Raw genomic sequence first — 230,686 nt, forward strand, 5'->3', positions numbered from 1 at the left:
CTGCTACCAGCCCTTCGCCAAAGGCAACATCTACTGGAGCTCCACCACCGGCGCACACGCCGTCACCGGCGCCTACTGGAACGCCTGGAAGGAAGCGGGCTTCCAACCCGCCATCGGCTATCCCACCAGCCGCGTGAACTGCGGGCTCTACGGCGGCGGCTGCTACCAAGCGTTCAGCAAGGGCAACATCTACTGGACCTCCGCAACGGGAGCACACGCCGTCACCGAACCCTACCGTGAGGCGTGGCGTCAGGCAGGGTGGCAGATGGGCAAGCTCGGCTATCCGAAAGCGGCAGCGGTTTCCTACCTCGGTTATCGCACGGTCCGCTTTGAAGGCGGCAGCATGACCTGGACCTCGGCCGGGGTGACGGTCACCTATTCCTGAGGTGCACGGCCGCCGGCGGGCAGGGGGTCCGTGGGACCGGCGGCCCGCTGGAACCGCCGTTGAAGGAGCAGCGCGAGGAAACCCAGGCCGACGGCGACCCCGACCCACAGGCTCGAGCCCAGCCGGTCGGACTGGCTGTACACCGGATGCCCGACGATGCTCAGGACGCCATAGACCGACAGCCCTGTGGCCGCCCACCCGGCCAGCGGAAGGAGTCCGCGCCGCTTGGCGAGCACCATGCCCACGCCGGCCGCGATGAACAGGGCAAGGTACCCGGCGTTGGCCGGGAGCGCCGCCAGGAAGGACATGGCGAACTCGCCTTCCAGGGCGAGCAGCCGCTGCAGCGGGTCATCCACCGGCGGGAACCGGAAATGGTCGGTGAACGTGTCCTGGAGGCTGTGTTGCAAGCCGGGCAGTCCCAGCAGGGAATTGATGAGGACGCTGGCTGCTGCGAACAGGGCCGAGATGACTGCTGCCGCCCTGAGGGGAGGGCGCCGCCGGTATTCCTTGAACAGGAGCAACGCGAGGCACAGCGCCAGAAAGCTCACACAAAGCAGCATTGTCGATGAGTACTTGAAGAAGAACACCAGCGCCAGGCCCGCCGTCATCAGCAGAACGCCGCGCCTTCTCGCACCCTTGAGCACGTGGGCCAGCCCGATGGCCATCACCAGCGAGGACAGCAGCGTCGGAGCCTCCGCCAGCAGGGCGATTCCGTGGGGCAGGCTGACCGGGAGCAGGTAGAAGGCGGCCTGCGCCACCGTTGCGGCCAACACGGACAGCCCGCCAACCCGGGCGAGCCTGACGATCAACAAACCGGAAATCGCGGTCGACAGGACCGCGATGATCCACAGGCCGGTCCGGTCGCCAAGCAGGTTCATGAGAGGGAGTGCAAGCAGCGGGTAGCCGATCCTGGGGCTGAAGATTTCCTGGTACTGCGGATTCCTGTCGATGTAACCGATGATGGGCCCGTGCCCCGCCATGGTGGTGGTCAGGCAGTTTTCCACGGTTCCGGCGTACGGCAGGGAGGGATTCTCGCAGAATTCCAGATAGGCCGTTTCCCAGGCCTCATCGGGCGACGCACCCTGCAGCTCGTGGGCGATCCTGATGTACTGGACGGTATCGCCCCAGACGACCCCCGGCCCGACAGCGAAGGCGGCCGCGGCAAAAATCAGGGCGGCAACAGCATGGACCCAGCCACGCCGGGTCCGCGCCGGCCGGTGACCCGTTATCCGGCCGGCTAAAGATGACACACGTGGCTCCTCGCCTCACTGCCCCCTTGCCACGAAGCGGCCGCTTTCCGTGCATGGGAGAGGCCCGTGGCAATCAATCAAGACCCGGCCCGGACGCTGCAGAATACAACGCGCCACCGGGAATCCACCGGATCGATCTTAGCGCAGCCGCGCCCCAGTAACGGACGCGTGCATGGCCCGACGTCGTCAGTGCTTCGCGTCCTCGAGGTCCTGGTTGCGGGCGGCCGCCGTGGTGGCTCCGCCGACCGGCGCTGGCGGGCGCAACAGGACCTTCTTGAGCCAGGCGCCCACACGGTGGAAGTGCTTCTCCACCAGCAGGTAGAACCCGAAGGCCACCACGTTGCTGGCGAGGATGGACAGCGCAATCAGCTGCCACGCCGGCAGGGTGCCGTGCAGGAAGTACCAAAGGTATGAGACGACCGAGAAGTGGAGGAGGTAGAGCGAGTAGCTGTAGCTCGAGAGGAAGAGGCTGAACGCCCGGAACGCCCGCCCGGAACGGTCCTTGAAGGTACTGCGGGACAGGCCGTCCGCGGACCGTTCGGCGGCGATGCCGTCGACCAGGAAGTACAGGTGGCAGAACGCGACCGAAGCCGGAATGATCGTGCTTGCCGAGTGGAGGTTCACGCGGTTGTAGTAGAGGCCCACGAGGAAGGCCGCCGTTCCCAGGATCACCAGCCAGGCGTGGAAGGAGCGCGGCAGCTTGGCGACCCGGCCGGCGGCGAGGGCGTAGAGCATGCCGATGATCCATGCCAGCGACTCGTAGCTCCCCTTGGCCATGTATCCAACGGGCACCGCGATGGCGAAGACCAGGAGCAGGGCGTTGCCGACGCCCGGCTTCATTTTCCGGAACGCCACGAAGGCCAGGACGCCGAAGGCAACATAGATCCACCATTCGGCGACCACCGACCACAACGGCGCGCCGCTTCCCACGGGCCCGGCGTTAATCCATGGCGTCCCGAGGCGCGGGGCAAGTTCCTGCAGGATCGGGTGGTTGAACAGCATGGTAAACGCCCCGGCCACTGCCTGCGGGCTCAGGTCGACACCGTCGAACGGCAGCCGGGTGGTCCCCCGGAACACCAGGAAATCACAGGCTATGATCAGCGCCAGCGCCGGGAAGAGGGGGTACACCACCCGGGCCACGCGGTCGAGCAGGTAGGAATTGAACGTGAAGTCGGGCCGATCCCGTTTCTTCAGCACGGCGCTGGTAATCAGGTACCCCGACAGGACGAAAAAGATGATCACCGCGAACGACTGCATGTAGAAGACCCGGTGCCCGGGGACCATGAAGATCCCCGGCAGGAAAATGTTGAGCGCATGGCCCAGCACGACGGCCTGGGCGGAAATGCCGCGGGCGAAGTCGAAGAACACGATGGGTCCGCGCTTGGCGGATGTGTTCGCGGGGGTCGGCAGAGGCTCAGTCAACGTGTGCCCTTTCAGGTTTCGCTCCGGCCGTGCGCGGGCGTTTCAGCCGGGCACGCCACAGCGCGGCCCCCGCAAGGACCAGCACGGCGACGGCGGCGACCGTGAGCAGGCCGGTGGTGAGGTTCGTGGGCAGGAGCATCAGGATTCCGGTGTAGGCGATGGCCGCGGCACAGCAAGCCGCGTAGGTCCCGGGAGCCCAGCCGCCCGCGGCGCGTTTCCGGGCGACGGCAAAATAGGCCAGGCCGAGCAGCAGGAACGAAGCAGCCGAGGAACCGGCCACACCAACGAGGTTCGCCGAAGAAGCTGGCCAGAAGGCCACGACGGCGGACACAAGCAGGACCGCCGGCGTCACCACGGACAGCCACCACGTGGCGTTGTCCGCGAACAGCAGCGTGGAGGCGTTGAGGTACAGGACATACCCCATGGCCGCGAGGGGCATCAGCTGTGCGACCGGGATGAGGCTTTCCTTGCCTCCGGCCATGAGGTGGACGACAAGGTTCGCCCCGGCCCCGGCGACAACCACGATCGCGAGGCCGGCAAGGCTTGCGGTACGCATGGTGGAACGCATGCGCAGAACACGGTCATGGCCCCGCACTGACATGAGGGCGGGTACCCAGGCATTGTTGAGTGCGCCCAGCAAGGTGACGGTGCCCAGGATAAACACCTGGACTTTGCCGTAATCGCCGGAGACCCCGTTGGCTGCAACCGCCGCCAGGAGGAATGGTGCTCCCTGGGTCAGCAGCATCAGCGCGCCCGTATGCGGCAGCACCGGCGCACCGACGGAGATTGCCTCGCGCAGCGCCCCCTTGTGGGAGAACGGCATGGCAGGCCGGCCGACGACGAGCGACAGCAGGGCGCTCAGGAGGACGAACACCCCGTAGCCGGCCATGAAGACCACAGCCTGCGCTCCGAAGACGAGCATGGCGAGCAGCCCGCCCACGTAGGCAGCCATGGACGAACACAGGCTAAGCGCCACAAACATCACCGGACGCCCTTGGGCCCGCAGGATGGCCTGGGTTGCCAGGACCGAGGCCTGCAGCCCCATGGCCACCAGGGCTATCGCGAAGCTGGCCGTGCCGGTCCCGCTGGTGACAAGTCCGTAGATTCCGGCGCCTGCCAGGCCGAGCAGCAGTCCACCGATTGAGAGGAAACCGCTGATGGCGCGGGCCTTTGCCTGCCCGCCGGGTTCGAACCAGGCCTTCGTGATGGCCAGCGGCAGCCCGGCGGAGGCAAGGACCACACCCACCTGGATCACCGAAACCGACAGGTAGAGTTCCTGCCATTGGGTGTCGCTGTTGAGCACGTGCAGGGCGAACGGCTGCACGATGAAGATGCCGAGGCCCTGCATGAGGGCCCCGGCGAGGTACAGAAGCGAGTTCCGGCCGGTGTTGTGCACGGCGCCCGCGGCGGCTGGACCGCCGTCGGGCGCTGTATTACTCACCGCTGCCGGCAAGCCACTCGAGGACACGGTCGATGACCCGCTGCTGGTCAACAGGTGTGAGGTCCGTGGAACACGGCAGGGACAGGCCGCGGGCGAAGAGGTCTTCGCCGACGCTGCCTCCCACCCGTGCTTCGTCCTTCAGCGGCGGCTGCATGTGCAGGGGCCGCCAGAGCGAACGCGACTCGATGTTGGCTTCGGCAAGGAAGTCCTGGAGTTCGTCGCGGGCGCCGGCACCGCGGGATGCGGGAACCTGGACCGAGTACAGCCAGTAGGTGGACTCCTGGCCGTCCAGCTGCGGCGGGGTCTGGATTTCCGTACCCGCGAACGCTTCGTTGTAGCGCTTCGCGATGGCGCGCTTTGCTGCGACGAAGCCATCGAGCCGCTCGAGCTGGGCGACGCCGAGGGCGGCTGCGATGTTCGTCAACCGGTAGTTAAACCCGATCTCATCATGCAGGTAGCCGCGGTCGGGCTGGCGTGCCTGGGTGGAGAGGTGCTTGGCGCGGCGGGCCAGTTCCTCGTCGTTGGTGGTGAACATGCCGCCGCCGCCGGTGGTCATGATCTTGTTCCCGTTGAAGGAGAATGCACCCATGTCACCGACGGTGCCGACGTGGCGGCCGGCCAGCGGGCCGGACGTCCACACGGCGCCCAGTGCCTCGGCGGCGTCCTCGATGACGACGATGCCGTACTCGCGTGCCAGTTCGACGGCGGCAGCCGCGTCGGCGGGCTGGCCGAGGATGTGCACAATCTCGATGGCCTTGGGCAGCTTCTCCCCCGCCGCCTTGCGGCGTTCGAGTTCGGCCCGCAGCTTGGGAACGTCCATGCACCAGGACTCCGGATCCGAATCCACCAGGAGCAGCTCGGCGAACTGGTAGGAGGCCGCGTTCGAGCTGGCCATGAAGGTGAAGTCGGATACCGCCACCAGGTCGCCCGGCTGGATGTCGGCCAGGCGCATGGCGATGTGCAGGGCGGCCGTCCCGGAGGCGCAGGCGACGGCGTACTTCGCTCCGACATACTCCGCGAAGCGCTTCTCGAAATCGCTGACGAAATGCCCGACCGAAGAGACGAAGCCGCTGCTGATGGCTTCGTTCATCAGCGTTGCTTCGCGCTCACCGATATTCGGGATGGCTAGGGGAACTCGCGACACGGTTGGCCTTTCTGGCGGTTCAGCGGGCGTACTTGGCAGCGGCAGCGGCGTCGACGCCACGGGCCTCGATCCATTCGGCGGTGCGGCGCAGGCCCTCTTCGAGGCCAACCTGCGGGGCCCAGCCGAGTTCGGCGAGGGCCTGCGAGGGGTCGGACAGCAGGTGCATGACTTCGCTGGCTTCGGGGCGGACCCGGATGTCCTCGGTGATGATCTCAGCGGTGGAGCCGGTGACCTTGGCTGCCATCTCGACGAGCTCGCCGATGCTGACGTCGTAGCCGGTGCCCAGCTGGATGACCTGGCCCTCGAGCGGGATCTGCGCGGTCGCGGCCTTGAAGAAGCCGTCCGCGGTGTCTTCGACGAAGGTGAAGTCGCGGCGCGGGGTCAGGGAGCCGAGGTGGATCTTTTCGGCGCCGGCGATCATCTGCTGGAGCACGGTGGGGATCACGGCGCGGGCCGACTGGCGCGGACCGTAGGTGTTGAACGGGCGCAGTACAACCACTGGGGTCTGGAAGGAGCTGGCCCAGGCTTCGCAGAGCTTGTCGGCGGCGATCTTCGTGGCGCTGTAAGGAGACTGGCCGCGGAGCTCGTTGTCGATGGTGATCGGCACGGTCTTCGGGGTGCCGTAGACCTCGGAGGTCGAGGTGTTGACCAGGCGCGGCACGTCGTGGCGGCGCACGCCTTCAAGCACGTTCAGGGTGCCGACGACGTTCGTCTCCACGTACGAGCGCGGTGCCTGGTAGGAGTACGGGATGGCGATCAGCGCAGCCAGGTGGAGGACGACGTCGGAGCCCTTGACCAGGTCCGAGACGAACTCGGCGTCGCGGATGTCACCGAGCTGGAGGTCGACGGCGTCGCGCTCTTCCGGGCTCAGGTCATCCAGCCAGCCGTAGGAGCCGTTGGAGTTGTAGACGCACAGGGCGCGCACGTTCGCGCCCTCGGCGATCAAGCGCTGCGTGACGTGGCTGCCGATGAAGCCATCGGCGCCCGTGACAACCACTGTCTTGCCTTTGATGTCCTCGAAATTCATGGTTATCACTGGCCTTTCGCTGTTGCTAGGTCTTTGGGGGTGCCGACGTCGATCCAGTCCGAATCGATGGGCCAGGCGGCCACCGTCTTGGATTCATCGATGCAGGCTTTGACGAGTTCGGGCATGGAGTAGGGCTCCATGTACGGCACCATCGCCAGGGCTTCGGGGGACACCGCGTAGATGCCGGTGCTGATCTCGAACTCGACCGTGGGCTTTTCCACGACGGAACTGATGGACCGGTCGTCGCCGATTTCCAGGACCCCGAACGGCACCTGGTGGGTGTAGGGGCGGGCCGCGACGGTCACCGCCGCGCCCTTGGCCTCATGGAAGGAAAGCAGTTCGCTGGCGGAGTAGCGCACCATGAGGTCGGCGTTGGTCACGATGACCGCTTCGTTGATCTCCTTGACCTCGTGGTGCAGCAGGCCCAGCGCGCCGGCCGTGTTGAGCGGCTTCTCGGGGTCCTCGTGGAGGTACTTGATGCTGCAGCCAAGGCGGGAGCCGTCGCCGAGGTGGTCCATGATTTTCCCGGCGAGGTAGGCCACCGAGACGTAGATGTTGGTGATGCCAGATTCCACCAGGCCAAGGATGATCCACTCGATGATGGTGCGGTCCGCGACCGTCATGAGCGGCTTGGGGGTGTCCTTGGTCAGGGCTCCGAGGCGGGTGCCCTTGCCGCCGGCCATGATGACGGCCAGGTTCGTGAGGGGCTTCCTGCCGACAATGTCGGTGAGCGTATGCAGCCCTACGAGCGTGCCGCCGTCGTCCACTACCGGAATCTCGCTGATCCGCAGGCTCCGCATCAGGTCGAGGACGGAGGCGCGCGTGGCATCCCGGCCCACTACGTGGGGGCTGGTGTTGGTGTATTCCAGGACCTTGGATTCCAGCTGCGCACCGCGCAGGAGGCCCCGCCGGATGTCGCCGTCGGTGAGGACACCGTGGAGCATTCCGTCGCTGTTGGTCACCAGGGCTATTGCGGACGCGCCACGGTCGATGGCTTCCAGAGCTTCCCGCACTGTGGCTTCGGGGCCGATGCAGACCTTGCTCAGGGGGCCCTCAATAGTCATAGATTCAGCTCTCCAGCGGTTACGTCAACAAATGTCTTGCTCAGCCCGGTCGCGGGACTTTCCACGACGACCTTTTCGATGAGCCCGGCAGCATGCGAATTCCCGTAAGGGTTGATCACATCGCGGCTCATTGCGCGGAACTCCGCGGTCAAAGCCTTTTCAATACTAGCGCGAATCTCCTGGCGGTCATCGCGGCAGTGTATGACGTTGGCGCCGTGCTCGCGCCCGCGCTGCCGGTCTCCGACGTTGACCACGGGCACGCCGAAGGTGGCGGCCTCCAGGATTCCCGACGAGGAATTCCCGACCAGGGCCTGCACCGTGGCCATCACCCGCGGGTACAACGGGCCCAGGCTCTCACGGATGACGACGCCGGGCAGGCCCTGCGACTCAAGGTCCTTCAGGACCGCGATGATGTCTTCCCGGCCGGCGTCGAAGCCCGGGTAGGTGAGGATGGCGGTGCCTGCCTGGCGGATGCTTTCTTCAAAGACCTGCCGGGCCAGATCGCCCGCGTTGCCCTGCATCTCCGCGGTCGGCGGGTGGTAGGTGACCATGACGAGCGGAAGCTCAAGCGGCACCCCGAACTCCGCTTCAAAAGCAGCCGCGTCCAGCGGCACGGGGTCGGCGAAGCGGTCAAGGCCGGGAGCCCCGGTCTGGTGGATCCGGTCCGCGGACTCCCCCAGCTGCGCTACCCGGCGCGCGGCCTGGGCCGTGCTGACGCAGTGCTGGTCCGCGAGCTTGGTCACTGCGTGCCGGACGCGTTCGTCCAGGGCGCCTTCGGTCACTTCGCCGCCGTGCAGGTGGACGAGGCGGATGCCGCTGATGATGAAGGGCGGAAGCACGTACAGCAGTTCCCAACGGTCACCGAGGACGACGACGGCGTCCGGCGCGAGGTTGCCGGCAAGCCCGGCCATCCGGGCCGAGAGTTCCGCCCCGGTGCGCGCCTGGGTTTCCGCGGTCAGTTCCTCGAGGTACAGCCCTTCCTCGTGGTGGGTGAAACCGCCGTCGGGCAGGCCGGCTTCGAGCAGCCTCGTGAACGCGGTTCCCTCCGGAAATCCGATCGCCGTGGCCACGTGGAGCTCGACGGCGTCGTCCGCGGCGAGGGCGGAAAGCACCGGTCCCAGGGGGAAGAGGTCTGCGCGGGTCCCTACAAAGGCCAGGACCTTCATGCTAAAGCAGGTCCTCCCCGAGCAGGGCCGCACCGGCGGACACCGGACGGGCCGCGGTCTTGCCGATGACCAGGGCCGAGGGGGCGAGCCCGCCTTCCGGACGCAGGATTGCGACGTCGTCGGCGGTGATGATGGCGCCGGCGGCGATGTCGCGGGCGGCGTGGTAGGAACGGCGGACCAGGGAGGCGTTGGCTTCCTCGCTGGGCATCCTGCGCTTCCGGCCGTCACCGAGGGCGGCGTGGGCCTCGCGCACGGAGCGGACGTAGTGCGCGAACTCGTCCTTCTCCAGCGATGCGGAGTGGTCCGGGCCGTTGCGGGTCTTGTCGGTGGTGATGTGCTTTTCCAGCAGGGTGGAGCCCAGTGCCGTGGCGGCGATCGCGGTGACGGCGCCCGGAGTGTGGTCGGACCAGCCGACCTCCACGCCGAATTCCTCGCGGAGGGCCGGAATGGCGCGCAGGTTCGCTTCCTCCAGCGGAGCCGGGTAGGCGGAGACGCAGTGCAGCAGCACCGTGGCGGGCGCCTTGGCGGTGGCGTCCAGTGCCGCCGCGATTTCCTCGCGGGTTCCCATGCCCGTGGAGACGATCATCGGGATGCCGAACTCGGCGATCGCCGAAAGGTACGGCGTGTTCGTCAGTTCACCGGAGCCGATCTTCAACCCCGGAACGCCCAGCTCCGCGAGCATGCGGGCGCTGTCGTAGTCAAAGGGGGTCGAAAGGAAGGTGATGCCGCGTTCCTCGCAGTGGTCGCGCAGTTCCTTCCAGGCGGCTTCCGGGAGGGTGAGCCGGGCGAGCATCTCCGACTGGGACTCCGCGAAACCGGCCTTCTTCTGGTACGGGGTGGTTCCCGCGGAACTCGTGACGAGCGCTTCGGGCTTGAAGGTCTGGAACTTGACGGCGTTCGCCCCGGTATCGGCGGCGAGATCGATGAGTTCATGCGCGACGGCGACATCGCCGTCGTGGTTGACGCCCGCCTCCGCGATCACGAAGATTTCTTCTGCCGGGCCGATACTGTGGCTGCCGAAACGTACAGAAGCGGGGCGCTGGTCATCCGTCAATGTGCTGGGCCTTTCGTTGGGTTGAGTCGCCGGGCGGGCACTCCCACATATGTTGCCATACCGTCCAAATGGCGGGCCGCCACGGCACCGGCTCCCAGGATGGCGTGATCACCGACCCCGATGCCGGGAAGCACGCGGGCTCCCGAGCCCACGAACACACCTTCGCCGACGCTTGCGGCCCCCAGCAGCACCGAACCGGGCGCCAGGTGCGCCGCCGGGCCGACCTGGCAATCGTGTTCGACGATCGCGCCGGTGTTCACGATCACGGCCTGCCCCACGGTGGCCAGGGGTCCGATGTGGGCATGTTCACACACCTGGGCGAGCGGGCCGAGGACGGCTGTGGCGTCCACGGTGGCGCTGCCCGCTACGAGCGCATCGGTCAGCCCGGTGAAGCGCTGGTCGGCGGCCAACGCCGCGGCTATCCTGGCGCGCACAGCGTTCGCCCCCACGGCGATGGTGACGGACAGCGACTCCCCGAGGGCGAAGTCAAGGGCCCGGGCGTCGTCGTCGAACACTGCCGGAAGGGTGCCGTCCGGGTTGCGGAAGGCCTCGGGGGCCGTCGACCCGGCCGACAGGGCGCGGTCGCCGACCGCGGCGATGCGGTCGCCGCGGCCCCTGATGACGGAAGCGAGGCTACGGGCATGTCCGGAAGCACCGAGAATGAGCCAGGACCTCATGCGCCGGCCCCGGGAAGCCGGAATGCGCGCCCTGCTATGTTGTTCCGGGCGGCACTGCCCCGGCGGCAGGCCATCTCAGGATTCTCCATATAACGCCGCAACACCTCAGAGCTTGGATTGGCCAGATGACTTTCACATCATACTTTGACGCTTCCAGTGCTGCCGGAAGCCTCGCCCTTCCCCGGCTCGAGGCCGCCGGCACCGGGAAGACCACGGCCCTGGTGCGCGGTACCGGATCCATCGGAGCCCGGCATCTGCGGGTGCTGAAGCAGCTGGGAGTCGAAAAGCTCTATGCCTGGCCGGTCCGGCCCGGCGCCTCGCTCGCGGACCGCCCGGACCTCCCGGCGTCGGCGGAACTGGTCGACGACTGGCCCGACGCCCCGCTGGACCTGGTGGTCATTGCGACAGACACCCGGCGGCATGTGGAGGACACCCTGGAGGCCCTCGGCCGGGCCCCTGGCGCGGTCTTGCTGGAGAAGCCCGTCGCTCCCGCCGCCGCCGATGCGAGGATCCTCCTCGAGCACGCACGGGCGGAAACCATCTCTGTCAGCGCGCCGCTTCGTTTCCACCAGGGTTTCGCGGTGGCGGCCGAACTGCTCCCCCGCCTCGGCCGGATCACCAGCGCCCAGGTGGTCTCGCAGTCGTGGCTGCCGTCCTGGCGGCCCAACCGCGATTTCCGGGCCAGCTATTCTGCCCGCAAGGAAGACGGCGGGGTCCTGCGGGACCTGGTGCACGACATCGACTACCCCACGATGCTGCTCGGCGCCCCCACGGAGCTGCGTTCGGTCCTGGGCAGCGGCATCCTGGGCATCGAGGCCGAGGAATCAGCCGACATCCTGTGGGACAGCCCCGCCGCCGTCCATCTCCGGCTGGACTACGTGACCCCGGTGAAGACCCGCAGCATCCGCATCGCCACCGACGAGGGGGCCCTGGTGTGGGACGTCGTCCGCAACCGCGTGGCGCTGGAATGGCCTGACACGGAAACCGCCTCCGTCGGCAGCGTCGAGGCGTTCTTCGGCGATGACGCCGACGTCGACACCATCCTGGCCCGCCAGTCCCTGTCCATCCTGCAGCGCACCGGCATCGACGGCGGGACCACCATGGAGCGGTTCCGGCCGGCCAGCCTCGAAGAAGGCGTGGCCAGCGTGGCCATCTGTGATGCGGCGCGGACGTCGTCGGCGTCGGGCGGGACCGAAAAGGTAGTGTGGTGATACTGCGGCCCGGGAAAACGGGCCAGCGAATCCACCACGAGGATGAAGTCAACAATGAATGAGAACCCGGCCGGGCCCAAAGTGCTCGCGGTCATTCCCGCACGTGGCGGGTCCAAGGGACTCCCCGGCAAGAACATCCGCCCCCTGCTGGGCAAACCGCTGCTGGCGCACTCCGTCGCACTGGCGGGTCTGCTCGGCGGGAACGTGCGCTGCATCGTCTCCACTGACGACCCCGAAATCGCCGCCGTCGCCACAGCGGCCGGCGCCGACGTGCCGTTCCTGCGCCCGGCGGAGCTTGCCAGCGACACCGCGCCGATGAGCGTGGTCCTGCGGCACGCGCTCGCGGCGATGGAAGACCTGGACGGCACCCGCTACGACATGGTGCTCCTCCTTGACCCGACCAGCCCGACCCGGACCCCGGAGAGCGTTCGTGCCGCCATCGATTCCCTGGCGGCCTCTCCCGAACTCGACGGCGTCATTGCTGTCTCGGAACCGTTCTTCAACCCCACCTGGGTGGGCGTGAAGCCCGCACAGGACGGCGCCTCCCACCTTGAGCGTTACTTCAGCGAAGGCGCGGGTGTGGTCCGCCGGCAGGATGTGGCACGGTTCATGCGGATCAACGGCAGCTTCTACGTCTGGCGTTCGGAATTCGTGCGCCGCCTCGAAAACAGCTGGTTCGACGAAGGCCGGCACGGCTACGCGGAAATCCCCGAAACCCATGCCTTCAGCATCGACGACGAACGGGAGTTCCGCCTCGTCGAAGCCGTGGTGAGCGCGGGCCTCGCGCCGCTGCCCGGCGTCGAGATCCCTGCAGCGGGCGCGGCAGCAGTTCCGGCAGTCGGAGGCAACGCATGAACGAGTCCCTCTTCTCCCTGCGCGGCCGGCGCGCCCTGGTCACCGGCGGCGCCGGACCCCTCGGCAGCGTCCTCGCCGACGCCCTGGCGGGCCAGGGCTGCGACGTCATCATTTCCGATGTCAACGCCGGAGCCTGCAACGACGCCGCGGCGGCCATCGCCGACCGCCACGGGGTGAATGCCATCGGCATCGCGTCCGACCTGCTCAGCAGCGAAGGAACCACCCGGCTGGTGGAGTCGGTCGACGGGCCCCTGGACGTCCTGGTCAACAACGCCGCGTTCACCGGGACCTCCGGCGTGCCGGGGTACGCCGTCCCCTTCGAGGAACAGAGCGATGAGGCGTTCGAGCTGGCGTCGTCACTGAACCTGCGGGCGCCCTTCTCCCTCGCCCGGCAACTCGCGCCGAAGCTGGCGCAGAGTCCCGGCGGCTCCATCATCAACGTCTCATCGATTTACGGGATCGTGGGCCCAAACATGGGCCTCTACGAAGGAACCCGGATGGGCAACCCGGCGGCCTACGGCGCCACGAAAGGCGGGGTAGTGCAGCTGACCCGCTACCTGTCCACAGTGCTCGCCCCCAAGGTGCGGGTCAACGCTTTCGCACCCGGCGGGATCGCGCGCGGCCAGGCCGACAGCTTCACGGAACGCTACGAGAAACTCACCCCGCTCGGCCGCATGGCCACCGAGGACGACTTCCGCGGCGTCGTCGTCTGGCTCGCGTCCGACGCATCCCGTTACGTGACGGGACAAACCATCGCCGTCGACGGCGGCTGGAGCGCCTGGTAGGCAACCGGACCACAACGCGAGAAGGCCCTGGAGCTGGTGCTCCAGGGCCTTTCTCATGCGGTCTTACGGCCGCAGGGGCTCGACGGCGGCCATCGCGGGCAGCTTCGGCAGCGGCGAGGGCAGGTGCTTGAAGGGGTGCCGGATCCAGTGCCACGGGGACAGGCCCTTCTCCGTGGCGTGGGCGCCTTCAGGGACCTTCTTGAGGCCAAGGACCGTCTGGGCCTTCGTGAGGGGGCCGCTTGCCCAGTACTCCAGGAACGGCACCACGGTGTGCGAATCCCAGCCAAGGAGCGTCTTCAGCTCCTCCGGGGTACGCATGTCGGCGCGGCCGAGCTCGTCTTCGGCGATCTTCCGCAGGACCTCCTGCGGGGTGGACTCGTCGTAGAACTCGGGCCAGAAGTCCCGCATGACGAGCCCGGGATCGGCGTGGGCATTCGCGCCGAGCTTGAAGTCGGGTCCGTAGATTCCCACGTCGGCACCGGTCACGCTCGCGTACATGAGGGCCGTGGAGAGCCGGTTGGACACCACGCGGGGAGCTTCGGACATCATCCAGAGAATGCGGCCGATGAACTGTGGGTCCCTGCGGTCGCCGGCGCTGACGATCTCGTGCCCGGCGTTGCTCCACGCGGCCATGATTTCGTCGTTGTGCAGGTCGTCGATGTGCAGGCACACGGTTGCGGAACCTTCACGCTCCTTGACCATCTGCGCGTACGCCTCGTGGTCGCCGTCGACCTTGAGCAGGGCCGTGCCGTGCAGCGGCAGGACGAGCGTCTTGTCCTTGCGGGCCGGGACGGCCCCGGCCTTGCGGGCGGCGTCCAGCAGGTACAGGTACGGGGCGCCGACGGCGTCCAGCATGGGCGTGCCGTCGTCAAAGAAGTTTCCGGGGTCAGCAGGCTTCCAGCCCCGCGAGGAACTGGTCCAGGACAGCCGACGGCGTTTGGGGCCCCAGCTGGCAAAGTCGCCGAACTGCGCGGTCACCGGGCTGCTGACGGTCCAGCCGTGCTGGATCAGGCCGGAGACGTGGCGCAGGCGCTTGGCCCCGGTGTACAGGGCGAAAACGGCGGAATGGCCGTAGTAGTGGTTCTGGATATCCATGGGCTTTCATGCACCTTCCGGTGGGATCGCGGACGCGGATGCGACAGGAAAATGCGCCGCCGGTGGCAGGGGCCTCCGGCGGCGCATCTCCGTGGGGTGTCAGGGACGGACGGCGTGGGCCGCGAGCTTCCGCAGTCCGGGCCACATGCCCTTCGAGATCACCTTGGGGGTCAGTGAGGCGGCGTTCAGGCGGGAGGTCAGGTGCCACCGGGCGGCGCGGGCGGCGTCCTTCCAGCCTTTGGCCGTGAAGTCGCGCACGCACTCGTCGAAGAAGGCACGTTCCTCCGCGAAACGGCGTCCGTCGAGGGCACGCACGGAGGAGTCCGACTCACGGTGGCGCCGGTACTGGAAGCACACCGTGTCCAGGACGGCCATGCGTCCGCCGTGCAGGATGATGTCGATGGCCAGCGCCAGGTCCTGCACCACGTTGTACTGCGGGCGGAAATCGTGGGTCTTGACGGCGTCGGCACGCCAGGCCACGGACGGGAAGTACAGCCAGTCGCCCACCAGCAGGCTCTCTGCGATGGCCTCGTCGGAGACGATGGCTTCGGAGGCCTTGCCGACGAGCCGGTGCCGCAGGAAGCTCTTGACCTTGTCGCCGAGCGGCTCGTACACCGCACCGTTTTCGTCGATGACCTCGACGCCGGGCTGCACGATGCTGACTGTGGGGTCCTCGAAGGCCTTCCGCACGGTGCTGATGTAGTTCGGGAGCATGATGTCGTCCGCTCCCATGATGACGACGATCTCGTGCTCCACGAGCCCGATGCACTTTTTGTAGTTGCCGTTCGCTCCGAGGTTCTCCTCGTTGCGGTAGTAACGGACCCTCTCATCGGCGGCGACCAGGCCGTTGAAGTATTCGGGCAGGCTCTCGTCCGGGTAGCCGTCATCCACGATCGTGAAGCGGAAATCGCGGTCGTCCTGGGCGAGCACGGAATCCACGGCGGCCTTCATCATTGCCACGTCGCCGTAGTACGGCAGCATTACATCAATCGTCACTTGTCTTCTTCTCTCGCTTGAAGGCTTGTCTGCGTGGGTGAACCGGTATCCGGAACCACGGCTTCGGTGTGTGCTCCCCGCTGGAGCTGCTCCACGGAGGAACGGAGAATGGCGACCTCTTCGGCCAGGATCCGGGTTTCATCTTCCAAAATGGTCAATTCCCGCGAAACGTGCAAGCTCACGCCCACCAGCAAAAGGATCGACAACGCGAACAGCAGGTTGGACGGAACAACGACTCCAACGAGGGCTGCCGCCCAGTTGAGGAGCCGGGGAAAGAGCCCCAGGATGATCGTGAGCCCGCCGATGACCAGCCACAGAATGGCGTACTTCTCGCGAAGCCGTCCGTTCCGGAGCATGACCAGGACGACGATGACCATGAAGATGGAAAAAACCAGTGAAGCGGCGACAGTCATGCCTTAGACACTTCCCTCTCCGGCGATGTCGCCTGACAGTGGTGCATGCAGTTCCGCGGCCCGGGGAGTCCGGCGCCGGGCAAGTGCGAAGCATAGGACGAGGCCTGACCGCGCCAGGTAGATCGAGGATTTGACCGGCCCCTGGCTCGGGGTGCCTGCCTGGCGTTCCTTCATCTCCACGGGAACCTGGGTGACCTTGCACCCCGATTTGATGGCGACCACGAGGGAATCGATGGTGTCGCCAAGGTATTCGGTGGGGAAATGGGAAATGTACTGGCGGATGGCGCGCTCGTTGGCGGCGCGGAACCCGGACGTGACATCCGTCAACGGCGTGCGGGCGACGGCGGAGATGACTTTCGCGAGGAAGAACATCGCCCAGCGGCGCGGGCCCTTCGCTCCGTAGCTGCCCCGGCCGGCGAAACGGGCACCGATGGAAATATCCGAATGCTCCAGCCCGGCCAAAACCCGGTCGATGTCGTGCGGGTCGTGTTGCCCGTCCGCATCCACCTGGATGACCGCGTGGTACCTGTGCCGGAGCGCGTACTTGAAGCCCGCCCGCATGGCCCCGCCCACACCAAGATTGAACGGCAGCCGCAGCACCGTGGCGCCCGCCTGCTCCGCAATCCGGGGAGTGTCATCCTTGGATCCGTCATCCACGACGAGCACATCGTGCTGGGGTACGACGTCACGCACATGTCGGATGGTGTTTCCGATAGCTTCTGCCTCGTTCCATGCTGGCATGACAATGAGAACGCCAGAACGCCGTGAATTACCCATGATTGTGGATTGTATCAAGGAGAGGTGACCCTCACGGTTGCCGTCCGGCGCGTTGCCGCCGCCGCGAACCAACTCCCAGCAAGGCCTAGTAGTCTTGCGTTGACGTTTAGGAGTTGATCTATGTCCTGGTGGGAAACCCTCCCCACGCTCGGAATCGCCGTCCTCGTTTTCTTCGTCCCGGGCCTGGCTTTGCTGTGGACCGCCGGCGTACGGGGCGCGGGCCTGGCAGTACTGGCCGTACCGGTCACAACCACTGTGGTCGCCTCGGCCGGCATCATCTTCGGCTTTGTGCGGATCCCGTTCAATCCGCTGACCGTGGTTGCCCTGACCATAGTGCTGGTGGCCCTCGTGACCGCCGTGCGCGCCCTGCTGCGCAGGAGGGGGGCAGCGCACAGCCGCCTGGAACTCCCCGACCCGGACCGCGGCGTCTACCCGAGGACGCCGGTCAACAAGGCCATCGTCCTGCTTGCCGTGCTGGTGCCGGCGGTCATCATCGGTGCGCGCTACATGGCGGGCTTCGGCACCCCTGAGTCCTTCTCGGAGACCTTCGACAACGTCTACCACCTGAACGCGGTCCGGTACATCGCCGACACCCAATCGGCGAACACCCTGACCCTCGGGAACCTGACGGAAACGTCGAAGGGCCTCTACCCCGCCGGGATGCACGCGCTCCTCGCCCTCGTCCTGATGTCGGGCGGGCAGGCCATCACCGTCGCCGTCAACTGGGGATCCATCCTCTACGCCGCAGTGGTCTGGCCCCTGGCCTCCCTCTTCCTGGTCACCCGGATCGTCGGCTCCCGCCCGCTGACCCTGCTGGGCGCCGGCGTGCTGTCCGCCGGGTTCAGCAGCTTCCCGTACCTGATGGTTGCTTTCGGGATCCTCTATCCGAACCACGCGGCGCTGACGATGCTTCCGGTGGTCCTGGCGCTGACCATCGAAGCGAGCGGCATCCGCTCCGGCCAGCTGAAGCTCAACGGGCACGCGATCGTCCTCCTGGTGGCCACCGTGCCCGGTGTGGCGCTCACCCACCCCAGCGCCTTCGTCGCACTCCTGGTGTTCGCGAGCCCCGCCATCATCGGGGTGTACGTCCGCGCCGTCGCCCGGCGGTACCGCGGGGAACTCAGCAGCCGGGCGTTCCTCCTGTGGACCCTCGCCGCCGTCGTCTACGCGGTAGGCACCCTCGGCGTGTGGATCGTCGCGCGGCCCCCGCAGAGCGCCGCCAGCTGGGCGCCTTTCCAGACCAATGCTCAGGCCCTCGGCGAGATCCTGGGCAGCGCACCCATGGGCACCACGGTCGCATGGATCATCTTCCTGCTCACCATCGCCGGCCTCTACGTCATTGCCCGGCGCTTCCGGAAGCACTGGTGGAGCCTTGGCATGTTCGGCATCGCCGCCGTGCTCTACCTGATTGTTTCCGCCTGGCCGATCGGCACCTTCCGGTATTTCATGACCGGGGTCTGGTACTCCGACAGCAACCGCTTCGCAGCCATGCTTCCCCTGGTGACGCTGCCCGTGGCGGCGCTCGGCCTGGACTGGATCATCGGCCGCCTCGGACCGCTGCTCTCCCACTGGGCAGCGGCCGCGCACGACGGCCCTGCACGCAGGAGCCCCCTGCAGCCTCTGCGGGGGCTGGCTGCCCGGTTGCAGGGCCCGACGGCGTCCAGCGCCGCTGCCGCCGTCGTCGTCCTCGTCGTCGGCATCGCAGGCCAGGGCGGCACGCTGGCGAACGTGCAGCAGCGGCTGTCCACCACCTTCGAGACCCGGACCGATTCGAGCCTCGTCACGGTTGACGAACTGACACTGATGAAACAGCTCGCCGGGATAGTCCCGGAAAGCGACATGATCGTCGGGAACCCCCGCACGGGTGCGTCCATGGCGTACGCGTTCTCGGGCCGGCACGTCATCGCGCCCCACATCCTCGGTGCACGCAGCGACAGTGAACGCCTCCTGATGGAGCATTGGAGCGAGGCGGCCTATAACCCCACCGTGTGCCCGGTGATCAAGGAAAAGCGCGCCTACTGGGCGTTGGATTTCGCCGACCAGGAGATGACACCCCGCGGCGAGCCCCTGGAAGGCACCCGCGACCTGGCCGACGACTCCGCCCCGGGAGTGGAACTCGTCAAGGAGGTCGGGAAGGCCAGGCTCTTCCGGGTCACCGCCTGCGGCTGACCGGAGATGGGCATATGAAAGGAGGCGGGACAATGTCCCGCCTCCTTTCATATGCTCCGTGTCGGAAGAGATCGCGTTTCGGTGCTCAGGCCTGCCGGGACTTGTACACGGACTTGGCCAGTTCGGGAACGATGTTGCGGGCCGCCCACTGGGCGCCGCGCATGGACTGCCGCTGCAGGGCCACGGCTTCGTCCCCTGAAATCACGTAGACAGTACCGGCCCCGAAATCCGGGAAGTCGCGGCTCAGTGCCTTGTTGGCCCGGTAGTTGTTGAAGTCCCCCGAGGGGACGTTCACCACCAGCACGTCCGCGCTCAACTCCGCGGCCCGGGACCTCGGAAGGTAGACCATGCCCTGCGGGAACCGCGACGACGCGGGCTTCAGACCCTTGGCGAGGCCGCTGAGCCCGGGTGCGGCGGAAAGCCCGAGGGAAGCGAAGAACGCGGCCGGCGCCGAGTCCTGCACCGCGAGGACCAGGTCGGACCCGGAGGCCGAGGACGCCGAGACGAACAACGCAGTGGCGCCTTTCAGGTCAGGGTAGTCCTCGACGGATTCGCTAATGTCCTCGCGGGCTTCCTCGACCAGTGGCTTGGCCGCATCCTGCAGTCCGGTGACATCGGCGATGAACCCGGTCACGGGTTCCCAGTCCTCGGCCGCCACGCTGTCCGGTGCGAGAATCACGGGCGCAAGGGCGGACAGCGATTCGTATTCCTCACGGCTCAGCCGGTTGCCTACCGAGAGGAAAGCTTCGGGTTCCAGTTCGGTGAAGAGCGAGGCGGTAAGCTGCCGGCCGTCGTCGTACGTTTGCGGGGTCTCGGCGGGGCCCAGAATCCGCAAACCGGCCCGGTACCACGCGGTGGTGTCCGCCGTGGGGCGGGACAGCGGCACCAGGCCCAGGGAGACCAGAGTCTCGGCCTCCGCCGCCCCCAGCGCGACGATCCGGGACGGCCGGGTCTTCAACACGGTGGTCCCGAAGCGATGGGTGATGTTCTTGGGGAAGCCCGCATCCGACGGCGTAACCTCCACCGTGTCCTTCTTCTCGGCGGAGCAGGCTCCCAAAGCCAGAGGCGCCAGGCCTGCAAGGACGAGGAAGGCACGGCGGCTGGTGCTCGCGCGTTCGGGTCCGGACGTCATTTCTCGTTTCCCATCATCAATATCGGCATTTCCGTTCGTGGCCCGCAGGCCTACGCTCCCCGCGCAAGGCTGAGCAGCCTTTGCTCGAAGACCGGGGCAAGGCTTTCAACATAACTCCTGCTCAGGTGATTGTTGTCAAAGAACACGAAAAGCCCGCCGGTCACCGCATAGCAGCGGGCGTCGTCGCAGAACTGGTCCGACAGGTCCAGCACCTTGAGGTTGGGGTGCCCGAGCTCCGCGACGGCCTTCGCCGTCGGATCGGCGACGAGCGCTTTCCGCCGCTCCGTGGCGCAGGCCAGGGCGTTGCCCTTGTTGTTGATCACGCAGGTGGGCGTGCTCTTGCCAAGAGTCAGCGGAGTGTCACGGATCATGACCACCCGCGTACCGTTGTTGCCCCACTTCGCGATCCGGCGCTCCACGGAGGACCGGTACTGGCTTAGCTGGTCGCGGCCGGTTCCGTCGTCGATCGTTTCCTTCACCGAAAAGGTCGACGCGACCACCAGGTCGGGCCGCTGCTCCATGATCCTGTCCGAGACCTGTCCGCTCCAGTCCAGGCACTTTGACTGGCTTTGGGCGTCCAGCCGGGGCGCATCCATGAAGGCGACCCTGCGGACGTCGGCCAGCGAGCATCCGCCTGCGAGGCTCAGGCGGACCTTCCAGCCCTGTTTCCGGGCGAGGTCGAAGAACGCCACCTTCCAGTGTTCAGCGTGCGAGTCCCCGATGAACCAGACCGTCTTGGCGTCCTTCTTCCCCCCGGAATAGTCACAGTCCTGCAGATAGGCAATGCCCTGGACCCGGATCTGGTCCTTCGCCGCACGGCAGCCGGATACGGCAAAGTACGGCGACTCGGCCTTGCCGATGTTCAGCGCGTTCGGCGGACCGTACCTCTCCGGGCACGAAACGCCGTCTCCCAGGCTCGCGGCGCCGTAGCACGGCGACTTTGCGAGGAGGGCCAACTGCTGCTGTTCGAGTTGTTCGGCATGCCCGGCGGAGAGCAGCATCGCGAAGGACAGGACGCCCGCGACGGCCATTGCCCCGAAACCGGCGAGGATGCTGACCCTGGGTTTCCGGTTCCGGAACAGCCGGGCCCGGCCCGGGTCTTCCACGAACCGCTTGGTCAGCACGGCCAGGACGACGGAAACCGCTGCGATGGCGAGTTTCTCGCGCGTACGCAGCTCATGGCCAAGCAGCGGCACCGCGAGGACAATCAGCGGCCAATGCCACAGGTAGAGGGAATACGAGATGTCCCCCAGGCCTTGGATTGGCCGGAACCCCACGGCGGGCAGTGCGCTTCGCCCCAGCACCGAGCCCGACAGGACGATGGCTCCGGTGCCAAGGACCGGGAGGAGCGCCGTGGCCCCCGGGAACAGGGTTTGTTCGTCAAAGAAAACGAGCGAGAGCACCAGTGCGGCCACGCCGGCCCCGCCGAGCAGCCCCATCCAAAGCCGGGCGGCTGGATGCCGTGCGGCGCGGGCCAGTGCACCGCGTCCGGGTGCGCCGTCTCCGGCCGAACCGCCTCCTGCAAGGGCGAACGTGGCCAGGGCGATGAGGCCGCCGGCGGCGAACTCCCACGCCCTGGTGGTAGTGACGAAATAGGCCTCGTTCTTGCTGGCCACCGTGAAGTAGACACTGTAAGCCAGGGAAAGGACAAACACCGTTCCCATCACCGCCGTCAGGAAGGTCAGCGGGGCCTTCCGCAGTCGCAGCGCCAGCAGGAACGCGCCCGCGAGCATCAGCGGCCACACGAGGTAGAACTGCTCCTCCACGGACAGCGACCAGTAGTGCTGCACCGGGGTCGCCATCTCATGGTCGGCCGAATAGTCCACGGACTTGGCCGCAAGGAGCCAGTTCTCGCCATAGAAGACGGCGGCGAGGGTCTCCCACGCGACGTCAAGCCAGCGCGAGTATGGCTGGATGATCCACGACGCCGCGAGGCTGCCGGCGGCCACCAGCAGGGCGGCGGGTAGCAGTCGGCGCATCCGGCGGCCATAGAACACCGCGAGCCGGACCCGTCCGGTCCCCCGGAGTTCCTCCACAAGATGCCTCGTGATCAGGAAGCCCGAGATCACGAAGAAGACGTCCACACCCACGAATCCGCCGGGAAGGAGGCGGGGCCAGAGGTGATTGACGACGACGGCGGCAACGGCGAGTGCCCTCAGCGCCTGGATGTCCGTGCGGAACTTCGTTCCCGGTTCCGGGGCCGCGGGCCTGGCGGCGGCGAGCGTCGGAGACTGCTGGGTCATCGTTTGCTGCGTGAGCGCAGGAACTCGACGACCTCGTGGCTTGGCCCGTCCTTGAGCACCCGGCCGTGTTCGAGCAGGATGCCCCGCGAACACACGCGCTGAACGAGGTCCAGGTCGTGGCTCACCACCACGAGCGTCTGTCCTGCATCCGAGAGTTCCTGGATCTTCTCCAGGCACTTCCGCTGGAACGGCTCATCGCCGACCGCGAGGATTTCGTCCACAAGGAAGACCTCAGGGTCCGAGTGGACGGCCACGGAGAAGGCAAGGCGCAGGTACATGCCGGAGGAGTAGAAACGCACCTCGGTGTCGATGAACTCGCCGATTTCGGCGAACTCGACGATCGAGTCGAAGCGTTCCTTGATTTGAGTTTCCGACATGCCCAGGATGGCGGCATTGAGGTAGACGTTGTCACGTCCCGACAGGTCTGGGTGGAATCCTGCGCCCACCTCGATCAGGCCGGCCACCCGGCCGCGCGTGCGCACGGTCCCCTCGTCCGGAGTCATGACTCCCGAGATGTGCTTGAGGAGCGTGGATTTTCCGGAGCCGTTGAAGCCGAGCAGGGCAACGGTTTCGCCCTGGCGGATGTCCAGGCTCACGTCCTGCAGGGCGTGGAACTTGGCGGAAAGGTCTCCCTTGCGGCCCTTCAGGAACCAGATGAGGGCTTCCTTGATGGAGCGGGTGTGGCGCAGGACGAACTGCTTGCTGATGCCCTTGATCTCGACGGTAATGGGGGAAAGCTCGGACACTACAGCTCCTGCGCAAACTTGACTTCGAGCCGGCGGAACGTGAACTGTCCGAGGGCGAGCACCGCGGCCGAGACGACGAGGGCAACCGGGAGCCAAAGCTCGAAAAGCTGGGGCGGCGCGGCAAGCGCGGCGTCACCACCCGACGTCGTTGACCAGAACGCGTAATGGAACAGTTCCACACCGACCGTGACCGGATTCGCCTGGTAGACGGCAAACCAGAAGTCCCCCAGCCGCTCGTGCACCATCGTCCACTGGTACATGACCGGCGAAACCCAGGTGGCGACCATCAGCATCATCTCGACGAAGTTCTCGGAGTCCCTGAAGTACACGTTGACCGAACTAAAGAACAGGCCGAGCCCGACCGACAGCATGGCCAGCACCAGGAACCCTGCGAAGCCGGCGAGGACCCCGAGGGGTGTGGGTTGCCAGCCGGTCAGGAGGCACCCGATGAGCAGGACCACGAGCTGGGGAAAGAAGTGGGCCGCCGAGACGAAGACCGAGGCCACCGGGAAGAGTTCCCGCGGCAGGAAGATCTTCTTGATCAGGCCGCTGTTGTACACGATCGACTTGGCCGCGTTGTTGAGGGCTTCTGTGAAGAAGTTGATCAGCACAATGCCGGAGAACAGGTACACGGCGTAGTTGCCGACGTTGCGGTTCAGGCCGAGGAACACGCCCATGGCGATGTAGAAGACCACGAACTGGATGGCAGGCTTGACGTAGGACCAGATGACGCCCAGCACGGAGCCGCGGTACCGGAGTTTGATCTCCTTGCGGACCAGCAGCTTGAGCAGGTACCGGCGGTGGAAGACGTCCTTGAGTCCTTGCCCAATGCCCGGCCGGACGAGGGGGGTGTCCAGCAGGGAGGTCATCCTCGCTCCCCCAAGGCCTGGGTGTTTCTGTCCCGGCTGTCGGAGATGGTGTGCTCGGCGAAGGTCTTGGACCAGCTGTCCATGGAGGAAAGGGCCGGCATCTTGGCCTTGTACTCCGCGGAGAGTCCGTCCCAACGGCGGACCAGCTGAACCATCGACGCCGCGGCCGCGGTCAGCAGGGATTTGGCCAGCTGCGGGTTCCGGACATACCAGGAGGCACCGGTTCCTTCGGCGTTGGTGACGATCGCCGAGTCGAACTGGGATACGGTCCACCACTTGTTGTCCTGGTGCGAAATCCGGGCCTGCGGCCGGGCGGCATCCTCGGCGGAAACGTCCGTGAAGAGCTGTTTGCGCAGCGTCTTCACGCCCCAGGGAAGGAGGGTCTTCAGGGAAGGACGGCCCGCCACAGCCGCACTTCCGCCGAGGGTCTTTTCCTTCTGGGCCGTCGGGAAGTCGTCGGGGTCGCTGAGGTACACCGTGTCGCTGTGTTCGGCCAGCATCGCACGGATCCGCGGCAGGGTGGTGTTCAGCATGCCGTGCAGGGCGTCCGGACCCTTGAGGAGGTCCTCCATCGCCCACACCCGTCCCTTCGCCGTGGCGTATTGCATGGAAAGCGTGTGCTTGAGGTCGGCGAAAAGGGCGCCCAGCAGTGCACGGCCGCCCTTGGCAAAGGGGCTGTACATCAAGGCGACCATGAGCCGGTTCCGGTTGTGGAAGTAGGCCTGCCAGCCGACCAGGTCATCCTTGTCGCCCCAGGAAATGTGCCAGACGGCGGCGCCCGGCAGGCTGACGGTCTGGTATCCGTGTGCCTTGGCGCGCAGCCCGAACTCCACGTCATCCCACTTGATGAAGACGGGCATCGAAAGCCCAATCTCCCGGATGATCGAGGTGGGGATCAGGCACATCCACCAGCCGTTGTAATCGACGTCCACGCGGCGGTGCATCCAGGGCGTCTGGCGCAGGTTGGAAATGAGGAAGTCGTGCCCCAGTTCCATCTCCGCGTAGGGCTGGTCCGGCTGGATCCGCTGCGGGTTCACGATCTCGCCCAAGGTGTGCAGGGCAGTCCTGTGGTGCAGGTCGAACATGTGGCCGCCGACGATCGTGGGTTTGCGGCAATACCGGGCGAACGTCAGGAGGCGGGTGATGCTCTCGGGTTCGATCACGATGTCGTCGTCCATGAGCAGGACGTAGTCACTGCCGTTACCGCAGGCTTCGAACATGCCCCGCGAAAAACCGCCGGAACCGCCCAGGTTGGACTGCTCGATGATCCGTAGCTTTCCTCCCAGGTCCTTGGCCACTTCCTCGAAGCCCGTGGCGGCCGAAACCTTGTCAGTGCCCTGGTCCACGATCAGTACTTCGCTGACGTGGTCGAGGCACTCAGGATGCGCCGCGAGCAGGCGAAGGTTGCTCAGGCAGAAGGAGGTCTTGTTGAGGGTGGTGATTTCCAGGGTCACGGACGCGGCGGCAGGTGCCGGGCCCGGCGCCTGCCACTCGGCGGACTCCATGAGCAGTTCACCGCGGCCGGCAACCAGATCGAACCAGTACCAGCCGCCGTCGCCGAACGGGAGCAGGTCCAGTTCCACGATGGATGTCCGCTCCCCCGAGACGGGGATGCTCTTCTGCTGCAGCAGGGCGCCCTTCGCGTTGGAACGGAAGACGACGATCGTGCCCTCGCCGCGGGTGCTGACGCTGAGGCGGACCCGGCTGAGCGTGGTCCACTTCCGCCAGTAGCCGGCGGCGAAGGCATTGAAGTAGCTTCCGAAGGAGACCCGTTCGCCGGGCCGCACTCGCGTGGAGCAACGGCCGATGAAGTCCTCGGCATGGGCTTCCCGCGCCTGCGAGCTCAGGCGGACCGGGCGCCTGCCCTGTTTCCTGGCTTCCTGCTCGGTGGGCGCCGGCGTGCCCGCGGCGGTCCCCATGTCAACGTAGAGCGGCGCGGTGTCCATCTCCGAATGTTCCGGGAAGATGACCCTCTGCAGGGTGACCCATTCGGGGCCGCCGTCGACGCCGGACTGCCCGCGATGGGTTTCGGCGCTCACGCGTCCACTCCTCCGCTTTCAATGCCCGCGCCGCTTTCGAAGTGCGGGCGGATCTTGTTGTCGAACATCGACAGGGCGGACCCGATGGCCATGTGCATGTCGAGGTACTTGTAGGTGCCGAGCCGGCCGCCGAAGAGGACGTCCTTCTCCGCCGCGGCGAGGTCGCGGTACTTGAGGAGTTTCTCGCGGTCCTCCGGGGTGTTGATCGGGTAATAGGGCTCGTCGCCCTTCTCCGCGAATCGCGAGAATTCGCGCATGATGACGGTCTTTTCCGTCTGGTAACCGCGCTCGGGGTGGAAGTGGCGCGGCTCGATGATGCGCGTGAACGGGACGTCGGAGTCGTTGTAGTTCACCACGGAGGTGCCCTGGAAATCGCCTTCGTCCAGGACTTCCTCTTCGAAGTCGATGGTGCGCCAGGAAAGATCCCCGGCGACGAAGTCGAAGTAGCGGTCGACCGGGCCCGTGTAGACCACGGGGATCTTCCCGACGACCTTGTCCTTGGAGTATTCGTGTGTCTCGTCAAAGAAGTCCGTGTTCAGGCGCACCTCGATGTTGGGGTGCTCGGCCATCTTCTCGATCCAGGCCGTGTAGCCGTTGGTCGGAAGGCCCTCGTACTTGTCGTTGAAGTAGCGGTTGTCGTAGTTGTAGCGCACCGGGAGCCGGGAGATGATGCCGGCTGGCAGATCCTTGGGATCGGTCTGCCACTGCTTGCCCGTGTAGTGCTTGATGAATGCCTCATACAGCGGGCGGCCGATCAGCTGGATGCCCTTGTCGTTGAGGTTCTGCGGGTCCGTGCCTGCGAGTTCGCCGGCCTGCTCCTGGATCAGGGCCTGTGCCTGGCCCGGGGTGAGGTTCGCGCGGAAGAACTGGTTGATGGTGGCCAGGTTGATCGGCAGGGAGTACACCTCGCCCTTGTGCACGCCGTACACCTTGTGGACGTAGTTGGTGAAGGTAGTGAAGCGGTTGACGTACTCCCAGACCCGTTCGTTCGAGGTGTGGAACAGGTGTGCGCCGTAGCGGTGCACCTCGATCCCGGTCTGCTCTTCAGTTTCGCTGTAGGCATTGCCGCCGATGTGGTGCCGGCGGTCAAGGACCACGACCTTCAAGCCCAGCTCAGTGGCGGCCTGTTCAGCGATTGTCAGGCCAAAGAAGCCCGACCCGACGATAACGAGGTCAGCGGTCACAAATTCTCCTGGTTCGAATGCGGGCAGCCCAAAAGAGTGCATTGGGCTGCTACCCAAGCCTACCCGAGATGCTCCGCCCGAATTCCGGCGCCGCGTTTTACGCGGTTGTCCACATAGGGGCATTCCTCCCTCGAGGAGAGCTGTCAGCAGGCATAGCTTGGAAACGGGTCCACGGCCGGGGAGGAAGGAAACTATCGATGCCATTCCACTGCACTCTGGTCCGCGGCCCGTTCTCCGCGGTAAGGCAGGAAGCTGTCGAGCTGACCGTGGAAATTGACGACGGCGGCCCGGGCGCGGCGGTCCAGGCCGCCGTCGCCGTCGGGTTCGGCACCGGCGAGCTGACAGTCTGCGGCCGTCCGTTGTCCTCCCTGGCCGTTGGCCGGCCGCCGCTGTTGCCGGGCGCTGTCCTGGTGGACGGGGGAGGAACTGACGGGCCAGTGCCCGGCGCCCGCCCCTCCGCGTCCACGGGGCTGCATCTGCTGGTCCACAGCGGCCCGGGTGCTGGCGTCGTTGTGCCGCTGGAGCGCGGCCGCTACTCGATCGGCCGGGGAAATTGCAGCATCCCGGTTGCGGATCCGGAGATGTCCAGGCTCCACGCGGTGCTCACGGTTTCCGAAACGTCAGTGTCGCTGCGGGACGGTGGCAGTTCAAACGGAACGAAAGTGAACGGCCGCAGAATCCGGACAGCCGTGGTTTCCACAGACTCGCTCATCCTGTGCGGCACGTCGCTGATGACCATTGTCTTTGACAGCAGTGCCCGTGCCTCCACGCTTGAGGCCGCGGGAACCACGACGGGCTCCCCACTCCGGGTCCCGCACCGTCCATCACCGGCGGGGCGCCTCAATCTGCTTCTCATGGCAGGCCTGCCGCTTCTCCTCGGACTCGTCCTTGCCATCACCACCGGAACGTGGATGTTCCTCGCGTTCACCGGAATCTCGGCCGTCGCGCTGCTCGTTCCCCTCGCAAGCGGGCGGAAGGAGCGCCGCACGTTCAAGTCCGCGTTGCAGGCCGCCGTGAGCAATGACACTGAGCGGAGGCAGAGGGCTGCGCCCTCGGCAGCGGAGATCGTCCTCGCAGCGTCGTCCGGGCCGGCCGGGCAGTCCGGTCCAGGGCAGACATCCGAACACGCATCCGAAACCCGGGACCCCGGCGGTGTCGGCCTGCGTATCGGCACCGGCCACCAGGCGGCGCGGATTGAGCTTGACCCGCAGGACCCCGCCTTCAGCGCTCCGGTGCTGCGGCACGCCCCGGTCACGCTGGATCCCTCGCTCCGCGACATAACAGTGGCCGGCCCGCAAGCGAAGACAGCCGGGCTGTTCAACTTCCTCCTCATGCAACTGGCCGCGTATCCCAGTGCCGCATCCTTTCCGGTGGTCGTCATGGGCCCTGCCGGACTGCTGCCACTGAGTGCGCGGTTCCTGCCGAAGACCGTGCTGCATTCCGATCGGGATGCCGCGCAGAAGGCAGTTTCCGGATCCGCGGGAGCAGGGTTCCTCTTCCTTCCGGAACCACTGGAGCGCTCGGACGCGCCACTGCTTGAGGCGGCCCTCGCCGCCGGATGGACCGTGTTTCGCCGGCTGGAGAACACGGATCACTGTGCCACGATTGACCACCGTGCCACCAATGACCACCGTGCCACCATCGAACTGGGTCATGGCGCTGCACTCCTCCGCTGCGGCGAAAGCAGGCTTTCCTTCGACGCCGATCTCGTAGCCGCCGACGTCTTCGATTCCTTCTGCAGGCTCATCGGGACGTCCACGCCACCCACAAAAGGCACAGCCCGCACCCTCACCGGCCTTCCGGGGCGCTGCAGCCTCGCTGATCTGGTTCCCTGGGACCCGCCCTCGATCCTCGGGCGCTGGCAGGAATCCAAAGAGAGCAAAGCCCTTCAGGCTGTCATAGGCCGCGGAACCCAGGGGACCAGGTCGCTCGATCTGGTCGACGACGGCCCCCACCTCCTGATCGCCGGTACCACCGGCGCCGGCAAGTCCGAACTCCTCCGCACGATCGTCACGTCGCTCTCCCTTGCGCACAGTCCGGAACGCGTCACGTTCCTGTTCGTGGATTTCAAGGGTGGCTCGGGGCTCGGCCCGCTGGCGGCGCTCCCCCACTGCGTCGGCCTCCTCACAGACCTAAAGCAACGCGGTGTTGACCGGACGCTGGCGTCGCTGCGGGCCGAAATCCGCTGGCGCGAAGGACTCCTGGCCGCGGCCGGCGTCGAGGACCTCGCTTCCTACCGCATGGAGGCCCGCCGGCAGAATCAGGACTCGCCCGGCCGCCGGACCAGGTACCGGCCATTGCCGTGGCTGGTTGTCGTCGTCGATGAGTTCCGCATGCTCATTGAAGACTCCCCCTCTGCGCTTGCCGAACTCATGAGGATTGCAACGGTCGGCCGCTCGCTGGGGATCCACCTGATCATGGCGACTCAGCGGCCGCAGGGAGCCATCAGCTCCGATATCCGTGCGAATGTCACTACAAGCATCGCTCTGCGGGTCCAGTCGGAAATGGAGTCCCGTGACGTCATCAACTCCCCCCTGGCGGCGGCTATCCCGATTTCGATGCCGGGCCGGGCCTATCTGAGCAGGGGCGTCGAAGAATGCGAACTGTTCCAGACGGCCTCGTTGTCGGGCGCTGCCGAAAACACCCCTGCACGGACCGTCATCGCTCAGGAGGCTGTTCTTGCCTTGGAAAAGGGCGCCCCGAAGTACCGTGCTTTAGAAAGCACAACGGCGGGGAGCGGCCGCAGCGCGGGTGCCGAGGGCGCGGTGGACACGGGCTCTGCGGGAACCTGTGCACCGGCGGTTGAGGCGATCCGGACCGCCTGGTCGGGCCTGGAGGAGACGCAGCCGCGCAGACCCGTCGCCGCGGAACTGCCGGAATCTCTCCTGCCGGAAGACGCGGGCGGCCCCGACGGCCGCCACGCAACAGCCCTGCCCCTTGCCGCGTTCCTCGGTGTTGTTGACCTGCCGGACCGGCAATGCACCGGTCCCCTGTTTTGGCACCCGGCGCTGCAGGGCCACCTCGCGCTGCTGGGTCCGCCCGGAAGTGGCGTCGAAGGCGCCTGCCTGGCGATTTCGTCCCGGCTGTTGTTGGCGGACCATGAAGTTCATTGCTACGTTCTCGACGGAGACGGCTCCTTTCCCGGGACAGCACTTCCCGGCCGTGTCGGCGCGATCGTGACTCCCCAGGAACCGCTGCGAGCTGTGCGCGTGGCGGAGCGCATCGCGGCCGAAGTCGCGGCCCGGCAAGCCGGCGGCGGGAAGCACGTCCCGCTGCTGCTCGTCATCACAGCTTGGGGCTCGTGGCTCGCGCTCCTCCGGGCAGGACCGCTGGCGTGGGCCGAAGACCTCATCCATGGCATCAGCCGTGACGGACCCAAGTCCGGCATCCACCTCCTCGTTACCGGGGACAGGGAGTTGACGACCTCGAGGCTCTACGGCTCGCTTCCCAACCGCGCGTACTTCCCCTGCGGGAGCACCGAGGAGAGTCGTGCGGCGTGGCCGCGCTTCGCCCTGCCCGAGCCGCTCACGGGCCGTGCATTGGTGGCCGGGCCCTACCTGGGTGAAGGACTCGCCGAGGCGCAGTTCGTGGTTCCGTCCAAGGAAGCGTCATGGCCGTACGGAAAGGCCGCCGAACCCGAGCACCGCGCCTTCCGGGTCCAGGCACTCCCGCGGCGGATCCTGCCCGGCGACGTCGTCTCCCGGGCCCTGCCCCCTGTCCCGCGTGCCTCCAACGGCGCAACCGTCCCCTCGGTGTTGTTGGGATTGGGAGGAGATGAACTCGAGCCGGTCGTCGTCAGTCTCCCCCCAGGCGGAGTCGTACTGGTTCTGGGGCACCGTGGCACGGGCAAGTCGAACTTTCTGGACATCCTGCCTTTGCTGAATCCCGACATCCATTGGTTGCGGGCGCCATCCGGCTCCGATCCCGCGGGCTTCTGCGCCGAATTGCACGGGATAGCCGGCGCGGGTTTCCTTGCTCCCGGCGGCATTGCGCTCATTGACGACGTCGACCGGCTGGGAAGTGAGGCAGCGGACCTCGCGGCGGCACTACCGTCACTCGGGGTCAGCGTGATCGCGACAGCCGCCTATGGCGAACCCTTCATCCAGCGCCTGCCACTGGCTAGCCAAGCCCGGAACGAGGGACGTGGGATACTCCTCTCACCCCGGCATCCGGCGGACGGCGACCTCTTCGGTTTCCGGGTGGAAGCGGGCCCGAACGTTCCCGGCCGTGCGGTACTCATCCAGGACGGCGAATCACAGACTTTCCAGATCCCCGTCGCTGAACCAGGGCGGGTTGCTGCCTGAAACTCAAAGCGCTCCCGAACTACCCCCGGTCCGGGATGCAAAGGAGAGGACCTTCTTTTCGAAGAGGAAGACGATCACCGCGAGGGCCGGCACCACCATCGCAAGGCCGGCCAGCGGCAGGCCGCCAGTGATTGTCGGAACCCCGATGGTCAGAACGAAGAGCTGCGCCACGAGCGCTGCCGCTCGCGTCCAGCGGTAGCCGCGGAACAGGAAGTGTCCCACCGCGAAAAGCCACACCGAAAAGGCCAAAAGCAAGCCAAGGGTGAAAACCGCTCCCCAAAATGACGCCACCGGTGCCCCGCTCGCAAGTTGGAAGGCGTACAGGCCAGCAGCAGCGAGAAGGGCCAGGGCTTCAAGGAGCACCACAAGCGAGATCAGGAGGATTCCGAACGGCCGGGGCCCGATGCCGGCCTTCCCGGCGGCTCCTGCCGTTGCCGGTCCTGGCGCATCCTCACGGAAAGGCTCGTTGGCGGGGTTCTGAGGGGGTATTGACACACTGGCACACTACCGGACATAGTCGAATACCGTTGGCGAGACCGGCAGCCTATGTGATGCATCGCTCACGTTTTGGGGGCATTTCAGAGGCACGAACCCCTTGTTTACATGGCGTTAACATGACACGCTTGATTCAGACGACCAAGGGGGCCCATTGGGTCCCCTTTTCCTATGAAGCCTCTCGTGAATATTTTCACAAAGGGGCTCGACGAGTTCTGACGAATGGAGTGACTGATCAGCATGGATTGGCGTAACCGCGCAGCCTGCCTCGACAAGGACCCCGAGCTTTTCTTCCCGGTGGGAAACACCGGACCGGCCCTTCTCCAGATCGAAGAAGCAAAGAGCGTGTGCCGCCGCTGTCCCGTCGTGGATACCTGTCTGCAATGGGCACTTGAGTCCGGACAGGACGCGGGTGTCTGGGGCGGCATGAGCGAAGACGAGCGACGCGCCCTGAAGCGCCGCGCTGCCCGCGCCCGCCGCGCCTCCTAACCTGGCCTCCGGACCGGCGCTCCGGACGACCACCGGCTCGGCAATGCCGGCAAGACGGCAATGCCGGCAAGAGGCTGTAACAACGAAAAACGACGCAGGGGCGGCCCGGACCATTGGTCCGGGCCGCCCCTGCGTTGTGGGCTCCGCGTCCTTAGTTGGGACGCAGGCTCAGGACGATTTCAACTGAAGTACCCCCGCCGTCGCGCGGGAACCACTGGATGCTGCCGCCCAGTTCGCTGGTGACAAGCGTCCGGACGATCTGCAGCCCCAGGCCCTCGGAATACGTACCTTCTGGAAGGCCTACGCCATCGTCCGAAATCGTCACTGTCAGCATTTCGTCGCCCTGGGGACCCGTGGACCGGTCCGCAATCAGCCACACTGTACCGGCCCGGCCTTCAAGTCCGTGTTCCACGGCGTTGGTGACTAGTTCATTGATCACCAGGGCAAGCGGCGTGGCGAAGTCACTCGGGAGTTCGCCGAACATCCCCGAACGCTCGGTCCTGACATACTGCGACGGCGATGCCACCTCGGCCGACAAACGGAACTGTCGGCCGATCAGTTCGTCGAAGTCGACACTCTGGGTGAGGCCCTGTGACAGCGTTTCGTGGACGAGCGCGATGGTGGCCACCCGCCGCATCGCCTGTTCGAGGCCTTGCTTGGCTTCGTCGCTGACCATGCGGCGCGACTGCATCCGCAACAGGGCGGCCACCGTCTGCAGGTTGTTTTTCACCCGGTGGTGGATTTCCCGGATCGTGGCGTCTTTGGTTACCAGTTCCAGTTCCCGCCGGCGGAGTTCGGAGACGTCCCGGCACAGCACCAGGGCGCCGAAGCGCTGATTCTCGTCACGCAGCGGGATCGCCCGGAGAGACAGGCTCACGCCGCGCGACTCAATCTCACTACGCCACGGCATCCGCCCGGTGACCACCAACGGGAGTGTCTCATCGACCATCCTCCGGTCCTTGAGCAGGCCCGCAGTCACCTCGGCGAGTGAGCGCCCCTCCAGGGTCTCCACTTCGCCAAGGCGACGGAACGCAGAGACCCCGTTGGGGCTGGCGTACTGGACGATGCCGTCGGCGTCGAGCCGGATGAGCCCGTCGCCAACGCGCGGCGCCCCGCGGCGGGAACCGGTCGGGGACGCGAAGTCGGGCCAGAGGCCGAGGGTACCCATCCGGAGCAGGTCGTACGCGCACTGACGGTAGGTCAACTCCAGGCGGGACGGCATCCTCGAACTGGAGAGGTCCATATGCGAGGTGACAACGGCGAGGGTCCGGCCGTTGCGCACCATCGGGACCGCTTCCACGCGCAGGGCCATCTCACTGCTCCAGCTTGTTTCACTGGAACGCTCGATCGAGCGACTGTTCCAAGCTTTGTCGACCAGGGGGCGGAGATCGGAACGGATCCCCTCCCCCACGAAGTCGGCGTGAAAGACCGTGTGGCTCGTCGACGGACGGACATGCGCCAGTGCAATGTACCCGAACTCCGGGTGCGGAAACCACAGCGCAAGGTCCGCGAACGCCAGGTCGGCGACCATCTGCCAGTCGCCGACCAGAAGGTGCAGCCACTCGGCATCCCCAGGCCCGAAATCAGCGTGTTCCCTGATGGGGTCTGTAAAGATTGCCACTGCACCTCCATAGACGCCGCGGGACTTTCCCTAGCGGCGGACGATTGACCTCAAGAGCCTCAATGCTACCGACAGAGAGGCCATGTCGTCGGCTTCGAGGGCGTTGACCTCATCGAACATGCTCTTCGCCCTGCCCAACTGCTCGGCGTTCAGCTGTTCCCAGGCCTTCAGGCGGTCCTCGGCGGCAGCACCGTCCTCACTCGACTCGAGCACCGACGTCGTCATGTCCGCGATCGTCGAATACAGGTCGTCCCGCAGCGCGGCGCGGGCCAGTGCCTGCCAGCGGTCGTCCCGCGGCAGGGCGCTGATCCGTTCCAGGAGCGAATCAACGTGGAAGCGGTTGAAGACCGTGTAGTAGACGTTGCTGACCTCTTCCACCCGCAGCGAGCGGCTTTGGGCGATCCGGGCAATGTCCAAGAGGACGAAGCTTTCGAACAACTCGGACCAGCGGCGGGCCAGATTCTCAGGAAGGTTCCACTGGCGGCCGCGCTCGAGCCAGCCGAGCACGCGTTCCTTGTCATCCCCGCGCAGGTACTCGAGCACACGTGAGCGCATCGGGTCCAGCAGCGGCTTGAAGGATTCAACTATGTCGGCGATCGGCTTGCCGGCCATGCCCTGGGTGAGGAGCCAGCGCACCGCCCGGTCGAGCAGCCGCCGGATGTCCAGGTGGACCGCACTCCAGTGCTCGGTCGGGAAGGAAGCCGGCAGGGCGTTCAGCTCGGCCACCATGGCATCCAGTTCAAACACCTCGCGCAGGGCGACAAAGGCCTTGGCAACCGCGAACTCGCTGGCGGAGGTCTCCTCCATGGTCCGGAAAGCGAAGGTGATGCCGCCGAGGTTAATCATGTCGTTGGCAACCACTGTCGCGATGATTTCACGCCGCAGCGGGTGCGAATCCAGTTCAGCGTCAAAGCGTTCCCGCAACTGCTGCGGGAAGTACTCCCGGATGGTGCGGCGGAACCACGGATCGTCGGCCAGGTCCGAGCGCCCAAGGGCGGACGCCAGCTCGATCTTGGCGTAGGCCGCCAGCACCGACAGTTCCGGTGAGGTCAGTCCCTGGCCCTGTTCGAGCCGTTCCCGCAGGCTTGCGGTGGTGGGGAGCGCCTCCAGCTCGCGCTTGAGGTCGGCGTGCTGTTCCAGCCAGTCCATCAGCCGCTCGTAGCTGGGGCTCCAGTCGGCGACCCGGGTGCGGTCATTGAGCAGCAGGATGTTCTGGTCGATGTTGTCTTCCAGCACGAGCCGGCCGACCTCGTCGGTCATGTCGGCGAGGAAATCCGCGCGCTCGGTGGCCTCGAGCTTGCCGGCCTTGACCATGCGGTCCACAAAGATCTTGATGTTCACTTCATGGTCCGAGCAGTCCACGCCGGCGGAGTTGTCGATCGCGTCCGTGTTCAGGATGATGCCCTGGAGCGCCGCCTCGATACGTCCGCGCTGGGTCAGGCCGAGGTTGCCGCCTTCGCCGACCACCTTGACCCGGAGTTCACGTCCGTCGACGCGGATCGCGTCGTTTGCCTTGTCGCCGACCTGCGCGTTGGATTCGCTGCTTGCCTTGACGTAGGTTCCGATGCCGCCGTTGTAGAGCAGGTCGGCCGGGGCGAGCAGGATTGCACGGAGCAGTTCCGGCGGGCTCAGCTGCACGGTGCCTTCGGGCAGTCCCAGTGCGGCACGCACCTGTGCGGACACCGGAATCACTTTGGCCTGCCGCGGGAAGACCCCGCCGCCTTCGCTGATGAGGGAACGGTCGTAGTCGTCCCAGGACGAGCGCGGAAGTTCAAAGAGCCGCTGGCGCTCTGCGAAGGATGCCGCCGCATCCGGGGCCGGGTCGAGGAAGATGTGCCGGTGGTCGAAAGCGGCAAGCAGACGGATGTGCCGCGACAGCAGCATTCCATTGCCGAATACGTCGCCGGACATGTCGCCGACGCCCACCACCGTGAACTCTTCGTTCTGGGTATCCAGGTCCAGTTCGCTGAAATGCCGCTTGACTGATTCCCATGCCCCGCGGGCCGTGATGCCCATGGCCTTGTGGTCATAGCCGACGGATCCGCCTGAAGCGAAGGCGTCGCCGAGCCAGAATCCGTACTCCAAGGCAAGGCCGTTGGCGATGTCTGAGAACGTTGCCGTTCCCTTGTCGGCGGCAACCACCAGGTAGGAGTCGTCACCGTCCTGCCGGACCACGTTCGACGGCGGCACGATCGTCTCGCCATCGGCGTCACTGACCAGGTTGTCGGTGAGGTCGAGGAGGCCCCGGATGAACGTCTTGTAGCACTCGACGCCTTCCGCCATCCAGGCGGCACGGTCGACGGCCGGGTCCGGAAGTTGCTTGGCGTAGAAGCCGCCCTTGGCGCCGGTCGGAACGATCACGGCGTTCTTGACGGTCTGGGCCTTGACGAGGCCCAGGATCTCGGTGCGGAAATCTTCGCGGCGGTCCGACCAGCGCAGGCCGCCGCGGGCGACCTTTCCGAAGCGCAGGTGCACGCCCTCGACGCGCGGCGAGTACACCCAGATTTCGAACATCGGGCGGGGGAACGGCAGTCCGTCGATCTGCGTCGGGTCGAGCTTGAAGCTGACGTGGCCCTTGCCCTGGTAGAAGTTCGTGCGGAGCGTCGATTCGATCAGGTTGACGAATGTCCGCAGCACCCGGTCGGCGTCGAGGGTCGCCACCTGGTCGATGGCCTTGGCCAGGCGGGCCCGCGCGCTGTCCTGCCGGTCCCCGCGGGTGGCTTCCTCGAGGGCCGGATCGAAACGGGCAGCGAAGAGTTCCAGGAGGCCATGGGCAACTTCGGGGTTCGACAGGAGGGTGTCGGCGATGAACTCGAAGGAGTTCGTGTTGCCCATCTGGCGCATGTACTTGGCGTATGCGCGGAGCACGACGACCTGGCGCCAGGCCAATCCTTCGCGCAGAACGAGCCGGTCGAAGCTGTCGGATTCCACGGAAGCAGTCACCGCGGCCGCAAACGATTCAGCGAGAAGCTTCCCGGTGGCGAGTGGATCAACGCCGGAGGGGTACTTCAGGCCGAGGTCGTACAGGAAGAAGTCGCGGTGGTCTGCAGTCTCGATCTCGAAGGGCCGTTCGTCGAGGACTTCGAGCCCGAGGTTGTGGAAGTAGGGAAGGATCTGGCTCAGGCTCTTCGGTTCGAGCAGGTAGAGCTTGACCCGGGCGTCTTCCTCAAGGGATTCACCCGCGCCCTTGGGCAGGTAGACATGGACACCCGGAAGTGCCTGGGCAGGTGCTTCACGGACGGCGGTGGCGGCGCCGTATTCCTCGAAGCGGGCAATGTCTTCCAGTGCATCTTCTACTTCGAAGTCCACCCGGTAGCTCGCGGGGAAGGCGTCAGCCCACACCGCGGACCTGCGTTCGGCGTCTTCGCCGCTCCAGCGTTCCCGGACCACCTCGGAAATGCCTTCGCCCCAGGAGCGGGAGGCCCTCACGAGCCGCTTTTCGAGGGCCGCAGCATCCACTTCGCCAAGTTCGGCTTCACGGGGCAGCCGGATCCGGAAGAAGACACGGGCGAGGGCGGACTCGGTGATGCGGGCCTCGTAGTCAATGCTTTCCGCCGCGAAGGTTTCGCGGAGTTCCTGCTCGATCCGCAGGCGGACGTTCGTGGTGTAGCGGTCACGCGGGAGGTACACCACGGCGGACATGAACCGCCCGTAAATGTCCGGGCGGAGGAACAGCTTGGTGCGGCGCCGTTCCTGCAGACGCTGGATACCGAGGGCCGTCTCCGCCAGGTCTTCAGTTTCGATCTGGAATAGCTCGTCCCTCGGGTAGGTCTCCAGGATGCCCACGAGGTCCTTGCCGGAGTGGGAATCCCGCGGGAAGCCCGCGGAGCCCAGGACGGCATCGACCTTTTCGCGGACGATCGGGATGCTGCGGACGGAACCCGTGTAGGCGCTGGTGGCGAACAGGCCGATGAAACGGCGTTCGCCGTTCACGTTGCCGGCCGCGTCGAAACTCTTGACACCGATGTAGTCGAGGTAGGCCGGGCGGTGGACCGTGGACCGGGAGTTCGCTTTGGTGATCACGAGCGCGCGCTTCTCGCGCGCCTTGCGGCGGCCGGCGTCGGTCAGGTGCTGGATCTGGTGCGGGTGGTCGCCCGCACGGAGAAGGCCAAGTCCACTCCCGTCGCGCAGTTCCAGCACGTCTTCACCGTCTTCGGTGATCAGGTCATATTCGCGGTAACCCAGGAAGGTGAAGTTTCCGTTGTCCAGCCAGCGGAGCAAGTCCTGGGTCTGCCGCAGTTCGGCGATGTCTTCGGGGTGGGTCACCTTGTCGAGGGAGGAAGCAAGCTCAAGGGCCTTGCTGCGCATCTTCGGCCAGTCCTCAACGGCGACCCGGACATCGCGCAGGACCCGGCGGATGCCGTCGAGCAGCTCCTGCTGCGCGGCGTCGGGAACGCGGTCGACCTCGACGGCGATCCAGGACTCCATGTGGGACGCATTGAGTCCCTCGGCGAAAAGCCGGGAAATGTCCGGCAGGGCCGCAGTGTCGCCGCTGGAGATGCCGACGGTGGCGGGGACACGGGCGACGCCGGCAAGGTTGCCATCAGCATCCCGGGACACCACGAACAAGGGGTGCATGACCAGCCTGATGGCGCAATTCTGGCGAACGAGTTCCGCATTCACGGAGTCGACCAGGAAGGGCATGTCATCGGTGACGATGTAGACGATGCTGCGGTCGGCCTCGTTGGCGATCTGGATGTTGGCGCTGCCCGGATTGCGCTTCTTGGCGACCTCCCGGTGGGCCAGGGCCCGGGCGTTCAGCCTTTCGGCGGAGTATCCGCGCGCGTCCTCCTCTGCCAGATGCTCGTAGTAGTCTCCGAGGAAACCTTCACGGCCCACACCCGTTGCGGAACGATCCTCCACGCTGGATCCTGACGACATCGACACACGCCTCCATCACGTCTTGTTTTGCTGCGTCTTTGCAGCCCACATGGCGAGCCTAACGCTTAAGCAACCGCCTTGCTCTGGATGGGCGTACAGAGGATCTTGAAATTCCCTGGGCAGGCGCACAAACGAGTCCGGCGATCGCGCGACGAAGTGGCGACTCGGCTGCCACCTCGAAGAGAACCGAGCCGGACAGCAGCGCCGCATCGCAAGTATCAGGCTCCGACGGCAGGAAAGCCGAGATCTCTCCAGCCGGGGAATAGCGCTGCCAGGCTTCGCGCAGTTGCCGCTCAGGGGAACGTCCGGCCGCAGATGCCCGGACTTTGTTGAGGACAATCCGCGGAGCGGCCTGGGGTACAGCATCATCCAGTTCGGCGAGGCCCCGGACAAGCCTGGGGACCCCGATGGCATCTGCCGAACCCACCGCGAAGACAGTGTCCGCGAGTTCCAGGCTGCGCAGCGTGGCCGCGTTCCGCCGCGGCGCCATGGTGTCAAAGCTCAGTTCTTCATCCGCTTCAAGGCAGAACCCTGCGTCAACCACGATGACGTCGGCAATCTTCCTGGCCTGTTCGAACACGCCGGAAAGGGCCGCGGCGCGAAGTTCCGTCCACCGGTCAGCCCTGGTGATTCCGGTCAGGACCCGGAATTCACCGGACTTCGTGAAAACGGAGGCCGCGACCTTTTTCAGGGAGTCTCCGTCCAACAGCCCTTGCTCCGCCAGCCGGCAAGCCTGCGCGAGTCCAGCCGACTCGTCCAGCAGGCCCAGGGTGGCCGCCACGCTCGCGCCGTAACTGTCGGCGTCGACGAGCAGGACCACCTTGCCTTCGGCGGCAAGCTCCGCGGCGATGTTCACCGCCACCAGCGTCCGGCCCGGAGCCCCCGCCGGTCCCCAGACAGCGACGATCTCGCCGTTGCCGCTCGGCGCAGGTACTTCCTCGGCAACGGCCGGTCCGGCCGGCCGCAATCCGGCCGACGGATCCGCCAGACCGGAATCACGCGGCTCGGGCTGCCTCGGACCGCGGCCCGTGAGCTGATGCACGGCGTCGGAGATCTTCGCGGCCAAGCCTGCCGCATCAACATCCGGGAGCGCCGTGATCACTCCGATGGCCCGCAGCCGCGCCGCTTCCCCAGGGTCCCCGACAAGCCCGACGACGGCGACGCCCACCGCCGAGAGGCGGTCCACAAGCGAGGCCGTGAGGTCCTCGCTGCCCTCCGCGACCACGGCCGCGCGTGCGAGGCCGCTTTGGCAGGCGGCGAGCAGCTCCGCCAACTCATCGCAGCGCCGCACCACGGTGACCGGGCCGTGCAGTCTTTCGAGTCCCCCGACGAGATCTTCCTGGGACTGACCCACTGTGACAACGGGGATGCTCATTTCACGGTCCCCGCAGGGTTCCACACCACTGCTACTTTTGCCTTGTTTGCTTGGGCACCGAGCAGCTTCGGCATCTGTTCGTCGGTGACGAGGACCAGCACAACCGTTTGCTTGGATGCCCCGAGCGCTGACGATCCCTCGGTGACCTGCGCGATTTCCGCACCCGGCAGCAGAAGGCGCGGCTCGGCGAAACCATTCTGCGCATCCGGCAGAGACACCCATACATCCACCCGCGAACCGGGTACTGCCTGGGCCGGCAGGGAGTCCTCGACGGTGACGGCCACCGGCTTCCGGTCCAAAGCGTCTGCATCTCCCAGACTTTCCCTGGGCAGAAGCTGGTTCTTGGCTACACGCTGGACCGCCACCTTCCCCTCGGGCAGTCCTGATTCGACGGTGACATAGCCGGACTCCACATCGTCCAGCCGGACTTTGGCGACGGAGAGATCGTCCCGGCTCAGCTTCTGGCCCACCGCGATGCCCTCGCGTGCGACGTATACCTGGACAGTGCGGTCCGCGGCGCCGACCAACGCGATAACGCCTGCGACCGAAGCAAGCACCAGCAGAATCCCGACCAGGAGCCGGGGATCCTTCCATGACGGTTTCTTAAGCCGTGCCGCCGCGGCTGTAGTACTCGCGCTCATGGTCAGTCCCCCTGGTTGCATCGGCGGCCGCCCGGCCGCGCATCGCCTTCATTCTGACTGCAATCCCACCTGTTCCAAAGTCAAGAAGTCCAAATCACACCAAACTGTGGATAACCGGACCAAGACATGCCAGGAAGTGGCAAAATGGTGTCATGCCCCGATTCCTCACCCTTGCAGACGTCGCCGAACAGTTGCAGATCAACTCGCCGCAGGCCTATGCCCTCGTGCGAAGCGGCGAACTGAAGGCCATCCAAGTCGGAGGCCGGGGCCAGTGGCGTGTCGAAGAGACCATGCTGGAGCAATACATCCAGGAGCGATACGCGGAAGCCAGCCGCATGATTGAAGAGACGAAGGCGAAATCCTCCCACTAGGCAACGCCACCTAGAGCTCCTGCCCCCGCAGGGAACGCAGGGCGGCCAGCGTCGCGAAAGGCACGGTCACTACAGAGCTGACGTTGCCTTGCCGCCTGGCCTCTCCCGCGGACGTGACCGCAAGATCGAAATGGTCTTTCCCGACACGGTCTATTACGCCGAAGAGCGCCCTTTCCTGGGTCGCGGCCATCGCCAGATGGACTGTTACTTCGGACCGGTCCCTGGCCAGTCCCCGCAGCGCACTCGCCAGACCCATCCGCGCACGCACGCCTGAATCCTGAAGGACGTCGCGACCGACCCCCTGGTACCTGGCCACCGCGGAATACGGCACCAGCCACTGCTGCGGCGCCTCGTTCAGCACAATCCATTCGCTGCCCACGTGGGCCAGGACGCCTGATACCTGCAGCCCTGATGACAACAAGACCGCGAGCTCCCGGCCCAGGGCGGCGCGGAGCCGGTCAGCCAAGGCGATGCCGGCGATCTCAACGCGGGCCCGCTCCGAAACCTCCGACTCAAGCACCAGCCGTTGTTCGGCAGCGAGCTGCGCCTCCATGTCTTGAAAGAGAGCGTCCCATCGCATCCCGTCAGCGTAAGGGGGCACCTCTGCCGGGTCAATTTTCGAACGAAGTTGCAATATCACTGGACAAAACCCAGTATCCGTGCTCAAAATTGCCTCAGATACATCAAATGACATCAAACGGCATCAAAACGAGGAGAAGTTCGTGAGTGAGACAGAAAGGACCGTCCGGCACGATGCAGCAATGGCGTCGGTCATCCTGCTGCTGGGCTGCCTGCTCCTGGGGATCGGAATCCTCCTCCTCGAGCGCTGGAAGGTTTCCGCAGCGCACCACCAAGGCCTGATGTTCGGCGACATCATCGGATTCGTTGCGGCCGGCACCGGGCAGTTGATCGTCAGTTGGTGGCTGCTGTCTCTCGTGCTGGCTTTTGCCGCTGCAGCCTTCCAAAAGTCCGGGCGAACAGCCCAGGCAAGAGTTGCCGGACGATTCAGCCCTTTGTTCATGCGGCGCCTTGCCTTGGCTGTGCTTGGGCTGAACCTGCTCGGCGCTCCCCTTGCCCAGGCATCAACGCCCGTGGTCGAGGCGGCGTGGTCAGCATCCGGCAGATCCGCCGGCATCTCTGCCGCCTGGAGTCCGATTTCCCAGCAAGCCGAGGGCACCGCCGGGGCCGGGGTTCTTTCCCTGGCCGGGAAGACGGTGGACGAGTCAGCAGCGTCCGCCGACCTGCTGCAACCGCAGTGGCAGCCCCGGGCGCCGGTCGTCGAGCCCGGCCTCGTGGGAACCAAGGTCAGACGTGCGGCGCAACAGGCGGACACCCCTGTATCCAAGGAGGTGGTGGTGCTGCGCGGCGACACCCTGTGGTCCATCGCCGCCCAGGACCTGGGGCCGTTGGCCAGCGATGTGGACGTCGCCCGCCACTGGCCGAAGTGGTACGCCGCCAACAAAGACGTCATTGGGGCCGACCCTGCCCTCATTGTGCCCGGCCAGATCCTGCAGGCCCCGCCCAAGAACTAAGAACCATCTATTTCCGAAACCAACCAAGGAGCCACGTCATGAGCGCTGTACCAGCAATCCGTCCGATTTCCGCCAACCGGGCCCGTCCCGCCACCGGCCCTTCCGGGACCGCACCCGGCCCGTCCGGCATCACGGGCCTGCCGGGCACAGATGAAGAGGTAAGAGTGCACGCACGGCGCATTGCCCAGGCGGTCGTAGAAGTCCTGGCCGGCACGCGACCCGTCCAGCAACTCTCGCGTTCCTTGGACCCCCGGTCGCTGGCCTCCCTTCAGCACCGCGCAGTCCTCACGAGGGCACACGCCGTGCGTAGCGGCGTCGCCAATTTCCGGCACCATCGCAATCCCCAGGTCCGTTCGGTCCATGCGTGCGCTGTTTCCGAGTCCGTCTACGAGGCTGCTCTGGTTGTCCATGAAGAACTGCGGTCCCGCGCAGTCGCCATGCGCCTCGAACTGAGCAACGGCGCGTGGAAGGTCACAGCCCTCCAGATCGGTTAGCCGGCCGCCGCGTTTGCCCGTGCGAGGTCCCGGGCCGGGGACGGGCCAGGCAACTGTACGAGACAAGACAGGACGGGGGCAAGCGTACGAGACAAGACAGACCAGGACAGGCACCACAGGACAGGAAGGTCTGGATGACTACGACAGAAAATACGTGAGGACCGGAACATTGTTCCGGTCCTCACGTATTTTCTGTACAGCCCTAGGACGCCTGCACCACGGATCAGCGGCGCTTCTTGCGGGGCGCCTTTCTTGCCTTGTCCTCGGCAGCGGCCTTGGCGGGGTTGCCTGAACGCCCGCCGCCGGACCGTCCCTCTACCCGGGTCTGGCTCGCGCCGTCTTCTCCGGGGGCGGTGTACTGCAACTGTGCCGGACGCTCCGGAGCCTGCAGGCCGGCCGCGTGAATTTGCGGATCGTGATGCTCCGTGTGGGCCCCTGCCGCGCTGTCGTCGGCGACCACCACGTCCTCCGCCGGGGTAACTTCGACTTCCAGGTTGTACAGGAACCCGACGCTTTCTTCCCGGATGGCTTCCATCATGCTCTGGAACAGGGTGAAGCCTTCCCGCTGGTACTCGACGAGCGGATCGCGCTGGGCCATCGCCCGCAGGCCGATGCCTTCCTTCAGGTAATCCATCTCGTAGAGGTGTTCCTGCCACTTACGCCCGAGGACGGACAAAACAACCCTGCGCTCGAGTTCGCGCATGTTTTCGGAGCCGATTGCTTCTTCGCGCTCCTTGTAGACGAGCTGGGCGTCGGAAAGGATCTCGTTCTTCAGGAATTCTGCGGTCACCCTGGACTTGGCACCGGCCTCATCGATGATGTCCTGGGCCGAAACCGTCACGGGGTAGAGGGTCTTCAGGTTGGTCCACAGCTGGTTGTAGTCCCAGTCGTCTCCGCTGCCCTCGGCCGTTGCGGCGTCGATGAACGCGTTGATGGTGTCTTCGAGGAAGAACTGGACCTTCTCGTGGAGGTCGTCACCCTCGAGGATCCGGCGGCGGTCACCGTAGATTGCTTCGCGCTGGCGGTTCAGGACGTCGTCGTACTTCAACACGTTCTTGCGCTGCTCGGCGTTGCGTCCTTCCACCTGGCCCTGGGCGGAGGCGATCGCCCTGGAGACGAGTTTGGATTCAAGGGCGACGTCGTCCGGCACCGAGCTGTTCATCAGCCGCTCTGCGGCGCCGGAGTTGAAGAGCCGCATCAGGTCGTCGGTCAGCGAGAGGTAGAAGCGGGACTCGCCGGGGTCACCCTGACGGCCGGAGCGGCCGCGGAGCTGGTTGTCGATCCGGCGGGATTCGTGGCGTTCCGTGCCCAGGACGTAGAGACCGCCGAGGTCCAGGACTTCGAGGTGCTCATCCTTGACAGCCTGCTTCGCGGCTTCAAGTGCCGCCGGCCAAGCGGCCTCATACTCCTCGGAATTCTCCTCGGGATCCAGGCCGCGCTTGGCCAGGTCCGCGATCGCGGTGAACTCGGCGTTGCCGCCAAGCATGATGTCCGTGCCGCGGCCGGCCATGTTGGTGGCGACGGTTACGGCACCCTTGCGCCCGGCCTGCGCCACGATGGCTGCCTCACGGGCATGGTTCTTGGCGTTGAGGACCTCGTGGCGGATGCCTTCCTTGGCCAGCAGCCGCGACAGGTATTCGCTCTTTTCCACGCTGGTGGTGCCGACGAGGACGGGCTGGCCGCTCTCGTGGCGTTCGGCGATGTCCTTGACCACGGCTTCGAACTTCACGATCTCGTTCTTGTAGACGAGATCAGGCTGGTCGAGACGCTGCATGGGGCGGTTGGTGGGGATGGGAACCACACCAAGCTTGTAGGTGCTCATGAACTCGGCGGCCTCGGTTTCGGCCGTGCCGGTCATGCCCGAGAGCTTCCCGTACATGCGGAAGTAGTTTTGCAGGGTGACCGTGGCGAGCGTCTGGTTTTCGGCCTTGATCTCGACGTTTTCCTTGGCCTCAATAGCCTGGTGCATGCCCTCGTTGTAGCGGCGGCCGGCCAGGATGCGCCCGGTGTGTTCGTCGACGATCAGCACTTCGCCGTCGAGGATCACGTAGTCCTTGTCCCGCTTGAACAGTTCCTTGGCCTTGATGGCGTTGTTGAGGAAGCCGATCAGCGGGGTGTTGGCGGATTCGTAGAGGTTCTGGATGCCGAGGTAGTCTTCCACCTTCTCGATGCCCGCTTCGAGGACACCGACGGTGCGCTTCTTTTCGTCCACTTCGTAGTCCGTCTCCGGCTGGAGCCGCTGCACGACTTTGGCGAACTCGCTGTACCACCGGTTGGTGTCGCCCTGCGCCGGACCGGAGATGATCAACGGGGTCCGGGCCTCGTCGATCAGGATGGAGTCGACCTCGTCAACGATCGCGAAGTGGTGTCCGCGCTGGACGAGTTCGGACTTGTCCCACGCCATGTTGTCCCGCAGGTAGTCAAAGCCGAACTCATTGTTCGTGCCGTAGGTGATGTCCGCAGCGTACTGCTCGCGGCGCGCCGCGGGGTCCTGCTTGGCCAGGATGCAGCCGCTGCTCAGGCCGAGGAAGCGGTAGACGCGTCCCATGAGTTCAGACTGGTATTCGGCGAGGTAGTCGTTGACCGTGACGACGTGCACGCCTTTCCCGGTCAGGGCGTTGAGGTACGCCGGAGCCGTGGCGACGAGCGTCTTGCCTTCACCGGTCTTCATCTCGGCGATGTTTCCGAGGTGAAGGGCGGCGCCGCCCATGAGCTGGACGTCAAAGTGGCGCATGCCCAGGGTGCGGGAGGAGGCTTCGCGCACGGCGGCGAACGCTTCGGGAAGCAGGGCGTCCAGGTGTTCGCCGTCCTGGTAACGGGCGCGGAGCACGTCGGTCTCTTCCCGGAGTTCCGCATCGGTGAAGGTCTTGAAGGAGTCTTCAAGGGCATTGATGGAATCGGCATAGCTCCGCAGCTGTTTCAGGGTCTTCTTGTCACCCGTGCGGAGAAGTTTTTCGATAAGTGATGCCACGTGAAGTTGCTCCCAGTCTCAAGCTGCCGAATTCTGGCGGTTTCAGTCTACGGGAGCGTACAACACCAAACAGAGATGTTTTCCTGAGAGCGGAGAGCGCCCGTACTGGAATCCTTCCCCGGGCCGGACCTGGTGCGCGAAGCACAGCTTCCGGGACTATATCCCGCGCAACTCCTGCGCCAACCGCGGGGCCAGGTCCCCTTCGGGCGACACGACGACGGCCTCCAGTTCGAGCCAGCGGGCCATGAGCCGGAGTTCATCGGCCAGCTCGCCTGCCGTGTCCGCCGGGGCGTCGCTTTCCGCGTGGGCGGAACGGACAAGCAGCAGGCGGCCTGCGCGGTCAGCTTTGAGGTCCACCCGGGCGACGATCCTGTCCCTGAGGAGGAAAGGCAGGACGTAGTATCCGAACTTCCGTTTCCCGGCCGGGGTGTAGATTTCGATCCGGTAGTGGAATCCAAAGAGTTCGTGCAGCCTCCGCCGCTCGAAGACGAGCGAATCGAACGGACTCAGCAGCGCTCTCCCCGCAGCCTTCCGCGGGATCTTCGCCTGCGCATGGCGGTAAAGCACACGGTCCCAGCCCTGTACCGAAACAGGTTCCAGGCGGCCTTGGTCGACGAGCGCGCCGACCGCCTGGGTCGCAGCCTTGACCGGCGTCCGGAAGTAATCGGCGAAGCACCGCACGGTCCCGATTCCGTGTGCCTGTGCTGCGGCATCTATGAGGCGCTCCATGGCAGCCGCCCGGCCGGCGCCGTCGTCATCGAAGTTCCTGTGGTCCGCCTCCGGAGCCTTCACCGCGGCCGGAAGGACCCGGGAGGTCAGGGTGTAGCGGCGTTCGAACTGCTCGGTCCGGGATGCGGCGCTGACCCGGCCTTCTTCGAACAAATGCTCGAGCACCCGCTTGACGAGGTTCCAGTTCCAGCCCCATTGTTCGTGGCGGCGTTCCTCCTGATGGCCAAGCTTTGCGGTGAGCTGGGCCGCCGTCATCGGGCGTCCGGCGGCGAGTGCCTCCAGGATCCGGTCGGCCATATCTTCGCGCAATGCATGCTCGAGATGCCCGGCGCCGACCCAGCCGCGCCGCTGCCAGAGAAGCAGGTCACCGAAGTGCTCGGGCCGGATGAAGCTTGCTTCGTGGGCCCAATACTCCATCATGCGGCGCGGACTGCGTGCCGACAGGGAATCGAGGATGCTGCGGTCGTAATCCCCCAGCCGGGAGAAAAAGGGCAGGTAGTGGCTACGGGACAGAACGTTCACCGAGTCGATTTGCACCAGCTGCAGGCGGGCAAAGGTCCGGCCCACCGCCCGTGATGTTACGGGACCGGTGGGCCGGACCTTGTCCAAGCCTTGGGCTGCCAATGCGATCCGCCGTGCCTGCTGAAGGCTCAGCGAAGCCGCCATGCGTGTCCTTTCGTCAGAGGAAGCGGAGCAGCCTAGGCCGTGGCGGCGTGGTCGTCGGAGCGGTAGGCGTGGATCTTGTCCTCCACCGCTTCATTGCCGGGCTCGCAGTTCGAGTCCAGGGTGATGACGCCGTAGGTCCAGCCGCGCCGTCGGTAGACCACGGACGGCGTGTTGGTTTCCTTGTCCACGAAGAGGTAGAAGTTGTGGCCGACGAGTTCCATGTTGTCCACGGCGTCATCGATCGTAAGGGACGCCGCGGGGAAGACCTTCCGGCGGATCAGCACCGGAGAGTCACCGGCCGGGATGTCGTTGTCGATATCGTACGGAGACGCTTCCGTGCTCGGAGCGGCCGGTTCCTCGTGGTTGCTTGCCGCAGCGTAAATAGGTTCACGGGTGCTGACAGGCTCGAGGCTTGCCGTGGCTTCACGCACCGCCTTTGGTGTGTGCCGCCCGTGGTGGACCTTCTTCCTGTCCTTGGCCCTGCGCAGCCGTTCGAGGAGCTTGCTGTACGCGAGGTCGAAAGCTGCGAATTTGTCAGCGGCGCTGGCTTCTGCCCGGATGACCGGACCCCTGCCCATGACTGTCACTTCCACCGTGAGCTGGCCCGGGTTCTGACGCGGATTGCTCTCCTTGGAAACCTTGGCGTCAACCCTCTGGACCTTGTCCCCGAGCGATTCAATCTTGGAAATCTTTTCGCCCGCGTATTCGCGGAAGCGATCCGAAACGGTCAGATTCCGGCCGCTGATCATGAACTCCATGGTGCCCTCCAAATAACTCAGGTGACACGACAACGGCGCTGACGGGGGGCTTTCTGACGGACAGTCGAGCCCCTTTCCGAGCCGCTATCGACAGGTACATCTGTTCTTGGTACCCATCTTCGACGTTAGTTCATCGTTACGGCTAATTCACCCCTTCGGCGCTTTAAATTTGTTTTGAGTCATTGAACTGCCGGTCGGCGTCTCTGTACCGGAGTCCAGTCCGCCCGGCGGACGGGTTGCCGCCAGGACGACCGCCCCGCACACAATTCCGCCGGCGGCTTCGACTGCCCTGGCCGCCTCGGCAAGGGTCGCTCCCGTGGTGAGGACGTCGTCGACAATGATGCACAGTTTTCCCGACACGGCGCTGCCCGCTGCAGACCGGACGACCATCGAACCCCGCACGCGCCGGGCACGGCTGCCCCTGTCTAGTCCCTTCTGACCCGCACTTCCGGCGCGTCCGGCAAGACGTGCTCCAAGCCACCCCACGCCGTCAGCCAGCAGTCTGGACGACGGCATGTTCGGGCCCGACCGACGTGCCCCGGCGAGGATTCCCCTCCGCCGCTTCGTCAAGGCATCGCGCAGGACCCACCCGTTCTCATTCCGGCGCCGGACCTGCCGGAGGAGCAGGTGGACCGGGCTGAAACCCCGACGGCGCAACGCGGCGGCGCTGGTGGGAACGGGTACCAGGCAAACGTTCCGGGCGTCACCCGCGGCCGCGCGCAGCCCGTGTTCCAGCATGCGGCCCAAGAGGCGCGCAACGGAGCGTTGGCCCAGTTTCTTGAAGGACAGCACCGCCTGCGCCAGTTCCTCCCGGTAGGGCCCGACGGCGACAACCGGCACCAGGACCGTACCGCCCACCGTGAGCAACGCCGGCGCCTGTGACTCGGCCCGGAAGGGCCGGGCGCACAGCCTCCGGATCCTGCGCGCGCAGGCACCGCAGAGCTGGGTATCCTCGCGCCCGCAGCACAGGCATTGCACCGGTGCCAGGAGCGCCAACAGCTCACCCCAGGCAAGTGCGAGGCCTTCCAGGAGGCGGAGCTGCGGCGGCGCGTACCGGCCCCGGTGTCGGGCCGCGAAGTCATCCGTGGCGGAAAGGTCAGGGTCGCGAACACGGGCGCGACCGGCGTCGTGGGTCATGCTGTCCGCCTGGCGGCCCCCGAGACCGGTGCTGGAAAGTCCATGCCACCAGCCTGAAGCACCGACGCCCGGCACGCCCTCGGCGCGACACTCTATGTGGAAAGACCTGCTATGTGGAAAGACCCGTATGTGGAAAGCGTGCTACCCGGGGAAAGCGGGGTCGACAGGTCCCTTCAGTTGGAGTTCCCAACCGTTTCCGACCCGCTGGAACACCCCCGCAAGGGACTGCCCATAGATTTCGTCGGGACCGTTGCCGGCGCTCAGCCCGGTCAATCCGGCCCAGGCCGGAAGCTGCTGCGGCTGCCCGGTAGACAAGGGGAGCAATTCGGGAACGACGTTGCCCGACGCCGAGTCCTTCATGACCACAACGGTCGTGGAATTGACCCAGACCCCGTGGTCCACCCCGTTGGTGGCGTCGAGCGTGATCGGCGCCGTGAGGTCCCTGGGGGTGCCGTCCGGATCGCGGACGATCCCTGTGACCTGGACGGACGTCCGGCCGCGCAGTTCGGAGATGACCAGGGCGCGGGTGCCCTCCCGTGAGATCCGGAATTCCTTGACCGAGCGGCCTGAAAGCCAACGCGGCGAGAGGGAAACCGCTGGAACGTTTCCGCCCTTCGCGGCCGCGGACGGTTTGAAGGCCACCACCTGCGTGGCACCATTGGCGCCCGGACCCGAGGTCCAAACCCAGTCCTGCGGACTGAAGGAGGGACGGGTCAGGGTGCTGCGGGTGGTCAGCGGGCGCGGGTCCCGGGCAGGCAGCATCGAGTACAGGGTCGTCCCGGAGCCGTTGAGGAACGCCACGGCCTTCGACGCTGGTGACTCGGCGGGCGACTGCGGCCCCAGCCCCGCTACCTGCTGGAGGTCCGGCAGGGGTGTCACCCGGTTGTTTTCGTAACGGGCCAGTTCGCCGTTGCTCACCACGATCTGGCGGGACGGCACACTCTTCTCCAGGACCGGCGGGAGCACGGTCCCGGTGTCCTCAACCCGGACCAGATCCTGGTCCGCACGCAACTGCACGCTGATCACGTCCGGCTGTGTGCGGAACGTCAGCAGGAGCTGGTTCTGCATGCGCTGTCTGTCTTCCGCCGATGCTTCCACCAGTTCCTTCGCCGACAGGTCCACCTGGGCGGCCCCCGAGACCACGGGGACCGATTCGCGCACCAGGCGGATTCCGGACGGGAAAGCGCTGACGACGGCGCCGCGCAGGTACGGCGCGGGCCCGGCCAGCAGGGCACTGGTCATGGCCTTGACGGTCTTCTTCTTGATGAACCACCTAAAGTCGGGAACCGCGTAATTGAATCCGGGGTCGTAGAAATAGATCGGGTAGGCACCGTAGATGACCCTGAAGGTCTGTTCGGGGATCGCCGTGCCGTCGGGCACCTCGGAGATGCGCCATTCGCCGTCCACCTGCTCGACACTGACCGGGATACTTTCCAGCGTCCCTTCCGGGTAGTGGGTGGCGATGCCGTCGGCATCAACGGCGTAGGCGAGGTCCAGTTCGTACCGGTATTCGTTCTCGACTGCGGTGCGGACCACCTGCGCTTTGCGGAACACGAGCGTGCGCTTGTCCGATTTCCAGCCAACCGAAAGGGACTGCGTCAGGTACTGGCGCGCCACCGCATAATCGTCCGCGTAGCCGCTGCCGGCGCCGTAGAAGTCTTCGATCACGGTTTCGGGGCCGGCGCCGGCCTGCGGCGGCGGCGGGAAGAAGTCGGGCACGTTCAGGTTTCCGGCGCTTTCCTCCTTGCTCTTGCCGACCGGGCCGGAGCGCGGAATCTGGGCACAGGAACTCAGCACGAGCGTTATCGCCGCGAAGGCGGCGAGCAACAGTACCGGGAAACGGCGGAGACCCCTACGCACGGCCGGCCTCCCCCGCTTCCTGCGCACCGCCGTCGTCGGCTGTACCTTGCTGGTCCGGCGGCACGACGTCGGTGGCGCGCGGCAGCGCCTCCTGGGTGTCAACCAGCAGCACCTGGCGGTCAGCGGCGGTGCCCGGGAGCCCGAGGTCGTGCGGTTCGAGGTGCAGCGGTGACTTTACGATGGTTCCGCCCTTTCGCAGCGGCAGGGTGAGCCGGAAGTTCGAGCCCGCGCCCTTCTGGCCCCAGGCCTGCAGCCAGCCGTTGTGGAGCTTGGTGTCTTCGGCGGCGATGGACAGGCCCAGGCCGCTGCCACCCGTGGTGCGGGCGCGGGCTGGATCCGCCCGCCAGAAGCGGTCGAACACCCGCGCGGCCTCGGCCGGGGTCATGCCGATTCCGTGGTCCCGGACCGACACCGCAACGGCGTCGTGGTTCGCGGCGACAGTCACGTGCACCGGCTTCCCTTCGCCGTGCTCCACCGCGTTCAGGAGCAGGTTGCGCAGGATCCGGTCGATGCGGCGCGAGTCCATTTCCACGATGATGCTCTTGTTGCGGGACGTCAGCCTGACCTCCGAGCCGTATTCGGCAGCGACCGGGGCCGCGCCCTCGATCACTTGTCCGATGAGCTGGAAAATGTCCTGCGGTTCCGCCTCCAGGACGGCGGCACCGGCGTCGAACCGCGAGATCTCCAACAGATCGGAGAGAAGGGACTGGAAGCGTTCCACCTGGTTGTAGAGAAGCTCTGCGGAGCGCCGGTTGACCGGATCAAAGTTCTCGCGTGCATCGAACAGGACTTCCGCCGCCATCCGGACGGTCGTGAGCGGCGTCCGGAGCTCGTGGGACACGTCCGAGACAAAGCGCTGCTGCATCTGGGAAAGCGTGGCGAGCTGGGTGATCTGTTCCTGGAGGCTCGCCGCCATGTGGTTGAACGACGCCCCGAGGCGGGCCACCTCGTCCTCGCCCTTGACCACCATGCGTTCCTGGAGCTGACCCGCGGCCAGCTTTTCGGAGACGACGGCGGCATGGCTCACCGGGCTCACGACGTTCCGGGTGACGTACCAGGCGATCCCACCGATCATGATGATCAGTGCTGCGCCGCCGGCCCAGAGCACGTTCTGGATCTGGTCGAGGGTCTGCTGGGCGTTTTCGAGGTCATAGAGAAGGTACAGCTCGTAGACGGTGCCGTTGAACGTGACCTTGTTCCCGACGGCGATCCCCGGGTGGTCCTGGTTGCCCACCGGGAATTCGGTGGAAGCCCAGTATTGCTCCTTGCCTGACTCCTGCACGGCCTTGCGCAGTTCAGGCGGGATGACCCGGACCGTCAGCTGGTCCGAGGCGCGCGATTCCACCCAGCGGTTGCGCGGCTTGGTTTGCTCCGGGAGTGCCTCGAAGACGTAGCGGCGCTGGATGACCGAGCCGTTGCCTTCCACCGCGTTGAGGGTGTCGTAGACCAGGGTAATGACGCTGGACTGGTCGTTGACTTGGGCGCCGTCGAAGGTGTCCTGGACCTGCTTGACATAGTAGCGGCTCTCCGATTCCGCCTGGGTCAGCCGTTCCTGGAACAGGTTGTTGGCGATCTGGTTGGACAGGTAAGCCCCGACCACGGCAAAGGAAATCACCGACAGCAGGATGGTCATCATGACCGTCCTGAATTCCAGCGAGCGCCGCCAGCGCCGCAGGAGCGACTTCCACATGTAACGCAGCCCCGGCCGCAGGTGCCGGAGCGCGGTGACCACCAGGCGGGATACCCGCAGCGCGAGGATCAGGGCACGGCGCGTCCAGATGCGGCCCAGCAATAGAAGGCGCTGGACATTGAGGGTCCGGCCGCTGCCCTGCATGCGGACGGGCCGCTGCTCCGCCGGTCCTGAAGGGACGGGACGGTCTTCCGGCGACGCCTCAGGCGGCGTGGTTCCGGGCCCGGCCTTGCCGGCAGGTGACTCAGGATCCCGCTTTGTAACCGACACCACGGACCGTCAGAACAACTTCGGGTGCTTCCGGGTCGCGCTCGATCTTGGAGCGCAGACGCTGGACATGGACGTTGACCAGTCTGGTGTCGGCGGCGTGGCGGTATCCCCACACCTGCTCCAGGAGGAGCTCACGGGTGAAGACCTGCCACGGCTTGCGGGCCAGGGCGACCAGGAGGTCGAATTCCAGCGGCGTGAGCGAGATGCGTTCCCCGCCGCGGGTGACCATGTGGCCGGCGACGTCGATCGTGACATCGGCGATCCGGAGGGTCTCCGGGGCCTTCTGTTCGCCCGGACGCAGCCGTGCGCGAACCCTGGCGACGAGTTCGGCGGGCTTGAAGGGCTTGGGCACATAGTCATCGGCACCGGACTCCAGTCCGCGGACGACGTCGGAGGTGTCCGATTTTGCCGTCAGCATGACGATGGGGACATCCGATTCGCCGCGGATCTGGCGGCACACCTCGATGCCGTCGGACCCCGGGAGCATCAGGTCCAGGAGGACGAGGTCCGGCTTCGAGGAGCGGAAAACGTCAAGCGCCTGACCACCGTCTGCGCAGAAAACCGGATCGAAGCCGTCGTTGCGAAGCACGATGCCGATCATTTCGGCCAGTGCTTCGTCGTCGTCAACTACCAGGATGCGTGCCTTCATAGTTATATATTCCCCCATCGAATGGCCATTGTCCCGTTGACCCGGGCTCCCGGCATGGCGTCTGCCGTACCGGGCAAGCCGCAGCTCATTGCGGTGAAGGCTATGAGCCGCGGCGGCGGAACTATAGGCTGGGCGGACACGGCACTTTTGGGGAGGAAAGCGTGTCACAGCAAGAGCCCGGGCCCGGCGTCCAACCGCAATGGGGCCAACCCCGTCCGGGTGGCCAACCGCAAAACCCGCCGCAATGGGGCGGGCAACCGCAATGGGGCGGGCAACCGCAGTGGGGCCAGCAGGCACCCGGCTGGCCCGCCGCCCCGGGCAATCCATATGCCCCGGGCAACCCATACGGCCCCGGCAACCCGTATGGCCAGCCTCAATATGTCGCACCGCCCAAGCCCGGGATCGTACCGCTGCGTCCCTTGCTGTTCGGCGAGATCCTCGACGGCGCTTTCCAGACGATCCGCCGCAACCCCGCCGCCATGCTCGGTTCCTCCTTCCTCGGCCAATGCGTGGCCTTGTTGCTCTCAGCAACGCTGATCGCGGGCAGCCTCGGCCTCCTCACCCGCCTTGAGCAACTCGACGGCAACCAAGCGCCAAGTGACGCCGAATTGTCCTCAATCCTCGGGCCGACTCTTGGCCTGCTGGCCGGGATGGTCAGCATCTCGCTGCTGACCACGGTTCTTTTGACCATTCTGGGCGGGGTCATGGCCGTGCCTGCTTCCCGTTCGGCCCTGAACCGGAAGACCGGGTTCAAGCAGGTGTGGGTCCTGGTGCGCCACCGCCTGTTTGCCCTTACCGGGCTATCCTTGCTCATGCTCCTGGTGCCGCTCGTTCCAATCGTCGTCCTGTTCGTACTGGCGGTGGCAATTCTGACCGTAACTGGCCCGGCCGGGATCCTGATCGTTTTTCCGATCGGGCTCGGAGCCGTGGCGGTGATTGCGTGGCTGTACATCAGGCTCCTGCTGGCTCCGGCCGCGGTAGCCATCGAAGAGCTTGGCGTCATCGAATCCATGCGGCGTTCCTGGTCCCTGACTACCGGCAGCTGGTGGCGGACCTTTGGCATCGTGCTTGTGGCCTTCCTGATCGTCGGGGTAATCGGCCAAGTGGTCCAGATCCCCCTCACGCTCGCCGTCGGTGGCATCGGCTCCGTAGTCTCCCCGCACGGCGGCCTCGAGCAGGCAACCGGCACAGCCATCCTGCTAACGGTCATCAGCATGGTGGTCAGTGCATTGGTGGGGGCGCTGGGTTTCGCGTTCCAGTCCGCGGTGTCCGCCCTGGTCTACCTCGACCTGCGGATGCGTCGTGACGGCCTGGATGTGGAACTGCTGCGGATGATGGAATCCGGAAGCGATCCGGACGGCGTTCCCGGCCGCGGCCTGCCGGCACGACGCCCTGCCGCGGGCGGATGGCACCCCGGATCCGGCACGGGATTCCCGGCCGGATGACAGTCCTTTCCGTATTCACGGCCGCCCTGCCCGCGGCGACCCCGGTCGACCCGGACCGCGACGAGGCCCGGCGCTGGGCGGTCGAAGAACTCAGCAAGCCGCAGTACGCCGAAGCGAAGCCAAACTGGTTCGACCAACTCGTACACGACTTCCTGGAATGGCTGCGCTCACTGAACTCCGGAGATGCGGGACCCGGCCAGGACTGGACCTGGCCCCTCGTCACCCTGCTCGCCGTCGCGCTGGTGGTCACGGCAATCATCGTGGTCCGTCCACGGTTCAATACCGCGCGGAAGCGGACGTCGGCCGCAGTTTTCGACGAGGAATCAGTGCTCGACGCCGGGACCTTCCGTTCCCGGGCCGCCGCCGCTGCCGCACGGGGTGACTGGAGCACCGCCGTCGTCGAGCAGTTCCGGGCGCTGGTGCGTTCGGCGGAAGACCGTACCGTCATCGATCCGCAGGCCGGCCGCACCGCGGACGAGGCAGCCATGCAGCTGGGACGTGCCTTCAGTGCCGGCCAGATCCGGTTGGACGCCGCAGCCAAACTCTTCGACGCCGTCAAGTACGGGCGCGCGACTGCCGACAGCGGGCAGTACGACACCGTTCGGGCCCTCGACAGCGAACTGGACAAGATCAAACCTGACTACCGCGGAAAGCCTGCACCTGGATTGGCGGTACCGCGATGACGGGCCCAACCCAACTGGACACGGCGGACCGCGCCGCCGGCACGCCGACAGGCTGGAAGGCCCGCCTCCGCCGTCACCTGGTCTGGATCGTGATCGGGTCCATCATGGCGCTCACAGTGGGCTACGTGGTGGTGTCCCGGCTGGCATCGGGACCGGACGACCGGGCCTTGTCCCCGCGCAACCCTGCCCCGGGCGGGGCCATGGCTGCCGCCGAAATCCTCGGCGGACAAGGCGTGAGCATCACCGAAGCGGGATCATTCGAACAGGCCATCTCCGCCCTTGAAGCCAGGGACGGAGCGGCTACCGTGCTGCTCTACGACCGCAACGGTTACCTCGGCGAAGGGCAGCTCCGCGAACTGCGGGCCGAGGCGGACAGGATCGTGGTCATCAGTCCCGGCCGGCGCACGCTGCGGGGTCTCGCCAGCAGCCTCCGCAATGCAGGGGTTGTGCCTGAAGGACACAATGTCCTGGAACCGGAATGCGGCCTGGAGGATCCCCTGGCGGCCGGAAGCATCTCTGCCGGGAACGGCCAGCTTTATGCCGGCAGTGGCACGATCTGCTACCGCGTGGACGACGGCGGACTCTACGCGGTGAGCGGTGACGGCCGTGTGGTGGTGATCGGCAGCTCCGCGCTGCTGAGTAACGACCTGCTGGACGAGCACGGGAACGCGGCACTTGTCCTGCGCAGCCTGGGTGGCTCCGAAGAACTGCTCTGGTACCTGCCCGGCCTGGGCGATGTCCCGCAGGACAGGAATCCCGCCACCCTGGACGAACTGGCCGCGCCGTGGGTGGCTTTCCTGGGACCGTGGCTGGTGGTCGTTGCGTTCCTCGCAGTCCTGTGGCGCGGACGGCGCCTTGGCCCGCTGGTGTTCGAACCGCTCCCGGTGGTGGTCAAGGCCGCGGAAACGGCAGAGGGACGGGCCAGGCTGTACCAGGATTCCCGGGCAGTGGAGCGGGCGGCGGCCAATTTGCGGGCCGGCACCATGGTGCGGCTCGCCAGGGTGTTCCGGCTCGGTCCGGACGCCGGCATCGACAGCCTGGTGGAGGCGGTCGCCCGCAAGACCGGCCGACCGCCCGCGCAGCTGCGTGACATCCTCGATCACCGCCCGGAAACGCAGTCCGGCCTGGTGCAGTGGGCACAGACTTTGGAACAACTCGAGCAGGAGGCCTCAACCCCGTGAATGAGAACATCGCACCGAACATGCATTGGGACGGATACACCGGCGCGGCTCCTCCCTACGGGGGCGGAGCCCCGGCGCCTGCAGGTCAACAGGCAGCTGTTCCGCCGGCTGCGCCGGCCACGGCCCCGCGGCCTGTGGGGGAACGCGCCCCGGCAGGCAGCAGGGACCCGGCCCGCCAGGCGCTGCTGGACGTCCGGCACGAAGTGGGCAAGGCCGTCGTCGGGCAGGACTCCACGGTGACCGGCATGCTGATTGCGCTGCTCTGCGGAGGGCATGTGCTGCTGGAGGGTGTGCCCGGCGTGGCGAAAACCCTGCTGGTCCGGGCCCTCTCCAAGGCGCTGAGCCTGGACACCAAGCGGGTCCAGTTCACCCCGGACCTCATGCCCGGCGATGTCACGGGTTCGCTGGTCTACGATTCCCACAGCTCGGAGTTCACCTTCCGAGAGGGACCGGTGTTCACCAACATCCTGCTGGCGGACGAAATCAACCGGACGCCGCCCAAGACCCAGGCCTCGCTGCTGGAGGCGATGGAGGAACGCCAAGTCTCGGCCGACGGTGTCTCCCGCCCGCTGCCGGTGCCGTTCATCGTGGCTGCCACGCAGAACCCGGTGGAATACGAGGGCACCTATCCCCTGCCCGAGGCACAACTGGACCGCTTCCTGCTCAAGCTCGCCATGCCGCTGCCCGCCCGGGACGACGAGATCGAGGTCGTCCGCCGGCACTCCGAGGGATTCGACCCCCGAAACCTTGCGGCCGCCGGAGTCACCGCCGTGGCCGGCAGCAGCGAACTGGAAAGGGCCCGTGCGAAGGTTGCCGCGGTGCGCGTGGCCCCTGAAGTCCTGGCCTACATTGTGGACGTGGTACGGGCCACCCGGGCGGCGCCGTCGTTCCAGCTGGGTGTTTCGCCGCGCGGCGCCACGGCGCTACTGACCTCATCGCGGGCGTGGGCCTGGCTCTCCGGCCGGGACTTCGTGACCCCCGACGACGTCAAGGCGCTCGCGCTGCCGTGCCTGCGCCACCGCGTGGGCCTGCGCCCGGAGGCCCAGATGGACGGGGTCCACGTCGACGAGGTCCTCGGCAGCATCCTCGCCTCCGTCCCCGTGCCGCGCTGATGCCGCCCCACGCGTTGATCCGGGAGTCCTGAATGGCAATCACGGGAAGGCTGGTGCTGCTGGCGGCCGCCGCGCTCGTTCCGATGCTGTTGTTCCCCTCCTGGGGCACGGCCGGGCTCCTGTGCGCCGCGCTGCTGCTCCTTGCCGTGGGTGATGCCCTGCTTGCCGCGTCCCCGCGCAGGCTGGTCCTGGAGCGCCGGCAGCCCGCCAACGTCACATTGCATGCAGGGACTGAAAGCCACCTGCTGCTCACGAACAACAACAACCGCACCCTGAGGGCGATGGTGCGGGATGCCTGGCAACCTTCGGCCGGCGCGCTGGACCCGGTCCGGAAGCTCACGGTTCCTCCCGGCGAGCGGCGCCGGATGACGGTGCGGCTCGTTCCCGTCCGCCGCGGCGACCTCACTGCCCCGCACGTCACGGTACGTTCCTTCGGGCCGCTGGGCCTGGCCGCGCGCCAGCGCACCCTGCCGGTGCCGGGCAGCCTGCGGGTCCTGCCGCCGTTCCATTCGAAACGGCACCTGCCGTCGAAGCTGCGCAAGCTGCGCGAATTGGACGGCAAGGCTGCCGTGCAGATCCGTGGTGCCGGAACCGAATTCGACTCGCTCCGTGACTACGTCCGCGGCGACGACGTCCGCTCCATCGACTGGCGCGCCACGGCCCGGCGCACCGCCGTCGTCGTCCGCACTTGGCGTCCCGAGCGGGACCGCCGCGTGGTGATCGTGCTGGACACCTCGCGCACCGCGGCGGCGAGGATCGACGACGAACCGCGGCTGGACACCGGCATCGAGGCGGCCCTGCTGCTGGCTATGCTCGCCGAGCGGGGTGGCGACCGGGTGGACTTCCTCGCTTTCGACCGCCGGGTCCGCGGCCGGGTCGATTCGGCGTCCAAGGGGAGCCTGCTGGGCCGGCTGGTCCAGGCGATGGCGCCCCTGGAAGCCGAGCTGATCGAGATGGACTGGGGGCAAGTGCCGGCCCAGGTGCGGGCCGTGTCCGCGCACCGCTCCCTCGTGGTACTCGTGACCTCCCTGGACGGCGGCTCGCCCGAGGAGGACCTCATTCCCACCGTGGCGCAGCTGGCACAGCTGCACGTGGTGGTGGTCGCCGCGGTGCGGGACCCGCTGCTGGGTGCCATGACGGCGGAGCGGACGACGGCGAGCCAGGTCTTCCGTGCCGCGGCAGCCGAACGTGCGCTGCTGGACCGGACTGCAGTGGCCGCACACTTAAAGCAGCTCGGAGCCGAAGTGGTGGATGCGGAGCCCCTGGACCTGCCGCCGAAGCTCGCCGACGCTTACATCCGGCTGAAGGCCGCGGGCAGGCTATGAGGCGGACCGCTGCCACCGGAAAAGAAAGAACCTGGCACCAAAGGAGAATTGTGAACACGTCCTTGGAGGGCACCCCGATCTATGAGCGGGCGCTGGGCACCGCGTTCGGCCGCCTGCAGCCGGAGCTGCAGGACTACTTCTCCCTCGCACCCGGCTCCGGCTCGTACGGGATCGGGCAGGGCGTCTTTGAAGTGGTGGGCTGCCGCCGGCGCTGGCTGCGGCCGCTGCTGGCCCTCGCCTCGGCCGAGGAGTCGTTGTTTCCCGAATACGGCGAAATGGTGCCGTTCCGGATTGAGAACCACGCCCATCTGGACCCGTTCGGCCGGTCCAGCCTGACCGCGCGGCGCGAGATCTTCTTCCCGGGCCGGACCCGGCTGTTCCAGGACACCACCTCCGCTGTCGGGGAGGACGGCGGCACGCGGCTGGTCGACTACCTTGGAAAACACCGGCGACTGGCCACGGACCTCCGGCTCGAGGTCACCCCTGAAGGCAGGCTCCGGGGCATCTCCGCGGCGGCGCGCGCCTTCCTGGGCCCGCTCCGCCTCGCGGTTCCGGCGGCCCTCGACGCGCAGGCCTACGCGGAACAGTGGTGGGACGCGGGCGCGGGCAAGCACCGGATCCAGGTGAAGGTGCTGCAGAAGCACGTCGGCCTGGTGCTGGTCTACGCGGGTTACTTCGACTACCGGCTGGCTCCGTTGCTGCCGCATGCCGCGGCCGTGAACGGAGGGGCCGGGAGCGGAGCCGCCGTCGGGCTCCCGCGTTACGCAGAGCCGGACCGCTGGGAGTCCCGCGTCTAGCCGTTTAGCCGAGCGCCAGCTGGTTGAGACCATCCGCTAGACGGGTCAGCCGGTTGAGGATCTCCTTGGCCGCCGCCGGGCTGTGCCCGGCCAGTCCATGCGAAGGGGTCACCCGGAGTGCGGCCAGGGACGATGCCGGCAGGCCCAGTTGCCGCCATGGCCGCCACACCGCGTCCACCAGCTCCGCGGTACGCGGCAGGGCCTCCCCGGGCTCGCCCGTCGGCAGCGCACCGGCCCACACCCGCTTGCCGGACTCAACCATGCCTGCGAGCTGCTCCCACTGCTTGGTGGTCAGGGCCTTGAGGGGCACCGCCACGCCGTCGGCCCCGGAGGCCAGGATCCGGGCGAACGGCGCCTCGATCTCGGGCACCGAAATCACGGTTTCCGCGACCCCGGCGGCCCGCAGGGCCTCGACCACCCGGCGCCAGGCGGCGGTGGCCTCGTCCAGCGGAACCGATCGCAGCGTGCGGTAACCGCTCGCCGTCGGGATGGTCCCGGCGAGGACCGCCGCTATATCCGGCTCGTCGAGCTGGACCACGACGGCGGCACCCGGGACCGCGGTCCGGATCCGCGCGATGTGCTCGGCGACGCCGGCAGCCAGGGAGTCGGTGATGTCGCGGCGCGCACCGAAATCCAGCAGGGCGCGTTCGCCGTTGTGCAGGTAGAGGCCCGCCGCGAGGCTGAGCGGCCCCCTGAGCTGGATTTTTACCGCCTCAGCGGAGGCGTCTTCGGCGCCGGCGACATCGGCCAGCACGTTGATATCCGTGGCGAGCGCTGACAGCGCGCGCTGCTGGTCCTTGCCCGGGCGGTCCACGAGGCGCCAGCCGTGCGGCTGGACGTCCACGGCCAGCTCAACCAGCAAGGCCGCGGTCCGGCCCACCGCATCCGAACCGACACCGCGGCCGGGGAGCTCGGCGAGGTGGGGCAGATGGGGGCTGCCAAGTTCGCCGCGGATGGTGCGGGTGGCTTCCAGGGGATCGTCCCCGGGCCAGGGCCCCAAGGCGGTGGCCGTGACCTGGCTCGATGCCAGGCCGGCCAGGGAGTGTCCTGACACGGCTCAGTCCCGGCTGGCCTGGTGGTCTTCGGCGATTGCCTCATGGTGGCGAATCACTTCACTGATGATGAAATTCAGGAACTTCTCGGCAAAGGCCGGGTCCAGGTGCGCTTCTTCGGCCAGACGGCGTAGCCGGGAAATCTGGGCAGCCTCGCGGCCGGGGTCACCGGCGGGAAGCTTGTGCGTCGCCTTGAGCACCCCCACCTTCTGCGTTGCCTTGAAGCGTTCGGCCAGCAGGAAAACGAGTGTGGCGTCGATGTTGTCAATGCTGGACCGGATGGAGAGCAGCTCATCCATGACCGAGCGGTCCACCTGGCCGGCAAGCGAACTTGCGGCGGGATCGAAGGAGTCGGTGGTCTCGGAGACGTTGTCAGGACGGGCGTCTTCGGAAAGTACAGGCTTCGGCTCGGTCATTGCACCAGTCTATGGCGCTCGACTGCTTCTCCACGGATTCGGCGCCTGGGCGCCCCACCCATGGAGCCTCTGCAGTCTCTCTTATCGAACCGACGGCCTTGCCGGTGCTACTCCTGGCGGGGAAACGCTGTCCGGGGAATCCCTGCTGGAGCAGAATGGGGCAAAAGGAGGCAAGCATGAGAATCGCAGTCTTGGGAACGGGAACGGTGGGCCATGCCCTCGCCGGGAAGCTTGTGGAGCTGGGCCACGAGGTGACGATGGGTTCCCGCGAGACGGGAAATCCCAAGGGCACGGACTGGGCCGCCGCCGCGGGGCCGAACGCTTCTTCGGGATCCTTTGCCCAGGCGGCGGCCATGGCGGAAGTGGTCATCAACGCGACGCCGGGAACTGTGTCCCTCGCCGCCCTCAGCGAGGCGGGCGCAGACAACCTCAACGGCAAAGTGCTGCTGGACGTGTCCAATCCCCTGGACCACTCCTCGGGCTTTCCTCCCGCGCTTTCGGTCTGCAACACGGATAGCATCGCCGAAACCATCCAGCGCACGTTCCCGCAGGCCCGAGTGGTCAAGTCCCTGAACACCATGAACGCGGCCGTGATGGTGGACCCGCAGCGCCTCGCCGGCGGGGAGCATGACGTCTTCCTCGGCGGCAACGACCCCGACGCCAAAGCGGTTGTGGTGGAGCTGTTGCGGTCCTTCGGGTGGCGGCCTGAACGGATCCGCGACCTCGGCGGCCTGGACACCGCCCGCGGCATGGAGATGTGGCTTCCCTTGTGGCTGCGGATCTATGTGCAGCAACAAGGGAAGCCGTTCAACATCTCGATCGTCTCGGAGGACTGACAGAGAACTCGCGACGGCGGCCGGTCGGCCTGCCGCAAAGCGACGGCGAGCAGGGGCTTGCCGCGGTCCGGTCGGCGTGCCGTGATCCGGCAGCGTGCGCAAAGGGGCCCCGCGCCCCTCGGCAGAAAACTTAGCTGCCGAGGGCGCGCGGGGAACAGCACGCAGAGGATCGCGGCATGCCGCCCCAAAGCACCCCGAAGCGCGCCGGTCGTGCAGTCAGGTCCCGAGCAGCGCCCGGTGGGCCTCCCGGCGCAGGGCCTGTTCCTCCGGGTCCGGGACAGGCAGTGAGGCAATCAAGCGCTTCGTGTAGTCCTGGGAAGGGGCGCCCATGATCTGGCTGCCGATCCCCTGCTCCACGAGCCGGCCCTTGAACAGCACACCCACCCAGTGGGAGAGCATGTCCACGACGGCGAGGTCGTGGCTGATGAACAAGGCCGCGAAGCCGTACTCCTCCTGGATGTCCCTGAACAGTTCCAGGACCTTGGCCTGCACGGACACGTCCAGTGCGGAGGTCGGTTCGTCGGCGATCAGCAGCCTCGGGTTCAGCGCGAGCGACCGGGCCAGGGAGGCGCGTTGGCGTTGCCCGCCGGAGAGCTCGTGCGGATACCGCGCGGCGTATGAAGCCGGCAGCTGCACCGATTCCAGCAGCTGGGAGACGCGGAGCCTGGCCTGCTCGGGGCTCGGATGGGTGTGGATCAGCAGGGGCTCGGCGATGCACTCACCCACGGTCAGGTGCGGGTTGAACGAGGCCGCCGGGTCCTGGAACACGAAGCCGATATCCTTGCGCAACGGTTTGAAACTGCGTTCCTTGAAGCCCAGCATTTCGTAGCCGAAAACCTTCAGGCTGCCGCCGGTGACCCGGTTGAGCCCGGCAATGGCCCGTCCGATGGTGGACTTGCCGGACCCGGACTCGCCCACGAGGCCAAAGACTTCATTCTCCGACACCGTGAAGCTGACGCCGTTGACCGCCTTGAAGCCCGGAGTGCCGAGGCGTCCCGGGAATTCGATCGTGAGGTCCTTGGCTTCCACGAGGACTTTTCCGCCCTGGTGGAGCCGCGCCGTGGCCCCTTCCGACGCCGAATCCCGGCCGAGGTGCGGGACCGCGGCCAGGAGCTTCTTGGTGTAGTCCTGCTTCGGTTCCGCGAACAGGGTCCGGGCGGAGGCCTCCTCCACCACGTCGCCCTGGTACATGACGACCACCCGGTCCGCCAGGTCGGCCACCACGCCCATGTTGTGGGTAATCAGCACGATCGAGGTGCCGTACTTGTCGCGAAGGTCCCGCAGCAGCTGCAGGATCTCGGCCTGGACCGTTACGTCCAAGGCCGTGGTGGGTTCGTCCGCTACGATCAGCCCAGGGTTCAAGGCGAGCGCGGCGGCGATGACAACGCGTTGTTTCTGCCCGCCGGACAACTGGTGCGGGTAGTAGTTGACACGGATTTCCGGATCCGGGATGCCCACTTTGCGCAGGGCCTCGGTGGCACGTGCCTTGGCCTCCTTGGCAGAGATCCGGTGCCCGTCCACGGCGTGCGCCCGGATCCCTTCGGCAATCTGCCAGCCCACCGTGAACACCGGGTTCAGCGCGGTGGAGGGTTCCTGGAACACCATGGCGACGTCCCGGCCGCGGATCTTCCGCAGCGTGGCCGGGCTGACACTGATGACGTTGTTGCCCTTGATAAGCACGGTCCCGGAACTCGTAGCCGTTTCCGGCAACAGGCCCAGGATCGTCTTGGCGGTGACGGTCTTTCCGGAGCCGGATTCACCCACGATGGCCAGCACTTCGCCGGCCTTCACGTCGAGGCTGACGTCCTTGACGGCGTGGACGTCACCTGCGTCCGTGGCGAAGGTGACCTTGAGCCGCTCGATGTCCAGGACCGGTGCCCCCGCGTCACGCGGGCCGTCCGAGATGTTTCCAAGGTTGATGGTCATGGCCGGCCCGCCTTCGTCTTTGCTTTGCCGGACCGTTTGTTTCCGGCAGCCCGGCGCCCGCGCAGCCGCGGATCGTTGAGGTCGTTCATGCTTTCGCCCACCAGGGTCAGGCCGAGCACTGTCAGGACAATCGCGACGCCCGGGAACACGCCGGTCCACCAGATTCCGGAGGACGCGTCGGCGAGCGCCTTGTTCAGGTCAAAGCCCCACTCGGCCGCCGACGTCGGCTCGATGCCGAAGCCCAGGAAGCCGAGGCCCGCCAGGGTCAGGATCGCCTCGGAGGAATTCAGGGTGAAGATCAGCGGCAGGGTGCGGGTGGCGTTCTTGAAAATGTGCCGGCCCATGATGCGCCAGCTGGAGGCTCCGACCACCATGGCCGATTCCACGAAGGGTTCGGCCTTGAGCCGAATGGTTTCGGCCCTGATCACGCGGAAGTACTGCGGCACGAACACCACGGTGATGGAAATCGAACAGGCCAGGATGCCGCCCCAGAAACTGGACTGGCCCTGGCTGATGACAATCGACATCACGATCGCCAGCAGCAGCGAGGGGAAGGCGTAGATGGCATCCGCGATGACCACCAGGACCCGGTCCAGCCAGCCGCCGAAGTAGCCGCTGAGCAGGCCGAGCGCTACGCCCACGAAGATGGACATTGCCACGGACACCACAATCACGGTCGCCGCGGTCTGGGATCCCCAAAGCACGCGCGACAGTACGTCGTATCCGCCCACGGTAGTACCCCAGGGGTGCTTGCCGCCGGGGGCGGCCTGGGCGGGGAAAGTCCCGGCGGCGTCGGAAATCTGCGCGTACCCGTACGGCGCGAGCAGCGGTGCGAACATAGCGGCCAACAGGAACAGCCCCGTCAGCGTGATGCCGATGAGCAGCATGGTGCGCTGCAGCCCGACGCTTTGCCGGATGTGCGAGGTCACCGGCAGACGGTCGAGCAGCGGTGCCTTGCGGGGAGCGGGCGGCGGGACGGCCGCCGTCGTTGTCTCAGACATCAGTACCTCACCCTCGGGTCGATGACCGCGGCGAGGATGTCCACCACGAAGTTGGTGACGGCCACTATCACGGCCAGCAGCATCACGATGCCCTGCACGGCCACGAAGTCACGGGCGGTCAGGTACTGCGCCAACTGGTACCCCAGGCCTTTCCACTCGAAAGTGGTCTCGGTCAGCACGGCTCCACCGAGCATGAGCGCGATCTGCAGCCCCATGACGGTGATGATCGGGATGAGCGCCGGCTTGTAAGCGTGCTTGGTGACCAGGCGGAACTCGCTGACGCCGCGCGAACGGCCCGCTTCCACATAGTCCTTGCCGAGCGTGCCGATCAGATTGGTGCGCACCAGGCGCAGGAAGACCCCCGCGGTGAGCAGTCCGAGCGCGACGGCGGGAAGCACCGCGTGCGCGGCGATGTCACCGAGTGCCTGGTAGTTTCCGCTGCGGATGGCATCCAGCCAGTAGATGCCACTCGGTGCCGCGAGCTGGGACATGGCCAGCTCGGTGCTGGTGGAGGCCCGTCCGGAGACCGGCAGCCAGCCCAGCGCCACGGAGAAGGTCAGCTTCAGGAGCAGGCCCGCGAAGAAGACCGGGGTGGCGTAGCAGAGGATGGCGAAGAAACGCAGCAGTGCGTCGGGAGTACGGTCACGGCGGTGGGCCGCGATCATGCCCAACGGGATGCCGATGAGCAGCGCCACCACCAAGGAGTTGATGGCCAGTTCAAGGGTCGCCGTGCCGAAGGTGGCAAGCATTTCGACGACCGGCCGCCGGTCCGAGAGGGTGGTGCCGAAGTTGCCGGTGGCGATCTGGCCGAGGTATTCGAAGTACTGCACCAGGATGGGCCGGTCGTAGCCGGCCTCGTGGATCCTGGCGTCAAGCTGGTCCTGCGGGAGGCGTCCGCCGAGCGCGGCGGTGATGGGGTCGCCGGTGATGCGCATCAGGAAGAAAACCAGCGTGACCAGGATAAAGATTGTGGGGAAGATCAGGAGGAAGCGGACGAGGATGTACCGTCCCACTCCCCCGGTGCCGCGTTTGGGCGCGGCCGGGCCAAGGACATCAGGTGTCTCGGCCTCGATGAGTGTAGCCATGAGGAATCCTTAGTAGACAGTCGTTTCGCGGGCTATTGCCCTGCTCACGGCAGGAGGCGGGGCGCACCCCGCCTCCTGCGTGGACGCATTACTTCGAAACGCTGCCCAGGCGGAACTTGAAGGACGCGTCCAGGGTGGACTCGACACCCTTGACGCTTGTGCCGGCGACGGCGACCTGGGCACCCTGCAGCAGGGGCAGGGTGGAGATGTCTTCCGCGAGCAGCTTCTGGACATCCTGGATGTCCTTCTCGCGGGTGGCCTTGTCCGATTCGGTCAGCTGCTTGGAGATCAGCTTGTCGACCTCGGCGTTGGAGTAGTGGTTGTTCATGAACCCGCCCTTGGGGAAGAACGGGGTGAGGTAGTTGTCCGGGTCGGAGAAGTCCGGGAACCAACCCAGCTGGTGCACCGGGTAGGTGTCGGCCTTGGACGCCGAGTTGTACGTAACCCACTCCGTGGACTGCAGGTCCACCTTGAACAGGCCGGACTTTTCCAGCTGGTCCTTCACCATTGCGTACTCGTCACCGGAGGACTTGCCGTAGTGGTCCGGGTTGTACTGGAGCTTGATGGTCACCGGGGTGGTGACTCCGGCATCGGCGAGCACCTTCTTGGCCTTGTCCTCGCTGGGCTTGCCGTCCTGGCCGTAGAGGTCCTTGAAGGACTCGTTGGCACCGAGGAACCCGGACGGGACGTTGGACCACAGCGGCAGGTAAGTGCCCTTGTAGACCTGATCCGCGATCGCCTGGCGGTCGACGAGGTTCGCCACTGCCTGCCGGACGGCATGCGCCTTGGCGGGATCGGCGTCGGCGGTCTTCGCTCCGAATGGCATGACGTTGTAGTTGAAGACGATGTACCGCATTTCACCGCCGGGGCCCACGTGCACCTTGACCTTGGAGTCCTTCTTGAGGTCCTCGATGTCGGTAGCGCTCAGGCTGCGGTTGGCAACGTCAAGGTTGCCCTGCTGGATGTCCAGCTTCATGTTGCTCTGGTCGGTGTAGTACTTAATGGTGGCGCCGCCGTTGGCCGCCTTGTCCAGCACACCCTTGTAGTCCGCGTACGGCTTGAGGCTGATGAGCGTGTTCTTGTTGTAGCTCTCGATGGTGTACTGGCCGTGGAAGGCCTTGGCCTTGACGATGCCGTCGTCGGAGAGGAGCTTGTCGGCCGGGAAGACCTCGTCGTCGACGATCGGGCCCGCGGGGCTGGAAAGGATCTGGGCGAAGGTCTGGTCATTGGCCAGTTTGAGGGTGAAGACCACGGTTTGTGCGTCCGGGGTGCTGATCGAGGCGATGTTCGTCAGCAGGGAGGACGGCCCGTTCGGGTCCTTGATCTTGACCTGGCGGTCGAAGCTGAACTTCACGTCCTTGGAGTCCAGGGTGTGGCCGTTGGCCCACTTCAGGTCGCTCTTGAGCTTCACCGTGTATTCGGTGGGCTTGGTGAACGAGGCCGATTCGGCGATGTCCGGAACGGGGTCGGCACCGCCGGGCTTGGAGTTGAGCAGGAACGGGAAGATCTGGTTCATCACCATGAACGACCCGTTGTCGTAGGATCCAGCGGGATCCAGGGCGGTCACCTTGTCGGTGGTGCCGTAGGCGATGGTGCTGGCCGCGCCACTGGCGCCGTTGGAAGGCGTGCCGCCCGAGGGGCCCGTGCAGGCCGTGAGAGCGAACGCAGAGACACCCGCGAGCGCGATGGCGCCTTGCAGGGCTTTCTTGTTGATTGCCATCAGTGAACTTTCCGTTCTGTGGATTCGAGTTCTGTCGAATTTGGCTGTTTGGTGGGTCCGGCGCGCCCGCCCCCGGACGGTTTCGGGAAGGCACGCACAGCTGATGCCCCGATTCAACCAGAACAATCGGTCGGAAAAGAGGGATTCCTGTGATTTGAAACACAAACTTTATTTTTCGACCCCCGCCGCGCCTTGGCCGTTCGGGTCCCGCGTGGTCCATTGCCGCGGCCCGGCCCCGGGATTAAGGTTGAGATGCGCTCCGTGGCCTGCCCGGGGCAGCTTGTGTTCGTCGGCCCGGCCGCGCTTCTGCTGCAGCCGGGCCGTCCTGGCGGCGGAGCTTGGGGCCGCCTAGCTGAATCCGCGCAACTTCCGGTCAAAGGACGCGCTCATGAACAAGGCAGCCCTGTGTGTGGGCATCAACGAATTCAAATTCCTTCCGCAATCCAGTTGGCTCCAGGGATGTGTCAACGACGCCAACGACCTCTCGGCCCTGCTGGAGGGCCGCTATGGATTCCCTTCCTCCGGCATCACGGTCCTGCACGACGCCGACGCGGACAAGGACGCCGTCATGGCCGAGCTGACCAGGCTCCTGGACCTGGCCGTGTCGGGCAAGGCCGGGCATCTGGTCTTCACCTTCTCCAGCCACGGCACGCAGATCCCTGATACGAGCGGGGACGAGGCGGACCGCCTGGATGAGGCCTTCGCCTGCTACGGCATCAACAACACCGGAGACGCGTGGGACCCGGCCACAGTGATTGCCGACGACGAGCTCTTCGATCTGTTTTCGAAGCTGCCGGACGGCGTGCTCATGGAGGTCGTCCTGGACACCTGCCACAGCGGAACGGGCCTGAAGTCGCTGGACCTGCTGCCCGGCCGGCGCCCGCGCTTCCTCCCGGCCCCGACGGCGCGGGCGGTCGCGGCCTCGGAATACAGCGACACCCGGGTGCTGCGGGACCTGGTCAAGGCCGGAGGGGCCACGAAACCGGTGCTGATGGCCGCCTGCCGCGCCGACCAGACCGCCGCCGACGCCTACCTCGACCAGCGGTACAACGGTGCGTTCACGTACAACCTGGTCAAGGCGCTCGAAGCGGACGGCACCCTCCCCCGGGCGGACGTCCTCAAATCGGTCAGCAAGGGGTTGAAGGCCGGCGGCTTCGACCAGGTGGCCCAGTTGGAGGCGTCGACGGCGGCCCGCAAGGCCGCGTGGGGTTCGCCCGGATAAGTCCCGCCGCGGCTGCGGGCGGACCGCCAGCCGGTCGCGCTCGTCAGTCGCCGGTGCGGTGGAACCTGCCCTGCACGCCGCTGGACACTTCCTGTTCGGCGGCGTGCTGCTCGTCCGAGACGAACATGGCTGTCTGCCGCTCCCGGGACATCACCGGCTTCAATGCGGCGTAGACGAGCCGGCCGCCGGCGTCGAAACGCAGCAGTCCCCCGCCCCGGATGTCCACGTATTCGCGTTTGGTCTTCAGGCCCAGCCGGACCGCGGCTTCGCGCCGGCTCATCCGGACGGTCTGGATGAAGGAGGCGCCGATCTCCGAGACCACGAAGCCGTCCGGAGAGACCCGTTCCGAGGTCCTTACCCGGGTGGAGCTGAGCGGGGTGCGCCGTTCCAGGCGGGCGGCGTCCAGCAGCCGCGGGTTTTCCCAGACGAAGCGCTGGACTTCCTGCGGGTCCGAACCGAGTGCGGCGAGCCGGACCGGGTACCTCAGGCCCCGGTAGTTGTCCACGCCGGAGATGTTGGCCAAGGGCACCCGCCGGATGCCGATCCTGGAGAACTCTTCCTGGATCGCTTCCCGGTAGCCGTGCTGGTCCTCGGGCACCATGTCCAGGTCCGCAGCGATGATTCCCCGGAGCAGGTCCCGCCACAGGACATCGACCGGCGGCATGTAGGACAGCCCGCGGATCACCATGCGGAGCACCCTGGTGCCGACGATGGAGCCTGATTCGGCCTTCTGCTGCAGGCTTTGGCCCTCGCCGAAGCGGCGGTTGCGTTCCATCCACATCCGGTGGACGGCCCGCAGCACGGCGCCCACCACCACGGTTCCGCGGACGTGCGGTTCCGGATGGTCCTGCCAGTTCTCCGGCACGGCGCCGGCGAAGGGCTCCCGCAGCGGCCCGCGGGCATACAGGTCCCGTGCGAAGTCGAAGAGCGTGCGCATCAGGGCATCGTCGTCGAGCGGCACGTCCGCTCCCGCCCTTCCCGCGGCGGCCAGCAACTGGCGGTACACGACGTCCCGCGAGGAGAACACGGAAAGGATGGCCACGAGGTCGGCGAGCGCCTCGTGCATGGCGAGCTGTTCGATCCCGGCAAGCTGGTCCGCCCAGGCCGGACGGAATCCGTCGAGGATGGCGTGCGTGACCTCGTGCGCCACGATGTCCCGGTACAGGGCGGTCGGCACTTTGTAGCCCATCCGGTCGATGGAGCCGAAGCGGATGATGTTGGTACCGCGTTCGTAGCCGGTGTCCACGGCGGTGACCAGGTCCCGGGCCTTGAGGATCAGGCGGCCCTCCGGGTTCCACGGCATGCGGCGGCCGAGGGTCGACTCGAAGAAGTGCAGGGTGGAAGCGGCGACGCCGTACACATGCTGGGCCAGGAAGCGTGAATCGTCCAGGAGTTCGCGCAGCTCGCAGGGCGGCTCTTCCGAGACAAACTGCCAGGGGTTGCCCGGCACCGTCAGGGACACCGGAACCACGCTGGTGCCGCGCCATTTCCTGATGTGCACGCTCAGCCGGTGGCCGGTGGGCCCCCTGCGCAGCCGCTCGACGGGGACCTTCAGCTGCGTAGTGATCGGGGCCATCCCGTTGCTGCCGATGGGCCCTTCCGCGAGAACCGTCAGGGGGACCATCTGCCCGGCCTTGATATCCCCCGGGGCCTTGTCCTGAAATGCCACAGCCATTGCCGCCCCCTGCGCGGAAACCCCATGCACATCCGCAGCGGATTGCTGCATAGCCAAGTATCTGCCCGCGGGCAGGCGGAGGCAATGGCGCGACGGCGGCCCCTGCGGGCGGCGCGGAGGCTAGAGGGCGGCGCGCTGCAGCGAGCGGGCGGCGTCGATGGTTGCCTGGCCCAGCACGCGGGTGCCCTGGTACAGCACGACGGTCTGGCCGGGGGCGACGCCGCGCAGCGGCTCGTTGAGGGTGACTACCAGGCCTTCACGCTCCACACCGGCGTCATCCGCCACGGCTTCCACCCGGGCGCGGGCGGGCACCGGGTCGCCGTGCGCCCGGACCTGGGCGTGGCAGTCGAACTCCGCCCCGGTGGACACCTCGGCGATCGGAAGCCCGGCCCAGGAGACCTTGATGCCGCGGATCTCGTCGATGGCGAGCAGGGCTTCCGGCCCCACCACCACCTTGTTTTCCTTGGGCCGGATCTCCAGCACGAACCGGGGCTTCCCGTCCGCCGCGGGCGTGCCGAGCTTCAGGCCCCGGCGCTGCCCCACGGTGAAGGCGTTGGCTCCGGGGTGCTCGCCGACCTTGACGCCGGTCTCATCGACGATGTCGCCGGTGGTCATCTCGATCTTCTCGGCGAGCCAGCCGCGGGTGTCGCCGTCGGAAATGAAGCAGATGTCGTGGCTGTCCGGCTTGTTGGCCACGGACAGGCCGCGGCGCTCCGCTTCGGCCCGCACCTCCGCCTTGGAGGGGGTTTCCGCGAGGGGGAACATCGAGTGCTTGAGCTGTTCGTGGGTCAGCACGCCCAGCACGTAGCTCTGGTCCTTGGCCCAGTCCGCGGCGCGGTGCAGTTCCGGGTTGCCGTCGGCGTCGGTGATCACCTTGGCGTAGTGGCCGGTGCACACGGCATCGAACCCCAGGGCGAGCGCCTTCTCCAGGAGGGCGGCGAACTTGATGCGCTCGTTGCAGCGCATGCAGGGGTTGGGCGTGCGGCCGGCTGCATACTCGTCGATGAAGTCCTGGACAACGTCTTCCTTGAAGCGCTCCGAGAAGTCCCAGACGTAGTAGGGAATCCCGAGAACGTCGCAGGCGCGCCAGGCGTCGCGGGAGTCCTCGATGGTGCAGCAGCCGCGGCTTCCCGTTCGCAGCGTTCCGGGCATGCGGGACAACGCCAGGTGGACCCCGACGACGTCGTGCCCCGCCTCGACGGCGCGGGCGGCGGCGACGGCGGAATCGACTCCGCCGCTCATGGCTGCAAGTACTCGCATGCTGGCTTTCTGCTGGGTATGGGTATGGGGTGGAAGGTCGCGCCGGAAGACACCGCGCGCCCGTCCATTCTACCGTCTGCCGGAACCGCGCGGGAAACCCTTGACCGCCTTCACCTCCCCTTCTAAAGTCAAATTTGACGGTTTTAGATGCAGCAGCGGACCACCCCACAGGAATCGAGGCATCATGGACACCGGACATTTCGTCATCGCCGGCGGGGGCCTGGCCGGCGCCACCGCCGCCCGGACCCTCCGCTCGGAGGGTTTCACGGGAACTATCACCATCGCCTGCGCCGAAGCGCAGGTGCCCTACCTCAGGCCGCCCCTCTCCAAGGAATTCCTCCTGGGCAAGGACGGCGAAGACAAGGTCCCGGTGGTGCCGCAGGACTGGTACGCGGAGAACGGCGTCGACCTGCTGCTCGGCGATCCCGTGGTCGCCGCTGACCCGCAGGCGCATACGGTCCGCCTCGGGTCCGGGAAGGAACTGGAGTATTCGAAGCTCCTGATCGCCACCGGCGCCCAGCCGCGGAAACTACCGCTGCCCGGCAGCGAACTGGGCGGGGTCGGGACCTTCCGCACCATGGAGGACTCACGCCGGCTGAAGGCTGCACTGTCCGACGGCGGCCGGCGCCTCGTGATGGTCGGTTCCGGTTGGATCGGAATGGAGCTCGCGGCCGCTGCCCGCAGCTACGGCAACGAGGTCACGCTGCTGGGACTGGAGGACATCCCGCTGTCGACGGCCATCGGTCCCGAGCTGGGCGCGTTCTTCCGCGGGCTCCACGAGTCCCACGGAGTAAAGTTCCGGCTGCCCGCGAGCGCCAAGGAGATCAAGGGCTCCGGCGGCCGGGCCAGCGCCGTCGTCACCGATGCCGGGGAGGAGATCCCTGCGGACCTCGTGGTCATCGCGGCCGGCGTCATGCCGGACACCACCTTGGCCGGGAACGCCGGACTCACCTTGGATGACGGCATCGTGGTGGACGCTTCCCTGCGCACCAGCAGCCCCGATGTGTTCGCCGCCGGGGACGTCGCCAATGCCCTGCATCCCTTCACCGGGCAACACCATCGCAGCGAGCACTGGTACAACGCGCTCATGGGCGGAAAGGTGGCAGCCAAGGCCATGCTCGGCCAGGACGCGGAACTGGACATGGTGCCCTACTTCTATACGGACCAGTTCGATGTCGCCATGGAATACTCCGGCTTCCCTTCCATGGCCGCCGGCCAAGCCCCGGTGCTGCGCGGTTCCATGGACGAGAAGAGCTTCCTGGCCTTCTGGCTGGAGGGCAATGCGGTAGTGGCCGGGATGAGCATCAATCGCCCGAAGGTGCACAAGACCATCAAAGCCCTGATTTCGCGGCGCGTGCCGGTCGATTCCGCCCGCCTCACCGATCCGGAGGTGCCCTTGGAGGAGCTGCTTCCGGAGGGCTGAGCCGGTCCGCGACGCCGGGGCCCTGTGGGCTACGCCGGGGCCGTCCCGGCGGACCGGGCCACGGTGGCCGCCGTCTGAATGCTGGATTCGTGCCCTGCCATGCCTGCCTGCTTCGCCCGGGCATAGGCATCCGGCAGTGCCTTGAGCAGGGCATCGACGTCGGCTTCGCTCGAGGTGTGGCCCAGGCTGAAGCGCTGGGCGCCGCGCGCGGTGTCCTCGTCCAGCCCCATCGCCAGCAGCACATGCGAGGGCCGGGGCACCCCGGCCGTGCAGGCCGAGCCCGTGGAGGACTCGACGCCGGCAAGATCCAACAGGAACAGCAGGGAGTCGCCCTCGCAGCCCGGGAAGGTGAAGTGGGCGTTGTTCGGCAGCCGGCCGTCACCGGGAGCCCCGCGGAGCACGGCCTCGGGCACCGCCGCCCGGACGCCGTCGATGAGCCTGTCCCGCAGGGCCGCGATCCGCGCGCTTTCCGCCGGAAGATCCGCGGCCAGGGCACCGGCTGCGGCAGCGAATGCGGCGATTGACGCCGTGTCCAGGGTGCCGGAGCGAACGTCTCGTTCCTGCCCGCCGCCGTGCTGCACGGGTGTCAGTTTGACTGAGCGGCCCAGGAACAGCGCCCCGACGCCGACCGGCCCGCCGATCTTGTGCCCGGAGACAGACATCGCCGCCAGGCCGGATTCCCGGAAACTGACCGGCAGGGCGCCGAAGGCCTGGACGGCATCCGAGTGCACCGGAATTCCATGTGGCGTTGCCAGTTCCACGATCTCCCGCACCGGCTGGATGCTGCCCACTTCGTTATTGGCCCACATGACGGTCACCAGCGCCACCGAGCCGGGATCCCGCTCCAGTGCGGACTTGACTGCGTCCACCTTCACGACGCCGTCGGCGTCCACCGGCAGCCACACGACCTCGGCGCCTTCGTGCCGTTCCAGCCATTCAACGGTGTCCTGCACGGCGTGGTGTTCGACGGCGGAGCAGAGGATGCGGTTCCGGCGCGGGTCTTCGTCGCGCCGGGTCCAGTACAAGCCCTTGACCGCGAGGTTGTCCGCCTCGGTGCCGCCGGAGGTGAAGATGACTTCTGAGGGGTGGGCACCGGCGGCCGCGGCCAGGATTTCCCGGGCGTCCTCGACGGCGCGGCGGGCGCGCCGTCCGGAACCGTGTAGCGAGGAGGGGTTGCCCGTGCGCGCAAGCTCACGGGTCATCGCCTCAAGCGCGGCGGGGGCGATGGGGGTCGTGGCGGCATGGTCCAGGTATACGGGCACCTTAAGAGTCTATCGACGGCGTAAGGCGCGCGCTGGCATCAGTGTGCGGGCAGGATCCGGGCGCAACAGTGGCCGGGCCGGTCGTCGCCGGCGACCCGCGCGGCGTCGACGCCGCAGGCATCGGCGACCCCGGCGAGGAAGGCGCCGTTCATCGCGCACACCACCTCGGGGTGGCTCCGCGAAAGCCTGTGGAACGGGCAGTTCAGCAGCGCGTGGCCGCCGTCGTCGTCCACTTCCGGTCGGTATCCCTGCCCGGCGAGGACATCGAGAAAGTCCCGTCCGCCGGCACCGGCCTCCGCGCCCTTGGCGCGTGCGGTCCCGAGCAGGGCCTCGCGCGCAACTCGCCCGTCCATCGCGGCGCTGACGGCTGAGGCAAGAACGACGCCGGCGAGGTCGTAGTTGCGCTCGGGGACTGAAACACCAATCTCGGCGAGAAGCGGAACGTAAAGCTTCGCGGGACGGCCGGAGCCCGGCCCGCCTTTGCCGGCCGGCTTACGGAACTCGGCTCCGAGCAGCCCGTCGCGGACCAGGCGGTCCAGGTGGAACGACGCCGTGCTGCGCGGCATGCCGAGGGCGGCGGCAGCCTCGTCCCTGCCCGTCGCGGTGCCGGCGGCGCACACGTACTCGTACAGCCTGCGGCGGCCGTCGTCGCCAAGCGAAGACAGGGCGGTCAGCCGTTCGCGCCAGGAAAGTCCGGTCATGGGACAAGGGTAACTCTAAAAAGGCATCCGTTGATTAAATTAGGCAGGAATTCTAAAATCAAACTATCCGTTTTTAGACGGATGCAGCGCAGTGAACAGGAAGGAAGAGCCATGAAAACCCAGGAAACCACGGCGCACGCAGGCGCCGGCAGGATCGCAGCCATGGACCCGGCGCGGCAGGCATATCTGCTGCTCAGGACCGTCTTCACCGCCGCACCGGTCCTCTTCGGCCTGGACAAATTCACGAACGTCCTGGCGGACTGGACGGACTATCTCGCGCCGGTGGCCACGGCTGTGGTGCCCGTGACTCCCCAGGCGTTCATGTACGGCGTGGGGATCGTCGAAATTATCGCGGGCATCGCCGTTGCGGTGCGCCCGCGCTTCGGCTCCGTGCTGGTTGCCGTATGGCTGCTGGGCATCATCGTCAACCTCCTGGTCCTGGGCAGCTTCTTCGATGTCGCTCTCCGGGACTTCGGCCTGCTGGTGGCGGCCCTGGCCCTCAACCGGCTCGCGGGCAGCACGGCGGCATCGGGCCGCGGCCGGTAAGTGCCTTGCCGCCCGGCCGGATCACCGATCGGGCAGATCAGTTGCCGGGCGGGACCAGCGGCAGGTATTTCGCGACGTCGGCCTTGGCCGTGGCCAGCGCGGCCGGCGAGGGGCAGGCCGCGGTGATGTAGGCGGACGAGCCGGCGGTGGCGAACAGGCGGGCAAGGACAGTGAAGGACTTTCCACCGGCGGCCGCCCGCGCGTTGAAGGCAAGAACCTGGACCTTGCGCGGAGGCCTGTCGTCGTCCGCTCCCCAGCGGAGGGTCTCGGTGGTCAGGGAGGCGGGCTCGATCCCTTGGTCCAGGTAGGCGAACAGGGCTTCAGTGGAGGCTTTGTCGTCGCCGCCGACGGCAAGAGCACCCTGGTTGAGGCTCAGCCGGGTGGTCACCTCGCAGCCGTCCTTTCGTACGAAGCGGTTCTGTCCCTGGACGTTTTCCTCCACGAGCTTCCAGCCCGGCACTTCCCGCAACCCGTCCGAGATTTCCACCGGTACGCCCGCGGCCAAGGATCCGCCGGCGCTGAGCGGGAGGTCCCTGGCGGCGACCGCATCGGCGTCGTGGCCGGGCGTGATGGTGGGCTTCGCGGGAACCGACGGGACCGGCGCAGGCGTGCTCGATTCGGGATCCGGAACGTTGACGCTGCAGGAGGCCAGGCTGCCCGCGGCCAGGAACGCCGCCGCGAAGATGGCGGTTCCCCCACGCGCAGGCCGTGCCGTAGCGCGCCATCCGAGTGTCACCAAAACGTAGCCCCCGTCGTTCCCGGTCCTGTCTGTGCCGCCTTCGAGTCTAGCCGCCGCCACCGCGGGCCCGCGCGGCAACCGCGCGTCCAGAGGCCCCGCGGCCCTGAAGTGTGCGGTGGGAACCGCGGCGAGGTCCTGGTTCGTTGTCCTTGAAGGCTGGCTAAACTGGCCCCAATCCCAGATTGCGCAGAGAAAGGGCCGTGCTTGGCCGAGGGCAGCAGTTCCCACTACCAGATCCTCCGGGTCTCCGTGAACGCCACGGAGCAGGAGATCAAGCGCGCCTACCGCAAGGCCGCGAGGCGGGCACACCCGGACCACGGCGGGGATCCAGCGGTGTTCCGCCAGGTGACCCTGGCCTACGAGACGCTCGTGGATCCGCGGCGCCGGGCCGAGTATGACCGCCGCTATGCGAGCACCCCTTCTGCCGCGCCTTCCGGCACCGGCAACGACACCCCGCGGACGGCCAGTCGCACCACCGTCCACCGCCCGAACGTCCCACGGAACACGGCCGGGGATGCCCCCGTCTACGTGCCGGCGTTCGATGATCCGCTCGAGGTCCCGCTGCTTTCCCCAGCCGAAGCAGCCCAGCAGGTCCATGGCATGCCGCGAAAGCGCGGGATTTTCGGCGCCGAGGCCAGGATCCAGCGCGAGATGCGCACCGTGCAGTTACTCAGCCGCCAGATCCTGCCCGCCATCCCTTCCGCCCGGCTGATCAACGGCCTGCAGTCCCCGTCGGACAACAGCCACATCGACCACGCCGTGCTGGCCGGCTACCGGCTGGCGCTGATCGGTTCCATGCTGCTGCCCAAGGGCGCCTACGCGTGGGACGGGGTGGCTTTGAGGCACGGCGGGCGCGCGGTGCCCCCGCCCCGGCTGGACGTGGTGGCCCGCCACATGCAGGACATCTTCCCGGAACTGAACGTCACCGCCTGGGTGGTAGTCCACGGTCCGGACAACAACCCGCACGAACCGGTGATCGACCGGTACCGGCACGCCGAAGAGGGCGGCGGTGTGCAGGTGGTCAACGCCGCCGGTCTCACCAAGGGACTCAAGCAGTTCCTGTCCTCCGGCCCGGTACCTAACACGGTGGTGGTCCCGGTTCTGGCACGCCTGTTGCGCGGCATGCACTGACGGGCTGGCTAGGATTGATCCGTGTTCCGCATCCTCTTCCACACCCCTGAAATCCCCGGCAATACGGGCAACGCCATTCGCCTGGCCGCGATCACCGGTGCCGAGCTGCACCTTGTGGAGCCACTGGGCTTCGATTTCTCCGACGCCAAGCTGCGCCGGGCCGGCCTCGATTACCACGACCTCGCCGTCGTTACCGTGCACAAGGACATCGAGGCGGCATGGGAGGCTCTCCAACCGGAACGCGTTTTCGCCTTCACCTCCGACGGCGACACCGCCTACACAGACATCGCTTACCAGGCCGGGGACGTACTGCTGTTCGGCCCGGAATCCGTCGGCCTGCCGGACTGGTTGAAGCAGGACCCACACATCACCGCCCGGCTGCGCCTCCCCATGCTGCCGTCGCTGCGCTCACTCAATCTCGCAAATGCCGCCTCGATCGCGGTGTACGAAGCCTGGCGGCAGAACGGCTTTTCCGGCGCCAAGATCTGACGCCGCGCAGCCCTTGACCTTGACGTTACGTCAACTTCTACGCTGGAACCATGAAGCAGGAAGAAGGCACCTGGAGTATCTCCGAGGTGGCAAAGGCCAGCAAGGTTTCATCACGGACCCTGCGGCACTACGACCAGCTCGGACTCTTGGAGCCGGCCTACACGGCGCGCAACGGCTACCGCTACTACGGCGAGCCTGAGCTGCTGCGCCTGCAGCGGATCCTCCTGCTTCGCGAACTTGGCCTTGGGCTCGAGACCATCGGCGAAGTTCTGGATGGCCAGGCCGATCCCGTGGAGGCACTCGCCGTTCACCGGAAATGGCTGCTGGCCGAGCGCGACCGCCTGGATCGCATGTCCAGGACGGTCGACGCCACCATCACAGCACTACGTCAAGGAGCACCGATGTCCGCCGAAAATATGTTCAAGGATTTCGACAACAACCCCTACGAAGCCGAAGCCAGGGAGCGCTGGGGCGACAAGGTGGTGGACGAATCCAAGGCCCGCCACGCCGCCATGACTCCCGCCCAGAAGCAGGAGTTCATGGAGCAGGCCGACGCCGCCAACCGCGCCGTCCTGGACTGCCTGAACGCGGGACTGCCGGCCGACGACGCCAGGACCCTGGCCGCCGTCGAGCTCCACTACCAGTGGATCCTGCGCAGCTGGACGCCGAATCGGGAGTCGTACGCCGGGCTGGGCCGCATGTACGTCGAGGATGCGCGCTTCAAGGCGTTCTACGACAAATACGACGAACGACTCGCCGGATACCTTGGCGAAGCCATGACGGCGTACGCGCAGGCGCGGCTTAGCTGATCCCGCCCTGTGCGGCGTCGCTGGCCACGAGCTCCAGGCGCTCGATGACTTCCTGGGCCTCCTCGGCCGGGGATGCGGAGACGGACAGCGCGATGTGGTTCTCATCCGCCCCCGGCTCTTCGAGGGCTTCGAACTGGGATTCAAGCAGGGACGGCGGCATGAAGTGGCCGTGCCGGGAAGCCAGGCGGTCGGAGATCTTGTCCTTGCTGCCCTGCAGGAACACGAACACCACGTTCTCGCCGCGCAACACGTCGCGGTACTTCTTCTTCAGGGCCGAGCAGGTGATGATGCCGGGCTCCCCCACCTCGGTGCGGGAGCGGATCCAGCCGGCGATCAGTTCGAGCCACGGCCAGCGATCCTCGTCCGTGAGGGGCAGGCCGGAATGCATCTTCGCCACGTTGGCTTCCGGGTGGAGGTCGTCGCCCTCCGCGAGGTCCCAGCCGAGGCGCCCGGCCAGGACCCCTGCGACGGTGGATTTGCCCGAGCCGGAAACGCCCATGATCACCAGGACGGGTTGCTGCGCAGTCTTCGCCATTGAAAGCCTGTCTTCCTCAATAAATATGATTTAACCGTGTTCAAGCATATGACATGCGTTACACGGCAGCAACCTCAGAAGCCGGCGATGGTCCGGGACCCGTTCACAGAGACGACATGGAAGGCCTCGGCGCTGCTGCCCTCCGGCAGCCTGGCCCGGCGCCCGTTGTGCCCGAGCATGCCGCGCACCGTGCGCTCCATGGCGGCCAGGTCCGGATGCTGGCTGGCGTGGACCCGGATCGCCTCGAGCTTCTGCTCCACATGGCCGGTGACATCCACGAAGTGGTTCTCCCGCGACTCCGGGCCGGCAAAAAGCCACAGCCACGGCAACTTGTAGGCCTCAAGGCCGGCTTCGGCGAGCTCCGGATAGGCGAACGGATTCTCCAGCGCAGGGTACACGGCCCGGGTGATGATTTCGCCCACGGCCAGGTGGTCCGGATGGCTTTTCTGGATCCGGTCCCAGTTCCGTTCCGGGTGCATGGCCAGGACGATCTGCGGCCGGATCTCGCGGATCAGCTTCACCACCTGCTTCATGACGACGTGGTTCACCTCAAGGTAGCCGTCCCGCTCGTGCAGGTAGTGGATGTCCTCCACGCCGACGATCGCTGCGGCACGCCGCTGCTCTTCCGTCCGGGTGTCAGTGATCGCGTGGTGATCGTCGGCGTCGAAGCCGCCGGCGTCGCCGTCGGTCATGATGCAGTAGCTGACCTGCACCCCGGCGGCCGTCCACGCGGCGATGGTGCCGGCGGCGCCGAAGTCGATGTCGTCGGGGTGGGCGGTAAAACAAAGCACCCGCTCAACGCGCTCCGTAGAGGCGTTGAACGGGCTCTTTGCTGACGTGGCGTCAGTGCTCAAGGATCAGCCTTTCCGCTTCTTGATCTCTTCGGTAGCCTGCGGAATGACCTTGAAGAGGTCACCGATAATGCCGAAGTCGGCAATTTCGAAGACCGGCGACTCGGCGTCCTTGTTGATCGCGACGATCACCTTGGAGGTCTGCATGCCGGCCTTCTGCTGGATCGCGCCGGAAATGCCCGCGGAGATGTACAGCTGCGGCGAGACGGTCTTGCCGGTCTGGCCCACCTGGAAGTCGTGGCCGATCCAGCCGGCGTCGGTGGCCGCGCGGGAGGCGCCGACCGCGCCGCCCAGGGCGTCGGCGAGTTCCTCGACCGGGCCGAAGTCGCCGTCGACGCCGCGGCCGCCGGCCACAACGACCCGCGCTTCGGTGAGCTCCGGACGTCCGCTGGCGGGGCGTTCGCTGCGGGCCGTGATGCGCGCCGCGGAGGCCGCGGCATCTGCCGGAACCTCGACCGTTACGGTCTCCGGGGCACCCGCGGCGGGTGCTTCGGCGACGTCCACGCTGTTCGGCTTCACCGTCAGAACGGCGACGCCGGTGCGCGCCTTCGCGGTGGTGGTGTACGCGCCGGCCAGGACCGACTTGTGGGCGGTGCCGTCGGCGTCGACCCCGACGACGTCGGTGATCACGCCGGCGTTCAGCTTCACACCGAGCCGTGCGGCGATTTCCTTGCCGTCGGCCGAGTTCTCCAGCAGGACGGTGTCCGCGCCGGAGGCGGCAACCGCTGCGGCGAGGTAGGCAGCCTTCGGGGCCACGAGATACTCATCCAGGTCCGCTGCCGAGGGGCGGTAGACCGCGGTGGCGCCGTGCGCGGCGATGGCCGCGGCGACGTCGTCGTGCAGTTCGCCGTTGAAGGCCACCGCGCTCTCGCCCAGCGAGGCGGCGATGGTGAGCAGTTCGCGGCTGCTCTTCTTCAGCGCGCCGCCAGGGTTGTCAATGAAAACAAGTGCTTTTGCCATGTGTCGTGGTCCTCTTAGAGCAGCTTCTGGGCGGCCAGGAAGTCAACCAGCTGGATGCCGGCGTCGCCTTCGTCCGTGATGATGGTGCCTGCGGTGCGCGGCGGACGGGCAGCCGCGGTCTCGACGGCGGTCAGGGAACCGGCGGCGCCGACCTGGCCGGCGTCCACCCCAATGTCGGACAGGGACAAGGTGGTGATCTTCTTCTTCTTGGCCGCGAGGATGCCCTTGAAGTTCGGGTACCGGGGCTCGTTGATCTGGTCCGTCACGGAGACGAGCGCGGGCAGCGACGCCTCCACGGTGTCCGAATGGCCGTCGCCGTCGCGCCGGGCGGTGAGGGTGGCGCCGTTCAGTTCCAGGGCCGAGGCAAAGGTCACCTGGGGCAGGCCGAGCCGTTCGGCGAGCTGCGCCGGAACCAGGGAAGTTTCACCGTCGGTGGAGGCCATGCCCGTCAGCACCAGGTCCACCGGACCGAGATAGCGGATGGCCGCGGCCAGCGCCAGCGAGGTGGCGGCGGCGTCGGAACCGGCCAGGGCGTCGTCGCTCAGGTGGACACCGGAGCTCGCGCCGATCTGCAGGGACTTCTTGACGGAGTTCACGGCTCCGGCCGGGCCCATGCTCAAGGCAATGACTTCGTTGCCTGCCTTGGCACCGCCGCGGGCTTCGCTCAGCTGCAACGCGGCCTCGAGGGCGTATTCGTCCAGTTCCGAGAGGATGCTTTCGTCACGGTCGACGGTGTTTCCCTGGCCCGTGAGGTGTCGGTCGAACTGCGCGTCAGGGACGTGCTTGACCAGAACAACAATCTTCAATGTCTCTTCCACTGTGTTCGAGGCAGCCTTCCTTGCTTGAGGATGGCCAGCGGCTGGGGCGCATGGCCATGGGCGCCCGGCTCGCGGGCTTCGTCCTAGCTAAGCATATTGTGGCGAAATACGACGTGCCCGCGTTAACGCCTGTTTCGGCTGACGGTGACCGGGCCTGGGCACGCAAAGGGGCGGCACCGGATGGCGCCGCCCCTTTGTTGTCCTTGCGTGCCGCCCTATGACTGCGGGGCGGCGTCCAGCGTGACGTCGATTTCGCGTTCCTGGCCGTCGCGGACGATGGTGGCCTTGACCGTGGCACCGGCGGCTTGCTCACGGACCGCGGCGGTGAGCTGGTTGGGATCGCTGATGGCCTGCCCGGCGAACCTGACCACGACGTCGCCCACCTTGACGCCCGCCTTGTCGGCGGCCGAACCCCGGGTGACACTGGCGACTTCGGCGCCCACCGAGAAACCTGAGTCGTTTCCGGTGGCGGTCTTTGCCTGCACGCTGACGCCGAACTGGCCATGGCTGGCCTTGCCGTCCTCGATGATTTCCTCGGCAATCCGCTTGGCGTGGTTGATCGGGATGCTGAACCCCACGCCGATGTTTCCACTGGAGGAATCCGAGGTGCCGCTGCCGGCCGAGGCGATGGCCACGTTCACGCCGATCACCTCGCCCTTGCTGTTGACCAGCGCCCCGCCGGAGTTGCCCGGGTTGATGGCGGCGTCAGTCTGGATGACGTTGATGGAAATGGAGCCCTGGTTCGTGCTGGGCTGGTTCCGGCCCTCACCGGGAGGGGCGAATTCGAAGCCGCCTTCGCCGTCGCCGTCCGAGCCGTCAGGGGCTTCCTTTGGGGCAGCTGAGGAGGCCACGCTGATGGTCCGGTTGAGCGTGGAGACGATGCCGTCCGTGACGGTGCCGGTGAGGCCAAGCGGGGAGCCAATGGCGACGGCGGTGTCCCCCACGTTGATCTTGCTGGAGTCACCGAGGGTCGCCGGGACCAGGCCGGAGGGGTCAGCGACCTTGATCACCGCGAGGTCGGACAGGGGATCGGTGCCCACGACGCTTGCCTTCAGCACCCGGCCGTCGTGCGTGCGTACTTCGATCGTGGCATTGGCGGTGGCACCGTCAAGGGTTACCACGTGCGTGTTGGTGAGGATGTGTCCCTGGTCGTCGATGATGATGCCCGAACCGGTGCCGCCCCCGCTGCCACTGGTGGCCTTGATGGTGACCACGCTCGGGGAGGCCTTGGCTGCCGCCGCGGTGATCGCGTTGACGTCGTCCTTGTTGTTGACGATGACGGTGCCGCCCTGGCTGCTGGTGCTTGCCGCGGGAGCCGGGTTGTCAAAGAGCTGGTTGCCCGCCGCCACGACGCCGCCGCCGACGAGTCCGGCCGCGAGGATGCTGGCAACGAGGGTCCCGACGCCGAAGGCGGGCTTGCGCTTGGTGTCCGTCGTTGTGTTCCCGGGTGTACCGGAGTGGGCACCCATCGCGTGCGGGAACTGCTGCGTGGGGTGCTGCTGGGCGGGATATCCGGACTGGTTTCCGCCGGCGGTGCCGTAGAAGGGAGCGTGCTGGGGGTAGTGTGGACCGCCCTGGTTGGACGGGCCCGGCTGGCCGGAAGTCGCATGCTGGCCGTAAGGCGTGGGCTGTCCGTGCTGGACGGGTCCAGGCTGGTATGCAGGCAGCCTGGTGGTGGACTGCTCTCCCGGGCGCTGTTCGCCTTCGGCGGGAGTGCCTGCAGGCCGGGCCTCCTCGCCGTGCGGGGCCTCGGCATTGATGTGTTCCGGGGTCTCGCGTTCGGGTCCCGGTCCCTGCGCTGGGTTCTCCGTCATGGGACTTCCTTTCTTCCTCGTCTGCAATTAACTATGGCCGCTTTTGCTGGACCGAAATCGGATGTTTGCTGAGAGCTTGCTGGACGCTGGGAGTCGGGCCGGGATGCGCATCCGGGAAGCCCGGAAAATGGCTGCAAAACTGCCTACAACGCGGGAAGTTCCGGCTTTTCTCCGCGTTTCGCTGGCGGCATATTCACCGTTGTGGACGCGTTTTTGGGTGCACCATAGAATCACAATGGAATTGCCACAGCGACCCTGCGGCTATGTACACCATGCGTGGGGGCGCTGCTGCATTCTGTGACGATTGGTCCGGCCTGGACCAGTCGCAGACGTGCTGAAGGGTTGCGCATGCGGTCAATGTATAAACGTGTTCTCGCCGTCGTCGGCCTGACCGGATTACTGGCCTTCCCGGCCGCATCCGCATGGGCGGAAGACCCGGTTGACCTGAACCCGACCACCAAGATCGTGGATGACGCCGGGGTGCTGGGCGGCAGGTCATCGGAAGTCCAGGACGCCATCAGGAAGCTCGGAACCGAGCACTCAATGGTGCTGCATGTCGTGACGGTCAAGAAGTTTGAAAACCCCACCGACCGCGAAGCCTGGACCGACGAGGTCGCCGAAAAGGCCAGCCTCGGATCCAATGCCCTCATCTTCGCCATCGCCACCGACACCCGCCAGTACATCCTGAACAAGGGCGGCAGCAAGATTACCAACTCGCAGCTCGAGAACATCAAGAGCAAGGCGATCGGACCCCAGCTCGCGAACGGCAACTATGCCCAGGCCGCGATTGACGCCGCGGGCGCCATAGGCGACGCCGCGGGCGGCGGCAGCGGAAATGTTCCCGGCTCCGGCGCCGGCACGGCGGTGCTCGTCGGGGCAGGGGTTGTCGCGGCAGGCGGTGTCGGCACCTACCTCTACCTGCGCAACCGCAGGAAGAAGGCCCAGGGCTCGGCGGCTTCCGGCGCATACTCCCCCGGACAGGGCGAGCCGGATCCCCTGGCGTCGTTGAGCGTCGAGGACCTGCGCCGCAAGAGCGGTTCCCTGCTGATCGAAGCCGACGACGCGATCAAGTCCAGCGAGCAGGAGCTCGGCTTCGCCCAGGCACAATACGGTGACGCCGCCGTCGGCAACTTCACCAAGGCGCTGCAGGACGCCAAGGGCCACATGGCGGAGTCGTTTAAGCTGCAGCAGCAGCTCGATGACCATATTCCGGACACCGAAGAGCAGCAGCGCAGCTGGCTCGGCGAGATCATCCGCCGCTCGGAGGCAGCCCTGGCATCGCTCCGGGAGCAGAAGGCCGATTTCGATTCCCTGCGCGAACTGGAAAAGAACGCTCCGCAGGCCCTGGCCACCGTCGGGACGGGGGTCCGGGAAGCAGAGGCGAAAATCGCCAGCGCCGAGCAGTCCCTCGACGGGCTCCGGGCGAAATACGCTGACACCGCCTTGGCGCAGGTCGCTGACAACATCACGCAGGCCAAGGAACGCATCTCGTTCGTCCACAACGCGGAAAAGACGGCAGCCGAGAAGCTCGCCTCCGGTGAAGGCAGCCTCGCCGCGGTCGCTGTCCGGGCCGCCGAGGAAGGTCTGCACCAGACCAATGTGCTCCTGGACGCCATCTCCAAGGTGGCCGGCAGCCTCGACGAGGCCCGCGCAAGCTTGGACTCAGCGGTGGTGGACACCAGCCAGGACCTGGCGCAGGCGAAGGCCATGATCCAGTCCGGGGCACACCCGGAACTGGCGGGACCTGTTGCCGGCGTCGAGTCTGCGCTGGCCCAGGTGAAGGCCGAAATCCAGGCCGGGAAGATCGATCCCATCGCTACCTTGGACAAGGTGGAAAAGGCCCACCAGGCCCTGGATCAGTCCCTCTCCGGCATCCGCGACCAGCAGGAACAGGCACGCCGTGCGCAGGCATCCCTGCAGCAGACCATCATGGCCGCCCAGGCCCAGATCAGCGCCACCTCCGACTACATCACCGCCCGCCGCGGCGGCGTCGGCACGGAAGCGCGGACCCGTCTGGCCGAGGCGCAGCGGAACCTTGACTATGCGCTCTCGATCTCCCGCAACGACCCCGTGACGGCGCTGGCCTACGCACAGCAGGCCCATGCACTGGCGGCCCAGGCCGCGCAGGTGGCGCAGTCCGACGTCGAACAGTTCGGCGGCTACGCCAACCAGGGCTACAACAGCGGCGGCATGTTCGGCGGCGGTGGGGGTGGCGGCCTGGGCGGCGCCATTCTTGGCGGCATCCTCATCAACTCCATCTTCAACAGCGGTGGGGGCGGCTGGGGTGGCGGCCACAACGACGGCGGAGGCGGAGGCTTCTTCGGCGGCGGCGGTGACGGCGGCGGCTGGGGTGGCGGCGGAGACGGCGGCGGCTGGGGCGGCGATTCCGGCGGAGGCGGTGACTTCTAGCCCCGCGGCGGTTTCCAGCCATAGGGCGGTTTCCGTTCCAAAGACTAGGCGGGGCCCATGCCCCACGTAGAAGCGGTACAACAACTGATCACTGGATTCAGTGGGACCCACTGAGCAGGACGAAAGGCAACACCATGGTTAAGCAGTCCATTTTCGGCAGGATCGCGCAGCTCGCCAAGGCGAACATCAATGCCCTGCTCGACCAGGCCGAGGACCCCCAGAAGATGCTGGATCAGATGGTCCGTGACTACACGAACAACATCGCCGAGGCGGAGTCCGCGGTGGCCCAGACCATCGGCAACCTCCGCATGCTCCAGGCGGACTACAACGAGGACATCAAGAACGCCCAGGACTGGGGCAACAAGGCCCTCGCCGCGTCCCGCAAGGCCGATGAGTACCGTGCCGCCGGCGATGCCGCCGACGCCGAGAAGTTCGACAACCTGGCCAAGGTGGCCATCCAGCGCCAGATCACCGCCGAGGGCGAAGCCAAGGCCGCTGAGCCGAGCATCGCTTCCCAAACCGAGGTGGTGGACCGGCTCAAGACGGGCCTGGACCAGATGAAGAACAAGCTCAACCAGCTCACCGCCAAGCGCAACGAACTGGTGGCCCGTTCCAAGACCGCACAGGCCCAGTCCCAGGTGCACGACGCCCTCAAGAGCATCGACATCATGGACCCCACCAGCGAAGTTGGCCGCTTCGAAGAGAAGATCCGCCGCGAAGAAGCCAAGGTCCTGGGCCAGCAGGAACTCGCTGCCTCCAGCCTGGATGCCCAGTTCAACCAGCTCGAAGACCTCGGCGAGCAGACCGAGATCGAGGCCCGCCTGGCGGCCCTGAAGTCCGGCGGTTCGACGGCAGCCATCGGCAGCGGCTCCAAGGCCCCTGCCACCCCGGCCGTCAACGAGGCTGACTTCGACAAGCTCTAGGCCGCGGCAGAACGGCTGAAACAGCCCGGCGGCCGGTCCTTCCTGGACCGGCCGCCGGGCTCTTCTTCTTAACCGGGTTGCATCTTTGTCCGGGGTTTCCTGCCTGGTCCTTGCCTCAGCCGTGCTTTGCTTCGACCGCGAGGCGTCCGACGATGAGCTTCATGATCTCGTTGCTGCCTTCGAGAATCTGGTGCACCCGCAGGTCCCTCAGGATCTTCTCCAGGCCGTACTCGGAGAGGTAGCCATAGCCGCCATGCAGCTGCACGGCCTTGTTGGCCACGTTGAACCCGGCGTCGGTGGCGACGCGTTTGGCCATGGCGCACAGCCGGACGGTGTCCGGCGCGCCCCGCTCCAGGGCGTCCGCGGCCCGCAGCAGCAAGGTCCGCGCCGTTTCGAGTTCCGTGTCCATGTCCGCGATGTCGAACAGCAGCGCCTGCTGCTTGATCAGCGGCCCGCCGAAGGCCGATCGTCCGCTCAGGTAGGCGATCGACTTCTCCATGGCGGCCTGCCCGCCGCCCAGGGAGCAGGCCCCGATGTTCAGGCGTCCGCCGTTCAGGCCCTTCATGGCGATGCCGAAGCCACTGCCTTCCTCCCCCAGCCGGTCGGCGGCCGGCACCCGGACGCCGTCGAAAATCACCTGCCGGGTGGGTTGGGCGTTCCAGCCCATCTTCTTCTCGTTCGGCCCGAAGGACAGCCCCGGCGCATCCCCCGGCACTACGAAGGCGGTGATGCCGTGGCTGCCGGAACCGGAGGTGCGTGCCATGACAACGTAAACCCCGGCTGCCCCGGCCCCGGAAATGAACTGCTTGGTGCCCGTCAAGAGGTAATCGTCGCCGTCGGGCACTGCCTTGGTGGTGAGCGCGGCGGCGTCCGAGCCCGCGCCAGGTTCTGTCAGACAGTAGCTGCCCAGGACCTCCATGGAGGCCAGTTGCGGCACCCACCTGGCGCGCTGCTCGGTGTTCCCGAAGGCATCAATCATCCAGGCCACCATATTGTGGATGGAAATGTAGGCAGCGATGCTCGGATCCGCCTTGGAGAGCTCTTCGAAGATCAGCACGGCGTCCATCCGGCCGAGACCGGAACCGCCGAATTCCTCGCCCACGTAGATGCCGCCCATTCCGAGCCCGCCGGCCTCCCGCAGCACGTCGACAGGGAAGTACTTATGTTCGTCCCATTCGGCCGCATGGGGGGCAATGGCCGTCGCCGCGAAATCCCGCACCATTTCCACTACCGCTTGCTGCTCTTCGTTGAGCTCGAACATGGGCACTCCTTATCCGGGTTGGCCGGCTAGTTGCCAGGGTTTATTTGCTGACCTTCCCCGTCAAGGATGCGATGGGGCGAAGGAACAAGGGCCTGGCCAGGAACCAGGCGGCCACGATCACGGCGAGCGAGGCGGCGAAGATCCAGAAACCGATCCAGTTCTCGTCGCTGCTGTTGCCGTACATGTGGTTCAGGTTGCGCAGCGCCCCGGTGGCGAGCACCAGGGTGACATGCACAAGGGTGAAGGCCACGAAGTAGATCATCACCGGGAAGTGCACGGCGCGGGCGAATTCGATCGGGTAGATCTTGTTGACGGCCGCCTTCTTTGGCCAGGCCGAGGAAGTGCGCAGGCCGGTGAGGATAGCGAGCGGCGCGGCAATGAAGACCGTAGCGAAGTACGTCAGGAGCTGGAGGGCGTTGTAGTTGACCCAGCCGTCCTCGACAGGCCAGTTGAGGGAGAGGTACTGGATGCCGGCCGAAACGGCATTCGGGAACACATCCCAGCTGGTGGGCACGATCCGCATCCACTGGCCGGTGGCGAAGAGCAGAATGATGAAGATCAGTCCGTTGAGGACCCAGAGGGCGTCCAGCGTGAGGTGGAACCACAGGTCCAGGCTCATCTTCGTGGGCGCGTTACGGGTGCGGATGAAGCCCCTGTTGTTGCGGGTCCAGTAGGCCGGGGGGCGCTTGGCGGTGCGTACCTGCCAGCCGGAGCGGACGATGAGCACCAGGAAAAAGACGTTCAGGAAGTGCTGCCAGCCCAGCCAGGCCGGGATACCCACGGGGGCGGCGTCGGGCAGTTCCGAGTGGCCCGGGAAATCGCGGAGGAAGGACTGTCCGGCCGTGCTGCCGGTGAACCATTTGGCGAGCAGCACAAGGATGAGAAGCAGCAGCAGGGCTCCGGAAACGGCCAGGACCGGCCGAAGCCACTTGCTTTGGCGTGGTGACGGCTTCTTCGTGGGGGCGGACATCTTCGCAGACACCTCTCGGGGAACTTTGGCAATCATGGACGCATCAAGCTAACAGGCTTTCGCCTGCCGCAGCCAACGCCTGTTACGCCAGTCTTCGGATGCGGCCATCGGGCGCCCAGTCCTGCCGACTTTCCCTGCCGTCCGGGCGCCCAAAACCGAGAATACTAGGAAATCCAACTATTCTCCATGGCCCCGACCTTTCCAAAAAAAGAGGCCAGTTCCCTTGCCAGGAGCTCCGGTGCCACGACGGGGGCGAAGTGCCCGACGCCGGCCAGCTCACGGACCTGAGCGTCCGCAAGGTGCTCCGCGAGATACCGCGCGGATTTCTCCACGAATGCGGGGTGAGTGGTGCCGGTCCCCCACAACGCAAGCACCGGAACGGAAATCCGGGCCAACTGCCCGCCGTCGTACGCTTTGGGCCCGTCCGCCGTCGCGTTCTGCTGGAAGTACCGCAGCATGGCAGGGATGCTGCGCCCCCACCGTTCATGGAAGTCGGGAGCCAAAGCGGAACGTTCCGTATCGTTGACAACGTAGGGGGCGAATGCCCTCGCCGCATCCGCGAGGTTGCCGACGGCGGCAGCCGCGGCCGTCCTCTCAACGGCGGATACCAGGCCGGCGAGTTCCTCGTCGTCGGCCACCGTGGGAACGTACCCTTCGAAAATGACCAAGGCGGCAACGGCATCGCTGCGTGCCGCTGCGCCGAGGACTGCCTCGATCCCCGACCAGCCCACCAGGCACACCGGACCACCGATCATGTCGATGAATGCGACGAGATCCTCGACCAGTCTGTCGACGGAATGATCGGGGTTGTCACCGGACAGCCCACGTCCGCGGGTGCTGGGCGTGTAGCAGGTGAATTGCCGGGCAAGGTACGGCACCATAGCCTCGTAGCCGACCTCGCCGTCACCCCATCCGCCATGGATAAGCACGAGGGACGGCCCTTCTCCCCGGACCCGCCCAACAATCTCAGTGCCATCGGCGGAGATGGCCACTTGCACTTTCTCTTTCATGATTCGCTCCTTGCGGTGGTGGCACCGTATCCGGTGCTCTATTCCGACGGTACGGAGCACAGGGCAGGGCCAGCATCGGTTCGATTGACCAATCGTTCAGCCCATCGCTACGCAATACCGCGTAGCCGGGAGGCCTCAGGGAGCCGTGGACAGGTGATGGGCGATGGCGTAGCGTGCGGCCTGGGTCCGTGAGACGACGCCGATCTTGTTGTAGATATTCGTCAGATGCCGGGCCACGGTGCGGTCGCTGATGAACAATGCGGTGCCGATCTCCCGGTTGGAACAGCCGTCCGCCACGAGCGCCAGGACCTCGCACTCGCGCGGGGACAGACCGTCCGGACGCCCGCGCTCCGTGCCGCCCGCCCCCAGCCGTGCGAAGATCTCCTGTGCCCGCACCGACTCCCTGCCCGCGGACGCAACATCACCCAGGGAGCGGTATGCCTCGGCAAGCAGGAGGCAGGATTTGGCGGCTTCGTACTCCGAGCCGAGCCGATACCAGCGCGTGCACGCGTCACGGAGCACCGGCAGCGCCTCCACGGCCCTGCCGTCGGCGAGCAGAACTGCTCCCCGCCCGGATGCCGCCATTGCTTCCAGTCCCGACGTCGCGTAGACGGACGCGGTCTGTTCGAGCTCAGCTACAGCGTCACGGGCGGCCTGGAACTGCGCTGCCGCTATCGCGATTTCCACCATCGCAGCGCACAGCGCGGCCCGGCGAAGCGGAGCCTGTCCGGCCGCTGCCAACGCGGCATGGACCGCGGCCAGGGCACCCCCGGGATCCCCACCGGCAAGCTGGAGCAAGGCACTGCCCGGCTGCGGATCCAGCCCCCTGACATGGGCTTCGGCATACGCTCCGGCCGCGTTTGCCTGGCCACGCAAGCGCCGGGCCTCACCGATGAGGTACCAGGCCTGCGCAGCATAGTCGAGGCGATTGGCATCCAGGCCCGGGATAAGTGACAGTGCCTGGGACTCAACCTTGTCCCATTCGCCGCGCATCAACCGCAGCTGCACTCTGTGGACCGCGCACATAGCGCTGAATACTGCTTCCGCAGGAACCTTCGTCAGCCATTCTTCGGCCAGATCCGTCCATTGGCCCATCCGGCGTACGTCGCCAACCTCATGGCATGCCGCGATCGTGTGGCAATAGAGGACCCCTGTCATGAACGGATCGAACTTGCCTTGGAGGACCGTGACCATCACTTCGTCGAGCAAGGCCAATCCCCCGGCCACCTTGCCCGACATCGTGAGGGCACGTCCTTCTCCGTTCACCCCGACGGCAACCAGCACAGGGTCTTCCAGCCGCCGGCCGAGATCAAGGATTTGCCCGGCCACTTCCAGTGCGGCAGCGGGCCGGCCGGCAAGGAGATTGGCGTCCAAGCCCGTCAACGACCGGAGGAGCCCGTGAACGCGCCCCTCCGGGGATCCTTCCAAGAGCCGCTCCGCATGCCCGAGCCAGCCGTCACCCTGAGATTGGTCACCCCTTGCCAGATGGAAGATTCCGACACGGAGGGCGACCGCCGCCGCGTCGACCGGACGCGAGGCCGACTCGAATGCTGCGCAGGCTTCAACGTTCAGCCTGATGCAATCCCCGATGCGGCCGAGCCACCATGCCGCATCGGCGTAAGCCGCCAGATCATCGGAAGTCAGTTGGTCCGGATCAACGGCGCTGAAGGCGTTCGCGGCGGCGGCCCATTCCCGTGCGGCGTACAATCGCCTCGCCCGGTCCCGGGGTTCCTCATCAAGATCCGCCACTGCGTCCCGCACCCGCTCCATCGCCACGGCCGGTTGCCCGGCACTATCAGAATCCTGTGATCTAAGGCCGACCGCAAGGGTCCCCCGCCCGGCGCAGCATGGGGAAAACAAAAGATCCGGACCAGTTTGCACTGATCCGGATCTTCTTCCAGTTGCGGGGACAGGATTTGAACCTGTGACCTCTGGGTTATGAGCCCAGCGAGCTACCGAACTGCTCCACCCCGCGTCGCGGGTTCTACTCTACCCTACTTTTGGCGGGCTCCTGACCACCGGCCCCGGGGCGGCGGAACCGTAGCGGGAACGACGGCGGATCAGCCACTCAAGCGCCCACAGGTCCGGCGTCTTGCCCTGACCGCTTGCAACTCAACGCGAATGGAGAACAGCCCAGGCAATTAGGCTGTCGATGCGCCGGACGTCGAGCCCTTTTCCAAGTTTGATCTTGATGTGTCCTGCGCGCGTCCACAATTCGACTTCGCCATTGAGGTCGAAGGTTCCTGCGTTCTCGGTGGACCACATGTTGATGGAACTGTACGGGAGTGAGTACATTTCCACCTTCTTGCCGGTGATTCCCTGCGCGTCGCGAATGATCAGCCGCTTCGTGGTGAATGTTGCCGAATCCCGAAGGGTCTTGAAAGACGCAACGGCTTGCTCCCCCTCGACAAGAAGTCCCTGCACGTCGGCCGGGACCGGAATTTCGCCAACCAGCGTCCAGGCTGTAAGCGCGGCAGTTTCCATGATTCCCCCATCATCAAAAGTGTTTAGGCCCCGGTCTTATGAGCCCGGTACGGAATGAGTGTAGCCGCGAAGCGACCGCTCGTTTGCGCGCGCAGACCCGTCCGGATGATAGGAAAACAAAAGATCCGGACCAGTTTGCACTGATCCGGATCTTCTTCCAGTTGCGGGGACAGGATTTGAACCTGTGACCTCTGGGTTATGAGCCCAGCGAGCTACCGAACTGCTCCACCCCGCGTCGCACGAACAACATTACCGTCCGGTGAATGCTGAGCCAAATCCTGGCGACGTGACCTCCGTCTCCTCCTGCCGCAAGATCAGCTCTCGCCGCAAGAAAGAAGGAGCCGGTGACCGCCATTCCTGGCGGACACCGGCTCCCTCAGGGTCCGTTCCCGGCCTTAGCCGCCCTGGGTGGGGGTCGGCGTCGGCGTCGGCGTCGCTGTGGGAGACGCGGACGGTGACGGTGTCACGCCAAGCCGGGCTTCGGCGTCGAGCGCCTTCTTCAGCGCGGCGGCAAGCTTGCTCTGCTGCGCGCCGTAGGCGGCGAAGTCACCCTTTGCCAGTGCGGCCTGGCCGTCCTGGATGGCCTTGTTGGCCTCGTCAAGGGCCGCCTTCAGATCGGCCTTGGCGTCTTCCGCGCCGGTCGGGGTGTTCGGGGCGGTAGGCGTGCCGGGCGTCTGGCCGTTGTTGGCCGAGTCGCCCGCCTGGGCGCCCGAGTCGCCGCCGAACAGTTCGTCCAGCGCCTCGTCGAGTGTTGCCGCGAAGCCGACCTTGTCACCGAACGCGACCAGGACGCGCTGCAGCGTCGGGTAGGAGGTTTCACCCGTGGACTTCAGGTACACCGGCTGCACATAGAGCAGGCCGCCGCCCACCGGCAGGGTCAGCAGGTTGCCGTTGAGAACGTCGGAAGCGCCCTGGCGCAGCAGGTTCAGTTCCCGTGACACCTCGGGGTCCGAGTTGAACTTGTTCTGCGCCTGGCCGGGGCCGGGCACCTGCGTGTCCGTGGGCAGCTGGAGCAGCCTCAACTGGCCGTAGCCTTCGGCCTTCACGCCCTTGGCACTTCCGGCGTCCGAGTCGGCGGACAGGAAGCCGTACAGGATGTTGCGGGCGTTGCCGTTGACGGTCTGCGGAATGAACGAAGACGTCAGCTGGAAGGCTGGCTTGGTCTGGCCCGGCATCTGCAGGGACATGTAGAACGGCGGCTGCTTCACTGCATCCGTCCCGGTCACGGTGGGATCGTTCGGCACGCTCCAGGCGTCAACGTTGTTGTAGAAACGGTCCGGGTTGGTCACGTGGTAGCGGCCGAGCAGTTCACGCTGGACCTTGAAGAGGTCCTCCGGGTACCGCACGTGGCTCATGAGCTGCCCGGACATCTCCGTGAACGGCTTGATGGTGCTCGGGAAGATCTTCTGCCAGGACTTCAGGATGGGGTCCTGGTCGTCCCATGCGTAGAGGGTCACCGAGCCGTCGTAGGCGTCGACAGTGGCCTTCACGGAGTTGCGGATGTAGTTGACCGTGCTGTTGGGCAGCACGGCGGTGCGGCCGGTGCTGGTCTGCGTGTCCGCCGTGACGTTTTGCAGCTGTTGCTGCTGGGAGTACGGGTAGTACTGGCTGGTGGTGTAGCCGTCCACGATCCACTTGACGCGCCCGTCCACCACGGCCGGGTAGGCGTTGCCGTCCACCGTCAGGTACGGGGCCACTTTCTCCACGCGCTCGCGCGGCGTGCGGTCGTAGAGGATCTGGGACTTCTCGTTGACGCCGTCGGACAGCAGCAAGTCCGAGGACTGGAACTTCATCGAGTAGAGCAGGCGGTTGAACCAGTTACCCACGTTCGGGCCGCCGTTGCCCGTGAAGGTGTACTGGGTGTCCGTGGAGCCGTCCTTGCCGGCCGGGCGGTCCTGTTCGCGGTGCGTGGACCCTTCGGGAGCGCCGACCACCGAGTAATCGGTGGTGTTTTCACCGAAGTAGATGCGGGGCTGGTAGTTCGAGTCGTTGCCCAGGACGCCGCTGGTCGGAATCCCCGACAGCAGGAAGTCAGGCTTGCCGTCCACGGTGAACTTGTTGCCCTTGGCGGCGACCACACCGTAGCCGTGGGTGTAGACGATGTGCTTGTTGTACCAGGTCTGCTGGCCGGTGCTGATGCCGTCGGCGTTCAGTTCGCGGACCGCGATGACGGTGTCCTGGACCTTGCCGTTCACGGTGTAGCGGTCAACGTTCAGGGCCTTGGGGAACTGGTAATACGGCCGGTACTGTTCCAACTGGCCGAACGCGGAGGACACCAGGTTCGGGTCCAGGAGGCGGATGTTCGCCGCCGTCTGGGCGTCCTTCGCCAGTGCTCCGCTGCTGGCGGTGGTGGTTGCCTTGTACGGCTGGACCTGCACCTTGTCCAGGCCGTAGGCGGACCGGGTCATGGAGATGTTCCGCTCGATGTACTTGTTCTCAAGGGTCTGCTCGGACGGGCGCACCTGGAACTGCTGGATGACCCACGGGTACACGCCGCCGGCGAGGATCGAGGTGATGATCAGCATCGCCGTGCCGATCACCGGCAGGCGCCAGCGGCCGATCACGGCGGCGACGATGAAGAGGATCGCCACCAAGGCTGCCGCAACTGCGAGGATCGACTTGGTGGGCACGACGGCGGTGACATCGGTGTAGAGCGCACCGGCCCAGCGGCCGCCGTTGTTCTGCACGGTCCCGTAGACGTCGAGCCAGAAGTTCGCGCCTAGCAGGAGCAGGAAGAGGGCACCGCTCACCGCGAGGTGGATCTGCGCCGCACGGCTGGTGAACACACCGCGTTCCATGAGCCGGATGCTGCCGTACAGGTAGTGGGTGAGGATTCCGGCGATACCGGCCACCACCACCACGCTGATCAGGAATCCGGTCACGAAGCCCAGGAACGGCAGGCTCATCAGGTAGAAACTGATGTCGAGGCCGAACTGCGGGTCCTGCTGGCCGAACTGTTCCTGGTTGAAGAACAGCAGCACCTTCTGCCACTGGCTCGCGGCGGCGCTGCCGGCAAAGAGGCCAAACAGGATCGGCAGGCCGATCATGACCACCCGGCGCACCGGCTCAAGCTGGACCTGGTAACGGCTGAGGTTGTCCCGCACCTCGGAGTCCGGCGCATAGACCGGACGGGCCCGGTAAGCCAGGCGGATCGAGGCGTACACGGCACCGAACATCAGGATGAACCCGCCCAGGAAGGTCAGGATCCGTGCAAGGTTTTCTCGGATGTAGACCTCGAAGAAGCCAAGCTGCTGGTACCAGAGGACGTCGGTCCAGACGTTGGAGAAGAACACGAAAGCCACGACCAGGAGCGCCACGACGATCAGGGTGGGAGTCAGCGCACCCCGTCTCAATGGCGGTCTTCCGGGCGGGCGGGTGCTTGCGGGACGGGACAAACCAGGTACCTCATAGCTCGTTGTCAGATATAGCGTCGGTCAGTGTGCGAGTGTTCAACGGCCCGTCCCCCGCAGCACAGGTCCAGCCATGCTGCACGGTCCGGAGCCGTCAAATATGCCACGAGTGGCGGTGGAGCTAAGTTCCACCGCCAGTCTAGTTCTTGGTGCATGCCGGCAAGCCGGAGGTGTCCTGCCCCGCGGCGAGCCGTTTCACGGCGGTTTCGGCGTCGTCGAGCGTTTCGACTTTGACTACCTGCAGACCGTCGGGAATGTGGCCCACGACGTCTTCGCAGTTGGCGGCGGGCGCCAGGAAGAGGCTGGCTCCTTCATCCTTCGCACCGTGCATCTTCTGGGCGATGCCGCCGATCGGCCCCACTACGCCGTCGGGGGAAATGGTCCCCGTTCCGGCGATGTGCTTGCCGCCGGTGAGGTCCCCGGGGGTAACAGTGTCCATGATGCCCAGCGCGAACATCATCCCCGCGCTCGGGCCGCCCACATCCTCCAGGGAAATCTTTACCTGGAACGGGAACGTGAACTTGTATTGCAGCGCCACCCCGAGCAGCCAGCGGCCGTTCTCGCCCTTGTTCGGCGTGATGCTTACGGTGACGGCCTTGCCCTGGCGGTCGACGACGACGGCGGCCGGGGCACCCGCGGTAGCGGCCAGTTCGCCCTGGATGACCGCAAGGGACGTCACGGCCTTGCCGTTGATCGAGCTGAAGGTGTCGCCTTCCTTGAGCTTGCCTTCCGATGCGGAACCACTGCTCAACCCGGCCACTTGAAGCTTCTGCCCGAAGGAGATGCCCAGTTCCTTCATCGCGGCAGCGACGGCATTCTCCTGGGAGGACGTCATGGCCATGGCGCTTTCCTGCTCGGATTCCTCCTTGGTGATGCCCTTGGGGTAGATCAGTTCCTCGGGGTACACCGCCTTGGAACCGTCAAGCCACGCCTGGAACGCTTCGACAAGGTTGACGGGGCCGTTGGGGCCGCCGCTGATGTAGACGGTGGTCAGGTCCAGGTTGCCCTTCGCCGGGAAGCTTTCATGCCCGCTGACGGAGATCACCGGCTTGCCGTTGTCCGAGCCAAGGGTGTTGAAGGTGGGTCCCGGAGACTCCACTACATAGGGAACCGGCAGCGCCACGGCGGCGATGCCGAGGAGGATGACAAGCGCCCCCGAGATGAGCATCGCGCTGTACCGGGCGCCGCGCTGCCGTGCCTGCGGTGTTTGGCCAAAAGGTGCGCCGTCATTGGCTGCAGCATCAAAAGGTGCCGCGCCCCGGAACTCCTGCCCGCCGTCGTCGAAGCTTCCGGTACCCCGGCCGTCCCGGGGGTTCGGCGTTGTATTCAATGAAATGGCCTCTCCGTGCGCACCGTCCAGTGCGCGATGTCGTCTCGCCGGACGCTACGCCGCCGGCACCCTTCTCAACGTCCCAGCCTACGACGCCGTGCCCTTCAGGTGCTGCTTTGCCTAGAGCGAACGGGCCGCCCGCAAGGCAGACAGCCCCGGTCCTGCGCGGTAACTTGAAGATGATCACCAGTCAGCAGCGACGATCGGCGGCACCATGACTTCCACGCCCAACACCCCCTCAAACGGGGACGATTCCCCCCAGGATCCTTTGGCCGAAATGCTGAAGAACCTGATGGGCGGCCAGGGTATGGGCGACATCGACCCGGCCGAACTGGCCAAGGCGGCGGGGCTGCCCAACGATCCGGCCCTGCTCCAGCAGATGTTCTCACAGGTCCAGGCCATGATGAGTTCAAGCTCCGAAGGCCCGGTCAACTGGCAACTGGCCCACGAGAACGCCCGCCGTGTTGCCGCGGCAGGAAGCGATCCCTCGGTCACCTCCGCCCAGAGCCGTGCGATCGATGAAGCACTCCGGCTGGCCGAACTCTGGCTGGACCCCGTCACGGACCTGCAGGCCACCGGCCTGATCGGCCGCGCATGGTCACGGGCGGAGTGGGTGGAGGCGACGCTGGGCACCTGGAAGCGGCTGACCGAGCCGGTGGCGAACAGCATCGCCAACGCGCTGTCGGACGCCCTGACGCAGCAGTTGCCTGAAGAGATGAAGTCCATGATGGGTGGCGCCTCGTCCATGCTGCAGAACATGGGCGGCGCGATCTTCGGCATGCAGCTGGGCCAGGCCATCGGCGCGCTCTCCGCCGAGGTTGTCAGCTCTACTGACATCGGCGTGCCGCTGGCCGACCTTGAAATGGCGTTGCTGCCGGGCAATGTTGCCAAGTTCGGCGAGGGGCTCAGCGTTCCGGAGAACGACATCCGCCTGTACCTCGCCGTCCGCGAGGCGGCCCACGCCCGCCTGTTCGTCCAGGTTCCGTGGCTGCGCGGGCACCTGTTGGGTGCGATCGAAGCCTATGCCCGGGGAATCCACATCGACATGGGCCGGATCGAGGACCTGGCCCGGGACCTGGACCCCAGCAACCCCGAAGGCATCCAGGAAGCCCTCTCCCAGGGCGTGTTCACACCCGAGCGCACCCCGGCACAGTCCGCGGCCCTGGAGAAGCTGGAAACCGCGCTGGCCCTCGTGGAAGGCTGGGTGGACGAACTCACCGCGGCAGCGACCGAGAAGATGCTGCCCTCGGCCGCGGCCCTGCGCGAAACCGTGCGCCGCCGCCGCGCCACCGGGGGTCCGGCCGAGCATGCTTTCTCTTCACTCGTCGGGCTCGAACTGCGTCCGCGCAGGCTCCGCGAGGCGGCCGCCCTGTGGGCCGCGCTGAAGGAAGAACGCGGCATCGCAGGCCGCGACGCCATCTGGCACCACCCTGATCTCCTGCCCACGGCGGAGGACCTGGATGACCCGAAGGGCTTTACCGAACGCCGCCGCCTGGCAGAGGCCAGCGACAGCGAGGTGGACGACGCGCTGCAGAAGCTGCTCAACGGAGGCTATGACACCCCTTCGGATTCCTCTGACCCGGGTGCCGGTCCGGAGGCGGGCGACGCCCCGGAGGGGGACTCCCACGAGGACGGCACCGAGAACGGCTCCGGCGAAGCGAAGGCCTAGCAGGCTCCGGCGTCCCCGCCGGGATCCTGATCCGGCCTCAGACCGCGCGACGTGGCGAAGGCTACTCCTTCAAGGAAAGCCTTCGCCCTTTGCGTTTCGGGGTAGGCGTCCAGCAGGCTCCAGAACGCGGCATTGTGCCCGGCCACGAGCAGGTGCGCCAGTTCGTGGAGCAGCACATAGTCGATCACCCATTGCGGCATGGGCTTGAGCTTGTCCGAGAGCCGGATGCTGCCCTCTGCCGGTGTGGCCGAACCCCACCGGGAGTTCTGGTTGCCGACCCAGCGTACCGACGTCGGGACCGACCTGCCGCCCAGGTATCTGGCCGAGAGTTCGGCCGCGTGGGCGGCGAGTTCGGCGTCCCCTGAGGGCCGACGGCGACCCGCGCCCTGCGCCCTGCGCTCCCCCTGTTTCCTGAGCTTCTCAAGCATCCGCCGCACCCATTCACGTTCCTGCGCCTGGGTGAACGACGCCGGGATCGCGACGACGGCGGTTCCGTCTTCCCAGAAAGCGGCCACGGTGCGACGGCGCCGGGCCGAGCGGCGCACGACGACCGGGGCGCCCTCGTGGGTCAGTTGATACGGGGACGTGCGCTCAGGAGCCATCGCCGTGCCCGTCGTCGGCCAGCACCGCGAGGACGGCTTCACCGTACTTCTCAAGTTTTGACGGTCCGACGCCGGCGAGGGTGGCCAGTTCCTCCAGGCTCGCCGGGCGGGCCTCCGCGATGGCGGTCAGGGTGGCATCGGTGAAGACCACGAAGGCGGGCACCTCCGCGGAGCTCGCCTCGTCCTTCCGCCACTGCCGCAGCGCCTCGAACGTCTGTTCCTCGTAACTGGGCGGGCACTGCCGGCAGCGCCCGATCTTGCGTTCGGCGCCCGTGGCGAGCATGCTTCCGCACACCCTGCAAGACGCAGGCGCCGCGGGCTTACGGCGCGTCAGCGGGCGGCTGCGGGCGCTGGCCCCGGCAACGGTATCGGGGCGCAGCCCGTCGAGGAACCGGGACGGTTTGCGGTTGGCCCGGCCGCCAGGTGTGCGGGCCGTGGACCAGGACAGGCTGAGGTGTTCGCGGGCACGGGTGATGCCGACGTAAAGAAGCCGGCGCTCTTCGTCCACGGCTTCGGGCGTGTCGGCGAAGGAAATGGGCATGAGGCCTTCGCTCAGGCCCACCAGGAACACGGCGTCCCATTCCAGGCCCTTGGCTGCGTGCAGCGAAGCCAAGGTGACGCCCTGCACCGTGGGGGCGTGCTGGGCGACAGAGCGTTCCTGGAGTTCGTTGACGAACTCGGCAAGGCTGAATTCCGGGCCGCGGTTGGCCACGAGTTCGTCGGCGAGCGCCACGAGGGCGGCCAGGGATTCCCAACGTTCCCGCAAGGCGCCGCCGCCGTGCGGGGCCGAGTCCGAATAGCCAAGGGATGCCACGATGTCCCGGACCAGCTGGCCGAGGGGTTCCCCGGCGGTGTCCGCGGCGGCACGGGTTGCTGCACGCAACTGCAGGATCGCGTCGCGTACTTCCTTGCGGGCGAAGAAGCGCTCCCCACCCCGGAGCTGGTAGCCGATGCCGGCCGAGGCCAGGGCCTGTTCGTAGGCTTCGGACTGCCCGTTGGTGCGGAAGAGGATGGCGATCTCGCTGGCCTGGACGCCGGCGTCGAGCAGTTCGCGGATCCGCCCCGCCACCACGGCGGCCTCGGCTTCGTCGTCCGGGCATTCCATGAACCGTGGTTCGGGACCGGCCGGCCGCTGTGCCACCAGCTGCAGCGGTTTCGCCCAGGCGGCATCGGCAACCGGTCCCCCGCTGCGGCGGGAGCCGAGCAGTTCGTTGGCGAGCTTCACCACCTGCGGGGTGGAGCGGTAATCGCGGACCAACTTGACGACGGTGGCCTCCGGGAACTTCTTCTTGAATCCCAGGAGGTGCTTGGGCGATGCGCCGGTGAAGGAGTAGATGGTCTGGCTGGCGTCGCCCACCACGCAGAGTTCGTCGCGGTCCCCGAGCCACAACTCCAGGAGCCGCTGCTGCAGCGGGGAAACGTCCTGGTATTCGTCGACCACGAAGTGCCGGTACTGCTCCCGGACGGTGGCGGCCACTTTCGGATCCTCCTGGAGGATTCCCACGGTGATCAGCAGCACGTCCTCGAAGTCGATGACGTTGCGGTCGGTCTTCACGTCCTCGTAGGACTGGAAGACGCGGGCGACGGCGGTGAGATCGAAGCCGCCGGGCGTGCCGCGGCCCTGGGCGTTCTCCAGGTAGTTGGCCGGGGTGAGCATGGAGACTTTGGCCCATTCGATTTCCGCGGCGAGATCGCGGATGGAGGCGCGGTCGGTGCTGAGCCGGAGCCGGCGCGCGGCCTCGGCGATCATGGTGGCTTTGTGGTCCAGCAGGTTCGGCAGGGTCCCGCCGATCGCCTGGGGCCAGAAGAACTGCAGCTGCCGCAAGGCGGCCGCGTGGAAGGTACGGGCCTGGACGTTGCCGGCGCCCAGGTCCCGGAGGCGGCTGCGCATCTCGGCGGCCGCCCGGGCGGTAAAGGTCACCGCAAGCAGGCGCTGCGGGCTGTACACCCCGGAATGCACGCCGTAGGCGATGCGGTGCGTGATGGCTCGGGTTTTTCCTGTGCCGGCGCCAGCCAGGACACACACGGGCCCGGTCAGCGTGCTGGCAACCTCGCGTTGTTCGGCGTCGAGTCCGCCCAGGATCCGGTCCTCGAGGGTACCGGCCAGGCCTGGCACTGCGGACGTCACTTCTGGAGGTCCTCGATAGTGCCGCCGTACCAGTGCTCGATCAGCGAACGTGCGATCGACAGCCGGGACGGAATGGTGATTTCGCCGGAGAGCACGGCGGCCTGGAGTTCCTCGCGGCTGAACCAGCGCGCCCGGGTGACCTCGACGCCGTCGGGCCGGGCTTCGGCGTCTTCGGTATAGGCAGTGAACCCGAGCATCAGGGACGCGGGGAACGGCCAGGACTGGGAGCCCAGGTACTGGCAGCTGCTGACCCGCACTCCAACTTCCTCGCCAATTTCGCGGACCACCGCCTGCTCAAGGGACTCCCCGGGCTCCACGAACCCGGCCAGGGTGGAGTGGTTGATGGAACCGGCCGGTCCGCCGCCGCCAAGCAGCACCCGGCCGTCCGCTCCGACCACAGTGACGATGATCGCGGGGTCCGTGCGTGGGTAGTGCTCGGAGTTGTCCTTGGGGCAGCGGCGCACCCAGCCGCCGGCTTCGATGTCCGTGGGCGTGCCGCATTGCGGGCAGTGGGTGTGCGTGGCGTGCCAGTTGGAGATCGCGCTTGCCTGGATGAACAGGGCGGTATCGGTAGCGTCCAGGCGGGCGGCGATGTCCCGGAAGCCGACCCAAAATGCGCTTGCTGGGACGCCCAGCGTGCCGGGCTCCGGGGGCGCCGCGGGAACGAACAGCAGCACCGGGGTGTCCCGCGGGTGGACCGCATCCGTCAGGGTCCTGCCCAGGTAAATCGCCGCGGGCGGTGCCCCTGAGGCTTCCAGAAGGGAATTGAACAGCGTTCCGGCGTCGCCGAGCCATAGCGCGTCGCCATCCACCAGGGCCTGCCGCTCCGCCAGGACCATGGCCTTGGCCGTTCCGGAAGCAAGGAGCTCCTCGACCGTTCCGGGCTTGATGCGCTCAGCGGATGCCCTGTCTATCATGGCCGGACGGACCGGAAGAAGGGTGTCCGTCAAGTGGTTCGCCGGCGCCCGGAACTCGGTAAAACTCATGTACCTACCGTACTGACTCCCAACGACAAATAACATTTGCCCTGTTCAGGGCACGGCCGGCCACACGGCGGCCTGGCGGAGCGGCTTTTCCGGCCGATCTTCCGGCGGATCTGGAGACTCGCCGCAGGACATCGCCCCGACGGGCGCCGCTGACCATACCGTTGAATCTGTGAGAAAAACACCGCTCGAACTGGCCGCAATTGCAACAGCGGCAGTGCCCGGCCTGGCGCCGACAGCCACTGCTTCCGCCCCGGACGACGCCGCCGATTTCGACTCGGCGCTCCTGCTCGATGCGGACGGCAAGCGCTGGCGGGTCCGCTCGCCGCGGCACGCCGAGGCCAGCACCCGCCTGGAGACCGAGTTCATGGTGTTGCGCGCGTTCAGCCCGGCCATCCGTGCGGAACTTCCCTTCCTGCTTCCCAGTGTCGCGGGCACCGTGCGCCAGGGTTCACTGAGCACGTTCGTCTACACCCACCTGGCCGGTTCGACCCGCAGCATCGAGGAGCTCTCAGCCTGCAGCGAGGCCCTGGCGAAGGAAATCGGGACTGCCCTGGCCGCCGTCCACGACCTCCCGCAGGCCCTGGTGAACAACGCCGACCTGCCCAGCTACACGGCCAACGAGTTCCGCCAGCGCAAGCTCAATGAGCTGGATCAGGCGGCCACCACGGGCAAGATTCCCACCATCTTGCTTCGCCGCTGGGAGCACGCGCTGGAGGACGTCGCACTGTGGCGCTTCAACCCCTGCGTTGTCCATGGCGACCTGCATGAAGACAACCTGCTGGTGGATGGCGACCGCGTGACCGCCCTGACCGGCTGGACCGACCTTCGCATCGGCGACCCCGCCGACGACTTCGCCTGGCTGGTCGCGTCCAATGAGCAGTCCTTCGTCGAGGCCGTGCTGCGGCACTACACGGCTGCCCGCCGGGACAAGGCCGACAATCACCTGCTGCGCCGCGCGGCGCTGCTCGCCGAGTTCGCCCTGGCCCAGTACCTGGTGAAGGCCCTCGCCGCGGGCCACGCGCCGATGACCGCGGAAGCCGAAGGGATGTTGAAGTCGCTTGCGGACGACATCGGCGATCAGGACGCGGCTGACGCCGAGGCAGCCGGGCCAGCCGCCGGAGCCGCGGCGGCCGGACCTGTCGGTGGCACGGCGGCCGGACCTGCCGGTGGCACGGCGGTGTCGGGTGCCGGCGGCGACGCCGCGGCCCGTCCCGCTTTCGGCGCTACGACACCGGCGGTGAGCGTGAGTGCCGTGCCTGCCCCCGTGCAAGCCCCCGCCGTCAGTGTTGCCCCCATTCCCGGCGCCGATGTGCACCCGAGCGAAGGCGCCGACGCGGCCGCTCACCCGCCGACGGCCCCGGAAGTGTCGCCCGCCACGTCGGAGATCTCGCCGGCGGCGTCGGAAACCTCGACGGCGGCCCTGCGGATCGTGCCTGCCGCGGACACCGCTGCGCCGGAAGACAGCGGACCGGCTGGTGCTCCCGACCGGACAGAGGGTACCGGAGACGGTTCGGACGAGGCCCCCTCAGGGGAACCATCCCCCGAGGACGCCCCCGCCGGCGAAGACGTCACGTCACCGGGCGGGACAGCGCTGAGGTGATGACCGCCTCGAGCTCAGCTTCGGAGCCGAGGTCGTGCGGACGGACCACGGCGTCGTCGGGAACGTAGTAGAAGGCAGCGCTGACGGCATCCAGGGGCACTCCCTTCAGGCGTGACCAGGCCAAGCGGTACACCGCCAACTGCACGGAGCGGCTGGCGAGGCGGCCGCCGGAGGGGCGCCTGCCGGTCTTCCAGTCCACCAGTTCCCAGCTGCCGTCCGCGTTCCGGAACACGGCATCGATCCGGCCTCGGACCACCACCCCGGCGATGCTGGTCTCCACCGGCACTTCGACGAAGGCCGGAGCCCGGTGCGCCCATTCTGAGTTCTTGAAGGTGTCCACCATGTCGTCGAGGCCGTAGGCGGCATCGATGTGGGAGTCGGCACCGGGTTCCTCGCCGAGGTCCAGCATGCCGCTGGTTCCGAAGTACTCCTCCACCCAGGCGTGGAACGCTGTTCCCTTGCGCGCCGCGACGCCTGGTTCGCGGGGCACGGGCCGCCTGAGCTGAGCGAGCACGGCTCCCGGGTCGCCGCCCAGTTCCACGAACATGGACGCGGAAATGTGGCCCGGCAGGTGGATGTCCTGGACCGGTTTCCGCTGCCGGGATCGCCTGAGCAGTAGATCGGCCTCCTCCGCCCACCCTGCGGCGGCGCCCTGGAGCAGGGTCCGGCGCGGTGAAGGTCCCGCGCCCGAAGCCCCGGCGTCTTCCGGCGGGCACAAAGGCGCTCCCGGACCATGCGCGTCGATGGCCTGCCTCACTCTCTCCGCTGCGGCATCCATGACTACACGGCGTCCGGGCACGTTGCGCAGCCGCGCCCCGGTGCGCGGGTCGCAGGGACCCTCAAGCGGATCATACGGGAACACTGCCAGCTCAGCCGCCACGGTGAGCGGGCTTTCCGCCGGCAGTTCGTCCTCGCGGAGGGAGGCGGGATGAATGCCGGCGGCAGCACCGGCGTCGGCGGTTTGTGCTCCGCCGGGGGTCGCCGCCAGGGGCGCGAGCTCGGCAAGGAACGGCGACACTTCGGCGATGCCGGACCGCGAACCGTTCCAGGCCGCGCTCGATGCCCAGAGCACGAACTTGGCGCGGGTGTAGGCGACGTAGGCCAGGCGGCGCTCCTCCGCTTCGCCGTGGTGCTGGACCTCGGACTTGAACATCTTCTCCGCGTCCAGCCAGCCCTTCTGGTCGGGCTGGTCCAGATCCCATTGCGGCAAGTCTGCACGGTCGCCGCGCAGGGGCCACGGCAGTGCCGCCGCTCCGCTGCTCCACCGCGAATCCCTGCTGCTGGGGAAGGAACCGGCGTTGAGTCCGGGCACAAAGACCACGTCCCATTCCAGGCCCTTGGACGCATGGACCGTGAGCAGCTGCACTGCCTCGTGGTTGACCTCGCTCGCGGCGGCGTCCAGCCCTCCCTCCTCCGAGGCGGCCGCTTCCAGCCAGGAAAGGAACGCCAGCAGGTCCACCCGCTGGGAGGTCTGCAGGAAACCGGCTGCGGCATCCTGGAAGGCGTCCAGGTTGCGGCGGGCCTGGTGGATGCTGACTCCAGACTTGGCGGCCACTTCGACGTCGAGCAGCATGGCCCGTTCGACCTCGCCGAGCAGGGTGGTGAGGTCGTCGCCGATGAAGCTGCGCAGCGTCCTCAGTTCAGCCGAGAGCCGGCCCAGCCGTTCCTGGGCGGTCTCGCTCAGGGAACGGCCGTGGGCCGAGGTCCAGCCGGGACGGGGCAGGAAGTCCAGGGCTTCGACCAGGCTCGCGGCGTCGGTGATGTCGCTTTCCACGACGACGCCGGCGTCCTCGTCGGCGGCGAGGTCCGCGATCAGGTCCTCCGGTCGGGTGGTGCCCTGGGCGCGTCGCCGGGCAAGGAACCGGGACCAGTCGTGGAAGGCCATGAGGTCAGCCGTGCCGATCCGCCACCGCGCACCGGCGAGCAGGCGCATCAGGGCGTCCGAACGGCCTGGATCGGCCAGGACCCGCAGGGTGGACACCAGGTCCACGATCTCGGGGGTATCGAGGAGCCCGCCGAGTCCGACGATCTCATAGGGAATCCCTTGGATTTCGAACTCACGCCGCAGGACCTCCATTTGTGCCCGGCGGCGGCACAGGACGGCCATGCTTGGCGGGACGGCGTCCCCCGCGGCGTCGGTTTCGAAGATCGTGCGGCGGTAACGGAGCACATCCCGGGCGACCGCCGCGGCTTCGTCCTCGTCCGTGGCGAAGCGCCCCAGCAGGACGTTGCCGTCAACGGCCGCAGGGCTTGGCCGCAGCGGCGGCACCGAAACGGCGCTTCCGGTGGTCCGTTCGCCCGCCGGGCCGGAGGACCCGGCCGCCGTGTTCAGTGGGGCGGAGATGACGTTGGCGGTGGCCAGGATGTTGCGTCCGTTCCGCCAGGCAGTGGTCAGATAGGACACAGGGGCCGGAACGAACGACGCCGGGTGGTCGCCGCCGTCGTCAATCCTCGCCGGGAATTCCCGGACGAAATGGAACAGCTGGCCCGCCGAAGCGCCGCGGAAACCGTAGATCGACTGGTTGGGGTCGCCCACCGCCGTGACGGCATGTCCGCCGCCGAACAGGCGGGAGAACAGCACGAGCTGCGCGTGCGAAGTGTCCTGGAATTCGTCGAGCAGCACCACCTTGTAACGGGACCGTTCGGTAGCGGCGGCCACGGGCACGTCCCGGGCGATGCGGGCAGCGAGCGCCACGAGGTCGCCGAAGTCGAGCACACCGCGTTCGCGCTTGGCAGCCTGGTAGCGGCCCACCATGTCCGCGACGCTGGCGCGGGTCAGCAGCATGGCGTGCAGATCCGAGGCGCCCTGGGTCGGGTTCTTCTTGGCGCCTGCCTGGTACGGCAACTGACTGAACTCCGCCGCGCGATCTGTGAGCCACGACTGCACCTCGGCAGGTTCGCGCAGATGCTCGGCGCATTCCCCAGCCAGCTGCACTACGGCGTTGACCAGCGTGGACTTCGCCGCGGTGAAATGCTCATAGGGGCCGTCATAGCCTTCGACGACCTCGCCGGCCAGCTGCCAGGCCTGTGCTCCGCCGAGGAGCACCACGTCGCGTTCGATGCCCAGGCGCAGGCCGTAGTCAGAAACGATGCCGCTGGCGTAGGAGTGGTAGGTGGATACCTTCGGCTCGAGTTCGTCCGAACCCGCCAGCCAGTCCGGGAAGGCATGCCGTCCGGGCTCCGCAACGGCGATCCGCTGCAGGGTGGCCAGCTTGGCACGGATGCGGCTGGCCAGCTCCCCCGCGGCCTTCCGGGTAAAGGTGACGCCGAGGACTTCCTCGGGCCTGACCCAGCCGTTGGCCACCAGCCACACCACGCGGTCGGCCATGGTGGCGGTCTTGCCCGAACCGGCACCGGCGATCACGAGCCGGGGCGACAGCGGCGAGGCGATGATGGTTGCTTGTTCATCCGTAGGGCGGTTCTTCTCCCCCATGATGGCGGCGAGCTCGCCGGGGGTGAAACGCGGCTCGGGAACGGCCGCGCCGGATTCGGGGACGGTCCCGCCGAACGCCGGCGCGAGGGTGTCGAGCGTCATTCCGTAACCTGCTTTCCTCGTGCGCAGAGCGGGCAAATCTCGGGCAGGCGGCAGCCGTGGCCACCGTGGCCCCCCTTGGAGGGATCGTGCCGGGCATCGAAGGTGGCTCCGGACATGAGGGCGGCGGCTTCGTTGACCATGTCCTGCGCCCAGTTGTCCCCGGCGTCGAGGGCATCCTGCACCTGGATTCCGGGAGTCTTGGTCTTGGTCCCGAGCTGCGCCAACACGGCTCCGCCCGGAACGCCGGCAGTGCCCGCTGTTGCGGCATCGAATCCGCCCTGCAGCACGGCAGCCTGGTACGCGCCCAACTGCGGGTGCCGGGCGAGCTCGGCCTTGCCGGGCTGGCGCTTGCCGGTCTTGAGGTCCACGATCACGAGCCGGCCCTCGGCGTCGATCTCCAAGCGGTCCACCTGGCCGCGGAGCATCGCGGCCCGCCCGCCCACCGGCCGCAGCGGCACTTCGAAATCGAGTTCCACCCCGAGGAGGCGCCGGCCTTCGCTGCGCATCACCAGGATGTACTGGGCCAGCTTGCGGACCATCGCCTCCGCCCGCTGGAAATCCAGGCGGCCTTCCCAGTTGTCCTTCATGCCAAGGGCCGGCCAGCGCCGTGCCAGTTCGGCGAGATACTCGGCGCCCGAGGCGTCGGGAAGTTCCTGGGCGATGGCGTGGACCAGGGTGCCCAGGCTCCGGGCGAAGTCGGTGGCGGCTTCGCCGCCGGCTGCCTGCACGAACCAGTCCAGGGGTGATTTGTGCACGGATTCGACCTTGGACGGTGACACCATGACAGTCCCGCCGTCGGGCACCACGGCTTCTTCGCTGCTGAGCGGTGCCAGGCCCCACCAACTGTCCGGGTGGGCGCCGGGGACCGGCGGTTCGGCCAGGGCCAGGTGTGCCAGGACCCGTGCGGCTTCGGCCGCTTCGTCCGATGCCTGCACGTTCTGATCCGCTTGGACTTTCTGGCGGAGTTCAGCCACGAGTGCGCGGAGGGTCATGGGACGCTCCACAGGCGTGTAGCCGCGGCTGTACTGCCCCGCCTCGAGCGGCGCCACGTAGTCCAGGAACGCCGAAGGTTGCTCGTCCTCCGAAGACACAGCGGTGCAGATGAGCTGTTCCCTGGCACGGGAAACAGCGGTGGAGAAACTGCGCAGTTCGTCGTAGCGGATGTCACGGAGCCGGCTGAGGGGGCCACGCTGCAGGGCGTGCTCCACCCCGTGCTCGACGGCGTCGGCAAACAGGGTGCTGCCCAACAGCTCGCCGCGCAGCCGGGTGTTCGGCCACACCCCTTCCTGCAAGCCGGCCACGATTACCACCGGCCATTCCCTGCCCGCCGCGCTTGCCGGCGTCATCAACTCCACGGCTTCTTCCAACTGGGCGCGCGCCGCGAGCGTGTCCATCGGTAGTTCCTGGTTCATCAGGTATTCCAGGAACTGCTCGGCGCCCGCGCCGGGAAGCTGGTCGACATACCGCTCCGCGGTGTGGAAAAGAGCCATCATCGCGTCAAGGTCCCGGTCCGCGCGGGCACCCGGCGCGCCGCCGTCGAGCGCCAATCCTGTCCACCGTGCCGACAGGCCGCTGCTCTGCCACAACGCCCACAGCACCGTTTCGGCGTTGGCACCGGGCTGCTGCAGGGCTTCCTGGCCCGCCGCGATCATGCGGGCCAGGCGCCGGGCGGAACCGGCTTCGATCCCGAGCGACCCCAGAGCGCCGGGCTGCAGCAGCGCCTCCACCAGCAGGGAATCGCTGGCCCGCCCGCCACCGCCGAGCAACTCTTCGCGGCGCAGGGACTGCCGCAGCCTGCGCAGTTCGATGGCCGTGGCCCCGCCGATCCGGGAGGTCAGCAGGGAGACTGCGAGCTCCGGAGTCAGCTTTGCGGGTTCAAGGACCACGCCGTAAAGCTCCAACAGGGGACGCACGGCCACTTCGTCACGGACCGCCGAGTCCGCCACCGGAACCTGCACGGGGATCCCCTGCCCGGTGAGGTAGCGCTGGAGCTGGGTGAGCTGCCCGCCATTGCGCACGATCACGGCGATGTCGCTGAAGGCACGGCCCTCGCGGAGTTGGGCCTTCAAGATGCGCTGCGCCACGTAGCGGAGTTCGTGGGCCGGGGACGGCAGGAGGTGCGCCTCGGCATGACCCTCACCGTCCTGTCCGGGGCCGGTCTCGAGACGGCGCGCCAGCTGGCCGCCCTGGCGCTGCGAAATCCGGGCGGCGACCCCGAGCCAGGCGGCCGCAACAGCGGGGGCCTGCCGGTGGGCGGTCCACAGGGGCAGCTCCTGTGCGGTGTTGCCGCTGCCCAGGAGGCGGGGCAGCTCCGCCACGAGGTCCGGGCGGGCGCCACGGAACCCTTGGACCACGGAGTCCGGGGAAAAGGTGACCAGGGCGTCCTTGCCCTCGGCGATATCCGTGAGCAGTTCGAAGACCGCCGGGTTGGCCTCCTGGATGTCATCAACGAGGATCAGCTGGAGCCGTTCGCGTTCGGCTGCCAGGAACTCCGGCGCATCCTGGAAGATCTGCCGGGCCGCTGTGATGATGCCCGCGGGGTCGAAGGCCTCGGGCATGCGCAGGTCCAGGACGTCCCGGTATTCCGAGTAGAGTCGGGCCGCCGCCATCCAGTCGGGACGGTCGCATTCGTAGGCGAGGGCCGTGAGGTCCTCGGCGGTGCGGCCGGATTCGATGATGCGGTCGAAGAGTTGGCGGATCTCGTGGCGGAAGCCGCGGGTGGGCAGCGCTGCGGACAGGTCCTCCGGCCAGGGCAGTTCCAGGCCCGGGCGGCTGTGGCCTTCGAGCAGTTCCTTGATGATGAGGTCCTGCTCGGGACCCGAAAGGAGCTTCGGCGGCCGCGGCAGCGGGAGGACCCCTTCGGCCTTCGCCCGCCGGATCAGGTCGAAAGCGTAGGACGCCCAGGTGCGGGCGGGCGTCGTGCTCAACGAACGGCCGAGGCGTGCGGTAAAGCGGTCCCGCAGGGCCGAGGCGGCATGCCGGCCGGGTGCCAGGATCAGGATGCGGCCGGGCTCAACGCCGTCCCGTTCCACCCGGCGGACCGCCGCTTCCACCAGTACGGTGGTCTTTCCGGTGCCGGGCGCTCCCGGCACCAGTACCGGCCCGGTTCCGTGGGCAAGCCCGACGACGGCGGCCTGGTCCGCGGACAGCAGGGGCACCGTGCAGATGTTCTCCCGCGGCGGGACAAGCCGGAGGCGTGGGGCTGACGGTTGGTGTGCTGGCTGTGTCGTTGCGCGCTGTCGGGTCGGGGGGAGGCTCACACAGTCATTTCATCATCGGGCACTGACAATTGATGGAGCTGACGCTCCAGCTCCTCCGAAATCGCATCGATCCGGTCGAAGTCTTCCTCGGCGGGCGCCCAGCGGGCAGCGGCGAGGTCTACCCGCCAGCGGCCTTCGCCGGTCCGCAGGAATCCTTCGGGATCCCCATGCAGGGCCGTGCCTTCCGCGAGGTAGTGCCGGAGCGCTTCGCTTTCATGGCCGGGCGGGGCTTCGCCGCTGGCCCGCAGGATCCGCCACCAGGCAACGGCGCTTCCGTAGTGGCTCATGACCGAGCCGACCTGGCGGGGGCCGCCATGGCCCAGCAGTTCGGCGACATCACCGTAGGCGAGGGCGGCGCCCGGGGGCACGAGGTCCACGACGGCGAGCACCGCCGTCACAAACTCCGTCCGCATGTTTCAAGCCTATCCGCTGCCGCGGCGGTGTCGGTTTCCAATCTTGTCGGGGGCTCCCGGTAGCGTGAAGGCATGAGCTCCTGGAACACCCTCCCCCGCGCTGCCTTCGACCTTGAGACCACAGGCCGGAACTCCCGCGCCGCGAGGATCGTCACCGCGTCCATCACCGTGGTGGACGGCCAGGGCAACGTGATCAAGGAGCGCGAGTGGCTGGCCGACCCCGGGGTCGAGATCCCGCAGGAAGCCAGCGACGTCCACGGCATCACCACGGCGAAGGCCCGTGCGGAGGGCCGCCCGGCTGCCGAGGTCACCCGGGAGGTCGCGGCCACCCTGCAGGAACTGTTCGACGACGCCGTTCCCGTCATCGCGTTCAACGCCAGCTACGACTTCACGGTCCTGGCGGCCGAATCCGCCCGGTACGGGGTGCCCCAGCTGAGCCGGTTCCCGGTCCTGGACCCCTACATCATGAACAAGCAGGTGGACCGCTATCGGAAGGGCAAGCGGACCCTCGGGGCGCTGTGCGAGGAATACGGCGTGGATTTGGAGAACGCCCACACCTCGGCCGCGGACGCCCTGGCCACCCTGCGCGTGCTCGATGCCATGGCCGGCAAGTTCCCCAAGCTGCACATGCCGGCGTCCAAGCTTCACCAACTCCAGGTGGACTGGGCTGCGGCACAGGCCGCCGACTTCCAGTCCTACCTGCGGCGCAGCAAGCCCACGGCCGTGATCGAAGGAGACTGGCCGGTCCTTCCTCCGGAAGATGCGAACCGGGGCGGTTTCTAGGTCCCGGCCGGACAGCCTCGAAAGGCCCATAACACGCCGCCGGACATGACGCATGTCACAGGAGCCGGCGCGGGAAGCGGGACCTCCAGCGCCGGGGCACAATTCATCCATTGCGTTTTCTTACGGTCGTTCACTCGAAAGAGCGCAACGATTCGTAACAAATCTTCGGACTATTGACCTGTATTGCGAACTATGTTCGGAATCTTGGAGCGTTCTACCCGGATGACATACTTAAGTTTGGCGGGTTGAGTTCTGCTATGGCCCACGAATGACCCTGTGGCCGCATCCCCGCCCGCGTCACCGAGACCCCAAAGTAATTCCAATGAAAGTGAACGCTTGATGAAAATCAAAGCTCTGAAGTGGCTGTCCACTGTCCCTGTAGCCGCCGCCCTTGTCGTCTCCCTCGCCGCATGCGGCGGGAGCCCGTCTGCCGGCACTGCGTCCCCCACGGACGCCCTCGCCGGAGCCCAGACCACCGACAAGTACACCACGGCCGACGTCACGCCCCTGGACAAGATCGACACTTCCAAGCTTGGCCTCCTCACGGACGGCACCATCAAGGTTGGCACCCTCTCCGACGCCCCGCCGAGCATCTTCATCGACAAGTCCGGCAACTTCACGGGCTTCGACAATGAACTGCTCAAGGCCATGGGCGCGAAGCTGGGCCTCAAGGTCGAATTCGCGTCCACCAAGTTCCAGAGCCTCCTGGCCCAGGTGAAGAACCAGCAGTTCGACGTCGGCTCCTCCTCGATCTCGACCACTGACGCCCGCCGCCAGACCGTTTCCTTTACCAACGGATACGACTTCGGCTTCATGGCACTGGTGTCCAAGACGGACAGCCCGGTCAAGGCCATCGCCGACCTCAAGGAAGGCGTCCGCGTCGGCGTCGTGCAGGGCACGGTCCAGGACGACATGGTCACCAACCAGCTGGGCCTCGACCCCGTCCGCTACCCGGACTACAACACCGCCTACGCCAACGTGAAGAGCGGCCAGATCGACGCCTGGCTGGCCCCGTCCCAGCAGGCCGAAGGCCAGGTCAAGGAAGGCGACGGCACCAAGATCCAGGAGAAGAAGGTCGCCACCCAGAACTTCTCCGCGTACGCCATCGCCAAGGACAACACGGCCCTGGCCGAGGCCCTGAACTCCGCCCTCGACGCGGTCATCGCGGACGGCACCTGGACCACCCTGGCCAAGAAGTGGTTCCCGGAGCGCAAGACCGACGCCGAGCGCATGCCCGATGGTTGGAAGCCGGGCAGCAAGGCTGTCAAGGTTCCCGCCGACAAGTAAGGCCGGCCACCAGCCGCACCGCACTGAAAACCACCGCTCAAGCCTGGGCCCGGATCGGGCCCAGGCTTGAGCGGCTAAACCGAGGAGTCATATGGACGCATGGAGCCGCCTTGCGGACACCTTTCTGAACTGGGGCTACATCGCCGAGGTGCTGCCCACGATGTTCTCGTACGGCCTGCTGAACACGATCGTGCTGGCGCTTACCTCCGGCATCATCGGCACCGCCCTGGGCATCCTGCTGGCGCTCATGGGCATCTCCAGGAACCCCGTGGCGCGCTGGATCGCACGAATCTACACCGACATCTTCCGCGGGCTGCCGGCGGTGCTGGTCATCCTGGTCATCGGCCTCGGTTTCGGTCCCCTGCTGAACGAACTCACCGGAATCCGGAGCCCCTACCCCCTCGGCATCGCTGCCCTGAGCCTCATGGCCGCGGCCTACATCGGTGAGATCTTCCGCTCCGGCATCCAGAGCGTGGACAAGGGCCAGCTTGAGGCCTCCCGCGCGCTTGGCTTCGGCTACGGCCCCTCCATGCGCATGATCGTCGTGCCGCAGGGCATCCGCCGCGTGCTCCCCGCCCTGATGAACCAGTTCATCGCCCTCATCAAGGAATCGTCCCTGGTCTTCACCCTCGGCCTCATGAGCCGCGAGCGTGAACTGTTCCAGATCGGCCAGGACTTCGCGGCCAACAACGGCAACCAGTCCCCCCTGGTCGCCGCGGCCATCTTCTACCTGGCGCTGACCATCCCGCTCACGCACCTGGTCAACTACATCGACAACCGCCTGCGGACCGGCAAGGAACAGAAACACGAACCGGACGAAGCCGCGGCCGTCATCGGGAAGGGAGCACACGCATGAGCCAGTTCACCTCCGGATCCCTCACGGGCAAGAACCTGCACCTCGCCTTCGGCAGCAACAAGGTGCTGCGCGGCATCGACATCCACGTGGAAAAGGGCACCGCGGCGTCCGTCATCGGGCCTTCCGGTTCCGGCAAGTCCACGCTGCTGCGCGTCATGAACCGCCTCATCGAACCGGACCAGGGCGACATCCTGCTGGACGGCCGTTCGGTCCTCAAGGACAACCCTGACGAACTGCGCCGCCGCATCGGCATGGTGTTCCAGCAGTTCAACCTCTTCCCGCACAAGTCCGTGGGCGAGAACGTGGCCTTTGCCCTGCGGAAGCTGCGGAAGCTGCCCAAGGACCAGGCCTGGGCCGAGGCCTTGGAGCAGCTGGACAAGGTGGGCCTGAAGCACAAAGCAGGGGTGCGCCCTGCAACCCTTTCGGGCGGCCAGCAGCAGCGTGTGGCCATTGCCCGCGCCCTGGCCATGAAGCCCGAAGTCATGTTCTTCGACGAGGCCACCTCCGCGCTCGACCCCGAGCTCGTCAAGGGCGTCCTGGCGCTCATGAGTGACCTCGCCAAGGACGGCATGACCATGGTGGTGGTGACCCACGAGATGGGCTTCTCACGCAACGTCTCCAACCAGGTGGTCTTCATGGACGGCGGCGTGGTGGTGGAGAACGGCAGCCCCGAGCAGCTCTTCACGGCACCCAAGACCGAGCGCCTGCAGAAGTTCCTCTCGGACGTGCTCTAGGCAATCCGCGCAAGATCCCCGGCTACCGGACAAATCCCCTGCGAACGCGGCAGGGATTGATCCGGTTGCCGGGGATCTTCCGTTTAGGCAGAAGCTACTTCCCGGCCTTGACCCGGAGCACGGTGAGCGCCGCAGCGTCCACTGCCTTGCGGAAGGCGGGCTCCGCCGTCGCGCGCCGCAGCACCTCGCCGTACATCGCCGGAACGTCCGCGGTATTGGCGCACAGCACCACGGTGCCGCCCGCGGCAATGAAGTTCCCGGCCCGCTGTCCCACCGTCCACGGCGCGAGCTGCGCGGCGTTGCAGAGGTCGTCGGAGACGATGATGCCGGTGAATCCGGCGTCGGAGCGCAGCATGGTGCGCATGACCACCGGCGAGAACGGCGCGGGCCGCTCGGAGTCGATGCGGTCGTAGTAGGCGTTGGAGACCATGACCCAGCGGACGCCTCCGCGGATGGCGGCGGTGAAGGGTGCCAGGTACGGGTCGGTCCTGGTGGTGGCGGTGTCGCGGACGTTGCCGCTGGTGTCAGTGTTGAGGGTGACCCTGCCCAGGCCCGGGTAGTGCTTGACCACGGGCGCCACCCCGGCATCCCGCAAGCCCGAGGCAAACGCGTTGCCGAGTGCGGAGACGGACGACGGCGTGTATCCGTACTCCCGCTGGAAGTAGCCGATCGGAGCGTTGGCGGGCCCGAACGCCGCGCCGGGAACGGTATCCAGCACGGGTGCGAGGTCGACGTCCACACCGGCTCTTAGCAGTTCGGCGCCCCAGGCGCGGGCCCGGGAACGCAGCTGTGCCGGCGTGGATGCAGACTGCGCCAGGGCTGTGGGGATCTCCGAGAAGCCCGGACCGCGCAGGACCTGCACGTAGCCGCCTTCCTGGTCGGTGGCCACGGAGAGCGGCACATTGTTTCCCGACTGCTTCGCGGCGGCGCGCAGAGACGCGACCACAGCGGCGGTCGGAGCTACCCCTGCCTGGCTGCGGCCGGCCAGGTAGAAGTTGCCGATGTGCCGGCCGAGCAGTTCTGCGACCGCATCGGAGTCACTGCCGCCCGCATTGGCGCCGACCATGAACAACTGGCCCACCCGCTGTTCAAGGCTGAGGGAGGCGAGCGTGTTCTCGGGGGTCGCCGGCGTGGCCGTCGGACGGGGTTTCGGCGCGGCGGACGGTGTGGCCGTCGCGGCAGGGGTGGTCACCGAAAGGGACGCAGACGACGGCGGCGCGGTAGCCGGGCCCGACGCCGTCAGTTCGGTGCGGGGTGGCTGGGGGGCGCCGGACGGCGTGCACGCCGTGAGGACCGCGAGGGTCCCGGCAAGTGCGAGCGCTCCGGCGCGGCGGTACCGGCCTCGCGGTCTGGAATGGGGTGAGTAATTCTGGAGCATGGAATCAGCTGCCTGGTAAGCCTCCTGCGTACCAACACAGCCTACGCCCGCGGCAACCGGCGGCGGAGGAACCCGCCGCCGGCTACCGGACGCAGTCAATCAGGCAGCGCAGTCGATCAGGCAGGGACCGCCTGCGCGGCGGCCTTGGCAGCTGCCGGGAGCGCGTCGAAGATCCGGTTCATTGCGGCGTCGTCGTGCGCTGCGGAGAGGAACCAGGCTTCGAAGACGCTCGGCGGCAGGTAGACGCCGGAGTCCAGCATGGAGTGGAAGAACGGGGCGTAGCGGAACACGTCCTGGGCCTGCGCTTCGGCGTAGTTGTGCACGCCGTTGGCGGAGGTGCCGAAGGCCACGGAGAACAGGTTTCCGGCCCGCTGGATGGAGTGGTCCACGCCGGCGGCGTCCAGGGCGGAGGACAGGGCGGCGGACAGCTCCAGCGAACGGCCGTCCACGAAGGAGTAGACCTCCGGCGTCGCGTGCGTCAGGGTCGCCACGCCGGCCGCCATGGCCACCGGGTTACCGGACAGGGTGCCGGCCTGGTAGACAGGGCCGAGCGGTGCGAGGTAGTCCATGACGTCGGCACGCCCGCCGAGGGCCGCCGTCGGCATGCCGCCGCCGATCACTTTGCCGAAGGTCAGCAGGTCCGGGGTCCAGCCCTCGGTAGCGCCGGTGAGTCCCCAGTAGCCGGCGTAGCCGGTGCGGAAGCCGGTGAGGACCTCGTCCAGGATGAGCAGGGCGCCGTGTTCGCGGGTGATCCGGGAGAGGGCGGCGTTAAAGCCCTCGCCCGGGGTAACGACGCCCATGTTCGCCGGGGCGGCTTCGGTGATGACGGCGGCGATGTGCTCGCCGTGGGCGGAAAAGGCGGCCTCGACGGCGTCGAGGTCGTTGTAGGGCAGCACGAGGGTTTCGGCGGCGGCGGCTTCGGTGACGCCGGCCGAGCCCGGGAGCGCCATGGTGGCCAGGCCGGAACCCGCGGCGGCCAGCAGGCCGTCCAGGTGGCCGTGGTAGCAGCCGGCGAACTTCACAATCAGGTTGCGACCCGTAAAGCCGCGAGCCAGGCGCACGGCGGTCATGGTGGCTTCGGTGCCGGTGGAGACCATGCGGAGGCGCTCGACGGCGGACACACGTTCCTTGACGAGTTCGGCCAGGCGGGCCTCGTCCGGGGTGGAGGCACCGAAGGAGAGACCGCGGTCCACGGCGGCGTGCACGGCGTCGAGCACGGCGGGGTGGGCGTGGCCAAGCAACGCCGGGCCCCAGGAGCACACCAGGTCCACGTAGTCCTTGCCGTCAGCGTCCGTGAGGTAGGCGCCTTTCGCGGAGACCATGAAACGCGGGGTGCCGCCCACGGAACCGAAGGCGCGAACAGGCGAGTTGACGCCCCCTGGCATCAGGGTCTGGGCATGGGCGAAGAGATCATCCGAACGAGTCATGCCCCTATTCTTTCATCCCGCAGGGGCAGGGATTGGCGCCCCTGCGGGATGAAAGGGGTCACTAGGCGAGCAATTCGGAGACCCGCGGGGCCACCTTGGAGCCGAAGAGTTCGATGGAGCGCAGCATCTTCGAGTGGGCCAGGGTGCCGTTGCTGTACTTGAGTTCGAAACGGTCGGCGCCGAGGGTCCCCTTGAGCCGGGCGATCTTGGCGGCCACGGTGTCCGGCGCACCCACGAACAGCGCGCCGTCCTCCTCCACGAGGGCCTCGAACTCACCCCGGCCGGCAGGACCCCAGCCGCGTTCGGCGCCGATCCGGTTGCGGGTGGCGAGCCAGTGCGGGAAGTATTCCTCGCGGGCCTGTTCATCGGTATCGGCGACGTAGCCGGGAGAATGCACGGCGAGCTGCCTGGGCTCATGGCCAGCTTCGGCGAGGCTGCGCCGGTAGAGCTGCGCGAAGGGCACGAAGCGCTCGGGCTGCCCGCCGATGATCGCCAGCACCATCGGGTAGCCGTAGGCGGCGGTGCGGACCACGGACTGCGGGGTGCCGCCGACGCCGATCCAGGTGGGCAGCAGGCGGTTCTCCAAGTGCGGATAGACCATCTGGCCGTGCAGCCCGGCGCGGGTGCGGCCGTCCCAGTTCACCGGTTTCTGGGAACGGACCCGGTGGTAGAGGTCCAGCTTCTCCTCGAAGAGGACCTCATAGTCGGCCAGGTCGTAACCGAAGAGCGGGAAGGATTCGGTGAAGGAGCCCCGTCCCAGGATCACCTCGGCGCGGCCGTTGGAGACGGCGTCGAGCGTGGAGAAACGCTGGAACACGCGGATGGGATCGTCCGAGCTCAGCACCGTGACGGCGCTGCCCAGACGGATGTTTTCCGTCGCCGAGGCGACGGCGGCCAGCAGGACCTCGGGGGCGCTGACGGCGAAGTCCCGGCGGTGGTGCTCCCCCACGCCGAAGGAATGCAGCCCGACGGCGTCGGCCAGTTTGGCCTGTTCCACCACCTGGCGCAACACGAGGGCGTGGTGCTTGGGTTCGCCGGCGTCGTCGAGGTCGACGTCGCCGAAGGTGCTGACGCCCAGCAACATGATGTCGGCCGCGACGGGTGCTGTCGGATCAAAAGCGGTGGGATCGGACGTGGAGCCGGTTTCGGGAGCTTCGCTATTTTCATGCATACGCATACAAACCGCGAAGTTCCCGGAATCATTCCCGGCCGGCCGGGTCAGTTCTCCCGGAGCCAGCCCGCGAGCTCGGACGCCCAGTAGGTCAGGACCATGTTGGCCCCGGCACGCTTGATGCCCAGCACGGATTCGGTGATGGCGCCGCGGCGGTCGATCCAGCCGTTGGCCGCGGCGGCTTCGATCATCGCGTACTCGCCGGAGATCTGGTACGCGGCCACCGGCACGGGGCTCATGGCGGCGACGTCGGCCAGGATGTCCAGGTAGCTCATGGCCGGCTTGACCATGACCATGTCCGCGCCTTCCTCGAGATCCAGTTCCACCTCGATGATGGCTTCGCGGCGGTTGGCGGCATCCATTTGGTAGGTCCGGCGGTCGCCCGTGAGCTGGGAGTCCACGGCTTCGCGGAAGGGGCCGTAGAACGCCGACGCGTACTTGGCGGCGTAGGCCAGGACGGCGGTGTTCTTGTGTCCGGCTTCCTCGAGGGCCTGGCGGATGACGGCGATCTGGCCGTCCATCATGCCGGAGGGTCCCAGCACGTGCGCGCCGGCATCGGCCTGGGCCACGGCCATCTGCCCGTAGATCTCCAGGGTGGCATCGTTGTCCACGTAGCCGCTGGCGTCGAGCACACCGCAGTGGCCGTGGTCGGTGAACTCGTCCAGGCACACGTCGCTCATGACCACGAGTTCGTCGCCCACTTCGGCACGCACGTCGCGGATGGCCTTGTTCAGCACGCCCTCGGGATCCAGCGAGGCGGAGCCGCTGGCGTCCCGCACCTCGGGAACACCGAACAGCATGATGCCGCCGACGCCCAGTTCCACGGCCTCCGCGGCCGCCCGCTTGAGGGACTCGGTAGTGTGCTGCACGACGCCGGGCATGGAGCCGATCGGCGCGGGCTCGCTAAGGCCTTCGCGGATGAAGGCCGGCAGGATCAGTTCCGCGGGGGCCAGGCGGTGTTCGGCCGTCAGGCGGCGCATGGCCGGAGTGGTACGGAGGCGCCGGGGGCGGTGGTTGGGGAAGCTCATGTCTTACGTCCTTTCCGGGGCTTACGGCTGAACGGTGGAGAACAGTTCGGTGAGGGCGGCGACGATGCCGCCCGGGGTGGGTTCCTTGGCGGTCGCCGCGACGGGGATGCCGAGCTCCCCCGCCTCCGCCGCCGTCGAGCGTCCGATCGCGATGAAGCGGCAGTCCCGCAGCGGCAGCAGGGTTGCGGCAATGCGCCGCGCGGCGCTGGGCGAGGCGGCGACGACGGCGGCCAGGGCGCCGTCGTCGATCATTGCCCGGGCACGTGCGGGCTCAAGCAGTGGCAGCTCCTGCTCCCCCGTCACCTCGGCGCCCGCGGCGGACCAGGCGGCAGCCTTGGCCAGTTCCGTGTCCAGGCGTTCCTCCGGCCGGGCCGGGAAATCGACCGTGCGGTAGGCAGTGACGGCGGCGACCTCCGCGCCCTTGCCGGCCAGTCCGTCCGAAAGCAGGGAATCGGCGATGTCCGCCTGCGGCAGCAGGACCCGGCCGGGACCGGCGGGCCACACCTCGAGCAGCCCCGCGGCGGACTGGCTGCCTTCCGGTGCCAGGTCCACCCGGATGCCCTCGGCCTCCAGGATCCGGCGCGAGGACGGACCGATGGTCGCCACCCGGACACCGGACGGCAGGAGCGATGACAGTTCCAGGCCCTGCTCCGCGGCCTTGGCCTTCAGGGCACGGACCGTGGTGATGCTGCTAACCACCAGCCAGTCGAAGTGTCCGCCGGAAAGTCCGGACAGGGCCTCCGCCAGGGCGTCCTGGTCGGCCGCGCGTTCGAAGTCGATCAGCGGCAGCAGCAGCGGTTCGGCGCCGGCCGCGGACAGGGACCGCGCCAGGGAACCGGCGCGGTCGGGACTCCTCGTAATAAGGATTTTCCGGCCAAGCAACGCACGGTCTCCGGCAGCACCGGACACGGGCCCGTCCACGGACTCAGGAAGCGGCAAGGTCGGTGATCTCCGCAGCGCCCGCCGCCAGCAGCAGTTCCGCCACCTCGATGCCCAGCAGGGTGGCGCCCACCTCGTTCAGTCCGTCGGTGGCCTTCTTCTCGCGCAGGGTCTTGAGTCCGTCGACAGAGCAGACCACAGCCTCGAGGTACAGCATGCTGCCCTTGCGGTGGGCGAAGGCGCCCACCGGGGCGGCACAGCCGGCTTCAAGTCGGGCCAGGACAGCGCGCTCGGCGGTCACAGCCAGGCGGGTGTCCTCGTCATTCAACGCGGACAGCGCCTGGGCGAGCGCTTCCTGCGAGCCGCCGGCCGCGGCGTCGGCCGTGCGGCATTCGATCGCCAGGGACCCCTGCCCCGGGGCCGGAAGCATGGCGTCGCTCTCGAAGAACTCACTGGCCGTGTCCAGGCGGCCCATGCGCTCCAGGCCGGCGGCGGCGAGCACGACGGCGTCGAGGTCGTTGCTCTTGCCGGGAACCACGGCGTCGGTGGAATTGCCGGGCAAGCCGGGGACGCGGCCCAGGCGGGTGTCCACGTTGCCGCGAATATCGATGACCTCGATGTCCTGGCGCAGCGCCCGGAGCTGGGCGGCGCGGCGCGGTGACCCGGTACCGACCTTGGCCCCGGCCGGCAGCTGGGCCAGGGTGAGACCGTCGCGGGCGCACAGCACATCGCGCACATCCACCCGCGTGGGGGTGGCGGCGATAGTGAGGCCGGCCTCGGCACCCGTAGGCAGGTCCTTGAGCGAGTGCACGGCGACGTCGCAGCGCTGGTCCAGCAGGGCCTCGCGCAGGGCCGCCACGAACACCCCGGTGCCGCCCATCTGGGACAGCGAACCGGTCTTGACGTCGCCTTCGGTGGTGATGTGCACCAGTTCGACGTCGAAGCCTCCCACGGCGGCCAGGCGGTCCGCCGTCTGCTGGGTCTGGGTCAGCGCAAGCTTGCTGGCGCGCGTGCCGATCCGGACGGTCACTTGCCGGGCTCCGCGGGGTACGGATCGTGCGAGGTGCCGGTGCCGACGCCCGCTTCGGCGATCACGGGCTTGGCCCCGCGGAAGTTCTCGCAGCAGCCGGGGCGGCAGACGTCGTACCACGGGCCGAGGTCCGTCACGTGCGGGCGGTCGGGGATGTTGTTGTTCACCGTGCGTTCGCAGATGAGGTCCACCAGGCCGGAGACGAAGGCCGCGTGGGTGCCGGGCGTCGGAACGCGGGTGGCTTCGATCCCCAGGTTGGCGCAGGTTTCGAGGGCCTCGGTGTCCAGGTCCCAGGCGACTTCCATGTGGTCGCTCACGAAGCCGAGTGGAACGATCACCACGCCGCGCACGCCTTCGGGGGCAATCGCTTCGAGGTGGTCGTTGATGTCCGGTTCCAGCCACGGGATGTGAGGGGCACCGGAGCGGGACTGGTACACGAGGTCCCAGGCGACGTCCGGGGCAACGGCCTGCATGATGGCGGTGGCGTTGGCCAGGTGCTGTGCCGCGTAGGCGGAGCCTTCGGCGAATTCGCGGGGTTCGTCCCCGGACTTCCCGGCCGCCTCGGCGTCCCGCGTGGGGATGGAGTGGGTTGCGAAGAGGACGCGGATCTTGGAGTCCGGGTCCTCGACGCCCGCGGCGGAGAGCTTGCCGCGGACCTCTTCGAGGCCTGCGGCCGTTCCTTCAAGGAACGGCTGCACGACGCCGGGGTGGTCGAAGTACTGCCGGATCTTGTCGACCTGGAGCTTGCCGTCGAGCCCGGTTTCGGTCAGGGCGATGCCGATGTCCTCGCGGTACTGGCGGCAGCTGGAGTAACAGGAGTAGATGCTCGTGGTGAGCATCAGCAGGCGGCGGTGGCCGGCGTCGTACGCGTCCTGCAGCACCGGCGCGATGTACGGATCCCAGTTGCGGTTGCCCCACAGCACCGGCAGTTCGATGCCGCGGGCGGCGAGCTCGGCCTCGAGCGCGGCCTTCAGTTCGCGGTTCTGCTGGTTGATGGGGCTGATGCCGCCAAAGGCGCGGTAGTGGTGCGAAACCTCTTCAAGACGCTCGTCCGGGATGCCGCGGCCGCGGGTCACGTTGCGCAGGAACGGAATGACGTCATCCTGGCCCTCGGGGCCGCCGAAGGAGGCCAGCAGGACTGCGTCGTACTCCTGGGGCGCCTGGCGTCCCTGCTCGGTGACGTTGTTCAGTTCCGTGGAGGCAGCAAGTTCTACGTTCGGACTGCTCACGCGAGGACCTCGGCGATCTCGGCGGCGCTGATGCGGCGGCCGGTGTAGAACGGGATCTCTTCGCGCACGTGGTTGCGGGCGTCGGTGGCGCGCAGGTGGCGCATGAGGTCCACGAGGTCAACCAGTTCCGGGGCTTCCAGGCCCAGGATCCATTCCCAGTCGCCCAGGGCGAAGGAGGACACGGTGTTGGAAATGACCTGCGGGAAATCGCGGCCCAGCAGGCCGTGGTCGCGGAGCATCTTGCCGCGCTCGTCAGCGGGCAGCAGGTACCACTCGTAGGAGCGCACGAAGGGGTAGACGCAGAGCCAGGTGCTGGGCTCGACGCCGCGGGAGAAGGCCGGGGTGTGGCTCTTGGCGAATTCCGCCTCGCGGTGCACGCCCATGGCGGACCAGACGATGTCGGTGCCTTCGAAAAGGGCGCTGCGGCGGATGTCGCGGACCGCGGACTGCAGGGCCTCGGGCTTGGCGCCGTGGAGCCACACCATCACGTCGGCGTCCGCACGCATCGCGGAGACATCGTAGCTGCCGCGCAGGACAACGCCGTCCTCGGCAAGCTTGGCGGTCAGTTTCTCAAACTCGGCGACAGCATCGGCGCTGCGCTCGAGGACTGCCGAACGCTTGAAAACAGTCCACAGGGTAAAGAACTGTTCCTCGTTCTCAGCAGTTTTAGTGACAGATTCGGCAGAAGTGTGGCTCATGGTTCAAGTTTGCCCCCTGCGGGGCACTAAGTCGAAACGGAGCACTTCTACAACGCGTAGAAGTGCGTCATCTCACGTTTTCAGCGCGATTTGGGCGCCGGCACACCGGCGCGGAGCTCCGCCTCGAGCTGGCGCGCGGTGTCAGCAACGACCGCCGCGAGGCCATTGCCGGCGAGCCAGCCGCCCACTAGGAGCAGGCCTCCGGCGCGGCCGCTGATTTTCCGGACCTCGGCGACGCGCTGCCTGTGGCCCACCGCGGCAAACGGCAGGGCTCCGGCCCAGCGGACCACATCCCAGTCCAGGACGTCATCCTTGCCGAGGGGCACGCCCAGGAGGGCGGAAGCATCGCGGAGGGCTGCGTCGAAGAGGTCCGCATCGTTCAGGGCCGCGGGATCATCCGCGTTCTCTGCAGCGGTCCCGCCGTGCGCGCGGCCGTAGGACAGCCTGAGCACGTGCGTTCCCGGGCCGGCCTCCCCGGCGAGCCAGTCCCATTTCGCGGTGGCATGGGTCAGGGCCTTGGCCTGGAAGCCCGGGGCCTGCGGGGCGACGAGGATTCCGGTGCCGCGCGGGCGGGAATCGAGTTCGGGCTTGTCCACCACCAGGCTCACCAGGCTGACCAGCGGCCCGGAGGCCGGGCGCAGTGCGGCCAGTTCCGGCAGCGCTGGCTCCAGCAGCCCGACGGCGGCCGGGCCGTCCAGCGCGACGACGAGCCGCCCGGCGTCGTACTCCCGTTGTTCGCCGCCGGCGACGGCGCTGACGTGCCAGCCGCCTTCGGTGCGCACAACGGCCTCCACCCGGGTTCCTGGCAGCAGGGTGACGCCGCGGGAGCGCAGATCGGCCACGAGTGCAGAGACCAGCGTGTTCATGCCCCCGGCGAGCCCGGCGACGGCGGAGCCCGCCTTCTTGGTCCCGGCGGGGTCGGGAGCACCGACCACCCTGCGCTGCTGCGCGACGGCGGCGGCCAGGGAACCCGTGGACCGCATCGCCGCGCGGAGGCCGGGGGCCACCATGTCGACGTCGAGGAGTCCTGGGTCGGCAGAATGCACGCCGCCGACCACCGGCGACACCAGACGGTCCAGGACGCGGCGGCCCATCCGGGCACGGACAAGGGAGGCCACGCTGGTCACATCGCCGCCGGCGCCCACCGCGGCGGGCAGCCAGCGGTCGAGGGAAGCGCGGAGGGCGCCCGCCAGGCCCAGCGAACGCCGCACCTCCGGGTCCCAGGGGTTCGCCGGGATGCCAAGGACCCCGGTCTTGGGAAGTTCCTGCGGCCCGTCCGGAAGCTGCACCCAGGCGCCGCCCGGATGCGGAGCCACAATGTTCTCCCCCAGCCCGAGATCGCGGGCGAGGTCGGCCACCGCGGTGGAGCGGGTGGCGAAGGATTCCGCGCCGCTGTCCAGCGCAAGGCCGCCGAGTACGTGCCTGCCGACGCAGCCGCCCCATTCCTCCCGGGCTTCCAGGACGGTAACGGCCAGGCCGGCCGCGGCGAGCCCGCGGGCCGCGAGCAGCCCGGAAATGCCGCCGCCGACGACGACGGCCGTCGCCTTGGGGTCAGGGGTCGCCGGCGCTGCCGGCCGGCTGCGCACGGGTTACTCCGCCGGAATCGAGTGGATGAGTTCCACCACGCGGGTCAGCACGGTGGGGTCGGTTTCGGGCGGCACGCCGTGGCCGAGGTTGAGCACGTGGCCCGGAGCTCCCGCACCGGCAGCGATGACCGAGCGCACGTGGGCTTCGAGGATCTCCCAGGGCGCCGAGAGCAGCGCGGGGTCGATGTTGCCCTGCAGCGGGACGGTGCCGCCGAGGCGCCGGTTGGCTTCGTCCAGGGGCAGGCGGTAGTCCACGCCCACCACATCGACGCCGACGTCGCGCATGGCCACGAGGAGCTCGGAAGTTCCGGTGCCGAAATGCACCAAGGGGGCGCCGAGGTGCCGGACGTGGTCCAGGGCGCGGGCCGAGGCCGGAGCGACGTAGGTGCTGTAGTCGGCCAGGCCCAGCGAGCCGGCCCAGGAGTCGAAGAGCTGGCCGGCGGAGGCACCGGCTTCGAGCTGGGCGCGCAGGAACATGCCGGAAGCGTCGGCGGCCCAGTTGGCCAGGGCGGCCCAGGTCTCCGGGTCGGCATGCATCATGGTGCGCGGGCCGAGGTGGTCGCGGGACGGCTTGCCTTCCACCATGTAGGCGGCCAGGGTGAACGGGGCTCCGGCGAAGCCGATCAACGGAGTGCTCCCGAGCTCGGCCACGGTCAGGCGCACGGCTTCGCGGATGGGTTCCAGGGATTCCCAGGTCAGCTGCGGCAGGGCGGCAACGTCGGCGGCGGTGCGGACGGGCTTGTCCAGCACGGGACCGACGCCGGGGACGATGTCCACGCCCACACCGGCGAGCTTGAGCGGGATGACGATGTCGGAGAAGAAGATCCCGGCGTCGACGTCGTGCCGGCGGACCGGCTGCAGGGTAATTTCGGAGGCCAGCTCCGGGCGCAGGCAGGAGTCCAGCATGGCCACGCCCTCGCGCACCTTGAGGTACTCCGGCAGCGAACGGCCAGCCTGGCGCATGAACCACACCGGACGCCGGCTGGGCTTGCCGCCGCGGTACGCCTGGATCAGGGGTGAATCCGCGGTGCGGCCGTCCATCAGGGGGTGGCCGGCGTCGAGTCCGGGGGCCACGGCGTCCCCGGCGGCAGAACCGGCAGTGGTGGGGGCAGGTTGGGCGGAACCCGGCAGGGCAGAGCTGGAAGTCATGCCTTCGATTGTGCCGAAAATCGGGGGCAAAAGATAACGACAGAGTGTCGCCGCCCGCCCGCGTGGCGCACATCACCGCTGACTATGAACGGAACCATTGCGTGCCCGTTGTTCTACGGGGCACCGAAAAAGCTATGATGGGTCTGCTGTGGTTCTTTTTTCTCTGGTGGCTACCCATGCCGACATCGACCTCGAGACCGTTGCTCAGCTGAGCAACGGTTCTTCTGCGCTTGCCTCCGCGGCCCTGGCAGAGACCGGCCTCGTCTCCGGCGCCGTTGTCCTCGCCACCTGCAACCGCTACGAAATCTACGGTGAAACCGCGCACGCCGAGGACCTGGAAGCGGCGCGTTCCGCCCTGGTCGGCAAGATCAGCGGACTGAGCGGCCTCAACGAACAGCTCGTCTCCAAGGCCTTCAGCACCAACAGCGGCCCCGACGTCAGCCGGCACCTCTTCGCCGTCAGCGCCGGCCTGGACTCCGCGGTTGTGGGCGAACGCGAAATCGCCGGGCAGGTCCGCCGCGCCCTCATCACCGCCCAGCACGAAGGCACCGCCAGCCCGGGCCTTGTCCGCCTGTTCCAGGCGGCGTCGAAGACCGCGAAGGACGTCGGCGCGCAGACCGCCCTCGGCTCGCGGGGCCTCTCGATCGTGTCGGTCGCCCTTGACCTCGCCACCGACCTCTCGGACGACGCCGACTGGAGCGGCAAGAAGGTGGTCGTCTTCGGCACGGGCGCCTACGCCGGGGCCACCATGTCCCTGCTGCGCGAACGCGGCTGCACCGACATCTCCGTGTACTCCTCCTCCGGCCGCGCGGAAACCTTCGTGGCCACCCGCGGCGGCACGGCGCTCGACGCCAACAAGCTGCCCGCCGCCGTCGCCGCGGCCGATGTGATGATCGGCTGCAGCGGTTCGGACAACCGTGTCGAGGCCGCCGAGCTGGCGCGCATCCGCGAGTCGTCCGCCGGTCCGCTGATCGCGATCGACCTCGCGTTGACGCATGACTTCGACCCCGCCGTCGGCGAGCTCGACGGCGTGGAGCTGCTGACGCTCGAATCGGTCCGGCTCGCTGCCCCGCAGGAACAGGCGGAGTCCCTGGCGCAGGCCAGCACGATCGTGTCCGGCGCCGCGGCAGCCTTCGAGCAGGAGCGCGAAGCCCGCTCTGTCGACGCCGCGATCGTGGCGCTGCGCCGGCACACCATGAGCGTGCTGGACTCCGAAATGGAGAAGGTCCGGGCCCGCCACGGCTGCACGGCCGCCGCCGAAGAAGTGGAGTTTGCACTGCGCCGGATGGTCAAGCAACTGCTCCACATCCCCACCGTCCGCGCCCGCGAACTCGCGGCCAACGGCCAGCAGGACGACTACGTGTCCGCCCTCGAAGCCCTGTACGGAATCCAGGTGGAGCAGCCCGCCGCGCCGGCCCGGCAGTCCGGATGCCCGGTGGACCACGACTCAGCGGAAGGCAGGAGCGTCCCGCTTCCCCACGCGGAAAGCGCCTGAGGGCATACCTTTGGATTGAAGCGCCGCGATCCCGGGGGTGCTGCACTGACGGATTCTGGGAGGGTCGTCAATGGTGCTGGATGTTTCAAGCCTGAAGCTCACGCTGGGAATCGTCGCGCTGACGTTGAGCATCCTGTTCTTCAGTTCGTTCCGCCGCACCCGTTCGCCCTACAGCGGCTGGTGGTGCCTTGCCCTGGGCCTGTTGATGGCCGGGAACATCATGTACCTGATGACGGGAACCCCCCAGCAGGTCTGGGCGAACCCGGCAGGGAACGCCCTGCTGGTGGCCGGGGCGTTCAGCGTCTGGGCCGGTTCCCGGTCCCTGCGGCTGCGTCCAACGCCCCGGTGGCTGCTCCTGTCCGGGCCGGCTTTCACGGCCGTCTCGGCCGCGATCGAGAACCCCGGCTCCGATGCCTGGGCCGGAGGTTTCGTCTACCTGCTCATGATGACTGCCGGCATGGCCCTCGCCACCAGGGAACTGGCGCTGCTGAGGACCACCGACTACCAGGCCCACCGGGAACTGGCCCTGGCCGCGGGAATCCTGGCCGGGTACTACCTGTTGCGGGCATGCGTCTATACGATCGAGGGGCCGGAGGGTCCCGTATTCACCACATACTTCAGCTCGGCGTTCACGAGCATGCTCACCATCGTGATGCTGGTGACCGTGTCGTTCAGCATGACGGCGCTGAGCAACGAACAGCTCATCGCCAGGCTCAACGAACGGGCCAGCCGTGACGGACTGACCGGGCTGCTCAACCACACCACCTTCATGGAACAGGCAGCACAGGAAGTCCGTCGGCTGCACAACGCCGGCTCCGTCTCGACCGTGATCCTCGCCGACCTGGACAACTTCAAGGCCATCAACGACGCCCACGGCCACGCCGTGGGCGACACCGCCATCCGGGCCTTCGCCGCCGCGTGCCGGGCCGCCATCCGGCACACGGACCTCGCCGGCAGGTACGGCGGGGAGGAGTTCGTCGTGCTGCTCCCGGGTGCCGGCCACGAGAGCGCCCGGGTCATCGCCGAGGCCATCAACCGCAACCTGGCGGCGGCCGAACCTCCCGAAGGGGTGTCTTTCCCCACCGTGAGTTACGGCATTGCGACCACCACGGCCGGTGACCTTGCCGAGACAATCGGCGCCGCGGACGGCGCCCTGTACGAGGCCAAACGGCTGGGACGGAACCGCATCGTCACCGCCCGGCTCCCGAAACGCTAGCCGGAGCCCAGGACGGCGCCGCCTCAGTACACCGCCTTGTGCGGTTCCACCTCCCGCACCCAGGCCAGGATGCCGCCGTCGAGGTGCCTGATCCGCGTGTAGCCTGCCTTGCGGGCCGCCGCCATCACCGAAGCGGAGCGGGCCCCGCTCTTGCAGTGGAACACAATGTCCCTGTCCTGCGGCAGTTCCGCCCAGGCCTCGCCGGCCAGGATCCGGCCCTGCGGGATCAGCACGGAGCCGTCGATATTCACGATGTCATGCTCACCGGTTTCCCGGACATCCACCAGCTCGAAGTCCCGCTCCCCCGCTTCCCGGGCTTCGAGCATGCCTGCCAGTTCGGAGGCGCTCACGGTGGGCACGCTGCCGGCGTCCGCCGCGGGCGTGATGCCGCAGAAAGCTTCGTAGTCGGTGAGTGCGGTGACCGGCTCCGCTTCGGGGTCCTTTGCCACCTTGATCTCGCGCCAGCTGCCTCCCAGGGCGTCAAAGAGTGCCACGCGGCCCAGCAGGGAACGCCCGACGCCGGTAATCAGCTTGATTGCCTCGGTCACCATCAGGGAGCCGACGGCGGCGCACAGCATCCCGAAGACGCCTCCCTCGCCGCAGGACGGCACGGAACCGGCCGGAGGAGCCTCGGGGTACAGGTCACGGTAGCTGGGGCCGTGCTTGGCCCAGAACACGCTGACTTGGCCGTCGAAACGGAAGATCGAGCCCCACACATAGGGTTTGCCGAGGATCTCGGCGGCGTCGTTGACGAGGTAGCGGGTAGCAAAGTTGTCCGCGCCGTCCAGGATGAGGTCGTATCCGGCGAAGAGGTCCAAGGCGTTGGAGGAGTCCAGGCGTTCCTTGTGGAGCTGGACAGTGACCAGCGGGTTCAGTTCCAGGATGGCGTCCCGGGCGGACTCGATCTTGGGGCGGCCGACGTCGGACACCCCGTGGATGATCTGGCGCTGCAGGTTGCTCAGGTCCACGTCGTCGTCGTCGATGATGCCGATGGTGCCCACACCGGCCGCTGCGAGGTAGAGCAGGGCCGGCGAGCCGAGGCCGCCCGCGCCGATCACCAGCACTTTTGCGTTCTTGAGGCGGCGCTGACCCACCGATCCGATCTCCGGAATAATGAGATGGCGCGAGTAGCGCTCAACCTCGTCGGTGCTCAATTCCGCGGCGGCTTCCACCAGGGGAGGCAGCGGGGCGGGCGCGGTGGGGGCAGCAATTGCATTGGCCATACTTCAATCTATGCCTGCCGCTGCCGACAGGTCATATTACCGCCGCGTAAAGTGGTCATAACTGCAAAGGAAAGGCGGCAGACAAGTGGCTGAAAGCGCACGCACACAGCAGGCGGTACCGGCAAAGCAGGAGCGGGGCGGGGCCGCGCGCTCGGCCAGGCTTCCGCGGGATGAACGCCGCGCGCAGCTGCTTAATGCCGCCCTCGAGGTGTTCGTGGCCAACGGTTTCCATGGCGCGGCCATGGACGAGATCGCCGAGACCGCCCGGGTCAGCAAACCGGTCCTCTACCAGCATTTCCCGTCCAAGCGCGAGCTCTACATGGCCCTGCTGGACAGCCATCTGGCCACGCTTACGGAACTCATGCTCGGCGCCCTGAATTCCACCACGGACAACAAGCAGCGTGTGCAGGCGGTGATGCGCGCCTACTACCAGTTCATCGCTGCCGACGACCAGGCCCACCGGCTGGTGTTCGAATCAGACCTGATCAACGATCCGGATGTGAGTTCCCGGCTGGAGACGTTCAACCGCACCTTTGCCGACGCCGTCGCGAAAGTCATCGCCGAGGACACCAAGCTGCCGCCGATGGAAGCCCAGCTGCTGGGCCGCGGCCTGGCCGGAATGGCCCAGGTCAGCGCCCGGTACTGGCTGGAGACCGACGGCGGGCTGGACCTCGATGTGGCCAGCGAGCTGATCTACCGTTTAGCTTGGCGCGGAATCAGTCGCTTCCCCAAAGAGTCCTAAGCTAAGAATGAAGTACTAGTAACCCCTTTTACCGGCTGGGAGGCCTTGCTGTGGAAGTAAAGATCGGCATTCAGAACGTTGGCCGTGAGATCGTGCTGGAATCTGCGCTCGATGCCGAGTCCGTTGCGAAGATCGTCGGCGAGGCCATCTCCAAGGGCACCGACCTGCGCCTGAGCGACGAAAAGGGCCGCCAGGTCATCGTCCCGGGCAGCGTCCTGGGCTATGTGGAGATCGGCGCCGAGGAAGTGCGCCGCGTGGGCTTCGGCGCCCTCTAGACCTTTCAGCGAACCAGCCAGCCGGGAGTATCCATGCTTTCTCTTGTCATCGTCGCCTTGGTCACCGTTGCCGCGGGCTTCATCGTGTGGGCGAACGACAGGCGCCACAGCAAGTACGGCATCACCCTCCCGGCCGGCGTGGCGCTGGCGGTCGGCATGCTGAGCTGGATCGTCTTCATCCTGCTCGGGTTCGGCTACCAGCCGGGGCTGACCTGGATCCCGTGGGTTCTGCCCATGGTGCTGGGCACGGCGGCCGCCATCGCCGTCGTCGTATATCTGGGCCGGATCCGCACTGCACGGGATACAACGAAACTGACCGCGGCGCTGCGTCTTTAGGCACCTTGGCATAACTGTGGCCACCAACCGGACGGTTGGTGGCCACAGAGCGTTAAAGCTCAGCCGGCGGGCGGGAAGCGGTCCGGCTGGGCCGTGGCTCCCGCGGCCGCGGCCGCGTCGCTGCACCGCCGTGCCGCGGTGACGTCGCGTGCGGTGACGGCCGTGCCGGCGTCGTGCGAGGTGAAGAGCAGGAACACCCGGTTGTAGCGCCAGTCCAGGTCCGGGTGGTGGTTCAGCTCCTCAGCAATCCGTCCGACGGCGGCAATCAGCTCCAGCGCCGCCGCGGACGTGGGCAATTTGTACACAGTGACGAGCCCGCCGGAACGGTACTTCCAGTCCGGCAGCCCGGCCAGGGCCTCGTCGATCCCTGCCTGGTCCAGGACGTCTTTCGCTTCGCTCATGGCACTCCTTGCAGAACCCGTCAGAGGAATTCGGCGCGGCCTTCCATCGCCGAGGAAGCCAGTGCGTGTTCGCGGCGCGGGATCCGGCCGGCCTGTTTCGCCAGCCTACCGGCCACCACCGCGTGTTTGAAGGCCTCCCCCATCTGCACCGGGTTCTGGGCCCGGGTGACGGCGGTGGCCAGGAGCACGGCGTCGCAGCCGAGTTCCATGGCCAGGGCGGCGTCGGAGGCCGTTCCGATGCCGGCGTCGAGCACCACCGGAACGGAGGCGCGGGAGACGATGAGTTCGATGTTGTGCGGGTTCAGGATGCCCAGGCCGGTGCCGATCGGCGAACCGAGGGGCATCACGGCGGTGGCTCCGAGGTTCTCCAGGCGCAGGGCCAGCACGGGATCATCGTTCGTGTAGGCGAAGACCTTGAAACCGCGGTCGACCAGTTGCTCGGTGGCGTCGACCAGTTCGACGGCGTCCGGCAGCAGGGTGTGTTCGTCGGCGATCACTTCCAGCTTCACCCAGTCCGTTTCGAGGGCTTCGCGGGCCAGTTCGGCAGTCAACACGGCGTCCTTGGCAGTGAAACAGCCGGCCGTGTTCGGCAGCACGCGGATGCCGTTGTCCAGGAGCAGCTGGAACAGGGACCCCGTTTCCGCGGGCGAGTACCGCCGCATGGCCACGGTGGTCAGTTCGGTGCCGGAGGCGATCAGGGCGGCGCCCAGGCCATCCAGGCTCGGTGCCCCGCCGGTGCCCATGATGAGCCGGGAGCCGAATTCGACGCCGTCGATCACCAGGGGATCGTTGTGTGTCCGGATGCTTGTGGTGGTCATGGTTCAGCCTCCCTGTACCGCGGTGACGATTTCCAGTTCGTCGCCCTCTGCGAGCGCCGTGGCAGCCCACTGGCTGCGCGGCACCACCGCGGAGTTGCGGGCGACGGCGACGCCGATCTTGCGTCCGTCCGTCGCCTGGCCGCTGGGGTCCAAGGCGCGCCCGGTGAGTTCGGTGACGAGGGTGGTGACCGAGGCGCCGTCGCCGATGGAACGGTGGTCCCCGTTGAGTTTGATGTTCATGCGTGGTCCTTGATGGTGGCTGGTGCCGGGGTGGGGTGGGTGTGGGTGAAGCGGTCGGGCCGGAACCTGGTCCAGCGTTCGTCGTGGCGGTGGTCCATGAGGCCCACGCAGATCTTCGCGGCAGCGGGGGTGAGCAGGACGCCGTGCCGGAAGAAGCCGGTAGCGACGATCAGCCCGGGCAGCTGCCCGCCGTCGTGATCCGTTGCAGCACGTCCGGTGCCGACGCGGCCCAGCAGGGGTGCGTTGTCGGGGGTACCGGGGCGGGCCCGGGCGGTGCATTCGAGCAGTTCCAGTTCGGCGACGGCGGGCAGCAGCACCTGGGCGTCCCGGAGCAGCTGGTACACGCCGCCGGCCGAGACGGCGCTGGCGGAGCTCGGCCCGTCTTCGCGTTGGCTCGCCCCGATCACCACGGTCCCGTCCTCCCGCGGGACGATGTATACGGGCACGCCGCGGACCAGGCCGCGGACTGTGGCTGTCAGCAGGGGCCGCAGGTGCGCGGGCACGCGAAGGCGCAGGATGTCGCCGTACACCGGCCGCAGGGGCAGGGCGAGGCCGTCAGGCAGGCCGCTCAGTCCGGCGGCATCCAGGCCGTTCGCAATGACGGTTTCGGTGGCCCGGATCCGGGTGCCGTCCGCCAGCTGCACTCCGGCCACCCCGCTGTCCTCCCACAGGAGCCCGGCGGCCGGCATGCTGAGCCGGAAACCCTCGCTCAGGCCATTGAACCCTGCGCCGTCCACCCAGCTGGGGTCCCCCGGCGTGTGCGCGCCAAGGCTTTCGAGGATGGCTGCGGCAAGCCGCCGCGGGTCGACCTGATGGTCCCCGGGAATTTCGAAAGCGCAGGAGATCTGCGGGCTGAGCAGGGGTTCGCGGTCCCGGGCCTCGCGCAGCGGCAACGCCCTGATCTGCAGGCCGAGGCCCAACTGCAGGTCCCGGAGGTCGGCAAAGGCGCGGCGGTCGGCGGCGTCGGCGCCCACGGCGAGGGTCGGCGTCGTGCGGTATCCGGTGCCCTGCGCCCCGGGCCGGATTCCTTCGACGAAGGCGGGCCATAGCTCCGAGGAGGCCAGCATGAGTTCGAGGAGGTCTTCCTCCTGGTAATGCAGTTCGCTCACGGGGGCCAGCATCCCGGCCGCGGCGAAGGTGGCGCCGCTGGCGGGCGCGGGGTCGATCACGACGACGGAGCGGCCCGAGCGGCGGGCCTCCTGGGCGATGCCGAGGCCTATGACGCCGGCGCCGATCACCGCGACATCCGCGGTGATGCACGGATTCGGGAGTTCCGGTTGAAGTGGGTCCATGGGGTCCTTCCCTACGCCGGCATTAACCGGATCAGGTCAAGCGGTCGGCGCTGAAGCCCTCTCAGCCGGACGGTCTTATTACGACCAGTCGCGGCTCCCGCAGTACCAGCCCAGTTTAGGGGAACTACTCTGGTTTCCATGACCCAGCACGTTCTGCACACCACTGCCCGTCTCTACCTGTGCACTGACGCCCGGAAGCAGCAAGGCGACTTCGAGCAATTTGTCGACGCCGCGTTCGAGGGCGGTGTGGACATCATCCAGCTCCGCGACAAGACGATCGAAGCGGCCGAGGAACTGGAACTGCTGGAGGTGCTGCACGCCGTGGCCCATCGCCACGGCCGCCTCTGGGCGGTCAACGACAGGGCCGACATCGCCTCCCTTTCGGGTGCACCGGTCTTTCACATCGGCCAGAAGGACCTGCCGCTGCGTTCGGCCCGGAAACTGCTGCATGACCCAACCGTGATCGGCCTTTCGACCCACACGCCCGAGCAGGTCGATGCCGCAATCGCGGCGTCCCCGGGCCGCAGCGGACTGGACTACTTCTGCGTCGGCCCGGTCTGGGCGACGCCCACCAAGCCGGGCCGGGACGCCGTCGGACTGGATCTGGTGAAGTACGCCGCAAGCGCCGTGCGGGCCGCGGACGAGGAACGCGTGGGCGGGGTAAACCTGCCGTGGTTCGCGATCGGCGGCATCGACCACGGCAACGTGGAGCAGGTGGTGCAGGCCGGCGCCAGCCGCATCGTGGTGGTGCGGGCCATCACCGAAGCCAGCGACCCGACGGCGGCGGCGCAGGCTCTGCTGGCGGCCCTCCCGTAACGTCGTCCCGGAGCCGGTCACAAACGGTTAGCAGGCGACGGCGGCCGCCGCCCGGGTGCTTGGGGCACCAAGGCGACGGCCGCCGTCGTTGTTTCAGCAGAGGCGCTCAGGCGCCGTAGCGTGCGCCTTCGGGCTTGGACTCGATGACCGTCAGGACCAGCAGGATGATGCCGCCGGCGAACGGGATCAGGCCCAGCAGGATGAACCAGCCGCTGCGCCCGGTATCGTGCAGTCGCCGCACGGTCACGGCGAGGTTCGGCACCAGGTGGGCAAGGGCCCAGATGCCACCGAGCGCGCCAAAGATCAGGGCGGCGGCGGGGAAGCTCTGGCTCGCAAGCTGTTGCTCGGCCAGCGTGCTGGCAGAGGCAACGGACGCCGTGTAGCCGCCCAGCGCGATGGAATAGGGAATCCACAGCACAAAGCTGACGATCGCCTGGTAAAGGGCGACCCACCAGTATTCGCTGCGGTTGGAGCGGCCGGTGAATTCGGCGTAGCGCCGGTAGTACTGCTTGATGGCCTCGACGAAGCCGACCTGTGCGCGCGGGGCAAACGTCCGCGGCTGTGCATACGGCGAAGCCTGGCCGCTGTAAGCCTGGCCCGCCGGATTCTCGTAACTCATTGAAAGATCCCCCTCGAAGAATGAATGCGATGTGGCGGGGGCGCTGCTCATATCCCCCACGGGCAACATTAGGCGCACACGCATCAGGAGGAAACCACCAGTGCTCCCCATTGACGCGAAGCGCAACATGCGTCCCGGGGCGGCCGGCAGCTGGCTTTCGTTTTCAGCCCAAACCGGATCGATTACGCTGACTTTTGTGCCACATCATCGGATAGCCCCGAATGTCAGCGATACATCGAACCAGCTGGCGGCGGCACTGGCTGCCCTGCGGACGGAACTAGAGCTGCCGGAGGCCTATCCCCTCGATGCACTTGCGGAAGCCCGGAACGCCGTGGCGTCGCACGCGCTGCCGGCACTTGACCTCGACCACCTTCCCTTCGTGACCATCGATCCCGCCAGTTCAACGGACCTGGACCAGGCGCTGCACATCGAACGCGCCGGCGACGGTTACAAAGTCTTCTACGCCATCACCGACGTGCCGTCCTTCGTCGCCCCCGGCGGCGCATTGGACGAGGAGACGCGGCGGCGCGGCCAAACCTTCTACGCCCCGGACGGCCGCATTCCCCTGCACCCGGAAGTCATCAGCGAGCAGGCCGGCAGCCTGCTCGCCGGGCAGCGCTGCGGCGCCTTCGTCTGGGAGTTCGCCCTGGATGCCGCCGCGGAAGTCCAGTCGGCGTCGGTCCGGCGGGCCAGCGTCCGCAGCCGCGCGAAGCTCAACTACCGCGACGTCCAGGCGGAGATCGACGCCGGAACGGCCGCACCCGTCCTGCAATTACTCAAGGAGGTGGGACTGAAGCGCGTGGAACTGGAACGCCGGCGCGGCGGTGCCAGCCTGAACATGCCGGAGCAGGAAATCGCGCCCCTGCCGCTGGGCGGCTACCGGATCGTGGCGGCGCCGTCGCTGCCGGTGGAGGACTGGAACGCCCAGATCTCGCTGATGACCGGCATGGCGGCCGCGGAAATGATGCTGGACGGCAAGGTGGGCATCCTGCGTACCATGCCGTCGCCGGACGAACGCTCCCTCCTGCATTTCAAGCGCCAGACGGCGGCCCTCGGCAAGCCCTGGAACAACGGCGACGGCGGCATCAGCTACGGCGAGTACCTGCGCACCCTGGACGCCTCGGACCCCAAGCAGCTTGCCATCCTGCATTCGGCGGGCATGCTGTTCCGCGGCGCCGGCTACACTCCCTTCGACGGCGATGTCCCCGAGGATGTGCAGCAGTCCGCGATCGGCGCCCCCTATGCCCACGCGACTGCACCGCTCCGGCGCCTCATCGACCGCTTCGTCCTGGTCATCTGTGAGGCCCTGAGCAGCGGCAACGGGATTCCCGCCTGGGCCCGCGAGGCACTGCCCGCCCTGCCGGCGATCATGGCCGCATCCGATCAGCTGGCCGGCAGGCTCGAGCGGCTGGCCCTGGACACTGTGGAGGCGGCGCTGCTGGTAAGCCATGTGGGCGAGGAGTTCGACGCCGTCGTCATTTCCGGCTCCAAACCAAACGGCTCCAAACCAAACGGAAGCAAGGCGAACGGCGGAAACGGCAACGGGAACGGCAACGGCCGCCCCTCCGGCATCGTGCAGATCGCCGAACCGGCGGTTACCGCCCGCTGCGAGGGCGAGATGGAGGCCGGCACCAAGGTGCGCGTGCGACTGCTGGCCGCCGACATCAACACCCGGCAGATTTCCCTCGAACTGATCGGCTGAGGCGGCGTCTTCAGCGGGCAAGCCGGAGAAACCGTTACACTTGACCCGTAGTAATGGATGCCCGGTCGTTGATTCATTTCCTTTTTGACTCAACAAGCCCGCACCTACGCGATCTTGAGATTTGCCCGCTGGTCACCAGTGCCAGTATTCAGATAGCCCGCGATCGGCTTCCACTGGACCTGCTTGCGCCCGTCCGTGCTCCGGAACGGCCCCGCCGCAACCGTTGAGCATGCAGCGCAGCCCAAATGAATAAGGAAACTCCCCTGTGAGTGAATTGCACACCCATGAAGTCCTGAGCGACGGCAATGAATCGATCGAGCCCGAGGAGACCATCACCTCGGACGAAACTCCCCACGAGATCGAAGAAAAGTCCTTCGCCGACTTCAACGTCCGTGCCGACATCGTGGAATCGCTGGCCGACGCCGGCATCACCCACCCCTTCCCCATCCAGGCCATGACCCTCCCGGTCGCCCTCGGCGGCCATGACATCATCGGGCAGGCCAAGACCGGTACGGGCAAGACGCTTGGCTTCGGCATCCCGGCCCTGCAGCGCGTTGTGGGCCAGGACGACCCCGGCTTCGACAAGCTTCCCGTCCCGGGCGCCCCGCAGGCGCTGGTCATCGTACCCACCCGTGAGCTCGCGGTGCAGGTGGCCAACGATCTCCAGACCGCGTCCCGCAAGCGCAATGCACGCATCGCCACCATCTACGGCGGCCGCGCCTACGAGCCGCAGATCGAGGCCCTGCAGAAGGGCGTCGAGCTCGTGGTCGGCACCCCGGGCCGCCTGATCGACCTCTACAAGCAGCGGCACCTGAGCCTGAAGAACGTCCGGATCGTGGTCCTGGATGAGGCCGACGAGATGCTGGACCTCGGCTTCCTGCCCGACGTCGAAACGCTGATCGCCGGCACACCCGCGGTCCGCCAGACCCTGCTATTCTCGGCCACCATGCCCGGCCCGGTCATTGCGATGGCCCGCCGCTACATGACGCAGCCCACGCACATCCGTGCGGCCGACCCGAACGACGAGGGCCTGACCAAGCGGGACATCCGCCAGCTCATCTACCGTGCGCACAGCATGGACAAGACCGAGGTCGTCTCCCGCATCCTGCAGGCCCGTGGCCGCGGCCGCACCGTCATCTTCACCAAGACCAAGCGCACCGCCGCGAAGGTGGCCGAGGAACTGGTGGACCGCGGCTTCGCGGCCGCCGCCATCCACGGCGACCTCGGCCAGGGCGCCCGTGAACAGGCGCTGCGTGCCTTCCGCAACAACAAGGTGGACGTGCTCGTGGCCACCGACGTCGCTGCCCGCGGCATCGACGTCGAGGACGTCACCCATGTCATCAACTACCAGTGCGTGGAAGACGAGAAGATCTACCTGCACCGCGTGGGCCGCACCGGCCGCGCCGGCAACAAGGGCACCGCCGTCACTTTCGTTGACTGGGACGACGTTCCGCGCTGGGCCCTCATCAACAAGGCCCTGGGCCTGAACGTGCCCGAACCGGTGGAGACCTACTCCTCGTCCCCGCACCTGTACACGGACCTGGACATCCCCGAGGGCACCAAGGGCCGCCTGCCGCGGGACAAGCGCGTGCTGGCCGGCGTCGACGCCGAAGTCCTGGAGGACCTCGGCGAGACCGGCAAGAAGAACTCCCGTTCCGGAGGCCGCGGCGGAAGGCGCGACGGCGGACGCCGCCAAGGCGGTTCCGGCAGCTCCGCATCCGGCGAAGGACGGTCCGGCGAAGGTCGGTCCGCCGGCGAGGGCGGCCGCACCCGCACCCGTCGCCGCCGCAGTGAGGGGGAGGCAGCACATGCCGAAGGCGCAGCCCGCTCCGCCTCGTCGTCCGACGCCACGCAGTCCGGTGAGGCCGCCGGCGAGAAGCCGGCCCGCACCCGGCGCACCCGTACCCGCCGCCGCAACGGCGAGGTTGTCTCCACCGCGGCCGAGAACGCCGAGGCATAACGCCGTCAATGACTGACACTGTTTGGGCGCCGGACGGCAGCAACCTGGTGGTGCATGCGGACAACGCCGCGTTCCTCCCTACGCTGCCGGACGGCGCCTTCACACTGATCTACGTTGACCCGCCCTTCAACACGGGCAGGGTGCAGCGCCGCCAGGAAACGCGCATGGTCCGCAACTCCGACGGCGAAGGTGACCGGTTCGGGTTCAAGGGCCGCTCCTACGACACCATCAAGGGTGCCCTGCACAGCTACGACGACGCCTTCAGCGACTACTGGTCCTTCCTGGAGCCCCGGTTGCTCGAAGCCTGGCGTCTGCTCTCGGACGACGGCACGCTGTACCTTCACCTGGACTACCGCGAAGTGCACTATGCCAAGGTCATGCTGGATGCGATCTTCGGCCGGGAATGCTTCCTCAACGAGATCATCTGGGCCTACGACTACGGCGCCCGGGCCAGGAACCGCTGGCCCACGAAGCACGACAACATTCTCGTCTACGTGAAAAACCCGGCGAAGTACCATTTCGACAACGACGAAGTGGATCGGGAGCCCTACATGGCCCCCGGCCTGGTCACCGAGGCCAAGCGGAAAAAAGGCAAGCTGCCCACCGACGTCTGGTGGCACACCATCGTCTCCCCCACCGGCAAGGAAAAGACCGGCTATCCGACGCAGAAGCCCGAAGGGCTGGTGCGCCGGATCGTTTCGGCCTCAAGCCGGCCCGGGGACTGGTGCCTGGACTTCTTCGCCGGTTCCGGCACGCTCGGCGCGGTCGCCGGGAAGCTCGGCCGCAGGTTCGTCTGCGTGGACCAGAACGCCCCGGCGATCGAGATCATGCGCACGCGGCTGGACGGCAAAGCCGAATTCGCCGAACTCCTTCCCGTCGAGCAGGTTCCCGCGGACTGACCGTCCATTGGCCGGACCCGAAGGGCCACACCTAACCGCAGCCGTGCATCAACTGGATGCCGTGCTCGGTCTGGCGGTTCTCAAAACCGGCGCCGGCCGAGTCGCAGAGCGCGTTCACCAGCAGCGCGAAGCCTTCGCCGTTCTGGTAGTTTCCGCCGCTGCCGGGCACGCCGGGAACGGTGCCCGGAGGCAGGAAGACCCAGGCTCCCCAAGCCTCCACGAACGCCCAGTTTCCGTTGAAATGGACGTTGCTGCTGATATCCGGGATGAACACCCATTCGGTGCCCGTGTACGCCGGCCGGCTGACGTTGTTACAGTCCAGCGCGTTCGCTGCGGCCGGAACAAACATGAGGGCTGCGGCAAGGGTCGCGGCAGCCAGGGATTTCCTGAACATGGTTTCTCCATCGACGAGTACGTAAACAGCGTTGCGATGAGACCTCGATCAATGCGGCGGCTGGCCGCTCCCCAGCACCGGAAACACTACTCGGGCACGCCGGGTAGTCAAGACACTTCCGCTATGCCCGCACAACCCCGCAGCCGGTGCCCAGTTCCTCGATCCGGGCCAGCACCGCCGGGCTGGTGACGTTCTCGCCCAGCAGGTTCACCTTGCCCGCGCCGTGGTAGTCGGAGGAGCCGGTCATGAACAGCCCGTTCTCGGCGGCGAAGCGGCGCAGGAACTCCCTGCCCTGTTCGGGGTTGTCCCGGTGCTCGACCTCCAGGCCCAGCAGGCCGGCGTCGACCATTTCCCGGTAGGTGCGTTCGCCCACCACCCGTCCGCGGGCGGATGCCACCGGGTGGGCGAACACCGGCACGCCGCCTGCGGCCCTGACGAGTTCGACGGCGAGCGCAGGCTCGGGCGCGTAATGCTGCACGAAATAGCGCGAACGGGAACTCAGGATGGCGGTGAAGGCCTCAGTGCGATCGGCGACGGCGCCCGCGGCCACCAGCGCGTCGGCAATATGCGGCCGGCCCACGGTGGCGCCCGGTGCCACGTGATGGATGACGTCGTCCCAGCTCAGCGGGTAGTCCTCGGCCAGCAGGCTGACCATCCGCTGGGCGCGGGTCAACCGCGCGTCCTTGGACTTGGTGATCTCCTCCAGCAAGCCGGGGTGTGCGGGGTCGTGCAGGTAACTCAGCAGGTGGACGCTGATTCCTTCTTCCGTGCGGCAGGAAATCTCCATGCCGGGCACCAAGGCCACGCCGTGCTCCAGGGCTGCCGCGGAAGCCTGAGCCCACCCGTCGGTGGAATCGTGATCGGTCAACGCCACCACGTCCAATCCGGCGGCCGCAGCGGAGCGGATCAGCTCGCCCGGCGTCTCGGTTCCGTCCGAAACATTGGAATGGGTGTGCAGGTCGATCTTCACTTTCCCAGCGTAGTCCCCACCGGCTCCCAAACCTCGCTGCGCTCGGCGCGGGTCCCTCGCCGGCGTGGGCCCAACCACCGGCTCCCAAACCTCGCTGCGCTCGGCGCGGGTCCCTCGCCGGCGTGGGCCCAACCACCGGCTCCCAAACCTCGCTGCGCTCGGCGCGGGTCCCTCGCCGGCGTGGGCCCAACCAGCCCCGGCCCGGCCGGAACGCCGCGTTGGCCGGGGCCGTGAACTGATGGGAACATGGGAGCGTGAACGATGCAGAAACCACCCAAAATTCAGCTGAACAGCCCCTGGAAGACCGCGTCAACAACCGGTCCCAGCGGCCCGCCTCCGATGCCTTCAAGGCTTTCATGGCCAGCAATTGGGCTCCCGCCGCGCAGGTGACCCCCGTGCGCGATGCCGTTGCCGACCATGCCGCCGCCCGCCGTCGGGCGATCTCCGACAAGTTCCCGGGCGTCCGGCTCGTCATCCCGGCCGGACCGCTGAAGGTCCGCTCGAACGACACCGACTACCGCTTCCGCCCCCACTCAGCTTTCGCCCACCTGACCGGCCTGGGCCTGGACCACGAGCCCGACGCCGTGCTCATCCTGGAACCTGTCGAGGAAGGTACCGGCGACGACGGCGGCAACCACCGCGCGGCCCTCTACTTCCGCCCGCTGGCCGGCCGGGACACCGAACAGTTCTACGCCGACGCCCGCTCGGGTGAATTCTGGATCGGCGCCCGCCCCACGCTCGCCGAGTTCGAAGCGCGCCTTGGCCTGCCCACCGCGCACATCGACGAGCTCGAGGTGGCCATCACCAAGAATGTTGGCGCCCCGGAAATCGGCGGCATCTCCATCCGCCTGGTCCGCAAGGTCGACGAAAACATCGACGCGCTCGTGGACACCGCCCGCTACAACACGGCCAAGGACCCGGAAAACCTGGACCTCGCCGAACTGGACGCCCTGGACGAGCTCCTCAGCGAAGCCCTCTCCGAACTGCGTCTGCTCAAGGATGAGTGGGAGATCGAGCAGATGAAGACCGCCGTGGCCGCCACCGTGGAAGGCTTCTCCGACGTCGTCCGGGCCCTGCCTCGCGCCCTGACCCACGAGCGCGGGGAACGCGTCGTCGAAGGCGCCTTCTTCGCCCGCGCCCGCGAGGAAGGCAACGAGCTCGGCTACGACACCATCGCCGCTTCCGGCAACAACGCCACCGTGCTGCACTGGACCCGCAACAACGGCAAGGTCAATGCCGGCGAACTGCTGCTCCTGGACGCGGGTGTGGAGGCCGAATCGCTCTACACCGCGGACATCACCCGCACCCTGCCGGCCAACGGCACCTTCTCGGACGTCCAGCGCAAGGTCTACGAGGCTGTCCTCGACGCCGCCGACGCCGGGTTCGCCGCCGCCCAGCCGGGCGCGAAGTTCCGTGACATCCACGCCGCGGCCACCAAGGTCCTGGCCGAGCGCCTCGCCGAGTGGGGCCTGCTGCCGGTCTCCGTGGAGGAAGCCATCAGCCCGGAGGGCCAGCAGCACCGCCGCTGGATGCCGCACGGCACCAGCCACCACCTGGGCCTTGACGTCCACGACTGCGCGCAGGCCAAGCGCGAACTGTACTTGGACGGCATCCTCACCGAGGGCATGGTGTTCACGATCGAACCCGGCCTGTACTTCAAGAACGAGGACCTCGCCATTCCGGCGGAGTACCGCGGCATCGGGGTCCGGATCGAGGACGACATCCTCATGACTGCAGACGGTCCGGTCAACTTGAGCGCGGCCCTGCCCCGCAAGGCTGCGGACGTCGAAGCCTGGATGGCCGGCATCTACGAGGACGCCGAGTAGTCCCAGCCGCAGTCCCGACGTACGAAAAGGGGCGGGTCACCGGAAGCTTTCCGGTGACCCGCCCCTTTTGCCGTGCATTCCCGCCGGGGAAAGGCCCGACGGCGGCTACTGCTGCCGGCGGGCGTCCTCGCCCTCGGCGTTGCTGCGTTTGTCATGGCGGGCGCTGCCGTCGTGAGCGGTGCCGTCGTCATGAACGGTACCGTTTTCCTGCAGGTGCTCCGCTTCGGCGGGCGCCGGGGAAACCTCCCCGGGTTCCACGCGAACGCCGTACTGGGGCCGGCCGTCCGGAAGGTCCGCGTAATGCGGGTGGGCCGGTGCCACAGGGACCTGCACGGCGGGCGGTGTTTCCGGCTGCGGTGCGGCACCGCCGTCGTTGGCGCGCTGGCCGTATTCGGCGCTGCGCTGGCCGTACGGATCGTGCCATCCCGCGGGACGTTCCGGGGCCTGGCCGGGCTGCTGGTACGGGGGCTGCTGCGGCTGCTGGTAGGGCTGGTGCTGGCCCTGGTGGCCGTAAGGCTGCGGGGCACCGGCGGCCTGGGCCGGGTTCATCGGCAGTTGATGGAGCAGGCGTCGGGCCTCCTGTGCCGCTTCGAAGGCCACGATGACGTCGTAGTTGCTGGCGACCACCTGGCTGGTGGAGGTGAAGTCGCGCTTGCCACGCTGCATGGCATAGGTGACGATCCCGAACAGCATGAAGAAAGCAGCACCCATCAGCACCGAGGTGATGATGGAGAACGCACCGCCGGTCGGCGAGAAGAAGGACAGCATAACACCGACGAACAGGCCGAACCACATGCCGCTCAACGCACCGGACAGCGCCACCCGGGGGTAGCTCAGCCGGCCGGTCACCCGTTCCACCATCTTGAGGTCGTTTCCCACGATGGAAACGTGCTGGACGGGGAACTGCTGGTCCGCCAGGTAGTCCACTGCCTTTTGGGCATCAAGATATGAGGTGTAAGAGCCGACGGTGTCGCCCTGGGGGACGCTCCGGGACTCCTCCGTAGCCTTGGGTGCACCGAAAATGTTTGCCATAGCCCCATTCTGTCGCATGCACATGTGCGTCGGCTGAAATTCAGCTAAAAGAGAGCAGACTCGGTAGCCTGTAGAGGTGAGCACACAACCATCCCGCGTCTTCGTTGCGCGCCTGCTCGGCCTCGATGTTTTCGACCCCTTGGGCGATCGTCTGGGCCGCCTGCGCGACGTCGTCGTGCTCTCCCGCGGAACCCGGGGTGCACCGCACGTGGTGGGCATCGTCGTCGAGGTTCCCGGCAAGAAGCGGGTCTTCGTGCCGATGACCCGCATCACCTCCATCGACCAGACCCAGATCATCTGCACGGGCCTGGTGAACCTGCGCCGCTTCGAGCAACGCGGCGCCGAAACCCTCGTGGTCGCCGAAATGTTCGACCGCCGCGTCACGCTCGCCGACGGCAGCGGCGACGCCACCATCGAAGACATCGGGATGGACCAGCACCGCTCCAAGGACTGGTTCGTCAGCAAGCTGTTCGTCCGCCGCGGCCACTCGCTGTCGCCGCTCAGCCGGCTGCGCCGGAACGAGACCATGATCATCGACTGGGCCGACGCCCAGCAGGGTGCCCGCACGGAACCGCAGGCCGCCACCCAGTTCGTGGCCACCCACGAGGACCTTAAGCCGGCCGACTTCGCCGAAGCCCTCCAGGAGATGAGCGACAAGCGCCGCCTCGAGGTGGCCAGCGAACTGCAGGACGAACGTCTTGCCGACGTCCTCCAGGAACTCCCGGAAGACGACCAGGTGGAGATCCTTTCCGCCCTCGACGTCGAACGCGCCGCCGACGTCCTCGAAGAGATGGACCCGGACGACGCCGCCGACCTCCTCGCCGAGCTGCCCTCCGCCCAGGCTGAGGAACTGCTGCAGCTTATGGAACCGGACGAGGCCGAGGACGTCCGACGCCTGCTCGAATACGACGAGGACACCGCCGGCGGCCTCATGACCCCGGTTCCGGTGATCCTGCCACCCGAGGCCACCGTGGCCGAGGCCCTCGCCCATGTGCGCCGCGAGGAACTCTCACCAGCCCTGGCGTCCTCGATCTTCATCACCCGCCCGCCGCTGGAGACGCCCACGGGCCGTTTCCTCGGCGTCGTGCACATCCAGCAACTGCTGCGCTTCCCGCCGCCGGAACCGCTCGGCAACCTCGTGGACAAAAACCTGGAGCCCCTGTCGGACCACGCCCACATCAGCGAGGTCGCCCGGACCCTGGCCACCTATGACCTCAATTCCCTTCCGGTCGTTGACGACGCCGGCCGCCTCGTGGGGGCGGTGACTGTTGATGACGTGCTGGATCACCTGTTGCCCGATGACTGGCGCGCCCATGAGGATGACGCCCCCGTAAAGAAGCTTGGAGGCCGGATTGGCTGACAACACACCGCCCAAGCCCGGCACCCGCAGCAGCAAGCTGCCCTCCTTCGGCGGCCTCGACACCCCGCTGAGCGGCCGCAAGCGGATCTTCCCCAAGTTCTCCCCCAACCCGGACGCCTTCGGCAACGCCACCGAAGGCTTCGCCCGGTTCATGGGCACGCCGCAGTTCCTCGTCTACATGACCATCTTCTGTGTGGCCTGGCTGGCCTGGAACAGCTTCGCGCCAAAGGAGTGGCAGTTCGACTCCCAGGCACTCGGCTTCACCCTGCTCACCCTCATGCTGTCCCTGCAGGCTTCCTACGCTGCTCCCCTGCTGCTCCTTGCGCAGAACCGGCAGGACGACCGGGACCGCGTTTCGCTCCAGCAGGACCGTCAACAGGCGGCACGCAACCTGGCCGACACCGAATATCTCACCCGGGAACTGGCATCGCTGCGTATCACGCTGCGCGAGGTCGCCACCCGCGACTACGTCCGCGCCGAACTGCGCTCCATGCTGGAGGACCTGCTCGAGGCGCAGGAAGAACTGCTCGCAAGCGACACCGCGGAAGGCGGCGACGGCGAAGCCCCGCGCGAGAAGGTGCGGGAAAAGCTGAAGGAAAAGCGGGACAAGCAGCGCAACCCGCGCACCCAGCAGATCCCCAAGATCCGCCCGCAGACGCAATCCACCGGCCAGCCGTCCGGCAAGAACCAGCCCGAAAGCCGCAACTGAACACATGAGCTCCCCCTCCCAAGAGGCACTCGAGGCCGCCCTGGCCACCGTCATCGACCCCGAACTCCGCCGCCCCATCACCGAACTCGGAATGCTGGAATCCGTCAGCGCCGATGCCTCCGGCGTTGTCCGCGTGGCCGTGCTGCTGACCATCGCCGGCTGCCCGCTGCGGGACACCATCACGGCCGACGCCACGGCTGCCCTTTCGAAGGTTCCCGGCGTCACCGGCGTGGACGTCGAACTCAAGGTCATGGACCAGGCCCAGCGCGACGCCCTCAAGGAGCGGCTCCGCGGCCCCGGCGGGCAGCGCGGCGTCCCGTTCAACCAGCCCGGCTCGCTCACCAAGGTGTACGCCGTCGCAAGCGGCAAGGGCGGCGTCGGGAAGTCCTCCGTGACCGTCAACCTCGCCTGCGCCCTGGCGGCCCGCGGCCTGCGGGTGGGCATCGTGGACGCCGACGTCCATGGCTTCTCCGTACCCTCCCTCATGGGCATCACCCAGCCGCCCACCCGCGTGGACGACATGATCCTGCCTCCCGTGGCTTACGGGGTGAAGGTGATCTCGATCGGCATGTTCGTCGAGGGCAACAAGCCCGTGGCCTGGCGCGGCCCCATGCTGCACCGCGCGCTCGAGCAGTTCCTCACGGACGTCTACTTCGGCGACCTGGACGTCCTGTTCCTGGACCTCCCGCCCGGCACCGGCGACATCGCGATTTCCGTCGCCCAGCTGCTGCCGGGTGCGGAAATCCTGGTGGTCACCACGCCGCAGGCGGCTGCCGCGGAAGTCGCCGAGCGCGCCGGCACCATCGCCGCGCAGACAGGCCAGAAGGTGGCCGGGGTCGTGGAAAACATGTCATTCCTGGAAATGCCCGACGGCGGCCGGATGGAACTGTTCGGAAGCGGCGGTGGGGAGCTGCTCGCCAAGCGGCTGGGCGCCGTGGTTGAAAGCGACGTGCCGCTGCTGGGCCAGATTCCGTTGGACATCCGCCTGCGCGAAGGCGGGGACGCGGGACGGCCCGTGGTGTTGGCGGCTCCGGAGACGGCGGCTGCACAGGCCCTTCAGGACATCGCCGGCAGGATCCAGTCCCGGCCGCGCGGACTGGCGGGCATGCCCCTGGGAATACAGCCCCGCTAGCCGGAAACCCGGGGGCTGCTTGGGCTAGGTGGCTTCGCTGTCGAAGGGAGCGGCTTCGCCCTCGGCGAGGCGTTCCACCACGCGCGCGGGCGGGTGCGGAGCCGACTCGGCCGCGACGGCGGCGGCCGCAGCGGCAGGGGCACCCGCGCTGACCGGCTTCGTGTCGTCGTCGAGCAGCGCTTCCTTGATGATGCGGCGCGGGTCGTACTGGCGCGGATCGTATTTCTTCCAGTCGACCTCATCGATGTCGATGCCGACTTCTTCCTTGATCTGCTCCCGGGCGCCGGACGCCATGCGGCGCACCTCCTTGACCAGGTTCGCCAGTTTCTGGGTGTATTCGGGCAAACGGCTCGGGCCGATCACCAGCACACCGATGATCAGCAGGAGCAGGAACTCCGGGCCATTGATTCCAAACACGCTACGAAGATTACCCTGTCCGTTGCCCCGCCCAGAAACCAGCTCAGAATCCGGCGAGGTTGGCCAGGGTGCGAAGGCCGCGCCGCACCCGGTCCTGCCAGTTCTCCGGTGTTCCGGGAGCCGGGGAGAGCAGCGAATCACCGACGCGCACGAGCTCCGGGACGGCATCGTCGGCCTTTTCCGCGGGCAGGTCGGAGGCATAGCTCAGCACAGCGGCCGGAGAGCGGTAGACGGCCTCCCAGCGGCTCCCATGGCTAAGCGAGAGGCGGGCACCGGAGGACGTGTCCCCCTGGAGGTGCTGCTCCACCACCGTTGCGTGATGCGTGCCGTCAGTCAGCTCAAGTTCGACGGCGGGATGGCCGTCCTGCATGATGGCGCGTGCGGAGACCACCCGGAAGCCCAGGCCGGAAAGTTCCGGGCAGGCCCATCCCTTGCTGCGCAGTTTGGCCAACTGGGCAGGGCTGAGCTCCACGCTGCCGTCCGCCGCGCCGGTGTTGCCGGGAAGCGCCGGCTCAAAGGCAAGGTTGCCGGACAGGGAAGTTCCCACGAGGCTTCGCACTTCACGGTCGGCCGCACCGGCGGCGTCAGCCTGTACGTCGCCGCCGACCACATAGGCGGCAGCGGCGAGGGCGCCGGCGCTGATCAGGAGGCCGCCGGCGGCAATCCCCGCCGCCCGGAAAACCGGCATGACGCGGCGCGGGCCGCCTCCCGTTTCAGGGCCGGCATCGCTCGATTCGGCAATTCTGCGTGTCTGTTCAATGAGCCGCGCGGTCAGTTCCTGGCTGGCTTCGGGCACGCTCGCTTTGCGCAGCCGTTCGATGTACTGGCGTTCCCGGCGCACCTCGGCCTGGCATTGCGCACAGTCCTTGAGGTGCTCCGGTGTCCGCTTGTGCCGAAGGCCACGCCCGGACGCCGCCTGCCGCCCGTTCAGCAAACCCATGGCAACCTCAATGCAGGCCGGCGATCCGGGGCATCTTCAGCCGCGGCGCGCGCGCCTTGGCGGGTCGGGGGTCCCTGTGCGCGAGTTTTTCGCGCAGCATGGTGCGGCCACGGTGGATCCGGGACCTGACGGTGCCGAGCTTCACGCCCAGCGCCTCGGCGACCTCGTCGTAGGACAGGCCTTCAAGATCGCACAGTACGACGGCGGCCCGGAAGTCGGGCGGGAGTTCCTCCAGTGCGCGCTGCACATCGAGATCCAGGTTGTTCAGTTCAAAGCTCTGCTCCGGGCCCGGTTCCTGGCCGGGAAGGCGAGACTCGGCGTCCTCGGCCAAGGCGTCGAAACGGATGCGGCTCTTGCGCCGGGCCTGGTCCAGGAAAAGGTTCGTGGTGATGCGGTGGAGCCAGCCGTCCAGCGTGCCCGGCTTGAAGTTCTCCAGGGAACGGAACACCCTGACAAAAACCTCCTGGGTGAGGTCTTCGGCGTCGAACTTGTTGCCCGTGAGCCGGTAGGCAAGGCGGAAGACCTTGGCCGAGTGGTTCTGCACCACTTCTTCCCAGGTGGGCGCGACCCATTCTGCGGTTGCTTGTTGCTCTGCGCCGGTAGTCTCCACGGCCGTTGTACGGGATGGCGCAGCAATTGATGCCGGCATCGTCCGCTCCCCTCGCACCCTTTCTTCACCCGGTGCTATGGTGCCGCCACCGCTCGGATGGCCGGACAAACATCATCGCAGGGTTCGCTGGGAGTTTCCTGACCGCGGCCGCTTTTACCCTCAGGGCTGATTTTCGCGCCCGACGTGCCGGACACAGCGGCGCCGCAGCCCCGCGGAGCCGGTTCCGCGGCCCCGCACCAAGTAGGCTTGGAAGGACAATCCCCCTTTGCCCGGAAAGCGAATTTCGATGAGTGCCGACAAGTCAAGCAGCTGGTCCTACGCAGAAGACTTTCCTGCCGAGGACGAGGTGCTCCTGCGCGCCCGGGAACGGTCGTTCGAGCTCGGTGTGACGGCCGTCAGCGCAGGTGTCGGTGCGATGCTGACTGTGCTGGCCGCGGCTTCCAAGGCACAGACCGTGGTGGAGGTCGGTTCCGGGGCCGGGGTCTCCGGCGTCTGCCTCCTGCGGGGCCTTGGTCCGCAGGGCGTCCTGACGACCATTGACACCGACGTCGAGCACCTCAAGGCGGCGCGTGAGGCCTTCCTCGAATCCGGCAGCCCGGCCAACCGCACCCGGACCATTTCCGGCCGGGCGGCCGACGTGCTCCCCCGGCTGACCGACGCGGCATACGACCTGGTGTTCATCGACGCCGACAAGGCAAACTTTCCTGTCTATGTCGAGCAGGCCGTGCGGCTCCTGAAGCGGGGCGGAACCCTGGTGGTCAACGACGCCCTCGACAAGGACCGTGTCTCCAACCCTGCGGCCCGGGATGCCACTACCGTGGTCCTGCGGCAGATCGCCAAGGCGGTCCGCGACGACGACCGGCTCGCGGCCGCGATGCTGCCCACCGGGGACGGCCTGCTGGTGGCCGTGAAGAAGTAAGACCGGAATCATCCGGCAGCCAGGAACAGGGCGACAGGAACTAGGGCAACAAAAAAGCAGGGCACCGGCGCTTTCGCCGGGCCCTGCCCTGTAAAACTACTCGGTAACGCCGACCAGGCATTCCTTGAGGTTCGCCGCTTCCGCTGCGTTGAGCTCGACAACAAGCCGTCCTCCGCCTTCGAGCGGCACACGCATGATCAGGCTGCGGCCCTCTTTGGTTACTTCCATAGGGCCGTCGCCTGTACGTGGTTTCATAGCCGCCATTAGGAAAATCCCCTCCAGTTGTCCCAAATCTGCCAGCCCGGCCGGACTGGCTCCGCGCGGCAAGTGCAGCTACGGCGGCCACGGTTTCAGGGCCGTCGTCGCCGGATGCCCGGAGGCATCCCTGACCTTGCTTGTGTCCATTATCCCGTAATTACCCGTGCGTAGCTAATCGATTGGATTTACTGCCTGCGCCGCGGGCGCGGGGCAGAGGCCGGAATCGGGGCGGTTCCTACGGCGGGTAGTCGCCTCCGCCGGGCAATTGCGCCCACGCCCAGAGCCACACGATCCAGACGATCTGCAAGAGGGTAAACATGACAGTCACAGTGCCCCGGTAGGCCCGGGAACGGGAGAGCAGCGCGGCGCCGAGCGCCAGGGGAAACAACGGAAGCAGCAGCCGGAAGGTGCTGGTCTGCGGATGCAGGAACACCAGCAGGTAGCCCATGTAGCAGGCGCACCAAAGCCGCAGTTCTGTGCCGATTGCCCGCACCGGCGGGCTCATCAGCAGCAGCGCGAAGAGCCCCGCGAAAAGGAACGGCGCCATGACGCCGAGCACCGGCCCGAACAGCATCTGGCCGGTGTCAAACCAGGGCTTGAACGGCACCAGGTCATCGCCGCGCCATGCGGTCTCGGTGCGGGTGTAGGCCCGCAGGTCCCCGGTCCGCACCCACGCCAGCAGGGGCCACGCAAGCGCCGCGGCAACGCTCACCACGGTGAGCCCGGCGAGCGCCGCCAGTTCCTTGTTGCCCGGGGGACCTCCCGGGACACCTCCCGCGGCCCCCCGCCCTGCGGGCGTTTCCGCCCGCCCGCGCACGAACTTCAGCCAGCACTGGCGCACCAGGAAGATCCCCGCCATCGCTGCGAAGGGCACGCCGGTGGGGCGCGACAGGCACATGAGCACCACCACGGGCATCGCGGCCAGGTATCTGCGCCGCACCACCAGCAGGAGTGCCGCGGCCAGCAGCAACAGGTTCAGCGGTTCGGCGTAGGGCACCTGCAGCACGGCCGACACGGGGAACGCCGCAAAGAACACCACACCCCACAGGGCGGTGCCGCGGTCAGCGAATTCCCGGAACAGCAGGAATACAACCAGGGCGGCGCCGAGCCCGGCCAGCATCGCGACGATGGTGAGTGCGGGCAGGGTCTCCAGGCCGGTGAGCAGCGACAGGCCCCGGCCCAGGGCAGGAAACAGCGCGTAGAAGGCCCAAGTGTTTTCCGCCACCGAGCCGTCGCTGTTGAGCGGCAGCACCGAGGGGTAGCCGTTGTCCGCGGCCTGCGCGTACCAGTGGCCGTCCCAGATGGCGATGAATTCCCAGTATCCGGGCGACGGCGAATACCAGGGGTTGACCCCCTGATGCAGGGCCGCGGCCATGAAGATGCAGGCGCTGACGATCCGGGCGGCGATGTAGATCAAGGAGACCTGCAGCCACCACGGCCATGCGGCGGCACGCTCCGCAAGGCCGCTTCCCGGCAGTTCCGTCCGGAAGGATCGGCTCACGCTTCGGTGTCCCGCCCGCGGTCGGCCGCCGCGTCAAGGGCCTGCCTGAGGCCCGTGATTTCAGCGTCCTTTGCCGCGAGCTGGTCCCGCAGCTCGTCGAGCACCTCGTCCACCTGGTCCATGCGGTAGCCCCGCAGGCCGAGGCCGAAACGCACGGCGTCGACGTCGGACGGGCGCGCGTTCGGCGGCAACAGCACGGGCGGCAGATTGGGTACCGTTTCGTCCAGCCCGACGGCGGTCCGGCCGCCGCCGCGCAGCGTACCGGTAGCCAGGAACGCGGCGGCGCCCACGACCACTACCGCCAGGAAGACCAGGAAGAAGCTCACAACCCCCATCGTGCCAGACCCTGGCCGGGCCTACTCCGGCCGCTGGTCGCCGTTGTTCGACGGCGGCCGCGGAATGCCGTGCAACACGCGGTGGACGGCGTCGGCGGGATCGTCGACCAGTTGGATGAGGTCCAGGTCCTTCTCGGACACCATCCCTTCCTTCACCAGCGTTTCCCGGATCCATTCGATCATCGGGCTCCAGAAGTCGACGCCCAGCAGTACGATCGGGAACGAGGTGACCTTGCGGGTCTGCACCAGCACCATTGCCTCGAACAGTTCGTCCAGGGTCCCCAGTCCGCCGGGCAGGACGATGAAGCCCTGGGCGTATTTGACGAACATGGTCTTGCGGGCGAAGAAGTACCGGAAGTTGATTCCCAGGTCCACCCAACGGTTCAGGCCCTGCTCGAACGGCAGTTCGATGCCCAGGCCGACCGAAACGCCGTTGCCCTCGACCGCGCCCTTGTTCGCCGCTTCCATGGACCCCGGGCCACCACCAGTGATCACCGCGACGCCGGCCTCGGCCAGGTGGCGGCCCACTTCGACGCCCATTTCGTAGAAGGAACTGCCGGGCTTGGTGCGGGCCGAACCGAAGACGCTCACTGCCGGTCCGAGTTCGGCGAGCGCCCCGAAGCCTTCAACAAACTCGCTCTGGATCCGCAGGACGCGCCAAGGGTCCGTGTGGATGAACTGGTCGGGACCGCGGGTGTCCAGCAGCCGCTGGTCCGACATCGGCGCCGCAGCCTGTTTCCGGCGGAGCTCCAGGGGGCCTTTGTGCTTGGCGGGCGCTTCGGCGATGAAGGTCTGCGCGGGCACGACTGCGCCCTGTTTGCCGTTCGCGTCCGGGGCCGGAGGCGGTGTCTGTCCTGAAGGCTGGCTGGTGCTCATTGACCAAGGCTATTACTTCTTCCAGCCCGGCAAGTCCCGGCGAGCCGGGGGTGTTGCGGCGCGCCCGGAACGGAGGTATCTGTTCAGTCACGATCTGCGGAAAGTTGTTGTGAGCTGGATCATCTTTGGTGAATTCTTCGCTAGATTCGTCCTATGACTACTCAAGCGTCCGGCGATGCGCTCGTCTCACTGAACGGCGTCAACAAGCACTACGGCCAGCTGCACGTCCTCAAAGACATCAACCTCCAGGTCCGTAAGGGCGAGGTGGTGGTGGTCATCGGACCGTCGGGGTCGGGCAAGTCCACCCTGTGCAGGGCCATCAACCGCCTGGAAACGATCGACAACGGTGACATCTCGATTGACGGCAAGCACCTCCCGGAGGAAGGCAAGCAGCTCGCGAACCTCCGCGCCGACGTCGGAATGGTCTTCCAGTCCTTCAACCTCTTCGCTCACAAGACGATTCTGGAGAACGTCACGCTCGGCCCCATCAAGGTCAAGGGCGTCAGCAAGGCGGAGGCGGAGAAGGAGGCCATGAAGCTGCTCGAACGCGTCGGCGTCGGGCACCAGGCACCCAAGCTGCCCGCGCAGCTTTCCGGCGGCCAGCAGCAGCGCGTTGCGATCGCCCGTGCCCTGGCCATGAAGCCAAAGGTCATGCTGTTCGACGAACCGACCTCGGCCCTGGACCCCGAAATGATCAACGAGGTCCTGGATGTCATGGTCCAGCTCGCCAAGGAGGGCATGACCATGATCGTGGTCACCCACGAGATGGGCTTCGCCCGCAAGGCGGCCGACCGTGTGGTCTTCATGGCTGACGGCCAGATCGTCGAAGACTCCCGGCCCGAGGAATTCTTCACCAACCCGCAGAGCAACCGGGCGAAGGACTTCCTCTCCAAGCTGCTGACCCACTAGGACAAAGCAACACACTGATCCGTTCCACATTCGCACCCCGGCCGCATCCCCGGCCCAATGAAAGGAATGTCATGAAGTCTCTCATCACCCGGAGGAAATCCCTCCTGGTCGCTGCCGGTGCAGCCCTCGCCCTCACCATGAGCGCCTGCGGCGGCGGCACCCCTGGCGGTACGTCTTCCGAAAGTGCCGCTCCGTACAAGGTTGCCGAAAACGTCTCGCTCACGGGCAGCCCCACCTTCGACAAGATCAAGGCGGCGGGCAAGGTCCGGATCGGTGTCAAGCAGGACCAGCCCGGGCTGGGCTTCAAGGACGCAGCCACCGGCGAATACAGCGGTTTCGACATCGAAATCGCCAAGTGGGTTGCCGCTTCCCTGGGCTTCTCGAAGGACAAGATCGAGTTCAAGCCGATCCCTTCCGCAAACCGTGAGTCGGCCATCACCAACGGCGACATCGACTACTACGTGGGCACCTACTCCATCACGGACAAGCGCAAGCAGCAGATCGACTTCGCCGGACCGTACTTCATCACCGGGCAGGGCCTGCTGGTGAAGAAGGACAACACCACCATCAACAGCGAGAAGGATATCGACGGCAAGAAGGTTTGCTCCGCCACCGGATCCACCCCGATCCAGAACATCAAGGCGAACTTCCCCAAGGCCGTTCCCCAGGAATTCGAGACCTACTCGCAGTGCGTCGATTCCCTCAAGAGCGGCACGGTTGACGCCGTCACCACCGACCAGGCCATCCTGATCGGCTACGCAGCCCAGGATCCCGACAACCTGAAGGTGGTCGGCGAACCGTTCACCACCGAGAAGTACGGTGTCGGCCTGCCCAAGGGTGACAAGGCGCTGCGCACGTTCATCAACGACATGTTCACGAACGGCAAGGACACCTGGCAGAAGATCTACGACTCCACCCTCGGTACCTCCGGCACCAAGGTTGAACAGCCGGCCGTAGACAACTACTAAAAGTCCGACGGCGGTGGCGTGGCCGGACCGGCCACGCCACCGTTTCTTCCCCTGAGCGAAAGCGATTAGCTCGTGAGTACTCTGCTCGACAACATGGACCTGTTTGTCACCGGGTTCCAAAACACTCTGATTCTGTTCTTCATCTCGGCGATCGCGGCTCTCATCCTGGGGACCGTCGTCGGTGCAATGCGGGTCTCCCCCGTCCCAGCCGCCCGCGCGACCGGCACCCTGTACGTTAACATCGTCCGCAACACCCCCCTGACGCTGGTGTTGTTCTTCTTCGCCCTCGGCTACCCGAAACTCGGCCTGCCTCCCATCGACTTCATGACTGCGGCAATCATTGGCCTCAGCCTGTACACCGCCACATACGTTGCCGAGACGCTGCGTTCAGGCATCAACACGGTGCCGCTGGGACAAGCGGAAGCGGCCCGCGCCATTGGGCTCACCTTCGGCCAGACCCTCAGCCTCGTGGTGCTCCCCCAGGCCTTCCGCTCCGTGATCCCGCCGCTTTTCAGTGTCCTGATCGCCCTGCTCAAGAACACCACGGTTGCGGCCGGCTTCTCCGTGGCCGAGGCCGGAGCCATCCGCGCCAACCTCTCCGAACGCGGTGAGCCGGCGCTGGTCGGCCTGCTATGGGTCGCACTAATCTTCGTCATCCTCGTGGCCGGACTCTCGGTGCTCCAGCGCTACTTCGAGAACAAGTGGAGGGTTGCACGATGACCTCGGTACTCTTTGACGCCCCCGGTCCGAAGGCGAAGTCCCGCTACCTCGGATTCGGTGTCCTCGCAACGCTCGTGGTCCTGGGGATCCTCGCGTTCATCATCATCCGCCTCATCGAGTCCGGCCAGTTCACCGCGGCCAAGTGGCAGATCTTCACCTTCCCGCTGGTCCAACGGACCATCCTGGAGGCGACCGTCGCCACGCTAAGCGCCTTCGCGACAGCCGCGGTTCTCAGCCTGGTCGTCGGCGTCGTCCTGGCTGTGGGCAAGCTGTCGGATCACAAGTGGGTTTCGGTCCCGTGCTATTGGTTCGTCGAACTGTTCCGGGCCATTCCGCTGCTCATCCTCATGATGATCATCTACTACGGCCTGCCCACGATCGGAGTCCAGGGCATCTCGCCGTTCACCGCGGTGGTCGCCGGCCTGACCCTCTACAACGGTTCCGTCCTCGCCGAGGCCTTCCGTGCCGGCATCGAATCCCTGCCCAAGGGCCAGCGCGAGGCCGGCATGGCGATCGGCCTCCGCAAGTCCGGGGTCATGATCAACATCCTGTTCCCGCAGGCCTCCCGGGCCATGCTTCCGGTGATCATCTCCCAGCTCGTGGTGATCCTCAAGGACACTGCACTTGGCTTCATCGTGACCTACAACGAGGTCCTCTTCCAGGCCAAGTTCTTCGGTTCCCAGGCCCAGTACGGCTCGCCCATCGTACCCGCGGCGATGGTGGCGGCAGTCATCTACGTCGGGCTCTGCCTGATCCTCGCCGGCATCGCAAAGCTGGTGGAGAAGCGGCTCAGCCACAGCAAGAAGCTCGCAGGCCCGGTCGTGCCGGCGGCGCCAGCCTCGGTCGATATCCAAGGCGGAGGGGCATAGGCAACCCCGGCTCATTCCGTTGTCTATTCCCTAATGCAACAGCTCCCCGCCATGGTTATGGCGGGGAGCTGTTGCATTAGGGGCGGGCTGTCAGTCAGCCAGCCACAGCCGCAACGCGCGGAAGCACTCGCGGATCGCGTCGGCGTCCACGTGTTCGTTGTCCTTGTGCGCCAGGAGCGCATCGCCGGGGCCGAAGTTCACCGCCGGGACGCCCAGCTCGCTGAAGCGCGCGACGTCGGTCCAGCCGTACTTGGGCTTGGGCTCGGCACCGACGGCGGCCACGAAGGACGCGGCGGCGGGGTGGTTCAGCCCGGGCCGGGCGCCGGCGGCGGCGTCGGTGCGGACAACGTCGAAACCTTGCAGGAGTTCACGGACGTGGGCTTCGGCCTGGTCCGGGTTCTTGTCCGGGGCGAAGCGGTAGTTGATCTCCACCACGCAGCGGTCCGGGATCACGTTGCCCGCGGTGCCGCCGTGGATCTTCACCGCGTTGAGGCTCTCGCGGTAATCCAGCCCGTCCACGGTGATGGTGCGGGGCTCATAGGCGGCCAGCCTGCCCAGGATGGGGGCGGCGTCATGGATGGCGTTGTGGCCCATCCAGGCGCGGGCGGAGTGGGCGGCCTCCCCCACCGTCGTGACGTCGAAGCGCATGGTGCCGTTACAGCCACCTTCGACCGTGCCGTCGGTCGGCTCCAGGAGGATGGCAAAGTCGCCGCGCAGCAGCTCAGGATAGTTGCGGACCAGACGGCCCAGGCCGCTCTTCTCGGCTTCCACTTCCTCGTGGTCGTAGAACACGAAGGTGACATCCTTCGCCGGCTCCGCGCCGCCGTCGAACATGCTCGCCGCCAGGGCGAGCTGCACGGCGACGCCGCCCTTCATGTCGGTGGCGCCGCGGCCGTACAGGAGGCCGCTGCCCGGGACGCCGGAGTCCCAGGTAGAGGGGACGGTGCCGCGTGCGCCTTCGGTGACAGGCAGCGGAACGGTGTCCAGGTGGCCTGCGAGGATGACACGTTCGGGACGGCCGAGCTCGGTACGGGCGACGATCGCGTCACCGTCCCGGACGACGTGCAGTCCCGGGATGGCGCGCAGGCCGTCCTCGACTGCGTCGGCGAGGGCGGTTTCGTTTCCGGACACACTGTTGATGTCCATGAGCGCGGCGGTGAGCAAAGCGACGTCTTGTCGCAGATCAAGAACAGGAACGGATTTAACAGTCACCCATCCACTGTATCCGGAGAAATACAACCACCCCCGCGGTTTCACGGTTTCTGGCGGGCGAGCCCCCTTGACTAGACTTGTCGCCATGACTGAAACCGCCGCGCCTGCCGTCCCCGACCACACTTCCGCCGCTGACCGTGCCGCCTACGGCTTCGGTCTGGCCACCATCGCCACCAACGCTGCTGGCGAGGCCACCGTCCTGGACGCCTGGTTCCCGGCACCTGCCCTGGGCGTGGCAGCGGAGTCCCTGCGTTCGGTCGAGAACGCCGACGAATCCCTGACCGCGCTCGCTGCCGACGGCGACGACGCCGCCCGCGGCACCCAGCAGAAGGTGGTCTTCGCCCAGATCAACCTGGATGAAGCTCCTGCGGACACCGTGGACGCCTACCTGCGCCTGCACCTGCTCTCCCACCGCCTGGTCAAGCCGAACAGCATCAACCTGGACGGCATCTTCGGCAAGCTCCCCAACGTTGTGTGGACCAACTTCGGCCCGGCCGCCGTCGAAGGCTTCGAACTGACCCGCGCCCGCCTGCGCAAGCGCGGCCCGGTCACGGTCTACGGCGTCGACAAGTTCCCGCGCATGGTGGACTACGTTGTCCCTGCCGGTGTCCGCATCGCCGACGCCGACCGTGTCCGTCTGGGCGCCCATCTGGCTGAAGGCACCACCGTTATGCACGAAGGCTTCGTGAACTTCAACGCCGGAACCCTGGGCACCTCCATGGTGGAGGGCCGCATCTCCGCGGGCGTCGTGGCCGGTAACGGCACCGACGTCGGCGGCGGCGCCTCAATCATGGGCACCCTGTCCGGCGGGGGCAAGGAACGGATCGCCCTGGGCGAACGCGTGCTCCTGGGCGCCAACTCCGGCGTGGGCATCAGCATCGGCGACGACTCCGTGGTCGAGGCCGGCCTCTACGTCACCGCCGGAACCCGGGTCCGCATCCCCGGCCCCAAGGACGAGAACGGCGAGGACACTTCCAGCATCGTCAAGGCCGTGGAACTCTCCGGCATGCCTAACCTGCTGTTCCGCCGCAACTCCACCACCGGCGAAGTGGAGGTGCTTCCCCGCAAGGGCCAGACCGTGGAACTCAACGAAGCACTCCACGCCAACTGACCGGACCGGATGCGCCGCCTCCGACGCACCCTCACACTGCTGCTGGCGCTGGCCCTCGCGGCCGGCGCCATCTACGCAGTCACAACGGTCCTGCAGCGCTCCGAGACCCTGGTCACGGAGCGCTGCACCGCCGTCGTCGGCACTGCCACTTTTGAACTGGCAACCGACCAGGCCGCCAACGCGGCACTCATCACCTCGGTGGCCGTGCGCCGCAATCTCCCGCCGCGTGCAGCCACCATCGCTCTGGCCACCGCCATGCAGGAGTCCAGCCTCCGGAACATCGACTACGGGGACCAGGCCGGCCCCGATTCGCGCGGATTGTTCCAGCAGCGGCCATCCCAGGGCTGGGGCACGGAGGCCCAGGTCATGGACCCGGTCTACTCAAGCAACGCCTTCTACAACGGCCTGGTCAAGGTTCCCAACTACCAGTCCATGGAAATCACCGAAGCGGCCCAGACCGTGCAGCGTTCTGCCTTCCCCCGCGCCTACGCCCAGCATGAAGCCATGGGCCGCGCCTTCGCATCCTCCCTCACCGGGCAGTCCTCCGCGGCATTGGATTGCACCCTGCGAGCCGCCGACAGCGCCGGCAACCCGGACAACGTCGTATCAGCCCTGACGAAGACGTTCGGTGCCGTTCCGGCGAAGAGCCAGGGGCGCACTGTGCGGGTGGACTCGGGACGCTACTCCACCGGTCCCGCCGCGTGGGCGCTGGCCCACTGGACCGTGGCAAACGCGAAGTCCCTTTCGGTCACCCAGGTGGAACTGGACGGGCACACCTGGAACAGGGACAGCCACAAAGGCTGGCAGGAATCCGGGGCATCCGCAGGCTCAGTGACGATCACCGTCTCAGCGCCGCGCAGCTGATCCTCTCCCACCGGCTGCTGCTCAGGCGAGCATCTCCACAACAGGCTGCACGTAGCTGCGGAAAACCTCCGGCTGGGACAGCAGCTTGTGGCTCATGATCATCTTGTCCGGCTCCAGGTACCAGGCCCGCGGTTCGTTCAAGGGCAGCTCGATGATGCTGAGCCGGAAGTCCCGGGAACTGCGCCCAACCTCAAGCAGCCGGTCCTGGACCAGATCCCCCAGCATCAGGGTGGCGCCGCTGGCCTCGCGTTCGGCCTCGATCTCCTGGTATTCCGCCACGCGTTCACGCGCCCAGCTCAACGCGGCACCGAAGTGCGCCTGCAGCACCCGCTGCAGCGCGGGGGAATTCGCGAAGGCCTTGAAGTCAGGCGGCGAAAGTCTCGGCGCCTCTTCGGGGTAGGCCTTGAGGAGCTGGTGCCACCAGGCTTCCCATTCGGTCTTAAGGGCGCTGAAGCCCCCGACCTCCGCCGTCAGGTGGCTGTGGTCCGCATGCCGGACCTTCGGGGTGGCATGGGAAAGGGCGGGCGTTCCCGCACCGTCCAGTCCTGCGACATCCCTCAGATACAAGGCAATGAGAATCGGGGATGACGTATCCATCGTTATCCGCCACCCCTGACCGCCTGCGTCGTGCATCCGAATGCCTCCTTTGGCCGGTGCCTGTCCGGACTTCCAGTCTATTCCTGTTGGCGGCGGAGGTTAACGGCCGCGGTGAAGCCCGCCCAGGCCCGCCAGGTGTGCTTCCAGGACGTCCCGGCACATCTGCGCGGTCATCCATTCGGATTGCAGCAGGGCGTGCATGCACAAGCCGTCCAGCGTGGCGAGCAGCCGCTCGGCTTCCGTGACGAGGATGTCCTGCTGCTCCGCACTGCCGGGCAACAGTTCCATGATCAACTGCCCGACGACGGCGGCCACCGCCCGGTGGCTGCGCGCTGCTTCCGGTGCGAACACCGGTTTGATCCGGGCGGCATTGCGGAAGGCCAGCCAGACGCAGACATCGACGGCCCGCTCCTCGTCCAGCGGCAGGAACTGCTCCAGGAGCAGCACCGCCGCCCCGTGATGGGCGGGCGTACCGGGAGCCTGGCCCTGCACGGCTTCCAACGCGAGCTCAAGCCGTCCGGCGATGCGGTCAATCACCACGGAGAAGGAGTGCACCAGCAGTTCGTCGCTGCTGGCGAAGTAATGCCGTACCGAGCCGACGGCAAGCCCCGCTTCCTCAGCCACTTCCCGCAGGGAAGCCCGCTCCAGTCCATCGGAGGCAATGATCCTGAAAACGGCGTCAACCACATCCTGGCGCCGGGCTCCGGCGTCTACAATTTTTGGCACATGTCTTTTTAGCACGATCGTGCTTCAACTGCTGACGCGCCACACGGCACCCGGGCTGTGGTGCGCGACACAGGAAATGGAGCGCTCCCCGGGTTCGGATAGCGTTGAACCCATGAGAATTCTTGTTACCGGTGGCACGGGCTATATCGGTTCGCATACGGTGCTGTCCCTGCTGGAGTCCGGCCACGAGGTCATCGTGGTGGACAATCTGGCCAATTCGTCCGAGGAGTCCTTGCGCCGGGTCGCGGAACTGGCCGGCCGTCCGGCGGTGTTCGTGCAGGCGGACCTGCTGGACGAACCGGCCCTGGAAGAGGTGTTCAGCGCCCACCCGGTGGACGCGGTGATCCATTTCGCCGGGCTCAAGGCCGTGGGCGAGTCGGTGCAGGAACCGCTGAACTACTACTACAACAACATCGTGGGCACCCTGAACCTGCTGCGGGCCATGGACTCCCATGGCGTGCGCACGATCGTGTTCTCCTCCTCGGCCACCGTGTACGGCGAGCACAACCCCGTCCCGTACATCGAGAAAATGGAAATCGGGGCCAACAACCCCTACGGGCGCACGAAGGAACAGATCGAGGACATCCTCAGCGACCTCGGCGCCGCGGACGAACGCTGGCACGTGGCCCTGCTGCGCTACTTCAACCCCGTCGGCGCCCACCCCTCGGGCCGGATCGGCGAGGACCCGCAGGGCATTCCGAACAACCTGGTCCCCTTCATCGCCCAGGTCGCGGTGGGCCGGCGGGAGAAACTGCTGGTCTTCGGCGGGGACTACGACACCCCGGACGGGACCTGCCTGCGGGACTACATCCACGTCGTGGACCTGGCCGAGGGCCACGTCGCGGCCCTGGACCACATCGCCGCCCGCCCCGGCGTGCACCGCTGGAACCTGGGCTCGGGCAAGGGCACTTCCGTGCTGGAAATGCTGCACGCCTTCGAACAGGCCGTGGGCCACGCCCTGCCCTACGAAATCACCGGCCGCCGCGCCGGGGACCTGCCCGCGTTCTGGGCCGACGCGTCCTCCGCCCTGGCCGACCTGGGCTGGTCCACCACCAAAACCATCGACCAAATGTGCGAAGACCACTGGCGCTGGCAGAAAAGCAACCCCCACGGCTACAACGCCCCCTGATACCGGTAAAGACCGGGCACAAAACAAAGCGGCCGCCCACCTCGAAAGGTGGGCGGCCGCCGTCGTCCGGTGCTTATTGCGCTACCGGCTACACGGCCGGGTAGTCGCGCTCCGGTTCCCCGGTGTAGAGCTGCCGCGGACGGCCGATCTTCGTGGCGGGGTCGGTGATCATTTCGCGCCACTGGGCGATCCAGCCGGGCAGGCGGCCGATGGCAAACAGCACGGTGAACATCTTCTCCGGGAAGCCCATGGCTTTGTAGATCAGGCCGGTGTAGAAGTCGACGTTCGGGTAGAGCTTGCGCTGGATGAAGTAGTCGTCAGCCAGGGCCTTCTCTTCGAGGCGCAGGGCGATGTCCAGCAGTTCGTCGTTGCCGCCGAGCTTGCCGAGGATCTCGTGGGCGGTGGCCTTGATGATCTTGGCCCGGGGGTCGTAGTTCTTGTAGACGCGGTGCCCGAAGCCCATGAGGCGGACGCCGTCTTCCTTGTTCTTGACCTTCTCCATGTAGTCCTCGGGCTTGACGCCGTCGGCCTGGATCTGGCGCAGCATCTTCAGCACGGCTTCGTTCGCGCCGCCGTGGGCGGGGCCGAAGAGGGCGTTGATGCCGGCGGAGACGGACGCGAAGAGGTTCGCGTTGGCGGAACCCACGAGGCGGACCGTGGAGGTGGAACAGTTCTGTTCGTGGTCGGCGTGCAGGATGAGCAGCAGATCCAGCGCCTTGACGATGATCGGGTCCAGCTCATACTGCTCGGCGGGCAGGCCGAAGCTCAGGCGCAGGAAGTTCTCCACGAGGTTCATGGAGTTGTCCGGGTACAGCATGGGCTGGCCGATGGACTTCTTGTGCGCATAGGCGGCAATGACCGGGAGCTTCGCCATGAGGCGGATGGTGGAAACTTCCACGTGGTCCTGGTTGAACGGGTCCAGGGAATCCTGGTAGAAGGTGGACAGCGCCGAGACGGCCGAGGACAGCACCGGCATCGGGTGCGCGTCCCGCGGGAAGCCGCCGAAGAAGCCCTTCAGGTCTTCGTGCAGCAGGGTGTGGCGACGGATCTTCTGGTCGAATTCTTCCAGTTCCGTGGGGGTCGGCAGGTTGCCGTAGATCAGCAGGTAGGAAACCTCCAGGAAGCTGGAGTGTTCCGCGAGCTGCTCAATCGGGTACCCGCGGTAGCGCAGGATCCCGGCATCTCCGTCGATGTAGGTGATCGCAGAGGTGGTGGCCGCGGTGTTCATGAAACCGGGGTCGTAGGCGACGGCGCCTGTCTGCTTCAGCAGCTTGGAAACGTCGTAACCTTCGTTTCCTTCAACAACCTTGATCCGCGGAAGTTCGAGTTCGCCGCCGTCGTGGCGCAGGGTAGCGCTGGTGGTCTCAGTCATGGAGTCCCCTTCATGAGGCTCTTGGCCTCCGTAGAAAGCTTGATCCAACCAACTTCAGGTGGCGCCCGGCGGGCGTATCCTGCCGGTTGTAGTCCGGGCGGTTGGATTGCTTTCCGTGGAAAGCCACCATCAATAGTCAGTAATAAGCTACCCCCAGCGCCCGGGAGGAACTAATCCGGGAAGCCCGGTTACCCCCGCAAACACGCTGAATGTGCCGCAGCTCACACGGCAGGCATGCCGTTAACCGCGGATCGTCTCGGACGGATCAGCCCCGTGCGGCGAGGCGTTCCACCGCGGCGTCGATCCGCTCGTCCGAGCCGGTCAGTGCCACCCGGACGAAGCCGTTGCCGGCGTCGCCGTAGAAGACGCCGGGCCCGACGACGATGCCGAGTTCCGCGAAACGCTGCACCGTGTCCCAGGTGGCTTCGCCCGCGGTCACCCAGAGGTAGAGGCCCGCCTTCGATTCGTGGATCTTCAGGCCGAATCCTTCGAGGGCCGGAAGCAGCCGTTCGCGGCGGGAACGATAGAGATCCTTCTGCGCCAGGACGTGCCCGGCGTCGCCGAGGGCCACGCGCATGGCTTCCTGCACCGGGTACGGCACGATCATGCCGGCGTGCTTGCGGCTGTTGACGAGGTTCGCCACGATGGCGGAGTCCCCCGCCACGAACGCGGCGCGGTAGCCGGCCAGGTTGGACTGTTTGCTCAGCGAGTAGACGCTTAGCAGGCCGTCGTTGGAGCCGCCGCTGACCCGGGGATCGAGGATGCTGGGCACGGCCTCGCCCCCGCGCTGGGCATCCCATTCCCCCCAGCCGAGTTCCGCGTAACATTCGTCGGAGGCGACAACCGCACCGACTTGGCGGGCCTGCTCGACGATCGCTTTCAGGGACGCGGCGTCACGGACACTGCCGGTTGGGTTGCCCGGCGAGTTGACCCAGACCAGGCGCACCTTGGCGCGAGTTGCGGCGTCGAGCTCATCGAGGTCGTCCGCGGCGACGGCGGTGGCGCCCGCCAGGGTCGCGCCGATGTCGTAGGTGGGATACGCAACCGTGGGCCGGACGACGACGTCACCGGGACGCAGCCCCAGCAGGAACGGCAGCCAGGCCACCAGTTCCTTGGAACCAACGGTGGGCAGCACATCCTTGGGGTCGAGGCCGGGCACGCCGCGGCGGGCGGCGAACCAGTCGGACACCGCCTGGCGGAGCCCTTCGGTGCCGTGGACGGTCGGGTAGCCGTGGGCGTCCGAGGCTGCGGCCAGGGCATCCCGGATCAGGTCCGGTGTCGGGTCCACGGGTGTTCCGATGGAGAGGTTGACGACTCCCCCCGGGTGCTCCGAAGCCTTGGCAAGGTACGGTGCCATGGCTTCCCACGGGTAATCGGGCAGGTCAAGGCCGAACGACGGCGCCGCGGAGATCAAGGAATTAACCGGTCCTAGTGGTCTTGGTTCTGCGGGGGCAGTGCAGCGATGAACGGGTGGTCCTTACCGGTGTTGCCGATCTTGGCGGCGCCGCCGGGCGAACCGAGGTCATCGAAGAACTCCACGTTGGCCTTGTAGTAGTCCGCCCACTCTTCCGGGGTGTCGTCCTCGTAGTAGATGGCCTCCACCGGGCACACCGGCTCGCATGCGCCACAGTCCACGCACTCGTCCGGGTGGATGTAGAGGGACCGCTCGCCTTCGTAGATGCAGTCGACCGGGCATTCCTCGATACATGCCTTGTCCTTGACGTCCACACACGGCTGCGCGATTACGTAAGTCACGTCCCTTGCCTCTCCCAGAGTTGCTCCGGGCGGCTGCCCGGATGGTGCATCCGGCCTTGTCCGCCGGACTTGTTGAATTCTGAGCCTATTATCCAACAGGGCCAAGGCACCAACCTAGCCAGCGTCTTACTATGAACTGGTGAACCCCACCCGTCCCCAGGATTTTCTGCTGTCCGCCGCCGCAGGAACCCGCGTTGTTGTGCGCTACCGGATCGAGGGAGGCTTTACGGACGCCCTCGGCGACCTCTTGTCCGCCGCCGCCGGTTCCTGCACCGTCCGCACCCGGCAGTCCGACGTCGTAATCCCCTTGGAACTGGTGGTGGCGGCAAAGGCCGTGCCTCCGCCCCCGCCCCGGCGGAGCGCGCGCAGCGTGCTGTGACTTCGCTGCGCAGCCGCGCCAGCTGCGCAATGAAAGTCATGCTGATTGCGCCCTGCGGTAACGGAGCACAGCTTTGCGCACCATTGCAAGGAACTCGTCCTGCTGGCCCATCACCATTTCGTAGGTGATCCGGAGAGTGGGTACGCCATAGACAACCGTGATGTTCCAGCGCCGACGGTCGTCGCGGTAGTCCTTACGGCTGCTGTGCGAGGCGTAGCCGTCCGTTTCAATGCCAAGAACGCTGTCCACCATCAAGTCCAGATGCCCCATTCCCGGAATGCTTACCTGTGTCTCAACCACGAAACCCGCTTCTTCGAGCAAGTAGCGGGCCATGGTCTCGACAATTGAGCCGGATTGCGGACGCACCCGCGACAGGAGACGGCGTACCGATTGTTCGCGCGCGGCAGGAAACCTGAGACGCAGCTCCTCAAGATCCACCTTGCCGCGTTTCACGGCCGACTCAGCAATCGTTAGTGCCTCCAGCGGGGGAAGGCAACGAAGGCACTGGCACACAACGTCCAGGACGCTGGCCGGCACAGCGCCACGGTGCACCACGCAGCCAGGCACCGGACGCCCGTGGCGGGCCGTCAAATGCGGCTGTTCCGGCGACCGGACCACCCAGAGTCCCAGCTTTCCGGCGGCCGTGACGCAGCCGGGCACGGCATGGTAGGTGCCTGCATGAACGGCCACGGGATCAGCGTCCGGCAGGGCGTAAACGCCGCGTGCCACCTTCACAAGCGAGCTGCCACGCAGTGCCAGATCCAAGGCGTGTCGGGTAACTCCAGCGCGAAGGAGCGTGCCTGAGGCCGCCACTCCGCCAAGGCGCCTCAAGACTTCAATGGTGGTATCCATGCGCACCACATTGGCGGAACCCAGAGAGTCCCGCAGCCGCGCGGAACCGCTATGTGGACAACCCGGCGGCGCAACGCCCGGCAACTTCGCTGCGCAGCTGTGACGGCTGCGCGACGAACTGCGACTTGTTTTCGCTTCCGGTCAGCTCCGGCGCGCATACCCCCGGCATGCCACCAGCATCGCCAGCGTGACCCCGGCGATCCCGTACACCCAGACGTTGCCCGGCAGATCACCCAGAATGAGTTGCTTCCCGGCTCCGGCGGCCGAGATGGCACCCACCAGGACGTAGCAGAGAATGCCGGCCACCGCCGTCGGGAGTACGGAGCGGTAACGGGCGGCAAGCAGCAGTTCGAGTCCGGCAAGCAGCAGCAGGGCGGCCGCTGGTCCCCAGAAGAGCTCGACGCCGGCAATCTGCACCGACTGCCTGTGCAGGCCGGTGCCGGCCAGGGCAGCAAAAAGGGCCACCGGAAGCGCTGCGGCAATGCCGCGGAACGCTCCGGTGACCCTCTTGCTCATGGCTCCTGCCGGACTGCCGCCGGGCCCTTAGGCCTTGGCGCGGGCGCGCGCAGCCTTGGCACGCTCGTTGGAGTCCAGGATGACCTTGCGGATGCGGATGTCCTCGGGGGTGACCTCGACGCACTCGTCTTCGCGGGCGAACTCGAGCGATTCCTCGAGGGTCAGCTCGCGCGGCGGGGTCAGGTTCTCGAAGGAGTCCGAGGAAGCGGCACGCATGTTGGTGAGCTTCTTTTCCTTGGTGATGTTCACGTCCATGTCGTCGGCGCGGGAGTTCTCGCCCACGATCATGCCCTCGTACACCTCGGAGGTGGGCTTGACGAAGAAGGAACCGCGTTCCTGCAGGTTGATCATGGCGAACGGGGTCACGACGCCCGCGCGGTCGGCAACCATCGAACCATTGGTGCGGTACTCGATGGGGCCGGCCCACGGCTCGTAGCCCTCGGCGATGGAGGAGGCGATGCCGGCGCCGCGGGTGTCGGTCAGGAACTTGGTCCGGAACCCGATCAGGCCACGGGCCGGGACGATGAACTCCATGCGGCACCAGCCGGTGCCGTGGTTGGCCATGTTGGTCATGCGGCCCTTGCGGGCGGCCATGAGCTGCGTGACGGCGCCCAGGTATTCCTCGGGCACGTCGATGGTCATGTGCTCCATCGGTTCGTGGACCTTGCCGTCGATGGTCCTGGTGACCACCTGAGGCTTGCCCACGGTGAGCTCGAAGCCTTCGCGGCGCATCTGCTCCACGAGGATGGCCAGGGCGAGCTCGCCACGGCCCTGGACTTCCCAGGCGTCCGGACGCTCGGTGGGGAGGACCTTGATGGAGACGTTACCGATCAGTTCCTTGTCGAGGCGGTCCTTGACCTGGCGGGCCGTGACCTTGGCGCCCTTGACCTTGCCGGCCAGCGGGGAGGTGTTGATACCGATGGTCATGGAGATCGCGGGATCGTCCACCGTGATGAGCGGCAGCGGCTGCGGGTTCTCGACGTCGGTGAGGGTTTCACCGATGGTGATGTCTTCGATGCCGGCGACGGCGACGATCTCACCCGGGCCGGCGGATTCGGCCGGCACGCGGTCCAGGGCCTTGGTGGCCAGGAGTTCGGTGATCTTGACGGTCTTCAGCTCGCCGTCCTGGCGGGCCCAGGCAACCTGCTGGCCCTTGCGGAGGGTGCCGTTGTAAATACGGAGCAGGGCCAGACGGCCAAGGAACGGCGAGGCGTCCAAGTTGGTGACGTGTGCCTGGAGGACACCCTCGGGGTTGAACGTGGGAGCCGGGATGTGCTCGATGATGGTCTTGAAGAGCGGCTCGAGGTCCTCGTTGTCCGGGGCCGAACCGTCGGCCGGCTGCTCCAGGGAGGCACGGCCGACCTTGGCGGCGGCGTAGACGACGGGAACTTCCAGGACCTTGTCCAGGTCCAGGTCCGGCACCTCGTCGGCCAGGTCGGAGGCCAGGCCCAGGAGCAGGTCCATGGACTCGTGGACGACTTCCTCGATGCGGGCGTCCGGGCGGTCGGTCTTGTTGACCAACAGGATCACGGGAAGGTGCGCGGCGAGGGCCTTGCGGAGCACGAAGCGGGTCTGCGGGAGCGGACCCTCGGAGGAGTCCACCAGCAGCACGACGCCGTCAACCATGGACAGGCCGCGCTCCACCTCGCCGCCGAAGTCGGCGTGGCCGGGGGTGTCGATCACGTTGATGGTGATGGTTTCGCCGTTGGACGACGGGCCGTTGTAGGCGACCGTGGTGTTCTTGGCGAGGATGGTGATGCCCTTTTCGCGTTCCAGGTCGCCGGAGTCCATGACCCGGTCTTCAACCTCGCCGTGCGCTGCGAAGGAGTTGGTCTGCTTGAGCATGGCGTCGACCAAAGTGGTCTTGCCGTGGTCAACGTGGGCCACAATCGCTACGTTGCGGAGATCACTGCGCGAGGCAATGTTCGCGGCAGTTTGGGTGGTGGTTTCAGACATGCGTAATGGCTCGATTCAGTGGTGAAGTCAGCTGTGGTATCGCGCCATTTCCAATGCGGAACGCACGACGGATCAGACCCTTTGCACAGGGCACCTCCCTAGATTCTAAATGGTGTGGCAATGGTTGGCCTAACGGCAGCAGGGCTGCCGGCCCAAAAGTGTCTGCCGTCACAGCCCCGCGCTGCAGTTTGTTGCAGAACAGAAATCTCCAGCCCCTGTCATTCGGGATTCCGATGCCCCAGCATTGCTATGAAGATCGCAGCAAGCCGCCAGGAGACTCCCCATGCGACCACGAAGCGCCGCTCTTTTCGGTTCGGCTTCCCTGCTCGCCGTCGCTTTGATTTGTTCCGGCTGCACCCAGCCGTCCGGAGCTGCCGCCGGCGATGCCGTCAAGCGAACCCCTGTACCGGTGGCCGCGTCCGGCCAACCAGTGGCTGCCCCGAAGCCTGCGTCGGGACTGTCCCAGCCCGACCCCGCCAGCCTCCCCGAAGGCTCCGTATACCGGAACCCGCGCAGCAACCGGGACGAGATCGTCCTCGCCGATGTGCGGCACACAGCGGTACTCATCGGCGATTCGCAGTCGGAACCGGAAGGTTCCTGGCCCCGGAGCGCACTCGCGGCCCTTGGCTACACGGTGTATTACGCAGGCAAAAGCGGGACCGGTTTCGTGGGTTCAAACGGCAGCACCGGCAATTACATCGACGCGCTGGTGAACGGCGACTGGATGCTGCCCTACGGCTCCCCTCCCCTCATCGTGGTCCAGGGTGGCGGCAACGACGCCCGCCAGGGCGCGGACGATGCCCGCATCACCGAGAACGCCAACCGCTTGCTCGACGCCCTGCGGACCCGTTACCCGGGCAGCCGCCTGCTGATGATCGGCACCCTGTCCCGCGGCGAGGCAAACGGCGGCGGACGGCGCGCGGAAGTCGATGCGCTGCTGGGCCGGATCGCCCACAAGGCAGACATTCCGTTCGTCAGTGTCGGCGACTGGATTACCCGCTACGGCGCCGAAGGGGACCTGGTCGATGGCGTGCATCTCGCCGCGCCGGGTCACCGGAAACTCGCCGCGGTCCTCGCGCGGCGGCTGTCCGAATTGGGCCTCGCGGACGACGTCACGGAATCCGGTCTTTCCTGACCGCTTTCCTGGCGGCTTTCCCGACAACGTACGACGGCGACCTTCCGCCTGGTAGCGGAAGGTCGCCGTCGTCTTCAGCCGCAGTTTTCGGGCCGCCTCGCGGCGGGCCTTACTCGATGCCTGCCGCCTGGAGCTGGGCGCGGAGTTCGCGGCGTTCCCGCTGCCTTTCCGGATCCGGAAGCGGCACGGCGGCGAGCAGCCGCTGGGTGTAGGCTTCCTGCGGGTTCCGGAGAATCTGGTCGCGGGTGCCCTGCTCGACGATCCGGCCCCGCTGCATCACGCAGATCCGGTCCGCGAGCACATCGACCACCGCCAGGTCATGCGTGACGAAAAGGCAGGCGAAACCGAGCTCCCGCTGCAGGCCCTGGAAGAGTTCCAGCACTTTGGCCTGGACCGAAACGTCCAGGGCCGACGTCGGCTCGTCAGCGACCATCAACTTTGGCTGCAGGGACAGCGCCCGTGCAATGCCTACGCGCTGCTTCTGGCCACCGGAGAGCTCGTGCGGGTAGCGGTTGCGGTAGCCGCGCGGGAGTTCCACCTGGTCAAGGAGCTTTTCGATCCTGCTCTGCAGTTCCGCACCCTTGGCGACTCCTGCGAGGAACATGGGTTCGCCAATGCTCTCGCCGATGGGCAGCCGTGGGTTCAGGGACGACGAGGGGTCCTGGAAGACCATGCCGATGTCCCGGCGGATCCGGTGGAGCTGCTTGCCGTTGCGCTTCGCTGCCGAAATGTCCTGCCCGACCACCCGCATGGTGCCCTCGGCCACCGGAAGGAGTCCGACGGCGGCACGGCCGATGGTGGTCTTGCCGGAGCCTGACTCCCCCACCAGCCCCAGCACCTCGCCGGGGTAGATCACCAAGTTGGCGCCCTCCACGGCACGGAAGGCCGGGACACGGCCCTGCTTGGGGTATTCGATCGCAACGTCCGTCAGCTCGAGGACCGGTTCGCCCTTCCGCTTTCCGGCTTCCTCCGCCGCGGCCTTCAGGGCTTCTTCGTTTTCGCGTTCCCGGCGGGCCAGTTCCTCCGGGTCCACCGATTCGAGTTCGGTGTTGGTGGCTGCTGCCAGCGCAGCCGTGACATCCACGTCGGCGGTGTCTGCACCTTGGCCAAGGTGCGGAACAGCGGCCAGGAGGGCCTGGGTGTATTCGTGCTGCGGGTTGCTGAAGATCTGCTGGGCGGTGCCGGTTTCAACAATCACGCCCTTGCGCATGACGGCGATCCGGTCGGCGAGGTCGGCCACCACGCCCATGTCGTGCGTGATCAGGATGATCGCGCTGTCCAGCTTGTTGCGCAGGTGCCGCATGAGGTCCAGGATTTCGGCCTGGACGGTGACGTCGAGGGCCGTGGTGGGCTCGTCGGCGATCAGCAGCTTCGGGTCGCAGGAGAGGGACTGGGCGATCATGGCGCGCTGGCGCTGGCCGCCGGAGAGCTGGTGCGGGTAGGACTTGAAGGCCTTCTCCGGATCCGGAAGCTCAACGAGGTCCAGCATGCGCAAGGCCCGTTCCTTGGCTTCGTCCGGCGAGATCTCGTTGTGCAGCCGGAGCGTTTCCACGATCTGCGCACCCACGGTGTACACCGGGTTGAGCGCCGTCATGGGCTCCTGGAAGATCACCGCAACATCCTTGCCGCGTACTTCGCGGATCCGGCCGGCGTCGGGTCCGATGAGTTCCCGCCCGGAGAGCTTGACGCTGCCGCGCACCCGGCTGTTGCTGGGCAGCAGGCCCAGCAATGCCATGGAACTGGCGCTCTTGCCCGAGCCGGATTCCCCGACGATCGCCAGGACCTCGCCGGCGCGGACCTCGTAGTTCAGGCCGATGGCCGCGGGCACCCATTTCTTTTCCACGCCGAAATCGACGCTGAGGTCCCGCACTTCCAGGACCTTCGCGCCGGGAGCGGTCTTGTCCGATTCTGTTTCCAAGGGGATTGCCCCGGAGTTGTCAGTCATTGTTCTGGGTCTTCCCTTCCAGCCGGACGGTGCGCCGCGGGGTGATTAGTGCAGCGGCCCGGAATCCTGAATCATTGGGGGCATGAGCCGAGAGTCCCATGCCGGAAATACCGAAATCTTCACAGCCCGCAGCAGTCGGGTATTCGCCGGAATCTGCTGGGGCACCGCGGCCATCGGCATCGCCGCCACCTTGGTGGCAGCGGGGCCGGCCGGCCTGCCGGGCACGGCTCCCCTGCTGTTCATCGCCTACATGGGCTGGCTGCTCTTCTGGCGCCCCGCCGTCGTGGTACGCGATGCGGGGGTGACGCTGGAGAATCCCTTCCGTACCATCACCGTCCCCTGGGAGGCACTGGCCACGGTGGACACCCGGTACGCCCTGACGCTGGTGACCCCGCGCGGCAAGTACGCGGCCTGGGCCGCGCCGGCTCCCGGAATCTGGGGCGGACGCAACGCCCGTCCCGAACACCTCAAGGGACTCCCCGGCGGCAGCTACGGCCCGGGACAGTCGGTCCGGCCGGGCGACCTGCGGAACACCGATTCCGGCGCGGCCGCCCTCATGGTTCGCTCCCGCTGGGAGCGGCTGGTTGAGGCCGGACGGGTCGAAGCCGGGCGCGCGGCGGAGACGCCGGTGGTGGTGGCTTTTGCCTGGCAGCGGATCGCGGTCACCGTGGTGCTGGCGGCCGCGGGCTGCTGGGCTGTGTTCGTTCTGTAGCTTCACGGTTCCGCGCTCAGCTTTCCCCGGCGTCGGCGGGGGATCCGCTCACGGCGGAGCCTGTCGAGGTAGCTCCCGGCGCGGCGGACGAAGGTGCGGTCTCGCTGGAGTGCCGCCCGGTTTCCACGGCGCTCTTCGCACGGAACTTCTTCTGCCGGGGGTCGAAGGCGTCACGCAGGCCGTCGCCGATGAAGTTGATGCTCAGGCAGATCGCGACGATGAACAGGCCCGGGTACCAGAACAGCCACGGCCTGGTGGCGAAGGCTTCCTGGTTCTGCGAGATGAGCAGGCCGAGTGACGTGTCCGGGGACTTTACGCCGACGCCGAGGTAGCTGAGCGCGGTTTCCAGCAGGATGGCCGCGGACATCGTGAGGGTCACGTTCACGATGAGCACGCCGATGGCGTTGGGAAGGATGTGCTTGAAGATGATGCGCGCGTTGCTGGCTCCCGAGATCCGGGCCGCGTCCACGAACTCGCGTTCGCGCAGCGTCAGGAACTCGCCGCGGACCAGGCGGGCCAGGCCCACCCAACTGACCAGGCCCAGGAAAATGCCCAGGACCACGACGCCGTTGCTCGCCGCGAAAGCGGAAAACCATCCGGCCGCGTCGCGCCGGTTGGCCATCTGGGCCACCACGGCGGCCAGCAGCAGCACCGGAATGATGATGATGACGTCGGTCAGGCGCATCAGGATGGCCTCGACCCAGCCGCGGAAGTAGCCGGCCAGGCCGCCGACGACGGCCCCGATCAGGCCGGCGATGGCGCCGATGATCACCATGATGATGATGGACTGCTGGGCACCGCGCATGGTCATCGCGAACAGGTCACGGCCGATCCGGTCCTGCCCGAAGGGGTGTTCGCCCCAGGCCAGCGGCCACAGCGAAACCGAAGGGACGCCGTCGTTGACCAGCGGCGAAACGTCCACGTGGTTGTACTTCCACCAGCCGGGGATGCCGGCGAAGCCCACGGAGGTAAAGGCCATGATGAAGATCAGGGCGAACACTGCCAGGCCCACCAGGGCGCCGCTGTGGCCGAAGAAGCGTTTACGGACAATCTGGCCCTGGCTGAGGCCTTGGTATTCGGTCTCGGGGCCGGGTGCGGCCTCCTTCTTGGCCTGCTCGGCCAGGATGACTTCCTCTTGGGTTGGCTGGCTCATGCTTTGATCCTTACGCGCGGGTCGAGTGCGGAGTACGCAAGGTCCGCAATGAGGTTGAACACCATGGCGGTGATGGCCACGCACAGGAACACGCCCATGACCGGGTTGGGGTCAATGTGGGTGATGCCGTCAAGGAACAGGAAGCCCATGCCGTGGACCGAGAACACGGACTCTGTGATGACGGCGCCACCGATGAGTGCGCCGATGTCAAAGGCCACGATGGTGGCCAGCGGGATCAGGGCGTTGCGGAAAGCGTGCCCCATGATCACGGAGCGTTCGGAGAGACCCTTCGCGCGTGCGGTCCGGATGTAGTCCATGTTCATGATTTCCAGCATCGAGGAGCGGGTGAACCGGGTGTAGCTGGCGAGGGAGACAAGGATCAGGGCGATGGTCGGCAGGATCAGGTGGGTGAAGGTGTCAATGGTCATGATCCAGTAGTCACCCTGAAGGTTGGGGGTGCCCGCGCCGATCGTGGCAATGGGACGCCCTCGCACGCGGCTGTTGCTGAAGTAGGCGGGCCAGGCCTGCATGAAGCGGTCCACGGTCACCAGCCCGCCCATCAGGAATGCGGTGATGCCGGCGGCACGCATGGACTGGCCGCGGTCGTAGCCGCCCATGAGGTAGCCGACGCCGACGCCGACGAGGACAGTCGCGATCGCCAGCAGGAAGATCATCAGGCCGGTCGCCTGGTCCAGAAGCGGTTGGACCGCGAAGTACGCAATCAGTCCGAGTCCGACGGTGATCAGGGCGGACTGCAGCGCCTTGCGGTTCTTCAGGCCCGAAACCAGGGTGGTCACGGCGAACGCCATTCCGACGCCTGCGATGGCGATCACGACGGGGCCGAGGCCCGGGGTCTTGAACCACAGCGTGGCGGAGAAATACACCATGACGGCGGTAACCAGGGCGAACACCACCCCGCCGGAGATCAACCGGCGTTTGAGTTCACCGCCCACCGCCACCGCGACCACAACGCCGAGGACGAGCCCCGTACCGATCGACACGGGCAGGGGTATGACGGGGTTCCGGAGGAAGTTGTTGAAGCCGATGGCTCCGAACTCCTTCAGCAGCACGGCCACCCAGAAGATGGGGAGGGAGAAGAAGAGGAAAGCCATGAAGGTCACGCCGTAGTCCAAGGCGCTGTACTGGCGCAGGGCCGTCACGATGCCCAGGGTGATGCCGATGAGGATGGCAAGCACGGTGGCTCCGGTGACCAGTGTCAGGGTCTGGATCAGGGCGATGCCCAGGGCTTCGGTGATTGGTTGCCCGGTGACGCTCCTGCCGAGGTCACAGCTGCCGGCGAAGGGAACGAGGCATTGGGCAGCCCCTCCCAGCCATTTGAAGTAGCGCAACGGAGCGGGGGTATCCAGATCGAGCAGCTGGCTGCGCGCGTCCATGAGTTGTTGTCTGTTCGGGGCATTGCTGGCACGGAGGTCTGCCAGCGGATCACCTGACGACGCTGTCAGGAGATACACCAGGAACGACGCCCCGAGGAGAATGAGAGCGGCGGTTGCCAATCGCCTTACGACATAGCTCAGCATTTTGTGTATGAACCTCAATATCCGGCCCGGGGTTGACCCTGGCCTGTCGCAGGGACCGGCGGATTACCCCTCGACTTGGTGGAGGTGCCGCCGGTGCACTGCTTTGCTTGGCAGAAAGCGCCGGGACCATGTTGCCCGGTCCCGGCGCCTGCTGCATGTGGATTTCTAAGGAGCGGGCCTACTTACGTGCCCAGTCCCAAACGTTCCACCAGACACCAGTCTGGTTCGGCATGGCGGTCACACCCGTGATCTGGTCGGAGTATGCCTTCACGTCGGGAGACTGGAACAGCGGCAGACCGTAGCTGGTGGACCAGATCGCGGCATCGATCTTGGTCTGGAGCTCGTCCTGCTTTGCCTTGTCCGTGGTGACGATCAGTTCATCCATCAGCTTGTCAGCTTCCGGATCGGAGAGGCCGTTGAAGTTGGAACCGCCCGCGGTCTTGAAGATCTGCGGGGTGCCGGTTACGCCAACGCCCGAGTTGATCCAGCCGAAGATGGTCGCATCGTAGGAGCCGTCACCGAGGTGGGCGCTCCAGTCGGCCTTGCCGAGGCCGCCATCGACGATCTTGAAGCCGGCCTTGGTGGCGGATTCGCGGATCAGCGAGAAGGCGTCAACACGGTTCGGGTTGTCCTTGTTGTACATGATGCGGATCGTCGGGGTCTTGCCGGCAAGGAGCTGCTTGGCCTTGTCGATGTCGACCTCCTGGTACGCGGAGGAGCCGTTGTTCTTGACCGAGTCAGCGTAGGCGGCCTGGGCCGGAACGAAGATCTGCGAATCCAGCGGGGTTGCTTCCGGATCGATCTTCTTGATGATCTTGTCCACGATGTCCTTGCGCGGCACGGTCAGCATGAACGCGGTGCGCACATCCTTGTCGGCAAACGGGCCGGAGTAGTTCAGGTCGAGGTGGTCGTAGGACAACTGCTTGCCCTGGAGCAACTCAACGCCGTCGAGAGCCTTGATCTGGTCCACAGTGTCAGCCGATGCCTGCGGGTTGATGATGTCGACTTCACCGTTCTTCAGGGCCTGGACCTGTGCCGGGGCGCTGCCGATGGTGCGGACGACAATTTCGTCAGCGTGCGGGGTGGGGCCCCAGTTGTAGTCCTTGTTCCGCACGAGGGTCAGGGACTGCTCGGCGACGACGTCCTTCACGACGTACGGGCCGTTGGAGAGGAACAGGCTCGGGTCAGACGGAAGGGTCTTGGAATCGAAGCCGGTGCTCCAGAAGTCGGCGACCTTCTTAAGCTGGGCATTGACGGGCTTCGGTGCTGCCGCATCGCCCCGCGGGACGCTCTTGAAAAGGTCGACCAGTGCCTGTGCATCCTTCAGACCGGCCTTCTGGGCAACCACGTGGGCCGGGATGTCGATGCCGCCGTTACCCGCGAAGCCAAGCGCCAGTTCCCAGTCGGCGAAAGGCTTGGAGTACTTCAGCGTAATGCTTCGGTTGTCGCTGCCGACCTCGGGGAAGTCTGTCAGGTTCAGGCCCGAAGTATCGGCCGCGGTGAGGAAGTAGGTGGTGCCCGTCTTCTTCTCCGGGTTCGCGTCGTCGTAGTAAGCAGAGCCGGAAGCCCAGGTCAGAAGCAGGTCTGCTGCACTTACCTGCGTTCCGTCGGACCACTTGACGCCCTCGTTGACGGTGTACTTGACCGTCAGAGGATCGTCGGAAAGCTTTTCGTACTTGCCGAACTTTTCGTTCTTGACGATGTTGAGCTTGTCGTCGATGTACAGGAAGTTCGAGTGGGTGGCGTACCCGATGTGGCCGTTGACGTCGGAGTTGCCATCCGCCGTTCCCGAGTTGAAGCTGCTGAAACCGTTGGTCTCGGCAACACCGATGGTTCCGCCTTCTTGGGCCCCGCCCGTGGTCGTGCTGGGGCTGCCGGTGTTTCCGGCGCAGGCGCTAAGTGCGAGCGTGGCGATTGCCATGACCCCCACCGCTTTGGAAATACGTCCGAAACGCATTCCGCCTCCTCTTATTAGTGTGGAAAGCCGGCGTTGTTGACCCCGGCGGACAGGACGATACCCAGATAGCAGCTGTGTCCCGTCTCACATGGTCAGTAGCCTAGTCTCCGCAGGGTGGCTTTGGAATGAAAGTAACCTCTCAGAACCGGATGTTTATCGAACTGCAACAGTTGCTTCATTTCTATTTCATCCGGGTACACAGTTCGACGCCGGCGGGCCAGTTTGGGCGGCACGCGGCGGCGGTCCCGGGCGGCGTCGAATGCGTGCGCGTCGTATCTGATTCCCATTCGCCAAGCATCGCCGTGTTGCCGACTGCGCGGAACCGTCGGGTTCGGCTATGTGGATAACCCGGCGGAACTAGCGCGGCCGGACACGACAAAGCCCCCTGGACATCAGATGCTCAGAGGGCTTCGGCCGCCGTGGACTCAACCAGGCTGGTGCTAGACGTTGAAGCGGAACTCCACTACGTCGCCGTCAGCCATAACGTATTCCTTGCCTTCGATCCGGACCTTGCCGCGGGACTTTGCTTCGGACATCGAACCGGCGTCGATGAGGTCGTCGAAGGAGACGACTTCGGCCTTGATGAAGCCGCGCTGGAAGTCGCTGTGGATCACGCCGGCGGCCTGGGGGGCGGTGTCGCCTTGGTGGATGGTCCAGGCGCGGGTTTCCTTCGGGCCGGCGGTGAGGTAGGTCTGCAGGCCGAGGGTGTGGAATCCGACGCGGGCCAGCTGGTCCAGGCCGGATTCTTCCTGGCCGTTCATTTCCAGCATTTCGCGGGCTTCTTCTTCGGAGAGCTCCACGAGGTCGGACTCCAGCTTCGCGTCGAGGAAGATGCAGTCCGCCGGCGCCACGAGGGCACGCAGTTCGTCCTGCTTCTCCGTGCTGCCGAGGATGCCTTCGTCCGCGTTGAAGACGTAGATAAAGGGCTTGGCCGTCAGCAGACCGAGCTCCTTGAGGTGCTCCATCTCGAGCTTGTCGCTCTTGATGGAGGAGAAGACGGTGTCGCCGCGTTCCAGGACCGCCTGGGCCGCCTTGACCGCCGCCAGTTCCGCGGCGTCCCGCTTCTTGATCTTGACTTCTTTTTCGATCCGCGGGATGGCCTTCTCAATGGTCTGCAGATCGGCCAGGATCAGTTCGGTGTTGATGGTCTCCATGTCGGACCGCGGATCCACCTTGCCATCGACGTGGATCACGTCGGGATCATCGAACACGCGCACCACCTGGGCGATCGCTTCGGCCTCGCGGATGTTGGCCAGGAACTGGTTGCCCAGGCCTTCGCCCTCGGAAGCGCCCTTGACTATGCCCGCGATGTCCACGAAGGAAACCGTCGCCGGCAGGAGCCGCTGCGAGCCGAAGATATCGGCGAGCTGCTGGAGCCGGGGATCGGGCAGGCTCACGACGCCGACGTTCGGTTCGATTGTTGCGAACGGGTAGTTCGCCGCGAGGACCTGGTTGCGGGTCAGTGCGTTGAAAAGGGTTGATTTGCCGACGTTGGGCAGTCCGACGATGCCAATAGTAAGAGCCACGAGCATTGATTCTACCTGTTTCACGGGCCGCCTCGCGTTGCCGTTGCCCGGCCCGGAACGCCGATCCCAAAAATGTCGGAGCCTTCTGCCAAGGTGGGGACATGGATGGATTTGTGGTCTTGTTGGCGTTGTTCATGCTGCTGCTCGGGGCGGCACTCGGCATGGCGGGCGGCTTTGTCGTCTACCGGCGGCGCAGTGCCGCGCTGGAAGCGGACTTCGACGGCGTCTCCGCGCGTTTGTCGGAAGTCTCCGCCAATTACGCGGCAGCCGACGCCGAACGGAAGCTGTTGCTGTCGCAGAACCGCGAGCTCGGTGCGGCCCGGAACCAGGACGGCAGTGTGCTGCGCGCCCTGGCGCCGGTGGCCGAGAAGCTCTCGGCGGTCCAGCAGCAGGTCTCCCTGCTCGAGCGGGACCGGCTGGAACAGTACGGACAGCTGGCCCAGCAATTGCAGGAGGCGCGCCTATCCGATCAGCAGCTCCTGCGCTCCACGCACGCCTTGGCTTCGGCACTGCGTTCCAACAGTGCCCGCGGGCAGTGGGGTGAGGTCCAGTTGCGGCGCGTGGTGGAGGCCGCGGGCATGCTCCGGCACGTCGATTTCCAGGAGCAGTTCCATGCCGTGTCCGGCGACTCCTCGCTGCGGCCTGACCTGGTGGTGCAGCTCCCGGGCGGGAAGCAACTGGTGGTTGACGCCAAGGTTCCGCTCGCCGCCTACCTGGCCGCGCAGGAGGCAACCCCGTCCGGCGCGCAAAGCGGCACCGGACCTGTGCCGGTCGGCAGCGACCTGCTGGCGGCACATGCCAAGGCCCTGAAGTCCCACGTAGATGCCCTGAGCTCCAAGAAGTACTGGGACATTCCGGGCAACTCTCCCGAGCTCGTGGTGTGCTTCCTGCCCGCCGAATCGATCCTCGCCGCGGCGCTGGAAGCGGATCCCGCGCTGCTGGACCACGCTCTGTCCCGGAACGTGGTGCTGGCCTCCCCCGGCACCCTGCTGGCTGTGCTGAAGTCCGTGGCCTTCACCTGGCGGCAAGACGTCCTGACGGACAACGCGCGGCAGCTGTTCGATCTGGCCCAGCAGCTCTACGACCGCATGGGCACCCTCGGCGAAAACGTCGGCCGGCTGGGGAGCTCGTTGAAGACCTCCGTGGACAGGTACAACGCCCTGGTCGGAACGCTGGAAGCCAGGGTCCTTCCCACGGCACGGAAGCTCAACGCCCTGGACACGGAGGGGCTGACGGTGCCCGCCGCCGTCGAAGCGGTTCCACGTGCCCTCGCCGCACCGGAGCTGCGTGAAACCAGGCAAACTTCGGACTTTAGGGAGAGCGACGACGAATCCGCCGCCTAGGAGGCAGAAGAAGACTAGGAGTTCGGGCGGTTCCCGCGTCCACCGAGGGCGCGGGAAACGTCTCCGGCGGCCTTGAGCGTGGCGCGCAGTTCCTTCGGCAGGGAGAAAAGCAGGTCTTCCTCGGCCGTGACGACCTCTTCCACCGCGCCGTAGCCGTATTCGGCGAGCAAGCGGAGGACCTCCTGTACCAGGACTTCGGGAACGGAGGCACCCGAAGTGACGCCGACCGTGGCAACCCCTTCGAACCAGGCCTCGTCCACCTCGTTGGCGAAGTCCACGCGGTACGAGGCCTTCGCGCCGTATTCGAGGGCGACCTCAACGAGGCGGACCGAGTTGGAGGAGTTCGCGGACCCCACCACGATCACCAAGTCGGCTTGGGGAGCGATCTTCTTGATGGCCACCTGGCGGTTGGTGGTGGCGTAGCAGATGTCGTCGCTGGGCGGGTCCTGCAGCGTGGGGAACCGTTCCTTGAGCAGGCGCACGGTTTCCATGGTCTCGTCCACGCTGAGCGTCGTCTGGGACAGCCAGATGGTCTTTTCTGGATTGCGGACCGTCACCTGGTCCACCTCGTGCGGACCGTTGATGATCTGGATGTGGTCCGGGGCTTCACCTGCGGTGCCTTCGACTTCCTCGTGGCCGTCGTGGCCGATCAGCAGGATGTCGTAGTCCTCCTTGGCGAAACGCACGGCTTCGCGGTGGACCTTGGTGACGAGGGGGCAGGTCGCGTCGATGGTGCGCAGGCCGCGGTCTTCGGCGGACTGCACCACTGCGGGCGAGACACCGTGGGCGGAGAAAATCACCAGGGCGCCCTCGGGCACCTCGTCGGTTTCGTCGACGAAGATTGCGCCTTTTTCCTCCAGCGAGGTGACGACGTGGACGTTGTGGACGATCTGCTTGCGGACATAGACGGGAGGACCGTAGTGCTCCAGGGCCTTCTCGACCGCGATGACGGCACGGTCGACGCCGGCGCAGTAGCCCCGCGGCGCGGCGAGAAGGACGCGCTTCGGTCCCGAAACGGGAGCGGCAGCCAGCACATCTTCCGGGGACCTCCGCCGGCGCGGGATGGTGGGCATCGGTACGGACACTGCAGAGCTGCTCATTCCTCCATGCTACCGGGAGCGGGAGCAGCGACCGGCGCGGTCAGAGGCGCCCGGGACGATCCCCCCGGCAGGATCGCCGGCGCCGGTACCCTTCCGGATCAACCGGTGTCTTCCCGGATCAACCGGTACCCTTCCGGATCAACCGGTGTCTTCCCGGATCAACCGGTACCCGCTCAATCAACGGGGCCGCCCCGGATCAACCGGCCGGTGCGGTGCGCGGCTTCCTCCGGCCAAGCAGGACGAGGCCGAGAAGACCCATGAGGAAGAGCACGCCGCCAGCCACCGCCGTCGCGCCGATCCACGGCGCAAAGCCTGCAGCCGAGGCCGCAATGAGTTCCCGGGCGAAGAGGGCGCCCATGGCGCTTTCCCCGAGCCCGGCTCCGGCAAGGCCGGAGAACAACACGGTTGCGGCCTGCCATACACCGGCGAGCACCGCCAGGCCAATGCCCGTGCACAGCAGCACCGCCGAGCGGCGCCTGGCCGCCAGCACCGCCAGGGCCAGGGCCATGACGGCACCCAGTGCTGCCGGCCACCACATCGGAGCAAAAGCGGCGAGCCTGTCCACCACCTGCCGCTGGGAGGGGCCGCCGATGGCGACCACTGCTGTGTCCGGCACGGTGAGCTGCACTCCGGTGGCGGCCTGCAGCTTGTCCTTGAGGAGGTTCACGAACGGTCCGAGGTCGAGCACAAGGGAAGTTCCGGCGGCGCCCGGCGTGGGCTGATCGGTGGCCTGTGCTGTCGATTGGTCGCTCGCCTGCCCGGCGGGCGGGGCTGACTGGCTGGCCGGATCCCCGGCTGGGTCCGCGAAATTCAGGCGGTGGCTCCGGCGGACCGTCTCGTTCCAGGCGTGCGGGTATTCCGGCCAGCTGCTCATGTTCCGGGCTGCGTCCTGGAGCAGGGACGCCCCGAGTTCTTCGGCGGGGGCGGGCAGTTCGAGTGCCGCTTCGATGTTGTTGACGGCGATTCCGGCGAGCCTGGCCTGGAACGCAGGGTCCTTTCCGAGCCCGTCCGTCAGCTGAACGAAGCCGTCTTCCCGGACGATATTGCGTTCGGTCCACGCCGCCGGGACGGCGAATCCGGTCAACAGCAGGGCAAGTATCACTGCGAGTGCAGAGACAAAGGTACGCAACAGGAATTCCTCGGGTCGGGGCCAACTGCCATCCTACGGGCCCATGGCGGCGCCGAGCGGCCAACGCCGGGGCCGAGGAGTCGCTGAATCCGCCGGCGGGGTCGGCCGGTGCCTAGGGTTCAATGTAGGTGCTGCCTGCGAGGGTATGGATAGAGTTGAAAAGCACGGCGGACCATCCGCCGCCAGGCTGGCGGGCAACCACCAAGCCACCGGAACAACGAGGACGGAACCCATGCATCAGGCATCACCCGGCCGTGGAAACGCCCATGGCTGCTGAGGATACGGGAACCGCCGTTCCGGGCGGCGCCGCATCCGGGGATGCCCACGCGGCGGATGCCCAGCCGGAAAACCAGCCGTCGACCCTGCCGGCGACGGCGGCCGAGACAAGCCCGGACCGGCCCTGGCCGCTGCACCTGCTGTCCCGGAAATTGAAGGCGCACATCGAACGGGCGCCGGCCGTCTGGATCGAAGCGCAGGTTATTGAGCTCAACCGCCGCGGCGGCAGCGCGTTCGCCACCCTCCGGGACACCGACGCCGAAATCTCGCTGCCGGCGTCGCTCTGGTCAAAGGTCCTCGACCGCCAGAAAACGCCGCTGGAACGCGGCTCGCGCGTCGTGGCGCTGGTGAAGCCGGAATTTTGGATGAAGACGGGGCGGCTGAACATGTCCGTCCGGGACATCCGGCCCGTGGGCCTCGGCGATCTGCTGGCCAGAATCGAGCGGCTGCGCCAGGCCCTGGGCGCGGAAGGACTCTTCGCCGACGCGAGGAAGAAGCAGCTGCCCCTCCTGCCGCACCGCATCGGGCTCATCACCGGCCGGGATTCCGATGCCAAGAAGGACGTCATGCGGAACGCAGCGCTCCGCTGGCCGGCCGTGGAATTCGACGTGCGCGAGGTGGCGGTCCAGGGGAACACGGCGGTGGGCCAACTGCTCGCGGCGCTCCGGAAACTCGACGCCGACCCGCACGTTGACGTTATCGTCATCGCCCGCGGCGGCGGCGCCCTGGAGGACCTGCTGCCGTTCAGCAACGAGGAGCTCATCCGGGCGGTGTCCGCGGCCAGCACTCCCGTGGTCAGCGCGATCGGACACGAGGCGGACCGGCCGATCCTCGACGACGTCGCGGACCTCCGGGCGTCCACCCCCACCGACGCGGCGAAGCGCATTGTGCCGGACGTTTCGGAGGAACTGGCCAAGGTGCGCCTGGCGCGCGAGCACCTGAACCGCTGCATCGTCAGGCTGGTCGACCGCGAAAACGACCGGCTCCATGCCCTGCGCTCCCGGCCGGTCATGGCGTTTCCGGAGATCATGGTGACGGCGCGGGAAGAGGACATCGCCAGGCTCCGGAAGCATGCGCACACCGCGGTGAGCTCCGCCGTCGTGCGCGCCCTGGACCAGGTCCACCACCTCAAGGCGCGGGTGCGGGCACTGTCCCCGCAGAAAACACTGGACCGCGGTTACGCCGTGGTCCAGGTGACAGGACCCGACGGCGCCGGCCACGACGTCGTGCGAAGTCCCGGCCAGGCACCGCACGGCACTGCCCTGACCGTCCGGGTGGCCGAAGGGCGCTTCGCAGCGGTCGCCGACGGCAGCAACCCGCCCGCCCCGTCCGAAACAACAGAACTACCCGCAGCAGAGCGAGGATCCCGATGACAACAGAGAACCACTCCCCCGGCGCCGGCCAGGAACCGGGCTCGCCGGCCCCGGACTCGCTGGGTTATGAGGAAGCCCGCGAGCAACTGGCCGCCATCGTTGCCCGGCTGGAAGCAGGCGGTGCGAGCCTGGAAGAGTCGCTGGCGCTCTGGGAACGCGGCGAGGCGCTGGCAAAGCAATGCGAAGAATGGCTGGAGGGTGCGCGCCGGCGGCTCGCCAGTGCGAAGGAAACCGCCAACAGCGACGAGGACAGCTAGGACCTGCCTGTCAGGAAGCGGCGACGCGTTCGCGCTCCGCGGCGACATCGAACTCGGCCTCGGGCCACTCGAGTGACAGCCCCTCGAGGGCGGCGATGAGCAGCCCCTGCACAGCGATCCGGGCGTACCATTTCTTGTTCGCCGGGACCACATGCCAGGGGGCGACGGCGGTGGACGTCTTGTCAAAGACTTTCTGGAAGGCATCCATGTAGGCGTCCCAATGGGCGCGTTCCTGGACGTCGCCGGGGCTGTACTTCCAGTGCTTTGCGGGATCATCCAGGCGGGCGAGCAGGCGCTTCTTCTGTTCGTCCCGGCTGATGTGCAGCATGACCTTGACGATCGCCGTGCCTTGGGCGGCGAGCCGGGCTTCGAAGTCGTTGATGGCCCCGTACCGGCGGGCAAGTTCGGCGTCGTCGGCCCAGCCGTGGACCCGGTGGATCAGCACGTCCTCGTAGTGCGAACGGTCGAAGACCCCCACCATCCCGGCGCCGGGGACCGCTTTTTCGATCCGCCACAGGAAGTCGTGCGACTTTTCCTCGTCCGTGGGAGCCTTGAAGGCCGTCAGCTGCACGCCTTGGGGATCCATGGCGCCCACCACGTGGCCCACGATGCCGCCCTTGCCCGCGGTGTCCATGGCCTGCAGGATCAGCAGGATGCGCTTGTTGCTGCCGAACTTGCCCTCCGCGAAGAGCTTTTCCTGCAGTTCCTTGAGGCGGCTGTCCTGGGCGGCCAGCAGCGACCCGCCGTCGGCCTTGGCGCCGGGGTAGCCGGGTGTGGATTCCGGGTCCACGGAGGACAGCCGGAACCCTGGCGTGATGGCCAGGGTTCCTGCAGGGTCCTGTTCGAATTCCACCGCACTGGATTTCTCGGCACCGGCCACGCGCTCTCCCTGGGTTCAGGCCGCCCCGACGGCGGCAGGTCCCCTCAGGCTAGTTGCCCGGGTAGCGCCCGAGGAAGTCCGCCATGCGACCGATCGCCTCTTCGATGTCTTTGACGTTGGGCAGCGTGACCATTCGGAAGTGGTCCGGGCGGACCCAGTTGAATGCCCGGCCGTGGGAGACCAGGATCTTCTGTTCCTTCAGCAGGTCCAGGACAAACTTCTCGTCATCGCGGATGTGGTAGACCTCGGGATCCAGCCTGGGGAACAGGTACAACGCGCCCTTGGCCTGCTGCGTGCTGACGCCGGGGATGGCGTTGAGCAGTTCGTAGGCTTTGTTGCGCTGTTCGAGCAGCCGGCCGCCGGGCAGGATAAGGTCGTTGATGCTCTGGTAGCCACCGAGCGCCGTCTGGATGGCATGCTGCGCGGGCACGTTGGCACACAGCCGCATGTTGGCGAGCAGGTTGATGCCTTCGAGGTAGTCGGCGGCTTCCTTCTTGGGTCCGGAGATGGCCATCCAGCCTGCCCGGTAGCCGCACACCCGGTACGCCTTGGAGAGCCCGCTGAAGGTCAGGCACAGGACGTCGTCGCCGGTGAGACCGGCGAGGTTCACATGGGCGGCGTCGTCGTAGAGGATCTTTTCGTAGATCTCGTCGGCGAAGAGCACCAGTCCGTGTTTCTCGGCCAGGGCCACGATCTTCCGGAGGGTTTCCTCCGGGTAGACGGCGCCCGTGGGGTTGTTCGGGTTGATGACCACGATGCCCTTGGTGCGCGGGGTGATCTTGGCTTCCAGGTCGTCCAGGTCCGGCTGCCAGCCGGAGTCCTCGTTGCACAGGTAGTGAACCGGGCGTCCGCCGGCCAGGGACACGGACGCGGTCCACAGCGGGTAGTCGGGCGACGGGATGAGGACCTCGTCGCCGTCTTCGAGCAGCGCCATGAGGGACATGGTGATGAGTTCGCTGACGCCGTTGCCGAGGTAGATGTCGTCGACGTGGATGTTCTGGATGCCGCGGGTCTGGTAGTACTGCGAGACGGCGGTGCGGGCGGAGAAGATGCCGCGGGAATCGCTGTAGCCCTGGGCGTTCGGCAGGTGGCGGATCATGTCCACCAGGATCGCGTCCGGCGCTTCAAAGCCAAACGGTGCCGGGTTTCCGATGTTCAGTTTGAGGATGCGGTGCCCCTCTGCCTCCATCTGCTGGGCGGCCTGAAGAATCGGTCCACGGATGTCGTAAAGGACATTATGAAGCTTGGTGGACTGCTTGAATTCTGCCATCCATCAAATATGCCACACCGGTGATGGACTTCCCGTGAGAGCTGCCTCACACAAGCACGACGGCGGCGTGAAGCTCCCGGGGAGGCTCCCCGCGGTGCCGCCCGCCGCCGTCGACCGTTGCTATTTAACGAGCCCTTTGTCTTTCAGCCAGGCCGCCGCGGCGTCCTTGGGGTTCTGCTTCTGGTCGCCGCTGACCGCCCGGTTCAGGTTGATCAGGTCCTCGGTGCTGAGGGCCCTGGACACGGCGTTGAGGGCGTCCCTGGCCTTGTCCGTCATCTTTGCCTTGTTGTAGAGGGGCAGCACCTGCTGGGCCTTGAAGTTGTTCTTCGGGTCCTCCAACACCACGAGGTCGTTGTCCTGGATGGACGGGGTGGTGGTGTAGATGTCCGCCACCTGGACCTCGTCGCTGAGCAGCGCCCGCAGGGTCAGGTTGCCGCCGCCGTCGTTGAAGGGCTTCAGTCCCTTCAGCACGCAGTTGTAGTTGCTCTTCAGGCCGGGGAAGCCGTAGGCGCGCGTTTCGAAGGTTGCCGGTGCGCCCATGGTGAGGTCCTTGCAGACCTTGGCCAGGTCAGTGATGGACTTCAGTTGGTACTTCTCGGCGGTGGCCTTGGTGACCACCATGGCGTCCTTGTTCTCGGCCTTCGCCGCGTCCAGTACGCCCAGGCCTTCGGGCAGCTTGCCCGGCAGTGCCTTGTAGACATCGTCTGCGGAGACCTCAGGCGCGTTGGCGTCCAGGTAGGACAGCAGGTTGCCGGAATAGTCCGGGGCGAGGTCGATCGATCCGTCCTGTACGGCCTTGAAGTAGATTTCCCGGGACCCGATGTTCAGCTTGGTGCTGGCTGTGACGCCGGCGGCGTTGAGGGCGCCGGCATAGATTTCGGCGATGATCTGGCTTTCAGGGAAGTCCGCCGATCCCACTACAAGTGCCCCGCCGCCGGACGCCGGTGCACTGGAGCTCGGGGTGGCCAGCGGAGTGCCGCCGCACGCACTCAGTGCAAAGGCCAGGCCGACGCCGGCAGCCAGGCCGCCGAGCATGCGGCGGGTGAGCGTGCGGTGCTTTGATGCGTGGATGCTGCTGTTCTTCATGCGGTTCCTCCTTGAAGGTCAGCGTCGGCCGGTGCCGCCGCTGCGAGGTCTCCGGCGGACTTGCGGCCGCCGCGGGAATCGGTGGACAGCCCCGGGGAGAGGATCATCCTCTGCACGGCGGCCAGAATGAGGTCGACGGCGATGGCCAGCGCCGCGATAAGCAGGGATCCGCCGAGCATCCGCGGGAAGTCCTGGAGGACCAGGCCATCAAAAAGGTAACGCCCCAGTCCGCCCAGCGGAAGGTAGGCGACCACCGATACCGTGGCGATGACCTGCAGCACCGCGGTCCGGATCCCGCCGGCCAATACCGGAAGGCCGTTGGGAATCTCCACCCGGAAGAGGATCTGCAGTTCAGTCATCCCCACGGCGCGTGCACCGTCCACTACTGTGCGGTCCACGCTGGCGACGCCGGCGTAGCTTCCGGCCAGCAGCGGCGGGACGGTCAGGATCACCAGCGCCCACACCGGTGGCATGAGCCCGCTGCCGGCCAGGAGGGCGAAGAGGACCAGCAGGCCGAGGGTGGGCAGCGCACGCAGGGCGCCGGCGGCGGCGACGGCGGCAACCCGGCCCCTGCCGGTGTGGCCGATCAGCATCCCGAGGGGCAGGGCAACAGCAGCCGCGATGAGCAGCACCAGTGCCGAGTACTGGAGGTGTTCGAAGAGCCTCGTCGGGATGCCCCCGCTGCCGCTCCAGTTGGCAGGGGAGGTCAGCCAGATGAAGGTGTCGGCGAAAACGTCCATCAGCCGGCCCCCTCATGGATCCGGATTGTGGACATCGCCGTGGCACCGGTTCCCGCCGCCGGTTTCGCGGCGGCCCGGGTCCACGGGGTGAGGACCCGCTCCAGCAGTACCAGCAGTGCGTCCATGAGCAGGGCGAGCACCAGGATGCCGATGATGCCCACCACCACCTCGGTGACGAAGGAGCGCTGCAGGCCGTCGGTGAAGAGCATGCCGAGGTTCCCCACACCCAGCAGTGCGGCCACGCTGACGAGGGAGATGTTGCTGACCGACACCACCCGCAGGCCCGCGAAGAGCACCGGCAGGGAGAGCGGAATGTCGATCCGCAGGAACCGTGCGTACGGTGTGAAGCCCATGGCCGTTGCCGCGAGCCGGAACTCTTCGTCCACGGAATCGAAGGCGTCCATTGCCGCGCGGACCAGCAGCGCCACCGCGTAGATGGTCAGCGCAACCACCACATTCAGCGGGTCCAGGATCCGGGTGCCGAGCACGGGCGGCAGGATGATGAACAGGGCCAGGGATGGAATGGTGTACAGCAGCGAACTGGCAGTGGTCACGGCCGTCCTGAGCGCACGCCTGCCCCGGACAAGCTCGGCCAGCGGCACGGAAATTAGCAGGCCCAGCACCATCGGCACCACCGCGAGCACAAAATGCTGCCCCGCAAGCCCGAACACCATGGCGCTGTTGGCGAGGAACCATTCCATCAGGCCGGCTCCTCCCGCTGCCGCCGGCTCGCCTCGATCAGCGCGAGGATTTCCTCCCCTTTAAGGACGCCGGCGAGACGTCCGTCGCCGTCTACCGCCACGCCGAGGCCCGACGGCGAGGACAGCGCCGCGTCGAGGGCACGGCGCAGGCTGTCCCCCGGCCGGAACAGCGAACCTCCCGGAACCAGCCCGCCGCCGTCGCGCGGTGAAGCCCAGCCCAGCGGCCGGGAGTCGTCGTCGAGTACCAAGGCCCATTCGCTGTTTCCGCCGACCGCTTCGGCAGCATCGACGGTCTTGACCGGGTGCAGGCGGACGGACTCGGCGGGGTTGAAGGACAGCCGCCGGAATCCGCGGTCCCGGCCGACGAAGGACGCCACGAAGTCATTGGCCGGGGCGCGCAGGATCTCCTCCGGCGTGGCGTACTGGGCTAGCCTGCCGCCGACGGCGAAGACCGCCACCTTGTCCCCCAGCACCGTGGCCTCGTCGATGTCGTGGGTGACGAACACGATGGTCTTGGCCAGTTCCCTCTGCAGCCGCAGGAGTTCCTGCTGCAGTTCCTCACGGACCACCGGATCGACGGCGCTGAACGGCTCGTCCATCAGCAGCACCGGAGGATCGGCCGCGAGGGCCCGGGCAACCCCGACCCGCTGCTGCTGCCCTCCGGACAGCTGCGAGGGGTACCGCCGGCCGAGCCCGGAGGCCAGCCCGACGACGTCGAGCAGTTCGGCCGCGCGCTGCCGGGCCTTTGCTTTGGGGACGCCGTTTAGTCGCGGCACCGTGGCGATGTTGTCCAGCACCGTGCGGTGCGGCATGAGGCCGGCGGACTGCATGACGTAGCCCATGGACCGCCGGAGCTGGGCTGCCGGTTCCGCCGAGATGTCCCGGCCCGCCACCGTAATGGTCCCTGAAGTCGGCTCCACCATCCTGTTGATCATGCGCAAGGACGTGGTCTTTCCGCAGCCCGAAGGTCCCACGAACACCGTGATGGCGCCCTGATCGATGGACATGCTCAAATTGTCCACTGCAGGCTGGCCGCCCTGATACTGCTTGGTGACGCTCTGGAACTCAATCATGGCTTCAGCCATTTCCGGGCTTACCTCGCTGTCGGCGCAATCGGTGGAGCGGTCGGGCGGAGCATTGAAATCAGCCTAGTCAGCGGCACCGACAAAGTCAGCCGCGGCGCGGGGTCCGTAAGGGATCGGCAAGATTCAGCCGGACTTCCTGCCCCGTCCCTTGCCCCGCACTTCACCTCCTTCGTGACGGTACCGTTCGGCCGCGCGCTGGCTCAGCCCGGCCCGCGCGATGCTTTGGTGCCACTCCCGCTGGTAGGCCCGCCGCGCGGCCGCATCATGTTTCCGGGCGAGGACGGCGAGCTCGTTTTGCAGCTTGCGGTAGCTTTCCCAGTGCCGCAATTCCACCCGGCCGTCCGCGAGCGCGGCCTGCACGGCACAGCCGGGCTCGCGGTCGTGGGCGCAGTCCGCGAAGCGGCACTGGGCGAAGAGCTCCTCCAGGTCCGCGAACATGTCCTGCAGCCCGTTTTCCGCGTCGAACAGGCCAAAGCCGCGCACCCCGGGAGTGTCCATCAGGACCGCCCCGCCGGGCAGTGGCACCAGTTCCCGGGAGGTGGTGGTGTGCCGGCCCTTTCCGTCGCCGGCGCGGACAGGTCCCGTTTCCTGGACGTCACGGCCTGCCAGCGCGTTGATGAGGCTGGACTTCCCGGCACCGGAGGGGCCCAGCAGCACCACGGTGCCGCCCGCCGGAACGTGCTGCATCAGCGCGTCGAGTCCGTCGCCGTATTCGGCGGACGTGGTGACCACCTCCACCGCCCGCCGCGTGAAGCATGACTTGCCCGACGACGTCGTCCGCCAGATCGGCGAGGTCCGCTTTCGTGATGATCACCAGCGGCGTGGCACCCGAGTCCCAAGCCGCGACGAGCGTGCGTTCGAGGCGGTTGGGGCTGAGTGGACGGTCGACCGGGACCACGACGCCGACCACGTCGATGTTGGCTCCGAGGACCTGTTCTTCGGTGGAGGACGCCAGTGCCCGTTTGCGGCCCAGCGAGGTGCGCCGGGGCAGGATCCCGACGACGGCGGGTTCCCCGGCGCGGTTGCGGCCGAGCCAGACCCAGTCGCCGGTGACCGGCGCGGGGCCATGGCTCGGGTAGGGCAGGTGTTGCAGCCCGGCCGGACCGGCAACCAGGACCCGGTTCCGGTCGAGCCGGACCACCCGGCCGGGATGTTCGTCGTCCCCGACTTCGTCATGGCCCGACGGCGGGTGGTTGCGGAAGTACTCCGCGGTTTCGGGAGTGAAACCGTAGTGGTGCGGTCCCTCAAGGACGGTGGTGTCAGGTGTTGCTGGACCCTCTGCGGGTCCGGAAATGAATGTCAAGGTTCAGCCTCTTGTGAGGCCCGGTCGCCGTTCGCGGAATCGCAGGAAAGGTCTCAGCGTGCGGCAGGCGCCGGGGCAGGAATGATGATGTGCTGGGCGCGCGGTGCGCGCGGGAATTCGGCAATCATGGTTCCACCTCCTCGGCATGCGGCCGGCAGACTGTGTCTGTTCGTCAGGTGACTGTTCGTCAGAGGCCGGCGGTGTGTTCAGCGTAGCGAGCGGGACGCGGCTTGGCCAGACCTCGCTCGGCGGGTTTTCAGCCGAGCTGGCCGTTGAGCGGGCGTTCCCGGTGCAGGCGCAAGCCGACGTCCACCAGGGAGACCCTGTCCAGGCCGGGAACGACGTCAAGCGGAATCCAGGCGGCGTGGGTGGTGCTGCCGTCCACTTCGTGGGTGAGTTCCCCGCCCGTGATCCGCGCTTCGAAAATCATCCTCAATGCCTGGAACGGGCGGTCCTTCCCGTCGAAGCGGGGCTCATCCGGCCAGTACCCCACGTCCGTTCCGAGCATCACCCCGATCTCGGCGTCGTAGCCCGTCTCTTCCAGGATTTCCCGCCTGCACCCGTCCACCGGATGCTCGGCGAGATCGAGCCCGCCGCCGGGCAGCGTCCAGCCTTCCTTGCCGTTCTCCTTCCAGTACGCCAGGAGGACGGCACCGTCCCGGACGATGACTCCGTAGGCGGCTGGACGGGTGTCGAATCGCATACTCACGAGGGACAGCTTAGGCCCGGAAGGCAGGGCACCGCACGGTTGCCCGGGCGGCGCACCACGGCAGTCGGTGCGTTTTGTCAGGACAGGACCGCCGCCTCGATTTCGGACAAGTCCGCGGTGCCGAGGTCGGCGGCTTCCCGGAGTTCGACGACGGTTCCGGGCATGTCGAGTGCGAGGACCTTGATCGTGTTGCGGCCGGCGCGGACCAGGGGTGCCGGGACGTACAGAGTGCGCTGCGGGCCTGCTTCCCAGTAGCGGCCGAGCAGGAAGCCGTTGATCCAGAGGAATCCCTTGCCCGAATCCGGGAGGGCAACATAGGTGTCGGCGGGTTCGGCGGCGTCGAAGTCCACACCGGGCAGCGGGTCCAGTTCCGCGGCACCCCATTCCGCCAGTGGGACCGGCGTCTGGGTCCAGTGGAAGGTGTAGCGCTGGTTGACCAGCACGCCGCCCAGGATTCCCTTGCCTTGCCCCGTGAGGGGGCCGTAGTTGATCCGTCCCAGGTTCTCCACCAGGATCTCCAGCCGCGCGGGCTGTCCGGTGCCGGTGACCGTAAGGCCTTCGGCGCCCGTGGCGTCGTCGAGGATGCCGGCCAGGACGCCGTCCACCCAGACGTGGGCCCGGTCGTGCACGCCGGTGATCTTCAACTTCGCCTCAGCAGGTGCGTCCGGGCGGCCGGGAAGCACTGCCTCGGCCGAGTACAGCACCAGGCCGGAGTCCAGGCCCAGGTCCTCGAAAGACAGCGGTTTGACGCTGCGCACGGGGGTCCCGGAACCGCGCAGAACGGCCCGGAGGTCCGGTGCGGGTCCCAGGGGCAGCGTGGCTGCAGGGAGCACGGGCACCTCGGCCAACAGATCCGGATCCAGCACCGGCGCGGCGGTCCCCTGGGCCCGGAAGAATTCGGCGCGCAGGGCATGGAACTTCTCCGTCAGGGTGCCGTTTTCGGCGATCGGTGCGTCCGAGTCGTAGCTGGTGACGGTGGGCTGGAGTCGGGTGCCGTCGTGGTTGGCGCCGGAGCCGAGGCCGAAGTTACTGCCGCCGTGGGCCATGTAGATGCACACCGAACCGTCCAGGTCCAGGATCTTCCGGACTTCGGCAGCCGCCTCGGCCGCATCGCGCACGTGGTGTTCCTCGCCCCAGTGGTCGAACCAGCCGCCCCAGAACTCGACGTTGAAGAAGGGCTCGCCGGGCCGTCGGCGCTGCCAGGTGGCCACGGCCTCGTCGCCCCGGCTGCCGAGCGTCGCCGTCGCCCAGGTGCCTTCCACGGCGCCGCCGTCGAGGAAGTAGTCCGTGCCGCCGTCGGCGGTGAACAGCAGTTCGCTGATGCCGCGCTGTTCGAGGGCGTCGCGGTTCCAGCGGATGTAGTCGTGGTCGTCGCCGTAGCTGCCGTATTCGTTTTCGATCTGCACGGCCACCACGGGTCCGCCGTTGCAGGCCTGCCGGGAAGCGATGATGGGCAGGAGCTGGTCGAACCACTCTTCGACGGCTGCGGTGAACACGGGGTCCAGGCAGCGCAGGCCGATGCCCGGCGTGCCGGTGAGCCAGGCGGGGAAGCCGCCGTTGTCCCATTCGGCGCAGATGTACGGCCCGGGCCGTACGATGACGTCGAGCCCTTCTTCCGCGGCGAGGTCAATGAAGCGGCCCAGGTCCCGCCAGCCGGTGAAGTCCGGGGCCTGTCCGCGGTGCGGCTGGTGGAAGTTCCACGCGACGTAGGTGTCCACGGTGTTGGCGCCCATGGCCCTGAGCTTACGGAGCCTGTCCCGCCAGTGGTCGGGGTGGACCCGGAAGTAGTGGATGGCTCCGGCAAGGATGCGATAGCGTTCCCCCGAGCGGTAAAGGACGGCGTCACGGTAGCTCAAAACGGCGTTGTTCACGAAAACAGAATAGTACATTAATTAACAAATCAGCACATGGAGTTGTCTTGTGACCAACTTGGAAACGGCCCCGGCCCAAGAACTGTGTCCTGCCGGGCACCCCGGCCAGGGACCGTGCGTCCAGTTGTGGCCGGAGCGGGAAGTGCCGCTGGGCGGGGTCCGTGCCATGAATGTGTCGCGCACTCTTCCCCAGCGCGGCCTGCCGACCGTGGGCGCATGGTGTTTCCTGGACAGCTTCGGCCCGGACCGGGTGGCCATGAGCGTGCTGCCGCACCCGCACATCGGACTCCAGACGGTCACCTGGCCGCTGGAGGGCGAAGTGCGGCACCGTGACAGCGTGGGCAGCGAGGTGGTGGTACGCCCGGGCCAGTTGAACATCATGACGGCGGGCCGCGGCATTTCGCACTCCGAGTTCGCGGTGCTGCCGGGGCCGGACGCCGACGGCGTAGTGGAGGTTCCGCTGTCCCGCGGGCTGCAGCTGTGGGTGGCGCTGCCGGACGCCGAACGGCACCGGGCGCCGTCGTTCGAACAGGTGGTGGACCTGCCCTCCATCAACGGGGACGGTTACACGGCCAGGGTGCTGGTGGGCGAATTCGCCGGGCAGCGCTCCCCCGCCACCATGTTCAGCCCGATCGTCGGCGCGGAAATCAGCGCCGCGGGCGGGATCGGCTTTCCCCTGGATCCGGCGTTCGAGCACGCCATCCTGGTCCTGGATGGTTCGCTGACCGTGGACGGCCAGGAGATCGTTGCCGGGCCCCTGGCCTACCTGGGCTCCGGACGGGACTCGCTTGCAGCGACGGCCGCGCCGGACACCCGCTTCATGCTGCTCGGCGGTGAGCCCTTCGAAGAGGACATCCTCATGTGGTGGAACTTTGTGGGCCGCACCCACGAGGAAATCGAGGAAGCCCGCGAGGACTGGGAAGCGCAGGCCGGACTCGCCGACGCCGATGCCCGGGCAGCACGCTTCGGCCTGGTTGAGGGGCACGGGCCCGACGCCGGCGCCGAGGCCGGGCGCATCCCGGCCCCGCCGTTGCCGGGCGTGCGGCTCAAGCCGCGCACCCGCGGCGGGAAGCCGGAATAGGGACGCCGCAGGAAGTCAGCCGCGTTCGGCGATGATCTGCGGCACCCCGAACACGGGGTCCTGGTCCAGCACGCGCACGTCCGTCACGCCGTGGGCCGCGAGGCCGGCACGGAAGGCGGACTGCAGCGCGGCCACGTTCATGCCCAGCCCGCTGCCCAGGATGGCCGGCCCCGGAATTCCCAGCTGCCGCAGCACCTGAGCCGCGAGCTCGGCCAGGTCCCGGCCCGCCTGGTCCAGGAGTTGCTTGCTTACCTCCAGGCCCGCGTCAGCGGTCTGCACCACGACGGCGGCCCGCTGCGCCCAGTAGCGGCGACCGGTGTCCGTGGAGTGGAAGAGGGCGATGAGCTTGTTGGGGTCGTCCAGCCCACAGGATTCCAGCAGGGCAAGGGTGAGGGCGTCGGGTTCCAGGCCTTTGTTCATCCGGCGCAGGCTGTGGCGGACGGCTTCGCGCCCCAGCCAGTAGCCGCTCCCTTCGTCGCCCAGCAGATATCCCCAGCCGCCGGCGCGGGCTTCCTGCCCGGCTGCGTTCTTCCCCCAGGCCGCGGAGCCGGTGCCTGCAATGACGGCGACGCCGGTGCTCGTCCGCCCGGCGGCGAGCAGCAGGCGGGAGTCGTGGACCACCGAGACCGCGGCGCCCGGCACGTGCGGTTCGATAAGCGCGGCGAGCGCGCGGGCGTCGTCGTCGGTGTCAATGCCGCCGGCGCCGGCAAGCACTGTGTCCACCCGTCCGCCGCCGATCCTGCCGAACAGTTCGGCCAGGTTGGCGGACGCGGTCTCACGGCTGACGTTCTGCACATTGGCGCTGCCGACGGATTCGTCGCGGACTACTACCCCGTCTTCGAAGCGGACGCCGCGCGTCTTGGTGCCGCCGATGTCCAGGCCGATGACCACGCCGGGAATAGCCGGCAGTACGGCGCCGGAGCCTGACGGAGACTTCTCAGGATTTTCCACCTGCACAGCCTAGCGCGAGGAGCCCGGCGGAATGCCTGTGACGCAGCGGGGCCTTCAGCCCCGGCCCTTGATGAAACCGGCGAGCAACTCGGGCCCCTCGGCGAGGACCATTTCACGGAAGAGCCGGACCGGTTCGGCTTCGGCGCCCTGCCCACCGCTGCCTTTCCCGGCGCCCCTCCGCTCGCGCCAGGCAATGCCGATCTCCCGGTAGGCCAGCCGGGACTGGATGGCCACTTCCACCCACCCCAGCCCGGCCCCCTGGGGACCGTGGATTCCGGGCCCCAGTCCGCCCGGCGGGAGGATGCTGTAGCCCAGACCTGCGGACACCAGCCCGCGGGCGGTGTGGGTGTCCTGGCTTTCAAACGCGGTGCGGGGCCGGATGCCGGCGTCCCGGAAGATCGCATCCGTCAGGGAGCGCAGCCCGTATCCGGACCCCATCGCGACAAACGGCTCGTGCTTGAGCTCCTCAAGACGGAGTCGCTTCCGGCCGGCCGCAGGGTGCTGGTGGTGCAGGACCAACCGCAGCGGCTCGCGGTAGAGCGTTGCGGACGCGAGCTCCCGGCCGGGCGTGGCGACCGGCGCGGTCAACGCAATGTCGGCGTCGCCCGCCGCGAGTTCATCGAGGCAGGCTGCCCGGGCGCCCTGGCTCAGCTCAAAGGCGGTGAGCGGATGGCGTTCCCGGAATGCACCGATCAGCACGGGCAGGGTGGCCTCGCCGAAGGTGTGCTGGAAGCTCACCGCGATCCGGCCACGAACCGCGTCCTGTTCCTGCCGCACCAGGTCCAGGCCCCGGCGGAACTCGGCGAGCGCTGCGTCCACATGGGGCAGCAGCATCCGCGCGGCGGCGCTGAGCCGCACCCCGCGGCCGTCCCGGACCAACAGTTCGGCCCCGACGACGGCGCCCGCCCGGGCGAGCGCCCGGCTCACCGTCGACTGCGGCACCCCGAGGAGTTCGGCCGTCGCGGTGACGTGTTCGGTCCGCGCGAGCTCGGAGAGGATGGGCAGAAGGGGCAACAGTTGGACGAGCTGCTTGTGATCCGGATCCACGCGACACCCTCCACCGATGCGAATTTGCTATGGAAATTATCTCATTCATGCATTGGATACATCACTCACCGGCGGCATACCGTGGCAGGGTGATGACGCAAACGGCCCCGGACGCCACCGACGGACACCCCAAGGGCTCCCCCGGCTACCGGAGGATCCTCGCCGGACTGGCGATGGCCGGCGTCGCGACCTTCGCCCAGCTTTACTCCACCCAGGCGGTCCTGCCGCTGATGTCGAAGGAACTCGGCATCACCGCCGCGGACGCCGCGCTGAGCGTTTCCCTTGCCACGGCCGGCCTCGCAGCCTCGGTGCTGCCGTGGTCCTTCGTCGCCGACCGCATCGGACGGGTCCGCGCCATGGCGGTCGCTATCGGAGCGGCGACGGTCCTCGGCCTGCTGGTTCCGTTCGCTTCGGGGCTTCCCGTGCTGCTCGGACTGCGGGCGCTGGAGGGCGTGGCCCTCGGCGGCATTCCGGCGGTGGCCATCGCCTACCTCAACGAGGAAATCGGCAAGGCCCATGCGTCGCTCGCGGCCGGCAGCTACGTGGCCGGTACCACGCTGGGCGGACTGGCGGGCCGACTCCTGGCGGGCCCCCTCGGTGAGGTCTGGGGCTGGCGGGCAGGCACGCTCGCAGTGTCGGTTCTGGCCGCGGCATCCGCCGCCATGTTCCTGCTGCTGGTCCCAAAACCCCGCCGCTTCGCCCCCGCACCCGCCCAGGGACTGGGCGGGGCCGCCCGGATCCTGCTGGGCCACCTTCGCAACCCGCGCCTCCTGGCCATCTACCTGCAGGCGTTCGTGCTGATGGGCGGCTTCGTGGCTGTCTACAACTACCTGGGCTTCCGGCTGCATGCGGAACCGTTCGCCCTTCCGGCCTCGGTGGTCAGCCTGCTCTTCCTGGCCTATCTCTCGGGCACCGTGAGTTCCCGCTGGGGTGCTGCCCTGTCCCTGCGTTTCAGCCGGCGCAATGTGCTCCTGGCCGGGATCGGCTGCATGGCCGCGGGCATGGTCCTGACCCTGTGGGATTTCCTGCCCGCGGTGCTCGCGGGCCTGCTGCTCTTCACCGCCGGATTCTTCGCAGCCCACAGCATCGGGGCCGGGTGGAGCGGCACCATCCCGGCCGGCGCCAGGGCACAGGCCGCCTCGCTGTACAACCTCTTCTACTACCTGGGGTCGAGCGTCCTTGGCTGGCTGGGCGGGCTCCTCTTCCAGTCCGCGGGGTGGCCCGCCCTCGCCTGGGGCGTGATCGCCCTGGCGTGCACGACGGCGGCGGTCACCGCCGTCGTGCACCCTGCGGCCAGGCCCGTGCCCGCCGTCGTCGTTTCCGCTTCCTGAATCAGTCCCGCCCTGTCAGCGGGTCGTTTCGATGGCGTGCACCAGGTCCGCGATGAGGTCGGCCGGGTCTTCCAGGCCGACCGAGAGCCGGAGCATCCGCGCGTGCGGCTTCGCCTCGGGGGCCACGGGGCGGTGCGTGAGGCCGGCCGGGTGCTGGATCAGGGTGTCGATCCCGCCCAGGGACACCGCGTGGGTCATCAGCCGGACGGCCCCAGGGATCCGCTCGGCGTGCTCCGCGGAATTTACCTCGAAGGCGAGCAGCGAGCCCGGGCCGGACATCTGGCTGCCCACCAGGCCGAGCGGATCGCATTCCGGCAGCCCGGGGTAATGGACCTTGCCGACGAGTTCGTGGCCGGCGAGCGCCGAGGCGACCTTGTGGGCGTGGTCCTGCTGGGCCCGGACCCGCACGGGCAGCGTTGCCAGGCCGCGGTGCAGCAGGTACGCCGGCCACGGGGTGAGGATGCCGCCGGTGACCGCGCGCACCCTGCGCAGCCGCGCTGCCCATTCGGCATCCGTCGCCACCACGCCGCCCATGGCGTCTCCGTGCCCGCCAAGGAACTTCGTGGCGCTGTGCAGGACCATCGCCGCCCCGTGTTTGAGCGGCTGCTGGAGCACAGGGGTGGCGAAGGTATTGTCGACCAGCACGGGAACCCCGCCGGCGTCGGCGGCGAGCTTCTTCAGGTCCACGAGCTGGAGGTTGGGGTTCGCCGGCGTCTCCACCATCACCAGCGCCGTGTCCGGGCGGATGACGCCGCGGACCTCTTCGGGCCGGGCGAAGGTGGCCTCGGTGCCAAGCAGCCCGCTCGCCAGCACGTGGTCGGTGCCGCCGTACAAGGGACGGACCGCCACGACATGCCTCCGGCCCTCGGCCGCCGCGGCGAGCAGGACAGCGCTGAGGGCAGCCATTCCGGTGGCGAAGGCGACCGCTTCCTGAGCCGATTCGAGCGCAGCGACCCCTTGTTCAAAACGGGCCACGGTGGGGTTCCACAGGCGCTGGTAGACGGTGCTGTCACCCTCCCTGTGGGCCCCGCCGCCGGCCATTTGTTCGTAGGCAAGGCCACCGTCATGCACCGACGGGAGCGGCGCGGTGGTAGAAAGGTCGATGGGTACCGCGTGTACGCCTTGTCCGGTGAGTCCTGAGCGGCCGGCGTGGACGGCGAGGGTGTCGATCGTGGTCACTGTGCTCCTTGAATTATTCGCCATTGAATGGCGCCAGTATTGGCCAATAATTCGGAAGTTCACAAGGTAGATGAATGGATTGCCGCGAAAATGCCGGATATGATGAACTCATTGCATCTCCAGGAGGATCCGTGAGTACAACCCCGAAGAATGTTCGGCCCCTCGGCGTCAGCGAACCGCTGGACGCCATCGACGAGCGGATCCTGGCCGCCCTGGTGGAGGATGCACGGATCTCCAACAAGCAGCTCGCCGAACTCGTGGGCATCGCCCCGTCCACGGCGTTGATGCGCACCCGCGCGCTCTCCGAACGCGGCATCATCGAAGGCTTCGAAGCCGTGCTGAGCCTGCCGGCGATCGGGCGGTCGGTCCAGGCGCTGATCGCCGTGCGGCTGCGTGCGCACGACCGCGACCAGATCGACCGCTTCACCTCCCGGGTGCCCGCGCTGCCCGCGGTCATCTCCACCTTCCATACCTCGGGCTCGGTGGACTACCTGCTGCACATCGCCGTCGCGAACACCGACGAGCTGCGCGACTGGGTGCTGGACAACCTCGCCACCGATCCCGTCGTAGGACACACCGAGACCACGCTGGTCTTCGAGCACATCCAGGGCAACCACGGGCCGCTGCCGGCCTAGCGGCTCCCCGGAACGGTCCTCAGGAGCGGAACTGTCCTCAGGAGCGGGGCAGTCCTCAGGAGCGGAGCAGTCCTCAGGAGCGGGGCTCCAGCCCGGAGTGTGCGGCCCCGAGGGCGTTGGCACGCAATTCGCCGAGCCGCTCCCGGCGCGCGATGGCTGCGATGCGCTGCGTGCGCCCGCCTGCCGGGATGAAGCGGCGGTTTTCGGACCAGGACAGCAGCCTGGCACCAATCCCGGCCGCCGCTGATTCGATGATGGACGGCTGGCGGTAGACGCCGCATGAAGCGGTGGCTGAGCTCATGGCTTCTTCCCTTCACTGCTTTGTGATTCTTTGCTTGCGGCTTTGCCGGCCGATGCCGGGACGCCGAGGATGGGGAATGCGTTGAAGTGGATCTGGACCGGGCGGGCATCCTCCGCTTCGGGTTCACTGCGGATTTCCTCCAGCAGCTTGTGGCCGAGGGCCTCCATGGCGTGCGCAAAGCGGGCCAGCTGTTCTGCCGACATCCGCGCGTTCATGGTGCTGACAGTTGCGACCTGGAGCCAGTCGGCATCCAGGACGTCGAGTCCGTGCTCCATGAAGTCGGCGAGTACGGTTTGCCGGGTGCGTTCGAATTCCCGGCTCACGAGCCTTGAGGCCTCCTGCGTGGCCGGGGACGTGGCGAGCTCGGGCGAGGTGATCTGGATGGCTCCCGGAGGGCGCTCCCACCAGCGCTCCCGGGCCGTTCCTTTGCCTTCGACCTCGCGCACGAAGTCGAACTTGGCTAGTTGGCGCAAGTGGTAACTGGTGGCGCCGCTGGACTCGTTCAGCAGGTCCGCAAGGCCGCAGGCTGTCTGCGCACCGTAGCGGGAGAGCATCTCGAGGATCTGGACCCGCAGGGGGTGCGCGAGCGCCTTGAGTGACGCCGTATCGACTTTGCGGAGCGGGAACTCCGGCTCGCGGACTGTGACCATGGCTCAAGCATAAGCTTGCAAAGAAGTCTTTGCAATGGTTTCTTTGCAACTAGTTCTTTGCAAACAATCCTTTGTATCTTTGCGGGGCAGGAGCGGCGGGATCAGTGCGGCCGTGGGGCGCAGCGAAGCCGGGTTGCATTGCGCAGCAGTCACGGCTGCGCGGCGAACTCAGGGATCAGCGCGCAGCTTCGCCACGGGATGCCCGCATCGAAACCCGCACTGAAACCGCCGCCAGGCCCAGCGCCGCGGCGCCGCAGAGCACGGCGAACCCGGCGACGGCAGGCGCCAGTCCGAACGCGGTCGAGGCCAGGCCCAAGCCGATGACGGGCACGGCGCTGCCCAGGTAGGTGATGACGTACACGGTGCTGATGACTTGGGCGTGCCGGGCAGGATCCGCTTTGGTGGCGAGGTCGTTGAAGACGAGGCGGAATGCGCTGCCTTGGCCGACGCCGGCGGCGAGGCCAGTGGCGACCAGCAGTACCGGGTTGTGCCAGGCAGCGGCAGTAGCCATGAGCATGACGGCGGCACCCAGCACCGCCAGTCCGGCCGGCAGCAGCATCCTGCCCCGCAGCGGGAAGAGCTGGCTCAGGGCCGAGGCGCCCAGTGTGAGCCCGGCCAGCAGGCCCGCGAGGGGACGCGAGTCCGTGCCCACGACGGCGGAAAAGTAGCCCGGGCCCAGGGACAGGCAGAAACCGAACACCGCGAAGCTGAGGAAACCCACCGCGGCGGCCAGGATGAAGGCCCCCTTTGCTTCCCGGGAGACTGCGGGGCGCCTGGGCGCGAGCACCGCGTACGGGCGCGGGCCGGCGGAGGGCCTGATGGCAGGGCGGGCGTCCAGCAGCCAGAGCGGGACCAACAGGAGCAGCAGAACCGCGCAGTGCACCAGGAAAGGGGTGCTGAGCGGGCCGGGAAAGAGCGAGAGCAGTCCGCCGATGAACGGTCCGGCGGCCACTCCGCCGGAGGAGGCCAGGAGGGTGAAGCGGGAGGCCCATTCCGGGCGGGACGGCAGGAGCTCACGCAGCGCCGCGGAACTCGCGCCGGTGGCCAGGCCGACGGCGACGCCCTGCAAGGCCCTGCCCGCACACAGCATCCACAGGCTCCCGGCACCGGCAAAGACCAGGCTTCCGGCCAGGCCCAGCATAACGGCAAGCACCAGGGCGGCCCGGCGGCCGATATGGTCGGACCAATGCCCGGCCAGCATCAGCACGGCCACGAGGGCGAGGACATAGCTGGCGAACGCCACCGTGACGCCCAGCGGACCCAGCGCGAGCTGCACCTGAAGCAACGGGTACAGGGGCGTGGCCAGGTTCGCGCCGAGCAACAGGGTAAACATCACGACGCCGGCCAGCACGAGCCGTGCGGTGGTGGAGGCGTTCCAGCCGCGGCGGACAGCCGTGGCCGGGCGCATGCGCAGTTCATTGAAGACGGTCATCGTGGGGCCTTTGCCTTGGCGGGCGCGGGACGGCTGCCTTGTGGGCCCTGCCGCCACCGCCCGGATGTGGATGGCAACAGAATGCCGCAGAAGTGTCCGAAGGCTCAGGACTTGGTGGGAGAATTGAGCAGAATAGTCAATAGTTCCCCAGCAGACTGCGCCGGAGTGATGATTTGAACAATCTGGACCCCACGGACCTGAAGATCCTGCTCGAACTGCTTCGCGACCCGCGGATCCAGATCGGCGAACTCAGCGACGCCCTCGGCATCGCCCGCAACACCGCCCAGAGCCGGCTGCGGCGCCTGCTGCGCTCCGGCGTCCTGAACGACGGCGGCCGCGAGGTCGACCTCGAAAAGCTGGGGTACGACGTCGTCGGCTTCGTCACGCTCGAGGTGACCCACCGGGAACTGGACGGCGTCATCGGGGCGTTGCGCCTCATCCCGCAGATCCTGGAGGTCCACGAAATCTCCGGCCGTGGCGACCTGCTGTGCCGGGTGGTGGCCACGGACACGCACAGCCTCCAATCCGCGCTGCGCGCCATCCTGAAGGTCAAGGGCGTGATCCGCAGCGAGACTGTCCTGGCGCTGCACACCCACCTCGCCTACCGCAGCGCGCCGCTGATCGAACGGCTTGCCGGGGCCGCCGGAGCGGCGCCGGCCCGGCGGCCTACGCGGCCGGTTGCCAGCCTCGGGGACTAGGATGCGGCCATGGAATGGTTGTCACATATCCTGCACATCAACTGGCTGGCCGTGCTTCTCGCGTTCGTTTCCAGCCTGGTAATCGGCTTCCTCTGGTACATGCCCGCCGTCTTCGGGCGGAAATGGATGGAGGCCATCGCCCGGACCGAAAAGGAGCTGAAAGCGCTCGACGGCGGGGCCGCCGTTTGGGTTCCGATGGTCGCCGCGGCGGCACTCAGCAGCATCCTGCTGGCAGTGCTGTCCGGCGCGCTGGGCCTGGACACGCCGCTTGCCGCCGGCTTCTTCGCCTTCGTGGCGGCTGTGGTTTTCCGTGCGGGCGGGCATCTCATCCACAATGGTTTTGCCGGACGGGCCGCGGCGGTGACGCTGATCGATTCCGGCCACGACGTCCTGGCCCTGACGGTTGCCGGAGCCATCATAGGAGCCCTCCCCTAGGGCGGAAGGAACGCCCATGACCATCATCGACAACGCGTTCTCGTGGTCGGCCATCCTGTTCGCCCCGTTCTTTGTGGCCGGCGTGTGCGGCATGAACTTCGAATTCATGCCGGATCTGCAATGGCTCCTGGGCTACCCGATGGCGAGCCTCATGGTGTTCGGGGCGGCCCTGCTCATGTACGGGATCTTCAGGCGGAAGGGCTGGCTGTGACGCTTGCCCCGGCCGGGGTCCTGCTGATGGCGGGTATCGAAGCCGAAGCTGCTGCCGCGGGGTTCGCACTGGAGACCAGCCAGGCAGCCGCCGCCCGCCGACTCTGCGAGCTGGGGGCCGCCGTCGGGCACGCCCAAGGGACGCCGCTCCGCAGCTTTCCGCCAAGGCTTCGGCGCCGTGAAGCCCCCCGGAGCGTCTACTTGCATGGCCCGGTGGGGCGCGGCAAGAGCTGGGTGATGGACAGCTTCTACCGCCAGCTTCCCGGCCGCAAGCGGCGGGTCCACTTCCACGACTTCTTCCGCAAGCTGCACGCGGGCGTGCGCACTGCTGCCGTTTCCGGGTCCAACGGGACGGCCGTCCAGCAAGCCGTGGATTGGCTGCTCGCCGGCATCGACGTCCTGTGCTTCGACGAGTTCCACGTCCACGACGTGGGCGACGGAATGTTCATTGCCCGCCTGCTGCGGACCGCGGCCGAACGGCGGGTCCCTTTGGTGGTCACGTCGAACTATCCGCCGGAGCAGCTGTTGCCGAACCCCTTGTGGCACGATCATTTTGTGCCCACCATTGCGGTGATCAAGGAGATGATGGACATCGTGGAGATCAACGGGAGCACCGATTTCCGGCGCCATCCGGCCGTGCCCGGCAACGACGGCGGAGCGAAGGATGGATTCCGCCGTGGCCGGGTCATTAGCCCGGGAACGCCGCAGCAGCTCGGGGCTTTCGGCCTTTTCCCGCCGCCGCCCTCGGAGCGGCGCACCCTGGTGCCTACCACCCAGCCGCTGACCGTCAAGGCCGCCGGGGATGTGCTGTGGGTAGCTTTCGCGGAGCTGTGCGGCGGGCTGATGTCGACGGCGGACTACCTGGCGCTGTCGGCGGAGTACGGGGTGTGGGTGGTCGACGGCGTCCCCTCCCCCGGGCATGAATCCGCGGAGGGTTCGGCGGCGGCGTGGCAACGCTTCAGCAACGCGGTGGATGTCCTCTACGACGAGGACGTCACCCTGTTCCTCGTCGGCCGCGGCCCGCTCGACTGGGATGCGGGCGGCGGGCCCGGTTCGACCCTGCCCGTGGACATGGCGCGGATCGCCAGCAGGCTATCCCTGCTGGAGCGCGTTGTGCCCGCCGCCGGAACTCCAGACGACGAAGCCGCGGACTTCGAGGAAACCCGCGGCTCCTGACGCCGTCCTGTTACAGTGCCCCGCCGGCGGTGGGCGGCGCGCTGGAGTCCCGGCCGCCGTCGCCCACGTGTTCGCGGGCCACATAGTTCTCGATATCGAACAGGTTGTCCGCGCGTTCGGCGATATTGAGCAGGGTGGTCATGGACGCGACTTCTTCCACCTGTTCCTTCAGGAACCACAGCATGAACTGTTCACCAAGGGGATCGTTCTGTGTGCGTGCGGCGCGGAACAGTTCCTCGATGTTGGTGGTCACCTGCTTCTCCTGGGCCAGGGCCAAGGCGATCGGTTCCCGGACATTGGAGAAGTCGTTGCGGACCTCCTGGACGCCGGGGATGGTGATGGGCAGGTTCCGGTCCAGCATGTACTGGACCATCATCATGGCGTGGTTGCGTTCCTCCAGGGACTGCCGGTAGAAATGCGCCGCGAGCTGCGGCAGGTCTTCGCCGTCGAAATAGACCGCCACGGCGATGTATTGCTGGGACGCGGCAAACTCGTTGCCGATCTGTTCGGACAGGAGCTCATGGAATGTCTTGGCCATGGACCGATCCTAGTCCGCGTCCGCGGCGCCCACTAGCCGCGGGGACTTGGACGAAAGGGGCGGTGCTAGCCCCCGAGCGAACCGAGGGCGAAGCCGGCGGCGGCGGCGCCCACCCCGGCGGCCATCGTGCCCAGGGCGTTCAGCAGGGCCAGGCCGGTGCGGCCGGACTGCACCAGCCGCACGGTTTCGACGCTGGCCGTGCTGAAGGTGGTGTAGCCGCCGAGGAAGCCCGTGCCAAGGATGGCCTGGAGTGGGGACGGGACGTGGTGGCGCATGACGAGCCCGGCGAGCAAGCCGAGCAGCAGCGAACCCGACACGTTGATCACGATGGTCCCCCAAGGAAGCGCGGTCCGGAACCGTGCCCGGACCAGTCCGTCCACCAGGAACCGCGCCGCCGCCCCTGCCCCGCCGGCAAGGGCGAGCAGCAGCACGGTCACAGCACACCCTCGGGGCCGGTTCCCCGGACCCGCTGCCGATTGCCCAGGGCGATGCCCAGGAACGTCGCCAGGGTTCCTCCGAGCAGGGACCCGGCGAGGTAGCCGAACGCGTCGCCGGTGCGGCCGGCGTCTAACAGCTGCACGGTTTCCAAGCTGAAGGTGCTGTAGGTGGTGAACGCTCCGAGGAATCCGGTGCCGGCCGTGAGCCTGATGAGGCGGCGGGTTCCGGCGTCGGGACCCCGCCGGGCGAGGGATTCGAGCAGCCAGCCGAGCGCGAAGGCGCCGGAGACATTGATCAGCAGGGTGGGCAGCGGCCACTGTCCCGGTGACGGGACGGCGAGGCCGACGGCGTAGCGTGCCAAGGCTCCCACGACTCCCCCGGCGGCCACCAGTGCGAGGTACCGCGGGTGCAGGTGAAGGGGCCGGCTCATGCGGTTCCGCTCCGGCCGTGCGTTACCGCGGCAGGCGGGACGACCAGGACGGGGGCGCCGGCATGCCGCGCAAGCCGCTCCGCGAGCGATCCCCCGGTCAGGGCAGCAAAATGCCGGCCCGGACCGTGCTCCGTGCTGCCGACCACGATGGTGGAGGCGTCGACCGCTGCCGCGTGGCGCGCCAGTTCGCGGACGGGATCGCCGGCGAGGACCACAAACGACCATGCGACGCCGGAGCCCGCCAACCGTGCGGCGGCCTGGTCCCGGAGCGCGGCGGCGATGTCCTCGGCGTCGTCGTCCACGCCGTCGGGGTCGATCGGCTGCCGCGAGCGGTCGAGGGTGGGGTCCACGTAGGCAACGACCAGCGGCGCACCGGTGCCCAGGGCGAGGCCGGCGGCCCGCTGCAGCACTTCTCCGGGCTGGCCGGGAACGACGCCGGCCAGGACGGGCCCGGCAAGGCCGGGGTCCGGGGAATTCGGTGGTGAAGCCGTCACTGCTGCCCTCCGGATCGATGTGCTGAACTATGACGATCCTAGACGCAGGCCACGGCGCAGCCGGGGAACGAAAACAAGAAGGCCCTCCGACTCCACGTTGCCGCGGGCTGGAAGGCCTTCCAATGAAGACTGTGGAGCTAAGGAGATTCGAACTCCTGACCTCTTCGATGCGAACGAAGCGCTCTACCAACTGAGCTATAGCCCCCTGGGCGGCGGTTCCGGGTGCCCGGTCCGTGCCAGTGCATCCTACGCTACAAAGTATCGGGCCGCTTTGCCAACCAGGACTCGAACGTCTCCGTTCCGTGTCGTTCCTCCGGGGCAAGGTTGAGGCCCTCCCTGAGGTAGGCACCCATGGCTCCCGGCAGCGGGAACTCCAGGATGATGCCCTTCCGCCCGGTGATGCGGCGCCAGCTTTCGGCGAGCTCCCGCATCGTGCGGACCTCCGGTCCGGCGATGGTCACTGTGCGGTGCCGCTGACCGGGCGAGCCCTCATCGGGCGCCAAGGCTTGGGCCAGCAGGGAGGTGGCGACGTCGCCGGGAGAGATGGTCTGGAAGGACGCTCCCTTGATAACGGGCAGCACTCCCACCTTCGAACCGGCCGCGAACACAGACGCGAGGAGGCTGTGGAACTGCGTGGCACGCACCGTGACTGTGTCCAGCCCGGAGGCCGCGTACACCCTTTCCTTCGCGGCCTTGGAAGCGTAGAAGGCGGCGGTGCTCGCATCGCAGTTGATGATCGACAAGGAAACCGCACGCCGGACTCCCCCCGCCGCGGCCGCTGCGAGGAGGCGTGCCCCGGCGTCGGCGTATTGTTTGCGGGCTGCGCCGGTGCGCCCCTCAAGGCAGTCGATCACGACGTCGGCGCCGTGCAACGCCTCTGCCAGCCCCTCACCCGTGGTGGCGTCCGCGCGGACGTGCCTCACGCCGTCGGGCGCCCCAACAGGCGGGTTGCGGCTGAACGCGGTGACAGCATGGCCCTGGGCGGCCGCAAGGCGGGCGAGCAGCCGGCCGACCTGCCCCGTGCCGCCCGCGATGCACAACGCCGTCATGTCAGCACAACGCCGTCATGTCAGGCGCGGCGGCGCTGCAGGACGTCGTCCAGGTTGCCCAGGGCGTTGGTCCTGCCCGCTGCGGGAGCCTTGCCGAACGGTGTCTGGGCGGCGGGCAACGCGGGCGCTGCAGCGGAGTTCTTCAGGATCGGCTTGCCGACGGGCTTCGGCTGGGCCGGGAGGTCCAACGGTTCGGGGGCGGGGCGGCTGGCCTTCGCCGCGTCCACGTACACGGGCTTGGGCACTTCCACGGGCTGCCATCGGGCGCCCGAGAGGGCACCGGGAGCGGCGGTGTCGCCGGCGGCTTCGGCCACCTTCAGGGCGGCCTGGCGGAGCTCGACGGCGGTCAGCCGGGCGGCTTCGCGGCTGTGGGCTTCGGCGTCGAACACCGCGGTGTCGCGCGGCTCCGCGGGAACCCTCGCCGGGGCGTCCTTTCGGACGGGGGCCATCGCCGAACGGAAGGCCGCCTCCATTTTTGCCCGCCGGTCCCGCACGGCCAGCCGGCGCAGCACAACGATGGTTCCGGCGGCGCCGAGCAGGGAAAACACGGGAAGCCAGGACGGGGCCAGGATGAAGAGACGGAGCACACCGGACACGACGGCGGTGAGCAGCAGGAGCAGGCCGGCCAGGGCCAACGCGCAGCGCCCGTATCTGGGCTTGAACGCCGGTTCCCGTACGGCAGCGCCCAGGTGCCCGGCGTCGCCGGTTCCGGTGCTCGGTGCGGGTTCGGTGCTCTGCATCGTCTCCATCGCTTTCTCCTGCTGGGGGGCCGCTTTCACACCCGTCACGGCCTGCAGCCGGGGCGTTTCCGGGGCCTCGTCGTCCACGGGAACCACCACGGCCGGAAGAAGCTGGGCCCTGTGGTTCCGCAGTACGTATGGCGCAACCCAAACAATCCACAGCGCAACAGTGACAACAAGGATCACTGAGCTGCTGAGAGGGAAGTCCACACTCAAAACCGTAGAAGGAAACACAGGGGCGCCGCCGCATTAGGCGCGGTGTGTCGCACCACTGGCATCAAATGAATGGATTAGGTGCCCGCTCAGTTCTCCCGGGTGCGCAGCCAGGCGCTGAGCAGGCCTTCGGGAACTTCTTCCGCGGTCAGCGCGAAGCTGCGGTGGTCCGCCCATTGGCCGTTGATGTGGAGGTAGCGTTCCCGGTAACCCTCGTCCCGGAATCCCAGCTTCTCAACCACCCGCAGGCTCGCCCGGTTCTCGGGGCGGATGTTGATCTCCATGCGGTGCAGTCCCAAGTGCCGGAAGCAGTGGTCCGTAGCCATCGCCACCGCGGTGGGGGCGATTCCCTTGCCCGCCCGGTCCCGGTCCACCCAGTAGCCAAGGGTTGCCATCATGGCCGAACCCCAGATGATCGAGGACACGGTCAACTGCCCCACGATCCTGGGCTCCCGGAACCCGGGAATGCGTTCCGTGATGACGAAGGGCAGGGCGGAGGCCTGGCGGGCCTGGGAATTCAGGGATGCCACCATCTGCCGGTAGTTCGGCAGCGCTCCGCCTGGCGCCGGGTTCGAGGCTTCCCACGGTGCCAGCCATTCACTGTTGCGTGACCGGACCTCGGTCCACTCATTCTTGTCCCGGTACCGGATGGGGCGAAGCAGCAGGTCGCCGCTTTCCAGAGTCACCGGCCAGATGGCCGAACCCCACACGGGAGGTTACTTGCCAAGCCGGGAGGCGAATCCCGGAAGCCAGTCACGCAGGCCGGGGCCGAGGTCGTCGCTGTCGCAGGCCAGTTCGACACACGCCTTGAGGTAGCTCAGCTTGTCGCCGGTGTCGTAGCGGCGGCCGCGGAACACGACGCCGTAGACGCCGCTGCCTTCGCCGTCGCTTTCCGCGAGGACCTGGAGGGCATCGGTCAGCTGGATTTCGCCACCGCGGCCGGGTTCGGTCTTTTCGAGCACTTCGAACACCGCGGGGTGCAGCACGTAGCGTCCGATCACGGCAAGGTTGGAGGGCGCCTCGCCCACGGCGGGCTTTTCCACGAGTCCCTTGACCCGGACGAAGCCGTCTTCCCCGAAGGGTTCGACGTCGGCGCAGCCGTAAGCGCTGATCTGTGAGGGTTCGACCTCAATCAGTGCCACGACGGACCCGCCCGTGCGGGCCTGGAGATCGATCATGTCGCTCAGCAGGGAGTCCTGGGCGTTGATGAGGTCATCACCGAGGAGCACGGCGAAGGGCTCGTCGCCCACGTGCTGCTTGGCCCGCAACACTGCGTGGCCCAGGCCCTTGGGGTCTCCCTGGCGGACGTAGTGGATGTCACCGAGGTTGCTGGCCGCCTGGATCGATTCCAGCTTGGCGGTATCTCCCTTGGCTTCCAGGGTGGCTTCCAGCGCCGGCACGCGGTCGAAGTGGTCTTCGAGGGCACGCTTGTTGCGGCCGGTGATCATCAGGACGTCGTGGAGGCCGACGTTGACGGCTTCTTCGACGACGTATTGGATTGCCGGCTTGTCGACGACAGGCAGCATCTCCTTGGGCATCGCCTTGGTGGCGGGCAGGAACCTGGTGCCGAGCCCGGCAACGGGAATGACGGCCTTGCGGACGGTGCAGTTATTGGAAGTCACCGCTCTAATCTAACGGAATGCGTCACACAATGGGCAACAACCGTCGTGCACCGGTGCGCCATAATCGGTGCCAGAGACGGTTTATTTGCTTCGGGGAATCCGGGACGGGAATTGGATGGCGATGACTTTGAAGGATGAAATCCGTGCCGGGCACCGGGCACGCCGCAGGGCACTGAGCGACTCGCAACTCGAGGAGGCCGGGCAGGGCATTGCCCGGCACGGGATGGCGTGGGCCGCCGCGCTTCCGGGCGGGGCTTCAAAGACGTTCGCGGTCTATCTGGGGGTGGGCCGGGAGCCGCGGACCATGCCGTTGATGGAGGCGCTCCATGACGCCGGGCACCGCGTGCTCCTTCCCGTGTGCGAGGACGACCGCCAGCTCAGCTGGGTGGAATGGACCCCGCGTACGGTCTTCCACCGTTCGCGTTTCGCGCCGATCGATGAGCCCGACGGCGAGAGGCTGGACAGCTCGGCGGTGGCCGGAGCGGACGGCATCTTCCTCCCCGCGACGGCGGTGGACGGCAGCGGCAGCCGGATCGGCCAGGGCGGCGGGTATTACGACCGCCTGCTGGCGTGGCTGGACGCGGCAGGACAGCGCCCGCCCGCCGTCGCCGTCGTCTATGCCGAGGAGGTCCTTCCCGCCGGGACCATTCCGGCCGAGCCGTTCGACAGGCCGGTTGCCGGTGTTCTGACCCCCGACGGCGAGATTCGCTTCGCGGGGTCCTGAACCGGACGCCATTCTGCGGTGCGGACGCCCGCTGCCGGTGTTGGCCGCGCCACAAACACTGGTTGTCCCGGCAGCGGTCGATGATAGAATTGGCACTCAGGCCCTGGGACTGCTAAGGAACCACGAAGGTTCCGGACGCGGACAGGACCTGATGTTTGTCCCTGAGGAGGATCACCAGTGCCCACATACGCTTATGCCTGCAAGGACTGCAGCCACGCCTTCGACATCGTTCAGGCTTTCTCGGACAGCTCCCTGACCGAGTGCCCGGAGTGCCAGGGTTCCCTGCGCAAGAAGTTCAACAGTGTGGGCGTGGTCTTCAAGGGCTCGGGCTTCTACCGCACCGATTCCCGCGATTCCAAGGGCAGCACTGTTTCCGCCGCGCCCTCGGCACCGTCCGCCCCTGCCGCCTCTGCGGCACCGGCGCCGGCTCCTGCCGCCGCGGCCAGTTAGGCTGTTCCGCTCCCGGTTCCGGGGTCATCCGTTTTTCCACATAGGAATCTTGTCCACATGGCGTGATGCCTGTGTTCTGCAGCCGTGGCGGGCTGGCTAGCGTGGCTTCATGCCAACCAAGCCAGCCTCAAAGTTCCTGCGGGGACGCTCCGCAAATACGTCCCCGAAGCGCGGTTACCCAACGGCCCCTTCATTTCCCGTCCGCCGGTCGTTCCGCACACGCACGGGAGCGTGGTTGCTGCGCAACCGGCGCCTTGCCGTAGCCCTGCTGCTGTGCCTTGCCGCAGGCATCGCGGTCCACCAGCTCACGCCCGCCTCGGAGCGGAAAGTCCAGGTCCTGGTTGCGGCCAGGGACCTCCCGGCCGGCCTGGCCATCGGAAAATCGGACCTGGTTCCACGGGCCGTTCCGCCGGACATGATTCCCGCCGGCGCCCTGACCAGCGGGCAGCAGGTGCAGGGCCGGCAGCTTGCCGCGCCGCTGAGCAGCGGCCAGATCCCCACGGACGCCCAGCTGCTGGGTCCCGGCCTCCTCACCGGCGCGGAGGCGGGAGCGGCGGCCGTGCCTGTCCGGCTGGCCGATCCGTCATCCATCCAGCTGGTCTCTGCCGGGCAGCTGGTCAACATTGTGCTCACGGCATCGGACGGGCTGGGCGGAACCGGCGCCAAGCCGGAAACACTGGCCACAGGGGTTCCGGTGCTGTGGACCTCGGCGCAGGGCGGCAAGACCGGAGACTGGCTGGGAACACCGGACACCGAAGGACTCATGGTGGTTGCGGCGAACCCGGAGCAGGCCGGGAAGCTCGCCGGAGCCTCGACCCGGGGAAAGCTGTTCTTCGTCCTGGTTCCGAGCCCGGGTGCCTAGCCCCTAGCCCCGGTGCCTCAGCCCCAGTGCGGGGGCCTTTGTTCCTTCAGCCAGGCGTCGTGGTCGTAGCCACCATGGTCGCCCCAGCTTCCGGGCTCGTCCTCCGAGGCCACCTTGGGCAGGATCCCGCCGGAAGAGGGCTTCCGACGCGCGGCAGGTTTCCGCGCAGACCGCCCTTCCGGACTTTCCTGGACTTCTCCGGTGGCCCGGCCTGTCCCGGCGCCCTGGACTTCTTCCGGGCTTTCCTGGTTCATCCCGGCGCCCCGGTCGTCTTCCTTGCCGTGGGCTTCGGCGTCCATGCTGGGCTACTCCGCTTCCTGTTGCTTTTCCGGCCCTGGCTGCGCTTCCGCGGCCGGGCCCGGGGAGGACTGTGCGTGCTCCTCCTCCAATTGTCCATCCAGCTGACCGCCGCCAGCCTCGCCGCCCTCCGGTTCTTCGGCGTCCGGTTCTTCAGCGTCGGGGTCATCCACCTGCTGGTCCAGGAAGCCCTGTTCCGCTTCGGTGAACTTCCGCCCCACATTCTCCAGGCCCAGGTACGAAGCGATCCTATCCGCACACGAGGACGGGTCGGTGAAGACTTCGATGGTCCACAGGGACATGTAGCGCCAGCCCATGCGTTCGAGCAACTGGGGGCGCAGCCGGCTGCGTTCCCGGACGCTCATGCGCCGGTAGCGTTCCGTGCCGTCCGATTCGATCGCCACGGGGGTGGGAATTTCGCTGTCATCCCGTCCGATGGTGAGCACCGGGTCGGCCGCCGCGGCAATGTCCAAGGCTCCGTCGTAGTGGTGCCACACCCGGGCGCCGCGGGCGCGCAGGCGTTCGCCGAGGTCCGCGACGAGAGGATCCTCGCCGAGGGCTTGTTCGCTGGCGGCGGCCCTGATGGCGGGGGTGCCAAGGGTGGAGTTGCCGGAGACTTCACGGTCCAGCAGTTCGTGGAAGTCCACGGCCCCGTGTGACAGCCGGTCAAGGTCCAGGTCTTCCGGGCGGAAGCAGCTCAGGACGTGCAGGGAGCGCCTGGAACGGGTCATCGCGAGGGCGAACTTGTTCCGTCCGCCCTCCACCGAGAGCGGACCGAAGCTGTGCAGGGCGCGGCCGTGCGGGGTGCGGCCGTAGCCCAGGGAGAAGATCACGTGGTCCCGGACCAGGCCCTGGGCGCGCTCGAGGTCCACCACCCGGAAGGACTCCGGGCCGGCGCTGAAGAACCCGGCAAGGAGCGGGTGGTTCGGCAGCTGGAGACGGATGGCTTCACCGATCCTGGCGGCGTGGCGCAAGCTTGCGGTGACGACTGCCAGGCTGGTCCGCGGGCGCAGGGTGGCGTGTTCGAACACGAGGTCGACCACCCGGTTGACCTCCGCGGCCACGGACTCCACACCCTCATGGTCGGAGCTGGGCAGGCCTGTTCCGTCCGGGATGTATTCGACCACCACGGAACGGTCGAGCCCAGTGACGGACTGCCCGTCGGGCAGGCGGCGGAGGGCGCCGTCGTAATGATTCTTGCTCAGCTGCAAGACCAAATCCTCGTCCACGGCACGGTAGATCCAGTTCAGCTGCCAGGTGGGAAGGACCGAGGCCAAGGCGCTGAAGGCGCTGTCCACCGTTTCCTGTCCGTTTGTCCCGGGGATCCGTGGTTCGACGGCCACGCTGAAGCTGCGTGCGATGGCCGTCTTGGGGTCGCCGAACGCGATGACCTGCTTGGCCCGGGCGATTGCCGGCAGTGCCGCCTGCAGCGACATGGAAGCGGCGTCCAGGATGACGACGGCGTCGAAGGACTGTTCCGCGGGCAGCAGGCCGGTCAGCAGGTGCGGACTGAGCGACCAGACGGGCACGAGCAGCGGCACGAGGTCGGGCGCCTGCGCGCTCAGCGCGGGCAGGGTGATGCGGCCGTCCTTGATGAGGTTCCGGAGGAGTTCCGCCTGCCGGGGTTGCTCTGCGATGCCTGCGCGCCAGCGTTCGGCGAGCTGCCACCGCAGGCGCGCCGCGCCGCTGGCCACGTGGGCCTGGTCCGCAAGGCGGTACTCCGCCTCGAGCTTGCGCAGGGATTCGCCGTCGGACATCGCCAGATAGTCGTCACCGCTGATCATGGCCTCCAGCGCGGACTGCCACCAGGCCAGGTCCAGCTCCGCCGCGACCGAGTCGGGGCCCACCTCCCGGGCGGCGAGGTCGGCCAGCAGTTCTCCGAGGCCGTGCTCGCGCATGTCCTCGATGAGCAGGGTGCGCTCCGGGAGAGTTTCCAGCGTTTCCGAGTCCGCAACGAGGGATTCCAGGCGCGCCATGAGCTCCGGGTAGGGCGTCTCCCGGAGCTTGCCGCCGTCGCGGGTGTGCCTGAGGCGCTCCCCGAGCCTGGTGAGTTCACCGTCGAGTTCCTTATACGCGGTTCCCAGCTCCGCAAGTCCGGACGGGACTGCCGGGTGGCGCTGGCTCGTGGCATAGTCGGCCCAGAGGGTGCGCTGTTCCTGCACCAGGACCAAGGAGCTGTGCAGGTCGGCGATGTGGACGCCTGGCCGGACGTATTCCTTGGCCACGCGGCGCAGCCGGGAACGTTGCATGGAGGGCATCTCCAAGCCACGCTCGCGGCGCCATGCCGACGAGGCGGTGGCGGAAATCAGGTCGTGCACGGGGCGGTCGAAGATGTCCGGGGTGAACTTGTCCAGGCTTTCGCGCACGGCCATCAGCAGGTCGAGCTGGGCCCCCCATTCGGCGAAGGTTGTTCCCAGCCTGATCTCGGAATGGCCCGCCAGGGACTCCATGCGCTCCCTGAGGACCGGGAGCTGTTCGTGCGCGGCGCGGGCCAGTTCCTGCGCCTCCTCGGTCTCTTTGCGGGTCACCAGCCGGGCGCCGTACCACGGGCTGTTGACCGCTGCACTGCTGAAGCTGCCCAGTTCCGCCGCGCGGCGCAAGCGTCCTGCGAGCTCCTCACGGTCCTTGATGCTGTCCAGGACGCTGCGCTTCAGGCGGACGGTGGTGGCCGGTGCCGGGTGGATCGAAGTCAGCTCGGCCAGGGACTGCATGGCCTGGTAGGGCGAGCAACCCCACCGTTCCCGGACGTTGTGCAGGGATGCAACGTGGTCCAGGAGGGCGTGGCGGTGCTCCACGAGGGTGGTGTGCAGGTTGTCGAGCTGGGGTTCAAGGGATTTTTCGTTGCGGATGATCGCGCTCACCAGCTGCGTCTTGAGCTGTTGTGCGGGAACGCCGTAGCCCGGCCGGAACAGCAGGGACTCGAGGCCCAGCGCCTCCATGCCGGCGGCGAGGCCGTTGAGGCTGGTCCTCCGCTCCCCCACGACCAGGACCGAGCGTCCCTCTCCGACCAGTGCACCGATGGTGTTGATCGCGGTCTGCGTCTGGCCGCTGCCCGGAGGAGTGCTGACTGCAAGGGAGTCTCCGGCGCGGGCGGCGTCGATGACGTACTGCTGGTCGGTGTCTGCGTCCAGGAGCAGCAGTTCGTCGGCGGGATCGCGTTCGTCCAGTCCCGGAAAGCGGCCCGCCTGCACGGCAAGCGGCGCAACGTCCCCGCCGTTGGCCCGCGCCGACAGGGCGGCAACAACCGGATTGCCTTCATTGATCCACGGGTCGTCAAGGTTGCCCGAGAGGTCCGCCAGGGTGGTCACCAGCAGGTTCGGGGAAACCTCGGCGCCGTGGATCGGCTTGACGAGGGTGCCGATCCGGTCGAGCACGGGCAGCGGATCCAGCCGCGCCGTGTTGTATGCCATGCGTCCAACCGCCGCGGCGTCGAACACGATGCCATGGACGGTCTTCAGGTGCCGCACCAGTGCGGGGTTGATGGTGGCGGCCTCGGTGAGCTGCAGTTCGTAGTCGTCTTCGCCGGGACGCGCCGTCAGGGAAATGCCGGCGAGCATGACGGGTGCGGAAACACGCTGCGGTTTCCCGCCCACGGCGGAGGTCCAGACGACGGTCCCGCAGGAAAGGTAGCCGGCATCGACACCGCGGTCGTTGGAAAGCTCGAAGATCTTTGAACGCAGGTTGCGGGCGGCACGTGCGGCCACGAGGTACTGCTGGCGGTCACGGATCAGGGTCGACAGCCGGGTGCGGCGTCCCGCCAAAAGCTGGGCGAGCCCGGAGGGGTGGCCGCTGCTGAGGTCGATCGATCCCTCCGGCGTCTTCACGAAGCGCAGCATGGTGTCCGCACCGGTCACCGATTTCAGCCCGGAGAGCCATTTCCTGAGCTCCGCGGAGCTCTCTTCCTGGCTATGACCTACAGACACCGCTGCCTTCTTTTCTGTACTAGCGTGAGACGACTTGGACCAAATCGGCATACTTTCGAGGGTATCGGGAATCGGCCCTGGCTGAGGGACCGCAACACTGGCCGCAGGGCAAAAAATCCCGTGTTTCAGCCGCAAAAAGCAAGTGGCCGGCCTCCCTGAAGAGGCCGGCCACTCAGGACCTTATTCCCACTCGATGGTTCCCGGCGGCTTGCTGGTGACATCGAGCACCACCCGGTTGACGCCGTCGACCTCGTTGGTGATCCGGTTGGAAATCCGGGCCAGGAGTTCGTAGGGCAGGCGCGACCAGTCGGCCGTCATGGCGTCCTCGGAGGACACAGGGCGCAGCACGATCGGGTGGCCGTAGGTACGGCCGTCGCCCTGGACACCGACGCTGCGGACATCGGCCAGCAGGACGACCGGCATCTGCCACACCTCGTTGTCGAGGCCGGCGGCGGTCAGTTCCGCGCGGGCGATCGCGTCGGCCTTGCGCAGCAGGTCCAGGCGTTCCTTGGTGACCTCGCCGACGATGCGGATGCCGAGGCCCGGGCCCGGGAAGGGCTGGCGGCCGACGATTTCCTGGGGCAGGCCGAGCTGGGCGCCGACGGCGCGCACCTCGTCCTTGAACAGGGCGCGGAGCGGTTCGACCAGTTCGAACTGCAGGTCCTCGGGCAGGCCGCCCACGTTGTGGTGGCTCTTGATGTTCGCCGCACCTTCGCCGCCGCCGGATTCGACGACGTCCGGGTACAGGGTGCCCTGGACGAGGAACTTGATCTTTTCGCCTTCGGCCGCGGCCTGGGCGATGATGGCCCGCTCGGCTTCCTCGAACGCGCGGATGAATTCGCGGCCGATGATCTTGCGCTTGGTTTCGGGATCGCTCACGCCGGCGAGGGCGTTCAGGAAGCGCTCCTGTTCGTTGGCGACATAGAGGTTCACGCCGGTGGCGGCGACGAAGTCGCGTTCGACCTGCTCGGCCTCGCCCTCGCGCAGCAGACCGTGGTCAACGAACACGCAGGTGAGCTGGTCGCCGACGGCGCGCTGCACCAGTGCGGCGGCCACGGCGGAGTCAACGCCGCCGGACAGGCCGCAGATGACCTTGGAATCGCCGATCTGCTGGCGGATCCGCTCCACCTGCTCTTCGACGATGTTGCCGGTGGTCCAGTTGGGCTCGAGCCTGGCGCCCTTGAAGAGGAAGTTTTCCAGGACCTGCTGGCCGTTGGTGGAGTGCTTCACCTCGGGGTGCCACTGCACGCCGTACAGGGCCTTCTCCTCGTTGGCGAAGGCCGCCACGGGAGCGCCTGCGGTGGTTGCCAGGACCTCGAAGCCGGCGGGTGCTTCATGTACGGAGTCGCCGTGGCTCATCCAGGTGTTCTGGGACTCGGGGGTGCCCTCGAGGATGGAGCGTGCGCCGCCGCCCACGGTCGTGGCCTCGGTGGCACCGTATTCGCGCAGGCCGGTCTGGGCTACCTTGCCGCCCAGCGCGTTGGCCATGGCCTGGAAGCCGTAGCAGATGCCGAAGACCGGGACACCGGCTTCGAACAGGTCGGCTCCAACGCTGGGAGCACCCTCGGCGTAAACGCTGGAGGGGCCGCCGGAAAGGATGATCGCTGCCGGGTTCTTGGCCAGGAGCTGCTCGGTGGTGAAGGTGTGCGGAACGATTTCCGAATACACGTTTGCTTCACGGACGCGGCGGGCAATCAGCTGCGCGTACTGGGCACCGTAGTCAACAACCAGCACCGGCTTCTGGGAAGTCTGGGGCGCGGTGGGAGTAGTCACCAGAACAGCCTACTTTGCCCGGCTGCCCCGGTGCATCTTCGCTCCAGCCAACGGGCGCCCAAAACGGGTCGCACGTCAGCAATCTCACACCGGGAAGGACTCAGTAGCGCTTGGACGCCTGCGGGTTGGCGGCCAGTTCGGCCTCGACCTCGGCGTGGAACTTCTTCTCCACGATGAAGGACATCAGCGGCACTACACCGCCCAGCGCGAGCAGGATGAACTTGGTGAAGGGCCAGCGCATGAGGGACCACAGCCTGAAGTCCGAGATGAGGTACACCACGTACATCCATCCGTGGACAATCAGCACGGTCACGGACAGGTTCACGCCGCCGATGACCCCCTTGGGTTCGGAGGCTGCCAAGCCGAAGCCGAAGGGCCGTCCGGTCAGCGCATCGGTACCGCCGGCGTAGAGCGAGACACCGAAGGCGTACCGGGCGATCAGTTCGACGCACAGCAACAGCAGCATGATGCCGGTGAGGTAGGCCATCACCTTGTAGAACTTCAACGCCGAGCGGATCTGCGCCTCGGTCCCGCCGAAGCGGCGCTTCTTGGAGGCCGGGCGGCCGTCCGAGGCACCGGACTGCGAGGTACCGGACTCGTTGGAGGGGACTGCCGGTTTCGGCTCAATCATGGCTGCACCTTTTGTTCTGGGCTTGCTGTTGGCGTTTCGTCGTCCGGGACGTTCTCGTCCGGGAGATCCTCTTCGAGGTCACGGCGGTGGTCGTCGGCCACCAAGCGCCACCAAATGTAGAGCGCGAAGCCGGCGAAGACCACCCACTCCACGGAGTAGAAGAGGTTCAGCCAGTTGATCTGCTGTGCCGGCGGCTGGGCCGGGATGTTCAGGGCCTTCATTTCCGCGGGAAGGGCCACGGCCTTCCCGCCGCTGTTTTCAGCGGTGGCGGCGACGAACCCCGGGTAGCTGGAGATCTCCCAGCGGTTGATGAGCTCGGCGACGGACACCGCCGAAGCCCGCCCCGCACCGGCGTCGACGTTGGGCAGGGGCGCTTCCGAAGGAAGGAGCCGCCCGGTCAGCTCAATAGTGCCCGACGGCGGCGGGCCGGCTTGGCCGGGTTCCTCCACCCATGCGCGGGCCACCGGGATCCAGGTCTTCGCGGAGGCGCCGGCGCCGCGGAGGGCGGGTGCGCCGTCGACGGCGAAAGCCGAGACGATCCAGTAACCCTTCTTGCCGTCCTTGAGCCGGTTTTCGACGAGGAGCTGTTTCGCGGGGTCGTAGCTGCCGGTGGCACTGACCATCTGGTCCGCGACGGCGCCGGGAAAGTAGGTGCCGGGCCGCAGGAGGGTGGTGAGGGCCTTGGTTTCCTCGATCTGCGGCGAGACGGGAACCTCGCTCTGGGTGGACCGTCCGAACTGCCACTGGCTCAGCAGCACGAACACCCCGGAAAGCAGGAGCGCAAAGACAAGCCCTGCGATCCAGCGGGGTTTCAGAGCGGTTTTCAACACCCCTTAACCGTACTTCGTCAGGCTGTAGAACAGCTAAACGGGAGGGGGCAAGAGGCCTTTAGTGGTCGAAGAACACCAGGCTGGAGTTGATCAGCTCGGCGATGACTTCCGCGTCGTGGGCGCGGCGCAGGGATTCCCGGAAGGATTCCTTGGACAGCGAGCGGGCCATGGTTGCCAGGACTTCGAGGTGGTCGGAGAAGGAGCTGGGCGGGGTGGCGATCAGCAGGACCAGGGTGGCCGGACCGTCCGCGGCGCCGAAGTCCAGGGAGTGGCCGAACTTGGTGACGCCCACGGCGATCGAGATGCGGGAGACGAACTCGCTGCGGGCGTGGGGCAGGCCGATGCCGCCGGGCAGGCCTGTGGCCATCTGGTGTTCGCGGGCGTTGACCTGGCCCAGGAAGCCGTCGAGGTCAGTGATCCGGCCATGGGCGTGGAGGCGTTCGGCAAGCTGTGCGGTGGCTTCGCCCTTGTCCGCGGCTTCCAGTTCAAGGATGACCAGGTCCGGTGTGGTCAGGTCCGCATCATACGGGTCCAGTGTTTCCGCCAAAGTTGATTCCCTCCAGTGTTCGTCCCCCGGGTGTACTTCCCCGGCCCGGGTTCAGCGCAGGGGAACGATGTCATCCACCCCCATGCGGGCAGCGTCCGCGGACTCGTCGTCGGGCTGCTCCTGGCTGAGCCGTTCCGCTTCGACGCGGGCAAGGTAGTGCTTGATTTCGCTTTCCCGCTGGGTATCGCTCCAGCCGAGGATTTCACCCATCAGCTTAGCGACTACGGGGACCGCGGACACTCCCCGGTCCCACGCCTCGATGGAAATGCGGGTCCGGCGGGTCAGCACGTCATGCACGTGCCTGGCACCTTCGTGGGTGGTGGCGTAGACGACCTCGGCCGCCAGGTAGTCGTCGGCACCCGGCAGGGGCTCGGCGAGTTCCGGGAGCTCCCTGATCAGCGCCAGGACGTCGGTGGCCATGGATCCGTACCGGTTCAGCAGGTGTTCGACGCGGGCCACGTGCACGCCGAATTCCTCCGCCAGGCGGGACCGGCGGTTCCAGGCGGCTTTGAACCCTTCGGCCCCCAGCAGCGGGATGGTCTCGGTGCAACTGGCCGCAACGCGCTCGTCCATGGCCCGGGTGGCTTCGTCCACGGCGTCCTTGGCCATGACGCGGTAGGTGGTGAACTTTCCGCCGGCCACGACCACCAGGCCCGGCACCGGGTGCGCCACCACGTGTTCGCGGGAGAGCTTGGCGGTGGAGTCGCTCTCCCCCGCCAGCAGGGGCCGCAGGCCGGCGTAGACGCCTTCGACGTCTTCCCTGGTCAAAGGGCGCTTCAGCACTTTGTTGACGCGTTCCAGCACGTAGTCGATGTCTTTCGAGGACGCCGCCGGGTGCGCCTTGTCCAGCGTCCAGTCGGTGTCTGTGGTGCCGATGATCCAGTGCCGGCCCCACGGAATGACGAACAGCACGGATTTCTCGGTCCGCAGGATCAGGCCCACGGTGGACTGGAAACGGTCCCGCGGCACCACCAGGTGGATGCCCTTGGATGCTCGCACTTTGAGCTGGCCGCGGTCGGTCACCATGGCCTGGGTTTCATCCGTCCAGACGCCGGTGGCGTTGACCACCTGCTTGGCGCGGATTTCGAAGGTGCTGCCGTCCTCCTGGTTCTCCACCTTCGCGCCCACCACCCGCTCGCCTTCCCGCAGGAAAGAGACCACGCGCATCCGGTTCACGGCGTGTGCACCGTAACGGGCCGCCGTCCGGACGACGTTGACCACCAGCCGGGCGTCGTCCACCTGGGCGTCGTAGTACCGGATGGATCCAACGAAGGCGTCGTTCTTCAGGCTGGGCGCGGCCCGCAGGGTGCCGCGCCGGAAGAAGTGCTTGTGCCGGGGGACACCGCGGCTGTGGCCGGAGGTCAGGCCGAGGGTGTCGTACAGGAAGATGCCGGCACCCACATAGGGCCGCTCCCAGAAGCGCCGCGTGAGCGGGTACAGGAACGGAACCGGCCGGACCAGGTGCGGGGCGATCTGCTGGATGAGCAGGCCCCGCTCCTGCAGGGCCTCCTGCACCAGGGCGAAGTCGAGCATCTCCAGGTAACGCAGGCCGCCGTGGATGAGTTTGGACGAACGGGACGAGGTCCCCGATGCCCAGTCCCGGGTTTCCACAATGCCCACGGAGAGGCCGCGGGTCACGGCGTCCAGGGCAGCACCGGCGCCCACCACCCCGCCGCCCACAATGAGGATGTCCAGTTCCTTGCCGGGCTCGGTGGTGGCTTTGAGCACGTCAATGGATTCGGTCCTCGCCTGCGGACTCAGTGCACCGTCCGGTGCGTTGAATGCCTGCGAACCACCTGCTGCCCTGCCCATTGGACGCCTCCCATCGCGCGTTCAGCCCGTCAATCCCCCCAGACTACTTGCTGAGTCCGGGCTTGGGCAGAGAATGCGGTGCGACTGCGGGAGGCTCAGCCGAGGTAAGGAGAGACGACGACGTCGACCCGCTGGAATTCCTTCAGGTCCGAGTAGCCGGTGGTCGCCATCGAGCGGCGCAGCGCACCGATGAGGTTGGAGGTGCCGTTGGTGTGGTGGCCCGGGCCGAAGAGCACTTCCTCGAGCGGGCCGACGGTGCCGACGTTGACGCGGTCGCCGCGCGGCAGTTCGAGGTGGTGGGCCTCCTGCCCCCAGTGCCAGCCCTTGCCGGGCGCCTCTTCGGCGCGTGCCAGGGCGCTGCCGAGCATGACGGCGTCGGCGCCCATCGCGATGGCCTTGACGATGTCTCCCGAGCTGCCCATGCCGCCGTCGGCGATGACGTGCACGTAGCGGCCGCCGGACTCGTCAAGGTAGTCGCGGCGGGCGGCTGCGACGTCGCTGATGGCAGAGGCCAGGGGCGAGTGGATGCCCAGCGCGCGCCGGGTGGTGGTCGTGGCGCCGCCGCCGAAGCCGACCAGGACGCCGGCCGCGCCAGTGCGCATGAGGTGCAGTGCCGGGGTGTAGCCGGCGGCACCGCCCACGATGACGGGGACGTCGAGTTCGTAGATGAACTTCTTCAGGTTCAGCGGTTCGTGATTCTTCGAGACATGCTCGGCGGACACGGTGGTGCCACGGATGACGAAAATGTCGACGCCGGCGGCGACCACGGTCTTGTAGTGCTCCTGCGTGCGCTGCGGCGTCAGGGAGCCGGCCACGGTGACGCCGGAAGCGCGGATCTCGGCGAGCCGGCTGGTGATGAGTTCGGGCTGGATGGGCGCCTTGTACAGCTCCTGCATGCGCCGGGTGACGGCGGGGCTGGCCGTTTCGTCGGCGAGCGCGGCGATTTCATCCAGGACCGACTGCGGGTCCTCGTACCGGGTCCAGAGGCCTTCCAGGTCCAGCACGCCCAGCCCGCCGAGGCGGCCCAGCGCGATGGCGGTTTCGGGGGACATGGCCGAGTCCATCGGTGCGGCGATCACCGGCATTTCGAACTTATAGGCGTCGATCTGCCAGGAGACGGAGACGTCCTTGGGGTCGCGGGTCCTGCGGTTGGGGACGATCGCAATGTCATCCAGGGAGTAGGCACGACGCCCACGCTTGCCACGGCCAATCTCAATCTCATAAGTCACGCGCCCTACTTTACTGGACCCCCTTCGCGGAACCGATTCGACCGAATGAGTAAAGGCTTCACAAAATGTGAAAGAACTCTTTACAAATATTGACACGACCAATAGATTTCTCTCGGTTGCGGAAACCCTCTGCGCCAGCCTCCTTATTTTCATCGCCCGGGACCACACGCGCCCGGAGACAGGAACACCATGGAGAAGACCCTTTCGAGCCGCCGGAAGTACAGCGGCCTTGCGTTATCGACCGCCGTGCTGGCCGGACTTATGTCCTTCGGCACGGCACCGGCCGGCGCCACCACGCCTTCCCCCTCCGGCACGGGAACAGCCGCTGTCGGGACCGTGCAGCCGGGCGAGCAGTACTCGCAGTTCATCGTCCAGTACAAGGCCGGCGCACAGGGCGCCACACCTGCTGCCCGGGCTAACGCGTGGGGCAAAGCCGCCAAGGACCTTGGCATCACCGCCCGTGAAGTCCGCGGCCTGGCCACCGGCGCCACACTCGTCGCCAGTTCCCGGGCCCTGGACGCCCGGCAATCGGCGGAATTCATGAACGGGCTGGCAGCCTCAGGTGCCGTCGAGTACGTCGAACCGGACGCGCGGATGCGGGCCAGCCTGACTCCCAACGATCCCCGCTACGGCGAGCAGTGGGACTTCACCGGCACCAACGGCATGCGGATTCCGGGCGCGTGGACCACCTCCACCGGTTCCGGATCTGTGGTCGCCGTGATCGACACCGGCATCACCGCCCACCCCGATCTGGACGCCAACATCCTCCCGGGCTACGACTTCATCGCCGACTCCGCCGCGGCCCGTGACGGCAACGGCCGCGACGCCAACCCGCAGGACCAGGGTGACTGGTACACCAGCGGTGAATGCGGGGATTCCAGCAGCTCGAACTCCTCCTGGCACGGCACGCACGTTGCCGGCACCGTTGCCGCCGTCACCGGGAACGCGACCGGCGTGGCCGGCGTCGCCCCCGACGCGAAGGTGGTGCCCGTCCGCGTGCTGGGCAAGTGCGGCGGCATGCTCTCGGACATCGCCGACGCGATCGTCTGGGCCTCGGGCGGCACGGTAACCGGCGTCCCCGCCAACGCCAACCCGGCCAAGGTGATCAACATGAGCCTTGGAGGTTCGGGGAGCTGCGCCACCACCTACCAGAACGCCATCAACAGTGCCGTGAACCGCGGCACCACCGTGGTGGTGGCCGCTGGAAACGAGGGCGCCAACGCCTCCACCGCGCAGCCCGCCAACTGCGGGAGCGTGGTTACGGTCGCCGCCAGCAACAACAGCGGCGGCCTGTCCTACTACTCGAACTACGGCAGTGCCGTCGACCTCACCGCCCCCGGAGGCGATACCCGCCAGAGCGGTGGCGGCATCCTCTCCACCCTGAACACGGGCACCACCACGCCGTCCTCGGCCGGCTACGCCTGGTACCAGGGCACTTCCATGGCCACCCCGCACGTTGCCGGCCTCGTGGCGCTGATGAAGTCGGCCGACCCCTCCCTGACCCCGGCTCAGGTCGAATCGACCCTGAAGCAGGGCACCCGCCCCATGCCGGCCGGCTGCACCCTCGGCTGCGGCGCCGGGCTCTCGGACGCCACCGCCACCCTGGCGCTGCTCGGCGGAACCACCCCGCCGCCGTCGGGCAATGTCCTGCTCAACCCGGGCTTCGAATCCGGTTCCGCGTCCTGGACATCTAACAAGAGCGACACCTTCGAAAGTGGCAGCTCGGCCCGCACGGGCACCGGCTACGCGGCCCTGAACGGCTGGGGCCAGTCCACCAGCTACACGCTCGACCAGAAAGTGACAGTGCCCGGCGGCAGCGGCGCGGGCTCGTTGTCCTTCTACCTGCGCGTGCTCAGCAATGAAGGCACCACCACGGCCTACGACACCCTCAAGGTCCAGGTCATCGACGGCGCCACCACCACGACGCTGGCCACCTACTCCAACAAGGACAAGGGCAGCAGCTACGTGCAGCGCGCACTGGACATGTCCGCCTACAAGGGCAAGACCGTCACTGTGCGCTTCCTGGGCACCGAGGACTACTCGTACTCCACCACGTTCCAGCTGGACGACACCTCGGTGGCGGTCTCCTGACCGCTCACTGAGCCGGCTGCGTAACAGCACGACGGCGGTGTCCCCACCTCAACGGGGGCGCCGCCGTCGCGCGTTTTGGAAGCTCCTCAGGAGTCGTCCTGGATGCTCCCGTCCAGGCTGAGCTGGGATTCGAACATCCGGAAGTAGCGTCCGCGCAGGGCCACGAGTTCCTTGTGGGTCCCCTGTTCCACGATCCTGCCGTCTTCGAGCATGTAGACGATGTCGGCCTTTTCGATGGTGGCGAGGCGGTGGCTGATGGCGATGATCGTGCTGCGGCGGTCGGCGAAAAGCCGGGTGAAGATGCGGTGTTCGGCGAGGGCGTCGATGGCCGACGTGGGTTCGTCCATGACCATGAAGGCCGCCCGGCGGTAGAAGTTCCGGGCCATGGCGAGCCGCTGCCACTGGCCGCCGGACAAGCCGCTGCCCTTGCGCCCGCGCGGATCCTCCATCCAGTTGCTCACGTGGTTATCGAGGCCGTTGGGCAGCTTGTTGATGAAGTCCAGGGCTTCGGCGTCGGCGGCGGCTTTGCTGACCCGGGCGTCGTCACGGGCCTCGTCGACGTCACCGTAGTAGATGTTGTCCGCGGCCGTGGCGAACTCGTACTTGAGGAACTCCTGGCTGAGCACAGCGAGGTGCCGGTGCCAGCTCTTGACGTCCAGGGTGGCAAGGTCGACGCCGTCGAGCAGGACCTGCCCCGAGTCGGGGCTGTACAGTCCCGCGAGGATCCGGATGAGCGTCGATTTCCCGGCGCCGTTCTCCCCCACGATGGCGATGTGCTGCCCCTGACCGATGGTGAGGGAAACACCCTTGATGACCTCGATGTCGCTTCCGGTGTAGCTGAAGCGGATGTCCCGCAGTTCGACGGTCCGCGGCGCGGCGGCCAGCGCCGGGGCCTGGCCGGAGTGAACCGGGAGGGTCATGAAGAGCTCGTAGTCCTTCAGGTTGGCGAGGTCCTCGTCAATGGAGCTCAGCGAGGAGACCAGGTTGTTCGCCGTGGACAGCGCGCGGCTGACGATCTGCTGCACGTAGAGGAACTGGCCCACCGGCTGGGCCCGGGCAATGATCTGCCCCACCACCCAGATCAGGGAGACGACTTCCGCGCCGTACTGCAGGGCGTCAGCGGCCAGTTGCTTGGGGATGTAGCGCTTCTGGAAATCCAGGCGGCGCCGTTCATCGGCGTCGCGCAGCCGCGAGCGCAGCTCCATGAGGAACCCGACGATCCCGTACAGGCGCATCTCGGCGATGTGCTGCGGGCGGAGCAGGTTTGTTTCGATCATCCGCCGCTGCCTGCGGGAATCCACCTGGGTGTTCCAGTGGGCGATCTGTTCCCGGGAGAGCTTGAACTGCAGGTACACGCTGGGAACGATCGCCACCAGCACGATCGCGGCGATCCACCAGCTGACCAGCAGCAACGCCCCGACGGCCAGCACCACGGAGACGAGTTGGGTGAAGATGGCCGCGATCCGGTCCAGCACGCGCGCGTAGGAATCGGAGAAGCGCTTGGCGCGGTCGTAGAGATCCACTGTCTCTTTGTCGTCGTAGCGCCAGAATTCCAGGGCCAGGAAGCGCTCGTACATCTGGTCGCCCACAATGGCCCCGACACGGAAGCTCATGAGTTGCTGGATGTAGCGGTCAACGCTGCTGAAGGCGCCCCAGAACAGTCCCAGCGCCGCAGTGATGATGACGTACAGGACGGCCTGCGGGCCGGCGTCGGGATCCCCGGCATAGCCGGCGGCCAGCGCCGTGGTGGTGAGCGAGGCGAAGTAGGTGGTGACGAGCGGCAGGAGCGCCGAAACCAGCGAGCCGGCCACCTTCATGATGACCGCGGCGGGCGAAGCCTGGAAGCTCACCTTGAGGACCTGCCCGACGGCGCGGGCGTACGGCCGGAGCGCAAGCCTGCGGGGCGGGTCCTTGCTTAGCCGGACCGAGGCCGGGTGCCGCGGTTCCGCGGGCCTTTCAGACATGCGTCCAGCCTAACGCGCCCTTAAACAGCTGTTCCCCGCGGATTTCTCCACGGGGAACAGCAACGGGTGTTAGCGGGAACCGTAGTTCGGCGCCTCAACCGTCATCTGGATGTCGTGCGGGTGCGATTCCTTCAGGCCGGCGGCCGTGATGCGGACGAACTTTCCGCGGGCCTTGAGCTCGGGGATGGTGGGGGCACCGGTGTAGAACATGGTCTGGCGCAGGCCGCCGACCAGCTGGTAGGCCACCGAGGACAGCGGGCCGCGGTAGGCGACGCGGCCCTCGATGCCTTCGGGGATGAGCTTGTCGTCACCGGAGACATCCGCCTGGAAGTAGCGGTCCTTGGAGTACGAGGTGTTCTTGCCGCGGGACTGCATGGCGCCCAGCGAACCCATGCCGCGGTAGCTCTTGTACTGCTTGCCGTTGACGAAGATCAGGTCGCCCGGGGACTC

Annotated in this window: 203 protein-coding genes, 3 tRNA genes, 2 pseudogenes and 1 riboswitch (1 of these 209 cut by a window edge); of the genes and pseudogenes, 69 read left to right on the plus strand and 139 right to left on the minus strand. The window is 67.2% G+C overall.

All coding sequences use genetic code 11. The features are described from left to right. Nucleotides 1–385, plus strand: a 385-nt coding sequence (locus tag BLP88_RS07340) for an LGFP repeat-containing protein (RefSeq protein ID WP_425388851.1), incomplete at its 5' end; no start/stop codon positions are given. Here the strand turns inward: BLP88_RS07340 and BLP88_RS07345 are convergent. From BLP88_RS07345 to BLP88_RS07385, 9 genes are all read right to left on the minus strand, one after another. Beyond that, complete coding sequence (locus BLP88_RS07345) at nt 376–1,635, minus strand: hypothetical protein (RefSeq protein ID WP_074588137.1); 1,260 nt, start codon at nt 1,633–1,635, stop codon at nt 376–378. The genes BLP88_RS07340 and BLP88_RS07345 overlap by 10 nt on opposite strands. Nucleotides 1,636–1,821: 186 nt before the next feature. After that, entirely contained in the window at nt 1,822–3,057 is a 1,236-nt protein-coding gene (locus BLP88_RS07350; protein WP_175453515.1) for an acyltransferase family protein, read from the minus strand. Beyond that, nucleotides 3,050–4,498 carry a lipopolysaccharide biosynthesis protein gene (locus BLP88_RS07355; RefSeq protein WP_139163326.1) on the minus strand — a complete coding sequence of 483 codons (1,449 nt, stop codon included), beginning with the start codon at nt 4,496–4,498 and terminating at the stop codon, nt 3,050–3,052. Before BLP88_RS07355 ends, BLP88_RS07350 begins: the two co-directional genes overlap by 8 nt. Continuing rightward, the gene (locus BLP88_RS07360; protein ID WP_308807171.1) at nt 4,491–5,702 is read right to left on the minus strand and encodes an aminotransferase class I/II-fold pyridoxal phosphate-dependent enzyme; all 1,212 of its coding nucleotides are present in this window, start codon (nt 5,700–5,702) and stop codon (nt 4,491–4,493) included. Before BLP88_RS07360 ends, BLP88_RS07355 begins: the two co-directional genes overlap by 8 nt. Then, nucleotides 5,662–6,669, minus strand: a complete 1,008-nt coding sequence (locus tag BLP88_RS07365) for an SDR family NAD(P)-dependent oxidoreductase (protein WP_074588144.1) — start codon at nt 6,667–6,669, stop codon at nt 5,662–5,664. Before BLP88_RS07365 ends, BLP88_RS07360 begins: the two co-directional genes overlap by 41 nt. A gap of 5 nt (nt 6,670–6,674) precedes the next feature. Continuing rightward, nucleotides 6,675–7,733, minus strand: coding sequence for a sugar phosphate nucleotidyltransferase (locus BLP88_RS07370; protein WP_074588146.1), 1,059 nt, complete (start codon nt 7,731–7,733; stop codon nt 6,675–6,677). Beyond that, nucleotides 7,730–8,899 (minus strand): UDP-N-acetylglucosamine 2-epimerase, encoded by a 1,170-nt coding sequence (neuC, locus tag BLP88_RS07375; RefSeq protein WP_074588147.1) that lies wholly within the window; start codon nt 8,897–8,899, stop codon nt 7,730–7,732. Before neuC ends, BLP88_RS07370 begins: the two co-directional genes overlap by 4 nt. Before the next feature lies 1 nt (nt 8,900). After that, the gene (locus tag BLP88_RS07380) at nt 8,901–9,953 is read right to left on the minus strand and encodes an N-acetylneuraminate synthase family protein (protein ID WP_218871799.1); all 1,053 of its coding nucleotides are present in this window, start codon (nt 9,951–9,953) and stop codon (nt 8,901–8,903) included. After that, the gene (locus BLP88_RS07385) at nt 9,950–10,630 is read right to left on the minus strand and encodes a PglD-related sugar-binding protein (RefSeq protein WP_074588149.1); all 681 of its coding nucleotides are present in this window, start codon (nt 10,628–10,630) and stop codon (nt 9,950–9,952) included. The genes BLP88_RS07380 and BLP88_RS07385 overlap by 4 nt, the downstream gene beginning before the upstream one ends. Nucleotides 10,631–10,755: 125 nt before the next feature. Here BLP88_RS07385 and BLP88_RS07390 point away from each other — a divergent pair, with 125 nt between their 5' ends. From BLP88_RS07390 to BLP88_RS07400, 3 genes are read left to right on the plus strand one after another with little or no spacing between them, the layout of a single operon-like run. Beyond that, entirely contained in the window at nt 10,756–11,841 is a 1,086-nt protein-coding gene (locus BLP88_RS07390) for a Gfo/Idh/MocA family protein (RefSeq protein WP_084110930.1), read from the plus strand. A 54-nt stretch (nt 11,842–11,895) separates the two neighbouring features. Then, nucleotides 11,896–12,696, plus strand: coding sequence for an acylneuraminate cytidylyltransferase family protein (locus BLP88_RS07395; protein ID WP_074588151.1), 801 nt, complete (start codon nt 11,896–11,898; stop codon nt 12,694–12,696). Continuing rightward, nucleotides 12,693–13,481, plus strand: coding sequence for an SDR family oxidoreductase (locus BLP88_RS07400; protein WP_074588152.1), 789 nt, complete (start codon nt 12,693–12,695; stop codon nt 13,479–13,481). Before BLP88_RS07395 ends, BLP88_RS07400 begins: the two co-directional genes overlap by 4 nt. 63 nt (nt 13,482–13,544) lie before the next feature. Here BLP88_RS07400 and BLP88_RS07405 read toward each other — a convergent pair whose 3' ends face one another. The 4 genes from BLP88_RS07405 to BLP88_RS07420 form a co-directional block, all read right to left on the minus strand. Then, nucleotides 13,545–14,576, minus strand: coding sequence for a hypothetical protein (locus BLP88_RS07405; protein ID WP_074588153.1), 1,032 nt, complete (start codon nt 14,574–14,576; stop codon nt 13,545–13,547). Nucleotides 14,577–14,675: 99 nt separating this feature from the next. Beyond that, entirely contained in the window at nt 14,676–15,572 is an 897-nt protein-coding gene (locus BLP88_RS07410; protein WP_074588154.1) for a glycosyltransferase family 2 protein, read from the minus strand. After that, nucleotides 15,569–15,985: a DUF2304 domain-containing protein gene (locus BLP88_RS07415; RefSeq protein WP_074588155.1), complete on the minus strand. Its 417-nt coding sequence runs from the start codon at nt 15,983–15,985 to the stop codon at nt 15,569–15,571. The genes BLP88_RS07410 and BLP88_RS07415 overlap by 4 nt, the downstream gene beginning before the upstream one ends. Nucleotides 15,986–15,988: 3 nt before the next feature. Then, entirely contained in the window at nt 15,989–16,726 is a 738-nt protein-coding gene (locus BLP88_RS07420; RefSeq protein ID WP_139163327.1) for a glycosyltransferase family 2 protein, read from the minus strand. Between the two features lie 156 nt (nt 16,727–16,882). On the opposite strand from BLP88_RS07420, the gene BLP88_RS07425 reads away from it, so the two are divergent. After that, on the plus strand, nt 16,883–18,931 hold the full coding sequence (locus BLP88_RS07425; protein ID WP_074588158.1) for a DUF6541 family protein: 2,049 nt from the start codon (nt 16,883–16,885) through the stop codon (nt 18,929–18,931). A gap of 85 nt (nt 18,932–19,016) precedes the next feature. Here BLP88_RS07425 and BLP88_RS07430 read toward each other — a convergent pair whose 3' ends face one another. The 6 genes from BLP88_RS07430 to glf all read right to left on the minus strand — a co-directional run bounded on the left by BLP88_RS07430 (nt 19,017) and on the right by glf (nt 27,144). Further along, a complete protein-coding gene (locus tag BLP88_RS07430; protein ID WP_074588159.1) occupies nt 19,017–20,063 on the minus strand; it encodes a TroA family protein in 1,047 nt (348 codons plus the stop codon). Between the two features lie 50 nt (nt 20,064–20,113). After that, nucleotides 20,114–22,306 carry an acyltransferase family protein gene (locus tag BLP88_RS07435; protein ID WP_074588160.1) on the minus strand — a complete coding sequence of 731 codons (2,193 nt, stop codon included), beginning with the start codon at nt 22,304–22,306 and terminating at the stop codon, nt 20,114–20,116. After that, on the minus strand, nt 22,303–23,052 hold the full coding sequence (locus BLP88_RS07440) for an ABC transporter ATP-binding protein (RefSeq protein ID WP_074588162.1): 750 nt from the start codon (nt 23,050–23,052) through the stop codon (nt 22,303–22,305). The genes BLP88_RS07435 and BLP88_RS07440 overlap by 4 nt, the downstream gene beginning before the upstream one ends. After that, nucleotides 23,052–23,921: an ABC transporter permease gene (locus BLP88_RS07445; protein ID WP_074588163.1), complete on the minus strand. Its 870-nt coding sequence runs from the start codon at nt 23,919–23,921 to the stop codon at nt 23,052–23,054. The genes BLP88_RS07440 and BLP88_RS07445 overlap by 1 nt, the downstream gene beginning before the upstream one ends. Beyond that, on the minus strand, nt 23,918–25,867 hold the full coding sequence (locus BLP88_RS07450; protein WP_139163337.1) for a glycosyltransferase: 1,950 nt from the start codon (nt 25,865–25,867) through the stop codon (nt 23,918–23,920). Before BLP88_RS07450 ends, BLP88_RS07445 begins: the two co-directional genes overlap by 4 nt. An 89-nt stretch (nt 25,868–25,956) precedes the next feature. After that, nucleotides 25,957–27,144, minus strand: coding sequence for a UDP-galactopyranose mutase (gene glf, locus BLP88_RS07455; RefSeq protein WP_074588166.1), 1,188 nt, complete (start codon nt 27,142–27,144; stop codon nt 25,957–25,959). Between the two features lie 197 nt (nt 27,145–27,341). Here glf and BLP88_RS07460 point away from each other — a divergent pair, with 197 nt between their 5' ends. Beyond that, on the plus strand, nt 27,342–31,448 hold the full coding sequence (locus tag BLP88_RS07460; protein ID WP_074588167.1) for an FtsK/SpoIIIE domain-containing protein: 4,107 nt from the start codon (nt 27,342–27,344) through the stop codon (nt 31,446–31,448). A 3-nt stretch (nt 31,449–31,451) separates the two neighbouring features. Here the strand turns inward: BLP88_RS07460 and BLP88_RS07465 are convergent, their stop codons facing one another. Continuing rightward, entirely contained in the window at nt 31,452–31,943 is a 492-nt protein-coding gene (locus tag BLP88_RS07465; RefSeq protein ID WP_084110933.1) for a hypothetical protein, read from the minus strand. Between the two features lie 240 nt (nt 31,944–32,183). On the opposite strand from BLP88_RS07465, the gene BLP88_RS07470 reads away from it, so the two are divergent. Next, complete coding sequence (locus tag BLP88_RS07470) at nt 32,184–32,432, plus strand: WhiB family transcriptional regulator (RefSeq protein WP_003804966.1); 249 nt, start codon at nt 32,184–32,186, stop codon at nt 32,430–32,432. Between the two features lie 151 nt (nt 32,433–32,583). On the opposite strand, the gene BLP88_RS07475 is transcribed toward BLP88_RS07470, so the two are convergent. The 4 genes from BLP88_RS07475 to BLP88_RS07490 are packed head-to-tail and all read right to left on the minus strand — an operon-like array spanning nt 32,584 to nt 40,950. Further along, nucleotides 32,584–34,053 (minus strand): sensor histidine kinase, encoded by a 1,470-nt coding sequence (locus tag BLP88_RS07475; protein ID WP_074588169.1) that lies wholly within the window; start codon nt 34,051–34,053, stop codon nt 32,584–32,586. A gap of 30 nt (nt 34,054–34,083) precedes the next feature. Then, entirely contained in the window at nt 34,084–38,934 is a 4,851-nt protein-coding gene (locus tag BLP88_RS07480) for an NAD-glutamate dehydrogenase (RefSeq protein ID WP_074588170.1), read from the minus strand. Nucleotides 38,935–38,992: 58 nt separating this feature from the next. After that, entirely contained in the window at nt 38,993–40,309 is a 1,317-nt protein-coding gene (locus tag BLP88_RS07485) for a CpaE/TadZ family protein (protein WP_074588172.1), read from the minus strand. Next, complete coding sequence (locus tag BLP88_RS07490; protein WP_074588173.1) at nt 40,306–40,950, minus strand: SAF domain-containing protein; 645 nt, start codon at nt 40,948–40,950, stop codon at nt 40,306–40,308. Before BLP88_RS07490 ends, BLP88_RS07485 begins: the two co-directional genes overlap by 4 nt. A gap of 152 nt (nt 40,951–41,102) precedes the next feature. On the opposite strand from BLP88_RS07490, the gene BLP88_RS07495 reads away from it, so the two are divergent. Beyond that, entirely contained in the window at nt 41,103–41,321 is a 219-nt protein-coding gene (locus BLP88_RS07495) for a helix-turn-helix domain-containing protein (protein ID WP_074588174.1), read from the plus strand. Nucleotides 41,322–41,331: 10 nt separating this feature from the next. Here the strand turns inward: BLP88_RS07495 and BLP88_RS07500 are convergent, their stop codons facing one another. Further along, entirely contained in the window at nt 41,332–41,901 is a 570-nt protein-coding gene (locus BLP88_RS07500; RefSeq protein ID WP_074588175.1) for a hypothetical protein, read from the minus strand. Nucleotides 41,902–42,043: 142 nt separating this feature from the next. Here BLP88_RS07500 and BLP88_RS07505 point away from each other — a divergent pair, with 142 nt between their 5' ends. Both BLP88_RS07505 and BLP88_RS07510 read left to right on the plus strand, forming a co-directional pair. Beyond that, nucleotides 42,044–42,853 carry a LysM peptidoglycan-binding domain-containing protein gene (locus BLP88_RS07505; protein WP_245679796.1) on the plus strand — a complete coding sequence of 270 codons (810 nt, stop codon included), beginning with the start codon at nt 42,044–42,046 and terminating at the stop codon, nt 42,851–42,853. A 38-nt stretch (nt 42,854–42,891) separates the two neighbouring features. Then, nucleotides 42,892–43,347 carry an Rv3235 family protein gene (locus tag BLP88_RS07510; RefSeq protein ID WP_074588178.1) on the plus strand — a complete coding sequence of 152 codons (456 nt, stop codon included), beginning with the start codon at nt 42,892–42,894 and terminating at the stop codon, nt 43,345–43,347. Between the two features lie 223 nt (nt 43,348–43,570). On the opposite strand, the gene secA is transcribed toward BLP88_RS07510, so the two are convergent. From secA to mtrA, 7 genes are all read right to left on the minus strand, one after another. Beyond that, complete coding sequence (secA, locus tag BLP88_RS07515; protein WP_074588179.1) at nt 43,571–46,318, minus strand: preprotein translocase subunit SecA; 2,748 nt, start codon at nt 46,316–46,318, stop codon at nt 43,571–43,573. Nucleotides 46,319–46,474: 156 nt separating this feature from the next. Further along, a complete protein-coding gene (locus BLP88_RS07520) occupies nt 46,475–47,713 on the minus strand; it encodes a winged helix-turn-helix domain-containing protein (protein ID WP_074588181.1) in 1,239 nt (412 codons plus the stop codon). A 32-nt stretch (nt 47,714–47,745) separates the two neighbouring features. Continuing rightward, entirely contained in the window at nt 47,746–48,471 is a 726-nt protein-coding gene (hpf, locus tag BLP88_RS07525; protein WP_074588182.1) for a ribosome hibernation-promoting factor, HPF/YfiA family, read from the minus strand. Between the two features lie 147 nt (nt 48,472–48,618). After that, nucleotides 48,619–49,608 carry a ComF family protein gene (locus BLP88_RS07530; RefSeq protein WP_074588183.1) on the minus strand — a complete coding sequence of 330 codons (990 nt, stop codon included), beginning with the start codon at nt 49,606–49,608 and terminating at the stop codon, nt 48,619–48,621. A 141-nt stretch (nt 49,609–49,749) separates the two neighbouring features. Further along, the gene (locus BLP88_RS07535; protein WP_175453516.1) at nt 49,750–51,468 is read right to left on the minus strand and encodes an LpqB family beta-propeller domain-containing protein; all 1,719 of its coding nucleotides are present in this window, start codon (nt 51,466–51,468) and stop codon (nt 49,750–49,752) included. Continuing rightward, a complete protein-coding gene (gene mtrB / locus BLP88_RS07540) occupies nt 51,461–53,302 on the minus strand; it encodes an MtrAB system histidine kinase MtrB (RefSeq protein WP_084110936.1) in 1,842 nt (613 codons plus the stop codon). Before mtrB ends, BLP88_RS07535 begins: the two co-directional genes overlap by 8 nt. Nucleotides 53,303–53,402: 100 nt before the next feature. Then, a complete protein-coding gene (gene mtrA, locus BLP88_RS07545) occupies nt 53,403–54,077 on the minus strand; it encodes an MtrAB system response regulator MtrA (RefSeq protein ID WP_074588185.1) in 675 nt (224 codons plus the stop codon). Between the two features lie 161 nt (nt 54,078–54,238). On the opposite strand from mtrA, the gene BLP88_RS07550 reads away from it, so the two are divergent. Genes BLP88_RS07550 through BLP88_RS07575 form a run of 6 tightly spaced genes read left to right on the plus strand, consistent with a single transcriptional unit; the run spans nt 54,239 to nt 60,620 of the window. Beyond that, nucleotides 54,239–55,522: a DUF7847 domain-containing protein gene (locus tag BLP88_RS07550; protein ID WP_139163328.1), complete on the plus strand. Its 1,284-nt coding sequence runs from the start codon at nt 54,239–54,241 to the stop codon at nt 55,520–55,522. Then, on the plus strand, nt 55,519–56,205 hold the full coding sequence (locus BLP88_RS07555; RefSeq protein WP_074588186.1) for a DUF4129 domain-containing protein: 687 nt from the start codon (nt 55,519–55,521) through the stop codon (nt 56,203–56,205). Before BLP88_RS07550 ends, BLP88_RS07555 begins: the two co-directional genes overlap by 4 nt. Beyond that, a complete protein-coding gene (locus BLP88_RS07560; RefSeq protein WP_074588187.1) occupies nt 56,202–57,386 on the plus strand; it encodes a DUF4350 domain-containing protein in 1,185 nt (394 codons plus the stop codon). The genes BLP88_RS07555 and BLP88_RS07560 overlap by 4 nt, the downstream gene beginning before the upstream one ends. A 20-nt stretch (nt 57,387–57,406) precedes the next feature. Then, nucleotides 57,407–58,498 (plus strand): AAA family ATPase, encoded by a 1,092-nt coding sequence (locus BLP88_RS07565; RefSeq protein WP_084110971.1) that lies wholly within the window; start codon nt 57,407–57,409, stop codon nt 58,496–58,498. Between the two features lie 32 nt (nt 58,499–58,530). Continuing rightward, the gene (locus BLP88_RS07570; protein WP_074588190.1) at nt 58,531–59,823 is read left to right on the plus strand and encodes a DUF58 domain-containing protein; all 1,293 of its coding nucleotides are present in this window, start codon (nt 58,531–58,533) and stop codon (nt 59,821–59,823) included. Nucleotides 59,824–59,873: 50 nt separating this feature from the next. Beyond that, nucleotides 59,874–60,620 (plus strand): DUF4166 domain-containing protein, encoded by a 747-nt coding sequence (locus BLP88_RS07575; RefSeq protein ID WP_245679798.1) that lies wholly within the window; start codon nt 59,874–59,876, stop codon nt 60,618–60,620. 4 nt (nt 60,621–60,624) lie between these two features. On the opposite strand, the gene BLP88_RS07580 is transcribed toward BLP88_RS07575, so the two are convergent. Together BLP88_RS07580 and BLP88_RS07585 are read right to left on the minus strand one after the other, a co-directional pair. Then, a complete protein-coding gene (locus BLP88_RS07580; protein ID WP_373366880.1) occupies nt 60,625–61,674 on the minus strand; it encodes a uroporphyrinogen decarboxylase/cobalamine-independent methonine synthase family protein in 1,050 nt (349 codons plus the stop codon). Nucleotides 61,675–61,677: 3 nt separating this feature from the next. Then, complete coding sequence (locus BLP88_RS07585) at nt 61,678–62,088, minus strand: chorismate mutase (RefSeq protein ID WP_074588191.1); 411 nt, start codon at nt 62,086–62,088, stop codon at nt 61,678–61,680. Nucleotides 62,089–62,264: 176 nt separating this feature from the next. On the opposite strand from BLP88_RS07585, the gene BLP88_RS07590 reads away from it, so the two are divergent. Then, nucleotides 62,265–62,924 (plus strand): NADPH-dependent F420 reductase, encoded by a 660-nt coding sequence (locus BLP88_RS07590; protein ID WP_074588193.1) that lies wholly within the window; start codon nt 62,265–62,267, stop codon nt 62,922–62,924. A gap of 216 nt (nt 62,925–63,140) precedes the next feature. On the opposite strand, the gene BLP88_RS07595 is transcribed toward BLP88_RS07590, so the two are convergent. The 4 genes from BLP88_RS07595 to BLP88_RS07610 all read right to left on the minus strand — a co-directional run bounded on the left by BLP88_RS07595 (nt 63,141) and on the right by BLP88_RS07610 (nt 68,656). Continuing rightward, nucleotides 63,141–64,850, minus strand: coding sequence for an ABC transporter ATP-binding protein (locus tag BLP88_RS07595; RefSeq protein ID WP_074588194.1), 1,710 nt, complete (start codon nt 64,848–64,850; stop codon nt 63,141–63,143). Then, complete coding sequence (locus tag BLP88_RS07600; protein WP_074588196.1) at nt 64,847–65,851, minus strand: ABC transporter permease; 1,005 nt, start codon at nt 65,849–65,851, stop codon at nt 64,847–64,849. Before BLP88_RS07600 ends, BLP88_RS07595 begins: the two co-directional genes overlap by 4 nt. After that, entirely contained in the window at nt 65,851–66,936 is a 1,086-nt protein-coding gene (locus BLP88_RS07605; RefSeq protein ID WP_074588198.1) for an ABC transporter permease, read from the minus strand. Before BLP88_RS07605 ends, BLP88_RS07600 begins: the two co-directional genes overlap by 1 nt. Before the next feature lie 88 nt (nt 66,937–67,024). Beyond that, nucleotides 67,025–68,656: an ABC transporter substrate-binding protein gene (locus tag BLP88_RS07610; RefSeq protein ID WP_074588199.1), complete on the minus strand. Its 1,632-nt coding sequence runs from the start codon at nt 68,654–68,656 to the stop codon at nt 67,025–67,027. 388 nt (nt 68,657–69,044) lie between these two features. Between BLP88_RS07610 and BLP88_RS07615 the strand changes: the two genes are divergently transcribed. Next, the gene (locus BLP88_RS07615; protein ID WP_074588201.1) at nt 69,045–69,878 is read left to right on the plus strand and encodes a caspase family protein; all 834 of its coding nucleotides are present in this window, start codon (nt 69,045–69,047) and stop codon (nt 69,876–69,878) included. Between the two features lie 43 nt (nt 69,879–69,921). Here BLP88_RS07615 and BLP88_RS07620 read toward each other — a convergent pair whose 3' ends face one another. Then, on the minus strand, nt 69,922–71,553 hold the full coding sequence (locus BLP88_RS07620) for a gluzincin family metallopeptidase (protein WP_074588203.1): 1,632 nt from the start codon (nt 71,551–71,553) through the stop codon (nt 69,922–69,924). 120 nt (nt 71,554–71,673) lie between these two features. Further along, nucleotides 71,674–72,813, minus strand: coding sequence for a tRNA 2-thiouridine(34) synthase MnmA (gene mnmA, locus BLP88_RS07625; protein WP_074588204.1), 1,140 nt, complete (start codon nt 72,811–72,813; stop codon nt 71,674–71,676). Nucleotides 72,814–72,997: 184 nt separating this feature from the next. Between mnmA and BLP88_RS07630 the strand changes: the two genes are divergently transcribed. Further along, the gene (locus BLP88_RS07630) at nt 72,998–74,236 is read left to right on the plus strand and encodes an NAD(P)/FAD-dependent oxidoreductase (protein ID WP_074588206.1); all 1,239 of its coding nucleotides are present in this window, start codon (nt 72,998–73,000) and stop codon (nt 74,234–74,236) included. Between the two features lie 29 nt (nt 74,237–74,265). Here BLP88_RS07630 and BLP88_RS07635 read toward each other — a convergent pair whose 3' ends face one another. Beyond that, the gene (locus BLP88_RS07635) at nt 74,266–75,498 is read right to left on the minus strand and encodes a cysteine desulfurase family protein (protein ID WP_074588207.1); all 1,233 of its coding nucleotides are present in this window, start codon (nt 75,496–75,498) and stop codon (nt 74,266–74,268) included. A gap of 38 nt (nt 75,499–75,536) precedes the next feature. Then, nucleotides 75,537–76,199, minus strand: a complete 663-nt coding sequence (locus tag BLP88_RS07640; RefSeq protein WP_074588209.1) for a helix-turn-helix transcriptional regulator — start codon at nt 76,197–76,199, stop codon at nt 75,537–75,539. A gap of 111 nt (nt 76,200–76,310) precedes the next feature. Here BLP88_RS07640 and BLP88_RS07645 point away from each other — a divergent pair, with 111 nt between their 5' ends. Then, entirely contained in the window at nt 76,311–76,745 is a 435-nt protein-coding gene (locus BLP88_RS07645) for a DoxX family membrane protein (RefSeq protein WP_074588211.1), read from the plus strand. A 37-nt stretch (nt 76,746–76,782) separates the two neighbouring features. On the opposite strand, the gene BLP88_RS07650 is transcribed toward BLP88_RS07645, so the two are convergent. Further along, nucleotides 76,783–77,481, minus strand: a complete 699-nt coding sequence (locus BLP88_RS07650) for a hypothetical protein (protein ID WP_245679799.1) — start codon at nt 77,479–77,481, stop codon at nt 76,783–76,785. A gap of 207 nt (nt 77,482–77,688) precedes the next feature. Here BLP88_RS07650 and BLP88_RS07655 point away from each other — a divergent pair, with 207 nt between their 5' ends. From BLP88_RS07655 to BLP88_RS07665, 3 genes are read left to right on the plus strand one after another with little or no spacing between them, the layout of a single operon-like run. Beyond that, nucleotides 77,689–78,615, plus strand: coding sequence for a J domain-containing protein (locus BLP88_RS07655; protein ID WP_074588213.1), 927 nt, complete (start codon nt 77,689–77,691; stop codon nt 78,613–78,615). Nucleotides 78,616–78,636: 21 nt separating this feature from the next. Then, nucleotides 78,637–79,104 (plus strand): tRNA (cytidine(34)-2'-O)-methyltransferase, encoded by a 468-nt coding sequence (locus tag BLP88_RS07660; RefSeq protein WP_074588214.1) that lies wholly within the window; start codon nt 78,637–78,639, stop codon nt 79,102–79,104. A 50-nt stretch (nt 79,105–79,154) separates the two neighbouring features. Continuing rightward, the gene (locus BLP88_RS07665) at nt 79,155–79,913 is read left to right on the plus strand and encodes a MerR family transcriptional regulator (RefSeq protein ID WP_074588216.1); all 759 of its coding nucleotides are present in this window, start codon (nt 79,155–79,157) and stop codon (nt 79,911–79,913) included. Here BLP88_RS07665 and BLP88_RS07670 read toward each other — a convergent pair. The 5 genes from BLP88_RS07670 to BLP88_RS07690 form a co-directional block, all read right to left on the minus strand. Next, nucleotides 79,906–80,448, minus strand: a complete 543-nt coding sequence (locus BLP88_RS07670; RefSeq protein WP_074588218.1) for a gluconokinase — start codon at nt 80,446–80,448, stop codon at nt 79,906–79,908. The genes BLP88_RS07665 and BLP88_RS07670 overlap by 8 nt on opposite strands. 74 nt (nt 80,449–80,522) lie before the next feature. Continuing rightward, nucleotides 80,523–81,302: a PIG-L deacetylase family protein gene (locus BLP88_RS07675; protein ID WP_074588220.1), complete on the minus strand. Its 780-nt coding sequence runs from the start codon at nt 81,300–81,302 to the stop codon at nt 80,523–80,525. Nucleotides 81,303–81,305: 3 nt separating this feature from the next. After that, complete coding sequence (locus BLP88_RS07680; RefSeq protein WP_074588221.1) at nt 81,306–82,259, minus strand: electron transfer flavoprotein subunit alpha/FixB family protein; 954 nt, start codon at nt 82,257–82,259, stop codon at nt 81,306–81,308. A gap of 14 nt (nt 82,260–82,273) precedes the next feature. Further along, on the minus strand, nt 82,274–83,065 hold the full coding sequence (locus BLP88_RS07685; RefSeq protein WP_074588223.1) for an electron transfer flavoprotein subunit beta/FixA family protein: 792 nt from the start codon (nt 83,063–83,065) through the stop codon (nt 82,274–82,276). A 227-nt stretch (nt 83,066–83,292) separates the two neighbouring features. Continuing rightward, nucleotides 83,293–84,891, minus strand: coding sequence for a S1C family serine protease (locus BLP88_RS07690; protein ID WP_074588224.1), 1,599 nt, complete (start codon nt 84,889–84,891; stop codon nt 83,293–83,295). 348 nt (nt 84,892–85,239) lie between these two features. Here BLP88_RS07690 and BLP88_RS07695 point away from each other — a divergent pair, with 348 nt between their 5' ends. Further along, a complete protein-coding gene (locus BLP88_RS07695) occupies nt 85,240–87,300 on the plus strand; it encodes a TPM domain-containing protein (RefSeq protein ID WP_074588226.1) in 2,061 nt (686 codons plus the stop codon). Between the two features lie 134 nt (nt 87,301–87,434). Beyond that, entirely contained in the window at nt 87,435–88,223 is a 789-nt protein-coding gene (locus BLP88_RS07700; protein WP_074588228.1) for a PspA/IM30 family protein, read from the plus strand. Between the two features lie 115 nt (nt 88,224–88,338). Here BLP88_RS07700 and BLP88_RS07705 read toward each other — a convergent pair whose 3' ends face one another. The 9 genes from BLP88_RS07705 to BLP88_RS07745 form a co-directional block, all read right to left on the minus strand. Beyond that, nucleotides 88,339–89,484, minus strand: a complete 1,146-nt coding sequence (locus BLP88_RS07705) for an acyl-CoA dehydrogenase family protein (protein ID WP_074588229.1) — start codon at nt 89,482–89,484, stop codon at nt 88,339–88,341. A 40-nt stretch (nt 89,485–89,524) separates the two neighbouring features. Continuing rightward, complete coding sequence (locus BLP88_RS07710) at nt 89,525–90,454, minus strand: cytochrome b/b6 domain-containing protein (protein WP_074588231.1); 930 nt, start codon at nt 90,452–90,454, stop codon at nt 89,525–89,527. Nucleotides 90,455–90,618: 164 nt separating this feature from the next. Next, nucleotides 90,619–91,464, minus strand: coding sequence for an alpha/beta fold hydrolase (locus BLP88_RS07715; protein WP_084110945.1), 846 nt, complete (start codon nt 91,462–91,464; stop codon nt 90,619–90,621). 135 nt (nt 91,465–91,599) lie between these two features. Then, nucleotides 91,600–93,213, minus strand: coding sequence for a helix-turn-helix transcriptional regulator (locus BLP88_RS07720; protein WP_175453517.1), 1,614 nt, complete (start codon nt 93,211–93,213; stop codon nt 91,600–91,602). A gap of 152 nt (nt 93,214–93,365) precedes the next feature. Continuing rightward, nucleotides 93,366–93,439 (minus strand) — tRNA-Met (locus tag BLP88_RS07725). Between the two features lie 137 nt (nt 93,440–93,576). Continuing rightward, entirely contained in the window at nt 93,577–93,948 is a 372-nt protein-coding gene (locus tag BLP88_RS07730) for a PH domain-containing protein (RefSeq protein ID WP_074588234.1), read from the minus strand. 161 nt (nt 93,949–94,109) lie between these two features. After that, nucleotides 94,110–94,183, minus strand: a tRNA-Met gene (locus BLP88_RS07735). A gap of 160 nt (nt 94,184–94,343) precedes the next feature. Continuing rightward, the gene (locus tag BLP88_RS07740; protein ID WP_245679800.1) at nt 94,344–97,301 is read right to left on the minus strand and encodes a UPF0182 family membrane protein; all 2,958 of its coding nucleotides are present in this window, start codon (nt 97,299–97,301) and stop codon (nt 94,344–94,346) included. Nucleotides 97,302–97,497: 196 nt separating this feature from the next. Next, entirely contained in the window at nt 97,498–98,688 is a 1,191-nt protein-coding gene (locus tag BLP88_RS07745) for a YlbL family protein (RefSeq protein WP_373366881.1), read from the minus strand. Between the two features lie 214 nt (nt 98,689–98,902). On the opposite strand from BLP88_RS07745, the gene BLP88_RS07750 reads away from it, so the two are divergent. Next, nucleotides 98,903–100,357 (plus strand): zinc-dependent metalloprotease, encoded by a 1,455-nt coding sequence (locus tag BLP88_RS07750; protein ID WP_074588238.1) that lies wholly within the window; start codon nt 98,903–98,905, stop codon nt 100,355–100,357. Here the strand turns inward: BLP88_RS07750 and BLP88_RS19265 are convergent. The 3 genes from BLP88_RS19265 to nudC are packed head-to-tail and all read right to left on the minus strand — an operon-like array spanning nt 100,354 to nt 104,073. Then, on the minus strand, nt 100,354–100,959 hold the full coding sequence (locus BLP88_RS19265) for a M48 metallopeptidase family protein (protein WP_074588421.1): 606 nt from the start codon (nt 100,957–100,959) through the stop codon (nt 100,354–100,356). The two genes, BLP88_RS07750 and BLP88_RS19265, sit on opposite strands and share 4 nt — an antisense overlap. Continuing rightward, on the minus strand, nt 100,949–103,087 hold the full coding sequence (locus tag BLP88_RS07760) for an ATP-dependent DNA helicase UvrD2 (RefSeq protein WP_074588240.1): 2,139 nt from the start codon (nt 103,085–103,087) through the stop codon (nt 100,949–100,951). Before BLP88_RS07760 ends, BLP88_RS19265 begins: the two co-directional genes overlap by 11 nt. Further along, nucleotides 103,084–104,073: an NAD(+) diphosphatase gene (gene nudC, locus BLP88_RS07765; RefSeq protein ID WP_074588241.1), complete on the minus strand. Its 990-nt coding sequence runs from the start codon at nt 104,071–104,073 to the stop codon at nt 103,084–103,086. The genes BLP88_RS07760 and nudC overlap by 4 nt, the downstream gene beginning before the upstream one ends. Before the next feature lie 169 nt (nt 104,074–104,242). On the opposite strand from nudC, the gene BLP88_RS07770 reads away from it, so the two are divergent. Continuing rightward, nucleotides 104,243–105,673 (plus strand): macrolide 2'-phosphotransferase, encoded by a 1,431-nt coding sequence (locus BLP88_RS07770; RefSeq protein ID WP_084110950.1) that lies wholly within the window; start codon nt 104,243–104,245, stop codon nt 105,671–105,673. On the opposite strand, the gene BLP88_RS07775 is transcribed toward BLP88_RS07770, so the two are convergent. From BLP88_RS07775 to BLP88_RS07785, 3 genes are all read right to left on the minus strand, one after another. Beyond that, a complete protein-coding gene (locus BLP88_RS07775; RefSeq protein ID WP_074588242.1) occupies nt 105,642–109,208 on the minus strand; it encodes an ATP-dependent helicase in 3,567 nt (1,188 codons plus the stop codon). The two genes, BLP88_RS07770 and BLP88_RS07775, sit on opposite strands and share 32 nt — an antisense overlap. Continuing rightward, nucleotides 109,205–112,366, minus strand: coding sequence for an ATP-dependent helicase (locus BLP88_RS07780; protein ID WP_373366882.1), 3,162 nt, complete (start codon nt 112,364–112,366; stop codon nt 109,205–109,207). The genes BLP88_RS07775 and BLP88_RS07780 overlap by 4 nt, the downstream gene beginning before the upstream one ends. Nucleotides 112,367–112,464: 98 nt before the next feature. Next, entirely contained in the window at nt 112,465–112,881 is a 417-nt protein-coding gene (locus BLP88_RS07785; RefSeq protein ID WP_074588245.1) for an MGMT family protein, read from the minus strand. A gap of 72 nt (nt 112,882–112,953) precedes the next feature. Between BLP88_RS07785 and BLP88_RS07790 the strand changes: the two genes are divergently transcribed. The 4 genes from BLP88_RS07790 to BLP88_RS07805 all read left to right on the plus strand — a co-directional run bounded on the left by BLP88_RS07790 (nt 112,954) and on the right by BLP88_RS07805 (nt 116,541). Then, nucleotides 112,954–113,664, plus strand: a complete 711-nt coding sequence (locus tag BLP88_RS07790; protein WP_074588246.1) for a 3'-5' exonuclease — start codon at nt 112,954–112,956, stop codon at nt 113,662–113,664. 339 nt (nt 113,665–114,003) lie between these two features. Next, on the plus strand, nt 114,004–114,951 hold the full coding sequence (locus BLP88_RS07795; RefSeq protein WP_074588247.1) for a substrate-binding periplasmic protein: 948 nt from the start codon (nt 114,004–114,006) through the stop codon (nt 114,949–114,951). A gap of 91 nt (nt 114,952–115,042) precedes the next feature. Then, nucleotides 115,043–115,807, plus strand: coding sequence for an amino acid ABC transporter permease (locus BLP88_RS07800; protein WP_074588249.1), 765 nt, complete (start codon nt 115,043–115,045; stop codon nt 115,805–115,807). Further along, nucleotides 115,804–116,541 (plus strand): amino acid ABC transporter ATP-binding protein, encoded by a 738-nt coding sequence (locus BLP88_RS07805; RefSeq protein WP_074588250.1) that lies wholly within the window; start codon nt 115,804–115,806, stop codon nt 116,539–116,541. Before BLP88_RS07800 ends, BLP88_RS07805 begins: the two co-directional genes overlap by 4 nt. Before the next feature lie 94 nt (nt 116,542–116,635). Here the strand turns inward: BLP88_RS07805 and BLP88_RS07810 are convergent, their stop codons facing one another. The 10 genes from BLP88_RS07810 to hemE form a co-directional block, all read right to left on the minus strand. Further along, entirely contained in the window at nt 116,636–117,919 is a 1,284-nt protein-coding gene (locus BLP88_RS07810; protein ID WP_074588251.1) for a glycoside hydrolase family 3 N-terminal domain-containing protein, read from the minus strand. 116 nt (nt 117,920–118,035) lie between these two features. Further along, the gene (gene hemL / locus BLP88_RS07815; RefSeq protein WP_074588252.1) at nt 118,036–119,346 is read right to left on the minus strand and encodes a glutamate-1-semialdehyde 2,1-aminomutase; all 1,311 of its coding nucleotides are present in this window, start codon (nt 119,344–119,346) and stop codon (nt 118,036–118,038) included. A gap of 61 nt (nt 119,347–119,407) precedes the next feature. Next, nucleotides 119,408–120,517, minus strand: a complete 1,110-nt coding sequence (locus BLP88_RS07820) for an LLM class flavin-dependent oxidoreductase (protein WP_074588254.1) — start codon at nt 120,515–120,517, stop codon at nt 119,408–119,410. A gap of 47 nt (nt 120,518–120,564) precedes the next feature. After that, on the minus strand, nt 120,565–121,545 hold the full coding sequence (hemB, locus tag BLP88_RS07825; protein WP_074588255.1) for a porphobilinogen synthase: 981 nt from the start codon (nt 121,543–121,545) through the stop codon (nt 120,565–120,567). 21 nt (nt 121,546–121,566) lie between these two features. Next, entirely contained in the window at nt 121,567–122,484 is a 918-nt protein-coding gene (locus BLP88_RS07830) for a uroporphyrinogen-III synthase (RefSeq protein ID WP_245679801.1), read from the minus strand. Then, nucleotides 122,471–123,454, minus strand: coding sequence for a hydroxymethylbilane synthase (gene hemC / locus BLP88_RS07835; RefSeq protein WP_074588256.1), 984 nt, complete (start codon nt 123,452–123,454; stop codon nt 122,471–122,473). The genes BLP88_RS07830 and hemC overlap by 14 nt, the downstream gene beginning before the upstream one ends. Further along, complete coding sequence (locus tag BLP88_RS07840) at nt 123,451–124,683, minus strand: ferrochelatase (protein ID WP_074588257.1); 1,233 nt, start codon at nt 124,681–124,683, stop codon at nt 123,451–123,453. The genes hemC and BLP88_RS07840 overlap by 4 nt, the downstream gene beginning before the upstream one ends. Beyond that, complete coding sequence (gene hemQ / locus BLP88_RS07845; protein ID WP_074588258.1) at nt 124,680–125,381, minus strand: hydrogen peroxide-dependent heme synthase; 702 nt, start codon at nt 125,379–125,381, stop codon at nt 124,680–124,682. Before hemQ ends, BLP88_RS07840 begins: the two co-directional genes overlap by 4 nt. 80 nt (nt 125,382–125,461) lie before the next feature. Next, a complete protein-coding gene (hemG, locus tag BLP88_RS07850) occupies nt 125,462–126,967 on the minus strand; it encodes a protoporphyrinogen oxidase (RefSeq protein ID WP_074588260.1) in 1,506 nt (501 codons plus the stop codon). A 3-nt stretch (nt 126,968–126,970) separates the two neighbouring features. After that, nucleotides 126,971–128,116, minus strand: a complete 1,146-nt coding sequence (gene hemE / locus BLP88_RS07855) for a uroporphyrinogen decarboxylase (RefSeq protein ID WP_074588261.1) — start codon at nt 128,114–128,116, stop codon at nt 126,971–126,973. A 148-nt stretch (nt 128,117–128,264) separates the two neighbouring features. On the opposite strand from hemE, the gene BLP88_RS07860 reads away from it, so the two are divergent. Further along, complete coding sequence (locus BLP88_RS07860) at nt 128,265–129,611, plus strand: glutamyl-tRNA reductase (protein WP_074588262.1); 1,347 nt, start codon at nt 128,265–128,267, stop codon at nt 129,609–129,611. Nucleotides 129,612–129,681: 70 nt separating this feature from the next. Next, nucleotides 129,682–130,827: a GGDEF domain-containing protein gene (locus BLP88_RS07865; protein ID WP_074588263.1), complete on the plus strand. Its 1,146-nt coding sequence runs from the start codon at nt 129,682–129,684 to the stop codon at nt 130,825–130,827. A 23-nt stretch (nt 130,828–130,850) separates the two neighbouring features. On the opposite strand, the gene moeB is transcribed toward BLP88_RS07865, so the two are convergent. After that, complete coding sequence (moeB, locus tag BLP88_RS07870; RefSeq protein WP_074588265.1) at nt 130,851–132,050, minus strand: molybdopterin-synthase adenylyltransferase MoeB; 1,200 nt, start codon at nt 132,048–132,050, stop codon at nt 130,851–130,853. 85 nt (nt 132,051–132,135) lie between these two features. Between moeB and BLP88_RS07875 the strand changes: the two genes are divergently transcribed. The 3 genes from BLP88_RS07875 to BLP88_RS07885 are packed head-to-tail and all read left to right on the plus strand — an operon-like array spanning nt 132,136 to nt 133,403. Further along, nucleotides 132,136–132,792 (plus strand): TetR/AcrR family transcriptional regulator, encoded by a 657-nt coding sequence (locus tag BLP88_RS07875; protein WP_373366883.1) that lies wholly within the window; start codon nt 132,136–132,138, stop codon nt 132,790–132,792. Between the two features lie 50 nt (nt 132,793–132,842). Then, nucleotides 132,843–133,067 (plus strand): DUF3107 domain-containing protein, encoded by a 225-nt coding sequence (locus tag BLP88_RS07880; RefSeq protein WP_070347817.1) that lies wholly within the window; start codon nt 132,843–132,845, stop codon nt 133,065–133,067. Between the two features lie 33 nt (nt 133,068–133,100). Further along, nucleotides 133,101–133,403: a hypothetical protein gene (locus tag BLP88_RS07885; RefSeq protein ID WP_074588266.1), complete on the plus strand. Its 303-nt coding sequence runs from the start codon at nt 133,101–133,103 to the stop codon at nt 133,401–133,403. 59 nt (nt 133,404–133,462) lie between these two features. On the opposite strand, the gene BLP88_RS07890 is transcribed toward BLP88_RS07885, so the two are convergent. From BLP88_RS07890 to BLP88_RS07905, 4 genes are all read right to left on the minus strand, one after another. Beyond that, a complete protein-coding gene (locus BLP88_RS07890; RefSeq protein ID WP_074588268.1) occupies nt 133,463–133,804 on the minus strand; it encodes a 4a-hydroxytetrahydrobiopterin dehydratase in 342 nt (113 codons plus the stop codon). Nucleotides 133,805–133,824: 20 nt separating this feature from the next. Next, nucleotides 133,825–134,622, minus strand: a complete 798-nt coding sequence (locus BLP88_RS07895; RefSeq protein ID WP_074588269.1) for a thiazole synthase — start codon at nt 134,620–134,622, stop codon at nt 133,825–133,827. A gap of 3 nt (nt 134,623–134,625) precedes the next feature. Continuing rightward, a complete protein-coding gene (gene thiS / locus BLP88_RS07900; RefSeq protein WP_074588270.1) occupies nt 134,626–134,862 on the minus strand; it encodes a sulfur carrier protein ThiS in 237 nt (78 codons plus the stop codon). After that, entirely contained in the window at nt 134,859–136,154 is a 1,296-nt protein-coding gene (locus tag BLP88_RS07905) for an FAD-dependent oxidoreductase (RefSeq protein WP_074588425.1), read from the minus strand. Before BLP88_RS07905 ends, thiS begins: the two co-directional genes overlap by 4 nt. Continuing rightward, nucleotides 136,146–136,265, minus strand: a riboswitch (TPP riboswitch). Its footprint overlaps the gene before it by 9 nt. A gap of 27 nt (nt 136,266–136,292) precedes the next feature. Between BLP88_RS07905 and thiE the strand changes: the two genes are divergently transcribed. Next, nucleotides 136,293–136,970, plus strand: coding sequence for a thiamine phosphate synthase (thiE, locus tag BLP88_RS07910; RefSeq protein ID WP_074588272.1), 678 nt, complete (start codon nt 136,293–136,295; stop codon nt 136,968–136,970). Nucleotides 136,971–137,076: 106 nt separating this feature from the next. Here the strand turns inward: thiE and BLP88_RS18595 are convergent, their stop codons facing one another. After that, a complete protein-coding gene (locus tag BLP88_RS18595; RefSeq protein WP_175453518.1) occupies nt 137,077–137,589 on the minus strand; it encodes a DUF805 domain-containing protein in 513 nt (170 codons plus the stop codon). A 196-nt stretch (nt 137,590–137,785) separates the two neighbouring features. Between BLP88_RS18595 and BLP88_RS07920 the strand changes: the two genes are divergently transcribed. The 3 genes from BLP88_RS07920 to BLP88_RS07930 all read left to right on the plus strand — a co-directional run bounded on the left by BLP88_RS07920 (nt 137,786) and on the right by BLP88_RS07930 (nt 142,150). Then, complete coding sequence (locus BLP88_RS07920) at nt 137,786–139,291, plus strand: RNB domain-containing ribonuclease (protein WP_074588427.1); 1,506 nt, start codon at nt 137,786–137,788, stop codon at nt 139,289–139,291. Between the two features lie 265 nt (nt 139,292–139,556). After that, nucleotides 139,557–141,251, plus strand: coding sequence for a DEAD/DEAH box helicase (locus tag BLP88_RS07925; protein WP_074588273.1), 1,695 nt, complete (start codon nt 139,557–139,559; stop codon nt 141,249–141,251). Between the two features lie 8 nt (nt 141,252–141,259). Continuing rightward, nucleotides 141,260–142,150: a DNA-methyltransferase gene (locus tag BLP88_RS07930; protein ID WP_074588274.1), complete on the plus strand. Its 891-nt coding sequence runs from the start codon at nt 141,260–141,262 to the stop codon at nt 142,148–142,150. A gap of 31 nt (nt 142,151–142,181) precedes the next feature. On the opposite strand, the gene BLP88_RS07935 is transcribed toward BLP88_RS07930, so the two are convergent. Together BLP88_RS07935 and BLP88_RS07940 are read right to left on the minus strand one after the other, a co-directional pair. Further along, nucleotides 142,182–142,544 carry a hypothetical protein gene (locus BLP88_RS07935; RefSeq protein WP_074588275.1) on the minus strand — a complete coding sequence of 121 codons (363 nt, stop codon included), beginning with the start codon at nt 142,542–142,544 and terminating at the stop codon, nt 142,182–142,184. 121 nt (nt 142,545–142,665) lie between these two features. Beyond that, on the minus strand, nt 142,666–143,514 hold the full coding sequence (locus BLP88_RS07940) for a PHP domain-containing protein (RefSeq protein WP_074588276.1): 849 nt from the start codon (nt 143,512–143,514) through the stop codon (nt 142,666–142,668). Nucleotides 143,515–143,768: 254 nt separating this feature from the next. On the opposite strand from BLP88_RS07940, the gene BLP88_RS07945 reads away from it, so the two are divergent. Next, a complete protein-coding gene (locus tag BLP88_RS07945) occupies nt 143,769–145,340 on the plus strand; it encodes an aminopeptidase P family protein (RefSeq protein WP_074588278.1) in 1,572 nt (523 codons plus the stop codon). Between the two features lie 105 nt (nt 145,341–145,445). On the opposite strand, the gene BLP88_RS07950 is transcribed toward BLP88_RS07945, so the two are convergent. Then, nucleotides 145,446–146,372: a YflT domain-containing protein gene (locus BLP88_RS07950; RefSeq protein ID WP_245679802.1), complete on the minus strand. Its 927-nt coding sequence runs from the start codon at nt 146,370–146,372 to the stop codon at nt 145,446–145,448. Between the two features lie 76 nt (nt 146,373–146,448). Between BLP88_RS07950 and BLP88_RS07955 the strand changes: the two genes are divergently transcribed. Genes BLP88_RS07955 through BLP88_RS07965 form a run of 3 tightly spaced genes read left to right on the plus strand, consistent with a single transcriptional unit; the run spans nt 146,449 to nt 149,573 of the window. After that, nucleotides 146,449–147,732 carry a magnesium transporter gene (locus BLP88_RS07955; RefSeq protein WP_074588281.1) on the plus strand — a complete coding sequence of 428 codons (1,284 nt, stop codon included), beginning with the start codon at nt 146,449–146,451 and terminating at the stop codon, nt 147,730–147,732. Continuing rightward, nucleotides 147,713–148,441 (plus strand): DUF1003 domain-containing protein, encoded by a 729-nt coding sequence (locus tag BLP88_RS07960; protein WP_074588282.1) that lies wholly within the window; start codon nt 147,713–147,715, stop codon nt 148,439–148,441. The genes BLP88_RS07955 and BLP88_RS07960 overlap by 20 nt, the downstream gene beginning before the upstream one ends. A gap of 4 nt (nt 148,442–148,445) precedes the next feature. Continuing rightward, a complete protein-coding gene (locus tag BLP88_RS07965) occupies nt 148,446–149,573 on the plus strand; it encodes an Mrp/NBP35 family ATP-binding protein (RefSeq protein WP_074588284.1) in 1,128 nt (375 codons plus the stop codon). Between the two features lie 24 nt (nt 149,574–149,597). Here BLP88_RS07965 and BLP88_RS07970 read toward each other — a convergent pair whose 3' ends face one another. Genes BLP88_RS07970 through sigE form a run of 3 tightly spaced genes read right to left on the minus strand, consistent with a single transcriptional unit; the run spans nt 149,598 to nt 151,579 of the window. Next, entirely contained in the window at nt 149,598–149,990 is a 393-nt protein-coding gene (locus tag BLP88_RS07970) for a twin-arginine translocase TatA/TatE family subunit (RefSeq protein WP_074588285.1), read from the minus strand. A gap of 43 nt (nt 149,991–150,033) precedes the next feature. Further along, nucleotides 150,034–150,930 carry a hypothetical protein gene (locus BLP88_RS07975; protein ID WP_074588287.1) on the minus strand — a complete coding sequence of 299 codons (897 nt, stop codon included), beginning with the start codon at nt 150,928–150,930 and terminating at the stop codon, nt 150,034–150,036. A gap of 7 nt (nt 150,931–150,937) precedes the next feature. Then, the gene (gene sigE, locus BLP88_RS07980) at nt 150,938–151,579 is read right to left on the minus strand and encodes an RNA polymerase sigma factor SigE (protein ID WP_175453519.1); all 642 of its coding nucleotides are present in this window, start codon (nt 151,577–151,579) and stop codon (nt 150,938–150,940) included. A 247-nt stretch (nt 151,580–151,826) separates the two neighbouring features. On the opposite strand from sigE, the gene BLP88_RS07985 reads away from it, so the two are divergent. Next, nucleotides 151,827–152,459 carry an O-methyltransferase gene (locus BLP88_RS07985; protein ID WP_074588290.1) on the plus strand — a complete coding sequence of 211 codons (633 nt, stop codon included), beginning with the start codon at nt 151,827–151,829 and terminating at the stop codon, nt 152,457–152,459. Between the two features lie 96 nt (nt 152,460–152,555). Here the strand turns inward: BLP88_RS07985 and BLP88_RS07990 are convergent, their stop codons facing one another. From BLP88_RS07990 to BLP88_RS08005, 4 genes are all read right to left on the minus strand, one after another. Next, nucleotides 152,556–152,723 (minus strand): DUF3117 domain-containing protein, encoded by a 168-nt coding sequence (locus BLP88_RS07990; protein WP_009357720.1) that lies wholly within the window; start codon nt 152,721–152,723, stop codon nt 152,556–152,558. A 229-nt stretch (nt 152,724–152,952) separates the two neighbouring features. Continuing rightward, nucleotides 152,953–154,218, minus strand: coding sequence for a hypothetical protein (locus tag BLP88_RS07995; protein WP_139163331.1), 1,266 nt, complete (start codon nt 154,216–154,218; stop codon nt 152,953–152,955). Next, on the minus strand, nt 154,215–154,553 hold the full coding sequence (locus BLP88_RS08000; protein WP_074588292.1) for a DivIVA domain-containing protein: 339 nt from the start codon (nt 154,551–154,553) through the stop codon (nt 154,215–154,217). The genes BLP88_RS07995 and BLP88_RS08000 overlap by 4 nt, the downstream gene beginning before the upstream one ends. 21 nt (nt 154,554–154,574) lie before the next feature. After that, nucleotides 154,575–155,429, minus strand: a complete 855-nt coding sequence (locus BLP88_RS08005) for an LOG family protein (protein WP_084110956.1) — start codon at nt 155,427–155,429, stop codon at nt 154,575–154,577. Nucleotides 155,430–155,582: 153 nt separating this feature from the next. Between BLP88_RS08005 and BLP88_RS08010 the strand changes: the two genes are divergently transcribed. The 4 genes from BLP88_RS08010 to BLP88_RS08025 all read left to right on the plus strand — a co-directional run bounded on the left by BLP88_RS08010 (nt 155,583) and on the right by BLP88_RS08025 (nt 158,895). Then, on the plus strand, nt 155,583–156,338 hold the full coding sequence (locus BLP88_RS08010) for an amino acid ABC transporter ATP-binding protein (RefSeq protein ID WP_074588293.1): 756 nt from the start codon (nt 155,583–155,585) through the stop codon (nt 156,336–156,338). Between the two features lie 71 nt (nt 156,339–156,409). Then, nucleotides 156,410–157,306: a glutamate ABC transporter substrate-binding protein gene (locus BLP88_RS08015; RefSeq protein ID WP_074588294.1), complete on the plus strand. Its 897-nt coding sequence runs from the start codon at nt 156,410–156,412 to the stop codon at nt 157,304–157,306. Between the two features lie 72 nt (nt 157,307–157,378). Then, the gene (locus BLP88_RS08020; RefSeq protein ID WP_139163332.1) at nt 157,379–158,026 is read left to right on the plus strand and encodes an amino acid ABC transporter permease; all 648 of its coding nucleotides are present in this window, start codon (nt 157,379–157,381) and stop codon (nt 158,024–158,026) included. Next, nucleotides 158,023–158,895 carry an amino acid ABC transporter permease gene (locus tag BLP88_RS08025; RefSeq protein WP_074588296.1) on the plus strand — a complete coding sequence of 291 codons (873 nt, stop codon included), beginning with the start codon at nt 158,023–158,025 and terminating at the stop codon, nt 158,893–158,895. Before BLP88_RS08020 ends, BLP88_RS08025 begins: the two co-directional genes overlap by 4 nt. 90 nt (nt 158,896–158,985) lie before the next feature. Here BLP88_RS08025 and dapE read toward each other — a convergent pair whose 3' ends face one another. Then, complete coding sequence (dapE, locus tag BLP88_RS08030; RefSeq protein WP_074588298.1) at nt 158,986–160,107, minus strand: succinyl-diaminopimelate desuccinylase; 1,122 nt, start codon at nt 160,105–160,107, stop codon at nt 158,986–158,988. Nucleotides 160,108–160,192: 85 nt separating this feature from the next. On the opposite strand from dapE, the gene dapD reads away from it, so the two are divergent. Continuing rightward, nucleotides 160,193–161,218 (plus strand): 2,3,4,5-tetrahydropyridine-2,6-dicarboxylate N-succinyltransferase, encoded by a 1,026-nt coding sequence (gene dapD, locus BLP88_RS08035; RefSeq protein WP_074588299.1) that lies wholly within the window; start codon nt 160,193–160,195, stop codon nt 161,216–161,218. A gap of 9 nt (nt 161,219–161,227) precedes the next feature. Further along, a complete protein-coding gene (locus BLP88_RS08040) occupies nt 161,228–162,082 on the plus strand; it encodes a transglycosylase SLT domain-containing protein (protein ID WP_074588301.1) in 855 nt (284 codons plus the stop codon). A gap of 21 nt (nt 162,083–162,103) precedes the next feature. On the opposite strand, the gene BLP88_RS08045 is transcribed toward BLP88_RS08040, so the two are convergent. Together BLP88_RS08045 and BLP88_RS08050 are read right to left on the minus strand one after the other, a co-directional pair. Next, the gene (locus BLP88_RS08045) at nt 162,104–162,715 is read right to left on the minus strand and encodes a hypothetical protein (protein ID WP_074588302.1); all 612 of its coding nucleotides are present in this window, start codon (nt 162,713–162,715) and stop codon (nt 162,104–162,106) included. A gap of 63 nt (nt 162,716–162,778) precedes the next feature. Next, the gene (locus tag BLP88_RS08050; RefSeq protein WP_074588304.1) at nt 162,779–163,405 is read right to left on the minus strand and encodes a TetR/AcrR family transcriptional regulator; all 627 of its coding nucleotides are present in this window, start codon (nt 163,403–163,405) and stop codon (nt 162,779–162,781) included. Nucleotides 163,406–163,517: 112 nt separating this feature from the next. Between BLP88_RS08050 and galE the strand changes: the two genes are divergently transcribed. After that, the gene (galE, locus tag BLP88_RS08055; protein ID WP_074588306.1) at nt 163,518–164,534 is read left to right on the plus strand and encodes a UDP-glucose 4-epimerase GalE; all 1,017 of its coding nucleotides are present in this window, start codon (nt 163,518–163,520) and stop codon (nt 164,532–164,534) included. 88 nt (nt 164,535–164,622) lie between these two features. On the opposite strand, the gene BLP88_RS08060 is transcribed toward galE, so the two are convergent. From BLP88_RS08060 to fdxA, 3 genes are all read right to left on the minus strand, one after another. Further along, the gene (locus tag BLP88_RS08060; protein WP_074588308.1) at nt 164,623–165,906 is read right to left on the minus strand and encodes a citrate synthase; all 1,284 of its coding nucleotides are present in this window, start codon (nt 165,904–165,906) and stop codon (nt 164,623–164,625) included. 265 nt (nt 165,907–166,171) lie between these two features. Further along, nucleotides 166,172–167,320: a succinyldiaminopimelate transaminase gene (dapC, locus tag BLP88_RS08065; RefSeq protein WP_074588309.1), complete on the minus strand. Its 1,149-nt coding sequence runs from the start codon at nt 167,318–167,320 to the stop codon at nt 166,172–166,174. A 14-nt stretch (nt 167,321–167,334) separates the two neighbouring features. Next, nucleotides 167,335–167,661 (minus strand): ferredoxin, encoded by a 327-nt coding sequence (fdxA, locus tag BLP88_RS08070; protein ID WP_018776555.1) that lies wholly within the window; start codon nt 167,659–167,661, stop codon nt 167,335–167,337. A 139-nt stretch (nt 167,662–167,800) separates the two neighbouring features. On the opposite strand from fdxA, the gene BLP88_RS08075 reads away from it, so the two are divergent. Then, a complete protein-coding gene (locus BLP88_RS08075) occupies nt 167,801–168,040 on the plus strand; it encodes a putative acetyltransferase (RefSeq protein WP_139163334.1) in 240 nt (79 codons plus the stop codon). Nucleotides 168,041–168,076: 36 nt separating this feature from the next. Here the strand turns inward: BLP88_RS08075 and BLP88_RS08080 are convergent, their stop codons facing one another. From BLP88_RS08080 to typA, 3 genes are all read right to left on the minus strand, one after another. After that, nucleotides 168,077–168,892 carry a hypothetical protein gene (locus BLP88_RS08080; protein ID WP_139163335.1) on the minus strand — a complete coding sequence of 272 codons (816 nt, stop codon included), beginning with the start codon at nt 168,890–168,892 and terminating at the stop codon, nt 168,077–168,079. Nucleotides 168,893–169,033: 141 nt separating this feature from the next. Beyond that, nucleotides 169,034–169,408, minus strand: coding sequence for a hypothetical protein (locus BLP88_RS08085; protein WP_074588313.1), 375 nt, complete (start codon nt 169,406–169,408; stop codon nt 169,034–169,036). 27 nt (nt 169,409–169,435) lie between these two features. After that, on the minus strand, nt 169,436–171,364 hold the full coding sequence (gene typA, locus BLP88_RS08090) for a translational GTPase TypA (protein ID WP_074588314.1): 1,929 nt from the start codon (nt 171,362–171,364) through the stop codon (nt 169,436–169,438). A gap of 283 nt (nt 171,365–171,647) precedes the next feature. Here typA and BLP88_RS08095 point away from each other — a divergent pair, with 283 nt between their 5' ends. After that, nucleotides 171,648–172,499, plus strand: a complete 852-nt coding sequence (locus BLP88_RS08095; RefSeq protein ID WP_074588316.1) for an SGNH/GDSL hydrolase family protein — start codon at nt 171,648–171,650, stop codon at nt 172,497–172,499. Between the two features lie 109 nt (nt 172,500–172,608). On the opposite strand, the gene BLP88_RS08100 is transcribed toward BLP88_RS08095, so the two are convergent. Next, nucleotides 172,609–174,444: an ABC transporter ATP-binding protein gene (locus BLP88_RS08100; RefSeq protein WP_074588318.1), complete on the minus strand. Its 1,836-nt coding sequence runs from the start codon at nt 174,442–174,444 to the stop codon at nt 172,609–172,611. Nucleotides 174,445–174,526: 82 nt separating this feature from the next. Between BLP88_RS08100 and BLP88_RS08105 the strand changes: the two genes are divergently transcribed. Beyond that, on the plus strand, nt 174,527–175,156 hold the full coding sequence (locus tag BLP88_RS08105) for a PH domain-containing protein (RefSeq protein WP_074588320.1): 630 nt from the start codon (nt 174,527–174,529) through the stop codon (nt 175,154–175,156). 16 nt (nt 175,157–175,172) lie between these two features. Here BLP88_RS08105 and BLP88_RS08110 read toward each other — a convergent pair whose 3' ends face one another. The 4 genes from BLP88_RS08110 to ychF form a co-directional block, all read right to left on the minus strand. Further along, nucleotides 175,173–176,309 carry an ABC transporter permease gene (locus BLP88_RS08110; protein WP_074588322.1) on the minus strand — a complete coding sequence of 379 codons (1,137 nt, stop codon included), beginning with the start codon at nt 176,307–176,309 and terminating at the stop codon, nt 175,173–175,175. Beyond that, a complete protein-coding gene (locus BLP88_RS08115) occupies nt 176,306–177,847 on the minus strand; it encodes an ABC transporter permease (RefSeq protein WP_074588324.1) in 1,542 nt (513 codons plus the stop codon). Before BLP88_RS08115 ends, BLP88_RS08110 begins: the two co-directional genes overlap by 4 nt. A gap of 178 nt (nt 177,848–178,025) precedes the next feature. Then, the gene (locus BLP88_RS08120) at nt 178,026–179,804 is read right to left on the minus strand and encodes an ABC transporter family substrate-binding protein (RefSeq protein ID WP_074588326.1); all 1,779 of its coding nucleotides are present in this window, start codon (nt 179,802–179,804) and stop codon (nt 178,026–178,028) included. Nucleotides 179,805–180,244: 440 nt separating this feature from the next. After that, a complete protein-coding gene (ychF, locus tag BLP88_RS08125) occupies nt 180,245–181,330 on the minus strand; it encodes a redox-regulated ATPase YchF (protein ID WP_074588433.1) in 1,086 nt (361 codons plus the stop codon). Nucleotides 181,331–181,431: 101 nt separating this feature from the next. Here ychF and BLP88_RS08130 point away from each other — a divergent pair, with 101 nt between their 5' ends. Then, complete coding sequence (locus BLP88_RS08130; RefSeq protein WP_074588328.1) at nt 181,432–182,673, plus strand: DNA recombination protein RmuC; 1,242 nt, start codon at nt 181,432–181,434, stop codon at nt 182,671–182,673. A 14-nt stretch (nt 182,674–182,687) separates the two neighbouring features. On the opposite strand, the gene BLP88_RS08135 is transcribed toward BLP88_RS08130, so the two are convergent. Then, complete coding sequence (locus BLP88_RS08135) at nt 182,688–183,773, minus strand: 4-hydroxy-3-methylbut-2-enyl diphosphate reductase (RefSeq protein WP_074588330.1); 1,086 nt, start codon at nt 183,771–183,773, stop codon at nt 182,688–182,690. Nucleotides 183,774–183,969: 196 nt separating this feature from the next. Then, complete coding sequence (locus tag BLP88_RS08140; RefSeq protein WP_074588331.1) at nt 183,970–184,902, minus strand: hypothetical protein; 933 nt, start codon at nt 184,900–184,902, stop codon at nt 183,970–183,972. Between the two features lie 266 nt (nt 184,903–185,168). Between BLP88_RS08140 and xseA the strand changes: the two genes are divergently transcribed. Next, on the plus strand, nt 185,169–186,551 hold the full coding sequence (xseA, locus tag BLP88_RS08145) for an exodeoxyribonuclease VII large subunit (RefSeq protein WP_074588332.1): 1,383 nt from the start codon (nt 185,169–185,171) through the stop codon (nt 186,549–186,551). Continuing rightward, nucleotides 186,548–186,808 (plus strand): exodeoxyribonuclease VII small subunit, encoded by a 261-nt coding sequence (locus tag BLP88_RS08150; RefSeq protein WP_074588333.1) that lies wholly within the window; start codon nt 186,548–186,550, stop codon nt 186,806–186,808. The genes xseA and BLP88_RS08150 overlap by 4 nt, the downstream gene beginning before the upstream one ends. Nucleotides 186,809–186,818: 10 nt before the next feature. Here the strand turns inward: BLP88_RS08150 and BLP88_RS08155 are convergent, their stop codons facing one another. The 9 genes and pseudogenes from BLP88_RS08155 to BLP88_RS08195 form a co-directional block, all read right to left on the minus strand. Beyond that, on the minus strand, nt 186,819–187,688 hold the full coding sequence (locus tag BLP88_RS08155) for a polyphosphate kinase 2 family protein (RefSeq protein WP_074588334.1): 870 nt from the start codon (nt 187,686–187,688) through the stop codon (nt 186,819–186,821). A gap of 49 nt (nt 187,689–187,737) precedes the next feature. Then, nucleotides 187,738–188,958 carry a pyridoxal phosphate-dependent aminotransferase gene (locus BLP88_RS08160; protein ID WP_074588336.1) on the minus strand — a complete coding sequence of 407 codons (1,221 nt, stop codon included), beginning with the start codon at nt 188,956–188,958 and terminating at the stop codon, nt 187,738–187,740. A gap of 120 nt (nt 188,959–189,078) precedes the next feature. Next, nucleotides 189,079–190,044, minus strand: coding sequence for an ABC transporter substrate-binding protein (locus tag BLP88_RS08165; protein ID WP_074588337.1), 966 nt, complete (start codon nt 190,042–190,044; stop codon nt 189,079–189,081). After that, the gene (locus tag BLP88_RS08170; protein ID WP_074588338.1) at nt 190,041–190,784 is read right to left on the minus strand and encodes an ABC transporter permease; all 744 of its coding nucleotides are present in this window, start codon (nt 190,782–190,784) and stop codon (nt 190,041–190,043) included. Before BLP88_RS08170 ends, BLP88_RS08165 begins: the two co-directional genes overlap by 4 nt. Continuing rightward, the gene (locus BLP88_RS08175; RefSeq protein WP_074588340.1) at nt 190,784–191,485 is read right to left on the minus strand and encodes an ABC transporter permease; all 702 of its coding nucleotides are present in this window, start codon (nt 191,483–191,485) and stop codon (nt 190,784–190,786) included. Before BLP88_RS08175 ends, BLP88_RS08170 begins: the two co-directional genes overlap by 1 nt. After that, nucleotides 191,485–192,570, minus strand: coding sequence for an ABC transporter ATP-binding protein (locus BLP88_RS08180; protein WP_074588341.1), 1,086 nt, complete (start codon nt 192,568–192,570; stop codon nt 191,485–191,487). Before BLP88_RS08180 ends, BLP88_RS08175 begins: the two co-directional genes overlap by 1 nt. A gap of 123 nt (nt 192,571–192,693) precedes the next feature. After that, nucleotides 192,694–193,873, minus strand: a pseudogene (rsgA, locus tag BLP88_RS19270) (ribosome small subunit-dependent GTPase A). A 256-nt stretch (nt 193,874–194,129) separates the two neighbouring features. Beyond that, the gene (locus BLP88_RS08190) at nt 194,130–194,582 is read right to left on the minus strand and encodes an NUDIX hydrolase (protein WP_084110959.1); all 453 of its coding nucleotides are present in this window, start codon (nt 194,580–194,582) and stop codon (nt 194,130–194,132) included. 77 nt (nt 194,583–194,659) lie between these two features. After that, on the minus strand, nt 194,660–196,453 hold the full coding sequence (locus tag BLP88_RS08195; protein ID WP_074588434.1) for a glycoside hydrolase family 35 protein: 1,794 nt from the start codon (nt 196,451–196,453) through the stop codon (nt 194,660–194,662). 49 nt (nt 196,454–196,502) lie between these two features. Here BLP88_RS08195 and BLP88_RS08200 point away from each other — a divergent pair, with 49 nt between their 5' ends. Further along, nucleotides 196,503–197,534: a pirin family protein gene (locus BLP88_RS08200; protein ID WP_074588344.1), complete on the plus strand. Its 1,032-nt coding sequence runs from the start codon at nt 196,503–196,505 to the stop codon at nt 197,532–197,534. A 15-nt stretch (nt 197,535–197,549) separates the two neighbouring features. On the opposite strand, the gene BLP88_RS08205 is transcribed toward BLP88_RS08200, so the two are convergent. Further along, the gene (locus tag BLP88_RS08205) at nt 197,550–198,485 is read right to left on the minus strand and encodes an N-acetylglucosamine kinase (RefSeq protein ID WP_074588435.1); all 936 of its coding nucleotides are present in this window, start codon (nt 198,483–198,485) and stop codon (nt 197,550–197,552) included. A gap of 54 nt (nt 198,486–198,539) precedes the next feature. Beyond that, nucleotides 198,540–199,532 carry a LysR family transcriptional regulator gene (locus BLP88_RS08210; RefSeq protein WP_074588345.1) on the minus strand — a complete coding sequence of 331 codons (993 nt, stop codon included), beginning with the start codon at nt 199,530–199,532 and terminating at the stop codon, nt 198,540–198,542. A 92-nt stretch (nt 199,533–199,624) separates the two neighbouring features. Between BLP88_RS08210 and BLP88_RS08215 the strand changes: the two genes are divergently transcribed. After that, nucleotides 199,625–200,863, plus strand: a complete 1,239-nt coding sequence (locus BLP88_RS08215) for an MFS transporter (RefSeq protein WP_074588346.1) — start codon at nt 199,625–199,627, stop codon at nt 200,861–200,863. 15 nt (nt 200,864–200,878) lie between these two features. Here BLP88_RS08215 and BLP88_RS08220 read toward each other — a convergent pair whose 3' ends face one another. Then, a complete protein-coding gene (locus BLP88_RS08220; RefSeq protein ID WP_074588348.1) occupies nt 200,879–202,066 on the minus strand; it encodes a trans-sulfuration enzyme family protein in 1,188 nt (395 codons plus the stop codon). A 107-nt stretch (nt 202,067–202,173) separates the two neighbouring features. On the opposite strand from BLP88_RS08220, the gene BLP88_RS08225 reads away from it, so the two are divergent. Beyond that, nucleotides 202,174–202,677 (plus strand): Lrp/AsnC family transcriptional regulator, encoded by a 504-nt coding sequence (locus tag BLP88_RS08225; protein ID WP_074588349.1) that lies wholly within the window; start codon nt 202,174–202,176, stop codon nt 202,675–202,677. A gap of 73 nt (nt 202,678–202,750) precedes the next feature. Here the strand turns inward: BLP88_RS08225 and BLP88_RS08230 are convergent, their stop codons facing one another. The 3 genes from BLP88_RS08230 to BLP88_RS08240 form a co-directional block, all read right to left on the minus strand. Then, complete coding sequence (locus tag BLP88_RS08230) at nt 202,751–202,978, minus strand: hypothetical protein (protein ID WP_074588350.1); 228 nt, start codon at nt 202,976–202,978, stop codon at nt 202,751–202,753. Continuing rightward, on the minus strand, nt 202,975–203,628 hold the full coding sequence (locus BLP88_RS08235) for an ArsR family transcriptional regulator (RefSeq protein WP_074588351.1): 654 nt from the start codon (nt 203,626–203,628) through the stop codon (nt 202,975–202,977). Before BLP88_RS08235 ends, BLP88_RS08230 begins: the two co-directional genes overlap by 4 nt. Before the next feature lie 175 nt (nt 203,629–203,803). Further along, complete coding sequence (locus BLP88_RS08240) at nt 203,804–205,060, minus strand: MFS transporter (protein ID WP_074588353.1); 1,257 nt, start codon at nt 205,058–205,060, stop codon at nt 203,804–203,806. Nucleotides 205,061–205,233: 173 nt separating this feature from the next. Here BLP88_RS08240 and BLP88_RS08245 point away from each other — a divergent pair, with 173 nt between their 5' ends. Genes BLP88_RS08245 through zapE form a run of 4 tightly spaced genes read left to right on the plus strand, consistent with a single transcriptional unit; the run spans nt 205,234 to nt 207,579 of the window. Next, nucleotides 205,234–205,758, plus strand: coding sequence for an Lrp/AsnC family transcriptional regulator (locus BLP88_RS08245; RefSeq protein WP_074588354.1), 525 nt, complete (start codon nt 205,234–205,236; stop codon nt 205,756–205,758). 9 nt (nt 205,759–205,767) lie between these two features. Next, complete coding sequence (locus BLP88_RS08250; protein WP_074588355.1) at nt 205,768–206,193, plus strand: DUF1761 domain-containing protein; 426 nt, start codon at nt 205,768–205,770, stop codon at nt 206,191–206,193. Nucleotides 206,194–206,209: 16 nt separating this feature from the next. Continuing rightward, complete coding sequence (locus tag BLP88_RS08255; RefSeq protein ID WP_074588356.1) at nt 206,210–206,404, plus strand: CorA family divalent cation transporter; 195 nt, start codon at nt 206,210–206,212, stop codon at nt 206,402–206,404. After that, complete coding sequence (gene zapE / locus BLP88_RS08260; RefSeq protein ID WP_245679806.1) at nt 206,401–207,579, plus strand: cell division protein ZapE; 1,179 nt, start codon at nt 206,401–206,403, stop codon at nt 207,577–207,579. The genes BLP88_RS08255 and zapE overlap by 4 nt, the downstream gene beginning before the upstream one ends. A 10-nt stretch (nt 207,580–207,589) precedes the next feature. On the opposite strand, the gene BLP88_RS08265 is transcribed toward zapE, so the two are convergent. From BLP88_RS08265 to galU, 9 genes and pseudogenes are all read right to left on the minus strand, one after another. Then, nucleotides 207,590–208,117: a ferritin gene (locus BLP88_RS08265; protein WP_074588358.1), complete on the minus strand. Its 528-nt coding sequence runs from the start codon at nt 208,115–208,117 to the stop codon at nt 207,590–207,592. 65 nt (nt 208,118–208,182) lie between these two features. Then, complete coding sequence (gene crcB / locus BLP88_RS08270; RefSeq protein ID WP_074588359.1) at nt 208,183–208,554, minus strand: fluoride efflux transporter CrcB; 372 nt, start codon at nt 208,552–208,554, stop codon at nt 208,183–208,185. Continuing rightward, nucleotides 208,551–208,985: a fluoride efflux transporter CrcB gene (gene crcB / locus BLP88_RS08275; protein WP_074588360.1), complete on the minus strand. Its 435-nt coding sequence runs from the start codon at nt 208,983–208,985 to the stop codon at nt 208,551–208,553. Before crcB (BLP88_RS08275) ends, crcB (BLP88_RS08270) begins: the two co-directional genes overlap by 4 nt. Continuing rightward, complete coding sequence (locus BLP88_RS08280; RefSeq protein ID WP_074588362.1) at nt 208,982–209,479, minus strand: universal stress protein; 498 nt, start codon at nt 209,477–209,479, stop codon at nt 208,982–208,984. The genes crcB (BLP88_RS08275) and BLP88_RS08280 overlap by 4 nt, the downstream gene beginning before the upstream one ends. A 132-nt stretch (nt 209,480–209,611) precedes the next feature. Beyond that, nucleotides 209,612–209,684: transfer RNA gene (locus BLP88_RS08285), tRNA-Ala, on the minus strand. A 46-nt stretch (nt 209,685–209,730) separates the two neighbouring features. Further along, nucleotides 209,731–210,456 (minus strand): annotated as a pseudogene (locus BLP88_RS08290) (SDR family oxidoreductase); the annotation flags it as partial. Between the two features lie 92 nt (nt 210,457–210,548). Continuing rightward, nucleotides 210,549–211,478, minus strand: coding sequence for a hypothetical protein (locus BLP88_RS08295; protein WP_245679807.1), 930 nt, complete (start codon nt 211,476–211,478; stop codon nt 210,549–210,551). Nucleotides 211,479–211,570: 92 nt separating this feature from the next. Then, on the minus strand, nt 211,571–212,191 hold the full coding sequence (locus BLP88_RS08300) for a GNAT family N-acetyltransferase (RefSeq protein WP_074588366.1): 621 nt from the start codon (nt 212,189–212,191) through the stop codon (nt 211,571–211,573). 6 nt (nt 212,192–212,197) lie between these two features. Beyond that, nucleotides 212,198–213,103, minus strand: coding sequence for a UTP--glucose-1-phosphate uridylyltransferase GalU (galU, locus tag BLP88_RS08305; RefSeq protein ID WP_074588367.1), 906 nt, complete (start codon nt 213,101–213,103; stop codon nt 212,198–212,200). A gap of 121 nt (nt 213,104–213,224) precedes the next feature. On the opposite strand from galU, the gene BLP88_RS08310 reads away from it, so the two are divergent. The 3 genes from BLP88_RS08310 (at nt 213,225) to BLP88_RS08320 (ending at nt 215,139) form a co-directional block, all read left to right on the plus strand. Then, nucleotides 213,225–213,827: a 5-formyltetrahydrofolate cyclo-ligase gene (locus BLP88_RS08310; RefSeq protein ID WP_074588368.1), complete on the plus strand. Its 603-nt coding sequence runs from the start codon at nt 213,225–213,227 to the stop codon at nt 213,825–213,827. A gap of 177 nt (nt 213,828–214,004) precedes the next feature. After that, nucleotides 214,005–214,277 (plus strand): FmdB family zinc ribbon protein, encoded by a 273-nt coding sequence (locus BLP88_RS08315; protein WP_074588370.1) that lies wholly within the window; start codon nt 214,005–214,007, stop codon nt 214,275–214,277. A gap of 235 nt (nt 214,278–214,512) precedes the next feature. Next, nucleotides 214,513–215,139 carry an RcpC/CpaB family pilus assembly protein gene (locus tag BLP88_RS08320; RefSeq protein ID WP_245679808.1) on the plus strand — a complete coding sequence of 209 codons (627 nt, stop codon included), beginning with the start codon at nt 214,513–214,515 and terminating at the stop codon, nt 215,137–215,139. Between the two features lie 17 nt (nt 215,140–215,156). Here BLP88_RS08320 and BLP88_RS19295 read toward each other — a convergent pair whose 3' ends face one another. The 8 genes from BLP88_RS19295 to BLP88_RS08355 all read right to left on the minus strand — a co-directional run bounded on the left by BLP88_RS19295 (nt 215,157) and on the right by BLP88_RS08355 (nt 226,181). After that, the gene (locus tag BLP88_RS19295) at nt 215,157–215,438 is read right to left on the minus strand and encodes a hypothetical protein (RefSeq protein ID WP_373366884.1); all 282 of its coding nucleotides are present in this window, start codon (nt 215,436–215,438) and stop codon (nt 215,157–215,159) included. Between the two features lie 6 nt (nt 215,439–215,444). Next, a complete protein-coding gene (locus tag BLP88_RS08325) occupies nt 215,445–219,410 on the minus strand; it encodes an AAA family ATPase (RefSeq protein ID WP_373366885.1) in 3,966 nt (1,321 codons plus the stop codon). A 129-nt stretch (nt 219,411–219,539) separates the two neighbouring features. Beyond that, entirely contained in the window at nt 219,540–221,132 is a 1,593-nt protein-coding gene (gene guaA / locus BLP88_RS08330) for a glutamine-hydrolyzing GMP synthase (protein WP_074588371.1), read from the minus strand. A 100-nt stretch (nt 221,133–221,232) separates the two neighbouring features. Next, the gene (locus BLP88_RS08335; protein ID WP_074588373.1) at nt 221,233–221,763 is read right to left on the minus strand and encodes a DUF3817 domain-containing protein; all 531 of its coding nucleotides are present in this window, start codon (nt 221,761–221,763) and stop codon (nt 221,233–221,235) included. Beyond that, on the minus strand, nt 221,760–222,593 hold the full coding sequence (locus tag BLP88_RS08340; protein WP_074588374.1) for an SURF1 family protein: 834 nt from the start codon (nt 222,591–222,593) through the stop codon (nt 221,760–221,762). The genes BLP88_RS08335 and BLP88_RS08340 overlap by 4 nt, the downstream gene beginning before the upstream one ends. 58 nt (nt 222,594–222,651) lie before the next feature. After that, entirely contained in the window at nt 222,652–223,140 is a 489-nt protein-coding gene (locus tag BLP88_RS08345; protein ID WP_074588376.1) for a PTS sugar transporter subunit IIA, read from the minus strand. Nucleotides 223,141–223,191: 51 nt separating this feature from the next. Further along, nucleotides 223,192–224,952: a glycerol-3-phosphate dehydrogenase/oxidase gene (locus tag BLP88_RS08350; RefSeq protein WP_074588378.1), complete on the minus strand. Its 1,761-nt coding sequence runs from the start codon at nt 224,950–224,952 to the stop codon at nt 223,192–223,194. 95 nt (nt 224,953–225,047) lie between these two features. Beyond that, entirely contained in the window at nt 225,048–226,181 is a 1,134-nt protein-coding gene (locus BLP88_RS08355) for a GuaB3 family IMP dehydrogenase-related protein (RefSeq protein ID WP_074588380.1), read from the minus strand. A gap of 189 nt (nt 226,182–226,370) precedes the next feature. Between BLP88_RS08355 and BLP88_RS08360 the strand changes: the two genes are divergently transcribed. After that, nucleotides 226,371–228,272 carry a S8 family serine peptidase gene (locus BLP88_RS08360; protein ID WP_074588382.1) on the plus strand — a complete coding sequence of 634 codons (1,902 nt, stop codon included), beginning with the start codon at nt 226,371–226,373 and terminating at the stop codon, nt 228,270–228,272. Between the two features lie 86 nt (nt 228,273–228,358). On the opposite strand, the gene BLP88_RS08365 is transcribed toward BLP88_RS08360, so the two are convergent. Together BLP88_RS08365 and guaB are read right to left on the minus strand one after the other, a co-directional pair. Beyond that, nucleotides 228,359–230,236 (minus strand): ABC transporter ATP-binding protein, encoded by a 1,878-nt coding sequence (locus BLP88_RS08365; protein ID WP_074588384.1) that lies wholly within the window; start codon nt 230,234–230,236, stop codon nt 228,359–228,361. A gap of 69 nt (nt 230,237–230,305) precedes the next feature. Further along, on the minus strand, nt 230,306–230,686 hold the final stretch of the coding sequence (gene guaB / locus BLP88_RS08370) for an IMP dehydrogenase (protein ID WP_074588385.1). The gene runs 1,131 nt beyond the window's last position; 381 of the gene's 1,512 nt are visible here — the last part of the coding sequence; its start codon lies off the right edge, out of view; the stop codon is at nt 230,306–230,308.

It is taken from the genome of Arthrobacter cupressi, from assembly GCF_900099975.1.
GTDB lineage: Bacteria > Actinomycetota > Actinomycetes > Actinomycetales > Micrococcaceae > Arthrobacter > Arthrobacter cupressi.

Bases quoted from the DNA above. Each gene is read 5' to 3' on its own strand.
- BLP88_RS07365 (WP_074588144.1), bottom strand. From the start codon at position 6,669: ATGAATTTCGAGGACATCAAAGGCAAGACAGTGGTTGTCACGGGCGCC.
- BLP88_RS07370 (WP_074588146.1), bottom strand. From the start codon at position 7,733: ATGACTATTGAGGGCCCCCTGAGCAAGGTCTGCATCGGCCCCGAAGCC.
- neuC (WP_074588147.1), bottom strand. From the start codon at position 8,899: ATGAAGGTCCTGGCCTTTGTAGGGACCCGCGCAGACCTCTTCCCCCTG.
- BLP88_RS07385 (WP_074588149.1), bottom strand. From the start codon at position 10,630: ATGAGGTCCTGGCTCATTCTCGGTGCTTCCGGACATGCCCGTAGCCTC.
- BLP88_RS07390 (WP_084110930.1), top strand. From the start codon at position 10,756: ATGACTTTCACATCATACTTTGACGCTTCCAGTGCTGCCGGAAGCCTC.
- BLP88_RS07395 (WP_074588151.1), top strand. From the start codon at position 11,896: ATGAATGAGAACCCGGCCGGGCCCAAAGTGCTCGCGGTCATTCCCGCA.
- BLP88_RS07400 (WP_074588152.1), top strand. From the start codon at position 12,693: ATGAACGAGTCCCTCTTCTCCCTGCGCGGCCGGCGCGCCCTGGTCACC.
- BLP88_RS07405 (WP_074588153.1), bottom strand. From the start codon at position 14,576: ATGGATATCCAGAACCACTACTACGGCCATTCCGCCGTTTTCGCCCTG.
- BLP88_RS07415 (WP_074588155.1), bottom strand. From the start codon at position 15,985: ATGACTGTCGCCGCTTCACTGGTTTTTTCCATCTTCATGGTCATCGTC.
- BLP88_RS07420 (WP_139163327.1), bottom strand. From the start codon at position 16,726: ATGCCAGCATGGAACGAGGCAGAAGCTATCGGAAACACCATCCGACAT.
- BLP88_RS07425 (WP_074588158.1), top strand. From the start codon at position 16,883: ATGTCCTGGTGGGAAACCCTCCCCACGCTCGGAATCGCCGTCCTCGTT.
- BLP88_RS07430 (WP_074588159.1), bottom strand. From the start codon at position 20,063: ATGACGTCCGGACCCGAACGCGCGAGCACCAGCCGCCGTGCCTTCCTC.
- BLP88_RS07435 (WP_074588160.1), bottom strand. From the start codon at position 22,306: ATGACCCAGCAGTCTCCGACGCTCGCCGCCGCCAGGCCCGCGGCCCCG.
- BLP88_RS07445 (WP_074588163.1), bottom strand. From the start codon at position 23,921: ATGACCTCCCTGCTGGACACCCCCCTCGTCCGGCCGGGCATTGGGCAA.
- BLP88_RS07450 (WP_139163337.1), bottom strand. From the start codon at position 25,867: ATGGACACCGCGCCGCTCTACGTTGACATGGGGACCGCCGCGGGCACG.
- BLP88_RS07460 (WP_074588167.1), top strand. From the start codon at position 27,342: ATGCCATTCCACTGCACTCTGGTCCGCGGCCCGTTCTCCGCGGTAAGG.
- BLP88_RS07470 (WP_003804966.1), top strand. From the start codon at position 32,184: ATGGATTGGCGTAACCGCGCAGCCTGCCTCGACAAGGACCCCGAGCTT.
- BLP88_RS07480 (WP_074588170.1), bottom strand. From the start codon at position 38,934: ATGTCGTCAGGATCCAGCGTGGAGGATCGTTCCGCAACGGGTGTGGGC.
- BLP88_RS07485 (WP_074588172.1), bottom strand. From the start codon at position 40,309: ATGAGCATCCCCGTTGTCACAGTGGGTCAGTCCCAGGAAGATCTCGTC.
- BLP88_RS07490 (WP_074588173.1), bottom strand. From the start codon at position 40,950: ATGAGCGCGAGTACTACAGCCGCGGCGGCACGGCTTAAGAAACCGTCA.
- BLP88_RS07495 (WP_074588174.1), top strand. From the start codon at position 41,103: ATGCCCCGATTCCTCACCCTTGCAGACGTCGCCGAACAGTTGCAGATC.
- BLP88_RS07500 (WP_074588175.1), bottom strand. From the start codon at position 41,901: ATGCGATGGGACGCTCTCTTTCAAGACATGGAGGCGCAGCTCGCTGCC.
- BLP88_RS07510 (WP_074588178.1), top strand. From the start codon at position 42,892: ATGAGCGCTGTACCAGCAATCCGTCCGATTTCCGCCAACCGGGCCCGT.
- BLP88_RS07520 (WP_074588181.1), bottom strand. From the start codon at position 47,713: ATGGCGGCTTCGCTGAGCCTTCAGCAGGCACGGCGGATCGCATTGGCA.
- hpf (WP_074588182.1), bottom strand. From the start codon at position 48,471: ATGGAGTTCATGATCAGCGGCCGGAATCTGACCGTTTCGGATCGCTTC.
- BLP88_RS07530 (WP_074588183.1), bottom strand. From the start codon at position 49,608: ATGACCCACGACGCCGGTCGCGCCCGTGTTCGCGACCCTGACCTTTCC.
- mtrB (WP_084110936.1), bottom strand. From the start codon at position 53,302: ATGCAGGGCAGCGGCCGGACCCTCAATGTCCAGCGCCTTCTATTGCTG.
- mtrA (WP_074588185.1), bottom strand. From the start codon at position 54,077: ATGAAGGCACGCATCCTGGTAGTTGACGACGACGAAGCACTGGCCGAA.
- BLP88_RS07555 (WP_074588186.1), top strand. From the start codon at position 55,519: ATGACAGTCCTTTCCGTATTCACGGCCGCCCTGCCCGCGGCGACCCCG.
- BLP88_RS07560 (WP_074588187.1), top strand. From the start codon at position 56,202: ATGACGGGCCCAACCCAACTGGACACGGCGGACCGCGCCGCCGGCACG.
- BLP88_RS07565 (WP_084110971.1), top strand. From the start codon at position 57,407: ATGCATTGGGACGGATACACCGGCGCGGCTCCTCCCTACGGGGGCGGA.
- BLP88_RS07570 (WP_074588190.1), top strand. From the start codon at position 58,531: ATGGCAATCACGGGAAGGCTGGTGCTGCTGGCGGCCGCCGCGCTCGTT.
- BLP88_RS07585 (WP_074588191.1), bottom strand. From the start codon at position 62,088: ATGACCGAGCCGAAGCCTGTACTTTCCGAAGACGCCCGTCCTGACAAC.
- BLP88_RS07590 (WP_074588193.1), top strand. From the start codon at position 62,265: ATGAGAATCGCAGTCTTGGGAACGGGAACGGTGGGCCATGCCCTCGCC.
- BLP88_RS07595 (WP_074588194.1), bottom strand. From the start codon at position 64,850: ATGACCATCAACCTTGGAAACATCTCGGACGGCCCGCGTGACGCGGGG.
- BLP88_RS07600 (WP_074588196.1), bottom strand. From the start codon at position 65,851: ATGTCTGAGACAACGACGGCGGCCGTCCCGCCGCCCGCTCCCCGCAAG.
- BLP88_RS07605 (WP_074588198.1), bottom strand. From the start codon at position 66,936: ATGGCTACACTCATCGAGGCCGAGACACCTGATGTCCTTGGCCCGGCC.
- BLP88_RS07610 (WP_074588199.1), bottom strand. From the start codon at position 68,656: ATGGCAATCAACAAGAAAGCCCTGCAAGGCGCCATCGCGCTCGCGGGT.
- BLP88_RS07615 (WP_074588201.1), top strand. From the start codon at position 69,045: ATGAACAAGGCAGCCCTGTGTGTGGGCATCAACGAATTCAAATTCCTT.
- BLP88_RS07620 (WP_074588203.1), bottom strand. From the start codon at position 71,553: ATGGCTGTGGCATTTCAGGACAAGGCCCCGGGGGATATCAAGGCCGGG.
- mnmA (WP_074588204.1), bottom strand. From the start codon at position 72,813: ATGCGAGTACTTGCAGCCATGAGCGGCGGAGTCGATTCCGCCGTCGCC.
- BLP88_RS07630 (WP_074588206.1), top strand. From the start codon at position 72,998: ATGGACACCGGACATTTCGTCATCGCCGGCGGGGGCCTGGCCGGCGCC.
- BLP88_RS07640 (WP_074588209.1), bottom strand. From the start codon at position 76,199: ATGACCGGACTTTCCTGGCGCGAACGGCTGACCGCCCTGTCTTCGCTT.
- BLP88_RS07645 (WP_074588211.1), top strand. From the start codon at position 76,311: ATGAAAACCCAGGAAACCACGGCGCACGCAGGCGCCGGCAGGATCGCA.
- BLP88_RS07665 (WP_074588216.1), top strand. From the start codon at position 79,155: ATGAAGCAGGAAGAAGGCACCTGGAGTATCTCCGAGGTGGCAAAGGCC.
- BLP88_RS07670 (WP_074588218.1), bottom strand. From the start codon at position 80,448: ATGGCGAAGACTGCGCAGCAACCCGTCCTGGTGATCATGGGCGTTTCC.
- BLP88_RS07680 (WP_074588221.1), bottom strand. From the start codon at position 82,259: ATGGCAAAAGCACTTGTTTTCATTGACAACCCTGGCGGCGCGCTGAAG.
- BLP88_RS07690 (WP_074588224.1), bottom strand. From the start codon at position 84,891: ATGACGGAGAACCCAGCGCAGGGACCGGGACCCGAACGCGAGACCCCG.
- BLP88_RS07695 (WP_074588226.1), top strand. From the start codon at position 85,240: ATGCGGTCAATGTATAAACGTGTTCTCGCCGTCGTCGGCCTGACCGGA.
- BLP88_RS07700 (WP_074588228.1), top strand. From the start codon at position 87,435: ATGGTTAAGCAGTCCATTTTCGGCAGGATCGCGCAGCTCGCCAAGGCG.
- BLP88_RS07705 (WP_074588229.1), bottom strand. From the start codon at position 89,484: ATGTTCGAGCTCAACGAAGAGCAGCAAGCGGTAGTGGAAATGGTGCGG.
- BLP88_RS07710 (WP_074588231.1), bottom strand. From the start codon at position 90,454: ATGTCCGCCCCCACGAAGAAGCCGTCACCACGCCAAAGCAAGTGGCTT.
- BLP88_RS07715 (WP_084110945.1), bottom strand. From the start codon at position 91,464: ATGAAAGAGAAAGTGCAAGTGGCCATCTCCGCCGATGGCACTGAGATT.
- BLP88_RS07730 (WP_074588234.1), bottom strand. From the start codon at position 93,948: ATGGAAACTGCCGCGCTTACAGCCTGGACGCTGGTTGGCGAAATTCCG.
- BLP88_RS07750 (WP_074588238.1), top strand. From the start codon at position 98,903: ATGACTTCCACGCCCAACACCCCCTCAAACGGGGACGATTCCCCCCAG.
- BLP88_RS19265 (WP_074588421.1), bottom strand. From the start codon at position 100,959: ATGGCTCCTGAGCGCACGTCCCCGTATCAACTGACCCACGAGGGCGCC.
- nudC (WP_074588241.1), bottom strand. From the start codon at position 104,073: ATGAGTTTTACCGAGTTCCGGGCGCCGGCGAACCACTTGACGGACACC.
- BLP88_RS07775 (WP_074588242.1), bottom strand. From the start codon at position 109,208: ATGACGCTCGACACCCTCGCGCCGGCGTTCGGCGGGACCGTCCCCGAA.
- BLP88_RS07785 (WP_074588245.1), bottom strand. From the start codon at position 112,881: ATGCGGACGGAGTTTGTGACGGCGGTGCTCGCCGTCGTGGACCTCGTG.
- BLP88_RS07790 (WP_074588246.1), top strand. From the start codon at position 112,954: ATGAGCTCCTGGAACACCCTCCCCCGCGCTGCCTTCGACCTTGAGACC.
- BLP88_RS07795 (WP_074588247.1), top strand. From the start codon at position 114,004: ATGAAAATCAAAGCTCTGAAGTGGCTGTCCACTGTCCCTGTAGCCGCC.
- BLP88_RS07800 (WP_074588249.1), top strand. From the start codon at position 115,043: ATGGACGCATGGAGCCGCCTTGCGGACACCTTTCTGAACTGGGGCTAC.
- BLP88_RS07805 (WP_074588250.1), top strand. From the start codon at position 115,804: ATGAGCCAGTTCACCTCCGGATCCCTCACGGGCAAGAACCTGCACCTC.
- BLP88_RS07810 (WP_074588251.1), bottom strand. From the start codon at position 117,919: ATGCTCCAGAATTACTCACCCCATTCCAGACCGCGAGGCCGGTACCGC.
- hemL (WP_074588252.1), bottom strand. From the start codon at position 119,346: ATGACTCGTTCGGATGATCTCTTCGCCCATGCCCAGACCCTGATGCCA.
- BLP88_RS07820 (WP_074588254.1), bottom strand. From the start codon at position 120,517: ATGCATGAAAATAGCGAAGCTCCCGAAACCGGCTCCACGTCCGATCCC.
- hemB (WP_074588255.1), bottom strand. From the start codon at position 121,545: ATGAGCTTCCCCAACCACCGCCCCCGGCGCCTCCGTACCACTCCGGCC.
- hemQ (WP_074588258.1), bottom strand. From the start codon at position 125,381: ATGAGCCACACTTCTGCCGAATCTGTCACTAAAACTGCTGAGAACGAG.
- hemE (WP_074588261.1), bottom strand. From the start codon at position 128,116: ATGACTTCCAGCTCTGCCCTGCCGGGTTCCGCCCAACCTGCCCCCACC.
- BLP88_RS07865 (WP_074588263.1), top strand. From the start codon at position 129,682: ATGGTGCTGGATGTTTCAAGCCTGAAGCTCACGCTGGGAATCGTCGCG.
- moeB (WP_074588265.1), bottom strand. From the start codon at position 132,050: ATGGCCAATGCAATTGCTGCCCCCACCGCGCCCGCCCCGCTGCCTCCC.
- BLP88_RS07885 (WP_074588266.1), top strand. From the start codon at position 133,101: ATGCTTTCTCTTGTCATCGTCGCCTTGGTCACCGTTGCCGCGGGCTTC.
- BLP88_RS07890 (WP_074588268.1), bottom strand. From the start codon at position 133,804: ATGAGCGAAGCGAAAGACGTCCTGGACCAGGCAGGGATCGACGAGGCC.
- BLP88_RS07895 (WP_074588269.1), bottom strand. From the start codon at position 134,622: ATGACCACCACAAGCATCCGGACACACAACGATCCCCTGGTGATCGAC.
- thiS (WP_074588270.1), bottom strand. From the start codon at position 134,862: ATGAACATCAAACTCAACGGGGACCACCGTTCCATCGGCGACGGCGCC.
- BLP88_RS07905 (WP_074588425.1), bottom strand. From the start codon at position 136,154: ATGGACCCACTTCAACCGGAACTCCCGAATCCGTGCATCACCGCGGAT.
- thiE (WP_074588272.1), top strand. From the start codon at position 136,293: ATGACCCAGCACGTTCTGCACACCACTGCCCGTCTCTACCTGTGCACT.
- BLP88_RS18595 (WP_175453518.1), bottom strand. From the start codon at position 137,589: ATGAGTTACGAGAATCCGGCGGGCCAGGCTTACAGCGGCCAGGCTTCG.
- BLP88_RS07930 (WP_074588274.1), top strand. From the start codon at position 141,260: ATGACTGACACTGTTTGGGCGCCGGACGGCAGCAACCTGGTGGTGCAT.
- BLP88_RS07935 (WP_074588275.1), bottom strand. From the start codon at position 142,544: ATGTTCAGGAAATCCCTGGCTGCCGCGACCCTTGCCGCAGCCCTCATG.
- BLP88_RS07950 (WP_245679802.1), bottom strand. From the start codon at position 146,372: ATGGCAAACATTTTCGGTGCACCCAAGGCTACGGAGGAGTCCCGGAGC.
- BLP88_RS07965 (WP_074588284.1), top strand. From the start codon at position 148,446: ATGAGCTCCCCCTCCCAAGAGGCACTCGAGGCCGCCCTGGCCACCGTC.
- BLP88_RS07975 (WP_074588287.1), bottom strand. From the start codon at position 150,930: ATGGGTTTGCTGAACGGGCGGCAGGCGGCGTCCGGGCGTGGCCTTCGG.
- sigE (WP_175453519.1), bottom strand. From the start codon at position 151,579: ATGCCGGCATCAATTGCTGCGCCATCCCGTACAACGGCCGTGGAGACT.
- BLP88_RS07985 (WP_074588290.1), top strand. From the start codon at position 151,827: ATGAGTGCCGACAAGTCAAGCAGCTGGTCCTACGCAGAAGACTTTCCT.
- BLP88_RS07990 (WP_009357720.1), bottom strand. From the start codon at position 152,723: ATGGCGGCTATGAAACCACGTACAGGCGACGGCCCTATGGAAGTAACC.
- BLP88_RS08000 (WP_074588292.1), bottom strand. From the start codon at position 154,553: ATGGGGGTTGTGAGCTTCTTCCTGGTCTTCCTGGCGGTAGTGGTCGTG.
- BLP88_RS08005 (WP_084110956.1), bottom strand. From the start codon at position 155,429: ATGAGCACCAGCCAGCCTTCAGGACAGACACCGCCTCCGGCCCCGGAC.
- BLP88_RS08010 (WP_074588293.1), top strand. From the start codon at position 155,583: ATGACTACTCAAGCGTCCGGCGATGCGCTCGTCTCACTGAACGGCGTC.
- BLP88_RS08015 (WP_074588294.1), top strand. From the start codon at position 156,410: ATGAAGTCTCTCATCACCCGGAGGAAATCCCTCCTGGTCGCTGCCGGT.
- BLP88_RS08025 (WP_074588296.1), top strand. From the start codon at position 158,023: ATGACCTCGGTACTCTTTGACGCCCCCGGTCCGAAGGCGAAGTCCCGC.
- dapD (WP_074588299.1), top strand. From the start codon at position 160,193: ATGACTGAAACCGCCGCGCCTGCCGTCCCCGACCACACTTCCGCCGCT.
- BLP88_RS08040 (WP_074588301.1), top strand. From the start codon at position 161,228: ATGCGCCGCCTCCGACGCACCCTCACACTGCTGCTGGCGCTGGCCCTC.
- BLP88_RS08045 (WP_074588302.1), bottom strand. From the start codon at position 162,715: ATGCACGACGCAGGCGGTCAGGGGTGGCGGATAACGATGGATACGTCA.
- galE (WP_074588306.1), top strand. From the start codon at position 163,518: ATGAGAATTCTTGTTACCGGTGGCACGGGCTATATCGGTTCGCATACG.
- BLP88_RS08060 (WP_074588308.1), bottom strand. From the start codon at position 165,906: ATGACTGAGACCACCAGCGCTACCCTGCGCCACGACGGCGGCGAACTC.
- BLP88_RS08080 (WP_139163335.1), bottom strand. From the start codon at position 168,892: ATGGATACCACCATTGAAGTCTTGAGGCGCCTTGGCGGAGTGGCGGCC.
- BLP88_RS08085 (WP_074588313.1), bottom strand. From the start codon at position 169,408: ATGAGCAAGAGGGTCACCGGAGCGTTCCGCGGCATTGCCGCAGCGCTT.
- typA (WP_074588314.1), bottom strand. From the start codon at position 171,364: ATGTCTGAAACCACCACCCAAACTGCCGCGAACATTGCCTCGCGCAGT.
- BLP88_RS08095 (WP_074588316.1), top strand. From the start codon at position 171,648: ATGCGACCACGAAGCGCCGCTCTTTTCGGTTCGGCTTCCCTGCTCGCC.
- BLP88_RS08100 (WP_074588318.1), bottom strand. From the start codon at position 174,444: ATGACTGACAACTCCGGGGCAATCCCCTTGGAAACAGAATCGGACAAG.
- BLP88_RS08105 (WP_074588320.1), top strand. From the start codon at position 174,527: ATGAGCCGAGAGTCCCATGCCGGAAATACCGAAATCTTCACAGCCCGC.
- BLP88_RS08110 (WP_074588322.1), bottom strand. From the start codon at position 176,309: ATGAGCCAGCCAACCCAAGAGGAAGTCATCCTGGCCGAGCAGGCCAAG.
- BLP88_RS08115 (WP_074588324.1), bottom strand. From the start codon at position 177,847: ATGCTGAGCTATGTCGTAAGGCGATTGGCAACCGCCGCTCTCATTCTC.
- BLP88_RS08120 (WP_074588326.1), bottom strand. From the start codon at position 179,804: ATGCGTTTCGGACGTATTTCCAAAGCGGTGGGGGTCATGGCAATCGCC.
- BLP88_RS08130 (WP_074588328.1), top strand. From the start codon at position 181,432: ATGGATGGATTTGTGGTCTTGTTGGCGTTGTTCATGCTGCTGCTCGGG.
- BLP88_RS08135 (WP_074588330.1), bottom strand. From the start codon at position 183,773: ATGAGCAGCTCTGCAGTGTCCGTACCGATGCCCACCATCCCGCGCCGG.
- xseA (WP_074588332.1), top strand. From the start codon at position 185,169: ATGGCTGCTGAGGATACGGGAACCGCCGTTCCGGGCGGCGCCGCATCC.
- BLP88_RS08150 (WP_074588333.1), top strand. From the start codon at position 186,548: ATGACAACAGAGAACCACTCCCCCGGCGCCGGCCAGGAACCGGGCTCG.
- BLP88_RS08160 (WP_074588336.1), bottom strand. From the start codon at position 188,958: ATGGCAGAATTCAAGCAGTCCACCAAGCTTCATAATGTCCTTTACGAC.
- BLP88_RS08165 (WP_074588337.1), bottom strand. From the start codon at position 190,044: ATGAAGAACAGCAGCATCCACGCATCAAAGCACCGCACGCTCACCCGC.
- BLP88_RS08170 (WP_074588338.1), bottom strand. From the start codon at position 190,784: ATGGACGTTTTCGCCGACACCTTCATCTGGCTGACCTCCCCTGCCAAC.
- BLP88_RS08175 (WP_074588340.1), bottom strand. From the start codon at position 191,485: ATGGAATGGTTCCTCGCCAACAGCGCCATGGTGTTCGGGCTTGCGGGG.
- BLP88_RS08180 (WP_074588341.1), bottom strand. From the start codon at position 192,570: ATGGCTGAAGCCATGATTGAGTTCCAGAGCGTCACCAAGCAGTATCAG.
- BLP88_RS08215 (WP_074588346.1), top strand. From the start codon at position 199,625: ATGACGCAAACGGCCCCGGACGCCACCGACGGACACCCCAAGGGCTCC.
- BLP88_RS08220 (WP_074588348.1), bottom strand. From the start codon at position 202,066: ATGGCGAATAATTCAAGGAGCACAGTGACCACGATCGACACCCTCGCC.
- BLP88_RS08230 (WP_074588350.1), bottom strand. From the start codon at position 202,978: ATGAGCTCAGCCACCGCTTCATGCGGCGTCTACCGCCAGCCGTCCATC.
- BLP88_RS08235 (WP_074588351.1), bottom strand. From the start codon at position 203,628: ATGGTCACAGTCCGCGAGCCGGAGTTCCCGCTCCGCAAAGTCGATACG.
- BLP88_RS08240 (WP_074588353.1), bottom strand. From the start codon at position 205,060: ATGACCGTCTTCAATGAACTGCGCATGCGCCCGGCCACGGCTGTCCGC.
- BLP88_RS08250 (WP_074588355.1), top strand. From the start codon at position 205,768: ATGGAATGGTTGTCACATATCCTGCACATCAACTGGCTGGCCGTGCTT.
- BLP88_RS08255 (WP_074588356.1), top strand. From the start codon at position 206,210: ATGACCATCATCGACAACGCGTTCTCGTGGTCGGCCATCCTGTTCGCC.
- BLP88_RS08265 (WP_074588358.1), bottom strand. From the start codon at position 208,117: ATGGCCAAGACATTCCATGAGCTCCTGTCCGAACAGATCGGCAACGAG.
- crcB (WP_074588360.1), bottom strand. From the start codon at position 208,985: ATGAGCCGGCCCCTTCACCTGCACCCGCGGTACCTCGCACTGGTGGCC.
- BLP88_RS08310 (WP_074588368.1), top strand. From the start codon at position 213,225: ATGACTTTGAAGGATGAAATCCGTGCCGGGCACCGGGCACGCCGCAGG.
- BLP88_RS19295 (WP_373366884.1), bottom strand. From the start codon at position 215,438: ATGGACGCCGAAGCCCACGGCAAGGAAGACGACCGGGGCGCCGGGATG.
- BLP88_RS08325 (WP_373366885.1), bottom strand. From the start codon at position 219,410: ATGCCGATTTGGTCCAAGTCGTCTCACGCTAGTACAGAAAAGAAGGCA.
- BLP88_RS08335 (WP_074588373.1), bottom strand. From the start codon at position 221,763: ATGATTGAGCCGAAACCGGCAGTCCCCTCCAACGAGTCCGGTACCTCG.
- BLP88_RS08350 (WP_074588378.1), bottom strand. From the start codon at position 224,952: ATGGGCAGGGCAGCAGGTGGTTCGCAGGCATTCAACGCACCGGACGGT.
- BLP88_RS08360 (WP_074588382.1), top strand. From the start codon at position 226,371: ATGGAGAAGACCCTTTCGAGCCGCCGGAAGTACAGCGGCCTTGCGTTA.
- BLP88_RS08365 (WP_074588384.1), bottom strand. From the start codon at position 230,236: ATGTCTGAAAGGCCCGCGGAACCGCGGCACCCGGCCTCGGTCCGGCTA.